Origin of the sequence: Methylophaga thalassica MP (genome assembly GCF_000214595.1) — a bacterium.
Taxonomy (GTDB): Bacteria; Pseudomonadota; Gammaproteobacteria; order Nitrosococcales; family Methylophagaceae; genus Methylophaga; species Methylophaga thalassica.
On record NZ_AFIG01000003.1, the window covers coordinates 1 to 230686 of the forward strand.

Annotated in this window: 201 protein-coding genes, 6 tRNA genes and 2 riboswitches (1 of these 209 cut by a window edge); of the genes, 74 read left to right on the top strand and 133 right to left on the bottom strand. The window is 42.7% G+C overall.

What is annotated here, in order from left to right; genetic code table 11:
- Positions 1 to 459 precede the first annotated feature (459 nt).
- A complete protein-coding gene (gene tyrS, locus MAMP_RS11655; protein ID WP_007146257.1) occupies positions 460 to 1656 on the bottom strand; it encodes a tyrosine--tRNA ligase in 1197 nt (398 codons plus the stop codon).
- 132 nt (positions 1657 to 1788) lie between these two features.
- Between tyrS and MAMP_RS11660 the strand changes: the two genes are divergently transcribed.
- Positions 1789 to 3375, top strand: coding sequence for an OapA family protein (locus MAMP_RS11660; protein WP_007146258.1), 1587 nt, complete (start codon positions 1789 to 1791; stop codon positions 3373 to 3375).
- A gap of 5 nt (positions 3376 to 3380) precedes the next feature.
- Positions 3381 to 4502: an anhydro-N-acetylmuramic acid kinase gene (locus tag MAMP_RS11665; protein WP_007146259.1), complete on the top strand. Its 1122-nt coding sequence runs from the start codon at positions 3381 to 3383 to the stop codon at positions 4500 to 4502.
- On the opposite strand, the gene MAMP_RS11670 is transcribed toward MAMP_RS11665, so the two are convergent.
- From MAMP_RS11670 to glgC, 4 genes are read right to left on the bottom strand one after another with little or no spacing between them, the layout of a single operon-like run.
- Positions 4478 to 4867: a glycine cleavage system protein H gene (locus MAMP_RS11670; protein ID WP_007146260.1), complete on the bottom strand. Its 390-nt coding sequence runs from the start codon at positions 4865 to 4867 to the stop codon at positions 4478 to 4480. The genes MAMP_RS11665 and MAMP_RS11670 overlap by 25 nt on opposite strands.
- A complete protein-coding gene (malQ, locus tag MAMP_RS11675; protein WP_007146261.1) occupies positions 4854 to 6302 on the bottom strand; it encodes a 4-alpha-glucanotransferase in 1449 nt (482 codons plus the stop codon). Before malQ ends, MAMP_RS11670 begins: the two co-directional genes overlap by 14 nt.
- Positions 6303 to 6305: 3 nt before the next feature.
- Positions 6306 to 7988, bottom strand: coding sequence for a glycoside hydrolase family 57 protein (locus MAMP_RS11680; protein ID WP_040576580.1), 1683 nt, complete (start codon positions 7986 to 7988; stop codon positions 6306 to 6308).
- Complete coding sequence (gene glgC / locus MAMP_RS11685; RefSeq protein WP_007146263.1) at positions 7978 to 9246, bottom strand: glucose-1-phosphate adenylyltransferase; 1269 nt, start codon at positions 9244 to 9246, stop codon at positions 7978 to 7980. Before glgC ends, MAMP_RS11680 begins: the two co-directional genes overlap by 11 nt.
- A 103-nt stretch (positions 9247 to 9349) precedes the next feature.
- Here glgC and glgB point away from each other — a divergent pair, with 103 nt between their 5' ends.
- Positions 9350 to 11524, top strand: coding sequence for a 1,4-alpha-glucan branching protein GlgB (gene glgB, locus MAMP_RS11690; protein WP_007146264.1), 2175 nt, complete (start codon positions 9350 to 9352; stop codon positions 11522 to 11524).
- 59 nt (positions 11525 to 11583) lie between these two features.
- Here glgB and pgi read toward each other — a convergent pair whose 3' ends face one another.
- The 7 genes from pgi to ndk are packed head-to-tail and all read right to left on the bottom strand — an operon-like array spanning position 11584 to position 18838.
- Positions 11584 to 13221 carry a glucose-6-phosphate isomerase gene (gene pgi / locus MAMP_RS11695; RefSeq protein ID WP_007146265.1) on the bottom strand — a complete coding sequence of 546 codons (1638 nt, stop codon included), beginning with the start codon at positions 13219 to 13221 and terminating at the stop codon, positions 11584 to 11586.
- A gap of 29 nt (positions 13222 to 13250) precedes the next feature.
- The gene (gene hisS / locus MAMP_RS11700) at positions 13251 to 14507 is read right to left on the bottom strand and encodes a histidine--tRNA ligase (protein ID WP_007146266.1); all 1257 of its coding nucleotides are present in this window, start codon (positions 14505 to 14507) and stop codon (positions 13251 to 13253) included.
- Between the two features lie 2 nt (positions 14508 to 14509).
- Positions 14510 to 15640, bottom strand: coding sequence for a flavodoxin-dependent (E)-4-hydroxy-3-methylbut-2-enyl-diphosphate synthase (ispG, locus tag MAMP_RS11705; protein WP_007146267.1), 1131 nt, complete (start codon positions 15638 to 15640; stop codon positions 14510 to 14512).
- A complete protein-coding gene (locus MAMP_RS11710; RefSeq protein WP_007146268.1) occupies positions 15637 to 16533 on the bottom strand; it encodes a RodZ domain-containing protein in 897 nt (298 codons plus the stop codon). The genes ispG and MAMP_RS11710 overlap by 4 nt, the downstream gene beginning before the upstream one ends.
- Positions 16533 to 17300, bottom strand: a complete 768-nt coding sequence (gene pilW, locus MAMP_RS11715; RefSeq protein ID WP_007146269.1) for a type IV pilus biogenesis/stability protein PilW — start codon at positions 17298 to 17300, stop codon at positions 16533 to 16535. The genes MAMP_RS11710 and pilW overlap by 1 nt, the downstream gene beginning before the upstream one ends.
- Positions 17297 to 18397: a bifunctional tRNA (adenosine(37)-C2)-methyltransferase TrmG/ribosomal RNA large subunit methyltransferase RlmN gene (locus MAMP_RS11720; RefSeq protein WP_007146270.1), complete on the bottom strand. Its 1101-nt coding sequence runs from the start codon at positions 18395 to 18397 to the stop codon at positions 17297 to 17299. Before MAMP_RS11720 ends, pilW begins: the two co-directional genes overlap by 4 nt.
- A 9-nt stretch (positions 18398 to 18406) precedes the next feature.
- Complete coding sequence (gene ndk / locus MAMP_RS11725; protein WP_007146271.1) at positions 18407 to 18838, bottom strand: nucleoside-diphosphate kinase; 432 nt, start codon at positions 18836 to 18838, stop codon at positions 18407 to 18409.
- A gap of 169 nt (positions 18839 to 19007) precedes the next feature.
- On the opposite strand from ndk, the gene MAMP_RS11730 reads away from it, so the two are divergent.
- A complete protein-coding gene (locus MAMP_RS11730; protein ID WP_007146272.1) occupies positions 19008 to 19883 on the top strand; it encodes an NAD(+) kinase in 876 nt (291 codons plus the stop codon).
- Entirely contained in the window at positions 19877 to 21550 is a 1674-nt protein-coding gene (recN, locus tag MAMP_RS11735; protein ID WP_007146273.1) for a DNA repair protein RecN, read from the top strand. Before MAMP_RS11730 ends, recN begins: the two co-directional genes overlap by 7 nt.
- Positions 21551 to 21563: 13 nt before the next feature.
- On the opposite strand, the gene fur is transcribed toward recN, so the two are convergent.
- On the bottom strand, positions 21564 to 21980 hold the full coding sequence (gene fur / locus MAMP_RS11740) for a ferric iron uptake transcriptional regulator (protein ID WP_007146274.1): 417 nt from the start codon (positions 21978 to 21980) through the stop codon (positions 21564 to 21566).
- Between the two features lie 78 nt (positions 21981 to 22058).
- Here fur and MAMP_RS11745 point away from each other — a divergent pair, with 78 nt between their 5' ends.
- On the top strand, positions 22059 to 22598 hold the full coding sequence (locus tag MAMP_RS11745) for an outer membrane protein assembly factor BamE (protein WP_007146275.1): 540 nt from the start codon (positions 22059 to 22061) through the stop codon (positions 22596 to 22598).
- 25 nt (positions 22599 to 22623) lie between these two features.
- Here MAMP_RS11745 and MAMP_RS11750 read toward each other — a convergent pair whose 3' ends face one another.
- The 5 genes from MAMP_RS11750 to MAMP_RS11770 all read right to left on the bottom strand — a co-directional run bounded on the left by MAMP_RS11750 (position 22624) and on the right by MAMP_RS11770 (position 28154).
- A complete protein-coding gene (locus MAMP_RS11750) occupies positions 22624 to 23253 on the bottom strand; it encodes a carbonic anhydrase (protein WP_007146276.1) in 630 nt (209 codons plus the stop codon).
- A 15-nt stretch (positions 23254 to 23268) separates the two neighbouring features.
- Positions 23269 to 23901, bottom strand: coding sequence for an MBL fold metallo-hydrolase (locus MAMP_RS11755; RefSeq protein ID WP_007146277.1), 633 nt, complete (start codon positions 23899 to 23901; stop codon positions 23269 to 23271).
- A 48-nt stretch (positions 23902 to 23949) separates the two neighbouring features.
- Positions 23950 to 25188 (bottom strand): hypothetical protein, encoded by a 1239-nt coding sequence (locus MAMP_RS11760; RefSeq protein WP_007146278.1) that lies wholly within the window; start codon positions 25186 to 25188, stop codon positions 23950 to 23952.
- 97 nt (positions 25189 to 25285) lie between these two features.
- A complete protein-coding gene (locus MAMP_RS11765) occupies positions 25286 to 25693 on the bottom strand; it encodes a hypothetical protein (RefSeq protein ID WP_007146279.1) in 408 nt (135 codons plus the stop codon).
- Between the two features lie 70 nt (positions 25694 to 25763).
- Complete coding sequence (locus MAMP_RS11770; RefSeq protein ID WP_007146280.1) at positions 25764 to 28154, bottom strand: Lon protease family protein; 2391 nt, start codon at positions 28152 to 28154, stop codon at positions 25764 to 25766.
- Between the two features lie 77 nt (positions 28155 to 28231).
- Between MAMP_RS11770 and MAMP_RS11775 the strand changes: the two genes are divergently transcribed.
- Positions 28232 to 28540: a PilZ domain-containing protein gene (locus tag MAMP_RS11775; protein WP_007146281.1), complete on the top strand. Its 309-nt coding sequence runs from the start codon at positions 28232 to 28234 to the stop codon at positions 28538 to 28540.
- Positions 28541 to 28542: 2 nt separating this feature from the next.
- Here the strand turns inward: MAMP_RS11775 and coq7 are convergent, their stop codons facing one another.
- The 4 genes from coq7 to MAMP_RS11795 all read right to left on the bottom strand — a co-directional run bounded on the left by coq7 (position 28543) and on the right by MAMP_RS11795 (position 31826).
- Positions 28543 to 29193 (bottom strand): 2-polyprenyl-3-methyl-6-methoxy-1,4-benzoquinone monooxygenase, encoded by a 651-nt coding sequence (coq7, locus tag MAMP_RS11780; RefSeq protein WP_007146282.1) that lies wholly within the window; start codon positions 29191 to 29193, stop codon positions 28543 to 28545.
- A gap of 14 nt (positions 29194 to 29207) precedes the next feature.
- The gene (locus MAMP_RS11785) at positions 29208 to 30266 is read right to left on the bottom strand and encodes a GGDEF domain-containing protein (RefSeq protein WP_007146283.1); all 1059 of its coding nucleotides are present in this window, start codon (positions 30264 to 30266) and stop codon (positions 29208 to 29210) included.
- Positions 30267 to 30419: 153 nt separating this feature from the next.
- Positions 30420 to 31367 (bottom strand): chemotaxis protein, encoded by a 948-nt coding sequence (locus MAMP_RS11790; RefSeq protein WP_007146284.1) that lies wholly within the window; start codon positions 31365 to 31367, stop codon positions 30420 to 30422.
- A gap of 372 nt (positions 31368 to 31739) precedes the next feature.
- Positions 31740 to 31826: transfer RNA gene (locus MAMP_RS11795), tRNA-Leu, on the bottom strand.
- A gap of 40 nt (positions 31827 to 31866) precedes the next feature.
- Here MAMP_RS11795 and rnr point away from each other — a divergent pair.
- The 5 genes from rnr (at position 31867) to MAMP_RS11820 (ending at position 39153) form a co-directional block, all read left to right on the top strand.
- On the top strand, positions 31867 to 34044 hold the full coding sequence (rnr, locus tag MAMP_RS11800) for a ribonuclease R (RefSeq protein WP_040576645.1): 2178 nt from the start codon (positions 31867 to 31869) through the stop codon (positions 34042 to 34044).
- Positions 34045 to 34224: 180 nt separating this feature from the next.
- Positions 34225 to 34300: transfer RNA gene (locus MAMP_RS11805), tRNA-His, on the top strand.
- A 194-nt stretch (positions 34301 to 34494) separates the two neighbouring features.
- Positions 34495 to 34570: transfer RNA gene (locus tag MAMP_RS11810), tRNA-Thr, on the top strand.
- 228 nt (positions 34571 to 34798) lie between these two features.
- On the top strand, positions 34799 to 38164 hold the full coding sequence (locus MAMP_RS11815; protein ID WP_007146286.1) for an MHYT domain-containing protein: 3366 nt from the start codon (positions 34799 to 34801) through the stop codon (positions 38162 to 38164).
- Positions 38161 to 39153: a response regulator gene (locus MAMP_RS11820; RefSeq protein WP_007146287.1), complete on the top strand. Its 993-nt coding sequence runs from the start codon at positions 38161 to 38163 to the stop codon at positions 39151 to 39153. Before MAMP_RS11815 ends, MAMP_RS11820 begins: the two co-directional genes overlap by 4 nt.
- Here the strand turns inward: MAMP_RS11820 and MAMP_RS11825 are convergent, their stop codons facing one another.
- The 12 genes from MAMP_RS11825 to MAMP_RS11880 form a co-directional block, all read right to left on the bottom strand.
- Positions 39154 to 40065 carry a GGDEF domain-containing protein gene (locus tag MAMP_RS11825; RefSeq protein WP_040576582.1) on the bottom strand — a complete coding sequence of 304 codons (912 nt, stop codon included), beginning with the start codon at positions 40063 to 40065 and terminating at the stop codon, positions 39154 to 39156.
- 131 nt (positions 40066 to 40196) lie between these two features.
- Positions 40197 to 41924: a bifunctional protein-serine/threonine kinase/phosphatase gene (locus tag MAMP_RS11830; protein WP_007146289.1), complete on the bottom strand. Its 1728-nt coding sequence runs from the start codon at positions 41922 to 41924 to the stop codon at positions 40197 to 40199.
- A 13-nt stretch (positions 41925 to 41937) separates the two neighbouring features.
- A complete protein-coding gene (locus MAMP_RS11835) occupies positions 41938 to 43404 on the bottom strand; it encodes a NarK family nitrate/nitrite MFS transporter (RefSeq protein WP_007146290.1) in 1467 nt (488 codons plus the stop codon).
- 166 nt (positions 43405 to 43570) lie between these two features.
- Positions 43571 to 44809, bottom strand: coding sequence for an EAL domain-containing protein (locus MAMP_RS11840; protein WP_007146291.1), 1239 nt, complete (start codon positions 44807 to 44809; stop codon positions 43571 to 43573).
- A gap of 267 nt (positions 44810 to 45076) precedes the next feature.
- Positions 45077 to 45685 (bottom strand): ANTAR domain-containing response regulator, encoded by a 609-nt coding sequence (locus MAMP_RS11845; protein ID WP_007146293.1) that lies wholly within the window; start codon positions 45683 to 45685, stop codon positions 45077 to 45079.
- Between the two features lie 11 nt (positions 45686 to 45696).
- Entirely contained in the window at positions 45697 to 46560 is an 864-nt protein-coding gene (locus MAMP_RS11850; protein WP_007146294.1) for a nitrate- and nitrite sensing domain-containing protein, read from the bottom strand.
- A 356-nt stretch (positions 46561 to 46916) separates the two neighbouring features.
- Positions 46917 to 48170 carry an alginate export family protein gene (locus tag MAMP_RS11855; RefSeq protein ID WP_007146297.1) on the bottom strand — a complete coding sequence of 418 codons (1254 nt, stop codon included), beginning with the start codon at positions 48168 to 48170 and terminating at the stop codon, positions 46917 to 46919.
- A 119-nt stretch (positions 48171 to 48289) separates the two neighbouring features.
- Positions 48290 to 50944, bottom strand: coding sequence for a nitrate reductase (locus MAMP_RS11860; protein WP_040576583.1), 2655 nt, complete (start codon positions 50942 to 50944; stop codon positions 48290 to 48292).
- 21 nt (positions 50945 to 50965) lie between these two features.
- Positions 50966 to 51271, bottom strand: a complete 306-nt coding sequence (gene nirD, locus MAMP_RS11865; protein WP_007146299.1) for a nitrite reductase small subunit NirD — start codon at positions 51269 to 51271, stop codon at positions 50966 to 50968.
- 8 nt (positions 51272 to 51279) lie between these two features.
- The gene (nirB, locus tag MAMP_RS11870) at positions 51280 to 53712 is read right to left on the bottom strand and encodes a nitrite reductase large subunit NirB (RefSeq protein ID WP_007146300.1); all 2433 of its coding nucleotides are present in this window, start codon (positions 53710 to 53712) and stop codon (positions 51280 to 51282) included.
- 214 nt (positions 53713 to 53926) lie between these two features.
- Positions 53927 to 54373 carry a YybH family protein gene (locus MAMP_RS11875; RefSeq protein WP_007146301.1) on the bottom strand — a complete coding sequence of 149 codons (447 nt, stop codon included), beginning with the start codon at positions 54371 to 54373 and terminating at the stop codon, positions 53927 to 53929.
- A gap of 53 nt (positions 54374 to 54426) precedes the next feature.
- Entirely contained in the window at positions 54427 to 54930 is a 504-nt protein-coding gene (locus MAMP_RS11880; RefSeq protein WP_007146302.1) for a MarR family winged helix-turn-helix transcriptional regulator, read from the bottom strand.
- Between the two features lie 115 nt (positions 54931 to 55045).
- On the opposite strand from MAMP_RS11880, the gene MAMP_RS11885 reads away from it, so the two are divergent.
- Complete coding sequence (locus tag MAMP_RS11885) at positions 55046 to 55372, top strand: PepSY domain-containing protein (RefSeq protein ID WP_007146303.1); 327 nt, start codon at positions 55046 to 55048, stop codon at positions 55370 to 55372.
- Here the strand turns inward: MAMP_RS11885 and MAMP_RS11890 are convergent.
- The 8 genes from MAMP_RS11890 to MAMP_RS11925 all read right to left on the bottom strand — a co-directional run bounded on the left by MAMP_RS11890 (position 55369) and on the right by MAMP_RS11925 (position 64501).
- Positions 55369 to 56703: an ATP-binding protein gene (locus MAMP_RS11890; protein WP_007146304.1), complete on the bottom strand. Its 1335-nt coding sequence runs from the start codon at positions 56701 to 56703 to the stop codon at positions 55369 to 55371. The two genes, MAMP_RS11885 and MAMP_RS11890, sit on opposite strands and share 4 nt — an antisense overlap.
- Positions 56703 to 57368: a response regulator transcription factor gene (locus tag MAMP_RS11895; protein WP_007146305.1), complete on the bottom strand. Its 666-nt coding sequence runs from the start codon at positions 57366 to 57368 to the stop codon at positions 56703 to 56705. Before MAMP_RS11895 ends, MAMP_RS11890 begins: the two co-directional genes overlap by 1 nt.
- Positions 57368 to 57679 carry a PepSY domain-containing protein gene (locus tag MAMP_RS11900; protein ID WP_083821539.1) on the bottom strand — a complete coding sequence of 104 codons (312 nt, stop codon included), beginning with the start codon at positions 57677 to 57679 and terminating at the stop codon, positions 57368 to 57370. Before MAMP_RS11900 ends, MAMP_RS11895 begins: the two co-directional genes overlap by 1 nt.
- Positions 57680 to 57754: 75 nt before the next feature.
- Positions 57755 to 58084: a DUF2845 domain-containing protein gene (locus tag MAMP_RS11905; protein ID WP_007146307.1), complete on the bottom strand. Its 330-nt coding sequence runs from the start codon at positions 58082 to 58084 to the stop codon at positions 57755 to 57757.
- Between the two features lie 75 nt (positions 58085 to 58159).
- Positions 58160 to 60148, bottom strand: coding sequence for a BCCT family transporter (locus MAMP_RS11910; RefSeq protein ID WP_007146308.1), 1989 nt, complete (start codon positions 60146 to 60148; stop codon positions 58160 to 58162).
- A 47-nt stretch (positions 60149 to 60195) separates the two neighbouring features.
- The gene (locus MAMP_RS11915) at positions 60196 to 61563 is read right to left on the bottom strand and encodes a coiled-coil domain-containing protein (protein WP_007146309.1); all 1368 of its coding nucleotides are present in this window, start codon (positions 61561 to 61563) and stop codon (positions 60196 to 60198) included.
- A 125-nt stretch (positions 61564 to 61688) separates the two neighbouring features.
- Entirely contained in the window at positions 61689 to 62375 is a 687-nt protein-coding gene (locus MAMP_RS11920) for an endonuclease/exonuclease/phosphatase family protein (protein WP_007146310.1), read from the bottom strand.
- 8 nt (positions 62376 to 62383) lie between these two features.
- Positions 62384 to 64501, bottom strand: a complete 2118-nt coding sequence (locus MAMP_RS11925) for a VTT domain-containing protein (protein WP_007146311.1) — start codon at positions 64499 to 64501, stop codon at positions 62384 to 62386.
- 297 nt (positions 64502 to 64798) lie between these two features.
- Between MAMP_RS11925 and MAMP_RS11930 the strand changes: the two genes are divergently transcribed.
- The 7 genes from MAMP_RS11930 (at position 64799) to cyoE (ending at position 72811) form a co-directional block, all read left to right on the top strand.
- Positions 64799 to 66022, top strand: coding sequence for an HD-GYP domain-containing protein (locus tag MAMP_RS11930; protein WP_007146312.1), 1224 nt, complete (start codon positions 64799 to 64801; stop codon positions 66020 to 66022).
- Positions 66023 to 66118: 96 nt separating this feature from the next.
- The gene (locus MAMP_RS11935; protein ID WP_040576585.1) at positions 66119 to 67375 is read left to right on the top strand and encodes a diguanylate cyclase; all 1257 of its coding nucleotides are present in this window, start codon (positions 66119 to 66121) and stop codon (positions 67373 to 67375) included.
- 671 nt (positions 67376 to 68046) lie between these two features.
- Positions 68047 to 68955 carry a ubiquinol oxidase subunit II gene (cyoA, locus tag MAMP_RS11940; RefSeq protein WP_007146315.1) on the top strand — a complete coding sequence of 303 codons (909 nt, stop codon included), beginning with the start codon at positions 68047 to 68049 and terminating at the stop codon, positions 68953 to 68955.
- A complete protein-coding gene (gene cyoB, locus MAMP_RS11945) occupies positions 68945 to 70969 on the top strand; it encodes a cytochrome o ubiquinol oxidase subunit I (RefSeq protein ID WP_007146316.1) in 2025 nt (674 codons plus the stop codon). The genes cyoA and cyoB overlap by 11 nt, the downstream gene beginning before the upstream one ends.
- Positions 70970 to 71010: 41 nt before the next feature.
- Positions 71011 to 71625 carry a cytochrome o ubiquinol oxidase subunit III gene (gene cyoC, locus MAMP_RS11950; RefSeq protein WP_040576586.1) on the top strand — a complete coding sequence of 205 codons (615 nt, stop codon included), beginning with the start codon at positions 71011 to 71013 and terminating at the stop codon, positions 71623 to 71625.
- On the top strand, positions 71618 to 71944 hold the full coding sequence (locus MAMP_RS11955; protein ID WP_007146318.1) for a cytochrome o ubiquinol oxidase subunit IV: 327 nt from the start codon (positions 71618 to 71620) through the stop codon (positions 71942 to 71944). Before cyoC ends, MAMP_RS11955 begins: the two co-directional genes overlap by 8 nt.
- A gap of 12 nt (positions 71945 to 71956) precedes the next feature.
- Positions 71957 to 72811, top strand: coding sequence for a heme o synthase (gene cyoE / locus MAMP_RS11960; protein WP_007146319.1), 855 nt, complete (start codon positions 71957 to 71959; stop codon positions 72809 to 72811).
- Positions 72812 to 72881: 70 nt separating this feature from the next.
- Here cyoE and MAMP_RS11965 read toward each other — a convergent pair whose 3' ends face one another.
- The 18 genes from MAMP_RS11965 to MAMP_RS12050 all read right to left on the bottom strand — a co-directional run bounded on the left by MAMP_RS11965 (position 72882) and on the right by MAMP_RS12050 (position 97093).
- A complete protein-coding gene (locus MAMP_RS11965) occupies positions 72882 to 73673 on the bottom strand; it encodes an HNH endonuclease (protein WP_007146320.1) in 792 nt (263 codons plus the stop codon).
- 557 nt (positions 73674 to 74230) lie between these two features.
- Positions 74231 to 74336 (bottom strand) — tRNA-Ser (locus MAMP_RS16215).
- A gap of 101 nt (positions 74337 to 74437) precedes the next feature.
- Entirely contained in the window at positions 74438 to 74986 is a 549-nt protein-coding gene (locus tag MAMP_RS11975; protein WP_040576588.1) for a hypothetical protein, read from the bottom strand.
- A 383-nt stretch (positions 74987 to 75369) separates the two neighbouring features.
- Positions 75370 to 75714, bottom strand: a complete 345-nt coding sequence (locus MAMP_RS11980) for a hypothetical protein (protein ID WP_007146321.1) — start codon at positions 75712 to 75714, stop codon at positions 75370 to 75372.
- A gap of 123 nt (positions 75715 to 75837) precedes the next feature.
- A complete protein-coding gene (brxL, locus tag MAMP_RS11985) occupies positions 75838 to 77892 on the bottom strand; it encodes a BREX system Lon protease-like protein BrxL (protein WP_007146322.1) in 2055 nt (684 codons plus the stop codon).
- A 13-nt stretch (positions 77893 to 77905) separates the two neighbouring features.
- Positions 77906 to 80407 carry a BREX-1 system phosphatase PglZ type A gene (gene pglZ, locus MAMP_RS11990; protein ID WP_007146323.1) on the bottom strand — a complete coding sequence of 834 codons (2502 nt, stop codon included), beginning with the start codon at positions 80405 to 80407 and terminating at the stop codon, positions 77906 to 77908.
- Positions 80407 to 81627, bottom strand: coding sequence for a Shedu immune nuclease family protein (locus MAMP_RS11995; RefSeq protein WP_007146324.1), 1221 nt, complete (start codon positions 81625 to 81627; stop codon positions 80407 to 80409). Before MAMP_RS11995 ends, pglZ begins: the two co-directional genes overlap by 1 nt.
- 61 nt (positions 81628 to 81688) lie before the next feature.
- Positions 81689 to 83572 (bottom strand): DUF262 domain-containing protein, encoded by a 1884-nt coding sequence (locus MAMP_RS16280; RefSeq protein ID WP_007146325.1) that lies wholly within the window; start codon positions 83570 to 83572, stop codon positions 81689 to 81691.
- Positions 83573 to 83593: 21 nt separating this feature from the next.
- Positions 83594 to 87136, bottom strand: coding sequence for a BREX-1 system adenine-specific DNA-methyltransferase PglX (pglX, locus tag MAMP_RS12005; RefSeq protein WP_007146326.1), 3543 nt, complete (start codon positions 87134 to 87136; stop codon positions 83594 to 83596).
- Entirely contained in the window at positions 87136 to 90675 is a 3540-nt protein-coding gene (brxC, locus tag MAMP_RS12010; protein ID WP_007146327.1) for a BREX system P-loop protein BrxC, read from the bottom strand. Before brxC ends, pglX begins: the two co-directional genes overlap by 1 nt.
- Before the next feature lie 23 nt (positions 90676 to 90698).
- Positions 90699 to 91310: a DUF1788 domain-containing protein gene (locus MAMP_RS12015; RefSeq protein WP_007146328.1), complete on the bottom strand. Its 612-nt coding sequence runs from the start codon at positions 91308 to 91310 to the stop codon at positions 90699 to 90701.
- 11 nt (positions 91311 to 91321) lie between these two features.
- Positions 91322 to 91972 (bottom strand): DUF1819 family protein, encoded by a 651-nt coding sequence (locus MAMP_RS12020; RefSeq protein ID WP_139031932.1) that lies wholly within the window; start codon positions 91970 to 91972, stop codon positions 91322 to 91324.
- A gap of 540 nt (positions 91973 to 92512) precedes the next feature.
- Positions 92513 to 93217 (bottom strand): DarT1-associated NADAR antitoxin family protein, encoded by a 705-nt coding sequence (locus MAMP_RS12025; RefSeq protein WP_007146330.1) that lies wholly within the window; start codon positions 93215 to 93217, stop codon positions 92513 to 92515.
- A gap of 16 nt (positions 93218 to 93233) precedes the next feature.
- Positions 93234 to 94904: a DarT ssDNA thymidine ADP-ribosyltransferase family protein gene (locus MAMP_RS15760; RefSeq protein ID WP_007146331.1), complete on the bottom strand. Its 1671-nt coding sequence runs from the start codon at positions 94902 to 94904 to the stop codon at positions 93234 to 93236.
- Between the two features lie 118 nt (positions 94905 to 95022).
- Entirely contained in the window at positions 95023 to 95592 is a 570-nt protein-coding gene (locus tag MAMP_RS12035; RefSeq protein ID WP_083821541.1) for a histidine phosphatase family protein, read from the bottom strand.
- Between the two features lie 23 nt (positions 95593 to 95615).
- Positions 95616 to 95837, bottom strand: coding sequence for a hypothetical protein (locus tag MAMP_RS12040; RefSeq protein WP_007146333.1), 222 nt, complete (start codon positions 95835 to 95837; stop codon positions 95616 to 95618).
- Positions 95838 to 95921: 84 nt separating this feature from the next.
- The gene (locus tag MAMP_RS12045; protein ID WP_007146334.1) at positions 95922 to 96683 is read right to left on the bottom strand and encodes a metallophosphoesterase; all 762 of its coding nucleotides are present in this window, start codon (positions 96681 to 96683) and stop codon (positions 95922 to 95924) included.
- Positions 96684 to 96685: 2 nt separating this feature from the next.
- Complete coding sequence (locus MAMP_RS12050) at positions 96686 to 97093, bottom strand: hypothetical protein (protein WP_237701231.1); 408 nt, start codon at positions 97091 to 97093, stop codon at positions 96686 to 96688.
- A gap of 401 nt (positions 97094 to 97494) precedes the next feature.
- Here MAMP_RS12050 and MAMP_RS12060 point away from each other — a divergent pair, with 401 nt between their 5' ends.
- Entirely contained in the window at positions 97495 to 97941 is a 447-nt protein-coding gene (locus MAMP_RS12060; RefSeq protein WP_007146336.1) for an NIF family HAD-type phosphatase, read from the top strand.
- A 152-nt stretch (positions 97942 to 98093) separates the two neighbouring features.
- Here MAMP_RS12060 and MAMP_RS12065 read toward each other — a convergent pair whose 3' ends face one another.
- From MAMP_RS12065 to MAMP_RS12075, 3 genes are all read right to left on the bottom strand, one after another.
- Positions 98094 to 98552, bottom strand: coding sequence for a putative molybdenum carrier protein (locus tag MAMP_RS12065; protein WP_007146337.1), 459 nt, complete (start codon positions 98550 to 98552; stop codon positions 98094 to 98096).
- A gap of 1301 nt (positions 98553 to 99853) precedes the next feature.
- Positions 99854 to 100294, bottom strand: a complete 441-nt coding sequence (locus MAMP_RS12070; RefSeq protein ID WP_007146338.1) for a hypothetical protein — start codon at positions 100292 to 100294, stop codon at positions 99854 to 99856.
- Complete coding sequence (locus tag MAMP_RS12075) at positions 100294 to 101535, bottom strand: DNA polymerase Y family protein (protein WP_007146339.1); 1242 nt, start codon at positions 101533 to 101535, stop codon at positions 100294 to 100296. The genes MAMP_RS12070 and MAMP_RS12075 overlap by 1 nt, the downstream gene beginning before the upstream one ends.
- Before the next feature lie 244 nt (positions 101536 to 101779).
- Here MAMP_RS12075 and MAMP_RS12080 point away from each other — a divergent pair, with 244 nt between their 5' ends.
- The gene (locus tag MAMP_RS12080; RefSeq protein WP_007146340.1) at positions 101780 to 102127 is read left to right on the top strand and encodes a hypothetical protein; all 348 of its coding nucleotides are present in this window, start codon (positions 101780 to 101782) and stop codon (positions 102125 to 102127) included.
- 52 nt (positions 102128 to 102179) lie between these two features.
- Here the strand turns inward: MAMP_RS12080 and MAMP_RS12085 are convergent, their stop codons facing one another.
- The 4 genes from MAMP_RS12085 to MAMP_RS12100 form a co-directional block, all read right to left on the bottom strand.
- The gene (locus MAMP_RS12085) at positions 102180 to 102851 is read right to left on the bottom strand and encodes a hypothetical protein (protein ID WP_007146342.1); all 672 of its coding nucleotides are present in this window, start codon (positions 102849 to 102851) and stop codon (positions 102180 to 102182) included.
- Between the two features lie 253 nt (positions 102852 to 103104).
- Complete coding sequence (locus tag MAMP_RS12090) at positions 103105 to 103530, bottom strand: hypothetical protein (protein ID WP_007146343.1); 426 nt, start codon at positions 103528 to 103530, stop codon at positions 103105 to 103107.
- A gap of 2 nt (positions 103531 to 103532) precedes the next feature.
- The gene (locus MAMP_RS12095) at positions 103533 to 104141 is read right to left on the bottom strand and encodes a hypothetical protein (RefSeq protein WP_007146344.1); all 609 of its coding nucleotides are present in this window, start codon (positions 104139 to 104141) and stop codon (positions 103533 to 103535) included.
- A gap of 19 nt (positions 104142 to 104160) precedes the next feature.
- A complete protein-coding gene (locus tag MAMP_RS12100) occupies positions 104161 to 104433 on the bottom strand; it encodes a DUF1040 family protein (protein ID WP_007146345.1) in 273 nt (90 codons plus the stop codon).
- Between the two features lie 234 nt (positions 104434 to 104667).
- Here MAMP_RS12100 and csrA point away from each other — a divergent pair, with 234 nt between their 5' ends.
- Both csrA and MAMP_RS12110 read left to right on the top strand, forming a co-directional pair.
- A complete protein-coding gene (gene csrA / locus MAMP_RS12105) occupies positions 104668 to 104847 on the top strand; it encodes a carbon storage regulator CsrA (protein ID WP_007146346.1) in 180 nt (59 codons plus the stop codon).
- Positions 104848 to 105268: 421 nt separating this feature from the next.
- Positions 105269 to 105910 (top strand): hypothetical protein, encoded by a 642-nt coding sequence (locus MAMP_RS12110; protein ID WP_007146347.1) that lies wholly within the window; start codon positions 105269 to 105271, stop codon positions 105908 to 105910.
- 2 nt (positions 105911 to 105912) lie between these two features.
- Here MAMP_RS12110 and MAMP_RS12115 read toward each other — a convergent pair whose 3' ends face one another.
- The 3 genes from MAMP_RS12115 to MAMP_RS15765 form a co-directional block, all read right to left on the bottom strand.
- A complete protein-coding gene (locus tag MAMP_RS12115) occupies positions 105913 to 106497 on the bottom strand; it encodes a uracil-DNA glycosylase family protein (RefSeq protein ID WP_158005177.1) in 585 nt (194 codons plus the stop codon).
- Between the two features lie 100 nt (positions 106498 to 106597).
- On the bottom strand, positions 106598 to 106969 hold the full coding sequence (locus tag MAMP_RS12120) for a hypothetical protein (RefSeq protein ID WP_040576592.1): 372 nt from the start codon (positions 106967 to 106969) through the stop codon (positions 106598 to 106600).
- A gap of 108 nt (positions 106970 to 107077) precedes the next feature.
- Positions 107078 to 107386: a helix-turn-helix domain-containing protein gene (locus tag MAMP_RS15765; protein WP_050797564.1), complete on the bottom strand. Its 309-nt coding sequence runs from the start codon at positions 107384 to 107386 to the stop codon at positions 107078 to 107080.
- Between the two features lie 226 nt (positions 107387 to 107612).
- Between MAMP_RS15765 and MAMP_RS12130 the strand changes: the two genes are divergently transcribed.
- Positions 107613 to 108506 carry a site-specific integrase gene (locus tag MAMP_RS12130; protein WP_007146352.1) on the top strand — a complete coding sequence of 298 codons (894 nt, stop codon included), beginning with the start codon at positions 107613 to 107615 and terminating at the stop codon, positions 108504 to 108506.
- A 214-nt stretch (positions 108507 to 108720) separates the two neighbouring features.
- A complete protein-coding gene (locus MAMP_RS15770; RefSeq protein WP_007146353.1) occupies positions 108721 to 109038 on the top strand; it encodes a helix-turn-helix domain-containing protein in 318 nt (105 codons plus the stop codon).
- Between the two features lie 13 nt (positions 109039 to 109051).
- Here the strand turns inward: MAMP_RS15770 and MAMP_RS12140 are convergent, their stop codons facing one another.
- The 6 genes from MAMP_RS12140 to MAMP_RS12165 all read right to left on the bottom strand — a co-directional run bounded on the left by MAMP_RS12140 (position 109052) and on the right by MAMP_RS12165 (position 113247).
- Entirely contained in the window at positions 109052 to 110158 is a 1107-nt protein-coding gene (locus tag MAMP_RS12140; RefSeq protein ID WP_007146354.1) for a site-specific integrase, read from the bottom strand.
- Positions 110159 to 110327: 169 nt separating this feature from the next.
- Positions 110328 to 110401, bottom strand: a tRNA-Cys gene (locus MAMP_RS12145).
- A 68-nt stretch (positions 110402 to 110469) separates the two neighbouring features.
- Positions 110470 to 110545, bottom strand: a tRNA-Gly gene (locus MAMP_RS12150).
- Between the two features lie 38 nt (positions 110546 to 110583).
- Positions 110584 to 111141 (bottom strand): CDP-diacylglycerol--glycerol-3-phosphate 3-phosphatidyltransferase, encoded by a 558-nt coding sequence (gene pgsA / locus MAMP_RS12155; protein WP_007146355.1) that lies wholly within the window; start codon positions 111139 to 111141, stop codon positions 110584 to 110586.
- A gap of 49 nt (positions 111142 to 111190) precedes the next feature.
- Complete coding sequence (gene uvrC, locus MAMP_RS12160; protein WP_007146356.1) at positions 111191 to 113032, bottom strand: excinuclease ABC subunit UvrC; 1842 nt, start codon at positions 113030 to 113032, stop codon at positions 111191 to 111193.
- An 8-nt stretch (positions 113033 to 113040) separates the two neighbouring features.
- A complete protein-coding gene (locus MAMP_RS12165) occupies positions 113041 to 113247 on the bottom strand; it encodes a hypothetical protein (protein ID WP_007146357.1) in 207 nt (68 codons plus the stop codon).
- 144 nt (positions 113248 to 113391) lie between these two features.
- Between MAMP_RS12165 and mfd the strand changes: the two genes are divergently transcribed.
- The 7 genes from mfd (at position 113392) to MAMP_RS12200 (ending at position 122893) form a co-directional block, all read left to right on the top strand.
- Positions 113392 to 116859 carry a transcription-repair coupling factor gene (gene mfd / locus MAMP_RS12170; protein ID WP_007146358.1) on the top strand — a complete coding sequence of 1156 codons (3468 nt, stop codon included), beginning with the start codon at positions 113392 to 113394 and terminating at the stop codon, positions 116857 to 116859.
- Entirely contained in the window at positions 116856 to 117617 is a 762-nt protein-coding gene (locus MAMP_RS12175) for a methyltransferase domain-containing protein (RefSeq protein ID WP_007146359.1), read from the top strand. Before mfd ends, MAMP_RS12175 begins: the two co-directional genes overlap by 4 nt.
- A 104-nt stretch (positions 117618 to 117721) precedes the next feature.
- Entirely contained in the window at positions 117722 to 118549 is an 828-nt protein-coding gene (locus MAMP_RS12180; RefSeq protein ID WP_007146360.1) for an ATP-dependent zinc protease family protein, read from the top strand.
- A gap of 12 nt (positions 118550 to 118561) precedes the next feature.
- Entirely contained in the window at positions 118562 to 120073 is a 1512-nt protein-coding gene (locus tag MAMP_RS12185; RefSeq protein ID WP_007146361.1) for an inactive transglutaminase family protein, read from the top strand.
- Positions 120070 to 121062 (top strand): alpha-L-glutamate ligase-like protein, encoded by a 993-nt coding sequence (locus MAMP_RS12190; RefSeq protein ID WP_007146362.1) that lies wholly within the window; start codon positions 120070 to 120072, stop codon positions 121060 to 121062. Before MAMP_RS12185 ends, MAMP_RS12190 begins: the two co-directional genes overlap by 4 nt.
- A 53-nt stretch (positions 121063 to 121115) precedes the next feature.
- On the top strand, positions 121116 to 121835 hold the full coding sequence (locus tag MAMP_RS12195) for an SIMPL domain-containing protein (RefSeq protein ID WP_007146363.1): 720 nt from the start codon (positions 121116 to 121118) through the stop codon (positions 121833 to 121835).
- Positions 121835 to 122893, top strand: a complete 1059-nt coding sequence (locus MAMP_RS12200; RefSeq protein WP_007146364.1) for a PA0069 family radical SAM protein — start codon at positions 121835 to 121837, stop codon at positions 122891 to 122893. Before MAMP_RS12195 ends, MAMP_RS12200 begins: the two co-directional genes overlap by 1 nt.
- 92 nt (positions 122894 to 122985) lie before the next feature.
- Here the strand turns inward: MAMP_RS12200 and MAMP_RS12205 are convergent, their stop codons facing one another.
- Positions 122986 to 123513 (bottom strand): hypothetical protein, encoded by a 528-nt coding sequence (locus tag MAMP_RS12205; RefSeq protein ID WP_007146365.1) that lies wholly within the window; start codon positions 123511 to 123513, stop codon positions 122986 to 122988.
- 26 nt (positions 123514 to 123539) lie between these two features.
- Positions 123540 to 123622: riboswitch (cyclic di-GMP riboswitch) on the bottom strand.
- A 365-nt stretch (positions 123623 to 123987) separates the two neighbouring features.
- A riboswitch (cyclic di-GMP riboswitch) is annotated at positions 123988 to 124076 on the top strand.
- Positions 124077 to 124102: 26 nt separating this feature from the next.
- Between MAMP_RS12205 and MAMP_RS12210 the strand changes: the two genes are divergently transcribed.
- Positions 124103 to 124855, top strand: coding sequence for a hypothetical protein (locus tag MAMP_RS12210; RefSeq protein WP_007146366.1), 753 nt, complete (start codon positions 124103 to 124105; stop codon positions 124853 to 124855).
- 62 nt (positions 124856 to 124917) lie between these two features.
- On the opposite strand, the gene MAMP_RS12215 is transcribed toward MAMP_RS12210, so the two are convergent.
- A complete protein-coding gene (locus tag MAMP_RS12215; RefSeq protein WP_007146367.1) occupies positions 124918 to 125928 on the bottom strand; it encodes a Gfo/Idh/MocA family protein in 1011 nt (336 codons plus the stop codon).
- 161 nt (positions 125929 to 126089) lie between these two features.
- Between MAMP_RS12215 and MAMP_RS12220 the strand changes: the two genes are divergently transcribed.
- Positions 126090 to 126605, top strand: a complete 516-nt coding sequence (locus MAMP_RS12220; protein WP_007146368.1) for a peroxiredoxin — start codon at positions 126090 to 126092, stop codon at positions 126603 to 126605.
- Positions 126606 to 126670: 65 nt separating this feature from the next.
- Here the strand turns inward: MAMP_RS12220 and rpiA are convergent, their stop codons facing one another.
- Positions 126671 to 127351, bottom strand: a complete 681-nt coding sequence (gene rpiA, locus MAMP_RS12225) for a ribose-5-phosphate isomerase RpiA (RefSeq protein WP_007146369.1) — start codon at positions 127349 to 127351, stop codon at positions 126671 to 126673.
- A gap of 226 nt (positions 127352 to 127577) precedes the next feature.
- Between rpiA and MAMP_RS12230 the strand changes: the two genes are divergently transcribed.
- The 3 genes from MAMP_RS12230 (at position 127578) to nhaD (ending at position 130526) form a co-directional block, all read left to right on the top strand.
- Complete coding sequence (locus MAMP_RS12230) at positions 127578 to 128459, top strand: fructosamine kinase family protein (protein ID WP_007146370.1); 882 nt, start codon at positions 127578 to 127580, stop codon at positions 128457 to 128459.
- 70 nt (positions 128460 to 128529) lie between these two features.
- Positions 128530 to 129000 (top strand): low molecular weight protein-tyrosine-phosphatase, encoded by a 471-nt coding sequence (locus MAMP_RS12235; RefSeq protein ID WP_007146371.1) that lies wholly within the window; start codon positions 128530 to 128532, stop codon positions 128998 to 129000.
- A 68-nt stretch (positions 129001 to 129068) separates the two neighbouring features.
- On the top strand, positions 129069 to 130526 hold the full coding sequence (nhaD, locus tag MAMP_RS12240; protein ID WP_007146372.1) for a sodium:proton antiporter NhaD: 1458 nt from the start codon (positions 129069 to 129071) through the stop codon (positions 130524 to 130526).
- Positions 130527 to 130581: 55 nt separating this feature from the next.
- On the opposite strand, the gene MAMP_RS12245 is transcribed toward nhaD, so the two are convergent.
- Positions 130582 to 131274, bottom strand: a complete 693-nt coding sequence (locus MAMP_RS12245) for a MaoC family dehydratase (RefSeq protein ID WP_007146373.1) — start codon at positions 131272 to 131274, stop codon at positions 130582 to 130584.
- 197 nt (positions 131275 to 131471) lie between these two features.
- Between MAMP_RS12245 and MAMP_RS12250 the strand changes: the two genes are divergently transcribed.
- From MAMP_RS12250 to MAMP_RS12340, 19 genes are all read left to right on the top strand, one after another.
- Entirely contained in the window at positions 131472 to 132527 is a 1056-nt protein-coding gene (locus MAMP_RS12250) for a 3-deoxy-7-phosphoheptulonate synthase (RefSeq protein WP_007146374.1), read from the top strand.
- Positions 132528 to 132713: 186 nt separating this feature from the next.
- The gene (rsxA, locus tag MAMP_RS12255; RefSeq protein ID WP_040576593.1) at positions 132714 to 133295 is read left to right on the top strand and encodes an electron transport complex subunit RsxA; all 582 of its coding nucleotides are present in this window, start codon (positions 132714 to 132716) and stop codon (positions 133293 to 133295) included.
- A 4-nt stretch (positions 133296 to 133299) separates the two neighbouring features.
- Positions 133300 to 133860: an electron transport complex subunit RsxB gene (rsxB, locus tag MAMP_RS12260; RefSeq protein ID WP_007146376.1), complete on the top strand. Its 561-nt coding sequence runs from the start codon at positions 133300 to 133302 to the stop codon at positions 133858 to 133860.
- Positions 133857 to 135377, top strand: a complete 1521-nt coding sequence (gene rsxC / locus MAMP_RS12265; protein ID WP_007146377.1) for an electron transport complex subunit RsxC — start codon at positions 133857 to 133859, stop codon at positions 135375 to 135377. Before rsxB ends, rsxC begins: the two co-directional genes overlap by 4 nt.
- Positions 135378 to 135379: 2 nt before the next feature.
- Complete coding sequence (gene rsxD / locus MAMP_RS12270; protein WP_007146378.1) at positions 135380 to 136411, top strand: electron transport complex subunit RsxD; 1032 nt, start codon at positions 135380 to 135382, stop codon at positions 136409 to 136411.
- Positions 136411 to 137046, top strand: coding sequence for an electron transport complex subunit RsxG (rsxG, locus tag MAMP_RS12275; RefSeq protein WP_007146379.1), 636 nt, complete (start codon positions 136411 to 136413; stop codon positions 137044 to 137046). The genes rsxD and rsxG overlap by 1 nt, the downstream gene beginning before the upstream one ends.
- Positions 137043 to 137729, top strand: coding sequence for an electron transport complex subunit E (locus tag MAMP_RS12280; RefSeq protein ID WP_007146380.1), 687 nt, complete (start codon positions 137043 to 137045; stop codon positions 137727 to 137729). Before rsxG ends, MAMP_RS12280 begins: the two co-directional genes overlap by 4 nt.
- Position 137730: 1 nt before the next feature.
- Positions 137731 to 138387, top strand: a complete 657-nt coding sequence (gene nth / locus MAMP_RS12285; protein ID WP_007146381.1) for an endonuclease III — start codon at positions 137731 to 137733, stop codon at positions 138385 to 138387.
- Complete coding sequence (locus tag MAMP_RS12290) at positions 138384 to 138812, top strand: DUF1841 family protein (RefSeq protein ID WP_007146382.1); 429 nt, start codon at positions 138384 to 138386, stop codon at positions 138810 to 138812. The genes nth and MAMP_RS12290 overlap by 4 nt, the downstream gene beginning before the upstream one ends.
- 66 nt (positions 138813 to 138878) lie before the next feature.
- Positions 138879 to 139880 carry a zinc-binding alcohol dehydrogenase family protein gene (locus MAMP_RS12295; RefSeq protein ID WP_007146383.1) on the top strand — a complete coding sequence of 334 codons (1002 nt, stop codon included), beginning with the start codon at positions 138879 to 138881 and terminating at the stop codon, positions 139878 to 139880.
- An 82-nt stretch (positions 139881 to 139962) separates the two neighbouring features.
- A complete protein-coding gene (locus MAMP_RS12300) occupies positions 139963 to 140439 on the top strand; it encodes a c-type cytochrome (protein WP_007146384.1) in 477 nt (158 codons plus the stop codon).
- Between the two features lie 106 nt (positions 140440 to 140545).
- Positions 140546 to 143365, top strand: a complete 2820-nt coding sequence (locus MAMP_RS12305; RefSeq protein WP_007146385.1) for a monovalent cation/H+ antiporter subunit A — start codon at positions 140546 to 140548, stop codon at positions 143363 to 143365.
- Complete coding sequence (locus MAMP_RS12310; protein WP_007146386.1) at positions 143366 to 143737, top strand: Na+/H+ antiporter subunit C; 372 nt, start codon at positions 143366 to 143368, stop codon at positions 143735 to 143737.
- Positions 143734 to 145263: a monovalent cation/H+ antiporter subunit D gene (locus tag MAMP_RS12315; protein ID WP_007146387.1), complete on the top strand. Its 1530-nt coding sequence runs from the start codon at positions 143734 to 143736 to the stop codon at positions 145261 to 145263. The genes MAMP_RS12310 and MAMP_RS12315 overlap by 4 nt, the downstream gene beginning before the upstream one ends.
- Position 145264: 1 nt before the next feature.
- On the top strand, positions 145265 to 145753 hold the full coding sequence (locus MAMP_RS12320) for a Na+/H+ antiporter subunit E (protein WP_007146388.1): 489 nt from the start codon (positions 145265 to 145267) through the stop codon (positions 145751 to 145753).
- Positions 145753 to 146022, top strand: a complete 270-nt coding sequence (locus MAMP_RS12325; protein ID WP_007146389.1) for a K+/H+ antiporter subunit F — start codon at positions 145753 to 145755, stop codon at positions 146020 to 146022. The genes MAMP_RS12320 and MAMP_RS12325 overlap by 1 nt, the downstream gene beginning before the upstream one ends.
- Before the next feature lie 3 nt (positions 146023 to 146025).
- Positions 146026 to 146352, top strand: a complete 327-nt coding sequence (locus MAMP_RS12330; protein ID WP_007146390.1) for a Na+/H+ antiporter subunit G — start codon at positions 146026 to 146028, stop codon at positions 146350 to 146352.
- Positions 146352 to 146798 (top strand): YaiI/YqxD family protein, encoded by a 447-nt coding sequence (locus MAMP_RS12335; RefSeq protein ID WP_007146391.1) that lies wholly within the window; start codon positions 146352 to 146354, stop codon positions 146796 to 146798. Before MAMP_RS12330 ends, MAMP_RS12335 begins: the two co-directional genes overlap by 1 nt.
- 73 nt (positions 146799 to 146871) lie before the next feature.
- A complete protein-coding gene (locus tag MAMP_RS12340) occupies positions 146872 to 147396 on the top strand; it encodes a cytochrome b (protein ID WP_007146392.1) in 525 nt (174 codons plus the stop codon).
- Positions 147397 to 147428: 32 nt separating this feature from the next.
- Here MAMP_RS12340 and rep read toward each other — a convergent pair whose 3' ends face one another.
- Positions 147429 to 149450 carry a DNA helicase Rep gene (rep, locus tag MAMP_RS12345; RefSeq protein WP_007146393.1) on the bottom strand — a complete coding sequence of 674 codons (2022 nt, stop codon included), beginning with the start codon at positions 149448 to 149450 and terminating at the stop codon, positions 147429 to 147431.
- Between the two features lie 69 nt (positions 149451 to 149519).
- Positions 149520 to 151025: a YifB family Mg chelatase-like AAA ATPase gene (locus tag MAMP_RS12350; protein WP_007146394.1), complete on the bottom strand. Its 1506-nt coding sequence runs from the start codon at positions 151023 to 151025 to the stop codon at positions 149520 to 149522.
- A gap of 174 nt (positions 151026 to 151199) precedes the next feature.
- Here MAMP_RS12350 and MAMP_RS12355 point away from each other — a divergent pair, with 174 nt between their 5' ends.
- Positions 151200 to 152363 (top strand): DUF481 domain-containing protein, encoded by a 1164-nt coding sequence (locus tag MAMP_RS12355; RefSeq protein ID WP_007146395.1) that lies wholly within the window; start codon positions 151200 to 151202, stop codon positions 152361 to 152363.
- Between the two features lie 63 nt (positions 152364 to 152426).
- On the opposite strand, the gene ppnP is transcribed toward MAMP_RS12355, so the two are convergent.
- The 3 genes from ppnP to MAMP_RS12370 are packed head-to-tail and all read right to left on the bottom strand — an operon-like array spanning position 152427 to position 154502.
- The gene (gene ppnP / locus MAMP_RS12360; protein ID WP_007146396.1) at positions 152427 to 152741 is read right to left on the bottom strand and encodes a pyrimidine/purine nucleoside phosphorylase; all 315 of its coding nucleotides are present in this window, start codon (positions 152739 to 152741) and stop codon (positions 152427 to 152429) included.
- Positions 152742 to 152751: 10 nt separating this feature from the next.
- Positions 152752 to 152997, bottom strand: coding sequence for a ubiquinone biosynthesis accessory factor UbiK (gene ubiK, locus MAMP_RS12365; protein WP_007146397.1), 246 nt, complete (start codon positions 152995 to 152997; stop codon positions 152752 to 152754).
- Positions 152998 to 153056: 59 nt separating this feature from the next.
- Complete coding sequence (locus MAMP_RS12370) at positions 153057 to 154502, bottom strand: helicase HerA-like C-terminal domain-containing protein (RefSeq protein WP_007146398.1); 1446 nt, start codon at positions 154500 to 154502, stop codon at positions 153057 to 153059.
- A 141-nt stretch (positions 154503 to 154643) separates the two neighbouring features.
- Between MAMP_RS12370 and MAMP_RS12375 the strand changes: the two genes are divergently transcribed.
- Entirely contained in the window at positions 154644 to 155057 is a 414-nt protein-coding gene (locus tag MAMP_RS12375; protein WP_007146399.1) for a ZapG family protein, read from the top strand.
- Positions 155058 to 155128: 71 nt separating this feature from the next.
- Here MAMP_RS12375 and MAMP_RS12380 read toward each other — a convergent pair whose 3' ends face one another.
- Entirely contained in the window at positions 155129 to 156583 is a 1455-nt protein-coding gene (locus tag MAMP_RS12380) for a catalase (RefSeq protein ID WP_007146400.1), read from the bottom strand.
- Between the two features lie 150 nt (positions 156584 to 156733).
- Positions 156734 to 157156, bottom strand: coding sequence for a BLUF domain-containing protein (locus MAMP_RS12385; RefSeq protein WP_007146401.1), 423 nt, complete (start codon positions 157154 to 157156; stop codon positions 156734 to 156736).
- A 329-nt stretch (positions 157157 to 157485) separates the two neighbouring features.
- On the opposite strand from MAMP_RS12385, the gene MAMP_RS12390 reads away from it, so the two are divergent.
- The gene (locus MAMP_RS12390; protein WP_007146402.1) at positions 157486 to 157710 is read left to right on the top strand and encodes a type II toxin-antitoxin system Phd/YefM family antitoxin; all 225 of its coding nucleotides are present in this window, start codon (positions 157486 to 157488) and stop codon (positions 157708 to 157710) included.
- Between the two features lies 1 nt (position 157711).
- Complete coding sequence (locus MAMP_RS12395) at positions 157712 to 157996, top strand: Txe/YoeB family addiction module toxin (RefSeq protein ID WP_237701232.1); 285 nt, start codon at positions 157712 to 157714, stop codon at positions 157994 to 157996.
- A 223-nt stretch (positions 157997 to 158219) separates the two neighbouring features.
- On the opposite strand, the gene MAMP_RS12400 is transcribed toward MAMP_RS12395, so the two are convergent.
- The 8 genes from MAMP_RS12400 to MAMP_RS12425 form a co-directional block, all read right to left on the bottom strand.
- Complete coding sequence (locus MAMP_RS12400) at positions 158220 to 158576, bottom strand: hypothetical protein (RefSeq protein ID WP_007146403.1); 357 nt, start codon at positions 158574 to 158576, stop codon at positions 158220 to 158222.
- A gap of 57 nt (positions 158577 to 158633) precedes the next feature.
- A complete protein-coding gene (locus tag MAMP_RS12405; RefSeq protein WP_007146404.1) occupies positions 158634 to 159239 on the bottom strand; it encodes a hypothetical protein in 606 nt (201 codons plus the stop codon).
- A complete protein-coding gene (locus MAMP_RS12410; protein WP_007146405.1) occupies positions 159236 to 164947 on the bottom strand; it encodes a two-partner secretion domain-containing protein in 5712 nt (1903 codons plus the stop codon). The genes MAMP_RS12405 and MAMP_RS12410 overlap by 4 nt, the downstream gene beginning before the upstream one ends.
- Positions 164948 to 164968: 21 nt before the next feature.
- Positions 164969 to 166618 carry a ShlB/FhaC/HecB family hemolysin secretion/activation protein gene (locus MAMP_RS12415; RefSeq protein WP_202796141.1) on the bottom strand — a complete coding sequence of 550 codons (1650 nt, stop codon included), beginning with the start codon at positions 166616 to 166618 and terminating at the stop codon, positions 164969 to 164971.
- A gap of 396 nt (positions 166619 to 167014) precedes the next feature.
- Positions 167015 to 167824, bottom strand: a complete 810-nt coding sequence (locus tag MAMP_RS16320; RefSeq protein ID WP_007146407.1) for a cytochrome P450 — start codon at positions 167822 to 167824, stop codon at positions 167015 to 167017.
- A gap of 12 nt (positions 167825 to 167836) precedes the next feature.
- Entirely contained in the window at positions 167837 to 168523 is a 687-nt protein-coding gene (locus MAMP_RS16325) for a cytochrome P450 (RefSeq protein ID WP_007146408.1), read from the bottom strand.
- 92 nt (positions 168524 to 168615) lie between these two features.
- A complete protein-coding gene (locus MAMP_RS16155; protein ID WP_007146409.1) occupies positions 168616 to 168780 on the bottom strand; it encodes a hypothetical protein in 165 nt (54 codons plus the stop codon).
- A 103-nt stretch (positions 168781 to 168883) separates the two neighbouring features.
- Positions 168884 to 169876, bottom strand: coding sequence for a DNA topoisomerase IB (locus MAMP_RS12425; RefSeq protein WP_007146410.1), 993 nt, complete (start codon positions 169874 to 169876; stop codon positions 168884 to 168886).
- A 431-nt stretch (positions 169877 to 170307) separates the two neighbouring features.
- Between MAMP_RS12425 and MAMP_RS12430 the strand changes: the two genes are divergently transcribed.
- Both MAMP_RS12430 and vapC read left to right on the top strand, forming a co-directional pair.
- Positions 170308 to 170502, top strand: coding sequence for a type II toxin-antitoxin system VapB family antitoxin (locus MAMP_RS12430; protein WP_040576595.1), 195 nt, complete (start codon positions 170308 to 170310; stop codon positions 170500 to 170502).
- Complete coding sequence (vapC, locus tag MAMP_RS12435; protein WP_040576596.1) at positions 170499 to 170900, top strand: type II toxin-antitoxin system VapC family toxin; 402 nt, start codon at positions 170499 to 170501, stop codon at positions 170898 to 170900. Before MAMP_RS12430 ends, vapC begins: the two co-directional genes overlap by 4 nt.
- 72 nt (positions 170901 to 170972) lie before the next feature.
- On the opposite strand, the gene MAMP_RS12440 is transcribed toward vapC, so the two are convergent.
- The 4 genes from MAMP_RS12440 to MAMP_RS12450 all read right to left on the bottom strand — a co-directional run bounded on the left by MAMP_RS12440 (position 170973) and on the right by MAMP_RS12450 (position 177480).
- On the bottom strand, positions 170973 to 171365 hold the full coding sequence (locus MAMP_RS12440) for a hypothetical protein (RefSeq protein WP_007146414.1): 393 nt from the start codon (positions 171363 to 171365) through the stop codon (positions 170973 to 170975).
- A gap of 146 nt (positions 171366 to 171511) precedes the next feature.
- The gene (locus tag MAMP_RS15775) at positions 171512 to 172861 is read right to left on the bottom strand and encodes a YecA family protein (RefSeq protein WP_007146415.1); all 1350 of its coding nucleotides are present in this window, start codon (positions 172859 to 172861) and stop codon (positions 171512 to 171514) included.
- Positions 172836 to 173900, bottom strand: coding sequence for a DUF4238 domain-containing protein (locus MAMP_RS15780; protein ID WP_007146416.1), 1065 nt, complete (start codon positions 173898 to 173900; stop codon positions 172836 to 172838). The genes MAMP_RS15775 and MAMP_RS15780 overlap by 26 nt, the downstream gene beginning before the upstream one ends.
- A 427-nt stretch (positions 173901 to 174327) precedes the next feature.
- Positions 174328 to 177480 carry an HD domain-containing phosphohydrolase gene (locus MAMP_RS12450; RefSeq protein WP_007146417.1) on the bottom strand — a complete coding sequence of 1051 codons (3153 nt, stop codon included), beginning with the start codon at positions 177478 to 177480 and terminating at the stop codon, positions 174328 to 174330.
- A gap of 293 nt (positions 177481 to 177773) precedes the next feature.
- Here MAMP_RS12450 and MAMP_RS12455 point away from each other — a divergent pair, with 293 nt between their 5' ends.
- Positions 177774 to 178784, top strand: a complete 1011-nt coding sequence (locus MAMP_RS12455) for an HlyD family secretion protein (protein WP_007146419.1) — start codon at positions 177774 to 177776, stop codon at positions 178782 to 178784.
- Positions 178777 to 180303, top strand: coding sequence for a DHA2 family efflux MFS transporter permease subunit (locus MAMP_RS12460; protein WP_007146420.1), 1527 nt, complete (start codon positions 178777 to 178779; stop codon positions 180301 to 180303). Before MAMP_RS12455 ends, MAMP_RS12460 begins: the two co-directional genes overlap by 8 nt.
- 85 nt (positions 180304 to 180388) lie before the next feature.
- Here the strand turns inward: MAMP_RS12460 and MAMP_RS12465 are convergent, their stop codons facing one another.
- From MAMP_RS12465 to MAMP_RS12495, 7 genes are all read right to left on the bottom strand, one after another.
- Complete coding sequence (locus tag MAMP_RS12465) at positions 180389 to 181798, bottom strand: NAD-dependent succinate-semialdehyde dehydrogenase (RefSeq protein WP_007146421.1); 1410 nt, start codon at positions 181796 to 181798, stop codon at positions 180389 to 180391.
- A gap of 51 nt (positions 181799 to 181849) precedes the next feature.
- A complete protein-coding gene (locus tag MAMP_RS12470; RefSeq protein WP_007146422.1) occupies positions 181850 to 182938 on the bottom strand; it encodes an alkene reductase in 1089 nt (362 codons plus the stop codon).
- Positions 182939 to 183137: 199 nt separating this feature from the next.
- Positions 183138 to 184367 carry an organoarsenical effux MFS transporter ArsJ gene (gene arsJ / locus MAMP_RS12475; protein WP_007146423.1) on the bottom strand — a complete coding sequence of 410 codons (1230 nt, stop codon included), beginning with the start codon at positions 184365 to 184367 and terminating at the stop codon, positions 183138 to 183140.
- Between the two features lie 6 nt (positions 184368 to 184373).
- The gene (locus MAMP_RS12480; protein ID WP_007146424.1) at positions 184374 to 185384 is read right to left on the bottom strand and encodes an ArsJ-associated glyceraldehyde-3-phosphate dehydrogenase; all 1011 of its coding nucleotides are present in this window, start codon (positions 185382 to 185384) and stop codon (positions 184374 to 184376) included.
- Between the two features lie 2 nt (positions 185385 to 185386).
- On the bottom strand, positions 185387 to 185890 hold the full coding sequence (locus tag MAMP_RS12485; protein WP_007146425.1) for a phosphatase domain-containing protein: 504 nt from the start codon (positions 185888 to 185890) through the stop codon (positions 185387 to 185389).
- A gap of 22 nt (positions 185891 to 185912) precedes the next feature.
- Complete coding sequence (locus MAMP_RS12490) at positions 185913 to 186260, bottom strand: metalloregulator ArsR/SmtB family transcription factor (protein ID WP_040576597.1); 348 nt, start codon at positions 186258 to 186260, stop codon at positions 185913 to 185915.
- A complete protein-coding gene (locus MAMP_RS12495) occupies positions 186260 to 186652 on the bottom strand; it encodes a hypothetical protein (RefSeq protein WP_007146427.1) in 393 nt (130 codons plus the stop codon). Before MAMP_RS12495 ends, MAMP_RS12490 begins: the two co-directional genes overlap by 1 nt.
- 233 nt (positions 186653 to 186885) lie before the next feature.
- Between MAMP_RS12495 and pstS the strand changes: the two genes are divergently transcribed.
- Entirely contained in the window at positions 186886 to 187932 is a 1047-nt protein-coding gene (gene pstS / locus MAMP_RS12500; RefSeq protein ID WP_007146428.1) for a phosphate ABC transporter substrate-binding protein PstS, read from the top strand.
- Between the two features lie 227 nt (positions 187933 to 188159).
- Positions 188160 to 188624: a pyridoxamine 5'-phosphate oxidase family protein gene (locus MAMP_RS12505; protein WP_007146429.1), complete on the top strand. Its 465-nt coding sequence runs from the start codon at positions 188160 to 188162 to the stop codon at positions 188622 to 188624.
- A 101-nt stretch (positions 188625 to 188725) separates the two neighbouring features.
- Here MAMP_RS12505 and MAMP_RS12510 read toward each other — a convergent pair whose 3' ends face one another.
- Positions 188726 to 189223: a hypothetical protein gene (locus MAMP_RS12510; RefSeq protein WP_007146430.1), complete on the bottom strand. Its 498-nt coding sequence runs from the start codon at positions 189221 to 189223 to the stop codon at positions 188726 to 188728.
- Positions 189220 to 189591 carry a YidH family protein gene (locus tag MAMP_RS12515; RefSeq protein WP_007146431.1) on the bottom strand — a complete coding sequence of 124 codons (372 nt, stop codon included), beginning with the start codon at positions 189589 to 189591 and terminating at the stop codon, positions 189220 to 189222. The genes MAMP_RS12510 and MAMP_RS12515 overlap by 4 nt, the downstream gene beginning before the upstream one ends.
- Before the next feature lie 261 nt (positions 189592 to 189852).
- On the opposite strand from MAMP_RS12515, the gene MAMP_RS12520 reads away from it, so the two are divergent.
- The gene (locus tag MAMP_RS12520; protein WP_007146432.1) at positions 189853 to 190107 is read left to right on the top strand and encodes a hypothetical protein; all 255 of its coding nucleotides are present in this window, start codon (positions 189853 to 189855) and stop codon (positions 190105 to 190107) included.
- A 251-nt stretch (positions 190108 to 190358) separates the two neighbouring features.
- Positions 190359 to 191012: a class I SAM-dependent methyltransferase gene (locus tag MAMP_RS12525; RefSeq protein ID WP_007146433.1), complete on the top strand. Its 654-nt coding sequence runs from the start codon at positions 190359 to 190361 to the stop codon at positions 191010 to 191012.
- 10 nt (positions 191013 to 191022) lie between these two features.
- Here the strand turns inward: MAMP_RS12525 and MAMP_RS12530 are convergent, their stop codons facing one another.
- The 6 genes from MAMP_RS12530 to MAMP_RS12555 form a co-directional block, all read right to left on the bottom strand.
- A complete protein-coding gene (locus MAMP_RS12530) occupies positions 191023 to 191487 on the bottom strand; it encodes a hypothetical protein (protein WP_007146434.1) in 465 nt (154 codons plus the stop codon).
- A gap of 301 nt (positions 191488 to 191788) precedes the next feature.
- Complete coding sequence (locus tag MAMP_RS12535) at positions 191789 to 192796, bottom strand: MDR family oxidoreductase (RefSeq protein WP_007146435.1); 1008 nt, start codon at positions 192794 to 192796, stop codon at positions 191789 to 191791.
- Between the two features lie 358 nt (positions 192797 to 193154).
- The gene (avs2, locus tag MAMP_RS12540) at positions 193155 to 197714 is read right to left on the bottom strand and encodes an AVAST type 2 anti-phage system protein Avs2 (RefSeq protein WP_007146436.1); all 4560 of its coding nucleotides are present in this window, start codon (positions 197712 to 197714) and stop codon (positions 193155 to 193157) included.
- A gap of 121 nt (positions 197715 to 197835) precedes the next feature.
- Positions 197836 to 198327 carry a hypothetical protein gene (locus MAMP_RS12545; RefSeq protein ID WP_007146437.1) on the bottom strand — a complete coding sequence of 164 codons (492 nt, stop codon included), beginning with the start codon at positions 198325 to 198327 and terminating at the stop codon, positions 197836 to 197838.
- A gap of 270 nt (positions 198328 to 198597) precedes the next feature.
- On the bottom strand, positions 198598 to 201057 hold the full coding sequence (locus MAMP_RS12550; RefSeq protein WP_007146438.1) for an ABC transporter permease: 2460 nt from the start codon (positions 201055 to 201057) through the stop codon (positions 198598 to 198600).
- Complete coding sequence (locus MAMP_RS12555; protein WP_007146439.1) at positions 201057 to 201737, bottom strand: ABC transporter ATP-binding protein; 681 nt, start codon at positions 201735 to 201737, stop codon at positions 201057 to 201059. The genes MAMP_RS12550 and MAMP_RS12555 overlap by 1 nt, the downstream gene beginning before the upstream one ends.
- Positions 201738 to 201760: 23 nt before the next feature.
- On the opposite strand from MAMP_RS12555, the gene MAMP_RS12560 reads away from it, so the two are divergent.
- On the top strand, positions 201761 to 202384 hold the full coding sequence (locus MAMP_RS12560) for an arylesterase (RefSeq protein WP_007146440.1): 624 nt from the start codon (positions 201761 to 201763) through the stop codon (positions 202382 to 202384).
- A 430-nt stretch (positions 202385 to 202814) separates the two neighbouring features.
- Here the strand turns inward: MAMP_RS12560 and MAMP_RS12565 are convergent, their stop codons facing one another.
- From MAMP_RS12565 to MAMP_RS12620, 12 genes are all read right to left on the bottom strand, one after another.
- The gene (locus MAMP_RS12565) at positions 202815 to 203000 is read right to left on the bottom strand and encodes a hypothetical protein (RefSeq protein ID WP_007146442.1); all 186 of its coding nucleotides are present in this window, start codon (positions 202998 to 203000) and stop codon (positions 202815 to 202817) included.
- A gap of 267 nt (positions 203001 to 203267) precedes the next feature.
- The gene (locus MAMP_RS12570) at positions 203268 to 204182 is read right to left on the bottom strand and encodes an urease accessory protein UreD (RefSeq protein ID WP_007146443.1); all 915 of its coding nucleotides are present in this window, start codon (positions 204180 to 204182) and stop codon (positions 203268 to 203270) included.
- An 8-nt stretch (positions 204183 to 204190) separates the two neighbouring features.
- Positions 204191 to 204838, bottom strand: coding sequence for an urease accessory protein UreG (ureG, locus tag MAMP_RS12575; RefSeq protein ID WP_007146444.1), 648 nt, complete (start codon positions 204836 to 204838; stop codon positions 204191 to 204193).
- Entirely contained in the window at positions 204835 to 206547 is a 1713-nt protein-coding gene (ureC, locus tag MAMP_RS12580; protein WP_007146445.1) for an urease subunit alpha, read from the bottom strand. The genes ureG and ureC overlap by 4 nt, the downstream gene beginning before the upstream one ends.
- Positions 206548 to 206549: 2 nt before the next feature.
- Positions 206550 to 207245: an urease subunit beta gene (locus tag MAMP_RS12585; RefSeq protein ID WP_007146446.1), complete on the bottom strand. Its 696-nt coding sequence runs from the start codon at positions 207243 to 207245 to the stop codon at positions 206550 to 206552.
- Positions 207246 to 207262: 17 nt separating this feature from the next.
- Positions 207263 to 207970 carry an urease accessory protein UreF gene (locus MAMP_RS12590; RefSeq protein ID WP_158005178.1) on the bottom strand — a complete coding sequence of 236 codons (708 nt, stop codon included), beginning with the start codon at positions 207968 to 207970 and terminating at the stop codon, positions 207263 to 207265.
- Complete coding sequence (ureE, locus tag MAMP_RS12595) at positions 207967 to 208413, bottom strand: urease accessory protein UreE (RefSeq protein WP_007146448.1); 447 nt, start codon at positions 208411 to 208413, stop codon at positions 207967 to 207969. The genes MAMP_RS12590 and ureE overlap by 4 nt, the downstream gene beginning before the upstream one ends.
- Positions 208414 to 208434: 21 nt before the next feature.
- A complete protein-coding gene (urtE, locus tag MAMP_RS12600) occupies positions 208435 to 209130 on the bottom strand; it encodes an urea ABC transporter ATP-binding subunit UrtE (protein ID WP_007146449.1) in 696 nt (231 codons plus the stop codon).
- On the bottom strand, positions 209130 to 209885 hold the full coding sequence (gene urtD / locus MAMP_RS12605) for an urea ABC transporter ATP-binding protein UrtD (RefSeq protein WP_007146450.1): 756 nt from the start codon (positions 209883 to 209885) through the stop codon (positions 209130 to 209132). Before urtD ends, urtE begins: the two co-directional genes overlap by 1 nt.
- On the bottom strand, positions 209885 to 210991 hold the full coding sequence (gene urtC, locus MAMP_RS12610) for an urea ABC transporter permease subunit UrtC (RefSeq protein ID WP_202796142.1): 1107 nt from the start codon (positions 210989 to 210991) through the stop codon (positions 209885 to 209887). The genes urtD and urtC overlap by 1 nt, the downstream gene beginning before the upstream one ends.
- Positions 210991 to 211884, bottom strand: a complete 894-nt coding sequence (urtB, locus tag MAMP_RS12615) for an urea ABC transporter permease subunit UrtB (protein ID WP_007146452.1) — start codon at positions 211882 to 211884, stop codon at positions 210991 to 210993. Before urtB ends, urtC begins: the two co-directional genes overlap by 1 nt.
- Positions 211885 to 211946: 62 nt before the next feature.
- Positions 211947 to 213179 carry a transporter substrate-binding domain-containing protein gene (locus MAMP_RS12620; protein ID WP_007146453.1) on the bottom strand — a complete coding sequence of 411 codons (1233 nt, stop codon included), beginning with the start codon at positions 213177 to 213179 and terminating at the stop codon, positions 211947 to 211949.
- Positions 213180 to 213694: 515 nt separating this feature from the next.
- Between MAMP_RS12620 and MAMP_RS12625 the strand changes: the two genes are divergently transcribed.
- From MAMP_RS12625 to MAMP_RS12635, 3 genes are all read left to right on the top strand, one after another.
- The gene (locus tag MAMP_RS12625) at positions 213695 to 214849 is read left to right on the top strand and encodes a transporter substrate-binding domain-containing protein (RefSeq protein WP_007146456.1); all 1155 of its coding nucleotides are present in this window, start codon (positions 213695 to 213697) and stop codon (positions 214847 to 214849) included.
- Entirely contained in the window at positions 214842 to 215474 is a 633-nt protein-coding gene (locus MAMP_RS12630; protein ID WP_007146457.1) for an ANTAR domain-containing response regulator, read from the top strand. Before MAMP_RS12625 ends, MAMP_RS12630 begins: the two co-directional genes overlap by 8 nt.
- Positions 215475 to 215538: 64 nt before the next feature.
- Complete coding sequence (locus MAMP_RS12635; protein ID WP_007146458.1) at positions 215539 to 216210, top strand: urease accessory protein UreH domain-containing protein; 672 nt, start codon at positions 215539 to 215541, stop codon at positions 216208 to 216210.
- A gap of 59 nt (positions 216211 to 216269) precedes the next feature.
- Here MAMP_RS12635 and MAMP_RS12640 read toward each other — a convergent pair whose 3' ends face one another.
- The 7 genes from MAMP_RS12640 to recC all read right to left on the bottom strand — a co-directional run bounded on the left by MAMP_RS12640 (position 216270) and on the right by recC (position 230342).
- Positions 216270 to 216812, bottom strand: a complete 543-nt coding sequence (locus MAMP_RS12640) for a cytochrome b (protein ID WP_007146459.1) — start codon at positions 216810 to 216812, stop codon at positions 216270 to 216272.
- Between the two features lie 38 nt (positions 216813 to 216850).
- Positions 216851 to 217402 carry a hypothetical protein gene (locus tag MAMP_RS12645; RefSeq protein WP_007146460.1) on the bottom strand — a complete coding sequence of 184 codons (552 nt, stop codon included), beginning with the start codon at positions 217400 to 217402 and terminating at the stop codon, positions 216851 to 216853.
- Positions 217403 to 217622: 220 nt separating this feature from the next.
- Complete coding sequence (locus tag MAMP_RS12650; RefSeq protein WP_007146461.1) at positions 217623 to 220100, bottom strand: putative bifunctional diguanylate cyclase/phosphodiesterase; 2478 nt, start codon at positions 220098 to 220100, stop codon at positions 217623 to 217625.
- Positions 220101 to 220113: 13 nt separating this feature from the next.
- Positions 220114 to 221769, bottom strand: coding sequence for a FecR domain-containing protein (locus tag MAMP_RS12655; RefSeq protein WP_007146462.1), 1656 nt, complete (start codon positions 221767 to 221769; stop codon positions 220114 to 220116).
- 122 nt (positions 221770 to 221891) lie between these two features.
- The gene (gene recD / locus MAMP_RS12660) at positions 221892 to 223640 is read right to left on the bottom strand and encodes an exodeoxyribonuclease V subunit alpha (RefSeq protein WP_007146464.1); all 1749 of its coding nucleotides are present in this window, start codon (positions 223638 to 223640) and stop codon (positions 221892 to 221894) included.
- Positions 223633 to 227118, bottom strand: coding sequence for an exodeoxyribonuclease V subunit beta (recB, locus tag MAMP_RS12665; protein ID WP_007146465.1), 3486 nt, complete (start codon positions 227116 to 227118; stop codon positions 223633 to 223635). The genes recD and recB overlap by 8 nt, the downstream gene beginning before the upstream one ends.
- Positions 227115 to 230342 (bottom strand): exodeoxyribonuclease V subunit gamma, encoded by a 3228-nt coding sequence (gene recC / locus MAMP_RS12670; protein ID WP_007146466.1) that lies wholly within the window; start codon positions 230340 to 230342, stop codon positions 227115 to 227117. Before recC ends, recB begins: the two co-directional genes overlap by 4 nt.
- A gap of 291 nt (positions 230343 to 230633) precedes the next feature.
- On the opposite strand from recC, the gene MAMP_RS12675 reads away from it, so the two are divergent.
- Positions 230634 to 230686, top strand: the start of a protein-coding gene (locus tag MAMP_RS12675; RefSeq protein WP_007146468.1) for a hypothetical protein. It continues 1426 nt past the right edge of the window; only the first 53 of its 1479 coding nucleotides appear in the window; its start codon is at positions 230634 to 230636; the stop codon falls past the right edge of the window.

The window sequence follows — 230686 nt, forward strand, 5'->3', positions numbered from 1 at the left end:
CCCAACGTAAGTACCCACACAAATTACTTGATACTATTTTGTTAAAGAGCGTTTGTTGCTGGTGTTTCCTGCAACAAAGAAGCGAGAATTATACAGCTCTCTGCCTGACTGTCAACTTAATTTTTTACATTTTTTGAAACTGTAAACCTTAAGCCAAATGCCAATTCAACTAGCCTTTTCAGGCTCCCTCATCAGCAAGAGGGGCGCATTCTACAGCGTATTGACGCTGGGTCAACAGGAAGATTTTCCCTTTTAGACTTTTTATTACCTAGCTGTTTGAATCTATATGTTTTTTTATTTTCTTAAATTCAAATAGCTGTGAAAACATTCATTTTCTAGCTGCTTGAATGCTGCTTGTTCCGGTCAGAAAATCTTGTTATAGCCGTATTTGATTGTATTGAACAAATCAAAACTGACTTTCTGTGTGAACTCGATACTGGAGTTCGGCTCATTCCAAACTTACTTTAGAATGACCCAAGCAATTTTTTTCTTACCGGCTTGTATTAGATATTTGCCTGCGCAGAGCTGTAAACTAGGCTCAACTATATCCCACTCCACTTTCACACGCCCATTATTAAGCATATCTTTCGCTTGGGCTGAATTGGCAACCAGGTTGGCTTTATTTATAACAGCACCGATGGCTAGCTCAGTTTGTCCTTCCAATGAAATTTCGATTTCAGGTGTCCCCTCTGGCACTTCACCGTCAGTGATAACATTGCCAGCCCCCTTATGAGCAGTGGCTGCGGCTTCTTCACCATGAAAGCGAGCGACTATTTCTCTTGCCAGCTCAATCTTGACATCACGGGGGTTAGCTCCGTTGTCTACGCTAGCCTTCAGTTTTTCAATTTCTTTTATAGATTTAAATGACAGTAGCTCATACCAGCGCCACATCAGTGAGTCAGGGATAGAGACTATCTTTTGAAACATAGTACCTGGTGCTTCGGTAATACCCACATAGTTTCCTAGAGACTTAGACATTTTCTTAATGCCATCCAAGCCTTCTAATAATGGTGTCATGATAACGACTTGTGAGTCTTGTCCTTCGGCCTTTTGTAATTCGCGCCCCATTAATAGGTTAAATTTCTGATCTGTCCCGCCAAGTTCAACATCAGCTTTTAACGCAACAGAGTCATAACCCTGTACTAAAGGATAAAGAAATTCGTGAATTGAAATTGATTGATTCGCTTTAAAGCGTTTTTTGAAATCATCTCGTTCTAACATCCGAGCCACACTTAACTTTCCTGCTAACTTAATCATGAAGTCAGCACCTTTTTCTTTAAACCACTCGGAATTAAAACGTATTTCTGTTTTGGTCGGGTCTAGAATTTTAAAGACTTGTTCTTTATAAGTTTTAGCGTTCTCTTCAATTTCTTCGGCAGTGAGTGGCGGACGAGTAGCACTTTTCCCCGTTGGGTCGCCAATAAGCCCGGTAAAGTCACCAATCAAAAAGATGACGGTGTGTCCCATCTGTTGAAATTGACGCATTTTATTGAGAAGAACCGTATGTCCAAGATGCAAATCAGGTGCAGTGGGATCAAAACCTGCCTTTATCCTTAAGGGTTTTCCTGTGGAGAGTTTTTCAATAAGCTCGCTTTCAACTAAAATTTCTTCCGCACCACGACGAATCTCAAGCATCGCCTCATCTACAGGGATCATTTACAGCACTCCAAGTTCTTGTGTTTTAAGTGGTCGGCAATATTATCACAACAGACATAAAATAAGGGGTTCCAATTCTGATCATTTATTGAGAGAATTGGGAGAATTTATAATTTTACCAAGAGTTTGCATATGAAACGTAATAGACTTTTGAACTCCCCAGCAAAGTCAAAACTGTTCTCAAGTGAAAAAAAGTTCTATGGCAAACGTCATCATTACATAGCCTTATCAATTGCAAGCGTGATCGGTGTATTTGTCACCAGCATGGTTCTGGCGACCAGCACCCCAGTCAGCACTGATACTAAATCGCAAACAATTAACCTTCCAGGCCAGATTGGTGCTGAACATACGGCAAACTCTGATGATTCATCAAAACAGTCTGTTCAATTAAGTCTGGCAACACCTGAACAACCAACTGTCAATAATCCACAAACTGAATTAGTTGATATTCCTGACTCTAGCGATCTTGGTGTTGCAGAAACTGCACAGCTTGAACGCATTAATTTAGAAGAATCTCAACAGGAAGAACAGTCTGTATCAGCTACTACAGATGAGAGAGTTAATATGGCAGCCTCGACTGAAGAAGCGGTTGATCCTTCCATAGCAGAATGGAAGCAAGTGACCGTTAAGTCTGGTGACAATCTATCACTCATTTTTCCTAAAGTGGGTTTATCAGCACGCGATGTCTATAACGTTGCACAAACTGGAAAATCTATTAAACCTTTACTCAATCTTAAACCAGGTCAGGAATTACACTTCGGCCTAACTAAAGATGAAGAAGGACAAACCCAACTTAAGCAACTTGATCTGATTTTTAGTCCTATCAAAAAATTAGAATTAGTGGCCACTGAAGATGGCTATAAGGCTGAAATACTTACAAAAGAAACCGATAAACGCCAAAAACAAGTATTTGGTGAAATTGAATCGTCATTATTCGGTTCAGGTTTACAGGCGGGTCTATCAGATAAACTCGTGATGGAATTAGCCCATATTTTTGGTTGGGATATCGACTTTGCTCTTGACTTGCGTCAGGGAGATAGTTTCAAAGTGATTTTCGAAGAAGATTATCTTGATGGGAAAAAATTTGATGACGGTGATATCTTAGCCGCTGAATTTACAAACCGAGGCAAAACATTCCGAGCTGTTCGTTACACAGACAGCGAAGGCAATACACATTACTTTACTCCTCAGGGTGAAAGTATGAGAAAAACCTTCACCAGAACACCCGTGCACTTTAGCCGTATCAGTTCTGTCTTTAATCCTAATAGAAAACATCCTGTATTAAAAACGAACAGACCACATCGTGGTGTTGATTATGCTGCACCGACAGGCACCCCTATCTTGGCAACAGGTGATGGCAAGGTCGATTTTATTGGAAATAAAGGTGGTTATGGTCGTGTAATTATCTTATCTCACGGCGGTAAATACACAACACTCTACGGCCACATGTCAAAATTCAAATCAGGTTTAAAACGAGGCCAACGTGTTAAACAAGGACAAGTCATTGGTTATGTCGGTATGAGTGGTCTGGCTACAGGTCCACATTTACATTATGAATTCCGTATCAATGGTGTGCATCATAATCCATTAACCGTGGCGCTGCCAAAAGCTGAACCGCTGAACGCAAAATACATGGCAGATTTCAAACAAAAGTCTCAACCACTGCTTGTGCAACTGGATTCATTAAAAGTCCCAACATTGGCACTTAACAAAAACTAAAATATATGAGTCTATATATTGGTGTGATGTCTGGCACCAGTCTTGATGGTATTGATGTATCTATCACTGACTTCAATGATCAGCAGATACGTTTGATTGCTGCTGAGACTTACCCATTCAGTAATCAGTTAAGAAGAGATCTGCATCAACTAATTAGTTCAGCCAGAACTCACTTACAACAATTGGGGCAAATTGATATTGCCTTAGGCCATGAATATAGCCAGGCAATCAATCAGCTTCTGAATGAAACACAAATAGCTGCAAACAGTATTACAGCGATAGGCTGTCATGGACAGACTATTTTCCATGCACCAGAAGCTCAATATCCATTTAGTATGCAAATAGGCAATGCAAATGTTATTGCTGAGAAAACAGGGATAACGACTGTCGCAGACTTCCGTCAACGGGACATGGTTCTTGGTGGTCAGGGAGCACCATTAGTTCCAGCATTTCACCAAGCACTTTTTCACTCTGATGATGAAAACAGAGTCATTGCAAACATCGGGGGTATTGGTAATATCACCATTTTGCCAAAAGATAAAAATAAAGCCGTTTCTGGCTTTGATACAGGCCCCGGAAACGTACTGCTGGATGAATGGTATCAGCAACACCACTTGGCATTATATGATGCTAATGGCGACTGGGCTCGAGACGGTATCATTGATGAACAACTGTTGGAAACGCTCATGGCAGATGGTTTTTTTCAACAGCCTATACCCAAAAGTACAGGTCGAGAATACTTCAATTTAAAATGGCTGAGTAATATTCTGGCAAATATTGATAAACCTATTCCAGCGAAAGATATTCAAAAGACCTTATTGGAAATGACAGCTCGTTCAATAAGTGATGCCATCATTAATTATGCTGATAATACGGATGCCGTCTTTGTCTGTGGCGGTGGCTCACATAATCAAGTTTTGATGGATGCCTTACGCAAGAACCTATCAGGTGTCAGAGTCGATACGACATCCAGTCTAGGACTTGCACCCGACTGGGTTGAAGCATGTGCCTTTGCTTGGTTAGCCATGCGAACGCTGTCTCATGCTTCAGGTAACTTGCCTGCCGTCACTGGTGCAGAAAAGTTAAGTCTTCTTGGCGCAATCTACCCATCTAACATCGCTTCATAAGCTGCCAGAGACATTAGTGTTTCAGGCAAATGAGTTATATCACTCACATTCATCTGGCATAACCAGCCAGTATCAAATGGATCTTGGTTAATTAATTGTGGTGTATCTGTTAATGGCAGATTGACTGCAGTTACTACGCCAGTCAGCAGAGAATAAAACTCTGTCGCTGACTTCATTGATTCAATAACAAATAAGCTATCGCCTATATAGTAATTTTGCCCAATTACCGGTAAATGTACATGAGTAATATCGCCAAGTTGATCCTGCAAAAACTCACTGATCCCCAGTCTTAGTTCATTTCCGCCATCGAGTGGAGTCAACCATATATGCTGTGATGAGAAAAAGCGTTGATTAACATCGACCATACAAACTGTTCAGCGATTTTAACCTTTGTGAAATTTCGGGACTAAACATATCCCAATTAAACTGCCAAAGCCAGTTACCCATCATTGTTCCTGGTACATTCATTCTATGTTTACCATCTAGGGACAGGATATCTTGCAATGGTAAGATCGCTAACTCTGATACCGAACGTAAGGCAGAGCGAATCAGTAGCCATGGCATAGACTCTGTTGTTTCCCCGAAGTAGGCCTGAATATGAGCTTTAGTGTGCTCATCAAGCTGCTGATACCAGCCCAGAGTGGTATTGTTATCATGTGTGCCAGTATAAGTCACACTGTCTTCACATTGCTGGTGTGGCAGATAGGGATTTGAAGCATCACCACCAAAGGCAAATTGAAGAATTTTCATGCCTGGCATTCCATATTTTTCCCGAAGCTTAGTTACTTCTTCGGTAATAATGCCTAAATCTTCCGCGACTAAAGGTAGCTCACCAAAATAGTCTAATAATTCATCAAATAACTGCTCACCGGGTGCAGGCTTCCATTCACCATCTACTGCCGTTTCACATGTTGCAGGAATTTCCCAACAAGCCTCAAACCCTCGGAAATGATCAATTCTGATTAAGTCAAAAAGTGCGAGCTGTGTTTTTAACCGACGTTTCCACCAATCAAAATCCTGTTGAATGTGATGTTGCCATTCATACAATGGATTACCCCAGCGCTGGCCTGTTTCAGAAAAATAATCAGGGGGAACCCCTGCAACCCGGGTAGAAGCCCCTTGCTCATCCAAGGTAAATAATAATGGCTCTGCCCAAACATCAGCACTATCATGGGCTACAAAGATAGGCATATCGCCAAATAACTTGACACCTTTCTTATTCGCATATTCTCGTAGTTGCTGCCACTGAGTGAAAAACACATATTGCTCGAAGCGACGAATCATCAATGCTTCATCGCGTTCCTGTCTAACTTTATTTAACGCGTCAGGATGCCGTTCACGGAGTTCCTGTGGCCAGTCAAACCAGGCGCGAGCCTGATTGAGATGACGAATTTCACGAAACAGCACATAATCATCAAGCCAATACTGCTGTTCACTACAAAACGAAATAAACTGCTGCTTATCTTCCTCAGAAGCATTTTTCAGAAACTGACGATATGCCGTAGCCATTAAGCGCGACATTTTGGCGTCATTTAGTTTTGTCGGTTCCGCCCAGCTTTGCGATTTTAATGTCTCACGGCAAATAAACCGGTTATTACCCGCATGAGCAGACAAACACTGATATGGTGAGCCATCTTCGTGCGTTGGGCCAAGTGGTAACATCTGCCAGACAGTGCCGCCAGAAGCACAGAGAAAATCAATGAATTTAAAGGCATCTGCTCCGAGATTACCCGAAGGTAAGCTCGTTATATGTAAAAGGATGCCGCTTCGCCGCTTATTGAATACTTTTGCTTGATTCACTAGTTAACTTCCACGCCTCATTGTTCCCGACTGTTCCACACCAGCGCCACCATGAGAAACTACTTCAGATAATTTTTGCGGGACAACCTCACCTAACATTTGATACAGGTTAGACAAATGCAGACGATACAAACGCTCAAAATCACTCACACTATCAGCTGAGTTATAGTCGCCAAACCACCAGAACCAGTCTGAGCCTTCACAAATGGCTAGTTGCCTTTCAAGTGCCAGTTGCATTTCTGGCTCAAACTCTTTGCTTGCCATCACCTTATCAAAGGTTTTTTTCGCATCACTCAATAAGTCCCAGGCTCGGTTCTTGTCTTTATCGCCTATCCAGGTGGAGTAAGAACCATAAACCCAGCTCCCACCGACCATTTTAGGCAACTCGGCAGCTTGAACCCCATTCTCAAGACATTCAGTGAATGTGGTAAGTTCGATATCAGGATGCTCAGACAAGGTTCGATACAAACTCTGTAGAAAATAATAGCCATTGTATGAGTAATATTCCCAGGCATTTTCTCCATCCAAAATCACAGAAATGACCCGGTCATCATCCCCCTCGGTATTGGCTTTAATATTGAGGATATGATGGACGAAATCATTGACAGCATCATCAGCCCCCCATTTTGTATAGGTAAAACCAATCATATCCGAGAGACCGTCGTCTCTGTAAAAGCAGACCGGTGACGTGCCAGGTAATTTATATGGTTTATGAATGCTTGCGTCAGTCATGTCAGAAAGTTTTAAACTATTTCTGAGCACATTTTCACCTGTGGCAGCCCATGTGAAGCCATGTTTAGCAATCAGTTTTAATGCCGCTTCTGAAACAGCACCTTCTGAAGGCCAACAGCCTTTAGGTGTAAAACCAAAAAAGGATTTAAAGACTTTTATCCCCTCTTCCATATGCCAGTGGGCACGCTGCTCTCCTCCCGGGTAATGGGTTTCAAGCGGTAGTTCAGCATCAGGCATCGCCTCATGAGCTGAATTGATATCAAGTAATAACGGGATGATGGGATGTGCATATGGCGTCACTGATAACTCAACACGTCCTGTTTCAGCAAGGCGGCGATAACGCGGTATCAAATCTTTTAACAGCTCACCAATAACAATCATCAACTGACGCCTGTCATGAAATGTGTAATGTCTGCCTTTTTTCATTAAAGCCTGAATGCGGACATCGCTGCGTCTGACTGACTCAGCCATCCAGACTAAGTGATACCAGACCAGCATATCGATCATAAACTGATCATTCACATAATTGAGACGCTCAGGGTCGTTGAGAAGCCAACGCGCCATTTTGACAAGTTTGGCGAAATGCGGAAATGGCTGGATTAATTTTTCATCATTTGCGCGTAAACAGGCATTAATTAATGTTTTACGCTCTTCGGCGTGAACTGGCTGCACAGGAGAATCGAGGGCAATCAGTAGTGGATCTTTTAACCTACCAGTACCTTTAAATCGCCCTTGCAACTGCTCATTATAGTCAGCAAGTTGCTCCAATAATGTCGGCGCAAAATTGACGACAGCTTTAGCACCAGCCACATTCTCCAAGTGCCACGCCATATCGACGTAATCCTTAATGGCATGAAGATATGTCCATGGCAACTGATACAGTCCGCCCATAGGCTCACTGTATTGAGGCTGGTGCATATGCCAGCAAAGTACCACTTTTATTTTATCTGACATAACGATAATTTTGTCCTAACATTTCAGGTGTGACTAAAACCACGCCGTTTGGAGAGACGTAATAACGTTTTGCATCTTGTTCCGGATCTTCACCAATCACCGTACCTTCTGGAATAACGCAGCCTTTATCAATAACCACACGTTTAAGTACTGAGTGACGACCAATTGTCACATCTGGTAAAACGACGCTGTCTTCAACCAATGAGTAACTGTGTACCTCAACATTCGAAAATAAAACAGAGTGGCGCACAGTCGAGCCAGAAATGATACAACCTCCAGATACCATTGAATCGACAGCCATCCCTCTTCGGTCATCGTCATCAAACACAAATTTAGCCGGTGGCTGTTGCGCCTGATGTGTCCAGATAGGCCAATCATCGTCATACAGGTTCAACTCAGGTGTCACACCAATCAGTTCCAGGTTGGCAGACCAAAAAGCATCAATAGTCCCTACATCACGCCAATAGCCAGGGTCATTGCCCTGCACATCTTTATATGGAAAAGCAACGACTTTATAGTTTTTAATCAGATTGGGAATAATATCGTGCCCAAAATCATGAGTCGAAGTGCGTGTATCGGCATCCTTGATTAACTGTTCATATAAAAATGCGGCATTAAAAACATAAATGCCCATCGAAGCCAGCGCCACATCTTCGCGGCCCAAAATAGGGGTTGGTTCATCAGGTTTTTCATTAAACGCCACGATGCGTCTGTTTGCATCTACCGACATCACTCCCAGTGACTTGGCTTCTTCAATCGGTACTTCAATGCAGCCAATTGTCATATCCGCGTTTTGAGCAACATGCTCAGCTAGCATATCACCATAATCCATTTTATAAATATGATCACCGGCCAGTATCAGAACATATTCCGGACCATGGTTTCTCAGGATATCGATATTTTGATAGACCGCATCAGCCGTGCCGGCATACCAGCCTCTCTCATTACGCTGTGATGCTGGTAGTAATTCGACAAATTCACCCAGTGCGCCTCGCATAAAGCCCCACCCCTGCTGAACATGCCTGATTAAAGAGTGAGCCTTGTACTGAGTGAGAATTCCCACACGCCGAATACCTGAGTTAACACAATTAGACAGAGGAAAATCAATAATTCTGAATTTACCACCAAATGGTACGGCGGGTTTAGCACGCCAATCCGTCAGTTGTTTAAGCCGAGAACCACGACCGCCGGCTAAAATTAAAGCCAAGGTATCACGGGTAAGACGACTGACAAAACGGGTACTATTGTTTTCACTCATAGATGAATTCTCCGGCAAAAAACCTATTATTTGTGCTGTAATATTGTTAGCCTGCCATAAGCAAGCATTGAACAGCAATTAAAATTTACAGGACAGTATGACGATGATTTTTGACAACAATTTGAATGAAGACATCATTAAAATTATAGAAGCTCGTCATCATGACCCATTTAGCGTGCTGGGCCTTCATCAGAATGCCGGTCAAGCTGAAATCCGCGCTTTTTTACCAGATACAGAAACCGCCACTATTGACGGCAAACTCCCAATGCAACGCGTTGAAGGTAGTGATTTTTTTGTTTGGAAAGGTCCTCAGGAAAAAATTACTTGGCCTTATAAAATACATCGTCACTGCCATAACGGTGAGCAAGTGGCTTACCATGATCCCTACAGTATCATGCCGCAAATATCAGACTATGACCTTCACCTTTTTTCTGAAGGTAAGCATTGGCATGCCTATAAAATTCTGGGTGCGCACTACTACGAAGTTGAAGGGATTAAAGGCACCTTATTCGCCACATGGGCCCCAAGTGCGGAACGTGTAAGTGTTGTCGGTAATTTCAACCAATGGGATGGTCGACGCCATCCTATGAGAGTAAGAGGAGCAACCGGTGTATGGGAAATTTTTATTCCTGAACTCATGCCGGGTGAACTCTATAAGTTTGAAATTAGGAGTCGCCAAGGTGGCTCACTGCACCTGAAAATGGATCCTTATGGACAACAATGTGAATTAAGACCCGGCACCGCCTCCATCATTACCCACCCAAGCAAACACCAATGGAGTGATGAGGAATGGCTTACAACCCGAGAACGAAGTAACTGGCTCCACACCCCCCATTCCATCTACGAAGTCCATCTCGGTTCATGGAAACGCCATCAGGATGGAGGTTTTTACAACTATCGTGAGTTAGCCGACGAGCTTGTGCCGTATGTCAACGAGATGGGGTTTACTCATATTGAATTGTTACCGATTACCGAACATCCTTTGGATATCTCATGGGGTTATCAAACTACCGGCTACTTTGCGCCAACCAGTCGCTTCGGCAGCCCCGATGACTTCCGCTATTTTGTCGATCAATGTCACCAACACGATATTGGCGTGATCTTAGACTGGGTTCCGGGCCACTTTCCTAAAGACTCGCATGGACTTGCTAAATTTGATGGGACAGCATTGTATGAACATGCAGATCCCCGACGCGGCGAACACCAGGATTGGGGCACACTTATCTTTAACTATGGCAGAAAAGAAGTATTTAACTTCTTATTATCGAGTGCTTTTTACTGGTTGGAAGAATTCCATATCGATGGGCTTCGTGTCGATGCAGTAGCCTCTATGTTGTATCTGGATTATTCAAGAAAAGAAGGAGAGTGGCTTCCAAACCAATATGGTGGCCGTGAAAACCTCGAAGTTATCGAGTTTTTCAAACACGTTAACAGCGTATTACACAGTGAGCACCCTGGTTGTATTATCACGGCTGAAGAGTCTACCTCCTACCCAATGATTTCTCGGCCAACAGATATCGGTGGTCTCGGTTTTTCTATGAAATGGAATATGGGCTGGATGCACGATATTTTAGAATATATGCAACAAGATCCCATTCATCGTCGCTATCATCACGATGATCTGACCTTTGGCCTGCTCTACGCATTCACAGAAAACTTTGTTTTACCTTTCTCTCATGATGAAGTTGTGCATGGCAAACGTCCGATGATCTACAAAATGCCGGGTGATGAATGGCAACGCTTTGCTAACTTACGCATGCTCTATACCTTCATGTTCAGCTATCCAGGCAAAAAACTGCTGTTTATGGGATGTGAATTTGGTCAGGGCAGCGAATGGAACTGTGAAAAAGATTTGGATTGGTATGTACTTGATTATCCAGTACATCAGGGACTGAAAAAACTGGTGGCGGATCTCAACAATACTTATAAAAGTCTGCCAGCATTGTATAAACACGAATTTGAATCACAAGGCTTTGAATGGATTGATTGTAATGACAGGGAACATTCCATTCTGAGTTATTTACGCAAAAATAATGAAGAATTTATTATTGCTGTATTCAACTTTACACCCGTTCCACGAGATAACTACCGTCTCGGCGTACCTGAACTGGGGGATTACGAAATCATTATCAATTCAGACTCTGAGTATTACGCGGGTAGCAATTACCATAATCTGCCTGTTATCAGTGCTGAACAAACAGCGTGGTCAGACAGACCATATTCAATACAACTCAATCTACCGCCATTATCCGGGCTGATTTTGCAAAAGAAACATTGAACGAAAAGATAGGCTTATTCCTCCTGCTCTATCAGGAGGAATAAGCTATTGAGATTTACTTACTGTCTTAACTCGCGAATGAGTTTAATCAGATGTGTTGTTGAGCTGTCGTGAGCTGAAATCTCTGCATCATCTTTCAGTTCAGGAACAATCGCTTTAGCTAACTGTTTACCAAGTTCAACACCCCATTGGTCAAAAGAATTAATATTCCAGACCACACCTTGTACAAACACTTTATGTTCATACAATGCCACTAATTGTCCCAACATTTCTGGGGTAAGTTTAGGAAATAACAAGACGTTACTTGGTCGGTTTCCAGGGAAAACTTTATGAGGTAACAGCGCTTCAAGCTCTTTGCCTTCATAACCTTCTTTAACCAGCTCAGCACGCACTTCTTCAGCTGTTTTACCTTTCATTAGCGCTTCGGCTTGCGCCAGGCCATTTGCTAATAGAATAGACTGATGATCACATTCTGGATAATGACTATTCACCGGCAAGACAAAATCTACTGGGATTAACTGTGTACCTTGATGAATCAACTGAAAATAGGCATGTTGGCCATTAGTACCCGGTGTACCCCAAATAACAGGACCGGTTTTATAGTTGATACGTGCGCCAGAACGGTTAATAAATTTACCGTTACTTTCCATATCCAGCTGTTGCATATGGCTAGGGAAACGAGCGAGTGAGTGATCATAAGGTACAATCGCCTGGGTATGTGAATTAAAGAAATTCACATACCAAATACCCAACATACCCATGATCACTGGGATATTTTCTTTCAATGGTTGCTGACGGAAATGGTTATCCATCTGATGACCACCATCAAGCAAACGCTCAAAATTATCCATACCAGTATATAGAGCTATCGGCAGACCAATGGCACTCCACAAGGAATAGCGGCCACCGACCCAGTCCCAGATTTCAAACATATTGGCAGTATCAATACCAAATTTAGCGACTTCATCAGCATTGGTTGAGACAGCAACAAAATGTTTTGCTACATCTTCTTGTTTACCTTGTTTCAAAAACCAATTACGTGCTGAGTGAGCATTTGTAATCGTTTCCTGAGTGGTGAAGGTTTTTGAGGCAACAACAAATAAGGTCGTTTCAGGGTTTAATTTTTCTAAGGTTGTGCTTAAATCTGTGCCATCAACATTAGACACAAAATGCACACCCATGCCATCAATACCATAAGGCTCAAGTGCATCACAAATCATGGCAGGCCCTAAATCGGAGCCGCCGATGCCGATATTAACAATGTCTGTAATCTTTTTACCTGAGAACCCTAACCACGTGCCACTATGTACCTGCTCACAAAAATTACGCATTTTATCAAGCACAGCGTTGACCATTGGCATGACATCTTTGCCGTCGACCATCACCGGTGTATTACTTCGATTTCGAAGTGCGGTGTGTAAGACAGCCCGACCTTCCGTATGGTTAATGGCTTCACCTTTGAACATACGCTCAATCCAGTCCTGAATTTCAACGGCTTCAGCTAACTGGATTAACTTATCTACTGTTTCTTGAGTAATACGGTTTTTGGAGTAGTCCAGTAACAAATCACCACTTTTGATAGAAAATCGTTCAAACCGGTTTGAGTCAAGCGCAAACTGCTCACGCATGGATACGAATTTCAGGTCAGAATAGTGTCTGACCAAAGACTGCCATTCAGGTATATTCAAAGGTGTCATAGTTCTTAGATTTCTTGTATTAGTTATAATTATTGACTGAGGAATGAAGGCAGTTCAGCCCATTTTATGGTCTGCTGCTCCCCTGTCGCCATGGTTTTAATACCGATTGTTTGGTTAGACACTTCTTCATCCCCCAGAATAAGTGTCCAACGAGCTCCACTTCGATCAGCGCGTTTGAATTGGCTTTTAAAACTACCACCACCGCAATGGCTTATCAACCTTATACCAGGAAGCTCATCGCGTAAGCGTTCGGTTAATAACGCGGCCTGTGCCATGGCTTGTTCACCTACGGCGACTAAATACGCATCAGTTTGCTTTATTTCAGGTAGAGCCTCAGTTGCTTCAAGCAGAGCCACAAGGCGCTCTAAACCAATAGCAAAGCCAATTGCAGTAGCCTCTTTGCCTCCCAGCTGAGCTACTAAGCCATCATAACGACCGCCCGCACAGACTGTACCTTGTGAGCCAAGCTGATCAGTAACCCATTCGAATACAGTTTTACCGTAATAATCCAAACCTCTGACCAGTCTTGGATTAATTTCATAGGCGATATTGACACTGTCGAGTATCTGACATAACTGTTCAAAATGTTGCTTAGATTCTTCATCCAGATAATCGATTAATTTGGGTGCAGCGTCATTGAGCGCTTGCATCTCTGGATTTTTACTATCCAGAATCCGCAGAGGATTCGAATGTAAACGGCGCTGACTATCCTCATCCAGTTCTGACTGATGTTGTTCAAAGTAGGCAATTAATACTTCACGGTAGGCTAAGCGAGCTTCTGTGCTGCCTAATGAGTTTATCTGTAACGTTACACCTTTCAAGCCTAATGCTTTCCATAGCCTCGCCGTCAGCATAATCATCTCAGCATCGATATCAGGGCCATTAAACCCATAGGCTTCAACACCTATTTGATGGAACTGGCGATAACGGCCTTTTTGCGGACGTTCATGACGGAACATGGGCCCCATATACCAGAGACGCTGTGTTTGGTTGAGTAAACCGTTTTGCATGGCTGCACGAACACAGCCAGCCGTACCTTCCGGACGTAGCGTCAAACTGTCGCCATTGCGATCCTCAAAGGTATACATTTCTTTTTCGACGATATCAGTGACTTCACCGATAGAACGTTTAAAAAGCTCTGTTTTTTCAACGATTGGGAAACGAATTTCTTGATATCCATAACCAGCAAGAACATCTTTTAAGATAGTTTCTATCACTTGCCAGTATGGGGTTGCTTCAGGGAGAATATCGTTCATCCCCCTGATAGAGCGGATAATCTCTGCCACGTCTAACTAATATCCTTTATCGGTATTGTTTTAATATTACTTTGTTGTTGTTTTTGTATTTCAATACGCTTGCGTATTTGCTGCTCCAGCTCGTCCACCAAAGCCTCATTTTCTACTTTATGGTTTGGCTTTCCATCGACATAGAGCAAATTGGGTGTACCGCCTGTCAAACCAATGGCCGCTTCTTTCGCTTCACCTGGACCATTTACAACACAGCCAATAACAGCCACATCCATCGGCTCTGTAATATCTTCAAGTCTGGCTTCAAGAGCATTAACTGTAGAAATGACATCGAATTGCTGACGAGAGCATGAAGGACAGGCAATTAAGTTGATACCTTTACTACGAATTCGCAAGCTTTTTAAAATATCAAAGCCGACTTTGATTTCTTCTACAGGATCTGCAGCAAGTGAAACACGAATGGTATCGCCAATGCCTTCAGATAGTAGCATTCCCAGGCCTATCGCTGACTTGACTGAACCAGAACGCAAACCACCGGCTTCCGTGATCCCTAAATGCAATGGTTGTTCAATCTGCTGAGCAAGTTTTCTGTATGCATGCACTGTCATAAACACATCAGATGCTTTTAGACTGACTTTAAAATCGGGATAGTTCAACCTGTCCAGAATATCAATATGTCTCAACGCCGATTCAACTAAAGCATCTGGAGTAGGCTCGCCATATTTTTTCTGTAATTCTTTTTCTAAAGACCCCGCATTCACACCAATACGAATAGGAATGCCGTGATCACGTGCACTATCGACAACAGCACGGACACGTTCTTCCCGTCCGATATTACCCGGGTTAATTCGCAGACAGTCGACACCAAGTTCCGCAACACGTAGCGCAATTTTGTAATCAAAATGGATATCAGCTACCAGCGGAATAGAGACTTGTTGTTTAATTTTACCGAAGGCTTCTGCAGCATCCATGGTAGGCACAGAAACACGCACAATATCAGCGCCTACATTTTGTAATGCCTTAATTTGAGCTACAGTGGCGGCGACATCAGTCGTCTCAGTATTTGTCATACTTTGAACTGCAACAGGTGCATCACCACCAACAGCAACATTACCGACCATTATCTGCCTGGATTTTCTCCGCTGAATATTGACTGTCGTATTTTCCATCATGACTGAGCTCCTAACGTCAGTTTTGCGACATTGCCCTGTGTGTATGGCGCCAGATCAACAGGTTTACTGTTGTAAGTAACATCAGCAAAATCTGCTTTACCTAATAAAATTTTTACTGGCAGTTCACTTTTCAACTCAACAGATTGTTTGGCTTTCATGACTTGGCTTAATAAGACATTCATCGCCGTATCAGTTACTTCAACCCAGCAGTCGCCACTAAAAGACATTTTGAGGATATTTTGTTGAGGTTCTGATGCTGATTCTGACGCCGTATTGGCCACATCAGCAATATCCGTATCCTCAGCAGAATCAACCGCACTGTTATCGGGTTCGACTGCACCAGCAGTATCATCTTCTGGCATTAAGTCAGGCGAATCCGCTACCGGTTCATGACTAGTAACAGTCTCTTGATCAGCCGGTTTATCAAGTTCAGTTTTATCCGGCACTACTGAACCAACCTCATCCGCTTCGCTAGAGGTTGACGTTTGATTGGTTTGCCACTGTTGATAAGCTGACCAGATAATAAAGGTGCCCACAAGTAGAAAAATAATCATCAACCAGGGGAATGGTTTTTGTTCTACAGCGCCGAGAGTCTTAACCAGTCTTGGCTCATCATCAACCAGTAAATACTCGTCATTGAAGACAGCTAGCATTTCTTCCTGAGGTAAACCCAAAAATTTCACATAGCTGGCAAAATAGCCACGAGCATATGTCCGTCCATGCAGTTTATCCCACTGCTGATTTTCGAGATAAATAATAATATCTCTGGTTAAACGGAGCTGCGTTGCCACTTCTGCTACGGATAATTTTTTATTTTCACGTGCCTGCTGAAGACGTGCTCCAAGACTCGGGGTATTCGAAGTCACTACAAAATCGTCATTCAAATCACTCATCACTCAACAAGCCCTTGGTTAACAATACGCATCTCATCCGAATCAGGAAAACGAGAACGCAAAATAAGTTTATAGCTGGATACAGCGTTTTTATCAGCTAATTTAGTTTCAATTTTGATCCCTAATAAAAGGGCTTGTGGCGTCCAACTAGCCGCTTGCTGAAAGCGTTGAATATAGCCTCTGGCCTGTAAATAATTTTGTTGCTGATAGCTGATAGAAGCCATCTTTAATAAGGACTTAGGTAATCTCGGCGCCATCTGTAATGCTTTACGGAAATAACCTTCCGCTCGATCTGTAGCCCCTGCTTTTTCCGTACAAAGCCCGGCATTTTCATAAGCCAGAGCAGCACTGGAGTACAGTGGATTTTCTAATGCCTTAAGAAAGCGTTTCTCAGCTTCATCATATCTAGACTGCTGACATAAAAAAACACCGTAGTTATTTTGCGCTTCTGAATAATCGGGTTCTAGTTGAACAGCCCTTTCGAAATGTTCTTCTGCTTTATCGTTCTCACCTAAGTACTGATAGAGAAGTGCAATCGTGTTATGCGCACTGGATAAATTAGGATTTTGCTTTAACGCTTTTTCTAATTTTTCCAAGGCAATTTTGTAATCACCACGCTGCATGTAATTCAAGCCAAGACGCATGTTAATGTCAGCAGCTTTTGCATCCTTTGCAACATATTCGCTTCTCGTACCACCGGTACTATTACACGCAGTGAGAACAAAAAACGCTATCAAAATTAAAGCAAAACTGACGCGATTACTCATCGATGAAACACAACCTCCTGAGCTCGCATACGTTCACTTCGACGTGACTTGTCCTGTACTTCGCCAGCGAGCTGACCACAGGCAGCGACAATATCATCACCTCGAGTTTTTCTAACCGTAGCAACGAGACCTTGATCGATCAAATATTGCTGAAACCTGACAATCTGATTACGCGAAGAACATTTGTAATGGGTTCCAGGAAACGGATTAAAAGGGATCAAATTAATTTTGTTTGGTAAACCTTTTAAAAGTCGAACCAAGTCTTTTGCATCCTGGATGGAATCATTAATACCATCCAACATCACATATTCAACGGTAATATGACGTCGCTGCTGACCGACGACATAACGCTTGCAAGCCGCTAATAACTCTGCAATCGGGTACTTCTGGTTAATCGGAACAATTTGATCTCTTAACTCATCATTAGCCGCGTGTAATGAAATGGCCAGACTCACATGACAATCTTCGCGAAGTTTATCAATCATCGGTACTATTCCAGAGGTACTCAATGTCAATCGTCGCCATGAAATGCCATAACCAAAATCATCACGCATCAAGTTCATAGCGGTGACAACATTACTATAGTTAGCCAACGGCTCCCCCATTCCCATCATCACCACATTGGTGACAACTCGGTTACCTTTGGGATCTTTACCTAAAGCTTCATTGGCAATCCATAACTGCGCAATAATTTCTGCAGCATCCAGATTGCGATTAAAACCTTGTTGGGCTGTTGAGCAAAATGTACAGGTCAGCGCGCAACCGACTTGAGAAGACACACATAAGGTTCCTCTCCCACTTTCTGGAATAAAAACCGTCTCGATAGCATTGCCACAGGAGAGTTTAATAATCCATTTACGCGTACCATCCTGAGAGATATGTTCGTGCATCACTTCAGGCAATTTAATTTCAGCAACCGCCTGCAATTTTTCTCTTAGTGATTTGCTCAGATTACTCATCTCAGCAAAGTCAATGATCCGATATTTATGGATCCACTGTAAAAGCTGACGAGCACGGAAAGGTTTTTCGTCTAATTCGACGAAAAACGCTTCCAGACCATGCAGGTCTAATCCCAGAAGATTCGTGCGTTCAGTCATAAATTACTCTTAGCGTGTACGGGCGCAAACTTCATCATCAGCGAAGAAGTAAGACACTTCACGTGCAGCACTTTCAACTGAGTCAGAACCATGTACCGCATTTTCATCAATGCTTTGAGCGAAATCAGCACGAATTGTACCTGCAGCGGCTTCAGCTGGGTTTGTTGCACCCATCAGATCACGGTGAGTTAAAACCGCATTTTCACCTTCCAGTACTTGAACGATAACGGGTCCAGAAGTCATAAAGCTGACGAGGTCTTTGAAAAAAGGACGTTCTTTGTGTTCCGCGTAAAAGCCTTCCGCTTTTTCTTGTGACAGGTGCATCATTTTTGCAGCCACGATTTTTAAGCCTACTTTTTCAAAGCGCGTGTAAATTTCACCAATGACATTTTTTGCAACAGCATCAGGTTTGATGATAGAAAGAGTGCGTTCAATCGCCATGTTATTCCTCTATATTTAATTTGAGTCAAGAAAATCCTGATATTCTAGCATTTCTCAGCCATCTAATATCAATGTTGTGAAACAAATCACGTTAAATCTGTTTTTACTTTGGATTTTATGGCAAAAGCATTACTATCAGATGACTATTTAGTAACCATAGGAAGCCATTTTGACTACCCAATCTGCATTTAAGCGCATCGGACTTTTTATTCGTAAAGACGACCCTGTTATGGAAAATGCGGTTGAGCAGGTAAACGAATTTCTGGCAACACGGGATTTAACCGTGGTGTGTAATGAGCCACTGTCATTTTTACCGTCACTGGATGTTATTTCAATTAAAGAATTCAAAACCCATTGTGACCTGACAATTGCGATTGGTGGTGATGGTACCCTGCTTTCTGCATCACGGGCACTGGCTGGCACAAATATGCCAGTGGTAGGTATCAATGTGGGTAGACTCGGTTTTCTGGCTGATGTCACATTAACGAATTTAGCACACCAACTTGATGCTATTCTTTGTGGCCACTACCGTGATGATAGACGTTTTTTACTCAACGCAACCATAAAAAATTCGACAAAAACACCCAGCATTGCCATGAATGATGTCGTCATTCATTCTCATCAGAATTTACATATGATTGAGTTTGAAACTCATATCAACGGCCGTTTTCTGAATAGTCAGCGTGCCGATGGGATTGTTGTCTCTACCCCAACAGGCTCAACAGCCTACGCCATGTCAGCAGGTGGGCCTATTCTTGATGTTGATCTGGATGTTGTCGTTTTAGCTTCAGTCTGTCCCCACACATTAAGTAACCGTCCTTTAGTCATTTCTGCCAATAATGTGATTGAAATTACATTAAGTGAAAACAACATCACTACAGCCATGGTGACGTGTGACGGACGTCCTGGGCTGGTTTTACAACCAGGCCAGACTGTTCGCATAGAAAAACACGAAAGTCGAATCAGACTATTGCATCTTGAAGATCACGACCATTATTCTATTCTCCGCGCCAAACTGGAATGGGGAAGAAAGTTAACATGCTAATCAGTCTGACTGTTAGGAATTTAGCCGTTGTAGAAGATCTCGCTCTGACATTTGAACCTGGTATGACATCGCTAACCGGTGAGACTGGTGCGGGTAAATCAATGCTGGTTGATGCACTTAGTCTGGTACTTGGTGACCGCGCAGATTCAAACATGATTCGCCATGGTGCCGAACGTGCTGAAATTGAAGCTGATTTTAATTTAGACAACAACACGACCCTGGCTAAATGGTTACAAGAAAATGAGCTAGACGAAGATGAACAATGTCATTTACGCCGTACGATAAGCCGTGACGGCCGCTCTAAGGGGTATATTAACGGTCGTGCGGTCCCGCTAGCCTTGTTGAAAGAAGTCAGTGAACGCAGTATTGATATTCATGGTCAACATGCACATCAATCATTAATTCGGCCACAAACACAACGAGAAATTTTAGACATTGTCGCAGACAATAAAGCCTTACTGAATAACTTAAAAACAGCCTATCGCGACTGGTCAGCATCTCAGCAAGAACTTGAGCTACTGCAAAGCCAGGCTGAAGAGCAAAAGGCAAAACAAGAATTACTGCAGTATCAGGTATCAGAGCTGGAAAGCTTTCAGTTAACACAAACGCATATTCAAGACCTTCTTCAGCAACAGAGTCAACTTGCCAATGCCTCCCAGCTCATTAGTGTGGCCGAAGCCGGTTTACATCGCATTTTTGATGAAGAACAAGCAGCGGCCTACGATATTATCAATCACACATTAAGTGAGCTCGAGAAACTACAAGATCTTGAACCACGCTTTGCCAGCGCCGTTGAAACGCTTAACGCCGCCATTATCAACCTCGATGAAACAGCAAATGACTTGCGGCATTATCTGGATCATATCGATCTTGATCCGGCTCGTTTGAACGCGATCGAAGATGAATTGTCACAACTTCACGATATTGCGCGTAAGCATCATGTCGAGGTTGAACAACTCCCCGCACTATATGAAGAATTAAGTACAGAGCTGGAAAGGCTTTCCAATAGTGAAGTCCATCTTGCCGAACTGCAGAAAGTCTTATCAAACAAAGAGGCAAATTGCCTTGCATTAAGCCGTGAAATACACGAAAAAAGAGTCAAAACAGCCAAACCACTAGCTAAACAGATTTCAGCATCAATCAAACAGCTGGCAATTCCTTCCGGCGAAATAGACATCGAAGTCGTTGCTAATAGTGATGAAAAATTCTCAGAACATGGTATGGACAGCGTTCGTATCCTAGTTAGAACGAACCCAGGACAACCATCAGGTGAGCTGGCAAAAGTAGCTTCCGGTGGTGAGCTGGCACGGATTAGTCTGGCAATTCAAGTTGTCACAGCAGGAAAACGCACTGTTCCAACCTTAATTTTTGATGAAGTTGATGTAGGCATAGGTGGAAGCGTTGCGGAAGTCGTTGGGCAACACCTAAGAAAACTGGCAACTACGCAGCAAGTCATCTGTATTACTCATTTACCTCAAGTCGCTGCGCAAGCGCATCATCAGCTACAAGTGAACAAGAAACATTTAGATGACAGCACGCACATTGTTGTTGATAAGCTCGACAGACAACAACGAATTGAAGAAATTGCCAGAATGTTAGGTGGCGTGAACCTGACCCAAAAAACACGCTCTCACGCAGAAGAAATGTTGGATCAGGCTCAACAATAAAAATAACCCAAAGCTATTGTTCTTTTTGACACAGACGACAAATGCCATAGATATACAAGCTATGGTCAGTCATCTCAAACCCTTTTTCTTTAGCAATAGCACGTTGACGTTGTTCAATCACTTCATCAACAAACTCTTCAATGCGATTACAGCGAACGCATAAAAGATGGTCATGATGACTGCCATCTTGTAATTCAAATACAGCATGTCCGCCTTCAATGCTGAGTCTTGAAACTAAGCCTGCACCTTCAAATTGTGTCAGCACACGATAAACCGTTGCTAAACCAATTTCTTCTCCCATATCCAGTAATGCCTTATAGACATCTTCCGCACTCATGTGACGTAATTCAGAGGTTTCTAGAATCTCCAAAACTTTTAGTCTTGGCAGCGTCACTTTTAATCCAGCTTTTCGTAAATCTTGTCTTTCCATTATTATTGTTGCCTCGTAGAAATGCTGCGAATAGAGTATCATCGCAGATTGGTAATTAACTACAGAAATTAATACTAAATGAAAAGCTCCGTTGTTTACAGCCTTTCCTTGGCAGTTGTTTTATCGTTGTCAGCTTGTAGCACTGATAAAATCCCCGGTGTTTACCGCATCGACATTCAGCAAGGTAATGATGTTACTCAAGAAATGCTCAATCAACTTGAACCTGGTATGACCAAAAATCAAGTTGCTTATGTCATGGGAACACCACTACTAATTGACACTTTTCATCCTAATCGTTGGGACTACCTCTACAGCTACCAACCTGGCGGTGAAGATCGTGAGCAGCGCAGAATTACACTTCACTTTGATGAGGCAGATAAGCTGATACGTATTGATGGTGATACTCGGACTGTGGCGAAAGCCGATTTACCTCAAGTAGAACGTCAGGATAAAAATGTTATTGTTCCTCTGACTGAGAAAAAATCAGGACTTTTCTCTAAAATGAAAAGCTTGGTAGGTCTGGGCGACGATGATGAAGATGTAGAAGTTATCGAAGGTACAAATCCTGCGAAGCCAGAAATTGATCAACAACAGGTTCCCGATACAGATATTCAATAAAAAAAGGCGCCTTTGGCGCCTTTGTTTATACTGGTTTTTCAAACTCATCAGTCGTGGGGTTGTAGCACATTAGCTCACCTTTATCGAGATCGAAATACCACCCGTGTAATCTGAGCGTACCTGCTTCAACCCGTTCTTTGATGCACTCAAATGTCATCAGGTTTTGCAAAGAAACAAGTACAGCTCGCTGTTCACACAATTTTAGCTGAACACTCTCATGTTCTTGTTTATGATTCACTTTTACCCAATCTTTCGCATTTTGTGCAATCGATACCCAACGGTGAATAAATTTTGAATCTTCCACACCTTCACTTTGCCACAAAGCGCGGATCCCGCCACAATTCCCATGCCCCATCACCACAATGCTTTCGACTTTCAGCGCATTAACGGCAAACTCCAAAGCCGAACTGGTACCATGATGATTATTGTCTGTTTCACATGGTGGTACTAAGTTTGCAACGTTTCTCACTGTAAAAATATCGCCGGGATCACAGTCAGTCAAAATAGCCGGATCTACACGTGAATCACAACATGCAATCATAAGTATTTTAGTTGGCTGCCCTGTTTTCATGCTGTCATAGAGCGCTTTATCATCACCAAAATACGTTTTCTTGAATCGAGAAAAACCCTCTAATAATTTATACGTAGTAGGCATCTTATTTTTGTTATCTCAAAATTGTAAAAATGGGTTGTGGCGTTTTTCATCAGCTAAGGTGGTGGTTGGTCCGTGGCCTGAATGCACAACTAAGTCATCTGGTAAAGCAAGCAGTTTTCTCAAGCTCTGTTGCATCAATGCTGCATTGCCCATTGGTAGATCTGTTCTCCCAACACTCCCAGCAAACAAGGTATCACCCACAAAAATATCACTGCTCGTATAGTAACAACCTTGTCCTGGTGTATGCCCTGGAGTAGATATAAATCTTAACTGTGTTTCACCTAAGTTTATAACATCACCATCATCAACTAAATGGTCTATTCTACCGCATGGACGATTCATATGAGGGGCGCCAAACCAGTCACCTTGTTGCGGTAAGGTATCAAACAGGATTTTTTCTAGTCTGGGGAGATATGTTTCAGCATCAAAACGATTCTGAATTTGGACTAAAGAACCGGCGTGGTCGAGATGCCCATGAGTGAGTAAAATTTTTGTTAGCTTAAACTGCCCACGCTTTTCCTCAAGATACTCGGCAAGCTCATTTGTCTCACCGGTATCAATGATCGCAGCTTCATTTGTTGCTTCATCAATGATCAAATAGGTATTCACAAAAAAGGCGCCAACGGTGATACATTCGATTTTTAACATCTAAAATCCATCACCGTTGACGCCTTACGTTAGAGTTGTCTCTACGTATTATTTGTCCCACTTTTTGCTTGATTCACGAGCAGTAATCATATTCTGCTTGAACCAATCACTTTTCACTTTCTGAGTTCTCGCCAAGTCGAGGTTAGCCTCGTACCATTTTTTCTTAATATCCGCATGTGGATCCGGATGCATATTCGCTTCATACCACTTGTTATGGCTGATCCGCGCTTTCTCCAGATTAGCCTCATACCATTTCTTGTGTGTTTCAGTCGTTAAGTCATCACTGATTTCATACCAATGTTTTTCAGTTGGTGTGTTATCAAGATTTGCTTCGTACCATTTGATACGTTTCTCGCGAGCTTGTTTTAGGTTTGCTTCACGGAATGCTAACTTCCACTCAGTATCGTTGGCTTCTTTAAAGTCATACCAATGAGCCTGTGTGGGTTGATTATCATTAGCTTCATACCATTTACTGCGCTCAGCACGGACAGCAGCCACTGCTGATTTCAGATTAGCTTCATACCATTTATTTTTAGTATGAATGTGGGCGGCGATATTCGCTTCATACCAGGGAGTATCAGTTACTTTTGCTGGTCGCTGATTTGCTTCATACCACTTCTGGTTTTCTCTTGCGATAGCTGCATTGTCTGCAAACCATTTTGATTTAATTTGACGAGTACGAATTAAACTCAGATTTGACTCATACCAGCGTTGTTTAATTTCAGCATGTGGATCAGGATGAATATTCGCCTCATACCACTTACTATGATTAACACGAGCTGTTTGTAGATTGGCTTCATACCATTTCTTTTTAGTGTCTGAATATTTTTCATCACTAAACTCATACCAATGTTTTTCAGTTGGTGTGTTATCGAGATTGGCTTCGTACCACTTGATACGTTTTTGACGAGCCTGATCCAAGTTTACGCGCATCCAAGCTTTTTTTACATCACTGTACATTTCTTCACTGAAATGTTGCCAACGTTTTTCAACCTCAGATTGGCTTTTGTTTGCTTCGTACCATTTACGTGTGGCACGTACAGATTGAACCGCCTGTTGGAGATTAGCGGCATACCATTTATTTTTTGTTTCAATATGCTCAACCAGATTCGCTTTATACCAAGGAATCTCAACATCCTTTGCTGGACGTTTATTGGCGTTATACCAAGGTTTTGCAATATTGATAGAAGGTTTCAGGTTAGCCTCATACCATTTGCTTCTGGACTCTCTCGCTGTCTTAAGATTAGCTTCGTACCACTTTGCTTTGATTTCAAACGTGCTAGTCATATTTCTTACCTCTGCTGGGCATTTAAGTAATTTGATAGTACATGACTTTTACTCAAGTTCACAACAAAATCAGTATGATATTTGATTAAGATCAGTTTTATTCATAACAATGTTTTTCAGCTTTTATGCGTTGCAAAGCTGAAATCTGTTGCTCTACTTGTAACTGTCGTCTATCTTCTTTCTCTTCTACAAGCGCAGAATACCCTAAATACCCCAATCCCAACCAGCCTTGTACAATCGGTATGGTATCAATCATCACCAAAGCGGTCGCCGCTTTATTGGCATCATCCTTATAAAAAGTCGGTTTATACGTATATCGGTATGGATGCAACTGATTGATGGCTTTATCTACCTGATAACAACTCATGTCCTGCATTTTCTGATCGGCCGTTACAACTGGCGGCTCGAAATAAATCGGTTCTGAGGGTACAGGAGGTAGTGTCAAGGCATTAGTTTTCGATGAAAATATTAAGACAAGACATAAAAAAATACTCAACCTTTGCATGTACCTACTCCGTAAAAATCTAGTTCATGTTCGGGTTATCGTCATCGATGACAAAGTCTTCAATAACAATTTATTCTGCAGATGCGTCTTTGTCATTACGGTTATGATCCCCCCACTTCTGGATTTGAGCCATCACCTGAGCATTGAATGTTTTTTCAGGAAATCCAGATTCTTCATCATATTCCCCTGCGTCTATTCCTGATAATAAGGCTAATGCTTGATTGACATGGCTTATACCATAAATATGAAACTTGCCATCCTCAACTGCTTGGATAACATCATCACGCAGCATTAAATGCTGCACATTTGTAGCCGGAATAATAACGCCCTGTTCTCCTGTTAATTCAGTCAGACGACAAATATCATAGAAACCTTCAATTTTTTCGTTCACACCACCAATGGCTTGCACTTGCCCCATCTGATTCATGGAGCCGGTGATAGCAATAGACTGCTTCATAGGAATATTGGCTATAGAGGATAACAAAGCACAGAGCTCTGCCACAGTAGCACTGTCACCATCTACTTCACCATAATTTTGTTCAAACACAATACTCGCTGACATGGACAATGGATTATCAGAAGCATAGGTCCGTCCGAGGTAACCACTCAGAATCAATACACCTTTAGAGTGAATATCTCCGCCTAAATCGACTTCTCGTTCAATATCAATGATATTGTCATCACCATAACGTGCTGAAACAGTCACTCGAGAAGGTTGGCCAAAGCTGAACCCACCGATCCCCAACACAGATAATGCGTTTATCTGCCCAATTACTGCTCCGGATGTTGAGATATCGATAATATTTCGTTCTATTTGCTGATAAATCTGGCTCCGTAAGCGATCCAGCCTTTGCTCTCTTAACTTGATGGAACTTTGGACATTATCTCTGCTAACGAGTTGGCTCTTTTCCTGCTTCGCCATAAAAGAAGCTTCCCGTAATAAATCAGCCATACTCCCCATGTGTAAAGATATTTTCTGGCTATCCTCAATAGTTCTGGCACTATGCTCTATCACCCTGGCAACAGCATGTTTATCAAAATCAATTAATTTGTACTTTTCAATTGTGCTTGCCATCATTTGGGCAAATAAGACGTCATTCTCAATACTGCGTGGCATTTCATCTTCAAAATCGGCCACGACTTTAAACAAGCCAGCAAATTCCGGGTCCATATCGTATAAGAGGTAATACAGTTCTCTATCCCCCAGTAAAACGACTTTCAGTTCTAAAGGGATAGGCTCTGGATCCAATGACACTGTCGCCACAAGACTATAAATTTGCTCTAAGGCATCAAATCTGACCTCACGCGATTTTAATGCTCGTTTCAGCCCTTCCCAGCCATAAGGCTGCATAAGGAGTTGTTCTGCATCTATGATCAAAAAACCACCATTGGCCTTGTGAAGGGCGCCAGCCTTAATCAGAGTAAAGTCGGTTACCAGTGCTCCCATCATTGCCATGTTTTCAATACATCCAAGCAAACTTTGATGGTTAGGCAAATTTTCATAAACAATAGGGGCACCATGATTCTGGCTATTATCAACGACTAAGTTGATTTGGTAGCGTTTATGGATATTGATGTCTGTGGTGCCTTCTTCTGCTGATTGTTCATCTTTCAAAAACGCATCCAGATTACTGCAGATGTCTTTTAGCATGTCATCAAAATAATGCTGTAATTTGCTTGAGTTGGGGTAAGCGTGCTTCAGTTTATTGACTTGCTTACTGATAACTTCAAGAGCGACCTCATCATTCAGCGCCTGAAGCTGTTTAGCATTGTTTCTTTCCCACTCTCTCAGCTCTAATAGAGTGTGTTGCAATTCTTCGTGCAAGTCTGCAATCGCATTCTCTGTCTCTTCCTGTTGAGCTGCAGGTAACTGCTCAAACTCTTCTGAGGTCATGGCCTCGCCATTATGTTGAGCGGCAAAGGCATAATGACCATCTTGTAACCTCAGTAAAACAACACCTTTACGATCAGCCTCTTTTTGTAGCACACCAAACAATCTAACTCGGTGCTTTCGAGTTGCCTCATCGAGGCTTCTTAATCGCCCCCGGTAATATTCATCATCAAACGCTTGCGGCAGCTCATCTTTCAAATCATCAATCACATCTTCAATATCCTGACGTAATTGTTTGCCTTGTCCTGCTGGTAAACTCACTGCATAAGGTCTTTGTGAATCACTAAAATTATTAAGATAAGCCCAATCTTTCGCGGTTGGAAGATGTTCAACATGCTGTTCCAGATAGCGCCGAGTTAACGTATATTTCCCTACTCCTGCCGGCCCCATAACAAACAAATTATAACCATCAGCATCAATGTGACTGCCAAACTCAATAGCGTTTAATGCGCGCTGCTGACCAATGACTTCATTTGTCGCCTTGAGGTCTGCAGTTGAAGAAAAAGTCCATTGCTCTGGCGTACAATGATGATATAAATCACTGACTTGTAATTTTGTGCTCTCAGGCATAGTTTTCTCAATTTGAATAAGTTACTTTAAGCTTAGGTCGACAGAATAATACAGACAATATAGGAAGGGAGAATCAGATGTCACCAAATGATTATGATGAAAAACGTGCATATCATCGAATGAAAGTGGATACGCCAATTACATTTTCCCTTAATGGCCAAGCACAAGTAACACATCAAGCCATCAGTAAAAATCTTAGTGCGAGCGGTTTACTTATCCAGTCAGAGTTTGCACCTACTCAAAATGATAAAATAGAGATTGTAATGGATACAGGTAATGACCGATTTTCGCCATTTATTATTCAGGGGCGTGTGCTGAGAGTAGAAGCAGATATTGAGGCCGCAGAGCAATATTTGATATCAATTTCAATAGAACAGAGTCAATAAACTCATATCCAATAGCTTGTTTTGGTCATCACTTTTGAGGTAATTGACATGAGAATTTTCACTGGAATCGGCAATTCGGCACCGCCGGCATCCAATGCCATGCTTCTGTGATGGCCTTCATCCTCTCGCATTTGTTCCAAAACAGCGCGACTTTTAATATCACTTGGGCTGAGTTGTTGTAGATGTTCATCAAGATGCTTAACCACTTGTTTTTCAGTTTCAGCAACAAAACCCAAGCTCCATTTATCGCCAATCTTTCCTGCAACAGCTCCAATAGCGAAAGAGCCTGCGTACCATATCGGGTTTAGAACACTACGATGTGAAGAAAGAGTGATTAAGCGTTGTTCACACCAAACCAGATGGTCATTCTCTTCTAATGCAGCCTGTTCCATTGCCTGGCGTATTTCTGGTAACTTAGCTGTTAAAGCTTGGCCTTGATATAGAGCTTGTGCAGATACTTCACCAGAATGATTTACTCTCATCAATCCCGCTGAATGTTTTTTTTCTGAAGACGTTAGCGAGGTAGTTTCATTGAGATGGCTGCCAGGCACTTCACGCTGAGTGGTCTCTGGTTGACCGAATACTGTTGTGATGGCTTTATCTACTTCGATAATGACTCGGTCAACAATACTCAACTGTCTCAAATTCAACATAACTCTACCTGATATTAAAATAGCTCGATATCACCGTGCACGACTTGTGACACTGGTTTGACTTTACCTTCTCTCAGTAAGCGGCTGTAGCTGTGAACCTGGTTTCTGCCATTGCCTTTAGCATAGTAGAGAGCTTCATCAGCTTCACCAATGACGTCTGAAGGTGAAGGTTGAGCAAAAACCTCAACAAAACCAATACTAATGGTCACTTGATTTATTTGAGGAAAGTCATGGGCTGCTACCATTTCCCTGATACGCTCAAATGTTCGCATAGCATCTTCTTCATCTGGCGCTTTTAGAACGACTACAAACTCTTCACCACCATAGCGATACACAAGGTCATCGTCTCTGATAACACCAGATTTCATCAACCGCGCTACCAGAATAATGACTTCATCGCCATATAGATGACCGAAATTATCATTGATGGTTTTAAAATTATCGATATCAATAACACCCAGCCAATACTTCACAGCAAAAGTTCGACGACGTGAATCGTTTGGAGATGTCAGCTGCTCACTGAAGTGTGAGCCTTGTCGCACCAGTATTTTGGTAATTTCATTATCAAGAGTTTCACGGTTGAACAAACCAGTAAGTTTGTCTTTCTGTGTTTTTTCAATCAATGCTAGATAATTGGAATAGACTCTGAGTATTCCGTAAATTAATCTCTGATCACCATTTGAAGGGACGAGATCAGTTGAGATGAGTAGTACAGCGAAAATAACACCATTTGCATCGAAAGCAGGATAGACCACATTCCACTTACCATTTTCTGTGGAAGTCAGTTCCACATCCGCATTTTTGATGGCTTTGAAAATAGTCTCACTGAGGTCAGATTGCTCAGTCATTAATCGCGGGTTTTCATCGCTTGAAACAATAACACCATTCACACAGAAAGCTAACAAGCTTAACTCATGAGCACCGCTATTTTCTCTAACACGAAATAATCTCAGGTCCTGAGATGGGAAAAGTTCATTGAGCGTTTTTAGGAGGCTTTTTTCAAGTACATGCCGGTCATGATAGCTGGTAATTTCTGCAAGATTATCTATGATCCTTATACTGTTATGATTCATTGCCACATGCCTTGTATGCTCACAGATTAAGGTAACGTTGAGCACGCTCACTTAATGTCCAGTATGAAATATCCATACTCAATCGGACAAAATATACTTTTTCCGTATTTAAATCAATGCTTAGAGCTTGATTTTGGCGACTTGGGCCTTGGTTTATCTCTCTAGATACCTAAAGAGTGTATCCGCTAAGTCACGTGGCTGGAATTTCGAGACATAGTCATCAGCACCAGCACCAACCCCCATTGCTTTGTTTGCTTTTGCCGTCAGGGAAGAGTGCATTATTACAGGTAAATTTGACATTCTAGGGTCTGACTTTATTTTTTGTGTTAGCACATAACCATCCATTTCAGGCATTTCAACATCTGTCAGGACCATTTGGATTTCAGATGTAATATCCCGCCCTTCCTGTTCACATTGTGCAGCAATCTTATTCAGCATTTTCCATGCTTCAGCACCATTTACTGTACCAATATGTTCTACACCCATAACATCTAGAGTTTTAGTAATCTGCTTGCGTGCAATATTTGAATCATCAGCAAAAAGCAATCGATAATGACCTTTTTTGTCGACTTGTCTAATACCATCAAACACAGTTTCGTCGTAAAAGTCACCAGCATCAGCCAGCACTTTTTCGACGTCCATAATCATGACCAGTCGCTTATCGTTCAATTCTGCAACAGCTGTGACTAAACCACCCATGCGTTGAGAAATAAGTTGTGGTGGTTCTTTAACTTGTTCCCAATTAAGGCGTTGAATCGTATCTACAGAGCTGACCAAGAATCCCTGAACATGCGTGTTATATTCAGTGATCATTAAAATCCGTGGCTTATCTTTAGATCTTAGTTTGCAAAACTTTTGCAGGTTGATGATAGGTACCATATCACCACGAAGACTGACAAAGCCCTCAACTCCATCGGGCATTTCCGGCGCTGTTGTTATCTCAGGAATATTCAATACTTCCCTGACTTTAAAAACATTGATTCCAAACAGTTCATTTCTTCCTGTTTCATCACTTGTACCTAAACTGAACAACAAAACCTCAAGGTGATTTGTACCAGCTAGTTTGGTGCGCTCGTCGATGGAGTCAATAAATGTGGCCATATGAATTCTCGCAAAACTTCAGATAAATTAACGTGAATATGTCTAAAAATAATAGCGGACATTAGCACGAAAGCTTGAGCAGAGTTAGCCACATTATCTGAAAATTTATCGGGTGTGCTAACAAGCAGCAATTAAATCATGAAGTTATGTTAGCTACCAGAGAAAAATTATTCATCTATCAAGAAGACGTTTTTGCTGGAAGCAATACACGGAGCTGCAGATATAGGATGCACGAACAGAATTGACTGGCAGTAAAATTAGATGATTGTTAGAGTAGGACACTAAAGTCGTTTAAAGATTGTTCAATAATGACTTTAGAAATAGAATACAATTGAAAATCGAGATATATACAGCAAAAGAATGCTGTCGGAATGGTGCCCAGGGGGAGACTCGAACTCCCACGTACATAAGTACACTAGCACCTGAAGCTAGCGCGTCTACCAATTCCGCCACCTGGGCAACAGACGCGCAAAGATACAGAGTGAAACAAAAACTGTCAATGACCAATAATAACGAAAACGATCCCTTTTTCGATAGAGAAGCCGAAAAATACGACAACCCCATCCCCAGTCGTGAATTTATCTTAGACATTCTCAAACAAAACAACACCCCATTATCGCGCAAAAACATCGCTAAACTGATTGATGTTAAAGGTGAAGATGCAAACGAAGCCCTGCGTCGTCGTCTGCGCGCAATGGAACGTGACGGCCAACTTCTTCGCAACAGAAAAGGCGCCTATGGCGTCGTGTCCAAGATGAACCTTATCAGTGGTCGCGTTATGGGCCATCCTGAAGGCTATGGCTTTCTTATTCCTGATGAAGGCGGCGATGACCTCTTCCTGACCGAACGTGAAATGCGAATGGTGCTTCATGGTGACCGAGCTTTGGCCCGTATCACCGGAACCGATAGAAAAGGCCGTAAAGAAGGCGCTATTGTTGAGGTAGTAAAACGCAGTAACGAGCGCATTGTCGGCCGCCTGGTGCAGGATGCCGGCATTTTTTATCTTATCCCCAATAATCGCAGAATCAGCCAAGACATTCTAATTCCACCCAGCGATTTAATGAATGCACAAGTCAATCAAATTGTTGAGGCTGAAATTACTGAACAGCCCAACAAGCACCGTTCTCCATTAGGAAAGATAGTTAATGTACTGGGTGACCATATGGCACCGGGCATGGAAATTGATATTGCTCTCCGTGCTTTTGAATTACCACATGAATGGTCACCTCAGGCTGAGGAACAAGCGAACAATCTAGGCGAAACAATTCCTGAAGCTGCCATCGATGGCAGACTTGACCTTCGTGATATGCCACTTGTCACTATTGATGGCGCGGATGCCAGAGATTTTGACGATGCTGTGTACGCTGAAAAACTCGAGTCAGGCAACTGGCGTTTATGGGTGGCTATCGCCGATGTCTCACATTACGTTCTGCCGAACAGCCCGCTGGATCAGGACGCACAGGAAAGAGGCACTTCCGTCTATTTCCCAAGTCAAGTTATCCCCATGCTGCCTGAAGCACTATCTAATGGTTTGTGCTCACTGAATCCAGAAGTCGATAGACTCTGTATGGTCTGTGAAATGGAAATTGATCAGGCAGGGAAAACTGTCTCTTACCATTTCCATGAAGCCGTGATGCACTCCAAAGCCCGGTTAACGTATGACAAAGTGGCGGCGATGCTGGTTGATAATGACACAGCATTACGCGAACAATACCAACATGTATTACCTGCCATCGAAACGATGTATGACTTATATAAAGTCATGCTAGAAGCCCGTCATGAACGTGGTGCTATTGACTTTGAGATGACAGAAACCCAATTCATTTTTGATGAAAACAGAAAGATCAAGTCAATAGAACCACGCGAGCGTAATGATGCTCACCGTCTTATTGAAGAGTTTATGATTGCAGCCAATGTCAGTGCGGCATTATTCCTGCTGGAAAGTAAACTGCCTGTTTTATATCGCATTCACGAAACACCTTCAGAAGAAAAACTCTCTGGTCTGAGAGACTTTTTAGGTGAACTCGGTTTATTTTTAGGGGGTGGTGAAGAACCAGAACCGCGTCACTATGCCTCCTTATTAGCGACCGCGAGTAAACGCCCTGACGGTCACTTGTTACAGACCGTGATGCTGCGAAGCATGAAGCAAGCCGTTTATAGCCCGGATAATGTGGGACACTTTGGCTTAGCGCTTGAGGCATACGCCCACTTCACTTCACCTATTCGTCGTTATCCTGATCTCTTAGTGCATCGGGCAATTCGCCACGTTCTCAGCCAGAGAAAAGATAAAAAATGGCGTTATTCCTATGAGGAAATGGCTCAACTCGGTGAACATTGCTCAATGACCAGTCGTCGTGCTGATGAAGCCACCAGAGATGTCAGTGACTGGCTTAAATGCGAATACATGCGTGATCGTGTTGGTGAAGTTCATGACGGCGTAATAAGTGGCGTCACCGGCTTTGGCTTATTTGTCGAGCTGAGTGATATTTATATAGAAGGTTTGGTCCATGTCACCTCGCTGAAAAATGATTATTACCAGTTTGACCCGACAGGTCACCGCCTTACCGGTGAGCGAACGCGCAAAGTGTATCGATTAGGAGATACATTAAAAGTTAAAGTGGTTCGCGTCGATCTTGATGAGAAAAAAATTGATTTGGAATTAGTTGAGACGAAATAATATAAATGGCTGTTATGAGAAACAATAACAGCCATTTGTTTCGATATCAGACGAGTAAGACATCGTGTTATTTTGCATCTAAACAGAGATTTTCCTTGACCAGAAAAATAATCACAGTAGAATTATCGTCTTTCTTGAGGTCGGCATCCTAAGTCATCCACACCTCAAACAAGAATAATGGTGAGTGTAGCTCAGTTGGTAGAGTCCCGGATTGTGATTCCGGTTGTCGTGGGTTCGAGCCCCATCACTCACCCCACCTTCCCCCCCAAACTCCAAATAAATAGCCGATAAATAACGTAACGTTTATCTATGTCGCGTTTGTCACAGTATCCAACTTTTTATTAAAAAATTTTCATCATTTTGAAACAATGACTTGCATGAAAACTCAAAATTAATCTCGATTTTGGCTTGCAAGCTCGAAAATGCCTCCGTATAATGCGCTTCTTCATTGCCGGTGTAGCTCAGTTGGTAGAGCAGCTGATTTGTAATCAGCGGGTCGTAGGTTCAAGTCCTATCTCCGGCTCCAGAATAAAAAAAAGCCTCGCTATCTTAGCGAGGCTTTTTTTGCCTAGAATAACTATAAAGCGCTCCCGTCGTATTTTAAGCCCCCCGATATCCCCCACTATTTTTCATATGGTGAACTCGATCTCAAAGTTTTTCTAAATTAACCATTTCAAGTACCGCTAAATAAATGTGTTATCTGGAAGCAGCTAACTTAAATATTTATAAAAAAACTGACTTGAATAGGTTCTTAATGTACAGCCTTGATAATTTCTTTGTTACATCAGCGCCACAGCAATCACTCATTGTTGGTTCATATGACTTATTTCTCGTCATACTTTCAATCATTTTGGCAACAACAGCGTCTTTCGTAGCCTTACATTTTGCTTCAATGACAAAAGTGATACAAAACAATCACCACCGTCATATTGCCATTATCGCTGGTGCCAGCATTTTCGCTGGGGGCGTCTGGAGTATGCACTTTGTTGGTATGTTAGCTTATGAGATGTCTGAACAAGCGACATACAATATTCCTCTCACACTTATCTCAATTCTACCAAGTTTGATTGCCTCATATATCACTCTGAGAATGCTAGTCAATCCTGCAATGACTTTGTGGCAACTGATTATCAGTAGTTTGTCAGTAGGTGCAGGTATCGGAATGATGCATTACGTCGGAATGGAAGCAATGGAAATGGATGCTGATCTACGTTATGTGCCAAGTTGGTTCTTTGCATCAATTATTGTTGCTGTTGTCTTAGCTTTTATCGCGCTATCTGCTCGTCATTATCTTACAAAATTTTGGAAACAGCACTCTGTTCATCTTATCAACATAATAAGTGCCCTGGTTATGGGCCTTGCCATTTCAGGAATGCACTACACAGGCATGGCAGCAGCACGATTTATTATGAGCGATGATACTCTGATGCCGCATCGTATCACCGAAGATCATGTTCAACTGTCTTATGTGATTACCTCTATCACATTATTGCTTATCGCTTTAGCAATCACTATTGCCTCTCAGCTCAGATACCGTCAGTTACTTACAGAAAAAACCATCAGTGAGCTACGCCTGAAAACAACACTTGAAACAGCAGTTGACGGCATCATCACTATAGATGAAAAAGGTACCATCCAAGACTTTAATCCCTCAGCGTCAGTTATCTTTGGCTGGAAAAATACAGAAATTATCGGCAGACCTTTCTTTGTTCTAGTACCTGATGATGCTAAACATGAATACCAGGAGTATTTATTCAATTTTCATAACACGGGGAAAACTCAACTTACTGGCCAAGCGAGAGAAGTCTTTGCTAAACATAAGGATGGTCATACATTTCCAATCCGACTAGGCGTTGGTCGTGTTGAAGTTAAAGATGTTGGCTCTATGTTTGTTGGTTTTGCTACCGATATTTCTCAACGATGGGAAATTGAAGAAAAGCTACGTAAGAGCGAAGAGCAATATAGCTCATTAATTAGAAATATTCCTGGCGCCAGTTTTCGTTGTTTGCTGGATGAATACTGGTCAGTCATTTTTGTTAGCGATGCTATTTTTGATATCAGTGGATGGACAGCTAAAGACTTTTATGAAAAGCGAATTCACCTCTCAGAACTCATTCACCATGATGATGTCGCTTTGACCAATGATGTTGTTCAGTCTGCACTTGAAAGTAAAACCAGCTACTCAGTTGAGTTTCGCTGGAAACACAAAGATGGTCACTATATCTGGGTATTTGAAAAAGGCTCTATCATTTATGAGAACAACAATCCTGTATGGATAGATGGGCTAATACTTGACATTACCCAGCGCGTAGCGATGGAAGATGACCTTCGTCAGGCTAAAGAGAGAGCTGAACTTTCAGCAGAGAGTAAAGCCAGATTCATGGCTAATATGAGTCATGAAATAAGAACGCCAATGAACGCCATCATCGGTTTTTCAGATCTGCTTCTTGATGCCAAAGATATCAATGACAACAATAAAAAGCATCTGCAGACAATCAGCCAGTCAGCGCGCTCATTGCTTCACTTATTAAATGATATTCTAGACAGTGCCAAACTAGAAAAGAATAAACTCGAACTCGAAGAATCCACATTCGATTTAACCAGGCTGATTGATTCGGTCATTTCAACATTATGGCTTCAAGCAAAAAATAAGAACCTATACCTTAACTGCAGCATACCTGACGATATTCATACCACGTATTTGGGAGATGAAAACAGAATTAGGCAAGTGCTATACAACATTATCGGTAATGCCGTTAAGTTTACTGAAAATGGTGGTGTCACTGTCTCGGTATTCCCTATTGCTGAGTCCACTCTTCGTTTTACCGTTGAAGACACTGGTATTGGGATGGATGAAGCCATACTGAATACGATTTTCGAACCCTTCGCTCAGGCCGATGCTTCAATGAGCCGTCGCTTTGGTGGAACCGGACTCGGTACGACAATTTCCAAACAGTTAGTAGATTTAATGGGAGGAGAATTAAATGCCAGCAGCGAGGCGGGTATTGGTAGTACATTTTTCTTTGATCTACCGCTGCAAAAGACTGATGACATCATTGATACGACATTAGAGAATCAATCGCTCTCGATTCCACCCAAAACAGTCTTAATTGCTGATGATATCTCTCAAAATTTGACTTTACTATCACTTTTACTTGAGCGACAAAATCATACTGTTATTACTGCTGTAAATGGTGAAGATGCATTTCATCAATACATCACAAATAAACCTGACATTATTCTGATGGATTTACAAATGCCAGTGATGGATGGATTTACAGCTACCAGAAAAATTCGCGAATATGAGTCAGCTCAGCGACTTCAACCGATACCTGTAGTGGCTTTAACCGCAAGTGTATTATCTGAAGATCGTCTTCAAGCGGCTAATGCCGGCATGAATGGCTTTTCCCATAAACCTATTGATATTCAGCTGCTCACTGCTGAAATGGCACGAGTTCTCGGTATTGAGCCAGACTTCATCTCAATAGCTCCTGAAAAACATCATATCGATGAAAATAAGTTCACACAGATTAGTACTGATAAAGCATTAACCTTATGGGGCAGCTACTCTGTTTATTTAGCTGAATTAGCACGTTTTATAAAAGAATATAGCGATGTCAGCAAACAGTTAGCAGAGTTGAATGAAACATCGAATTACAGTGAACTGAAAAAGCTGGCACATAAGCTCAAAGGTGTGTCAGGAAACCTGGGCCTTATGAAAATCCATCAATCAACTTCTTTGATAGAAAATAAGTCAAATAATGAAAATAAAGTCGAAATAGCGGCGGAGATTGCTAAGCTCGACAAGGCGTTTTCCACGTTATCAAAAGAGGAAAAACGGATAAAAGCCTCACTGGCTGACTCAGACAGTGATAGAACATTAGCATCACCAGTCCACCTTGGTCATGACAGTATATTGGCTCTTGTCGACGAACTTATCGAGCTTAGCGAGCATGGAGAGCTTAACGAAGATAAAGTAGATGAGCTGGTAAATGGGGTTGAAGCTGACTTACATGGACTTGCTCTAGACATTAAAAAGTCTGTGCTCGACTTTGACTTTTTGGTCGCCCAAAAACACTTATCCGCTATCAAGCAACATATAACGAAGATGAATGCATGACTACCATAAAGAAATATCAGCCTCGAATTCTTATTGTCGATGATGAGCCAACGAACTTGAGAGTGCTACGTCAGGTTCTGCAACACGACTATGCCCTATCGTTCGCCCGCTCAGGAAAAGATGCACTGGCATTGATTGCCAAGGAAAAGCCAGATTTGATCTTGCTCGATATCATGATGCCAGAAATAACAGGCTTAGAAGTTTGCCAGCAATTAAAAGCTAGACCAGACACCTCACACATACCGATTATCTTTGTAACAGCTTTACAAGATCCGGACGATGAAGCGCGAGGCTTTGACATTGGTGCTGTAGACTACATTATCAAACCCATCGTGCCCTCCACGGTCTTAGCCAGAGTGAAAACACATATTTCTCTCGTCAAAGCAGATGAGCTTCGTGCCACCCATATCGATCTGATTGAACGTCTGGGTAGAGCTGCAGAATACAAAGATAATGAGACTGGCCTGCATGTTCAGCGAATGAGTCGCTATGCAAAAATTATTGCGCTGGGTTACGGGTTTGATGAAAGCACGGCAAACGAACTCATGATGGCTGCTCCCATGCATGACATTGGAAAAATTGGTATTGCTGACAAAATCTTATTAAAACCAGGTAAGTTAACGTCAGAAGAATTTTCAGAAATGAAAACACATACTTTAATCGGGGCCGAGATCTTAGCAAACTCAAAATCGCGATTGATTCAATTAGCTCATACTGTTGCCCTTACCCATCACGAGAAATGGGATGGTACGGGTTATCCAAATGGATTAAAAGGTGACGAAATTCCCCTCGCAGGTCGAATTGTTGCCATAGCAGATATTTTTGATGCTCTAACCAGCGCCAGACCATATAAGGAAGCCTGGCCAGTTGAGGAGGCCATAGAATTCATTAATGAACAGAGTGGCAAACACATTGATCCGGCTTTGCCCCCCATCTTAATTGAACACCTCCCTGAAATTCTGAGAGTGAAACTAGCATTTTCTGATTAGTTAGGACATAGATTCATAGCTCATAAACTGATCTCTTCCAGCATTTTTAGCGGCATAGAGCATCAGGTCGGCATGTTTTAAAGCAGAATCGAAATTCGTGTGTGATAGCTCCTCAGATGAGACGGCACGGATACCCGCACTGGCCGAAACAGAAAGTGTCTCGTCACGTAACTCAATACGGATATGACGAATCGCGTCTAATAATGTTTTTGTAAACTTGGCAGCGTGTTCTGATTGGGCTCCTGACAAGATCATAAGAAATTCTTCACCGCCCCAGCGCACAAGAATATCCGAAGCACGAATACTTTCGGCCATGACTTCAGCAGTACGTCTTAAAACGATATCTCCGACGTGGTGACCATGTTGGTCATTAATCTTCTTGAAATAGTCCAAATCCAGCATGATGACGCTATAGGGAGTTCCCAAACGCTGCATCAAGGCGACTAAACGACGTGCCCCCTGCTCACCTTCCGCCCGATTTGTCAGCCCGGTCACCCCATCGAGTGAGGTTACATCATCTAGCGGAATATGCATTTCCATTGCTCCGCCATTATCCATTGGCATAGCCATCACTTTAAATTTCTGTGGTCCGCTGTTCGTTTGATGAATGTGTAAATGACTGATCGTTGTTTTCAGGGTCTGAGCATCAAGTTTTGGACAAGTTTCACCATTTTCATTGCAAGGACTGTCATAACCATGGCTCATTTTGTAGCAAGGCTGATCAATATGACTGTACTCATGAACAGCTTCTTGATTCGCACGCACCACCATGTAGTTAATATCAATAACGGTAACAGGGAAAGGTAAAACATCCAGCAGGGGCCACGCAGAATCAATTTGCTCCAGACTGAGTAAATCCGTTGGATTCTTTTCTTTTAACTGCGAGTTAAGTTCCATTTTTGTCTCAATCATGATTTAAAGTCACTATCATCATAAACAACCATACTCTTTGTACGGCTATACTGTAAATATATGAACGATCATGATTTGGATGAGCGAATTATTATATTGATTGGCTCATAGTGAAAAGCAGCTGTGCCAGATTATTTCAGCAAGAAATATAAACACAGGCAGTTGAGCAGAAGTAAAATCAAAGAACATATTTGCCAGAATTTAACCGGATAACGGTACATCAGCGGTAATTTTTCATCACGCAAATACGCCGGATTCGGCTTGATCAAATCAGTCTCAAATTCAGATAATGCCTGGTATCGTCGCTCAGGATAAAGCTGTAATGCTTTCTGAAGAGTTTTATCTACCCAGCTAGGAATATCGTGAATTAATGTGTTGATGGATTGATATTCAATACGATGAAGATCTTGTTTGGCACGCACCTTCGCCAGTTTTTCCGCATAGGGAAGTTGGCCCGTTAACATTTCATAAACAATACAAGCGAGAGAAAACTGATCAGACGCCGCCTGTCCAGCACGACCTAATAAATACTCTGGTGCAGTGTAATGTTTTGTACCCAATAACTCGCTACGCTCCACCGGTGTTGAGATATCAGCGATACCGGCAATCTTAGTCGAACCGAAATCGATAAGTTTAACTACGCCATCTCTGGAAATCATAATATTGCCGGGCTTTAAGTCCTGATGAAGCATATCCAGCCGATGAAAGGCTCTGACCGCAGACACAAGTTGAGGCACAATTTCCCGTACTGTTTTTAAATCCAGACGACCGACATCATTCAGCCACTGTTCAAGCGTTTTGCCATCCACATACTCCATGATGTAATAGAGAAACCGCCGTGGCCGCTTTTGTTCAATGGTTCTTACCACATGAGCGTTGTTGATTCTTCGCCCCACCCACTCTTCCAATAAGAATCTTTCCAGATAGGCGGGATCATCTTCAAAATTTACCGATGGTGTCTTGATCACCACCTTATCACCGCTTTCAGTATCAACGGCTAAATACAGTTGGCTGGTCGAACTTGCATGTAATTCACGACTAATTCGGTAACCATCAATAATCACGCCTTCATACAAGTCCGGCGGAAATGGCAAAGCGGTTAATTGAGCAAAGACTTCATCAGGATCTTGTGTTGGTAATTGCTCAATAGTGATAATCTGACAGCTTATATTGTCCTTACTACCCGCCGATAATGCTTCATCACATATTTGTTGTGCATATTGCTCTGGCTCAGCTCCAGCACCTGCCAACAAAAATTGTTTCAGTACTTTGTCTGGCAAAACATCATGCACGCCATCAGTGGTTAATAAAAAAACATCGTTTTCCTGAACAGCGAAAGACTTGTAATCAATGTCCAAACAGTAATCAACGCCAAAAGCCCGCCCTAAATATTCTTTATTAACATCGATACGTATACGGTGATCGGTGGTGATGGGTTCAAGTTCGCCATCACGAAACAAATAGATTCTCGAATCGCCCACATGGAAAATATGTGCGGTCGTTGATTTCACAACAACCGCACTAAAAGTAGATGCCATACCACGGTCAGCCTGCTTAAACTGATGGCTTTGACCGTGTAACCAAGTGTTGATCGCTGTCAGCACCTTACTGCCAGACTGTTTAACAGACCAGGAATCAGGCGTACTGAAATAATCACTCATAAACCCGGTCACACAGGCCTGGCTGGCTTGTTTACCTTCGTTACTTGAACTCAAGCCATCGGCAATGGCACACGCGATACCTTTTGTTTCTAACAGAGCGAGATTGGCAGGGATATAAAACCCCACTGCATCCTGATTATCTGCTTTGATGCCTCGGCTGGAATACTGCCCAACCGAGACTTTCAATCTCGCGACCATAACGATCCTTAAATTAATGAACGTCTATCATTTGTACTGAGCCATCAGGCAGCACTTCTGCCATTTGTCCTCGCGGCTCATCCATAAACTGTACCGCAATCAGGGTAACAATGGCCGTCCCACAGATAACAAAGAAGAAGGTTTGTGCAGAAACTAAAGATAAGATAGTTAAGAAAGTCACAGCACCGACATTACCATAGGCACCGGCCATACCTGCCACCTGCCCAGTTAAACGACGTTGCACCAGTGGTACAACTGCAAACACCGCGCCCTCACCTGCTTGCACAAAGAATGAGCAAGCCATCGTCGCCAACACGGCCAACACAATGAACCATTCAGGTGTGATCATGCCCATCACAAAATACCCTACTGCCAGTCCACTGATGCAAATCGTCAGTGTTCTCTTTCTACCTAAACGATCGCTGAATAAACCACCAATAGGTCTCGAGACCAGATTCATAAAAGCAAATCCTGATGCCAGTAACCCGGCTTGTACAGCACTGATATCAAACGTTTCACTGAAAAATAACGGCAACATCGATACCACCGCTAATTCAGATCCAAATGTAGCTAAGTAAGCTAAATCCAACACGGCGACTTGTTTAAATTTGTAACGGTGAATTTCAGGGGTTTCTTTTACGAAGACCTCTTTGTTTACTTGATAAATGTGGTAAACCTGATAGAAAAATAAAACAACCAGACCGACATAAATCGCATAGCTGACATTCATTGACAGCAAGCTGACACCACTGGGTGATAACTTCCATGCTAATAAAGCTAGTGCTGCATACATAGGAATATTCATTACGATATAAAGAAAGAAATCTCCCTTACTGGTCACTTCCATTGCACCTGATTTTTTTGGTTTAAAGTAAGTAGAGCCTTGTGGCGTATCAGAAACACTATTGTAGTAAATGAAGGCATACACAAGTGCAATAGCACCAGTCAGACCAATGGCATAACGCCAGCTATCCTCACCCCCAAACATCAAGGCAATCGTAGGTAATGACATCGCTGCTGCTGCTGAACCAAAATTACCCCAGCCACCATAAATACCCTCAGCCAAACCGACTTGCTTTGCTGGAAACCACTCGGAAATCATACGAATGCCGATAACAAAGCCAGCACCAACAAAACCCAACATAAAGCGAGCAAGTGCTAATTGCTCAAAACTATCGGCCACTGCGAAGAAAAAACAGATAATGCTGGAAATACCGAGCAGCAGTGAATACATGATCTTAGGACCATATTTATCCACCAGCATACCGATAACAATTCGTGCAGGAATGGTTAACGCCACATTCAGTATCAGTAACGTTTTTATTTGCTGGCTGTCGAGACCTAAGGTATCGCGAATAGCCATTAATAAAGGGGCGTGATTAAACCACACCACAAAACTGATAAAAAAGGCTATCCAGGTTAAATGAAGGGTACGGATATTATCTTTAAAAGATAATAAATTGAGTTTGTTATTAGACATTAATTCAGCTCTCTTTTAAACATACCAGAATGGTTATGTTCGAATAGCGGGAATCATGCCAATCCATAACAATTTGATTTATATATTATTTTAATATTTAAATAAGCATACTAAATACATATTAAAGCTAAAATGGTGCATCTTGCACGCTACTAGTGCACTAAAGTCAGTCTATGGCCAGATCTTCATCAGGCCAGTCGAGGTCACAACAGAACACAAACATCTTTCCATTCACTTCTACAGCTTGTGACACAGTAATACACATATGAGAGCCGGCAACAGACAGATATGGGCGACTAATTTGTGTTGTATCCGGATTTTGTATTGCCCTGAAGTGATAGTGTCTATGTGACCAATTCGCATTATCTCCGGAAAGTAATGGCGAAAAGCGGATATCCAGTTTTGCCGTGTATTTGTTTGAATACAGGCTTCGACCTATCTGATAGCCCGATTCGTCAAGTAAATAACAACGTACAGCCCGCTCATCGTCAAACAGTTCGCTCCCACATGCTTCGAAAGCACGCCCATGCTTAAACGCACTAACCTCTTTCTCAAAAACCAACTGGAAAGCGCGGAAATGTTGTTGAAGCTTACGATTATATTGACTACGGACATTCTGATGTTGCTGTAAAAGCTGATCCATCGCTTCACCAAAATCTACGTCCTGCTGCAGATCGGATTCAGGCGTAGCAAAATAAAACCCCTGGATCATATCGGCATTACTGGAAATAGCGACTAGCGCTTCTTTTTCGGATTCAACACCTTCAATAACAACTAAACTACCTGCCTCGTGTATGAGTGACACGATACCGGTGAGGATTCTTTCCACCTTCATCGACTGGCCAGCTTTCTTAACCAAGCTACGATCAATCTTCACAATATCAGGCTGTAGATTCCAGATGCGATCAAAATTAGAATGGCCAGCCCCAAAATCATCAATCGCAATCAAACATCCCAAACGGCGAAAATGTTGAATGAGTTCCAAAAGGTACTCACGGTCATCAATTTCACTCTCTAAAATTTCAATCACAATACGTCTGGCAGGCAGTTTGGTTTGCTGCATCAATTCATGCATAAACCCGGCATCAGGACGCTCAGCCACCAGACACTGAGAATTGAGGTTGAGAAATAACCAGGCATTATTATCAGGCTGATGAGAAAAGTTAGAGGCATGCAGAAAACGACAGGTTCGGTCTAACTCCAGATGTTCACGCTGACTGGTTGGCTGGGACATAATCTCAACCGGCGATACCGCTCTGCCATCAATATCATTAGCACGTAATAAACCTTCATACCCAACCGCTTTTCGGTGAGCGATACTGAAAATGGGTTGAAAAACCGATGTCAGGCAGAACGACTTATATGTGGTTTCATAATGATGTTCATTCAGTGACAGTTCAGTCATCCCTACTCGTACCTTTGATATCTGTGGGCAATGTTGTTTTAACATTATTTACCTTAAATCTTAATGCGTCCGTTTATTAATTACCACAATAGTTAAAATTAAACATCTCAAAGACACCTTCAGCTACTACAGGGCAAATAGTACAAGCAGGATTTAAGCCAATAATATTGGGATTGAGCTGGATGATGTTCAGGACACTATCTTCCATAGAAGATAAGAAGCCACTTATATAAAAGTGGCTCCATGCTTTGTTTATATTGTTAATTATTAAATATTTTTTTGCGGTTCAAGTAAATTAGCCGCAGCCAGAATATTTTGAGCAAGTTGGCCGAGTCGCATATTCTGATTCATGGCCGATGTTCGCATCAGGCTGTATGCTTCATTTTCTGTGCACTTCCGTTGTTCCATAATAAGTCCTTTAGCTCTATCAATAATTTTTCTGTCAGCCAAAGACGTTTTTAAATCTTTCAGCTGTTTTTGCATACTCTGTACTTGTTTAAACCGGGCTATGGCAGTACGGAGAATCGCGTGAATCCGGTTCTCATGAAAACCATCAACAATATAGGCACTAACACCGGCCTCAATGGCCTCTTCAATGGCTTCATCTCGGTCATCATGTGTGAAAATCACAATCGGTAATGGAAAGCGTTCGTTAATTATCTTAAATTTACTTAACAGTTGACTATCGCTGGTATTCATAATGGCAATAATCAAGTCGGGCTCAATGGTCCATTTCAGATTAAGTAATTGCTGTAAATTAGTGGCTTCGAAAATGACGTTATAGTCGGTATTTTCAAACACCTTTTGCAGCGTATTCATAAACTCCGTAAATTCACTGATAACAACCGTGTTAATCGTTTTAGTGACTGTTTTCATAGCAGCATTGCTCATATCATTCGTGTATGTTTTTGGGAGGCATATTGAATAACGATACTGAAAATATTCAGCACTTCATCAATAGCCCGTGTGGAAAGATTAAAATATTCATGGCTATCAAGCTTCAACTGACCCCGTTGAAGCACACGTTTATCAACCATATTCAATAAGGCATCAATTTGCTGACGAACCGCTTTAGAGGAAGTTTCCAACGAAGAATTCAAATCGTTGTTATTAATTAATTTGACTTCAGACAGCAACCTCTCTGAGGTGGTTTTTACTGAGATACGTAAAAACTCAAGCAGAATTCTATCAGCGGCCAAACACGCTCCTCTGGCACAAACGCCCGAACCTATAGCTCGTGTATATCCGAGCGTTTCTGCAACACGAAGCGTATCAATACAAATTTCTGAAACGCGTGTGCAGGAATCAAGCATCAAGCGATGTAAGTCATATGCTCTCATCACATCATCTAACAGCATTAGTTGGCCATCTATCATCAAGCTATGTTGTCTGACGATATTTTGTGGAGAAAGATCTTTGGCCAGAGCATGTTGTTTTAGCCGAGGCCAGTGCTCTATAAAAGATTGCCATTGAGGAAAATCTGATAGTGTTTGACTCATCTCACTGTCAATCAGATTGTCGATATCATTCTGTAGCTGAATCATTTGTGGAAATAACTTCTCATTCCCACTTACGACTGCATTGCTTGTGCCACGATGTTTTTGGCAATGGTCAACCACCGACCGTAAATGGCTGGTCAGTAATATGCCTTGTTTTATTCTCAGATTGAGCTGACGACGCTCAGATATCAGATTGTAAATAATCAAAAGCATGCAAGTGGCAACTACACCACCAATGATCAATGGATACATCTTTGTTCTCCAGTGAAATTAGCTCAGAACTGAGTCATTCCCAGGTCGCTAAATAACCAGCCATAATCCCTAGAGGCGAAATCATTACCATAAAAATTAATTTCACTAATTCTTTTACTACCATCATTAAGTCAACGAAATATCCCATGACATGCTCCTTGCAGTAGTGGATGACAATCTCAATTTTGCATAAGCTATGCCAAAAAAATATTTATTTAAATACAGCAACTTAAACTATTAAGATACTTTCCGTCTGCTTCAAAATGGTGTTATGGGGATGGCTATTGAACAATTGTGGTGCAGATTTAACAGATAAAAAAAAGCCGGGCAGTGCCCGGCTAGATGAGGAGTATGATTTAGAAGTTAAGCTGTCCATATAACCAGAACTTATCGGTATCAGCACCGCCGAATTCTTTATCTGCATTGTAGTCAGCATAGGAAATACCCAGCGTGTAATGTTGCATAAAGGTTTTTTGTAGCATCACATCGAATTCATTTCCGGCATCAAGGCTGTCTTTATCCGTTTCAAAGTCGTGATAGACCGCGATCAGCTTGGCGCCAGCCACATTGCCAACTACTGTGAAATAGGTATCTTTCAACCCTTGATTGGGTGTGGTCAGAAACACATCAGCCCAGCCCTGGAAAGCATGGTTGGTGCCCAGCGGTGTTTTAAAACTGTAGGTGCCGTCACCTTCTTGTACTTCATATGATAACTTTGCCAACCAACCTTCATATTTACCACCCAACTCCAGCAAGTAATAATCCTGTGGATCCATTTTGCCATCAGCATATTCATCTTGTGTCGCATACTCGGCGGTATAGACTGCCGATAAATTTTCATTAACCGGCTTCGCACCAGATAATCTCAAACCATAAGTCGCTGTTGAGTTAGCGTTGTTATCAGCAGCATCCTCATAATCGAGTAAATAGCTATACGCTTCTAATTTGCCCACAGACCAGCCGCTGTATTGAACATTAAATAAGTGACTGTCCATATCAATCACGCCATCGTCAATCAGGCCTGCGGTGAGGTCATTACCAAAAATCGTGTTCACTTTATTGATATAGGCATAGCTCAATTTAAGATCTTTAATTGAGCTATTACTCAGACTAACAGCATCAAATGATTGATGATTTTGACGCCAGAGTACATTACCGATAAACCGGTGAAACGGTGCATCACGGTAGGTCAATTCCTGACGGCCCAGTTTGACTTCAGTGCCATAGCCGTTATAACTCAAGTAAGCCTGATTCACTTCCGTGCCATTCGGATCAGCAATAACGGAGTACTTCTTGACTGCTGTTTGTGGGTACTCTTCATAATCGCCCCCCAAATCCGACACATCTTCCAGTTCCAAAAAGGCACCAAAACCATGAAAGTCACCGGTTTTATAGCCTAAGGTGGTCCGCAAAGTTACGGCATCGGCATCTTTTAGGGCATTATCCTGCTCTACTGACTCATAGCGCAGTCTGGCAGAAAAACTCACCTTTCCACCAGTCAACGCATCATAAAAGCTGTCATCAGCCATTACCGTACCAGGTAACAGGGCAACACTTCCAAGCCCTGTGCTAAGTAATGACATAAGGGTTAGCTTTTTTAATCTTGGCATTCTTTTTTCCTCTGCAAATAAGCCGCTCTTCGTGAATAATGGGCTTTAACATCAAATACTCAAATCAAACTGCTTCGTTGCAGATAGACCTCTATTAGTAGTAACGACGCTGCTCACCATTAATGAGCAAGTAATTTTTTCAGCTCGGGCACACAGGAACCACAATTGGTCCCAGCTTTTAATTTCTGACCAATCTCATCAACAGAATTGACATGTCCGGATTGAATCGCCTCATTCAGCGTGTTTTGCCCCACCCCGAAGCAAGAGCAGACAATTTGACCAGCATCTTTTTGCCCCTGACTGGGCTGACCGACCAATAAGCTGTATCGTTCAGCATCCGAAAGACTGTTTAAACTAAATAATTGTGATAACCACGAACGTGCTGGCAAATCATGACTAGGGGCAATAAATACAACACCCTCTAATCGATTACGTTTTATTTGACCAGCGCGATAACGACCCGCTTTAGCATCAGTAAAATCCAGCCATTCCCCCTCTTCACCTAAGTGTTGTTGGGCCCATTTGGCTGGGTCATCTAATGATTGCTGCCCGGCAATTTCATAGCGCCAGAATTGAGCGCCACGGACCTTCACCCAGTAGTTGGCATCTTTCACCGTAATGGGATGACGCGACAGAATAAAACCATGCCAGACAGGTTGGTATGCCCGAATCGTCACTGGCGTATGTTTAGACTCTGGCTGACCAGAAACGGGATCATATACAGAGGCCACCAAGGCATCGACACGCGCCATTGAGGCATATTGGCTGCTCCAGTGAATCGGCACAAAAATACTGCCTGGTCGTTGTTCATCTGTTACCACCACCCGAACAATCATCTCACCCCACTGACTGCTGACTTCAGCCAAGGCACCATCTACCAGCTCAAAAGTCGCTGCATCCAATGGATGAATCTGAACCATTGGTTCAGGAATATGGGCATTCAATCTGACGGCTCTGCCTGTTCGTGTCATGGTGTGCCACTGATCACGAATACGGCCAGTATTTAATACCAGTGGATATGCCTCTGTTGTTGGGTTAAAGGGTAATTTGGGTTCAACACTGATCATTCTGGCTTTACCAGACGGCGTAAAAAATCGCTTGTCGGTAAACAGACGTGCAGTGCCCATCTCGGTATTCGCCATGACAGGCCATTGCACTGGCACCAGATTGTCATAGTCTTCATCACTGATATCGGCCAGACCACCAATATTAAAGTCGCGCTCACCGTCATTTTCAAACGCGGACAGTTGGGCATGCTCTCTAAAGACATCGGCTGGTTTCTCAAAGGGAAATGCGGCCTCAAATCCCATTTTTCTGGCAACCTGAGTAATAATCCACCAGTCAGGTCTGGCTTCTCCAGGCAAAGGTAAAAATGCCCGTTGATGACTGATACGACGCTCAGAGTTGGTCACCATACCGTCTTTTTCACCCCAGGCTGCAGCCGGCAGTAAAATATCAGCAAGTTCGGTGGTATCAGTAAATTTTTCACATTCAGACACCACCACCAGTTCACATTTTTCCAGGGCAGCTTTCACCTTATCAGCGTCAGGCAAGCTGACCACGGGGTTGGTCGCCATGATCCAGATGGCTTTGATTTTGCCACTAGCGACCTCATTAAACATATCAATGGCTTTGGCCCCATTTTCTGTGGCTAAATTATCGGCCTTCCAGAAGCGTGATACCCGGTCATGATGCTCAGGATTAGTGATTTCCATGTGTGCAGCAAGCTGGTTACTTAAACCGCCCACTTCCCGACCGCCCATGGCATTAGGCTGGCCGGTAAACGAAAAAGGCCCCATGCCTGGTTTACCAATCCGGCCGGTAGCGAGATGGCAGTTAATAATGCTGTTACATTTATCTGTTCCGGAAGTAGATTGGTTAATACCCTGAGAATAAACCGTAACGACTTTTTCCGTTGAAGCAAATAGCTGATAGAACTTCACTATGTCCTGCTCTTGCAACTCGGTCACAGCCGCTACTTGAGGAATCGACCCCGCAGAGGTTTTGGCTGCAGTCATTGCAGCAGCAAAGCCTTCCGTGTGTGCTTCCAGAAATTCAAGATCCAGATAATCTTCTTTTTTCAGATAATGTAATAGGCCGTTAAATAAAGTAGCATCCGTGCCGGGTTTCACCGACAAATGTAAATCGGCGATATCACAGGTCGAGGTTTTGCGTGGATCAATCACCACAATTTTCATCTCAGGCCGATCTTCTTTAGCCTGTCTCAGCCGCTGAAAAATGACTGGATGGCACCAGGCCAGATTCGAGCCTGCCAGGATCACCAGATCGGCAAGTTCAATATCTTCATAACTACACGGCACCGTATCACTACCAAATGCCCGTTTATACGCCGCCACAGCGGATGACATACACAAACGCGAGTTGGTATCGATATTGGCACCGCCAATAAAGCCTTTCATTAATTTATTGGCGGTGTAGTAATCTTCCGTCAATACTTGGCCTGACACATAAAACGCCACCGACTCAGGACCATGTTTAGCAATGATGTCACTAAATCCACGAGCCACTGACATGATTGCCTCATCCCACGACACCCGTTTTCCATGCACTTTGGGATGGAGCAAACGATTCCCCAAATCCACGGTTTCTCCCAGCGCCGAACCTTTTGAGCACAGGCGTCCCAGATTGGCAGGATGCGTTTCATCACCTTCAATTTGTACAGTGCCATTCTGAAGTGGGGTTGCTAACACGCCGCAGCCAACACCGCAGTATGGACAAGTCGTTTTTGTAGTCGTCGTATGTTGTTCAGCCAAAATTAGAGACTCTTTATCAGGTTACAGAGAAATAAAAACGGTACCGTTGTCTATTTTTGTCTCAAATGTACGGGTACAGCCTTCATCGGGTCCAGTGGCTTCGCCACTGTTCATATCAATAACCCAGTTATGCAAAGGGCAAGCCACACGATTATCGTAAACAAGTCCTTGAGATAACGGTCCTTTTTTATGAGGACATTGATCAAATAAGGCAAAGACCTGATCACTTGAGGTGCGAAACACCGCAACATCACCTTCTGCTGTCACGAGTACACGTGATCCTTTTTTTGGAATATCGACCAGAGGGCCAACTTCAGTCCAACTCATATCTACCTCTACACCACTTGTTTAATAGGAATATAGTTTTCTTTATATTTGGCCGCTTGTTCAGCCCAAGGATCTACCTGTGCATTTTTTTGTGAATCATGGAAACGCTCAGCCAACCGTTTACGATTCATTTCATCGTCGACCACAGCTGAGGTCACATGTTTTAAACCGACGCGTTCAATCCATGGTGCAGTACGTTCCAGATAATGAGCTTCTTCGCGATACAGCTGCATAAAGGCGGCACAATATTCCAGCGCCTCTTCCTCAGTCGCGACTTTGGTAAGAAAGTCAGTTGCCCTGACTTTGATACCGCCATTACCACCGACATGAAGTTCGTAGCCTGAATCCACACACACAATGCCAAAATCTTTGATGGTCGCTTCGGCACAGTTTCTTGGACAACCAGAAACAGCAATCTTGAATTTATGGGGTGTCCAGCTTCCCCAGGTCATTTTTTCCGCTTTGATACCTAAGCCAGTAGAGTCTTGAGTGCCGAACCGACACCATTCAGAACCGACGCAGGTTTTGACTGTTCTTAACGATTTGCCATAAGCATGACCCGAAACAAAGCCTGCCTCGCTCAGATCTGCCCACATTTTAGGCAAGTCTTCTTTTTTGATTCCGAGTAAATCTATCCGCTGACCACCAGTTATTTTAACGGTGGGCACATTGTATTTTTCGGAGATATCCGCAATGGCGCGCAACTCTCTAGGATTGGTGACCCCGCCCCAAATTCTGGGTACAACTGAATAAGTGCCGTCTTTCTGAATATTGGCATGGACACGTTCGTTAATAAAACGTGACTGAGGATCATCCTGATACTCATTTGGCCAACTGCTTAACATGTAATAGTTCAGAGCCGGACGACAGGAGTGGCAGCCATCTGCTGTTTTCCACTCAAGTGCTGACATCAAATCAGGAATCGTTTTCAGGGATTTATCAATAATGGCAGCCTTAACTTCAGCATGCGATAAATCGGTACAGGCACAAAGCGGTTTTTTACTCGGCGTATCATTAAAATCGCTGCCTAGCGTTGAAGCCAGTAACTGTTCAACTAAGCCTGTACATGAGCCACAGGATGCTGATGCCTTGGTATGTGCTTTGACTTCATCCAGAGTAAACAGGCCATGCTTCGAAATAGCCTGAACAATATCGCCCTTACAAACACCATTACAGCCACAAATCTCGGCATCATCGGCTAAACCGTCAACAGAATTCGATGGACCATGTCCTGAATCCCCCAGGTGATGCTGTCCAAACAACATGTTTTCACGAATATCTGAGATATCGGTACCATCGCGCATCAATTGGAAGTACCAGGCACCGTCAACGGTGTCCCCATAGAGAACGGCGCCAACCAATTGGTTTTCTTTAATCACCAGCTTTTTATAGACTTTTCTTGCGGCATCCTTAAATACCAGATCTTCAGTATCGTCATCACCGAGAAAGTCACCGGCAGAAAACAAATCGATGCCTGTTACCTTTAATTTGGTTGATGTGACTGAACTGATATAACGGGCAATCCCCATTTGAGCCAGATGGTTTGAACACACTTTTGCTTGCTCAAATAATGGGGCGACCAGGCCAAAGGTTTGGCTCCGGTGCTGCACACACTCACCGACTGCATAAATACGTGGGTCAAAGGTTTGCATGGTGTCATCCACCACAATGCCACGATCACAATGGATACCGGCTGAACTGGCTAATTCGATATTGGGGCGGATACCCACAGCCATCACTACCAAATCCGCTTCTATTTCTGAGCCATCTTTAAAGCGAAGTTTTTCAACTCGGTCGCGACCGATAATGGCTTCCGTTTGATGTTCCATCAAAAACTTCAGCCCTTTCCCCCGCAGTTCGTCCAGCATCAGATCGGACGCGGGTTTGTCTAACTGTTGATTCATCAACACATCACTGATGTGAACAACACTGACATCCATCCCCTGAATCATCAGACCATTTGCGGCTTCCAGTCCTAACAATCCACCACCAATCACCACGGCTTTTTTATGTGTCTTTGCCGTTTCCAGCATGGTGTCAACATCAGCGATATCACGAAAACTAATGACACCGGGGAGATCTGCACCAGCTATTGGCAACATGAATGGACGCGAGCCAGTGGCCAGTAAAAGACGGTCATATTTTTCGGTGGTGCCATCATCCGCTATTACCACACGGTTTAGACGATCTATGGTGGTCACCTTTTTACCTGATAACAAGGTGATGTTGTTATCTTGATACCACTGCAAATCATTAATCATGATCTCATCAATGGTTTTCTCACCAGCCAATACAGGTGAGAGCATAATCCGGTTATAGTTACCGTAGGGTTCTTCACCAAAGACAGTAATGTCATATTTCTCTGGTGCGAGTTTAAGTAACTCTTCCAGCGTACGCACTCCTGCCATGCCATTACCGATTAAAACTAACTTCTCTCTCATGGATCTCTCCGTCAATCATTGTCTGCTTACTTTGGCAAACACTGTGCCAAAAAAGTAAACTATTGATTTAAAAGAAAGAGTTCATTAAAAGTTTTTTAATAAGTAGTTTAGATGCTTATTTATGCACCATAATGATTAACCTTGCACCATTTAAATACGGCGCAAAAAAAAGCCCTTCACTGTGAAGGGCTTTTTTGTCGGTGAATATGCTTTTTTAAGGTTGCATATTCCAGATATGCGACTGAATTAACCATGAACCATCTTCAGTTTTTACCAGAACCAAAGATAAAACACCGCCGAAACTTATCTTCTCACCATCGGTGTTTTTTCCGTCTGCGTGCCAGTAACCAATTTGGGTTATCTGATCGTCAGTTGAATAAATAGCATCTGTTTCAATTTGATGATTGGTCACACCGTTATCAACAAAACTTTGAAATAACTGTGCGATAGCATCTTTACCTTTTAAGATAGCGCCATTACCCGGTGATAAGGTCGCATCATTTTTATATAACTGTTTCAAACTATCGACATCGCCAGCATTAAACGCTTTGTTCCATTGGGCATTAGCAAAATCTATCTGATTTTTTACCGATAGCTCTTCAGCCATCACAGAAAATTGCACAGAAAACATACTGAACATAAAAACTAAAAACTTTTTCATTACTCACTCCTGGTTAAATTTAGTGTTATCTATTGTTTGGCTTAATTTAACGTTCAATCAAAAATCGTTAAATTTCGCTTTAACTTTGCCAGCACATCCATTAATACCTGACCTTGCTCTTTATCAATCACGGACATCAATTGTCCCAAACGCTGATAATAATCAGGCATGACTTCGTCTAATTTTTGCTGACCCTTCTTGGTAAGTTTAATTTGTGTTTGCCGTTTATCTTTTTCATCGACAATACGTTTTATCAATCCTTCTCGTGCCAAGCCATCTAACAGGCCTGTCATCGTAGCTCGGCTGACCCCAGCTTGTTCTGCTAACTTGGAGTGTGAAGACATGAAGGTATCTTCACGCATCAGTAAAATTAACACCCACCAGCGACCCTGGAGTAAATCATAGCGGCTCAAAAACTTATCTAAGCCGACAGAAAGCTCTGACGCCACCCCTAAAAGATGTAGAAACTGCATCACTGCATTGATATCTACTTCTGGGTAGCGCGAAGCAAATTTTTCTAATATTGCCTTATCTGGCAAGTCTTTAAGTTGAAGCATACCCCATTATAGTTAGCTTCCTAATTTTTAGTAAACCTTTATCTTAAATAAATTCAGCTTCGTTTAAGCTACGCCACCTAGTATGTGACCCGTACCTCAACAAAAGGAGCACAAAATGAAAAACGTAAAAACAATTGGCTTAATTGGTGCGGCAACAATGATGATGCAGATGGGTGTTGCACATGCGGATTTAGATGCTGATGATATGCGTGAAATCAGAAAAATCTCTGAAGGTTTTGGCTTAATTTCATTAGAACAAGCACAAGCTAAAGCGCTTGAAGCCAAACCTGGTATTGTAGAAGATGCCGATTTGGAAGACCGTGCCTTTGATAAAGGCTGGGATTATGAGTTTGAAATTGTTGATGCTGATGGTGGCGAATGGGAAGTACTAATCGACGCCAAAACCGGTGAAGTTCGTAAAACAACTAAAGACTGGTTCTAATCAGCTACTGAGGCCTGCAGGTGGATATCCACCTGCAGGCCTCCCCATTTCTGGGATTGAGCAAACTGCATAGTACCGTCATAGCTTTCAACAATATCAAATACAATTGCCAAACCTAAACCACTTCCCGGCGTTGATTCATCAGCCCGAAAACCCCGTTGAGTCAAAGCTGACAAGTCATCATCATGACATCCAGGTCCATCATCCATCACCCGAATAGCAATACCCTTTTCATTCTTGATCTCTAGTTCTACCCGGCTTTGGCACCATTTGCATGCGTTATCCATGATATTTCCCAGCAGTTCCAGCAAGTCTTCTCGATCACCATGAAAACGCAGTTGTTTATCAACCTGACAGGTAATAATCAGTTGTTTATCCTGATAGATACGTTTTAATGTATCAGCCAGACTTACCACTAATTCATGAATATCAACACCTCTTCCAGGCAATGTTAAACCCGACACACGAGCACGTTTTAATTCACGATCAATAATTTGCTTGATTTCCTGAGTCTGCTGATAGATTGCTGCTTTAGTCACAGCATCGTTTTTCAATTCCTCACTGTCGGCGATCTGGTTTAACAGGGTCAATTGGGTTTTAAGACGATGCGCTAAATTACCAAGCGATTGCCTGGAGCGGCGTGTTTTTGTGACCATACTGGCCATTAAACGATTGAGTTCAACCAGTAAGGGCCGGATTTCATCAGGCGCCTGTTCATCAATTTTTTCAATATCGCCTTGCCCCAATAGTTTTAATTCATTCTTAGCTTTATTCAGTGGTCTCAATGCACGTCTGACAATCCAAAACTGTAGCCCCAACAAAGCTAAAACGCCTAACAGTGATAAGGTAGTAAATGTCCACTGAAAATGGGTTTTATCCTCCAACATCCAGGCAATATCTTCTGCTACGGTAATCGTGACCTGCTGTCCCTGCTTCAGATAGCCCGCTGACACAGCCATCAACGGTTGCTGTCCTGGTCCTTCCAGATAAAGCGTGGCTTTTTCACCGAAATTTAAGGCCGGTGTAGATAAATCAAAGTCCCATAAAGAGCGTGAGAAGAGTTGTTGTTGTGGTGTTTGAATAGAAAAGTACAGACCTGAGAAGGCCCGCTGATAGCTGCTGCTCAAACGACGATCATCCAGTAGGATTTCTCCCTCAGCATTAATATGGATATGAGCAACTAAGGTTTGTGTTTCTTCTTGCAGGCGGGTGATAACTTGCTTTTCGATTAAACGATCAATGGTGAAGGTTAGCCACAGCCATTGTCCAATCAACAAGACAGCTAAAAAAATTGCTAAGCCAATGGATAAACGGCTACGAACCGATCGCATTAGTCTTGCTGACCAAAAATATAACCTTGGCCGCGCCTTGTTACTATCCAATCAGCCCCAATTTTCTGACGTAAGCGATTCACATAGACTTCCATCACATTGCTGTCTTTGTCACTATCCAGTTGATAGACATGCTCAGTAAGTGTGGTTTTAGAAAGTAACTGCTGGGGGTGCAACATAAAGTATCTTAACAGCTTAAATTCTGTGCCTGTCAGGCTATGCTTCTCACCCGTCTTCAATATCACGGTCTGCTCTGCTTCATCCAGAGCTAAACCTTCATAACTCAACTCTCCAGGATGCTGCCCAGAGCAACGGCGTAAAACAGCATTAATCCGAACGATGAGCTCTTCAGTTTGAAAAGGTTTAGCAAGATAATCATCTGCACCAGCTTTAAAGCCCAGTACTTTATCTTCCCAGGCATCACGTGCAGTCAGAATAATTACGGGCACGGCATTTTCATTGCGTCGCCAATTTTCTAAGACTTCTAGTCCCGGTTTCCCCGGTAACCCTAGATCCAATACAATCAGATCATAAGGCTCGATTTCGCCCATTGCTTCGCCATCAATACCATCAGCAGATAAATCTGTGGCAAATCCGGCTTTATTCAATGCTTGCTGAAGGTTAGGTCCTAATAAGGGATCATCTTCAACCAATAACAGCCGCATTAATTATCCTCATTTTCCAGCTCAACAAACTCACCTGTTTGAGCATCTAACTCAAGCTCCCAGACCTGACCTTGTTCATCCAGAATCTCGAGTTCGTATATATAACGGCCATCGTCTTTTTCCAAATCTGTTTCAATGACCTGACCGGGTTTTATTACTTTTGCCTTCGTCAGAATTTCCTGAAGAGGCATAATCTTGCCCTCTTTCAGCAATTGTCTGGCCACACTGGCACTTTCATCAGCTTGTGCTGGCGATACCGCAAGCACAGCGCTCACTGAAATAGATAAGCATGTGAATAGAGTGCGTTTCATCGTATACATTATTTAGATGTCTAAGTGAGCTTAAGTGTAGAAATTCAAACTTAAACCAAACTGAATAACGATCTTTTATTGAGTGGTAAAAATTCGGATAACTTTACCGTTTTTAAGTAAAACATGCGTGCTGCCTTTACTCATTGTTTTAAACATCCATTTTTCAAAATTATCCTGAAGGCGCTCACCATCTTTACCCACTTTCAAAGCCGGTCTGACAGACTTCACCACGTTGCTGGGCTGCCAGTTCTCGCCACAAACATGCATGATTTGGTCAACATCCATACCTACCTCTATGGCACTTTTGCCACAGGAATAATGATCTAAATACTGACTACTTCCCGCATGAGCTAAACCAGTAAAACTCAAACCTAAGGCTATCGAAGCCAAGTAAAAAAAACGCATATCTCTCTCCGTTCATTTTTTCAGGACAATATCATGAACTGTGTTGAATAATCTTGCCAGATTTTGTTATCAAATTTAACTGTCGCCAACAATATGCAGGAAGTGCATATGTTTTTCGTATTGAATCAGAATGTCATCAATGACTTGCTCTTGATTGTATCCGTACATATCGTAATGTTGACTACCTTCAGCAAGATACACTTCACCCCGATAATAACGCTTTGTCTCATCATCATCGTCTAATGCATCGAGGGCAAAACTTGGCATTACGTGCCTGACGCTGTGAACCCCGTAAACAAAGTCTTTCTCACCACCATAGCTGACGTTTAATTCAATCGAATCTTTTTTGCTAACAATCTCAGATTCAACACCAGTATTACGTAATTCCGCCGCCACTTTTTTCAACGCGGGTTTCACCACATCGTTCAAAAATGTTTGCATTGTCGCTTTATCAGGATATTCACTCAAATTTTTCAGGCGTTGCTTCCAGCCAACTTGTCTGCCTGTACTCACAGGAGTCTGTGGCACACCAATGATCAGGCGTTTTATGCCTTCCATTCTTAAGCCTTTCATCAAGCCAAAACACATCAGTAACATGATGACAACAAATGGCAGAGCACCAGCAATAGAAGCCGTTTGTAAGGCTTTTAAACCACCCGCCAGCAATAACGCAGCAGCAACACAACCTTCCGTTAATGCCCAAAAAATGCGCTGCCAAACCGGCGGTTTAGGATGGCCATTGGAGGTAATCATATCAATGACCAAGGAACCTGAATCTGATGATGTTACAAAAAATGTGATGACCAGTATGGTGGCTAAGCCAGAAGAAATCATACTCAGCGGCATATGCTCAAACATCGAGAAAACGGCGATGGCACTATTTTCACTGACGGCTCCAGAAATAACCCCGGCAAGATTACCCAGCTCCATATGAATGGCTGTTCCACCAAAAAACGTCATCCACATAAAGGTAAAACCAACAGGCACAAATAACACACCTAGAATAAACTGACGGATAGTTCGACCCCTCGACACTCGGGCAATAAACATCCCGACAAAGGGCGACCAGGCAATCCACCAGCCCCAATAGAATAATGTCCAGCCACCTATCCAGCCATTAGGATCATAAGCGTATAGATTGAATGTTTTATTAACCACTTCGCTTAAATAATTACCGGTGTTTTGTACCAATGTTTGCAATAAGAACAGCGTCGGACCAGCAAATAAAACAAACAACAATAAAAGAATAGCCAGCCCCAGATTAATTTCAGACAGACGTTTGATGCCTGAGTCCAGCCCAGCGACAACAGAAATAGTTGCTAGCAGTGTAATCCCTGCAATCAAGCCGATTTGAAGACCCACTGATTCTGCTGGTAAGCCAAACATATAAGTAAGCCCGGCATTCACCTGTAAAACCCCAAGACCCAGTGAAGTCGCCACACCAAACATGGTGCCTAGCACGGCGAAAATATCTACTGTATGGCCGATGGGGCCATATATTTTTTCACCAATTAAGGGATAAAGTGACGAGCGAATGCTTAACGGTAAATTGTGTCGAAAACCAAAATAGGCAAGCGATAAACCCACCACGGCATAAATTGCCCAAGCGTGTAAGCCCCAATGGAAAAACGTGATCGACATCGCTTCCCTGGCAGCTTCAATATCACCACCTTGGCCTACAGGTGGTGAAGAAAAGTGCATAATCGGCTCAGCAACGCCGAAAAATAATAAACCTATCCCCATGCCAGCACTAAACAACATGGCAAACCACGATAAATAACCATAGTCAGGTTCAGAATGATCAGGGCCAAGTTTAATAGCCCCATAGGAACTCATTGCCAGGCCAATACTGAAGATAAGGAAAAATCCGACGGCCAGTAAATAAAACCAGCCAAAACTATTTACTATCCAGGATTGAGTCGCGGTAAAAACTGAAGAGGCGGTATCAGAAAAAAACGCTGCAAAAATAACAAAAGCGATAATTAAAATAGCTGAACCAAAAAATACGGGTGGATTGATTTCTGCTTTACGTGTTGTTTTATTTTCTATCGTCGGACTCGTCATATATATATGAACTCTCTGATTATTATTTTGTTTAATGCGGGTAATACTTAGAAGTAATAGCCAAAATTGATATTAAAACGCGTCTGCCAATCATCATTCTGGTTGGCGCCTAAGCGATCACCAAAAGGATCATCGCCACCAATGAATTCATTGCCATTTGAGGCGCTTAAATCGGTGTAGATGTACCAGTTGCCACTAGCCCAAGCCGCCCCCAAAGTAGCGAGTGCACTATCGTTAAAGTCACGCTCTTCTTTCAATAAAATACTGTATTCGACATAGGGCATAACGTAATCCAGCCACGGCAACTGATTTGTGTCATAGCGATAACTGAGAGAAACAGCCGGTAACCAGGCTTCTGCAGCGACTGTATTGGGAAAATCATAGGCCCCCATTTGCACCAGCTTACTTGTTCCCAAAGGCTGATCTTTGTCTACGTCAAAACGGTAGTACGTTAATTGTGTTGCCAGTGTAAATGCTCGCCATTTGTTCAGCATATGACCAGAGACAGCATAATGGTGCCCATCATCTTGTGAACCACGGCTTTTTAATTGCGAATACTGTAAGGAGAAACCAAGATCGGTTTTGATTTCACCGGAACCAAGGTGAGTAATACCCCGTAAATTAAACTGGTTACGTTCTTCATAACCATCACCAGATTCATTGACCACATCGTAGGAATAGCGAGCACTTTGATGTGATGAACCCGTATATGAGCCTTCATCAGAGACATAATAGGCAATGTCCCAATCCCATTGGTCTGTGGACTGATGATATTTAACCCCCAGATCCATATCATCAGATAGACCGAGATAATAATGCTGATCAAAAAACCAGCTCTGCGATACACCATAAGGCCCGGGACCAAAAGGCACTCTGTTTACACCGACTTGTATCTGACGCTGCTCGTCAAATTGATAACCTAACCAGCCCGTGTGCAGAAAGTTATAACCGTTATACCAGCGGTATTCTAATTTCCCCAGATAAGGGCCATTTTCATAGTCGAGATTCAGACGAAACGTATCCAGGGCAAAGTTACCATCATCATCAAATGACCGTGAGGCACCACCTGTCTCAGGATAATCGCCAATCGCGTAATTCGCCCTAATCGCTCCCCCTACTTTGAGGTGACCAAACCGGATTTTATCGTCAGGTTTAGCTTCAGTATCGACTTGGGATTCTGCTAATGCTTCAAGTTTTGCCGTTGATTGCTGTTTTTCCTGTTCGGCTTTAGCAAGCGCAGCACGTGTTTTTTCCAACTCCAGTTGTAGAGCTTTAACACGGGTCTGTAATTGTTCAACCGTTTCTTGTTCAGCATCAGCAACTGCAATTGATGATGCGCCCAACGCTAATAGAGCAATAATTGATTGGCTTAAAAACAAGCTTCTTGTGGACAAGATAGCTCTTCGTCTTATCATGTAATTATCCGTTTAGATTACTGATGAACTTTTTGGAAAACGTTATTCACTAGGTGAAAAACGAAGAGGTGTGTTAAGAACACGTATTGTTTACCCTAACAATTTGAAGCCATGACTTCAAATCATCAGAACAGAATTCGGGCCACTACGGGGAGATGATCTGAGGCTTTTTTTGCCAGAGAAGATTTGTGTATATCCAAAGACAGTAGATGCTGACGAGGGTGAACCCAAATACGATCCAAGGCAAATACAGGAAAAAAACTGGGGAAACTCTTTCTTGATGGCGTGGTATCAAAATAGGCTTTTAAGCGGCGTAATGTTCGTCCCCACAAAAACCATTCATTCAAATCCCCCATCAACACCGCCGTATCAACTTCATGCTCGCCTAGACGGCTCAAGAGTTTTTCTACCTGATACTGGCGTTCCGTAGGTTTTAAACCAAAATGAGTGGTCATTATCACCAGTTGATGCTGCTCTATTTCCAGCCTGAGTTGAATGGCACCTCTGGGCTCATGAGGTGCCAGACTCAAATCAATCAGTTCATGAGAGCTTAATGGATATTTACTTAAAACCGCATTGCCATAATGACGACTTTCACGAAACATTGTCGGTCCGGCAATACCGATCATCCCCGTTTGTTGGGCAATAAAATCCAGCAGGTCGATATCATTGACCATGTGATGCTCGACCTCTTGTAGCGCAATGATGTCAGCATCTATCTCACGGATGACATCCACTATTCTAAACGGATCAAAATGTCCATCAGTGCCGATACAGGCATGGATGTTATAACTGGCTAACTTAAGGTCCATTCAATCTCTTATTCGTCTTCTTTACGATTAATCAGTCGCTTCAACCCAACCATAATGCCAACAATGACGATGACGACTCCCACAAATATCGCGATTTGTTCAGGGTCTGGATTTTGCACAGTTCGCATCAATGAATCAGCAAACACTGTAATACCCAATATCCCCGGTAACATACCGATCAGCGTACCAATGGTAAAATCACGCGTATTAATATGTGAGCCACCGGCGACAAGATTAATCACTGTAAACGGTGCTACAGGAATAATGCGTACAGTGATAATCGCCAAAACACCATGTTTAGCCAGACGCCTGCTTAATTTATTGATACTGGAACCGGCTAATTTCTGAATGGTATTTCGCCCCATATAGTGTCCAACGGCATACCCCATCAAGCCACTCACCAGCGATCCAATAATGGAATAAACAGTTCCCCATAAAGGGCCAAATGTCAGTGCCGTTGTGATAATCAACAGGGTCACCGGAAAGGCAATCAATCCGGCAATGGCAAAAATACCGATCACAATTAATGGTGTTAATGGATGTGACTTAATACCTTCAGCGGCATGTTGTAATGTTTCCGGATTTAACCATTCACTTAATGGTGTCCATCGCCAAATAGCTGTTAACGCTAGTACCACAATCAAAACGGCAACAATTTTCCACCACTGTTTTTGGGCTGATTTTGGTTCATCAACCGGAATAAACATCTTAGTCAGTTTTTCCGTTTCAATCGGCCTTTCAGGATCGACAATGGCAGAATCCGGTAACATCTGATTCGCATAGTCAGAGACCGAACAATCAAGTTCACGTAATGTATGACTGTTTTCCTGTCGAGCATCTATCAAGCGAATAAGCGAACCTTCCTGAGATAAATTCTGGCGGAGTTCATCTGCTGTCATACCAAAATGTTCTGTCAGTAAACGCTCGCGAAACCGACTGACAGTAGCTTTGTGTTCATCTGTCTCCGCTTCAATCACCAGATCACATTCACTATCGAAGCCCATGGAACGGTTGCTTAAATTTGCTGAACCGACTCGCATTAAACAATCATCAATGACCGTGATTTTTGCATGCACGCTGATATAAGAATCACCAAGCTCATCACGATGCGGATAACAAAGACGTAACCGATTATGTTTGTCAGCCTCTTTCAATTTGCAGGCCACACGATAACGCAAAACATCCATGGTGGCCTGTTCCAACCAGCCACCAGTCATTAATGGCAAGACTAAAACAACATCGGGCCCGTCTCGTTCCTGCAAGCGTTCGGCTAATAAATCAGCTACTTTCCAGGAGGTAAAATATTGATTCTCCATATATATAAGATTTTCAGCCGCTTTCAGGCTATCAATATAGAGTTGTTCAACTTCACGAATTTCTTTCTGATCACGGTACTGAGGCATTGTCCTGCTGATGCCTATCTCGATGTCTTTAAACCAGGGCTCGATATATTCAGGCCATGCCGATCCTGATTTTTGTGACGGTTTATTGAGTTTTTCGCCGGTCGCTTTTAACCAGCGTTCTCGTGCCAGGTCACCTAAGGCGGCTGCCGCTTCACCTTGCACCATCATTTGTACATCATGAAATGGCGGGTAATGATGACCATCAGGATCAATACGTCTTGATTCTTTCGCTTTATGTTCCGAGCTATCCCAACGACTTTTGCCAATATCAAAACCACCGGAGAAGGCAATCTCATCGTCTATCACCACCACTTTCTGGTGCTGAGATGCTCCCATTGGACACTCACCATCGAGTTTAAAATGCAATCTGTTTTGAGATTTCCACGCTGGTTTATACATGGGCAACCACTCACGCTCCATCGTATAAACCATTGCCCAGTCCCAGTTCAGAATATAAACATGTAAATCAGGGTTTCGGTTAAGCACTTCACTGATAAAAGCACCCAACTCTACGGGTAGGTCTTCAACTTGATCACTGTTGCGAACAAGTTGCATTCGGCTATCAATATCCCAGGAAAGAATATATACCGAGTGTTTCGCCCGCTGGATAGCAGCATGCAAAGCACCAAAGTAATTTTCCCCATCGATAAGTAAAGCAACTTGATCTGCATGTGTTTTTTGCCAGCAATTGTTACCTTCTTTCAGTATGGGTGTTTTTGTCACACTTGATTCCTAAATGATAGTCAGGGAGGGATTTTGCCACTGAGCATAACACAAGAATGCGTGACCACACACCGCCATCCTCTGCTGAAAACAGCCCTTTTTCGTATTCTTTGTATCGATACAATATATCTCTATTTTCAGTTAATTCAGTTCTGAATTTTCACAATAATTTCAAGGCTATACAAATAATAATATAAGGCTTAGACGAATAATTGAAATAGCTATTGATGGCACCGTGTAAGCACGATATGTTTGTTATAAATAATAAAAAATATCTTCAATTGATAGAGAGAGAGAATGGCGATAAAACGCATTGCTACAAGTGAGTTACAAATCGGTATGTATATTCAGAAACTAGGAGGGTCCTGGATACAGCACCCGTTTGTCCGCAGTAGTTTCTTGCTCACCGAACCCAATGACATTAAGCGCATCAAAGAAGCAGGTATAAAAGAGTTGTGGATTGATGACGAGAAAGGCGAAATAACCGAAGCAGCCAAATCTTCCGACTCATCGCAGAAGACTGATTCGCCCACCGCACAACAAACGACCACAGATAAAACTCACTCTGAGATAAAAGCTTCAGACGCTTCAAGTTCGATTGAGAATGAAATCGAACGAGCCAGAAAACTATGCCAGGATGCCAAACCTCAGATCATGTCGATGTTCAACGATATTCGTCTGGGTAAAGCCATCGATCCAAAAACCACCCTACCACTTGTTGGTGAAATTGACTCGTTGGTTCAACGTAACTCTGCTGCCATACTCAGTGTCGCCCGATTAAAAACGCATGATGATTACACATACATGCACTCTGTTGCTGTATGTGCGCTTATGTTGTCACTTGCCAATCAGATGGGGTTAGATAAAGAACAAACTCGCCTGGCTGGTATCGGCGGTCTGATGCATGACTTGGGTAAAGCCGCTATGCCTCTAGACATCTTAAACAAACCAGGCAAGCTCACAGATGCTGAATATCTGATCATGAAAAAACACACTATCGTGGGCGCCACAATTCTGCAGGACAGTGGTGCAGAAGCAGAAGTGATTGATATTGCATTAAATCATCACGAGAAGATTAATGGCACCGGTTATCCCAACCAACTGCCTGCAGAAAAAATTTCTCAGCTGGCTCGTATGGCTGCTATTTGCGATGTCTATGATGCAGTGACCTCTGAACGTGCCTACAAAAAACCTTGGGAACCCGCCAATACCATCCGTGAAATGTCGAAATGGGATGGACATTTTGATAAACAAATTTTTAATAGTTTTGTTAAATCTGTAGGTATCTACCCGATTGGCTCTCTGGTTCGCTTAACGTCTCAACGCTTAGCTGTGGTAATTGAGCCTGCTATAGACTCCTTACTAAAACCTAAAGTCAAAGTGTTCTTCTCAATACGCTCAAATGCCCCCATTCCTATACAAATCATCGATCTTTCTGCAAAAAACTGTAAAGAAAGCATTGAAGGACCTGAAGAACCCGCAGATTGGGATTTTAAATCCTTAGAAAATCTATGGTTATGAGTTATTATCCCGGTAAACCTCAATAACTCTTCACAAGACTAATGAAAGTCAGATGGATGAGTTTTAGCTGTTAGACATTATTAAAGGATAGATATGATGGCAGATAAGACACGATCGTCCTTACACACGCTGATTACCAAGCGTTATATGCTGGCTGTAACACTTATTGCTTTGTTATCCAGCTTTGCTGCATATACGCTAAAGTCTGCTCTTTCTGATGTTGATAATACGGCCTATATTGTCAATATTTCTGGTAGTCAACGCATGTTGAGTCAACATATTGCCCTGGATATTCATCGTTTGTATCAACAACGCTTCGTGATGAATACAGAACAAACAGAAACTGAAAATCTGCTGACTCAGCACATAGACACGATGAAATCCGCCAATCATCAGCTCGCTTCAGGCCAACTCAATAATGGACATCAGCTTGAACTCTCCCCAACTATCAGAGATATCTATTTTGGTGACATAGACTTATATGATCGCGTCAATTTTTACTTAAAAATCGCTACCCAAATCCTAGATACAACGTCTGAGGAACCATTTTTACAACTGATGAGCGAGATTGATAGCTCCTCTGAAAACTTATTAATCGATTTAGATAAGGCCGTTAATCAATATCAACGTGAAGGCGATGAGCGACTGGAGATCATTCAACGACTCGAAGTCGGTGTTTGGTTAGTCACACTGCTCACACTCATGCTGGAAGTTATTTTTATCTTCAGACCCATGGCAAAAGAAGTCATCAAATCACGCGATGCAGAACAACGGCTGCTTAACAGCCTTGAAGATCAAGTTGAACTTCGTACCTATAAACTTGAAGCCGCCAACAAAAAACTACAAGAGCTGGCTAGTAAAGATCCTCTCACTAATCTTAATAACCGACTGACACTTGAAGTCGATATAGAAACCCTTATCAAAGGCTTCTATTCTCATCAGTGTCCATTTGCTATCGCCCTGATTGATATTGATTTTTTCAAAAGAATCAATGATGAATACGGCCACTTAGCCGGCGATCATGTACTGAAAGAATTTGCTGAAATATTACAATCACAAGGACGTAATACCGATAAAGTGTACCGTGTCGGCGGGGAAGAGTTTGTCTTACTACTGAACCGTGTTCCCTGTGAGAGAACTGAAGAAATGATGCTGGAATTGATCGACAAAACCCGGTCTCACCAGTTTAAGTTTGAAGGTCAACAATTCACTGTGACCATAAGCATGGGTTTGTACCATACTGACCTTTTCCCGGTAGCGAATCTCCGAGACTTATTCTTCGTCACTGATAAAGCACTCTATGAATCAAAAGCTAATGGCAGAGACAGGCTAACCCTGGCTACGCGGATGTAGAACAACAGGCTTTAAAAGTCCTTAACATACAATAACTTAATCAGGAGTCAATGTTTTAGCGATGTCGTTTCAGTTCAGTTTGCTAAAAGCACATTCCAGATAGTACATCTTCGCTATCTGCCATTTTCAACATTAGGGAATAACTCCCAAACTCTCAGTGAGTATCTCCCAAAGCATCGTTAATTAAACGTTGTACACTACCAAACTGTGATTTCAATGGTCTGGAAGCGGTTTAAATTTCGTCTGTGATTAGCAGATAAATTTTACTTATCGACGCTTGATTGTCCCGTGTCTTTCCATACAGATCATTGTCCTCAAGCTTAATACCTATGCAGTTACCTTCGCTTGGACTGCTCTTTAATTAAGGCATTCTTTGCATGAGGTTAAAGCGGTGAGTTTTGAGATGTAACCGTACTGCTTACCAGCAGTATTTATGACACGACGAGATAGTCTGAGTGACTAAACAAATAGTCTTTAACAGAAGAGATGGGTGGCGAAACGTATGTTTTAAGACGTATGAAATCGCTTCAAGTCACATTCAAACAATACAGGTTGACACAGGCATTATCTCGTATCGTTACTCGATATCTGTATAACATTTTTGCGCTCAGAGTCAGGGAAGAAGTGGCAGGAAAACTGTTCAAAAAAGGCGCTTAAACCGAGGATTCTGAATGAAAAAAACTAAGTGTTCTGCTTTTGTCAAAGGGTTATCAATGGCTTCAGCAGTTCTGTTGAGCGGTTGTAAAGCAGGAGTTTTAGATCCAAAAGGACCGGTAGGTCATGATGAGCGTACGCTTATCATTACTGCCGTATTACTCATGCTGGTCGTGGTCATTCCTGTCATTGTGATGACACTGGTTTTCGCATGGAAATACCGTGCTTCGAACAAAAAAGCCGAATACAAACCCAACTGGGCTCACTCAACCAAAATCGAAGTCATTGTCTGGACGGTGCCCTGTATCATCATTCTCATTTTAGGCACGCTGACCTGGATAACCACGCATTCGCTCGATCCATTCAAACCACTTGAAACAGCCGATAGTCAGAAGCCAATCACGATTGAAGTCGTTGCACTCGACTGGAAATGGCTATTTATCTATCCAGAACAACATATAGCCACAGTTAACCAAGTTGCCTTCCCTGAAAATGTGCCCGTTCGTTTCAAGGTCACCTCAGATACGGTGATGAATTCGTTCTTTATCCCTCAACTGGGCAGTCAGATATATGCGATGGCGGGTATGCAAACGGAAGTCAATTTGCTCGCCCATGAAACCGGTGCTTTTGATGGCATGTCAGCCCACTATAGTGGTGAAGGCTTCTCGCACATGAACTTTAAAGCCCTCTCCCAAACACCATCCCAATTTAATGAGTGGATTAATAAAGTAAAACAGGCCCACCGTGAGCTGGATCAAAACAGTTACGACGTCTTAGCCAAACCCAGTGAGCAAAATCCCGTTGCTTACTATTCGTCAGTGAAGCCTGACTTGTTCAAATCAATTGTCATGAATTACATGAATACGAACTCGGATATGGCCTCAGAAGAAATGCAATCAGATTCAGGAGTAACTGATGTTAGGTAAATTAACGCTTGCGGACATTCCCTACGATAACCCTATCGTAATGAGTGCGGTCGGCTTTATGGTCCTTTTTGGGCTGATTATTTTTGCCCTGATTACGCGTTATGGTAAGTGGACTTATCTCTGGAAAGAGTGGCTGACATCAGTTGATCACAAGAAAATTGGTGTGATGTATTTCTTAGTGGCATTGGTGATGCTGCTTCGAGGTTTTTCCGATGCCATCATGATGCGCTCACAACAGGCAGTCGCTCTGGGCGCCAATCAAGGCTATCTGCCACCTGAGCATTATGATCAAATATTTACGGCGCACGGCGTGATTATGATTTTCTTTGTGGCCATGCCATTCGTCATTGGTCTCATTAATATTGTGGTTCCATTACAAATTGGTGCCCGTGATGTGGCTTTCCCATACCTCAACTCAGTCAGCTTTTGGTTGTTCGTGGTCGGTGTGATATTGGTTAACCTGTCACTTGCTGTCGGCGATTTTGCCAAGACAGGCTGGCTAGCCTATCCACCGTTGTCTGAATTGAATTACAGTCCGGATGTCGGCGTTGACTATTACATATGGAGTCTACAGATATCCGGGCTCGGGACATTACTGACCGGTATCAACTTCTTTGTCACTATCATCAAGATGCGTGCGCCGGGTATGACATTAATGAAAATGCCGATATTCAGCTGGGCGGCACTATGCACTAATGCCCTGATCGTCGGTGCTTTCCCGGTATTAACAGTAACGTTGGCATTATTGACTCTGGATCGCTACCTCGGCATGCATTTTTTCACCAATGCCATGGGCGGCGACATGATGATGTACATCAACCTGATTTGGATTTGGGGCCATCCGGAAGTGTATATCTTAGTGCTACCGGTATTTGGTGTCTTCTCAGAAGTCGTTGCTACCTACTCTAAAAAACCTTTGTTCGGCTATACATCAATGGTGTATGCGACGATTGCGATTACCATACTTTCGTTTATAGTCTGGTTGCATCACTTCTTCACCATGGGCTCGGGGGCCAACGTTAACGCCTTCTTTGGCATCATGACAATGATTATTGCCATTCCGACCGGTGTGAAAATCTTTAACTGGTTGTTCACGATGTACGGTGGTCGTGTCGAATTCAGCTCACCTTTACTATGGACGCTTGGTTTTATGATTACCTTCAGTATTGGTGGCATGACCGGTGTGCTTCTATCTGTGCCAGGTGCCGACTTTGTATTGCATAACAGCCTGTTTCTGATTGCACACTTCCATAACGTCATCATTGGTGGTGTGGTATTCGGCTCTATGGCTGGCTATGCCTACTGGTTCCCAAAAGCATTTGGTTTCAGACTCAATGAACGCTGGGGCAAATATTCATTCTGGGCATGGTTTGTAGGCTTCTATCTGGCCTTTATGCCGCTCTACTATCTGGGTTTCCTCGGAATGACTCGTCGCCTCAATCATTATGACAACCCTGCCTTCCAACCCTGGTTAATACTGGCTGCAGTGGGGGCAGGAATTATCATGTTGGGCATCATCTTCACCATCGTGCAACTGGTCGTCAGTATTCGTGAACGTCACGCGAATATGGACGTTACTGGTGATCCATGGGGTGGTCGTACACTGGAATGGTCAACCTCATCACCACCGCCTTTCTATAACTTCGCGGAAATACCTGTCGCCTCAGAACTCGATGCTTTCCATACGATGAAAGAAAGCGGTGATTACCCGCCAGAGCCTAAGCAATACAAAGAAATTCACATGCCAAGGAATACTGGTGTGGGTGTCTTTATCGGTCTGTTTAGTTTGATTTTTGGCTTTGCCATGATCTGGTACATCTGGTGGATGGCGATTGCAGGTGTTGTCGGTATTTTGGGCTGCATGATCTGGCGCAGCTTTGATAATGACGTCGATTACTACGTGCCGGTCGAAGAAATCGAGCGCATTGAAGGCGAATGGCTTGAGAAAGTACGAAATCACCATGAATCAAATGGCAAGACAAGTGCTGACTCAACATCTACGCAAACTGCGTAGGTCAATTAATACATTATTAATAAGGTAATCAGGCATTAATTATGACTACTGATGTTTTAGATAACGCAAATACTCACGAGCATGCACATCACGATGCCTCCTCAACACGAGTGTTCGGCTTCTGGATCTACATAATGAGTGACTGCATTTTGTTTGCGGCGTTGTTCGCGACATTTGCAGTACTCGGACACAATTATGCAGGTGGGCCCACTGGTAAAGAGATTTTTGAGTTAGATGGTGTACTGATCGAAACCTTCTGCCTGTTATTCAGTAGCATCACCTATGGTTTTGCCATGGTGGCGATGAATAATGGTCAGCGGCAACTTGTCATACTCTGGCTGGCCATCACCTTTTTACTGGGTGTCGGTTTTGTGGGCCTTGAACTAAACGAGTTCAGTCATCTGATTGCTGAAGGCCATAGCTGGCAGCAAAGTGCATTTCTGTCCTCATTTTTTGCCCTGGTCAGCACACACGGTCTGCACGTGAGTTGTGGTTTGATTTGGATGATATTCATGATGATTCATGTCTATCGTTATGGATTGAGTGAACTGAACAAATCTCGCTTGATGTGTTTGAGCCTGTTCTGGCATTTTCTGGATATCATCTGGATCTTCGTATTTACCTTTGTTTATCTGTTGGGGGTTCTGAATGGATAACGGCCATATCGCCGGTGCAGCTCACGGCACCTATAAGTCTTATCTGATTGGTTTTATTCTGTCAGTCGTACTGACTGTCATTCCATTCTGGATGGTGATGCATCCTACGATGGCACCGTCCACTATCGCCATCAGCATTCTCGGCTTTGCTGTTGTGCAGGTGCTAGTCCATCTGTATTTTTTCTTGCACCTCAATACCTCGTCAGAACAACGTTGGAACCTGGTCGCCTTTGCTTATACCTTCATCTTGATATTGTTTATCGTAGTAGGTTCTCTCTGGATTATGCATAATCTTGGTTACAACATGATGCTCGACTAAGACAGGTAATAAGTGCTAAAAAAATATTGGCAGGTTGCCAAGCCAGGTATTGTGATTGGCAACCTCATTTCATTAGCGGGCGGTTTTTTCCTCGCATCGAAAGGCAGCATCGATTTGATGCTGTTTTTTTATACCGCTTTTGGTGTGTCACTGATCGTCGCTTCCGGCTGTGTGTTTAACAACTTCATTGACCGGGATATCGACACGCTGATGGAACGCACCCGTGACAGGGTTTTAGTACAAGGACTGATTTCACCACGTGTGGCGTTGGTCTATGCTTCAGTGCTTGGCCTGTTAGGGACGTTTGTGCTGTTGTACGGTACCAATATCATCGACGTCACCGTAGTTCTGGTGGGTTTTATTATCTATGTCGGCGTGTATAGCCTATCGATGAAACGTCACTCCGTTCACGGCACATTGATTGGCAGTCTTGCTGGTGCCATGCCTCCCGTGGTGGGTTATTGTGCTGTCAGTAACCAGTTTGACCTCGGTGCGGCTATCTTGCTGCTGATTTTCAGCATTTGGCAAATGCCCCACTCTTATGCGATCGCCATTTTCAGGTTTAATGATTACCGTGCCGCATCCATTCCAGTACTGCCCGTAGCCAAAACTATTCAGAGTGCTAAACACCAGATTTTGCTCTACCTGATTGCATTTAACCTGGCAACGCCCCTGCTTTACCTGACTGGTTATACCGGTGTTTGGTATCTCATTATCACCTCAGCCTTTGGCTTATATTGGTTATATATAGCTTGGGCAGGCTTGAAGACAAAAGAAGATACGGCCTGGGCTAAAAAAGTCTTTTTTGTCTCCATCCTTATCGTCATGGTGCAAAGTCTAATGATGTCGGTGGATGCTGTCGGCTGAGTTAATCGTGGTGTCTCAATCCAATTACCGCTGTAACTGCGCATAAATATTACGTCGCAAAATCGTTTCTTTAAAAATTACCACCAGAGTTACCACCATTTAATTTGCCGCAAATAACTTGATATCGTGGACTTTCTTTAAAAAAGTGTAACGAAATATCAACCTTGATATATTTAATTCCGTCCAAGTCGATATAACTTAAAATCAATCCTTCGCGTGTTTGAGGTAATTGTGGTTCGTATCCACCAACATAGTAAGTAATATGTTTCTCTGCTGTTTTATCCAATATATGCTCAATAAGCAACGGCTCGAACCCATCGTGACCTAATTCAGCACAACAATATGCATGGGCGATCTTTGCTAACTGTTTTGAGAATGAATGTGGATTGGCCGTAGGAGAACGAAGACTAATTTTTGACCAACCCAATTTTACTCTAAGCTCTGTGAGTTTCGTTTCGCCCTGTTTGAGAAATTTTGACTCTAATGTGAATTGGGACTCTTTCCCAGAAAGTAAGCCTGGTTGAGTATATTTAACAATGATTTGAAAGCTTGGTAGATCACGAACTAAGATATTTTCGGTCACTTTCCTACCATTATTGTCTACTCCAGTAACTTCTAAATACTCATTAAGTTTGCCGGCGTTTTTGTTTCGTCTCGACTTAATACCCTCATAAGCCCTATGCAAACCATAGAGCTGCCTTGCAATAATTAACTCATTTTTCGAGGTTATTTTTTGGCAGGTGTCACAGCTCGATTTTGGGAGAACCAGCTCACCTCCCAAGGCATATGGAATAATATGCTCGCGAGTAAGTGAATCATTAACAGTCCCACAATAAATGCACCTTTCAGCAGCTTCATACATTAGTGAGGTTCCTTCCATGTAGTTTTTTCTATTTAATTTGCTGTCAGCATATACAAGTTTAGGGTGTCGGTCAGTTGATTGGTCAACCTAGACATTTCATGCCGCTCCCCCCCCCCCGCCAGTAAAGGGACTACCTAAGTGGGATTCTATACCCCCACTCCATTTCTGCCATGACAAGAAATATACTATGGTGTCGGTCAGGTTGCACACGATACTTAAGATATTGAGAGATATTGAGGGTCAGAGTAAAAATAACTTATTTTTCGATTCTGAGGATAGGTTTTAGTACGGTCACTTTTATCCCTATCAACATTTCAATCTATTGTCTGAACTTATCATTGCCTAAAGCTGATGCAAAACCTGTATTGGTAGCTCTTCTCACGCTGTCAGTCATACTTTAGGTAGTAAAGCTTGAAGGCATGTACTTCAACAAGTGAAAGCGACCCTCAGTGATTATGTGCGGGTAATTATTTAGTGGGTGGTTAAACAGAAATAACAGGCATAAAAAAAGCGCTTAAAAGCGCCTGATGCTGATTTGTTTATCTGGGGTTGAAAAATGGAGGCTGGGGTCGGAATCGAACCGGCGTACACGGAGTTGCAGTCCGTTAATTATATATGTATTTCAGAGTGTTACACAAGAAACACACTCTCTGACACCCAACCTAATAAATTTCTTTATTTTTTTCTTCAAAATTACCACCTAATTGTTAGCTTTGCGCAAACATCACTTAATGACAAATATTATCCACTGGCCACGAAGCTTCTTAAATAAGATCGCCTATTGGATTTTTCGAAGTCACGGTTAGTGCTCTAATCCAATGAATTCGATTCTCTGTATACGTTTCCATGTAAATATATAGCTGCTCTTTAATATACATCATAGCCATTATATCTCTTACAAACTCTTTTCCCATCCATAAGTCAGCTTCCCAGGTTGGCTTCCCTCTTACCTTACGATAATTCCCAATCCCTTTTGGCGGCGGACTTAGTACTGGGAAGCTATCTTCTTTATACTTTTTATAAATACGACTTCCAAAGTCATCTCTCTTGTGAAAGTCATCCAAAGTAGCATTTAGGTTACTTTTCCCTAGCTCACGACCTATGATCTGAGCTGTAAAATTATGACCAGATAGTTTCTCTGAATAGAGACACTCACCGTAGAGAATGACTGATGGATAGTAATCGTGAATGTGATCGGATGGTTGATAAAATATTGGTCTATTTGTATAGAGGTTGTAATGCAGGGATGCATCACACTTGAGGTCTGCACTCCTAACCATAATTACCACTTCATCATAATTTCGTCCGGTCATAATAGCTCCGCAACACGATTAAGTTTGCCTGATGCTGGTAGTATTTTCTGAGAGATTTTTTGCATTTTGATAAATCCAGTACCTTTCAGGCCATAGATGACATCAAAAATATGTTAGCTCGATATACGTACGATTAAATATCACCATAAACTTGATGTTCAGTTAGTGGCCTTTTAAACTTTTCTTAAAAAGTAGTGAAGTGACATATGACAAACTCAGTTTTCTATCTGGAATTATGAGAACTTTTTTTAAAAGTTGCTGATGGTTATTGATAAATAATGACTTTTGAAAGCCCTTAACTTTTAATGTTGATTTAGTTTTCCCGAATGAAATATTTTGTTCATAAAATGAGATCCGATAAGTTCCTATTCGCCGGATTGTTGTTATTTCATTTGCTTAAATGAAACCCACATATCCGCCATATCACGCGGAGCGCCCTCGTACTGCGCGAATTTCACAGCGTTCTTCAAATCAATATTGTTGGTGAAACTATCGATATTCTCGAAACTATCCAGCTCTTCGAGTTGGTCAGCTGATGAGACGCTGTAAATCTCCTTCAGCTCATCACTCAGATATTCGATTTCATAATCATGTGCAACGAAAAGCGTATGCAGGCATGGGTTCGCACTCTGATCAGCAGTAAAATCTAAATCTAAGACCCGTTGCCCGCAGAATGGGCAATAGATGTTGTTCATATGGCCGCGGCTAAACTCAACACGACTTATCATAAAGTTGCTTCTCTCCTGAAGTTAGGTTGTTAATGGTTGTGTCAAAGCATAAACCCAAAAAGCGACATTTAATGTCGCTTTTTGGGTTTCACAATGGTGGAATAAATTTATTTCTGAACTATCTTAATGTTGCTTTATGTACGTCACTTCAAAAGCCCTACATTGTCGATACTTCTGCATTCGGTTTGCAAAACTAAAGGCATCACCCATTTCGTAATGCTGAAAAATATCTAAGCCTCGATCTAAGGAAATCTTCCATCCATGATCTGTCACGATATGCCTAGCATGCTGAGCCCCAGAATTGTCGAAATCCCATGAGAAGCTAATACCCAACATTGCACTAGCCTCTTTCATCTTCTCAAAATGCTCTTTTTGCTGCTCACCTTTGAAGTCATCTTCAACGGTAATTAAGTGAACTGCTACCTCTTCATCATCAGATTTGAATTTCACGATAGTTTCGAGGAGTTCCATAACGTTACGAATTTGATAAAAAGCCCTGATGTAAGGATCAGTTATCGTAATATCTGTTGCGCCCCGGAGATAAGCACCAAACAAAGAATCGTATGACAGGCCTTTCTGATTCTCTTCAAATGTCAGATGTTTTTCTTCAGGTGCTGGATCTGTAGTAGTATTAGTTTGTGTTTGACCAGATGACGTCCCGTCTTGGAACTGATATTCTTCTAAATCACCATCATCCCCCTCAGCAACGGTGTGGTGGAAATAGTTGGGGTATTCTTTTTCCTCAAGGGTTCGAACTCGAATTTTCTTACCTGTCTGACTTTGATAGCTAAAATCGACATCGGCATATGTCGTATCAATTCTTAATAGCTGGTCTTTAACCCGCTTTCTTCCCTCCATAGCCAAGGTGAGAATCTCTTCAATATTTTCTTGGGTTGCCCCACCATGCGGGAATAAGATCTTCATGAGGCCAGAGAAGGTTTTGTTGATGGCATCACGGTCACGAGTAGATATGTCACTTGATAGGGTGAAATGCTCTTTGTACTGATCTGAAAAGTCCTGGTTACGCAGGTGACGAAGAATCTCTGCGAGATAATCTACCACAAACCCATATCCATTGGAGAACATCTCTCCACGGATAATATCAACCTCCCAACCTGGAATGTAGAAGTGCAGACGATCCAGAAAGGCTGAGTCATAGAATTTTTCTGGTAACGCATCGAACAAGTCAGAGTGCTTCAACATGTAAGGCACGCTGTGTTCAGTGTTACCGACAAAAACCATTGAAGCATCAGCACCCAAGGTCTCAACACCACGAGAAAATGACTTATTCGCCATATAGTTTTTCATGATGTCGACAAGTGCCTTATCAACACGCTTCTTCTTGCCCGCGAACTCGTCAAAAGCCACACAATCCCAATAACCCACTAAGCCAATCTTACCTGAAGAATTATTCACAAACAGCTTAGGTACAGTAACCTCACCACCAGAAATCAAAATGCCGTGTGGTGAAAACTCAGAATATATATGGGACTTACCTGTGCCTTTCGGACCTAGCTCTATAAGATTGTAATTACGCTCACAGAAAGGGATTAGACGTATCAGCTGAATTAACTTACTTCGACGTCCAAAATACTCAGGGTTAAAACCTACACTCTGGATAAGTACATCAATCCACTCATCTAAGCTGAATTTCTTGCGGGCGTCGATATAACTTTCGTAATCGAAATGAGACATCTGGATGGGTTTGAGGCTAGCTAGAATCCAAGGACTCGCATCCTTATCCTCAGTATGCTCATATTCAATGTCAGCAATGCACCAAACACCACCCACAAGCAGTTTTGGATGTCTTTTTATGGTGTCTGAATCAATCAAAACCTTTTTTATACCAAGGTTTGAAAACTCAGCTTCATAGACATCCTTTTTATCATTCAAAGCAACGCTGATTTTATCGATGACTTTGTGTCGGCCTTTCTCACGAATTGTAGACCTTATCAACCCGGCCTCATTACGATGAACATAATGCTTTGCCAGAATCTCCTTAACCGTCTCTATACCAGTTTCGATGGTAGCTTCATCGCTGGTTGCACAATACTGTCCCAGCAGATACTCAAGCACATAGGATGGAACAATGGCATTCCCCTTGACCGTTTTTACTAGATCTTTACGAACAACCAGGCCAGGAAACTGTTCATTGATTTTTTTATCCAGTTGATTCATCACTTATCCAATCCTAAAAGTCGAAATCACTCGTAAAGGAGCGTCGCATTGTATAACGAAGAGATTTATATTCTTTGAAGTGTGAGGTCCCCGCATGCCGCTCCTCGAGCTTGAGTATCACTTCTTCTCCGTTGGCATCATCAGCTTCACGCGTCAATACAAACCGCATCGGTAACTCACGGTCTCGGGGATTATCAGAGCTCAAATCAAAAGTCAGCTCATGCGTATCAGAGATCAACTTACCTGATTGAGTGTATATCCCAGCTTTCAATTGACGTGGCTGAAGCTTGTCAGTGACAGGTGCAACTTGATAGAACGCCACTGCAACCTGTCCTGAGGTAATCACAGTGCTTCCACCGCGCAGGATCTCAACCTCCACTGCACTGACATCACTTTTGCGCTTTTTATTGATTTTAATGATCGGAATTACAGTCTCTTGAAGCGTTGCCCCACCGTGAACAAAGCGACTACCCGAACCACTTTTACGCAGTCTGTTGATTGACTTCGGTACACGAATTTCAACATCACCAGACAACCCAAGCTGTGAAGATGTGAAAGAATGGAGGCTGTTTGAATCACTTAAGCCTTTACCCAAGACAAACCGCCTGTCTGAGTAAAGAATAGAATCTCCACTAACATCTACGCTTGAAAAATCACTCTCATCAATCGCTCTATGCTGATAAATAAAGCCATGATCGGCTGTCACGAGTATATTCGAGGCATTCGCAGCAGTGAGCTTTTTGATCAACCTGATTAAATCATCCAATGCTTCTTCAGCGGCCTCAAATGCTCTACCTTCTGAGTGAATTTTGTCACCAGTATGGTCGATTCTATTATGGTAAATGTAAACCACATCACTGGCTTTCAGCATTTCACGACTGTCATCTCGACTCAGTGACATAAAGTCTTCTGCCGTGATTGCCTTACCTCTACCATCAATGGCAGCTTTCAGAATTTTGTCACGATTGGCGGTGCCCATCGAGCTCTGACTATCCACGTGCACTGTCCCAGTATCATTGTCAGCAATGGCTAGCTCTTGATTAGGCAGCAGGGCTGCCATTCCCAATTGAGTATAGCTAGGCAGCATCGATAAAGCTGGCTCAAGTTCAGCGCTATATCTATCTTCTTGTCGAATCAAGCTTAATAACTCATCGCCGATTTCATAACGCATTGCATCAGAGATGATGACGCAAACCCTATTATCTCTATTCAAGAATGGCCTTACCCAGAGCTCAAAGAAGTTTTTCTGTAATGGCACCGGAGACGCATCCCATTTTTCCACGCCATCCACAAGAGCTTGGAAAGCATCTCCAAGCTTCAATAGGTAATTATTGGAGTAGAGGTTCTCAATTTGTTCTGATAAAGCTGCTGTCATTGATGGATGTGCAGCGCGACGAGTATGGTAGATAAACTTACGATAGTACTGATCCAACAGATACCAAGTTTGGCAATAACGCTGCACACCATCCGCCAGACTTTCTATCTGAAGCTTAACCTCACCAATGGTTTGAATAAATAGCGCGGCATAGTCTATGGCTTCATAGAGATGTTGATATTCTTGATACCAGTGCCCCTGACGACGCTGCCGCACCCAGAGTGCCACATCACCCGATGAAATAGTTCGCTCACTCAACTCACGAACCAGATCACTGATAATTTTTCTGTCGATTAGCTGGAAATAATCCAACTCGATCAAATCTCGGAAATCCCTACTGGAAAGATCCTGCTCAATTGCTAAGACCTCAGCACATTCCTCTGATAACTTTTCAAAACACTGTTCATACTGACGACTATCCTTCCAGCGTTTTAGAAAGACCAACGCATCGCCTCTTAGAGTGAATTCACCATCAGTACCCATTGCAAAACAAGACTTGAAAAGTTCAATGACGAAATCTCTAATACTTGGCGTTGCAGATTGATAGCCGTAATGTCTTGCCATCTGCTCCCATAAAAAAGACTCCAGCTCACAACGTCGAATAAGCTTAACTTTCTCATCATCACCCTCTGCAAGTTCTTGCAGAAGAGACTGAACAACCACCTCTATACGTGGCTCATCAGTACCAGCACAAACAGCCAACATCTTCAGTTGAATTACACCAGGCGTATCATCAGCGTTTAATAGCTTTTTAAGACCGTCCTTACGCTTAGCCGCTTGGAAAAATTCAGCATGACTCTGAACCAAGTCGGCAAACTCCAAACCCAGACTCAGCTCTGAAAGCCAGATGGCAATCTGATCGGTCCGAAACTCACCATGAGCCAATTGTACGTCTAGGAGCCAATTATTCAGGTCATCAGGTTGAGGGCCATCATGAAACAGCAAAAATTTCTTTTTAGGTTCTTCACGCAGGATATGATGCTTTAACGTAAATTCGTTATTGGCAATCTCCAGCTTTTCTATGCCAGATAATTCTAAAGCCTCAAAGTCATCACGAAGTTCATGCTTGGCGTCATACCAAAAGACAATCCTGTGCTTATCAAAAAGGTTGGTAAGAGCTTGAGAGATGCGATTGCTCATTATTGTCTGAGGCCTCTTTTACTAAACCGAGAATAATTGTGATGAATCATCGAGATGATATTGTCTAGTCTTCTTAAAAGATCATCGTAAGTCATTATATCCATGATGTTGGCATACTTACGCCTAATAACTTCAAAATCGAATCTCTGGTCAGCGTTCAAATCATTGACCCGGCCCAGTATCACAATAGCTTTGGGGTTAGTAATTCTAAGCTCAAAGTTATTAGGTAATTCACTGCTGTGCTTACTAAAAATCGCTTTTTCACCAGCTCTGCCCCACTTGTTTAAATGAAAGAGATATTTTTCCACCTGCATCACTGCGCCCGTTAGCTCTGACGCCGGGGTGTGACTTTGTCTGTATCGGGGGGTAGCCGAGACAACTTGATTAGACTTTGGACGTTTGATTTCTATTACATCAATGGTTCCATTGGCATCTACAAGCGCAAGATCAATATAGCGATTGGTTGACTTGTTTGGATTAGAATAGAAATCCTTAATGTGAACATTTTCAAGCAGAGCAATGTACTTGGGAAAGATAAGTAGCAAAAACTCTGCAATGAGCTTCTGCCAATCATTTTCACTGTAGGAATCTGAGCTCTTAAGCATAGACTCAAGTTCATCTCTCACAAACTGAAATTTTCTCGGTTCGTAATCTTCAAGAAAAGCTATTCGTGAGACAGGCTCAACAGTTTTTTTTCGATTGAGATGATTGTCTAGTTTAGTCTGCTCGTCTGACATCGTGCCCAGATAATCTCTGATTACTCCTGCCACTCTGGCACCGCTGTAATGATCTAATTCTGTCGATGTTGGGAAGTTCTTAAGTAGTGATTTAAAGGCCTCTTCGGGAATAGCTCCATCAGCAGTTCCACCAATCACGATAGACTCATTAATAAACTTATCAATTTTCCTGAAAATAGAAATATTTCGATGAGCTACAAAAGTTTTCCTCTCAATAGGCAAGTCACTAGCCAGACGAAGGTCATGCTTGAGGCCCAAAATATTTTTATCGATGATGTAATAGCCATCTTCGAGTTTACCGAGCTGAAAGATACGCTGATCCGCATCATGATCATCCAACAAGTGTTGAGAACGGAAGCTAAAGCAATAGCCAACCGTGACAGATTCGCCTGCTTCAATTTGCTGGTCAATTTCTGAAAGTGGTCGTAATTCAGGACTATACAAAAGCAAAAGTGCCTTATGAGCCTTTAGTATGGTTATCACAAATAAACCTCAATCTATATGAGCACTGATAATCTGCAATGAAAATTGTTCAATCAAACATTCAAGCCAGTGCCTCTTCAACCACCTCTTCATCAGAATCATCATCCGATGGTTCTGCAGGCAAAGTTGTGGACATCATGACGCGGCTTTTTAGCCTGTCTCGAAGCGCTTGTCGGCGTGTAGCAAAAAACTCTGGGAAGGCTTCAAACCTCAAATCCACACCGTTTACTAATAGCGTCTCAGGCGTGAGGTTGACTTTCCCATCACTTAACCAATCATCTAGTGGACGGTCTTTTTTGCTGATGTTCTGCGAATCATTCAGCAAATGAAGGTTTGGAATTGAGTTCCAATGTTCCGGTTTACTGAAGAAGTTCATCAGCTCTTCATCATCAGCTAGGACAGAATTTGCTTTTAATTTTTGTAACTCAAAAGAAGCTTTAGGATGCAAATGATCGATATGGAAAACTTCTGTCTCCCTCATTTCAGGGAACAGCAGGTGCAATAACGCACGACAACGCCCCTCACCATATTGAATAGAGAGCAAACTATCGATGTAGTCTTCATCAAATCGTAAGTCTTTGTTTGAAGCTCGATAACGCTCAATGATTTCATCAAGTGGAAATAATTCATCATCGATATGCTTGCTAAGGACATCACGCATACTAGACAGAATAGTATCTGCTTGACCGCCGAAGACACCTTTGAGGAGTGCCATATATAACCAACGACTGATAACCTCGCGTTGCTCATAATGTTTGGCAAGATTATTAATTGATTCATACAGCGCCTTACCATCCTGCTGTTTTTTGAAGAGGTAATAGCATATTGGTATAACAGCGTTTTTGGAGGTCAATGACTGGGGATTAATACCAAAACGGCGAACCAATATTAGTGTTTGCTTAATGCACTCTTTGATGGCTTTCCAGTTTGTCTGCAAAAGTTCAACTTGCTCTGACTTGAAGTTCCTCACTTTAAAACGGACATCAACATCACACAGCATCAAGCATGTCTTGAGTACCCAATCTCTTTCCATATAGAAGCCCATATCTGAGCTTTGATGAATCTGTTTGGTCAGGTCCTCTAACTCTTGGCGAAAGTCACCATCCCAATGCGCGATGGCTATCGACATCAATAAGTCGGAGAAGTCTAGCTTAGTGCCGCCACTGTTGGTTCTGATGAAAACGTCTAATACATGATCAATCTGCTGACTGGTTTCATTGAAGTAGTGGATAACAGGTATTGAACGAATGACATCATACAACTGCCCCAGCGCATCCTTGGCAAATTGATTGTCCTGGAGACCATTATCTTCAATATAAGGTTGAAGCACCCCACTCCAAATACGGTTAGGCGCTTCAACTTGAGGCATTTCCAAAATTTTATGCACACAAAACCAGTGATGGGTTGAATCTGGATTTTCTGCTGCGTTCTGATATTGCTTATCAGTTAGAAACTTGAAGTTGTAGAGCATCAATGATTCATCATCTTCAGAATCTAAGGCACTGGCGAGATCCAGATAAAACTTCCGTGGTGGTAAAGCATTATCATCACGGGTGTTAGGCCACCATACTCTGGGTTGCTTATATGCGTAGGTTCCACACAAGCCAATGTATAAAGATGTTAAGCGCTGTTGGCCATCGATAATCGCTTTAAAGTTTTTGAAGCCTGCATTCGTTTTAACTATAGGGTTTTCTTCATTAAAACGCTGACAATATGAGCTTAAGAACTCATAAAATTTATAGCCATTTTTGATTTCGTCATCATTCACTTCCCACATCATGAACGTATTGATTGGATAACCACGCATGATGGAATCAAATAAGACGCAGATCTGATGACTACTCCAGACAAACTTGCGTTGAATCGCAGGCAATAGGAAATCACGATTATTAATGGCATCAATCGCTTCCTTGATTGTCAGCGCCTTTTCATATTCACCGGCCATGCCGATACCTCCTTGTTTCGATTACGATAGGCCAGTAACTTTTTTCAGAGCCTGTCCAAATTTTGGATAATTAACTTTCACACCATCGTCTAGGTCAATCTCAACCTGTTCAGTGGCAAGTGGGTAAAGTACATCACGCTCGTACTCTTCTAATTCAGCAATCATCTTGCTGAGGTTTTCTATGTCTTTCAGCGCCTTAGTCTTCTCACTTTGTGAGGCGCTGGCACTGATGCTGATGGCTTCAAGATGTGTTTTCTGAGACGTCAACTTGGTACGGAATTCACGCAGGTAGTCATTAAGGACCACACTCACCGTATCTGGGCGATAACGGTGCATGTAGACCAGTGCGTTGAAACTGCCTTTGGGACTAGAGAATAACCAATAGATAGGACGCTTTTTGTAACGCTTCACATGGTCGTTATAAAAGTCTTTGAGGAAGTATTTACGAATGTCCTTACCCAGAGCATATTCAACAAATTTTAGGTTTTCTTCGTAATGCTCATCGCCAAATGCCACATGGAGAAATTCTCGGAAACGGTCGACAATATCATCGGTAAACCAGTCGCCGTCGAGCATGGGGATGACATTGTCTTCATCGGCAGGGAAAAGACAGGAACCACGAAAGGCACGAAAATCACGAAAGTTTTCTTTGCCTTTCTTTTCGTGTGATTCCTGTTTTTTGTGGTCAATAATCTTTTCGTAGTAGTCCTCGATTGTCTCGCCCTGGTTGGCCAGGATCAGCCCCGGCATGTCCAGTGCATAGCGGCCGAACATGCAGCCCACCGCATAGGAGACCAGTTCATGCATGGTGTCGGCCCGCAGCAGTGCCTCCAACTCGCCCTCGCTCTTGTCCTTGCCGTAGCAATAGTGGGGGTTGCAGGTTAGAGTGATTTCGTTGAGCGGAACCTCGGGTGTTAGCTCGTCCTGTAGGCCGTAGGCTTCGATGAAGATGCGGTTGTTCTCTTGCTCCAGCCGCTGCATTTCCAGCGTCATCTCCCGCCAGTGGGCACGGAGTTTCTGGTAGGTAGCTTTCAGGGTTGGCTGACGATAATCGGGATTCAGCAGCGGAATGCTGGTGAAGTCCCAAGAGGTTTCGTATGAGTCCCAATCGGACTTGGCATGTTCTATCAGCGTTGATGAAAGGGACTCTACACCCGATACAGATTGAAGAACCGGAATGCTTGAAACTGTACCGACAGTAAAATTCAAAGTCGGAGCCAACAACTTCATTATTGCTAGGGACGCCTTTGAATTTAAAATAGATAAGCAGTAGCTAATTTTTTCAGAAAACAAACATAGTCCACCGGTATCGAACAGGAAACCCTCGCTGAAAAATCTAAAGCTCAAAGCTCCACTGCTTACTTTAGACCATGTTACGCCAGGTAAAAAATAATACTTTTCACCACGAATGAATGAGCCACCATATGATTTAAGCGCCTGTCCATTATTTTCCCAATTAACTAAAAATTCATTATTCCCATACCACTTTCGATATTCTCCACCCTTATTGTACGGGAACCACTTGAATTCGGAATCTGCAGCTGACTGCGATTCCTTAAACCCAAAACCAATTTTTAGGTTAGACACTTCATGCCACATTTTCAGAAATCTATTAACATCGCCTGTTGTTGTGCCCTCAGCTATCTTTGCCACCTCGGAAAGGCTCGGGCATGTTTCAAACATTCGAATTTGTGATTCTGTAGCCCAATAGGCAATTGGACTGCTGGGTATCTTCTGGAAGGTAGCAGCGGATGCGCGGTAGAACCAGCCACAGCCAGGATTTTTAATAGCCTCAAGGGCCCGTGACCCCTGGTTTTCTGAGCCCCTAAAATCGGAAAGCCGTACATATCCGCCTTTGAACTTAGGATGATGCGCGTTCTCAACCGTAAAGGTGCAAATTGGTACTGTGGCGCCATCGAAACCTGAGTATTCAAGCTGCACCAACGAGGTGATGGTTCTACTGTTAATTAAAAAATCACGTAACTTTTCATAGGTAGTAATAAACATCCATGTAAATGGCGACATGAAGCCAAGCTGGCCTTTTGGCAACGTCATCTCAGTGTTGCGAACGATAAAGGCAGAGAAGAGGTCTGACTTTACATCCTCGTAGTTGTCTTTAAGCCATGCACCCAACCGCCCATTCATCCCCTTACCACCCATATACGGCGGATTGGCAAGCACCACATGGTATTTGGGACTCAGGTAATCGGCCTGCCGCAGGGCTTGCAGCACCTTCTGATGGGTCATGCTGATAAACAACTGCCCGGAGACGTTCTTTGACTCCAGAATCCTGAGCATGCCGTCCACCTCGGTGACATCGGGACGGATCAGGGAGCCGAAATTGTCGGCCTCTTCGAACTGGCGCAGGGTGGTCTGCAGCGGCGCGTTGAACAGGTCTCGCCCAATAAAGTCGATGTACTCATCCAGCTCTTGTTCTTCAAAGTGAATGTTTTCAAGTACGCAAATCTTGGGCTTAATGCCTTTGCTGAAAAAGCGACGTTGTTTGGCTCTGGCTTTCATCGTCAAGGCAAACGCAGCCAGTTCCCCTGCTCGCTCATCGATTTCAATACCAAACAGATTATGGGTCAGAATTTTTTCTGGGATGTCAGAAGGCTGATAACCTTCTTCTTCATAGATGGCATACAGCAGGTCAAAGGCGTAGGTGAGCATATGGCCTGAGCCACAGGCCGGGTCGCAGATTTTGATGTCTTCTGGGCTATTAATCTTCAGAAAGTCAGTTTCTGGCTCTTGTGGCTTGATGAAGTAGTCCATTTCTTCAGCCAGTTTGGAATGAGGTCGGTTAAGCAGCCAGAGTCTGCCTAATGAGTTCTCTACCAGGTAACGAACAATCCAGTGAGGAGTAAAAAGCTGTGTCGCAGCCGGGATATTTTCTGGTGTGACTTTCTTGTTCTTTTTCAGCCCTTCAAAGACCAGGTCTTTCTTCTCTGAGATATAGAACTGATACAGCCAACCGATAACTTCGACATCCTGGCAGACTTCTTCTGTCATAGCCTGACGCGTCTGTTCCAGAATAGAATTGTCAGACAGTAAGTCATCGGGCATTAACAGTTCGGTGTAGTCATCGATACGCTCGAACAGAAATGGCATCGCCTGATTCCAGTAGTTGCAGGCTGCAACAACTAATAAGCGATACGCTTCACCTTGTGGGTCATGACTGGTGCTTTTACCACTTAATAAAGCTGAAACCTGTTGTCTAGTGGCGTCACTGACAACGTCATCGTCAATATGCCCCATCTTGGCTTCAGCCAATATTTCCGGCTGTGACTGGCCTTCAGAGGGTGAGACAACACCAATACGGGTGTAGCGGTTCACATCCATGAAACGCAGGGCACAGAATCGGTTGAACCAGATGTAGGCCACACGCTCAATAACCTGTTCTTTGCCCTGTGTATCGATAGCCACTTCAAGTCTACCAACGGCTTCTGAGGCTTCACGTCGAGCTGCACTTTCACCAGCCAATACTAACTTGAGCTTAGCAGTGATTTGTTCAATCAAACTGCGGCGTGCCTGCTGGGCAAATTTCTTTAGCTTTCCTGTTTCCATCAGATTTGAATTCTTTTTCCTTGGCGTATTTCTTCCATCAAAGCATCACGCATTGATTCTAAGTAACCTTCTACATCAGTCTCGCTCGCCAAAAGCGGCTTCTGGTAGTTCACTTTGATGCTTTTACTATTAATAATCTGAATTTGAGGCTCTTTCACCTCATTCGGTTCTACTGGGGTTGTGGCGCCACCGGTAGTCGGAGGATAGGGTTTGACCGGCTCAGGTTGAGGCTGTGACCAGAACATCGCTCGAGAAAGAAGCCTGTTATAAGTTTCATCTTCAAAGCGACGTAAAGTATCGCTAATAACGGCAATCAGCGTTTTACTAATGATTTCGTTAATGAACTCATCAAACTCTTGGGTAAGCTGGACCTGTTGTTGCTCATCTAAAGAACTGAACTCATCAGTGTTGGTGAGTTTGTCTTTCAACTCATTAACTCTATCTGTCGCTTTTTCTCGCTCTGATTTGAGTGTGTTATCGATTTTTTCTTGCAACTCATCGACAGACCGTTTGATTTGCTGGATGCGATTGCCCTTAAAGCATTCAGGCTCAGCTAGTGTGTTTTGTATGGTTTTAATTTGCTCATCATCAATGTAAGCAAAGTTTGCATCTTGCTTTTGCAGGAACTGACGAGCTGAATCATAGATTTCTCTCTGAGGTCCGGACATGAACTTACGTACTGGATCGATGGTGTTTTCTTTCATATCCAGTAGAGCATCTTCCTGAGATTTTAGTTCTGTTAAATACCAGGTGTAGGGTTTGCCTGATACTTCTTCAAGACTGGATACAACAGGGGTCAAGGCATTCAAGAACGGGTACTGACTGGCTCGTGCCGAAAGGACCTTTAGTTCATTGATAAGCTCTGCAAAAGCTTTTGCAGACTCTTGCCCCAGAGATTTTGCTTCACTTAGTTTAGCAGGCGCATCAAAAAAGTCTTCATAGAAGTCTTTTAATCCACGGATTTGAGATGCCGTGAATTCAATTTGTGGCTCAAGCACCATATTGCCAAAGCCTGCACTATTTCGTAGGCCTCTTGACAGGTCATCATCTTCAAGTAGGTGGCTATCACTTCGAACTTCAATCTTGCCACAGGCACAGAGCTTAGCGAGTGTGCAGATTATCGCAGCGTAGTACCAACCGTATGGCTTGCGCTCAAACCTGTCCACCAGACTTTTGACTGTCGTTCTAACGCCACCTTTGTTATTGCTTTGGATAAAGGCAAACATTTCCTGTTCAGATTCAGCCAGACCAATAGCGTCATTTTCGAATAAGCTCTCCTCAGGTTTGAGGCATCTTGAAATGTCATTTTCACTGTAAGTGATACCTCGCAGCATTTTCAAGTTCGGGTAGCTACGAGAAATCAGGTTATGAAAGCCCTGAATCACACGAGTTTGAGGATCTTCCGTGCCGATCTCTATTTCATTACCTGCAACCAGTAGCTTTGCCTTGCTGATTAAGGTTTTTACCCTTAGTCTCAGATCAGCATAACGTTCTTTGTTCTGGAAGCCTTTGTCGTTTAGGATCCGTTTGGCCGTTTCTTTTTGGGTATTAGAGATATTTTGCTTGATGTACTTTTCTGTTTGTTTGTAAAGCTTTACATCTCTAATAAGACGGTCATCAGCGGGCATTAAGACGAACAGCTCATCCGCTTTGTAAGTTGAGTTTGTGATGAGCATTTGCTCATTTTCAGCATGCTCATGAAAGGGACTGATAACGTGTACTGCCAACTCATGCTCTCGTCCCTGCAGCTTGTCATCAAGCTTTCTTGAAAAAGCATAGTCCTGACCATTTTCGTCATAACGCACTTTGCGAAGTCTGATGGCTTCATCGAAGATGAGCTTATCTAACTCACTAGCAACATCTGCAGACTCAATTTCGGTATTTTTGATCTCCTGCTCGATGTCTTTTTCTTCGTCAGTCAGATACTCGTATGTTTCACCGTTACGCTGAATATAAGTTTGCTGTTCCAAGAGGTTGAGCGCTTCTTCCACACGCTTACGAAGTGCAGCTACGTCATCATCAAATGACTCCAGCATCAATATGCATAAGTTGCGAACAGTAGCTTTGAATTCTTTGACGTACTTAATCAAGAACAAAGCCTTGAGCAAACGCTTGGCGAAGTCATCATCAAGCTGGTTTTCAGCCTTCAGTATTGCCTGTTGTGTTTTTGTTTTTAGAGCTGAGCGGATCCCTTCAAACATCATCTCAAAGGTGGCTAGTCGGCCAACTTCATTCTCACTAATTTGAATAGCAACTTCCTGGAAAACACCCAGCATAGATCGCTCCCCGACGGAGCTGTGCTTACCCTCAAATGCGCTATGAGCTGATAAATTTTGAATGGCTGATTGGAACAGACCAAACTGATACGGAATAAACGGGTAACAATGAATGAAGTGATCCCGATCCTTATAGTTTTTGTAGGACTGAGAACCATCAGCAAAATCAAACAGCGTTTTGAAATTGTTCGATTCTATATGATAGATGTTTGACAGCAATTGCACGCCATCATCATTTTTCATCAAAAGACGTTTCTGAATAACTTCATCTACGTTCTGACTGGTCAACTTCATCTTGTTGGCAAAGCGTGCCTGAATCTTAGAGAAGTCATTAGACTGTTGTTTGTTCATTTCACCGACAACAGTATTCATGTCCTCTTGAGCTGTGACGATAATCCATGCGCGACCGCGGGACTTCGTTGCCAAACTTTCAGCGATTGTTTGCAAGTTGGTCATTAACTTCACATTGTCGGCAATATATTGGCCCACCTCGTCGACAAAGAAGTTAAGTCTGAAGTTTGGCTCTTGGCGATCTATATATTGATTAACTTGATTGGCAAAGTCTTCGATTGAGACGCGATATTCAGTTCGATATTTATCTAGGATGCCTTTTGCAGTCTCAACATCACTGCCGCTTACTTCAGCATAGGCTTTTGCGATGTTTGCTGATTCTAGAAGCGCCTGTTCCCGACCGATGTGCCAGTGTTTACCTGAAACAGATTCAAAGGCATCTTTAAATTTTTGGAAGAGATCTCGAGAGTCTAAGTCGCGTTCGAATTGTGCAATGTGCCCTTGCTTGCCATAGTAGCCACACGTTTCGTCAAAGACTTTGACAAAGACGGCCAACAAGGCATCCATCTGTGTCTTACTGATAACGTCGGCTTTTTGATCAATATTGAATAAGATGCTTTTAGAGGGAAGTTCTGCCGCTCTCTTGAGATCGCCCTTTAGAATTTCATTGTCATCACACTTGGGAAGAAATAAGTCGAGTGTATTAGTTCCGTCGACTTCACGGTTCTCCAGAATGAGGGCAAGCATTTTAAGCAGATGCGATTTACCTGAACCAAAAAAGCCTGATACCCACACACCGTTAGCGCCTTCGTAATTGTTGTAGGCATCCAGGAATATTCCGAGGCGGTTTTCCACCTCATTGGTGAGCACATATTCCTCAATTTCAATCTTAAGGCTGGCCTCATCATCAGCTTTGATTACACCCTCAATTGAGCGATCAACTTTCTTGTCAAAAATGGCTCTTAATTTCATTACGCGTCCTTCGTTATTTTTGCTCAAGGCTCAACATCCAGAATATTGAATGCCCGGTAGTATTTATCATCATGCAGTCGACCAAAGAGGTCTAAAGATGCTCCCGTTTCCAAGGAATGCGTATACATCCCGGGAAAGAACATCAGTGTTGGTTTATCTTTAGCTGTGCTTTGTAAGTTGTTGAGTACGTTGTGTGAGCGAATGTAGGGAAATACCTCGCCTACACCGGAGATAAACAGAACATCAAACTCGCTATTTGCTAACTTTTCAGCAATAGCAGGGATAAGGTTTGCCGCTGGATCCAATACATTTTGAAATAGTTCTATTAGCTCATCTTTTGAAACTGTCGGCTCTACCTCAAAAATCTGCTCCCAAATTCCTCTCTCTTTGAGGATCTCTATAGCCTGGTCGTAGAGATTTATTTCGAGAATTGAAACACCTGCTTTCTCCAGCCGCTTAGTTAACCTAGCCTGAAGGCGCTCCATCTCTACTGCGATAGCTGGATCGTAAGGACAGATAAAGAAAGGTATTTCGTTATTCAGGCTTTGCTTATTTCTGAAGCGCTTACCAGAGACAACATTAAAAATGTGTTCATAATTATCATCTATATTTTTTCGAGTAACTGGCGTAGACACAGTTATTTACCTCACTCACCAATTACTGGGAAAAACAACAGCTCACTCTCATTAATTGAGAGCGCTTCTCTCATAGAGCCACTAAGAATCACAGAAATAATTTGATTATTTTTATCCAATATCTCAGCTTGTTTGAGTATTCTAAAAATTATCTGCCGGACCTTGTTTCTTGAGCTATCAGTCAGTTTATCTATCTCTGGATGCCACTCAGATTTCTTGTTTATAAACGCCTCAAAGTCTTCCTGGGACACTTCTCCTCGGAGATACACGTAATGCTCATGAAGAAGTTCTACAGCAAATTCAGCGATAAAGTCATAACGTCGGCAAATAGCCAACCATAATGTGTGGGCTTGTTCCTGAATGCTTGCTCCAACAAAAAATTCCAACTGCTCTGAATCAAGCACACTTAACCTTGAAATGATTTCTGTGGTGAAACGCTTGGCACTCGAAACGCGCTTACTCTGAAGGATATTGTCGGCAATTACCTTTTCTTTGACTAAGTCCCAGTCTTGAAGCTGAAGATAGAGATTTGCTACATCCAGTGACTCCTGCCTGAGCAGGCTGCCCCCAATGAAGGCCATACTATATTGCTGTCTCATAATTGTTAGAATTTTATAATTTTGATGCTGACTGATCACTACAGATCGTTTTTCTTGACTCAAAATAACCTTGAATATGATTTATGACTACTCGCCACTATAATTCATATCGAACTGATGTTACTTATTAAAATGTATTGTTTTTATGAGCTATGAACTATTTGTATAAATTGTGGAAATCGGAGAATAACATCATCACTGATTCTCAGCCAATGAATAGACTACGACTACACATGTTTAATGATAATCACTGAAGATAAGTTATCTGGTAGTTTTTTTCTATGGAAAATTAAACCAACTCTAGAATTTAAGTGAGATTTTTAGCCAGTGCTTGATCGAGAATCCCTATCAACTCTTGTTTTAACCATGTTGGTTCAAGTTGTCTAGATATGGTGATTGTGATTGCGCTCCAGCCACAACCTTAAATCTTGAGAGTCTATTGTAGTCAATTTTAACTCCAATTCATTCTTCGTATTAATATTAGACCACTTGGGCATCAGCTAATTGTGACTCCAATAAATGAGGCTTCTGATTGAAGTTCAGAGTCCGTCATACTGATCGTCACATACAAACAGCACAATTACAGCAAGGAAAATATTCTGGTTAAAATAAATCTGGCTGTTGTGATTCGCTGTTTCGATGTGTATCGCAGGAATGATGAATTGAGAGGACTCTTAAGAATGATTTCTTGTTTTCTAGAGCCTTGTCCAATAATTTTCGATGCTTCAGGGACTGAAAGAGAGCAACTGAATATGCCTGACAATTAATCGATTTCTTTGGATTGAACTCAATATCAGTGAATGCATCAAAATCATCTAACTGCTCAATAGCCCATGGATTTTTTTTAAGCGCATTCAAAAAAAGCCAATCATAAAAAGCGGTCTTAGGCTCTAATCCCCACTCCGTACCAAAAAATTTGAATTTCAGTAAATCACCCGAATTTTTAATTCTTGAGTCTTTCTTTGCAGATAAGGATGAGCCATACAGAAGATCTTCATAAGGTCCACCATTCTGAAAAACTTTACTCGACTGGAAAGCAGTCTCCACTGTGAAGGCAGGTTTATGTTTTTCTGTTTTCACTGATAAGTTGAACGCGCTCAACTGACAACCAACTTTATCTTCAGACTTAGTAGACACCTCGAGTGGATGCTTGCAGAGATCTTTTTCTCTTGCAGCAGAATGTAATGAAGACACCGATCTTTTACGTTGTGATGGAGCTATTCCTGGATACCAAACAAAGTCAACGTACTCTATTCGCACCAAGCAATCTGAATGAAAACAAGGAATGAAAATTGGCCTTTGTGCCATTATGAAGTCTTTCCCATTAAAACTGGAAATCGTCTGGAGTATATGGATTACCTTTGACCAGTCCATAATCACCCAGCTTAACGGGTCCCCAAGAATCATAGTCTTTGCGAGGTAAAAACATCATTGGCTCATGAAAAAACTTAAACATGTTTAAGTAGGGTTTTATCGTCTCCTGGACTTGAGACAAGTTGTGCATCTCAGTCTTTTGATTGAGGCAGATGCTTTGGATATATTTTGGGCTGATCCCCTCCAAGACAAGCACTTCTGCCTGCGGGTCTGTCGGGTAGTTATCTGGAATTTTGAGACTTTGTCTTACAGTGTTCCCTAAGTTCTCGTCAAACATCTTCTCGAAAGCTGCAGCGCTCCTCCTGGCGTCCAATGTGAGTTTCGTACTCGCTTTTCCTGCAGCATTGCTGTAACAAAAAGCACAGTCAAGCTCCCATAAAATAGACGGTTCAAGTTTTATAACAGCCCAGTCAGCATGAGGAAACTGGATCTGTTTTCTGTAAAACATTTTGTAGTTCGGAAATGAAATTGATGTAGATATAGCATCGTTCACATTGTCCAATCTTAGAGTGTCATTCATTAAGCCACCTACGCCGTCTAATTGCAATGAAGTGCGGCTCTTAAGCCCATTTTCTAGGATCTTTGGTAGGTTTTCTATGCGCGTGAAGTGAACCAGATAATTGATATTTCTCTTTTCAACAATACCTTTGATTTTTTCCTTATATAATTCTGCTTTAGGCAATCTACCATCGGTCTGCAGGATAACATCGGTGCTCACGGTCTGACTGAGAAAGGTGGATGACTTGTGACTTACTCGCTCTTTATGTCGTTCTTCAGAATTAAGTTTTCTTAAATGTCCACTGAGAGACCATTTGTTAAAAGTCAAAAAAGAAATAAATGGTTTCTTATCAATAACTTTATCAATGTATTCCAGCAGTGACCTCTCTTCAGAAATACGTTTTTCGACTTGTGCAACATAATTCAGACATTCTTGAACCTTTTCTATTCTTTGATTCAAAGCCAAAGGAGAGTGGCTTATGTCGGCAGCAAAATGTACTAACGGAATGGTTGATAACTCTATTTTTCTCTCTTCTACTCCCTCCGCATTAAGCTCTTTCAGACTATTACTTATTTGTATTCGCGTCTGTTCGTATAGCTTTCGTTTTTCAGGCTCATTTTCATAGAGATGGTCAGACTGATAAGCGGCTTCAGCATTTTTTATTGCATGGTCAACACTAAGTCTAAAAGCATAAAGCTCAAGGAGGAAGTTTTGGTTTAGTTTATCCTTCTCTGCTTCTTTTTTGAGGTTGTCATTAACACGGTCTAGGGTTTCACTAAATTGAAATAATCCTTTGTTAATGGTTGTCCCAATTTTGTTTAACGCATTGTCACTTTCACTTTCAGACTCGACAACATCATGCTGAGGTCTGATCTCAGTTTTGAGAGTAGAGTTGTCATTTTTTTTATCAGGCTTACCAAATAAACCTGAGCACCATGAAATAATCCAAACCGTTCCCCAAGTACTGATCAACTGAAGTACAAATAATGGAGAAGTTTGTAACGCCAAAATGGTCCAACCTGTCCAGCACAAAGCAACTACAATCATCAGTACTTTTGAGTGAAGGCGAGAAAGTACAATACTTGCAGTAATAACAGTCTGCCATATCAGGACTGTCTCCATAAAAATCCTTATTTGAGGAAGTCAAGGCTTAGTTTATTAACCTTATGCACCTAAAAATTTCTTTCTAACAGCGAATGGAATATTCTTCAAAATCCCAATCCCACATCTAGAGCATACTTCAGATTGGATAATAAGAAAGCTGGATATTTTCTTCATCGTTCAAACTTGCTTCCAGCCTCCCCAAAAAGCTTGGCCACTGTTCTATACAGATAGGACCTGACGACAGCCTAGTCGCCAATGTCGCGAGTATCGTATCATGTGTAACCCAGAGATGAGTGCCTGATCTACCAATTATCAACGTAGTGTGGATCAAAGACTGCATTTCCATTATGGCCATATCGAAATCAACAAAGCCAGGCCATCTGCCTCTCCCTGACAATAGATAGAGATTGACTGCTTCTGCACCTTTCTCAAGCCAATTCTGCAATGCCAACGCAGAATCACTAATAAAAAACCCAGGATCACCCAGCTTCTTACAAGTTTGAATTTCGTCTAGTGGGTAACCCAAGTGGTTAGCCATGATTTGTGCAGTTTGAACACACCTGGGGATGGGACTTGTTCTGATTGAAATGACATCAGAGTCGAAACTTTCAGCATACACCAGAGTGTCTGCTTTACCTTTTTCTGTAAGAGAAAGCTCATCGCCAACAGTACCATCTGTAATGGCAGGTCTTTCAGCATGCCTAATGCATGATTAATTTTCTATCAGACTTATTTTTTCTTGAGATTAAGAACTCCTGGCATGACGTCTTTGGGTTTGTCGAGAAATGTATAGTGAGATCCAGATAGCGTTTTACCTGTATTTGTTTTTTCATCGTAGTAAAGTATCGGTGTGCTGAGCCTGTAGTGTTTGGCTAACACACTATAACCAATAAAGTGTCTATTCGTATTACCATGATAGTCATCAAGCTCAATGATGGCCCAATTACTCATCAGTATATTTCCGGGTTTTAAGAGCCTCTTTATCCTAAACATGTCATCAATCTCGATAATTGCGATCTATCAGTAATCATATTATTAAACCTCTATGACAAGACTAGAATCAAACTTCACTGGCAATCGTTCTTCCCTGTAACCTCTCTGATTACTTACAAGACGACAGTTCCCTATCCTCATATCTAAATTGGCATGAGTGTGCCCATAGCACCATAAATCGACTTTTAAAACATAGTCCTCCAAATCAGATATGAATGCAGGCGAAATGTTATCCATTCCATAGTATGGATGAACACATTTGAGTGATGGCGCATGATGAGTGATAACTATCGTCTTCCCATCAAAAGGTTTATCTAGCTCGTCTGATAACCACCTTATCGACTCCAAATGAAGTTGAAATGCATCTTCAGGAGTAAATAATTTATCTCTAAATTTTATAAGTCGATGATCCGTTATTTGTGCAGCATACTGTTGGTACTTCTTTTTTTCAGAATTACCATATTCAGCTCTATAATTTGTCCAAAGTGTAGTACCTAATAACCTAACTCCGAATAGTTCTATGGAATTTTTTTCAAGAAAATAAAGGTTATCAATGCCATCAGCAAACTCTCTGAGTTCCTGAGTCAGTTTGTAATACTCTCGTCTGTAATATTCATGATTCCCAGCGATATAGATAACTGGTTTTTGATGTTTATCTGCAATCTCTGCGGCCCAGTCAATACCATATGAACCCAGATGTATATCCCCAGCAAGAATAATGGCATCACTGTCCATCACTGGTATGCTATAGCCAACAGAAGGCATGGTTTCTAGATGCAAATCACTGAATAGCTGTAACTTCATTTTTAGCTTTCATCCGACATTTCATATTTAAGTTTTATCTCAACGTCATCATGCTGTTCAAGCATATTAAAAATATACTGAGCACGTGGGTGCAATTGCCCTGGCTCACCTAAAAACCGATATTCTGAACCTGAACGCGTTCTCCCTGTTTTACTCTTAGAATCATAATATTCAATTTGACTACTGATTCTATAATCTCTGTCATGCAGACTATAGCCAAGAAATTTTTCAATTGTCTTCCCGTTGTGCTTAATAACAACAATGTTCCAATCAGACATTTCAACATTGGTTGGTGGTACCCAGTGAGCCATTTTTCTCTCCTTTTTAAGCCAAATACTTTCTACCCCTTTATCCATTTGAAAATAATCACTTCCTTTCAAACGAATGAAAGTAGTCTCTACTAAAAACACTCACAACACAAGAATAAAAATATATAATTTTCCATATATATCAAACAGTTATATTGTATTATGTATATATTACGTTTAATAAAAAGAGGTTAGGAATGAGACAAATAAAAAATGATGACATACAATGTATTACGGACTTAAAAGCATCCTTTCTTAAAGCTCAGAGTGCTCTTCTTGAGGAGCACCTTTTACATAAAGATGACTCTATACAGAGCCACATCAACTACCCATTTGATATTGAGATAAAACACGACTGGAAGTTATTCAGTAAAACACTGCAGAGTTTTTCACCAGAGTCTTTAAAAGAAGCAATCAATTTCGGTGAGTCATATGTATTTACTAGTAATAATCATATCTTCGTGCAAGCAATCCTACAGAATTCTTCTCCGAGGACTAATTGAATGGAAGATTTAACGCTCGCGCTAGATTTGGAAGGCGTTCTAATAACGAATGCTTATACTCAATTGCCTCGACCTGGCCTTATGTCGTTTCTTGTAGAGTGTGTTTCAATCTTTGGGCAAAATAACCTCTGCATCTTTACACGCGTTGAGGAACAACTTTTCAGACAGATTGCCCATAAATTGCGAGACGATAATAAAGTCCCGGATTGGTTTCCTGATATTCGTTATATAGACTGGGTAGGAGAGCACAAAGATTTACGCTTTGTAGATGATGATATTGATAGAGTGATCATTATTGATGATTATCCACCGTATATTAAGCAATCCCAAAAGCATCGCTTGATTCCAATTAAACAATATACAGATCCATATAGTCATGAGTCACCAGATGACACTGATGATGAACTAAGCTTTGTTTTGAAAAAGTTGCTCAACTATATTCAATAATTTCACTGTGAGTTATATTTCTGAGAGCAAAAATAACCTCTCGGGTGATTATTGATTAACAACTCACCAGGAGAAAAACCAGGAATTTTTTGAGGATTAACTGACTGTTTGAAGCCAATAAGACTAAAACGATGACTTCGAGATGATTTAGGCTATTTTTCTAATAAAAGAGTAATTACTGATTTCACATAGTTATAAATCTCTGGGCACTGGCTATGTCGAGGACCGGCAACATTAAGTATCTCAATATCATAGTCAATGATGAATTTTTGAAGACTTTCTGTTGCTAGTTCATGTTCTATCAAGTCTATATCAATGAGTTTATATGGCTTTTTATGCTTAATACAAAATGCTACCGTTAGCTCAGTTCCCCCACTAACATAGCCACTATAAAAAACGGCAGTGCCATCTGCATCCTCAACATTCTTTTTGGTTCTAGCTCTGTAGCCACCACCTATTTCTGCTAAGTTATAAATTGAGTCTATTTTTCCATCTTCCGCAATACGCCCTATTGGACAGGATCCTGAATATGGGAAAGAGTGCAAGATTGAAGCATCAAGTGCAGCTCTGTCTGCACCAGTTTGTCCTCCACTAATAATTTTGCACAACACAACCTGGCTCCTTGCAGAAGAAATTATCTATGATATTGATACTTACTGATTTAACGACTCTCCAGCATTAAGATAATATATCAATGTCAAAGCAAGGTGAGTAATGCTCTTGGAGCAGGTTCTGGAGAAATGCCCTATTTCACGTAGGTGAAACGACATTAGTTATTCCAAAAAGTCGTTACTTTGACGAGGCCATAAATGAAAGAACTTAAACTCGTCAACTTTACGACCTTTGATTAAAGTAAATTAATTCAATTACTTACAAGTCATCCAACCACCTTCCTGGCAAAACATCTTTGGACGAGACAGCGTGAAACCCGCATGAATGCTGTAAGACAGCTGATGTACATTGTTCAATCTTAAGGTCGTTAATTCTACGAGACCATCAACAATTGAACTTATACTCGTTAAATTTACGACCTTTGATTAAAACATTCTAATTCAATAACTTCTCTATTGCGCAGGCTTCTGTCGGGTTCAAACAACTTGGTCCGAGACAGCGTAAAACCCGCATGAATGCTGTAAGACAGCTGATGTGCATTGTTCGATCTTAAGGTCGTTAATTATACGAGACAATTAAAAAAAATGAACTTATACTCGTTAATTTTACGACCTTTGGTTAATGTAAATTAATTCAGTCACTTATCGACTACGCAGGCTTCTATCGGGTTCAAACATCTTGGGTCGAGACAGCGTGAAACTCGCATTAATGCTGTAATACAGCTGATGTACATTGTTCAGTCTCAAAGTCGTTAATTATACGAGACAATTAAAAAAAATGAACTTATACTCGTTAATTTTACGACCTTTGGTTAATGTAAATTAATTCAGTCACTTATCGGCTACACAGGCTTCTATCTGGTTCAAACATCTTGGGTCGAGACAGCGTGAAACTCGCATTAATGCTGTAATACAGCTGATGTACATTGTTCAGTCTCAAGGTCGTTAATTATACGAGACAATTAAAAAAAATGAACTTATACTCGTTAATTTTACGACCTTTGGTTAATGTAAATTAATTCAGTCACTTATCGACTACACAGGCTTCTATCGGGTTCACACAATATGGTTCGATAACTCAGCGAAGCCCACTATTAACAATACATTACAGTTTGTGTTCTTAGATTCTAACTAAGGTCGTAAAATTTACGACAACATGCTCATCATAGATCTCATTCTCTAATAAACTTTTCGCTTGATGGAATTAGTCTCTAGATTAAGTATTAGTAATCACAATACCTAGGATAAGCAGTTATGTTTCTTATATTTTGAGTGTGAATGAGAGAAATGGATGGCGTCAGCTAAGTAATGAAGTGTCGTGATTTTTCTCCTTTTTGTACTACCCTTGGCCAGCGGCTATGTATTTGAGCATCTTCAAGCTCAGGCTCGATTGTCACCACATACACACGGCGCTCACTTCCTTCTTTTGCCAATAAACCCTGAATGTATTGTCCTTTTTGCAGGTCATACCAGTGACTAATACCTTCGAGATCTTTTTCCATAAAACTCAAAACAGGTATTTTCACCGGTGTCGGAAAGTATTTATCCCACCTGCCGGCATAGATAGAATCGAGTCTCGCCCAGCCTGTCATCGGTAAGTTACCAGGTTGTTTTTGTCGCCGCCCCCATGCAATCAATTTGATACCGCCTTCTGACGTTAATACAGGTAAAACAGCTTTGGGATTAGGATAAAAAATTCGCAGCACATCCTCACCATGCTGGAAATAAACGCCACCACACATTAGATAGTTTTCCTATGTCCTGTAGGCTTCCATGCTGGGGCAATCACATTGGGCATTTCACTTCGCCCAATGACGCGTGTCGGGGCAACTGTAAACTCACCGTAACGCTCATTAATTTTATCAATAGCCGTATTGAGCGCCTCACGCTTTTGTTTGTGTGACTCATCGACGAACATATCTTGCTGTTTATGATGGGTTGGATTCAAAGCCGTGACTTGAACCTGACCACATTCTTCACCGCTATAACGACTCTTAATAAATTGCTTACATAGGTCATATATCAATGCCCCATCATCTGTAGCGTTATCGATTTTTTGTTTTGTCCCTAGCCAGCCAAAAGGTGTCTTTAAACCAATGAAGAAGGTATCACTCAGGAAGTGATGCTTACGCAAACGAGCACCCACCTTTTCAGACATATGTTGAAAGAAGGTCAGTATCGTATTCATGTCACGGGTGCCTGGCGGCATGACTTTTCCATGACCAACTGATTTGGGTTCTTTTACTGTAGTTATAACAGGTTCGGGATCACGTCCCTGAGCCATCAGCCATATCCGTCTCCCTGGGTTACCAAAACGTTTTGCAATGAGGCTCATGGGGACTTTTTTCATATCCCCACATTGTGTGATGCCGTACTTACCTAAGAATCTCGCAATACCTTTATTGATACCACTCAGTTCTGTCACGCTCTCATTGCTTAGGCGCTCTTCAGCTTCCCAAGGGGCAATGATGGTCATGCCATCCGGCTTATTGAGTTTTGCAGCAAATTTGGCTGTCGTTTTATCACCGCTAATGCCAACACTACAGGTGAGTCCTGACACCTGACTAATCGTATCTTTGATGAGGAAACCAATATGTTCAGGCGATTTATAGATAGTCTGACAAGCAGTTAAATCCAAAAAGGCCTCGTCAACTGAATAAACCTCTACAGTCGGTGTAATACTAAATAGTGCTTCCATAATATCGGTGGAGACAGCCGCATAACGATATGGCCTGCTAGGAGCCTGGATAATATTAGGACACAGCTCTCTTGCCTCTTTTAGGCGCATGCCTGTTTTCACACCGTAACTTCTGGCCTCGTACGATGCCGTGATGATGGTGCTACCAAGTTTGCCATTGGTGACGCCCACAGGTTTATTTCGCCAGTATGGATAGTCTTGCTGTTCTATCTGAGCAAAGAAGCAATTCATATCAACCAGCGCAATCATTTTCGGCCAATGATGGGATGATGCGTTTGAGCTCATAGAGTGCTTAGTAACCTAAAACCCTGTTGTGGTGTGTGCATTCGTCTTCTCCTCTTAATCAGCTAAAAATAGTCTGATTTGGTTTAATAGGTTGAGAACAAAAAGAGAAGAGAAAATATAGAGAATATTCTGTATCAAAGCAAGTATATTAAACACGCCGAATCAGATTGGTTGGAAAAATAAAGCCTGTACTTTTATTTTTATGACATGAACGCAACTTGCCAAATGGATTATCTACGTCATCATGTTCATTACAACTATGAACACGATTTACAGCTTAATTCACATTATTCCAGATCGCGTCTTACGCTGGATTGGTGGTGGTGATGCGCCATTAGGTGATATGGGTGTTGAACAAGCCAATAAACAAGCCTTCGGTATTGCGGTTGGTACCGGTTCACAAGCAACAAGCCAAGGTGCTGGCGCCATGGGTAATAAGGGTCAAGCGCCTACACCAGATGGTGACAACACTAAAACCCCTGGTAAAGACGATGATAAGCAGAATACGGATGCTGAAATGGAGTCCAGGGAAGACAGTGCCGGCTCAAATAAGGGTGGCAAGACACAGGAAGACAATAAATCAGTAAGATAGAAAAAAGCCCCGGAAACGGGGCTTTTTTTAGAGGTAAAGAATAGCTATTTACCTATACCACATATCGTTCATTAGTAAATACATCCGATTTTTCTAGCGCAGACTTGTTTTCTTGACCAGCAGCAATATGGCTTTTGAGCTCCTCATTGAGAAGATTGAACTCGGCATTTAATGCTTCTATTGATTGCAGTTTGCTGTACCCATCTTTTTTACTTACATCAGCGGCATCATCTTCCCAGCGCTTTATGGCACGTTTGAGCCCGTCAATGGCTTCAAATTTCACTTTCGCCACCGCAAAATTGGGGTTGGTGGAGATAAAATACTCATTCACTTCTTGTTGATTTTGACTACCCTTATAACCCAACACTCTTTCCAGTTCTTCTGGGTTGGCGATAAGGGTTGTATAGTGTTCGACCAGCTTTTTATAACTTTTAATCTGCAGAGAAAGGTTTTGAACGATTGCCACAGCGTCCTTTATTTTTCTAAGCGATCTATGATGGCCTGCCACCTCTTCATTAAACTCATCAACAAGCTCTTCGTATTTATCAATCCACTTCATGGCCTTATTCATCGCCTTAAAATACTCTTCCCGCCACTGGGCGGCATTGCGATTGGCTCGTTGCGCCGAGGCCATGGCCGCATTAGCATTGTTCCTCTCTGCATTGATTTGGCCCATCCGCATACCGGTCATGGCGTTATTGACAATTCCATCATATATGGCCATAAAGTCCTTATCTCCTTACTGTGGGGACCGGGTTAAAGCCCCCTTTATTAACGTTACCTTTACTTTAAAGCAATCTTTTTTCTTTGTCAGTGAATTTGCTCTCGATAATGACAGCTTCATCGGTAAAGACGGCTTTTAAAATAGGGCAATTATAAAAATTATCCTAAAATAAACTCAAAAATTAGTAAGTTTTTTATAAACTTAGTAAGTTAACTCACATATCATCAATACATATTTTTTTGGAATACTCGGGTTAATTACATCCATCTTCGAGATATTGCCGAAACCGCGTTAAATCCATACCTCTCTGAAGGTTGTAGCTCATTGCTAAGTAATCTCTAGCTGGTCTCTCTGGATGGTATTCAGCAGAGAAGAATGACATAGACGGTGACGCGCTCTTTGGATCGATTTTATCTACCAGCAAAGCTGCGTCAAAAGGTCTAAATCCAACAAAAGTAGATAGTGCCTCGGCAAGATATTGAGTTTTTATGTGTGTATCGTGACCATAACTTCGAGATAACTGAATTAGATAATTCCAATTATCGACTGACTCTATAAGATGCTTACAAACATTGAAGAAGGTCTCTTCCCAATGACGATACCCATCATAATCTTCTTGAGATCGCAGCAAGTTCAAAACTGACTCACAGACTTTTTGTTCATCAGTGTATTCATGCATATTTATTTAGATGTTTTGCTTGAAAAGTATTCTGTAGCATCCCTAATCCCAGAAAAAATGAGCTTTTTATCACCTATGTAACTATCCAGTGTTTCTTTTGCCCTGCTTTCAAACTCACTTCTATTAAAAAAGCCCATATCAGCCAGTTTCTTTATTGCTAAATCACCCCCATCATAATATCTCGCTAGTTTTGAAACAGCTAAATCCAAAGGGGATATGACATATAGTGCAATCTTATCTGTGTTAGCAGCATGGCAAATAAATGAAGAGTCATTTTTATAATCTGGATGCAATAAACCAGCACCATCATGGTAACTCCTATCTAGCCTGATGGTTTTTAATTGCTTTTTCATATCCGTCTCTAACTCATCCAGGTAAGTTTCTACCATACCTTCTGGAATAATGAGGCGTTCAGAAAAACAAATTTCGATTGATAACGGTTTAGCCTGCTTAGTGTAAAGATATAATGCACTGTCATTTAAGATGTACGCTCTTATAGCAGTGTGTTCAGCTAAATCATCAGACAGACATGAAACTAAGCGACAAACAGCCCTCCAAAAATTTGTTTCAAATCCAAGATGTCTATTTTCTACAGTGTCAGACCAGCTCATTTACTCAACTCAGTCAAGCTTATAGACCACTGTGTTTATCATCGAACATTTTGAGTTTATCAATTAGTTCAGCATCATCGATGTAATATAACTCAGGATATGACTCGCTATTATTAAGAGCATTAATCAGTAGTTGCATCAGTCTCATCTGAGGATGTTTTTGCCAAACATTTAAAAGTGAATGCAAGAGCTCAAACTGTCCCTCTACACTTCTTGCTGAAGAGGGAGCATCTTCAAGAGACGCCATAGCCTCATTCAACCAATCTGTATTACCTTTGTCTCGTGCTGTCATATATCCTCTCATACAGAATCTTTTTACATGTTGAATTTAATACCTAAACTTTAGTTGTTCGCTTCCCACCAATCTATGATTCATAAAAGTCATGACACAGATTACACGACTATTGGTATTCTTCTTTTTCATACATTAACACCAGTTCCATCGGTGAACTATTTTTGACTAAAAGACTTGCTAGAAGATATTAGAAAACATCTAAATAACCATCATTAATAACAAGGAGAATTGATGCTAATACTGACAAGAAACATTGGCCAGAAAGTAGTTATTGCTGACAACGTTGTGATAACAGTTCTTAATGTTGACATCAATGAACAGGTCAAATTTGGTATCACTGCACCGAAGAATATCTCCGTACATCGTGATGAAATATACAAAAAAATTCGTAACGAAAAAGACTATGACTAGAAGCCTATTTAACTGTCATTAGTATTCCCCATTCTCCGCTATCGTTGTCATAAAGTAGTTTTACCTGAAGGTTTTTTCAATCGTTAAAGACAGCCTTACTCCATACTTCAAGCAAGAAAACGAAGAAAACATCTTTGTTGCAAACTGCGTTGTTGATTTTTATAAACAGATAACACGGTTTGACTCTGGAAGTATGGGTGGGGAGTATGAAAGTGTTTATCTTTTTACGACCCAAAAAAGCTGTCTTTTTTATAAAGAAACCTATTGCTCTAAGCGAACTTATTTCTATGCCGATTTTACATATATAGCGCGGTTTTTTTTTGCATAATCAAAAAGCAAACATCGTATTTACATACCTGAATCTGCAACAATGACTTTGTCATAAAACGATCAGAAATATGCATCAAGGAAACTGAAAAGCATGAAAAGATGCCAGCATACATACTGGGCTAATTTTAAAAATATTGATGGATACTTGTTTCGTTTTGACACCAGAATATATTTAAAACCTGTATCTGATGTTTTATCCAGTGACGAATGTATTGGGGCCGTTGTAGGTAAAAATCCTGGTTCGGCATTGCCTCTCTATCATTCTGATGGAATTACTCCCATCGACATTGGAAACGATAAACTTTTGCCAACACTCAAGTCTCTCATTGAAAAATCGTATAACAATTCAAACATGAGTTTACCTGAGCGGAAATACATACAGGTGATGAACCTTTTTTATCTTTGCGAGCATAATCTGCCTATAGCAATTCATAAAAATATGCGTTTTCAAAAAGCAATAACCTGCAAATCTGAATGTAATAATTATCCTTGGATATGGTATTTATGGGGTAATGGAAGAGATAATAATGCCAAACTATTGAACACTTTTAAGCAAAGATTCAGAACAATAAAATCAGAGCATCATTTTTATTTAGATAAGAATACATCGCAGATTGTTTGGTCTATGCCTGATGCTACTGATTTTGCAAAACACCTTCAAGGCATGCCTCACAGAAAAGTATTACCCACTATCAGCTATTTAATTTTGCAACAAAAAAATGAGCCTAATTAAGCTCATCTTGAATATTTTTTTGCGATAGATTTTATGCTAGCTTTAAATTCAGCAATTCTATCAGGATGTCTTGGCCCTCTATTTGTACCTGACTCAGGCCTCATCATGATGTATGAATAGTGATGAATCTTTTCAGTTGCCGGTACCTTCAGCCCTAACTTAATCATGTAATGAATAATTTTCTCTGACTGCCCACCCAGCAATACCAGCACTTTAGGATCACCATTGTCTATTTGTTGCTGAAGTATTGGTAGCCAAAGCTCAGCTTGAACTTTCCAGTAATCAGAGTTTCTTTTTTTTAGATTTCTTTCTGTAACAATCTCTGGCTCTTTAATTGCGTTAGTGATGTAACAGTTCCATCCCTCATTCAATTCCACTGGCCCTTGCTTGAGACCGGCATCCGTCATTGCCTCACGTAAAAGTTTATCCCCAGCATGTGAGTTCCATTGTAGATTTTCAGTTTTTTCTGTCTCTGGTGAACGTTTATTAACATTGATTACACCATTCAAACTCGGATTTTCACCAATAAACCAAACTGACGCATTTGGATTACCCAAGCATCCAGTCAACCAAGGGTAATCACTCAACCAATCGGTTAACTGATTGTCCTTTATCGTAGTTCTGGTGGCTTGCACTATGTCCATTAGTTAACCTCAGGATGAGTTATTTGATTGCTATCAATAATAACTAAACATCAATAAATCCTATTCCTTTGTATGACATTTGATGTGTATTTGCTTCCTTAGGCCAGAGCTTATTCCAGTTAGGATCTAGCTTAAATATAATAATCTTCCTTCCATCAACATCATGCATTTCATCTTTACCGAGAGAAACTAGTAATGCTTGATGTTTAGCCACTTCTTCATTTGAGGCATCACGTAAACCAATTATTTTTCCGCCCTTGTGTGCTCGGTCATTTTTTGATTTATGTAGGGATATATATGACATTTTTTCTTCACGGAGCGATAAATTCCACATCCATGACTCTAGAACGCCTCTTTCATTACTAGGCAAAATACCGTGTTTTGATATTAAAAAAAGTGTGTTTGGAATAGTCATAACTTATTTATATCCAATCATGCAGTAATTATATTTCCTCAAACTAAACTATCGCCATCGCTTTGTCATGCTAATAAGTATGAATTTCACTTTCCAAATAAGTCTTGTCTAATTTTGGTGCTTCTTGCTTGCGCGATATTTCTTGTTAGCCAATTCTTTTTTTCTTAGTGCCATTACCTCTGTTGGTCTTAATTTAATTTCAGGTAACAACATTTCTATGTCATTCAACCGTCCCAATGCTCTCATGACATTAATGAAGTTGACCATGTCACATCCTCTACCTGACTCAAGCCTTTTTATAGTGCTGAGTGACACCCCCGCTCTATTTGATAATGCTAATTGGGATAGATCACTTTTTAACCTGTATTCACGTACAGAGTTTCCAAGTCGTAATAGGATTAGTTGATTCATGGCCATACTGGTGTCATATTTGAGCTGTTACTACTATTTATAACACTTAACAGCTTATATTTGAACCTTTACAAATCATCAACCAAACACATTTACATGTGATAACTCTATATTCCAGTCCTATAAGTGGGATTGGATGCATACTAAACACTTCATTTCTGTGAATCTCATAACATTAATGCTCCAGAAACTTCGATAGTGTGAGACTAAATAATAAACCGAGCATGAAAACATGCAGGATAAAACACGACAAGAATACCTTAGTCTTGCGCATTACTTTTTCGAAGAACACATGCGAAATTACCCGACTAACCATTTAACCAATGTCATTGAGTGTTTAGATGGACTGGCTAAATCATATCGCCCTGATTACTGGAGACGAGTTCGAAAAGGTATTCAGCTCTATTTAGCCGATCACAAACGATTTGATGATGCATTAAAGGTTAATCAACATAAAAACCCAGTATCAACAGCTTCAAGAAAAAATACGATTGCAAAGCAGGCACGTATAAAACAAGTTTCAAATAACGAGTTAAAACAACTTTCCGCTAAGCTTAGAGTAGCTCAAGACAAAGCACTTCTTGGTGCAGTGACTCTGGCAAATTTTTTAGGTTGTAGGCCTACAGAAATGTGGTCATTAAAATTCACTGACGATGGCACTATCGTTATAGAGGGCGCCAAGAAACGTGAAACAGATGATCGAGGGCTAAACAGAGAAGTGATACTTCCAGCAGTGTTAACTGAAAGACTAAAGCTTGCTCATACTTGCTTGTTATCAGAGTTACGCACAGAAAATGAATCCCGGCACAAAGCTATGAGACGTATCCAAGGAAGGCTGAATACGGTATGCAGACAAATATGGCCAAAACGTAAATATCAGATTTCTTTGTACACCTTCAGACATCAAATCAGTTCTAATCTCAAGTCTTCAGGTATGGACAGAGTGGAATTGGCGGCAATAATGGGGCATCGAACAACCGACTCATCTGACCGATACGGTAAACCGATAAAAGCAAATACTGCAAATGTACTTATCCAATGTACAGAGCATTCCTCATTGCAGGTGAGACTGAAACAAAAATACTCTCCTCCTTCTAGAGGGCTTACACAATCACATAACATTTAAAAAAAGTCAACAACCCTTTGTTTTTAATATATTTATTGCATTATTCCTACAATATATTCATAATATAAATTGTGAGGTAGACTCACGTAACATAAAAGATCATCAAGATGCATAAAAAAATTAAAACAAGCATCGAACATAGGTTAAGTCTTGTTCATTCCATATTTCTAAATCACTTTAATCAATCCTCAGCACAGTTATGGAGGATGAATCAATGAGTGATGATTTCATTCCAAAAACACTGACCTCTGATGAAGTTGCAGAGATATTAAAGTGCAGTGTCAAAACTGTACTAGATAAAGCAGGATCTGGTGAAATACCAGGTGCTAAAGTCGGGAAAGCGTGGTGCTTCAGATTGAATGATGTTAATACATATTTAGAAGACACCATTCAAGCCCAATCTGAAGCAAGAAAAGTTCGCTACAATCTGGAAGAGACTTATGAACTCAAGCCAAGGGCTTACGCGCAGCCTAATCTAAAAAAATCGCCTTATCCAGATCTGACACCTTATCGAAAATATCTAGATCAGTAACAACAGCGATTATTCACCAAAGCCTCTCTGCGAGATTAGAGCCTCGCAGATTGGCGTATCGTTGTAACGTTTTTAAATTTCTATGACCTGTAATTTTAGCTACCTCGAGATCGGTTAGATTCGTACGTTCATAAATCCGACTCGTGGCCTCATGTCTTAAATCATGAAACCGTAAATCCTCACATTCAGCATATTTAAAGATTTTATCCCACTGCTTGGATATATTTGCTGTTGTTTTTTTTAGTGCTTCTTTCGTATATTTTCCATCAAACCAAGGAAAAACATACTTCGATTCCGGCTTATTAAAAAAATATTCTTTAAGTATTGTCTGAAGTGGACCACTGATTGGTACTTGACGCTTATCACCATTTTTCGTCTTGTCCAGAAAAATAGTTCTTTTGGCAAAATCTATTTGAGCAAATTCCAATGTATACATTTCTCTCATACGCATTGCCGACTCTATGGCTAAGTAAAAAAAAGTGAGGTATGCCTCAGGATGAGTGATAACTGGCTTTTTGCGTTTGTTTACAGGTTGGTATTGACCAGATATGACAGAGATAATCTTATCTTCTTCCCCCAGTTCTAAGCGTCGGTCCCGCTCTATATCTATACGTTTTATTCCTGCTTTCTTAATATCGTCGTCAGTATATGTAGCATAGCCACGCTGAAGAAGCCTCAGAGGATTATTCTGAATATAATCATGCCTTATTCCCCAGTCCAGACACCTTGCTAGTGAACCTACATGCTTTTTGATTGTGCTAGGTGCGAGCTTATAGGTTTGCTTCATATCTTTTACCCAGCTCTCTGTCCATTTATAGGTTATCTTCTCAAGCTCTATATTAGCCAATCTTTTTTTATGTATGTCTAGAAGAAGTCTATTGTCATATGTAACGTGCACAGCTTTGACGTAATTGTCGATTAACTCATGCAACTTAACAGACTCTTTTGATACGAGGAATTGTTTCGGAACAATCCCTTTTGCTAGACAAGCTTCTAAGTCTGCCACATAGGCTTCACCATCTGCCTTATCATCAAAAGTAAAATGAAGTGGTTTAGGGAGTAATTTTTTGTTTTTGACTATAAACTGATACTTTCCATTTCGAATCCGTATTGAAGCCATATCTTCTGTTCCTCAACTGAATGTAACGGAGATACTATCCGTTGACGGATGGTTTCGCCACCTTTTTGGGGTGGCATGAATGGAAATCACGGGAAATATCATTAAAAACACAAGACGAAAAAAAAGCGCCAAAAGCGCTTTAATATATTGTTTTTATTATAATTTTAAATGGAGGCTGGGGTCGGAATCGAACCGGCGTACACGGAGTTGCAGTCCGCTGCATGACCACTCTGCCACCCAGCCATTTTTCATTAAGTCTAAGACTAAAAAGCCGCGATAGTGACTTGACTGACCGCGGCTTTTTATATTCTTGGAGCGGGAAACGAGATTCGAACTCGCGACCCCAACCTTGGCAAGGTTGTGCTCTACCAGCTGAGCTATTCCCGCTGAGGAAGTCGTGCATTATAGGCACTTCATTTTTTATGTCAACCCTTATTTCGCATCATTGGCCAGGCAGCTAAAAGATAGTAGTACATTGACTGTATCGTTAACCAGGCTGCCGCGTACAAGAGAGCTACACCAATTTCAAAAACTGGTAATCCAAATAAGGGCTTATAGTAAATCAAGCAGGCAATCGCCAACATTTGGAAGGTGGTTTTCCATTTTCCCATTTGAGATACCTTAACGGCATTTCTCTGTCCTAATTCGGCCATCCATTCGCGTAATGCGGAAACAATTAATTCACGTGCGATGATTAAAGTGACGGGTATCAGGATGTACCAATCCGGACTTTTAAACAGCACCATGATAAGTGCCATCACGACGATAAGCTTATCGGCTACTGGGTCAAGAAATGCACCGAATGCTGAGGTTTGTTCCCACTTCCTGGCTAAATAACCATCAAGCCAGTCGGTAAATGCGGCAATGACGAATATCAACGCTGCCCAGCATGATGCTGATGGCATGGGTAAAAAATAAAACAGGATCAAAACGGGAACTAAGAGAATCCGTAAACAGCTTAAAATATTTGGCAAATTCAACATCTTGTGTCACTTAAAATTAAAATCATGGTTATGGTATCACTATGCAGACCTAATGATCGCCATGAAAAACATCGTAGATTTTTTGGGCGAGGGATTTGCTGATACCGTCTACCTTGGATAAATCTTCCACACCGGCGCGCTGTACTTCCTGCAGGCCACCAAATTGTTGTAACAGTTTTTGTCTGCGTTTAGGTCCTAAGCCTTCAATGTGCTCTAGTGTAGAGGTCTTACGGGCTTTAGCACGCCGCTGACGATGTCCGGTAATGGCGAAACGATGGGCCTCATCCCTGACTTGCTGAAGTAGATGTAAGGCAGGTGAATCGGCGGTCAGAGTGACTTCCCCTTCTCTACCGACAAGAAATAATGTTTCTTCACCTGGTCGGCGCTCAGGCCCTTTGGCGATACCTAATATAGGTAGGTCAGATAAATTGAGTTCTTCCAGCACTTCCTGTGCTTCTTTAATCTGGCCTTTACCACCATCAATTAATAAGAGGTCAGGTCTTTTGCCTTCGCCTTTTTGCAAACGCGTGAAACGACGGGTCAAGGCCTGATTCATGGCCGCGTAATCATCACCGCCCGTAATACCTTCAATATTAAATTTACGATAGTCAGCTTTGATGGCACCCTCAAGCCCAAAAACCACACATGAGGCGACAGTGCGTTCACCACGGGTATGACTGATATCAAAGCATTCGATACGTTTGGGTAATTCATCAAGGCTTAGCGCATCTTGCAGCATTTCGAAACGCTGCAATAAATTGGAGCGGCTACTTAAGCGCTGTGTGAGGCTGATTTCTGCATTGGTTGAGGCCATTTGCATCCAGCGAACACCCTGACCACGTTGCGGCTTTCTTAAGCTGACTTTATGTCCAGATTCAGTTTGTAGTACTTCTTGAAGCAGGCTTTGGTCTTCTGGTTCATGGCTGAGCAAAATTTCTGTAGGAATATTTTTGCCGAGATAATATTGCGGCACAAAGGCAGACAATAATTCCTCGGGGCTACTATCTCCAGAACCTTTAGGGAAATAACTTTTACTGCCGAGGTTGCGACCACCACGTATAAAACAGACTTCGACCACGGCCATGCCATCTCTGACAATGGCGGCCAGCACATCAAACTCGCCCTGATCTGAACTGACATATTGGCGCTCTTGCACCCGACGTAAGGCAATGACTTTATCTCGAATAACGGCGGCTTGTTCAAAATCGAGCCGTTGTGATGCGGCATCCATTTCAGCACTCAGATCATCCATCACCTGTTTGTTTTTGCCTTCCAGAAACATGATCGTGTGCTCGACATCTTTCTTATATTCTTCTTCACTTATCAGGCCAACGCAGGGCGCGGTACAGCGTTTTATCTGATATTGCAGGCAAGGACGGGAGCGGTTTTGATAATAACTGTCTTCACACTGTCTGACAGGGAAAAGCTTTTGCAGTAAGTTAAGGCTATCGCGTACAGCTCCGGCACTGGGATATGGTCCGAAATAACGGCCAGCTTTGCGCTTTGCACCACGGTGATAACTTAATCGAGGAAATTTATCACCTGAGATTAATAGGTAAGGGTAGCTCTTATCATCACGAAGCAAGATGTTGTAACGTGGCATCAGCTCCTTGATAAGATTATTTTCAAGAATTAAGGCTTCGTTTTCGGTGTGAGTAACGGTGGTTTCGATGGACGCTATTTGAGCGACCATGACACGGGTCTTGGATGTTAACCCTGTTTTGCGAAAGTAACTGGAAACGCGTTTTTTAAGATTTTTGGCTTTACCGACATAAATCACCGTCCCGGTATCATCGATCATGCGATACACGCCGGGACGGCTGGTCAGATTTTTCAGGAATGAGGCTGAATCAAATTCGCTCGTTTTTGTTTGCTTAACTGCTTCAGCCATGTTTCATTTCAAGTTTGGTCGTTTTGTCTGGGTGCGTACTGACGTTGATAACATTTATGCGCTTGATAAAAGCTATTTGCTGACAGGCCCAGCAAAATAAAACCACCAATCAAAGCTGGCACATCAGTATAAAAAAAGTAAAACATCGCCAAGGCTGCCAACAACTCGGCACTTCCTATTGTTTTTAACAACACGACATTTTCAATTCGCTTCATTATTATTCTCCCGCACCTTTGCTAGTTTATTCAAGCATATAATCACTTATAAATTATAAGGGATAATGTGCCTTATTCAGGTCTTTGTGACAAGACTTCTTCGTTTTATGTGAAAATAGACGTTTTTGTAACGAATCCAGTCTAGTGAATCATACTCAGCCTAATCTGCTCAATCCCAAGTTACCGTCATCCAATAAAGAAGTCCTGTTTGCTGGCCAACTTTATGGCAGCGCACAAGGCCTGTTATTAGCAAAAGCGGCGCAGCAGCACGACGGCCCGCTATTGGTCATCACCGATGATATGAATAGTGCACATCGGCTGGAATTAGAAGCTAAATTTTTCCTTGGTGAAGATAAGCGGCCAGTTTTACATTTCCCCGATTGGGAAACGCTGCCTTACGATACCTTTTCTCCTCACCAGGATATCGTTTCAGAACGCTTAGAAACACTGCATCAATTACCTGACTTCAAGCAAGGTCTGTTGATGGTGCCCATCGCGACATTAATGCAGCGTATTGCTCCACGTGCTTTCCTTGAAGGCAACACGCTGATTCTGAAGACGGGTGATCAGTTTGATATTGAAAGCTGGCGAATGAAGCTGGAGAAAGCCGGCTATCGTAACGTTTCACAAGTCATGGAGCATGGTGAGTTTACTGTTCGTGGGGCGATTATTGATTTGTACCCAATGGGTAGCAAACTCCCCTATCGTATTGATCTGTTTGATGATGAAATCGATACCCTCAGAACATTTGACCCGGAAACTCAGCGTTCTATAGATACCATTGATAGCATTCAGCTATTGCCTGCGCGCGAATTTCCGATGACCGAAGATGGCATTCAGTTATTCCGGCAACAATTCCGTCGCCATTTTGAAGGTGACCCACAGCGAAGCTTTATTTACCGTGAAGTGAGTGACGGTAATGTGCCAGGCGGCATTGAGTTTTATCTGCCCTTATTCTTTGAAGAAACCAATAGTCTGCTCGACTATCTGCCGGATAACACTTTGATTGTCAGTGTGGCTGATCCACATGTTGGTGCTGAACGCTACTGGCAGGAAATCAGTGACCGCTATCGTAATCATCGTGTGAATCCAGAACGGCCTTTGCTCGAACCTCAGCATATTTTCATTCCTGTTGAAGAGTTATTTAGTCGTTTCAAATCCTATCAACGTCTGCAACTACAAAGCTTTGAACATCAGGATAAAGCCGGTCATATCAACTATGGCTCTGGCATGCCACCACAATTAACGATGAATGTGCGTAAGGACAAACCCTGCGAAGCCTTACAGCAATTTATCGATCAGTTTAAAGGGCGAATCTTATTTGCAGCAGAGAGTGCCGGACGCCGGGAAACATTACTGGACATGCTGCGCCAGCACGATATCAAATGTCAGCCGGTCAGTAACTGGGATGCCTTTATTCAGAGTAATGACGCTTTAACGATTACGGTTGCGCCACTTGAACAAGGTTTATTGCTGGGTAATGAAAACCTGGCCGTTATTGCTGAAACGCAGTTGTTCGGCCAACAGGTCATGCAACGCCGTCGTCGCAGTCGTAAAAAGCGTGATACTGATGCCATTATCCGTAACCTCGCTGAACTCTCCGTCGGTGATGCTGTTGTCCATGAGGATCATGGTGTCGGTCGTTATCTCGGTCTACAAACACTCGATATCGGTGATGTGACTGCGGAATATGTCACGCTGGAATATGCCAAGGGCGATAAGCTCTATGTGCCTGTCGCGTCTCTGGATTTAATCAGTCGATACTCTGGCGCGGCGCCTGAATTGGCTCCATTACACAAGCTGGGCACAGGCCAATGGGAAAAAGCCCGTAAACGCGCGGCTGAAAAAGCACGTGATGTGGCGGCAGAATTATTGGATATCTACGCTCGTCGGGCAGCCAATAAAAAACAACCGATGGGCATGCCGGATGAAGACTATGCGGCTTTCGCCGCGGCCTTCCCTTTTGAACCGACACCGGATCAGCAAGATGCGATTGATGCTGTTATTAAAGACATGTTGTCTGAACAGCCGATGGACAGACTGGTGTGTGGTGACGTGGGTTTTGGTAAAACCGAAGTGGCTATGCGTGCTGCGTTTATGGCGGTGCATTCAGGTAAACAAGTGATGGTGTTGGTGCCGACCACCTTACTTGCTCAACAACATTATGAGAACTTCAAAGATCGCTTTGCTGACTGGCCAGTAAAAGTCGAAGTGTTATCGCGTTTCCAATCTAAAAAAGCGCTGGATAAAGTCAAAACAGGGATTAGTGAAGGCAACGCCGACATCATTATCGGCACACACAAATTATTGCAGCAAGATATTGATCCTAAACGTCTTGGCCTGTTTATTCTGGATGAAGAACATCGGTTTGGTGTTACTCAAAAAGAGCAGATAAAAAAATACCGGGCACATATTGATGTACTGACACTGACGGCGACGCCTATCCCACGCACACTGAATATGTCGATTTCCGGTATTCGTGATTTGTCGATTATCGCTACCGCTCCAGCACGTCGATTAGCTATTAAAACCTTTGTTTTACAATGGGATGCTGAGAAAATCCGTGAGGGTATGCTGCGTGAAATCAAACGTGGCGGCCAGGTTTATTTCTTACATAACAAAGTAGAAGATATTGATCGGGTTGCCAGGGAGATAGAAGCGATTCTGCCAGAAGCCAAAGTCGCTGTGGCGCATGGACAAATGCGTGAGCGGGAATTGGAACAAGTCATGCTCGACTTCTATCACCAGCGTTTTAATGTCTTAGTTTGTACCACCATTATTGAAACCGGTATTGATGTTCCCACTGCCAATACTATCTTTATCGATCGTGCGGATAAATTGGGGCTTGCTCAGTTGTATCAAATCCGTGGTCGCGTCGGTCGTTCTCATCATCGGGCCTATGCTTACCTCATCACGCCACCGCAAAAAGCCATGACCAAAGACGCGGTAAAACGTCTGGAAGCCATTGAGTCTATCGAAGACTTAGGCGCGGGCTTTACCTTAGCTACACACGATATGGAAATTCGTGGCGCGGGCGAGTTATTAGGTGACGAGCAAAGTGGCCAGATGCAGGAGATTGGTTTTAATCTGTATAACGAATTACTGGAACGCGCCGTCAGAGCATTGAAATCAGGTAAAGAACCAAGTCTGAATCAATCAGACCGTCACTTTGTCGAAATTGATTTGCACGTCCCCGCCCTGATTCCATCAGACTACTTACCTGATGTGCATACACGTTTGGTTTTGTATAAACGTATCTCTGCAGCGGCTGACAATGAAGCCTTACATGAATTACAAGTGGAAATGATTGACCGGTTTGGGTTGTTGCCCGATCAGGTCAAAACCTTATTCGCTATTCATGAACTTCGCTTTAAGGCCAAACAAATCGGTATTCGTAAGATCGATGTCTACGATCAAGGTGGTCGTTTATTATTTGAAGAATCACCCAATGTTGATCCGATGACCATTATTAATCTCATTCAAAAACAACCAAAAAAGTTCAAATTGGATGGTCAGGACAAATTACGCTTTGTCGAAGACATGCCTGAAGCAGAGGATCGTATCGTGGCGCTTGATAACTTGTTAGATGCCTTACTGAATAAAAGCGCATGACCATCAAACACGATCGTAATTTTGATGATTTATTCGACAGGTTCGATAGCAAAATCTACGACACGGTCAAAGGTGAGTGGCGACTACGATTGTTAAAAGAAGATCTGGCACAGTTTGTCAGCGCATCCCCGCTTGATGTGTGGGATGCAGGCTGTGGTCAGGGGCAAATCAGCCTCTGGCTGGCAGAACAGGGTCATCATCTGACCCTGTGTGATCTGTCTGAAAAAATGCTTAATACCGCTAAAGTCAATTTTGAACAGGCCAATATTACGGCCAACTTCTATCAAAAATCTGCACAGTCACTTGCCAGCGAGCTTCCACAATTTGATTTGGTGATCTGTCATGCTGTTCTGGAGTGGTTAAGTGAACCGATATCGTCTTTACAGACGATTATGCAGAAGGTTAAACCGAATGGGTATTTGTCATTGCTGTTCTACAATAGAAATGCCATGGTTTACAGCAATGTATTAAAAGGCGGCTGGCGCCTGCCACCTATTCTTAATGATAGTTATATCGGCAAAGGCAATAAGTTAACACCGCCGAATCCACAATTTCCGCATGAAATTATTGACGTTATTCATGATGCGGGATTTACTGTAGAAACACATACCGGTGTACGGATATTTAATGATTATATGAGTCAGCAAGCTCGAGATAACAGTGACCAGACTGTGTTATTCGAACTTGAGCATAAGTATTGTCGTATGCCGACCTATCGGGATATGGGACGATACATCCATTTGCTGTTAAAACGCTAAATATAGTCAAGATTTATTAATACTCTGCTTATCAAAGCTACAGCGTCTGCTACAATAGCCGCTATTTTTTAGTGAATCTAATCAATTATCCTTACAAGGTTATTATGTCTAGACTATTCGTTCTGATTGCAACTTCAACTGTTTTTTTAAGTGCTTGTATTCAACAAGGCCCGCAAACACCTCCCGTTTCTGCTACCGAATTAACGGAATCGCTACATCAAACAGAATCGCGCCTGATTCAACAGATACAGCAGCAATGTGACGGCTTAAGTAAACAGGAAAAGTTACAAGCCGATGAGCTACAGAAAATCAGTAAGACACAACGTCAATTTGAAGGACGTATGGATGTCATTGAAGGTAAGATTGACACAGTTATCGTCAAACAACACAAAGGAGACGCTGCGCCTCCACTCTGCCCCAAACCTGCAGCGGTCGTAAACAATAACAACAGTATCGGCAATAAACTGGTTGTTGGTAAAACAGAATGGTTATGGATCGAAGCCGTTAACCGCGTTTATGAAGCCCGTGTTGATACCGGCGCCACCACCTCTTCTATCAGCGCTTTAGATATCACCCCCTTTGAAAAAGATGGCAAAAACTGGGTGCGTTTCCGCTTAGCACCAGATGATGGTGATGACAGCTTTATCGTAGAAGCCCCTCTGGTTCGTTACGTGAAAATTCGCCAGGCTTCAGCCGATACATTGGACAAAAGACCAGTTGCTTCGCTGACTGTGCGTTTGGGCAAAATGACGGAAGTAGCAGAGTTCACATTAAATGATCGTACCCAAATGACCTACCCGATTCTTTTAGGTCGTGAGTTCTTAAGAGATGTAGCTGTAGTTGATGTAGCGAAAGACAATGTTCAGCCAAAACCTGAGATTGTTCAAAACCAACCTCAAGCGCCATCTGTCAGCAAAACGAAGAAAAAATAAGGAATCCAGGCCGTGACATCTCGTAAAGCATTTTATCTGTTAGTGGGCTTGCTGATTGTCTCAGGCCTGGGATTAACCTTACATAGACACTACACTTTTGACATCCCCTGGCTTCCAGGGGAGCAACGTCAAACCTGGTCGATTGAGGCCAAAGTCGAGTTTGAAGCGCAAGATAAAGAAGTGCTGGCATCACTTGCCATCCCCGGCACACAACCCGGTTTCACCCAGCTGAGTCAGCAAACCGCCAGTCCAGGTTATGGTCTTGCTTATACTAAACGAGATAACGGTGGACACCGCGCTGAATGGTCAATCCGTCATGCCAATGGTGAACAAGCCTTATATTACAAGGTTGATATGCTGCTGGATCCTTATGCAGTCCCACCTGAACCCAGTCAACCGCCTGCATTAAAAGTCAGTATTGAAAAAGAGCCTTATGCAACGTCTGCCAACCAGCTGCTTGATCGTGCTCAGGAACGCTCTTCCACACCTTACACGCTGGCAAGAGAGTTAATTCAAGAATTCAAAAACCAATCACAAAACGCCGAATTACTGGCGCAATTGAAAACACAAACTCAATGGATAGTTCAGTTATTACAACAAGCTGGTGTTCCGGCGCGCCAAGTTCACGCTCTGTTCCTTGAAGATGGCCGAAGAAGACAGGAATTAGTTACCTATATTCAAGTATTTGATGGCAACGACTATCAGTTATTCAATCCTGAAACGGGTGAACAAGGCCGGCCCGATAATTTATTACTGTGGGAATACCACTCAGGTCCGGTTCTTGAACTGATTGGTGGTACTAACTCACATGTAACTTTCTCTATGATTCAGCAAGAGCTGCCTTTTGGTGTGGCTCTAAACCAAAAATTTGCTGATGAGACCTTGATAAATTTCTCGCTTTATACATTACCACTCGAAAAACAAGCCTTATTTAAAGGTATTTTATTAATACCAGTCGGTGTTCTGGTTGTTGTATTGATGCGTATTTTGGTCGGTCTGAAAACATCCGGCACCTTTATGCCAGTATTGATTGCCCTGGCCTTTATCCAGACCAGTCTGGTGACCGGCCTCGTCGGCTTCTTATTGATTGTCGGTACTGGTTTATTAATTCGCTCATACTTGTCCTATCTCAACCTACTCCTTGTTGCCCGAATATCCGCGGTCATCATTATGGTTATAGGCATCATCGCGATATTCTCTATTCTTGCTTACAAGCTTGGTTTAACTGAGGGCATGAAAATCACCTTCTTCCCGATGATTATTCTGGCATGGACCATTGAACGGATGTCCGTGTTATGGGAAGAAGAAGGTCCACATCAAGTAGTGATTCAAGGTGGTGGTTCGCTGTTAGTGGCTGTGCTGGCTTACTTAGCCATGAATAACGAATTAATTCGTCATTTAACGTTCAACTTCCTAGGCATCCAGCTTATTTTGATGGGATTAGTATTAATGGCAGGTAATTACACCGGCTATCGCTTGCTGGAATTGAAGCGCTTTAAACCCTTAACTGAGGATCACCTATGAGTCTGAATGTGCTGAATTGGCTGAAAGACGTCAAATCTCGGTACGTTCACCCAAACAAGCTTGCCAAGATTGGTGTGCTTGGAATGAACGAACGGAATATTGCTTACATTAGCCGCTATAATCCAAGACGACTCTATCCTCTGGTTGATGATAAGCTACAGACAAAAGAAATTGTGCTGGAAGCTGGCGTTAATGCGCCCGATCTTATCGGTACCATCACTGAACAACATCAGGTAGATGATCTGCTCGACATTATCAATAATACAGCAGGTTTTTGCATCAAACCTGCTCATGGTTCTGGTGGTAAAGGTATTTTAGTTGTCACCGGTTCTGATGATTTTGGTTATCACAAGGCGAATGGACAAATATTAAAACTGGCGGATCTACAGCGTCATGTCTCTAACATTCTGGCCGGCTTATTTTCACTGGGCGGTAGAACTGATGTTGCCATTATTGAAGCCTTGATCCAATTTGATGATTGCTTCAATGGTTATACGTTTGAAGGTGTGCCAGATACACGGGTTATCGTGTTCAAAGGGTTTCCGGTAATGGCTATGATGCGCTTATCAACCGCTGACTCTAACGGTAAAGCCAACCTTCACCAGGGTGCTGTTGGCGTCGGTCTGGACATTCGTAATGGCAGTGCTGTACGTGCAGTACAGTTTGATCGTCCCGTTATGTTACATCCCGATACAGGAAGAAATCTGCTTGATCTTCAAGTTCCGCATTGGGATCAGTTACTGCATTTGTCTGCTTCCTGTTATGAAATGTCAGGCTTAGGCTATTTAGGTACAGATATTGTCCTGGATAGGAAAAAAGGCCCCATGCTGCTTGAGCTCAATGCCCGTCCGGGCCTGAGTATTCAGGTTGCAAATGGCGAAGGCTTATTACCACGGCTGAAAAAAATTGAAGCACTAACTAATGCAAAAAAAATGACCATTGAGCAACGAATCGCGTTTTCAAAAGAGCATTTCTCCCGTCGATCATAAGCAATTTTTGATTTACACTGCGGGTATATTCCCTTCTATTAGAGGATTCAGCGATGACATCGTTAAACAAAACCAGCAGTCTGATTCTTGGAATTGCTTTAGTTCTCGGCTTTAGCAGTTTAGGCTGGTTTCTCTCTAATGCAGCCATCAAATACAAAGAATATGAGCGAACAGTGACAGTGAAAGGCCTGGCTGAAAGAGAGTTCACTGCAGATGTGGTGATATGGCCTATCCAATTCACACTGGCAAGCAATAATTTGCAAGCTTTATACAATGATGTTGATGCCAATACCAATACCATCATCTCCTTCCTGACTAAACTTGGAATCAAACGTGCTGATATCACTATCAGTGCACCTGCCATTACAGATAAATCTGCCCAACAATACGGGGGTAATGAGCGTGCCGAGTTCCGCTATACAGCGGTACAAACCGTCACGGTTTATTCGGATGCCATTGATACCGTCCGCCAAGTGATGGGGCAACTCTCTGAACTCGGTAAACAAGGTATTGTTTTAACTGGAAATAACTACGCTGCACAGCCCGAATATCTGTTTACTCGTCTTAATGAAGTCAAACCGCAAATGATTGAAGAAGCAACCAGAAAAGCACGTGAAGTTGCTGAAAAGTTTGCCCAAGATTCAGATAGTACACTCGGCAAGATCCGTAAAGCCAGCCAAGGCCAGTTCAGCATCAGTGCTCGCGATAATAATAATCCACAGATCAAAAACGTTCGTGTTGTGTCAACGATAGAGTATTACTTGTCTGACTAATGTCAGAAAACTCAAAAATACAAAAAGGCCGGGGAACGCTTAATAATATTGATAGCCGTTTCAATGAGTTTCAACGGACTGTAATCGATGATGGTTGGTTTGTAGAAGAACTCCCACCAGCAACGACAGAAATCAGCATAGAAAACGCGCGTAGCATTATCAGTAGAAATACATCACCTGACGTTCCCTTTGAACAGTCAGTGAATGCTTATCGTGGCTGCGAGCATGGCTGTATCTACTGCTACGCCCGTCCTTCACATGCTTATCTCGGACTCTCACCAGGGATCGATTTCGAAACAAAGCTCACCATCAAACCTAACGCTGCAGAATTACTACGAGAAGAGTTGATGGCAAAAAACTATCGCTGTTCAACATTATCTTTAGGTGCTAACACCGATCCCTATCAACCCATCGAACGTCATTACAGCCTTACTCGGGAAGTACTTGAGGTAATGATTGAATTCAGTCACCCAGTCAACATCGTGACTAAATCATCATTGATAGAACGTGATATTGATTTACTTAAACAGCTCGCTGAGAAGCAATTGGTACATGTTCATCTATCCATTACAACGCTGGATAAAACACTTGCTAGGAAACTCGAACCTCGCACCAGCAGCCCACAACGTCGACTGCAAACAATAGAGACATTGAAGGCAAATGGGATACCTGTATCTGTTCTTCTTGCCCCAGTCATTCCTGTACTGACGGATATAGAACTAGAAAATATTATTGATGCTTCGGCACAATCAGGGGCTGAAAATATAGACTATATTTTCGTTAGATTACCAAGAGAGGTCAGCCCCCTCTTCAATGATTGGCTACATACTCATTATCCTGACAAGGCAGAGCATGTTATGAATCGTATTAAAGACTCCAGAAATGGCAAAACAAATGATCCCAGGTTTGGTTACAGGCTTGAAGGTCAGGGGCTATATGCAGAAATGATCAAAAAACGATTCGAGGTTGCGATCAAGAAATACCCATTAAACAAGTCTCCAGCGGTTCTGAGAACCGACTTATTTCATAAACCAACAAAGCAAATGAGCTTGTTTTAAAAAGAAAATATTTATTAGCCATAAAAAAGGGGAACCGAAGTTCCCCTTTCAATCTAACTAACAATTGTTAACTTGATTTTTTACTTCAAGTTTTATGCAGCTACTGCTGTTTTTCTACGCAGGCCCAAGAAACCTAACAGGGCTGGTGCGAATAAAAACAATGCAGCAGGTACTGGTACTGCAGATACAGAGAGCGAATACTCCAGACGTCCTGAGTTTGCACCAAATATATCAATAGCGTATACGCCAGCAGTTATGAATGCAGAGAAAACAAAACTTCCCGTAATGTTATAAAGATTTTCATACTCATAATCATAACCATTAGCCGCAAGCTTGGCTAATCTAAGCGTTGCACTTTCGAAATTATTAGACGGGTTAAACGTCCATTCGACTCTTATTCCTGTACTATCATCAGAAGTCAAATTAAACTCTGACTTCCAAGTATCTTGTTTTAACTCTTCAACCGCTCCATTTGCGATTACTAAACTACCATTATTAAAGACAGTACTCACCTTCTGGGTAACACCAGGAGTACTTGTAACCGTCTCTAATGATAAGGTAGCAGCATTAACCCCAACTGAAAATAAAAGAGCTACAACAAATAGCATCGCTTTTTTCATAATAAATTCCTATTTAGTATATGAAGCAATGCAACCCAGCCATCTCTAATCAAACCAGAGACCCGTGGCTTTCCGACCCCGCCTCACGACGAGTTTGGCTTTAAAAAAATAACACTATTAATATACACTAATAATGATCTTATCTGAACAATTTCAGACGATTCGATAATAAATTCAGTTTAATGTAAGCGTCTATTGGAAATAGCTATTTTTGCGATAGAACTCACACCATTAACCATTTCTGGTGATATTTATCACAATAATTATGTGCTCTATTCGACAGTTTTTACAACTCTATTTTCAGCGCCAATATATATCACTTCATAAATTAACTACCAATACTGACTCAGCAAGGCCTTTAATGAGGCGGACATTAATTTTTGTTAATATTTGTAAAAATTATTGACATTAGCTATTCCTTAATAAATTTCTTCGGACTATGATTATGTGTGCTGATTTTATCATCAGCCACGTAATTATCGGAGCCAACCTTGGTGCGAGCCAAGTACGGAAAGCTACAGATCTCGGCTGATGTACTTAGTTGAGATGGCTGAGTTGCATTTTCACTTAATTATTAAAGGAAAATGTCATGCGTAGATATACGAAAACAATCATTCTGACAACCCTAGCTTTATGTTCAATCTCAACACAGTTATTGGCAGCTCCCCAACCTGTCGACTTATCATCCTGGCAAGCAAATGGAAATGGAAACTGGGTATTGCAGACGGGCAATAATGCGGTAAAGCAAACGCTTAATAACGCCCCTACTGTATTTCACAATAATAAAAATAGCCAAGGTACAGCATTATCAGGACAAATTACTGTTCAAACAACTTCTGACGATGATTTTATTGGATTTGTATTAGGCTATAACAATAATGATCTAACAAATTCATCGGCTGATTATCTGCTTATAGACTGGAAACAAGCTGATCAGTCTTATTTTGGTACAGCAAAAAAAGGCCTTGCAATATCCAGTGTAAGTGGACAGTTAGGAGATAACTCAGGGGCTTGGGCTCACAATCCAACGAATAATGTCACCGAGTTAGCCCGTGCAACCAATCTAGGTAATACAGGTTGGTTAGATAACACCACATACGACTTTGACATTATATTTACATCCTCTTTAGTCGAAGTGTTCGTAAACGGTATTAAAGAATTAAGCATTGCAGGCACGTTCAGTAATGGTTCTTTTGGTTTTTACAACTACAGTCAACAAAGTGTTTTATACGCGGGGATTGAAGAAGTTAATGTTCCATCAGCAGTACCGGTTCCAGCTGCAGCATTTATGTTTGCACCAGCTCTCTTAGGATTTATCGGCTTTCGCCGCAGAGTAAAATAGACTTGAACAATAAAAAAGCCGTGGTGTTCTCCCACGGCTTTTTTATTAATAACGGCCAAACGCTAACCAGATAAGTGAATTTTTTTCCCTTCTCTCACTGAAGCAAGTGCGGCACAAATCGCAGCACAATTATTTCTGGCATCAGCTAATGTCAGTTTGGGGGCTTTCCTCTCTATGATGCAATCAGAGAAATACTCTATTTCCAAATTAAAGTGATTGGCTTTTGGGATTGATACGGTTTGTTCTTCATTCTCATTCCACCAGCTTATGGTGGCGTCTTCCGTTTCAGGTTGCCAAACGGTGTGACATTTAATGCCACCCTTGGTACCAATAATCTCATATTCGCTACGTCTGGCATGTTCAAAGCTCATTTCAAAGTGAGCAAACTTACCATCCGCAAAATCAAACACGCCACTTAAGCTGACATCAGCACCACTGTCATTAAGCTTAGCCATTGCCATAGCAGCGACAGGCTCATTATCAAACCACAATCTTGCCGTATGAATGGCGTAAGGACCAATATCCCACATAGCGCCGCCACCATCATTGATGTCACGGTCAATACGATACATTCGCGCCGGTTTCATAGGGAATGCAAACGCCGTTTTTACCGTACGCACGTCACCGACCTTGCCGTCATTAATTAACTGTCTTACATACTCATGCTGAGGATGGAAGATATACATAAAGCCTTCCATGACTGTTACATTATTTGCTTTTGCAGCGGCTTCAATGGCATCAATATCGGCTACTGTCAGCGCCATAGGTTTTTCGATCAACACATGTTTACCATGATTGATGGCTTTGAGTGCCCACTCGGCATGTTCTTCATTCGACATCGGTAGATAGATGGCATCAATATTTGGATGAGAAAGTAATGCTTCCGGATCATCCAGCGTTTCTACCGACGTTTGTTGTGGTGCCAGTTTTTGCAACACTTCTGCCGCCGCCCCAGGACGACGACTGGCAATAGCTATCAGCTCCGCATTAGCTGCTTCAACAATAGCGGGCAGTAGTTTTTCGTTAACACGAGCAGCACCTAAAATTCCCCAGCGTAATTGTTTTTCAGCCATGTGTTTATATCCCTTTAATTCAATTTAGTGATCACCATGATATCGACTCGACAGCACAATTCCAAACTCATAAAACCGCATGTTTCATAGTGTTTTTATCTGTCAGCGATTGCCTTATGCTAGACACCCTGTAAATAAAAATAACGGATTAAGGAGCAATTATGACAATCGAAGTTGGACAGAAAATTCCCGCAGCGACACTTTCTGAGTGTGTTGATTTTTCGGCGAGCAGTGGCTGCCCTGTCAACCCTCAACCACAGAATGTTCAATCATTGACTGAAGGAAAAACCATTGTTCTTTTCGGTGTTCCGGGTGCATTCACCCCACTCTGCTCTGAAGAACATTTACCTGGCTTTATCCGATTAGCAGATGAGATCAAAGCGGCTGGCGCCGATGAAATCTGGTGCATGGCTGTTAACGATGCTTTTGTCATGGGCGCCTGGGGCCGACAAGTAAATAATGAAGGCAAGGTCAGAATGATGGCTGATGGTAGTGCCGAGCTGACTAAAGCCATGGGCTTAGATCGAGACTTAACTGCCGGAGGAATGGGTGTACGTTGTTATCGCTTTGCCTGCATCCTGAAAGATGGTGTGGTGACTTATATCGGCGTTGAAGGCTCAGGCGAGTTTGGTAAATCTAAAGCAGAAACCATTTTGGATGAACTAAAAAAATCCTAAGCAACATCACAAATATTTGAGTTGGGGGAGTTTCACTCCCCTTTCTCATTCACTGATGACTAACGTTATCGCCAGTGTTCTTCCACTTCAGATTCACCACCAATAAAAATGGCTGATGCGGTGTCACTGAAAATCCCATGCTCGACTATGCCGGGAATGGTATCGAGAATCATGGTTAGCTCTAAGCTATCCATTTGTTTAAATTGCATATCAAGCACCAGACTACCACTTGCTGTAACAGCAACATTATCCCCCGAGGCATTTAGTCGAAGCTGGCCTTGACCACCTTGTTGTTTAAGCTGGGTCAGAACCAAACGCCATGCCTGAGGCATGACTTCCACCGGAATCGGAAAGTTTTGTCCGATATGCTCGACCAGTTTTGACTCATCAACTAAAACAAAAAATTGATCCGCTGCTGAAGCTAACAATTTTTCATTCACTAAATCCTGACCGCGTCCTTTCAATAAAGTAAGATCCGGTGTGACCTCATCGGCACCATCCACATACATATCCAGCGCATCAAGTTCTGCAATAGACAGCACGGGCAATCCCGCTTCACGCGCTTTAATCTCACTAATCGCAGAACTACTCACGGTATGAATAGTTAGTTTTTCAGTCTTACAGCGTTTTGCCAGAGCTTCAATAAAGAAATTGGCGGTGGAACCAGTGCCCAATCCCACTATCATATTCTGCTCAACTAAATTGGCTGCATGCAGTGCTACTCTTTGTTTTGGATTCATAGCCATAGACAAACTCCTTATGCCATCCGTAAATACTGTTCAGCTTACATAGCAATGACAGATAAAAAAACGGACAATCCATATGGTTGATGGTTCTTTCATCGTGTTCTGCACGCGCTATTCACATTTTCATAACGTATGCTCAACCATGTAAAACTTGATGCCTCAGTGCTTAGCTCATATCCTTAGATATAGCAGCTAACTCTTTTTTCAAATCTGGTAAGGAAAAATAATGGCACAGCTCGACTCCATTGTTGAACATATTGAATCGACCACCAATCAGAGTCTTCAGCCATATCAACTGAACAGTATCGGTGGTGGTTGTATTAATAGCGCCTTTCAACTAAAAACAGAACAGCAAGCTTATTTTATAAAGGTGAATCAGCCTTCTTTATCGCTAATGTTTGAAGCCGAAGCACTTGGCTTGCAAGAGATGTCAGCGACTAAAAGCATTCGGGTTCCAGAGGTCATCTGCCAAGGAACAAATCATCAACACAGTTATTTGGTCTTGGAATACATTCCACTTAGAAGTTTACGCGGCGATGGCAATATCACACTGGGTGAACAGCTGGCCCACATGCACAAAGTAAAACAGCCCTTTTTTGGCTGGCAAATGGATAATACGATTGGCAGCACACCACAAATCAATGATCAAAATCACCATTGGTTAGAGTTCTGGCGCGAACATCGTTTAGGGCAACAGCTGAAGTTTGCAGCTCAAAATGGTTACACAGGTCGTCTACAATCTCGTGGTGAAAAACTCCTTGATAACATGGACAAACTGCTTGAGAACCATCACCCGCAACCATCACTGTTGCATGGTGATTTATGGGGTGGAAATGCGGCAGCTGATGATCTTGGACAACCCGTTATTTTCGACCCGGCCTGCTATTATGGCGACCGTGAAACTGACTTGGCGATGACAGAATTATTTGGTGGCTTTGGCCGAGATTTTTTTGCTGCATACAATGCTATCTATCCTGTCGACTCAGGCTATGCAACACGTAAAACCTTGTATAACCTCTACCATATTCTGAATCACCTCAATTTATTTGGCGGTGGTTATATGGGTCAGGCTGAGTCAATGATAGACCAGCTTCTTTCTGAAATTTAAATCGATAATTGATTGATTTCATTAATCCTAAATCTGAATTTTTTCACTAGTTAAGCAAAAGAAATAAACAATGAATCAAATAAAAGTACTTTTTGTCTGCATGGGTAATATTTGTCGTTCACCAACCGCTGAAGGGGTATTCACAAAATTAACGGAAGATTTGGGCACGCGCGATCGTTTTCTGATTGACTCGGCGGGTACCCATGCTTATCACGTCGGTGAAGAACCTGACAGCCGGGCTCAACAAACAGCAAAACAACGTGGAATCGATCTGTCATACATCCGTGCCCGAAAATTTAATCAGGCAGATTTTGAAGAGTTTGATTACATCTTAGCTATGGATAGTAGTAATTATCAGATTTTGATAAATGCCTGTCCTGATGCTTACAAACACAAAGTCAAAATGTTTTTAGACTATGCGCCGCAACGTGAAGAATCTGATGTGCCCGATCCATACTACGGTGGTCAAAATGGCTTTAATCATGTTTTTGATCTGGTGGCAGATGCCTCTAAAGGATTTCACGATAGCGTCGTTAACTAATAAACATTTGTTCACGTTGTTTTCGGGCGTATTATTGCCGAGTCTCGTCATTCATAAGGATTTTAGTCGTGAAATCATTTCTTCAAGGACGCTCATGGCTCCTGCTTAGTTTTGCCACTTTTTTAATATTACCCCACTCTGCTTTTGCTGCAGAAAATGCCAAGCTGCTGGATCTGACCTCTCATTGGGTGGGTTATGTGTCTATCTTCTTATTTGTAGTTGCGTATGCGTTGGTCATCGTTGAAGAAGAAATTCATATGCGAAAATCCAAGCCTGTGATGGTGGCAGCGGGTGTCATATGGGGATTGATTGCAATTATTTACGCTCAACAACCCGACTCAGAATATCACCACACAGCAGGCTTAATGATTCGTCATAACCTGGAAGAATATGGCGAGTTATTATTGTTCTTGTTGGCAGCGATGACCTATATCAACACCATGGGAGAACGCGGCGTATTTAACAGTCTCCGCGCCTGGTTAATCAATAAAGGTTTTTCTTTACGAAGTATCTTCTGGATCACCGGACTATTTGCCTTCTTTATATCGCCAGTTGCAGATAACCTGACCACCGCCTTATTAATGGCGACGGTTGTTATGGCGGTCGGTGGTACCAATATCAAATTTGTGTCTGTCGCCTGTATCAATATTGTTGTTGCAGCCAATGCAGGCGGTGCTTTTAGTCCATTTGGTGATATCACTACTTTAATGGTCTGGCAAAAAGGTGTGGTCGAATTTCAGGAGTTCTTTAAATTATTTATTCCCTCTGTTGTGAATTGGTTTATACCAGCATTTTTAATGTCTTTGGCGATAAAAAATGGACAGCCCCAGGCTAATTCAGATGCGGCAGAACTCAAGGAAGGTGCTTTTGTTGTTATTGGCTTGTTTTTAGTCACCATCACAATGGCCGTCTGTGCACATAATTTCCTTCATTTACCGCCAGTTATTGGCATGATGACAGGACTAGGTTTATTGAAACTCTATGGTTACACTCTAAAAATGCGTGACAGACGCACATTTATCAATACGACATCAGATGCAGAAGGCTCATCAGGCGTCAAAGTGGAAGGATTAGATCGACGCAAACCATTTAATATTTTCCAACAGGTTGAACGAGCAGAATGGGACACGTTGATGTTTTTTTACGGCATCATTCTATGTGTCGGTGGCTTAGGAACAATTGGTTACCTAAACCTTGGTTCACAGCTGATGTATGGGGATTTAGGTCCAACTACCGCGAATATTTTAGTCGGTATTGTCTCAGCGATTGTTGATAACATTCCGGTGATGTTCGCCGTACTGTCAATGAATCCTGATATGAGTCAGGGACAATGGCTGTTAGTAACACTCACAGCTGGTGTCGGTGGCTCTCTGTTATCAATTGGCTCTGCAGCAGGTGTCGCTGTGATGGGTCAAGCCAGAGGCATTTACACATTCTTCTCCCATATCAAGTGGATATGGGCTATTGCTCTGGGTTATGCCGCTAGTATTTATGTTCATCTCTGGCTGAATAGTGCAATGTTCTGATCGAAATTACATATCAGTAAAATAAAAAGGCGGTGATTAAAAACCGCCTTTTTTGTTATTCATATAAGCGTAATAACATTTCTGCAATACAGGCGGGTCGCTTACTATTTTCCACTTCAATTGTGACTTCACGCACTAATTCCAAACCACGCCTAAGCGGTGTTACAGCAATAATACGAGTTCGAGCCCGTATGCGCTTACCTGCTCTGACTGGTGAAGGGAAAACTACTTTATTCATCCCATAATTGACCAGCATTCTGGCTTCAGGGTAATCATTTTTTTCTGGGTTAACGGTATCGGTCAATTTCGGAATCAAGGAGAGTGTCAAAAAACCATGAGCAATAGTTGATTTAAACGGTGATTCATTTTTCGCTTTTTGTGGATCGGTGTGAATCCATTGATGATCGCCGGTGGCCTGAGCAAACTGGTCAATACAAGGTTGATCAACCAGAAACCACTCTCCGATGTAATTTTCAACACCCAGATTCGACTCAATACGTCTGTGTAAATCGGTAAACTTCTCACTTAACTTAGGAGCCGTTTCGATATCATTGGTAACAGGCTCTTCGCTATCATGAAAGAAATGGAAGTATTGTGTCCATGGCAGGGAGAAGTTTCGGATATCGGAGACTTTTTTATTAATGGTTTCCGGCCAGCTTTTTAGTGTTGTTTCTACTCGATTCTTTATTTCTGAATTGATTGACTCAAGCTTTTCTTGACCCTGCTTAAATGACTCTACCAGCCGCATAGTTGATCCTTTCTTCCAAACCTTAACGCCATATATTTGACTTATTCCGTAGTCATAAGTTTTTCTGCATATAGTGTGCCACAGGTTCCGAACCCACGTTTGAAGGATCTCATCATTATTTGTTACATGCTTGAGATAGCACAAAACGCCTTCAGCGGTTACAATTCTGTGTTTATTTCATCGATACCATAGATACCATGCTCTACAGCACAGACGATCTGCGAATCACTGGCATTCAAGAAGTGATCCCACCGGCTCAACTTCATGAGGAATTACCCATTACCGATCAGGCATCGGAAACAGTTTTCCATGCTCGTAAAGCGACACAGGATATTTTGCACAAACGCGATGATCGCTTAACAGTCATCGTTGGTCCTTGCTCTATACACGATCCTCTTGCTGCTCGTGAGTATGCCACAAGACTCCAACCTTTAATCGAAGAACTTAAAGATGACTTACAAATCATCATGCGAGTTTATTTTGAAAAACCGCGCTCAGTAGTTGGTTGGAAAGGTTTGATCAACGATCCGTATCTTGATGGCAGCTTCAAAATCAACGACGGACTTCACATCGCCCGCAAGTTACTTCTGGATCTTGCTGAGATGGGAGTACCCTCCGCCACAGAATATCTTGACTTAATCAGCCCACAATATATCGCTGATCTAGTCTCCTGGGGAGCCATTGGCGCCAGAACCACTGAAAGTCAGGCTCATCGTGAACTTGCATCAGGTCTTTCCTGCCCTGTTGGCTTTAAAAATGCGACCGATGGTGGAGTGCAAATTGCTGTCGATGCCTGTCTTTCGGCTTCAAAACCTCATCATTTCATGTCGTTGACTAAAGCGGGTCGTTCCGCCATTTTCTCCACTACTGGCAACCCTGACTGTCACATTATTTTACGTGGTGGCCGTGAACCCAATTTTGACAACGACAGTGTTAATGCTGCCGCCGAAGTCATTACTCGTTCAGGTCAAGATGTCAGAATCATGATCGACTGTAGTCATGCCAATAGTGGCAAAAATCATATTCAACAAGAAACCGTGTGCCGTGAAGTCGCCAGTCAGATAGCGACTGGAGAGAAACGAATCATCGGACTAATGTTAGAAAGTAACTTGGTCGCTGGCCGACAAAATGCCGAGACAGGTAAAGAGTTAGTCTATGGACAAAGTATTACAGATGCTTGTATGGCTTGGGACAACACAGAAGATCTTCTCAGAGAGTTGGCTCAGGCAGTTCGGCAACGTCGAGAACAATAAAGCATATTGATGCGTAACATCATTACTGATTTGTCTGATAAGTTGCTCACAGATAACGCATTAATATCGTTGCTATAGCTTCGATATTCATGCTTTTTAAGCTATAATTACTGATTACCGTTTACAGCCGAAATAAATCCGTGCTGAAATGACAACTAATTCCTGAGAAAATCAGTAGGTTATTAAATGGCAGATTATGCCCTCATACTCATAAGTACGATACTGGTCAATAATATTGTCCTAGTCAAATTCCTGGGACTATGCCCTTTCATGGGGGTGTCACGTAAGCTTGAAACAGCGATGGGAATGGCGCTTGCCACAACCTTTGTGTTGACCCTGTCATCGATCAGTAGCTATCTGATTAATGAATATCTACTTGCTCCATTCGGTATTGAATTCCTGCGTACCATCAGTTTTATTTTCGTTATTGCTGTAGTTGTTCAGTTCACTGAGATGGTCGTTCACAAAACAAGTCCTCTGCTTTATCAGGTACTGGGTATTTTCTTACCATTGATTACAACTAACTGTGCCGTACTGGGAGTTGCTTTGCTGAATGTCCAAGAAAAACATGGATTTATTGAATCAGCGCTGTATGGTTTTGGGGCGGCTTTAGGTTTTTCAATGGTGTTGATAATTTTCGCGGGTATGCGTGAACGTCTTGCTGCAGCCGATGTGCCTGTTCCTTTCCAAGGTGCTGCTATCGGGCTTATTACCGCAGGCCTGATGTCTATGGCCTTTATGGGTTTTACCGGACTGGTGAAAGGATAAGCCCATGTTGACTGCAGTAATTGCTTTAACGCTTCTGGCGTTGATTCTCGGTTTGCTATTAGGCTTTGCATCGGTCAAATTCAAAGTTGAAGGCGATCCAATTGTCGACCAGATCGATAAAATTCTTCCTCAAACTCAATGTGGTCAATGTAGTTTTGCTGGTTGCCGGCCTTATGCTGAAGCCATTGCTGCCGGTGAAGTGGATATTAACCGTTGCCCGCCTGGTGGCGAATCCACCATTCAAGCGCTTGCCGATCTATTGGATGTTGAACCAAAACCACTTGATGAAGAATGTGGCGTCGAAAAACCCAAAATGCTTGCGGTGATTGATGAACAACGTTGTATTGGCTGTACTTTATGTATTCAAGCCTGCCCTGTCGATGCGATTTTGGGTGCAGCAAAACATATGCACACGGTTATCGCCGATGAGTGTACGGGTTGTGAACTATGCTTAGAGCCTTGTCCGGTGGATTGTATTGATATGGTTGAAATGACACCTAATCCTAATACCTGGCGCTGGCCAGATCCTTCTCACGTCCAACTGGAGCGTGGAGAAAGAATATGACAAAAACCTTAGGTTCTTTTCCAGGTGGCTTGAAATTACCCGGTCATAAAAAGCGGTCAACGCAAACACCTATCCGTAAAACACCTTTAGCTAAAAGGCTGACCTTACCGCTGCAACAGCATATTGGTAGTGCCGCCATTCCTATTGTCGATGTGGGTGACAAGGTGCTTAAAGGTCAGCAAATTGCTCGCGCCGATGGTCATGTTTCGGTCTGTTTACATGCGCCAAGTTCAGGCACCATTATCGCTATTGAAGATCAGCCTATTCCGCATCCATCAGGTCTGACAGCACCCTGCATCACCATCGAAACAGATGGGGAAGATCGCTGGGTAGAACGCCATCCGGTGAAAGACTACCGCTCACTTTCTGCCCATGAGATTCGTCAAATTGTTCGCGATGCTGGCATTGTAGGACTTGGCGGCGCGGGCTTCCCTAGCTTTATCAAGCTCAACCCCGGCGTGCACCATACCGTCGAAACACTTCTGCTGAATGGGGCAGAATGTGAGCCTTATATCAGCTGCGATGACATGCTGATGCGTGAACGGGCTGACGGCATTATAGATGGCGTCGAAATCATGCAATATGCACTTCGGGCTCGCGAAGTCATCCTGGCGATAGAAGATAATAAACCGCAAGCCATTTCAGCGATGGAACTGGCTTTAGCATCCCGACCACATTTGCAAAATACCCGGCTCGTTGTCGTGCCAACACGCTATCCAACCGGTGGTGAAAAACAGCTTATTCAGGTGGTAACGGGTAAAGAAGTGCCCAGCAATGGTTTGCCTATCGATTTAGGTATTGTTAGCCACAATATGGGAACGGCTTATGCGGTGGGTCGTGCTATTCACCATGGTGAACCTTTGATTTCAAGAATCGTGACGGTCACCGGTAAGGATGTGACCCATGCCGGTAACTTTGAAACCCTGTTCGGCACCCCTATCTCAGAAGTTTTAGCCTACGCCGAAACGAAGCGCGAACCGGATGAAGCCTTTATTCTTGGTGGGCCGATGATGGGCTTTAGCTTGTCAGGTGATAACCTGCCAGTGACAAAAACAGCAAACTGTATTCTTGCTGGTGTAGATGATGCTGCTCCGGCACAAGAACCCTTGCCATGCATTCGTTGTGGAGATTGTGCAAGTGCTTGCCCTGCCAGCTTACTGCCTCAGCAACTCTATTGGCATTCACGCGCAAAAGATTTTGACCAGACCCGCGATTACAATTTATTCGATTGTATTGAGTGTGGCTGCTGTGATTATGTCTGCCCAAGTAAAATTCCGCTAGTTTCTTATTTCCGCTTTGCCAAAACTGAGATTATGAATCAGGAGCGTGAGCATAAAAAATCAGATCTTGCCCGAGATCGTTTTGAAACGCGTCAGGCACGGTTAGAACGTGAACAACGCGAAAAAGAAGAACGTCAACGTCAGCGTAAAGCTGCTCTAGCAGCCTCAAAAGCCAAAAAAGAACAACAGGAAAAGACTGCAGAAACAGCTGACGCGGATAATAAGGAGACAGAGTAAAAATGGCGATATTCCGAATGAGCCCGCCATTTTTGGCAGGCACTAACCGCGTCACCATCCAAATGCTGCAAGTCATCTTTGCGATGATTCCAGCGATAGCCGCTATGGTCTATTTTTTTGGCCCAGCGGTTTTAATCAATATCAGTCTGGCGCTGACTGTAGCTTTATTAGCGGAAGCCATTTTATTAAAGCTTCGCAAACGTCCTGTTAAACCGTTTATTACGGATGGTAGTGCTGCCGTTACCGCCATACTGCTGGCCGTGGCTATTCCGCCATTGTCGCCATGGTGGCTGACTGTGACTGGCGTATTGTTTGCGATTGTGTTTGCCAAACACCTATATGGCGGCCTGGGATATAACCCGTTTAATCCGGCGATGATAGGTTATGTATTGTTACTGGTCTCCTTCCCCCTTGAAATGACAACCTGGTTACCTGTTGATTCACTGACAGAGACTCCCCTTGACCTACATTCCGCTTTTCAGTTGATTTTTTATGGTCAGACCAATGCCGGTTGGGTTGCTGATACCGTGTCCGGTGCCACGCCACTGGATACCATGAAAACCCAGATAGGCCAATCGATTGCACCCGCTTATATTGTGAATCAGAACCTGTTTGGCAGCTTAGGTGGACTTGGCTGGGAATGGATCAATATCTGGTTTGCAGTTGGTGGGCTCTATCTTCTATATCGTCGCGTTATCAGCTGGCATGTGCCTGTTGCCATGATTGGTACGATGTTTGTGTTGAGCGGCGTTACCTATTTATTCGCCCCAGAAATAACGGGGTCACCCCTGTTCCATTTGTTGAGCGGTGGCACCATGATTGGCGCTTTCTTTATTGCCACTGATCCTGTCTCCGGTTCCACCACAGTGAAAGGTCGATTAGTATTCGGCGCTGGAGTTGGCGCGTTGACCTACATTATTCGTGTCTGGGGTGGTTATCCTGATGGTGTTGCTTTTGCCGTTTTATTAATGAATATGCTGGCACCCTTGATCGATTATTACACACAACCCAAAGTCTACGGGGCCACGAAATAATGGCTGATTTTAAAAAACATGTATTAAGAGTAGGCGCCGTTCTTGGTCTTTTTGCTATCGTAGCGACCACCATGGTGGCTTTTACAGAGCAAAATACTCGCCAGCAAATCAAAGAAAATGAACGCCAGGCATTATTGGACGCGATAAACACCTTAATACCGCATGAGCAATACGATAATGCTATTTTGCAAGACACTCTAGCACTGCCTAAAACCGAAGAGCTTGGTACGGAAGAAACCACGCAAGTGTATCGTGCCCGTAAACAGAACCAGCCTGTGGCGGTTGTGCTGACCGTGGTTGCACCTAATGGTTACTCAGGTCGAATTAAAATGTTAGTGGGGATTTATAACGATGGTACTCTGGCTGGTGTCCGTGTTATTAATCACAAAGAAACACCGGGACTGGGTGATAAAATTGATGCCAGTCGTTCAAACTGGATTAAGCAGTTTGAAGGTTTGTCATTAGAAAACCCTTCATCAGCGAAATGGAAAGTCAAAAAAGATGGCGGGGCTTTTGATCAATTCACCGGGGCCACCATTACACCAAGGGCCGTAGTCAAAGCTGTTAAAGCCTCACTAGAATATTTTAAAAATCATCGTGAAGCATTATTTGCCCAAAATGAGGAAAAATCATGAATCCTTATTACCAAATAGTTAAAGAAGGCTTGTGGAAGAATAATCCAGCGCTGGTACAGTTGCTGGGCTTATGTCCCCTTCTTGCCGTCACCAATACTGTCATCAACGGTTTAGGATTAGGCTTAGCGACGATATTAACCTTGGTTGCCTCCAACGGTTTTATCTCTTTATTGAGAAATCAGATTCCTGATGAAGCGCGACTCCCCGTGTTTGTGATGATCATTGCCTCGATTGTGACCATTATCGAATTATCAATGAATGCTTGGTTTCATGATCTGTACCTAATCCTGGGCATTTTTATTCCGTTAATCGTGACGAATTGTTCGATTATTGGTCGGGCTGAAGCCTTCGCTGCCAGAAACTCTGTGGGTCCCGCCCTGCTTGATGGCTTAATGATGGGCTTAGGATTCACTGCAGTATTAGTTGTATTAGGTGGCATGCGTGAACTTATCGGCCAGGGCACACTTTTCTCTCAGGCAGAGTTGATGTTTGGTGATGTAGCGAAAAATTTCAGCATCACAGTGATTGATGATTACCGCGGTTTTTTACTGGCCTTATTACCACCTGGTGCATTTATTGGTCTGGGATTAATCGTCGCATTAAAAAATGTCATTGATGCCAGACTCAGTAAACAACAAACAGCCCAAGTAGAAGCTACGGCTGAAGTGGCTACGAGCAGCTAAAATGAATCAGGCTCAACGGCGTGACTTTTTTGCCACCCTAAAAGCACATAATCCGGCGCCCACCACTGAACTCAATTATTCTTCGCCTTTTGAGTTATTGATTGCGGTTATTTTGTCTGCTCAGGCCACCGATGTGGGTGTCAATAAAGCGACCGACAAACTCTACCCCGTCGCCAATACCCCCGAAAAAATTCTGGCCCTCGGCGTAGACGGTTTAAAGCAGTACATAAAAACCATTGGTTTATTCAATAGCAAAGCCGAAAATGTCATTAAAACCTGCAAAATACTGATTGAGCAGCATAACAGCCAGGTACCGGAAAACAGAGAAGCACTTGAAGCGTTACCAGGGGTTGGCCGTAAAACAGCAAACGTCATTCTGAATACCGTTTTTAAACACCCGGTTATTGCCGTTGATACACATATCTTCCGACTCTCCAACAGAACAGGTCTGGCTAAAGGTAAAACCGTTAGAGCCGTTGAAGATAAGCTGATGAAAGTCGTCCCCAAAGAATATCTGTTAGATGCGCATCACTGGCTGATTCTGCATGGTCGCTATGTTTGCCTGGCACGTAAACCGAAATGTGACACATGTTGCGTTACTCAATACTGTGACTACTATCGCGATCAGCAACGTCGTCAGTCACGCTCAGTGTCATGATGTTTGGACAAAACAGACAAGAAATCAGACAAGTCTATTTTGATGTCTGGGCAAAAAGTCACTCAGGCCAACCCTTATCTGAGCTTGAGAAACACATCGCTCATATCATAGAACTTCACCCAGAATATCACCTCTTATTTAACCAGCCAGAAAACATCCATCAGGACTACTTTGTAGAAGCAGGTGATACCAATCCATTTTTGCATATGGGATTACATCTGGCATTGCATGAACAAATCCAAACGGACAGACCCTCTGGTATTCGTGAAATTTATCGGCAATTACTGGTTATCAAACAGGATCAACACCACTGTGACCATCTGATGATGGACTGTCTGGCTGAATCCATATGGCAAGCACAACGAGATGGTATTCCACCATCAGAAGAAACCTATCTAAACGCGCTTAAACAATTATTGTCATAACTTCAGATCAACTTAATTCACTCTATCAGCTCATTAATGTCTTAATGCAACACGGAGAATAGCGATATGAAAGCCTACGGATTTTTCCACGCCAACGGACAAGCACAACTCATCGAACGCGAAACACCAATAGCAAAAGGCCGCGATCTGTTGATTAAAATTGATGCGATTGCCGTCAACCCGGTTGATACAAAAATAAAAGCCAGTCTGGGTGATGGGGTTGAGCAAGCCAGAATCATTGGCTGGGATGCATGTGGCACCGTTATCGATACAGGCAGTGAGTGCGACTTATTCAAAACCGGTGATAAAGTCTTCTACTCAGGTGATGTAACCCGTGACGGCTGTTATGCTTCTCACCAGTTAGTGGATGAACGCATTGTTGGTAAAGCGCCCAAGAACTTAAGTGCAGAACAAGCAGCAGCAATGCCTCTCACTAGTATTACCGCCTGGGAGGCATTATTCTCAAGAATGCGAATTCGAGCCGACTTGGATAAAGGCAAAACAATCCTGATTGTTGGCGGTGCCGGTGGTGTGGGCTCAATTGCTATTCAACTTGCTAAACAGCTAGGCCAACTGAATGTGGTTGCTACAGCTTCTCGTCAGGAATCCATCGACTGGTGTTCTGAACTGGGCGCGGATCATGTGATTAATCACCAGCAATTAAGCGAACATTATTCAACATTAAATATTCCGGCTCCTGATTATATTTTATGTCTGGCTGACACTGATCCCTATTACGAGGAGTTAACTGACCTAATAGCACCTCAAGGTCTGATTTGTTTTGTTGTCACCAGCCAGCAGCATCACAATATTGATAAATTAAAAAATAAAAGTGCAGGCATCGTATGGGAGTTTATGTTTGCCAGACCGATGTACCACACAGCCGATATGATCGAGCAACACCGTCTCCTCAATAAAGTCTCAGAAATGCTTGATAATAAAATACTCAAATGTACTCACAAACACACATTGGGGCCGATTTCTACCAGCAATATTGAGCGGGCTCATCAGTTATTATTGACGGCTAGAACGATAGGGAAAATAAGCCTTTCTGCTATAGAGGACTAATCCTTTCTGCCGCTTTTCGTAGCGCAGCGTGTTCGTTAACCGTATAATCATCGCCATTATTTAAAATCAGCAGAGGTTAGTAATGAATAAGAAATCTGGTCAATTTTTTATCGGTAGTATCGTCACCATATTGGCACTTTACGGTTTAGTGTTAATCATCCTGAATAACTCGCTCGAATTAGGAAAAGACGCTACAGCCCCTGCCAGTATGGAAGAAGATGCTGTTGCAGAGCGCATCAAACCTGTTGCTGAAGTTAATATCGGTGAACCGCCTGCAGTACAAGCCCCAGCCGCTGAAGAAGAATCTGACACTGCCGGTGGACCTGGTCAGCAAATCGTGACACAGGTTTGTGCGGCATGTCACGGCGCTGGATTAATGGGCTCGCCAAAAATCGGTAATGCTGCAGACTGGGCACCACGTATTGAGAAAGGTATGGAAACCTTGCATAAACATGCTATTGAAGGTTTCAATATGATGCCGGCAAAAGGCGGTCGTGCTGACCTGAGTGATGAGGCTGTTATGGCAGCTGTTGATTATATGGTGTCACAATCAAAATAACGTTCGGCCACTAATGAGTAAAAAAAGCACTGTCGAGCACTGCTCGACAGTGCTTTTTCATGTATAAATACAGTATATGAGCATCCGTTAGATAACAGGAAAATCAATGAATTTATTGACGTTCAACTTACCTTTAGTTGCTCTGATACCTTTTCTAGGCGCACCGATTGCCGCATGGGCTGCTAGGTTCAGTCGTGTCGCCTCAGCTTGGGTTGCGGGTGCTGTTACCTTTTTGTCTCTGCTGACATTAATGCCAGCTGTGCATATTCCTTTTAATAATGAAACCTTAATTCAAAGCTGGTCATGGCTACCTACGCTCGGATTAGATTTTGCATTCCGTCTTGATGGCCTATCTCTAGTGTTTAGCTTTTTGATCTTACTGATTGGCCTACTGGTCATCTTGTATGCACGCTATTATTTATCGGCTCAGGACTCCATGGGCCGTTTTTTTGCCTATTTACTAATGTTTATGGGCTCAATGTTAGGCATTGTGCTGTCAGAAAATTTAATTCAGCTGGTCATTTTCTGGGAATTAACCTCGCTTACTTCGTTTTTATTGATTAGTTATTGGCAATACAGCCAGGATGCACGTGACGGTGCTCGTATGGCGCTGACGATCACCGGTGCCGGTGGTTTGGCTATGCTGGCTGGTGTGTTAATGATTGGCAATATGGTTGGTAGTTTTAATCTGACCGATGTCTTAGCCTCTGGCGACTTGATTCGTCAAAATGAACATTATCTGACAGCCTTGGTTTTAATTCTGTTAGGGGTCTTTACCAAATCAGCGCAGTTCCCATTTCATTTCTGGTTGCCTCATGCCATGGCGGCCCCCACACCTGTATCAGCCTATTTACACTCAGCCACCATGGTCAAAGCCGGTATTTTTATTCTGGCAAGACTGTTTCCAGTACTGTCAGGCACTGAAGCGTGGGGTTGGCTGGTAGGTGGTGCCGGTATGATCACCATGGTACTAGGTGCTTACACAGCTCTTTTCAAACATGATCTAAAAGGCCTTTTAGCTTATTCAACCATAAGTCACCTGGGCTTGATTACCCTGTTATTTGGCTTTAGTACCAAACTGGCTGCTGTCGCCGCGATTTTTCATATTATTAATCACGCCACCTTTAAAGCGTCATTATTCATGGTGGCAGGTATTATTGATCATGAGTGTGGCACCCGCGATATGCGTAAAGTAAATGGCTTATTGAAATATATGCCGCATACTGCCGTACTGGCGATGATTGCAGCCTCCGCCATGGCCGGTGTACCACTGCTGAACGGCTTTCTAAGTAAAGAAATGTTTTTCCAACAGGCTTTAACAGCCACGGATCACCATACATTAAGCTGGGCAATCCCTATTATCGTAACCTTTGGTGCTGTGTTCTCAGTCGCTTACTCACTGCGTTTTATCCACGACGTCTTCTTTAATGGTGAACCTCAGGGATTAACTAAAACACCGCATGAACCCCCTCGCTTTATGAGAATACCTGTCGATATTCTGGTACTGCTTTGTCTTGGGGTAGGAATGATGCCCGTATTAATCGTCGCCCCTATTTTGACTGTGGCGGTGGCAGCTAGTCTGCAAGGGGTACCGCCGGACTACAGTCTGGCCATCTGGCATGGCTTTAATATTCCGCTATTGATGAGTTTTATTGCTTTGGTTTTCGGCGCGATTGTTTATTTCTACCGTGAAAAATTATTCCGTTGGCATGATACAAACCTACCCCGTCTGGATGCGAAAACACTATTCAACCGGGTCACACATGGTTTATTAGTATCGAGCGGTAAAATCAGTCGTCTATTCGATCGTGGTTCCTTACAAAATGCCATCAGCTGGGTATTGTTATCCGGTGTCGCTGCGACCTTATATGGCTTTTTACAATTCGATAGTCCACTGTTTGGTGACAGAAACTTACTGGATGCTAACCTGCTCACCATGATCCAAGTTGGCATTCTGGTTGTGGCGAGCATTCTAACGGCTGTGATGCACCATAACCGACTGGTAGCACTCATTATTATCGGTGTTATTGGTTTGATCGTATCTTTGGGTTTTGTGAAATTCTCAGCACCTGATTTAGCCTTAACTCAGTTATCAGTCGAAGTTGTCACGATTGTGCTTCTTTTATTGGCTCTGTTTTTCTTGCCCCAGCATAGTCCTCAGGAAAGGAGTCATAAACGCCTGACCCGTGATTTGGTTTTATCTGTGTCTGCCGGTGTCACGGTGATGTTATTAGCTATGGCGGTAATGACGCGTGACTACAGCACAATTTCAGGCTTCTTCCTTGAGAACAGTAAACCGGGTGGCGGTGGTACGAATGTGGTCAATGTCATTCTGGTCGATTTCCGTGGCTTTGATACATTAGGTGAAATCGTGGTACTGGCGCTTGCTGGCCTGGGTATTTTTGCTTTACTGGAAAACCTGAAACTTCCAGCACCACTACGTGATATAGACGGTCGTGAATGGAGCCATGATCCCCATCCTCCAATTATGCAAACACTGACCCGATTGCTGTTTCCATTAATGTTAATGGTGGCGGTGTTTATTTTCCTGCGTGGTCATAATTTGCCAGGGGGTGGCTTTATCGCAGGCTTAATTGCTGCTGTGGCTTTGATTTCACAATATCTTGCTAACGGTATTGCCTGGACCAATGCCAGAATTAAAGTAGATATGCATAAGGTGATTGCTGTCGGATTAACCGCTGCCTTTGTCACTGGTTTGGCCGCTATGTTCTTGTCTTACCCATTCCTGACCACCACCTTCACTTATTTGACGTGGCCGATTGTCGGTAAATTTGAAATCGCCAGCGCCATGATCTTTGATTTGGGGGTATTCCTCGTTGTGGTCGGCGCCACTGTCCTCATTCTGGTCGAACTGGGTAAGCTCAGTCATGCATCACACAGTTTAGCTCAACAGGAGAAAAAATAGATGGAGTGGTTAGTCGCCATCGCGATAGGTGTCATGACATCATGTGGTGTCTACCTTGTGCTTCGCGCCCGTACCTTTCCACTGGTACTCGGGTTAACACTGATTTCCTATGCCGTGAATGTATTTTTATTTGTCATGGGCCGCTTACAGATTGGTGAAGCTGCCATTATTTCTGCTGAAACAACAAAATATACCGATCCACTTCCTCAGGCACTGGTATTAACAGCGATTGTCATTGCCTTTGGTATGACGGCGTTTCTTATTGTTCTGGCTTTAAAAGCACGTAGCGAATTGGGTAATGACCATGTCGATGGAATGAGTTATGTGGCTGAGGAACAAGAGAAGAAAACAGCTGGAGGCCAATCAAAATGATGCTGTCTCAGCTTCCTATCCTGCTAATTCTATTACCTTTATTAGGCGGCATATTGACCTTATTTGCCCGCCCCAAAGGAATAGCCTTACAACGCCTACTCAGTTTGTTTTTTACTGCTGCCCTGCTGTTACTCAGTATTTATACGGTCTCCATTGCTAATAGTGGTGATTATTCTGTTTATTTACTGGGTAACTGGACAGCACCGTTTGGGATTGTGATGGTACTGGATAAACTGTCAGCCCTGATGGTATTGCTGACCTCTATTCTGGCCGTTGTTGCCCTCGCTTATGCCATCAGCCAGAATACCGACAAAAATGGGCAACACTTTCATGTCTTATATCAAATACAACTGTTTGGATTAAACGGCGCTTTTCTGACAGGTGATTTATTTAATCTGTTTGTCTTCTTTGAAGTATTGTTATTAGCTTCTTATGGTTTATTGCTGCACGGTGGCGGTCGTCTGCGCACCAAAGGCGGACTGCACTATGTAGTGATTAATCTGGTCGGTTCCAGCTTGTTTTTGTTTGCGGTTGGTACGTTATATGGCATTTTGGGTACACTCAATATAGCCGATATGTCGACACACATCGTTCAATTAGATTCGATGGACCAAGGTATTGTCGCAGCAGCTGGCCTGCTGCTTCTGGTGGTATTTGGCATCAAGGCGGCCATATTTCCACTCTATTTATGGCTGCCCGGAGCCTACGCAAATACGTCAGCTGCGGTAGCCGCTTTATTTGCCATTATGACCAAAGTGGGTTTATACGCCATAATTCGGGTTCACGGCACCTTATTTTCAGAGCAAGCAGGCGCTTTAGCTGGGCTGCATGCCGATGTGGTATTAACCCTTGGGCTAGTGACATTGGCTATGGCCGTTTTGGGTGTATATGCCGCTCGTTCATTAAAAGAACAAACCGCTTTTCTGATTCTCGCCTCGGTAGCCACTTTATTAATCGGTATCGGTATTAACACCACGGATGCTATGGCTGCCACTTTGTATTACCTCATCCATTCCACGCTGATTGGTGCTGGCTTATTCCTATTGGCAGACATCATAGCCAGAGCAAGAGGCTCGTATTCAGATAGATTGCGGGCGGGCGCCCCTATCAAACAGGCTGTTTTCCTGGGTTCTATCTTTTTCATTACCACGATTGCCATTGTCGGCATGCCACCGTTATCAGGTTTTATTGGCAAAGTCATGATTTTGGAAGCCGCGATGAGTAGTGCTTTCAGTACCTGGATTTATGCCGTTATTCTGGTGGGCAGTTTATTGATGATTATGGCAATGGCGCGCTCGGGCTCGATTTTGTTTTATCAGGTAGACAGCTCTCTGGATGACGATGGTGAGAAGTTAAATATTCGTGCCACGGCTATGGCATTAATTTTAGTGTTCGCCAGTCCTGTATTAGTCATCGCTGCCGGCCCCATCTCTGAATTTACCCAAAGCGTGGCTTCACAACTCAGCAATCATCAAAGCTATATCAATGCGGTGATGAGCCAGCCAGCCTATCAGGGAGGAAAATAAGATGTGGCGTAAATGCTTTCCTCATCCTTTTCTGACCCTAGCGTTATGGGTCATCTGGTTATTACTGAACAATACCCTTTCTGCTGGTCAGATGATTTTGGGAGGACTTCTCGCGATCTTTATTCCCTGGTTTAGTGCCGGTTTTTGGGAAGAACGCATCAGTGTCCGTCGACCATGGCTAATAGTGAAGTTTTTTGCCTCCGTGCTCTGGCAAATCATTATTGCCAATATTCATGTCGCGCGCTTAATTCTGATGTCTTCAGACAGACTGAGACCAGGCTTTGTTGAAATCCCCCTGGATTTAACCTCACCGCTAGCTATCAGTATTCTCGCCAATACTATTTCACTGACACCTGGCACGGTGACCTGTGATTTGTCTCAAGATCAGAAAAGCCTGTTGATTCATGCCTTACATATTGATGATGCCCAAAGCACCATTGATGAAATCAAACAGCTCTTTGAAAAACCGTTAAAGGAGATTTTCAACTAATGCTGAATATCGCCATCATTACTGCCTGTGTTATGGTCTGTACAGCTCTTTTATTGAGCCTGTATCGTCTTCTTATCGGTCCTAGCGTGCCAGATAGAATCCTGGCTCTGGATACGCTTTATATCAATTCTATTGCGCTGCTTATCCTGCTGGGCATTTTTCTGCGAAGTAATCTTTATTATGAAGCCGCCTTGCTGATTGCCCTAATGGGCTTTATGGGCACACTCGCGCTCAGTAAATATCTGCTTCGCGGCGACATTATGGAATAAGCCATGTTAGAAATTTTATTATCTATTCTGATTATTCTGGGTGGTTTTTTCACACTGGTTGGCTCATTAGGTTTGTTTAAGCTACCTGATTTTTATATGCGTTTACATGGGCCCACCAAAGCCAGCACACTCGGCGTTGGTGCAGTGCTGGTCGCTTCGGCTATTCATTTCAGTGTGAAAACAGGTGATATCAGCCTGCATGAAATCCTTGTCACCTTATTCTTATTTATCACAGCCCCGGTCAGTGCACATTTGATGGCAAAGGCAGCACTTCATATTAAAGTCAGACAAGAAAAACGCACACTCAATAAATCTGATCAGGAGCAGTAATGCATATCTGGGTCGATGCCGACGCCTGTCCGGCTGTTATTAAAGAAATCCTGATTCGGGCATCAAGACGCACCTCGCTACCGCTTACCTTTATTGCAAACCACGCTATTAAGGTGCCGGCAGATAACCAGATCCAGTTTATTCAGGTCGCCTCCGGTTTTGATATGGCCGACAATGAAATTGCCAGCCGTGTCCAGACGAAAGACTTAGTCATTACGGCTGATATTCCACTTGCCAATGATGTCATCGACCGCGGTGGCATCTGTCTCAGCCCCCGTGGTGAGTTAATGGATAAAAGTAATATTGCCGCCCGTCTCACCATGCGTAATTTTATGGATACCATGCGTTCAAGTGGTGTAGATACCGGCGGTCAAAACGCATTTAATCATCGTGACAGAATGCAATTTGCCAACCAGCTAGACAAAATTATTCAATCGTCTATTTAACAAAAAACCGAATAATCGGAACATCCCTATTGATAATTCTGTCCTAGCGATGGTTTTCACAAAGGAGAGAGAAATGATAAATGATTCAATAGATCGTTACGGAAGTATCACCCGTTTTTTCCACTGGTTAGTGGCTGTTCTGGTTTTCCAGCAATTCTTCAAATTTGCTGACCGGATTAACGATGGTAAACATTGGCTGGGGGATACATTCGGTCCCTATCATGTCTCGATAGGTGCAATCATTATGATTCTCGCCATATTGCGTTTGTTATGGAGCATGAAACAAAAAAACCAACGGCCGATTATTGAAGGTGCCAACAGTAAACTGGTAAAAACGGTTCATGGCATCATGTACTTCTGCCTGATTGCCATGCCACCGCTCGGCGCACTCTATATTCATGGTCATGGTTATCCGGTGAAAGTATTTGGTCAGGTACTCATCGAAAAGCCAGCTGATAAAGTACAATGGGCACATGACATCGGCGAGTTACACTCAATATTAGCTATCGTACTTGCCATTTTGGTGGTTGGTCATATTGGTGCCGCTCTCTATCATCACTTTATTCGAAAAGACGATACCCTGCGTCGTATGGCATAAAATAAAAAGCCCGGTTTGAAACCGGGCTTTTTTTATTTCAGCATCTGACGGATATTCGATAAGTGGGCTTTACCGCGCTCTTTACGTTCTTCCGGATCCGCCTGTGTTTTTTCAGACATCCAGATCAGATCATCAGACGGTAGTTCACGAAGAAAACGACTTTCCTCACACTCCATCTTTTCGCCATAGCGTTTACGCGTATTGGCCATAGTCATGACCAGACTGCGTTGTGCTCGGGTAATGCCGACATAGGTCAGGCGACGTTCTTCTTCAATGGTGCCTTCTTCGATGCTGGTGCGATGAGGCAGAATTTCTTCTTCCATGCCAATCATAAATACATGAGGAAACTCCAGACCTTTTGCTGCATGTAAGGTCATCAAATGCACGGCGTCGGCCTGATTTTCGTCTTCCTGGCGATCCAGAATATCCATCAGCGTCAAACGGGCAGCAATATCACCAATACTTTTCTCTTCTGTGTCGTTTTCGATGATACGTTCGATCCAGCTCAGTAACTCGAGCACATTATCCATGCGGCGTTCGGCTTTGTTTGGATCACCACTGGTTTCTTCCAACCAGCCACGATATTCGATTTCTTCGACCATATCGCGAATGGCGCTCATTAAATCACCACGTTTTGCCCGGTCAGCAATATCGACTAGCCAATTAGCAAAATGTGTCAGGTTGATAATGGCTTTTTCAGGCAGCTTTTCTGCCAAGCCCATCTCAAAGCAGGCACCGAACAAGCTGGTCTTACGTTCAGAAGCATAATTACCCAGAGCTTGTAATGTACTTGAACCTATACCACGACGCGGGGTGTTAATGACCCGCAGAAAGGCATTGTCATCATCCTGATTGGCCAGCAGGCGCAGATAGGCCATGATGTCTTTGACTTCAATCCGTGAGAAAAACGACGTCCCGCCCGTTAGAAAATAAGGCACATTATGTTCACGTAATACACGTTCAATCGGTCTGGACTGATGATTACTACGATAAAGAATCGCGTAATCCTTGAAATTCGCCTGATGTTTCAGCTTGTGATAAAGCAGCTCAGAGACGACTTTTTCCGACTCATGATCATCATCACGACAACCAATAACCCGAATCGGATCGCCCTCTCCTAACGCACTCCATAATTGCTTTTCAAACACATGGGGGTTATTACGAATCAAGGTATTTGCGACACGGAGAATCCGGCTCATGGAACGATAATTCTGTTCCAGTTTAATCAGCTTCAAACGCGGATAATCGGTCTGTAACTGCGCCAGATTTTCTGGCCTTGCACCACGCCATGAATATACCGACTGGTCATCATCCCCCACCACGGTCAGTGCTTCCCGTATACCGACCAGTTGTTTAACCAGCTCATACTGACAGCCATTGGTGTCCTGATACTCATCCACCAACAGATAGTGAATACGTGCCTGCCACTTTTTTAAAACATCATCATGTTCACGGAATAACACCACAGGTTTGAGGATCAGATCATCAAAATCAACCGCGTTGTATGCCTGCAAAGCAGCGGTATAAAGCGGGTACACTTTCGCCGCAGCCATCTGGGTACCGGCTTCGGCAATTTGCATCGCTTTCTCAGGCAGAATCAGCTGGTTTTTCCACTCTGAAATTTGCCACTGCACTTGCTCAGCGTGTTCACTATCGGCAGCAAAATCACGCCCCATCAGATCACGTAAAACCGCCAGACTGTCTTGCGCATCAAAAATAGAAAATCCACTGCGATAGCCCAGCGATTTATATTCACGACGCAGAATATTTAATCCCAAGGTATGAAAAGTCGACACCATCAAACCACGTGCTGCCGCTGAATTTTGGCGACTGGCCATGAGTTCAGAAACCCGGGTTTTCATTTCACGTGCGGCTTTATTGGTGAAAGTCACCGCAGCGATATTTTTTGCAGAAATGCCACATTGCTCTATCAGATAAGCAATTTTTCGGGTAATAACTCGCGTCTTACCACTACCGGCACCGGCTAAAACGAGAAGAGGTCCATCTATATGACGCGCAGCTTCCTGCTGCTGCGGATTAAGATCATTCAGCATCAACGCCTCTGAAAAACAACATGAGCAACCGAGTGTTGCCACTCAGTGATAACGTGAAACATATGGACATTAATAACCTACATCAAGCCGGCGATAACTGATGGCTTCGCTAAGATGTTCAGTTTGTATTTGACGACTTCCAGCAAGATCAGCAATCGTTCTGGCGACTTTTAAAATGCGATGATAGGCACGGGCTGATAAGCCCAGACGAATAATCGCTTTTTCTACCAGTTGATAATCTTGTTCAGTCAACAGACAAACTTCCTCTATCTCTTTTTGTTCCAGCAAATTATTCGCTTTACCCTGTCTGTCGAGCTGTCTGTGGCGCGCCTTTTCTACTCGATGGCGAACCTGCTCAGAATGCTCTGCAGTAGCATCAGCCGCTTGATTTCGTAATAAACGTTTATCCACTGCAGGTACCTCGACCAGCATGTCGATTCGGTCCAGTAACGGGCCGGAGACTTTAGCACGATAGCGACGAACTTGCTCTTCTGTACATCGACAACGCGACTCGCCAAGATAACCGCAAGGGCATGGGTTCATCGCTGCGACAAGTTGGAAACGTGCTGGAAACTCCGCCTGCTGTGCCGCTCTTGAAACCGAGATTTTGCCAGATTCTATCGGTTCGCGCAGTACTTCCAATACGCGGCGGTCAAACTCGGGCAGTTCATCTAAAAAAAGTACGCCATTATGCGCTAACGATATTTCTCCCGGTCTGGGTTGACTGCCACCGCCCACCAATGCCACGGCTGATGCAGTGTGATGCGGTGACCGAAATGGCCGCTGACGCCATTGAGCCGGATCAAAACCATTAGAGGCAATAGAATGTATGGCGGCTGTTTCCATAGCTTCAGCTTCTGACATGGAAGTTAATATTCCGGGCAGTCGGCTGGCCAGCATCGTTTTGCCGGTTCCTGGTGGTCCACAAAAAAGAAGACTGTGTGAACCTGCAGCTGCAATCTCTAAAGCACGACGCGCATGTGACTGCCCACGAATATCAATCAAATCCGGATACTCAGGTTCAGTTGATATATCATCCGGTATTTCAGCCAGATTCAATAATTGCTGTCCATGCAAATGAGCGCATACAGCCAGCAAACTATCCGCACCAAAACACTGACATTGCTCAATTAGCGCTGCTTCACTGGCATTGGCTGAGGGTAAAATCAAAACACGTTTAGCTGCAGAAGTAGCCAGCGCTGTTGGCAAAACACCACGTACAGAACGACACTCTCCGGCCAGACCTAATTCACCAATAAACTCTTTGTCAGCAATCGCTTTTAAGGGAATTTGCCCTGATGCCGCGAGTATTCCTAACGCAATAGGCAAATCAAATCGCCCGCCTTCTTTAGGTAAATCAGCGGGTGCTAAATTAATGGTGATGCGTTGCTGAGGAAAATTAAACTGTGAGTTCAAAATAGCAGAACGCACCCTGTCCTTACTTTCTTTGACTGCGGTTTCAGGCATCCCCACAATCGACAAACTGGGCAAACCATTCGATAAATGCACTTCTATGGTGACTGACTGGGCATGTATACCTGTCACCGCACGGCTATAGACCTTAGCGATACTCATATTCCATCCTTGGTTGAGCGTGTTTGAAAAATAATATTAGCCTATCTTTTTTTATATTGTCGTGAAACTTGTCGGATAAATAACGGACGAAAAAAGCGTAGATTTTTACGAAAGCGGTTGCTTATGTTAATTTAGTAGCGCACAACCCATCCAATACAAAACTCCGGAGTTTTTATGCACAAGCCTAGCTTGAGGACTATTTTTTTATTAATTTCAAGCACCTTCACCAATATCGCCATCGCTGACCAAGTTGTTCTGGACGATGGCAGTCTGCTGAAAGGGACTGTCAAACAAGTCGCAAATGGTCAGCTAATCATGGATACCGCCTTCGCCAACGAAGTAACCATTGATTATGCTCGGGTGAATCAAATCACTACTGACAAAAAGTTTTTGGTTGAACTGGAAAGTCGTGATCGTATCGTAGGTAAACTCAGTGTGGATAGTAATGGCCAGTCGCAACTGAGCGATACCGCTTTTGGCTCAGTGAATATCGATCCCAAAAATATAAAAAATGTCTGGGCGACCGATGCTACCAAACCACAAATTCTTGCTGTACAGCAGGAATACCAAGATGAAATAAAAACACTGAAAGCGGACAAAGAAAAAGAAGTAGAAGATCTGAAATCCTCCTATGAAACTGCTCTTACAGCGCTAAGAGAAGAACGTAATCGCTTACGTGATCCCTGGAGCGGCAGCATCGCGATGGGTATCACCGGTGCCTCAGGTAACACCAACCGTTTTGGCGCACATGGTCGGGGTGAATTAAACCGTGAAACTGATCAAGAGCGTATGAACATCTACATGGAAGTTAACTTCCAGAAAGAGGATGGCGAGCAGACAGCCAATCAAAAACTGGCTGGACTTTCATTGGAACGTGATATCAGCGAAATGTGGTTTGCCAGAGGCTCTGCCGACTTTGAAATTGATGATTTTGAAGAGCTGGATTTACGTGCCATCGCCGCAGCGAGTTTAGGTCGATTTTTCATTCGTGAAGATGATCTGAAATTCAAAGGTTTTGCTGGTCTCGGTTATCGTTTTGAGAGCTACTCAGACGGCACCAATGAGAAAGACCCAACGGGTGTGCTGGGTTACGACGTGAAATACAAAATGAATAGCAAACTGAGTCTATTCCACGACTTCACTTATTACCCCTCATTTAGTAGCCCAGGTAAAAACTACCTGATCGTGACCAACTTTGGTGGCGAAATGCCGATTACTGAGAAAGAAGACTGGAAAGTACGTGCAAGCCTACGTAGCAAGTACAACAGTCAGCCAGCACAAGATGCTGAAAGCACAGACACCACCTACCAGATGAATCTGGTGTATGACTGGGACTAATTAAAGTAGTCTGAAACAAAAAAGGCGCCCTGAGGCGCCTTTTTTGTTATCTCTGATAGCGTATTAATCTAAATAGCTACAGCAGTAATCAACCAACTCTAAGATCTGGATATCAAATGATGAGTTAGCTGGCACATTGAATGACTCGCCAGCGCTTACATCAATCCACTGAGCATCGCCTTTCAGACGATAAGTCAATTTACCGGCCAGAATTTCCATCAATTCTGCTTTTTCTGTACCAAAGGTAAATTCACCCGGCATCATAATGCCTAATGTTTTGTAGCTGCCATCAGCAAATGTCACTTTACGGCTGGTCACATTACCATCGAAATAAACGTTTGCTTCACGTGTGACCGTGACATTAGTAAATTCAGACATATTTTTTCTCTTATTTAGGTGGGTTTTCTAACTCGGCGACACGATGTTCCAGTGCCTCCAACTTTTCACGGGTACGTAACAACACTTGAGCTTGCACATCAAACTCTTCACGCGTGACCAGATCCAGTTTGGTAAATGTCGCGGTGAGGGCTGCACGGATATTCTTTTCAGCATCTTCCTGCATTTGCACTAAACCTGGTGGTAATGCTTTGCTGATGCTTTGTACAACTTCTTCAATTTTTTTGGTATCAATCATCATCTTTCCCCTTATATCTCTACGACTATTCTACGGCATTTAAAAACAGACTCAATTTGTTATTTTTTGCCTAATAAGGAACCTAAAATACCTCTGACAATTCGGCGACCTAATTGACTGCCAATAGCACGCATCGTACTTTTGGCAAAGGCTTCCAGGGCAGTCTCACGCCTTCTTGCCGTTGTTTTTGGCACATCCGCTGGCTGACTCTGTTCAGCTTCCTGAGCTTTTAATGCACGTTCTGCCAGCACTTCATACGCCGACTCCCTATCTAATGTCTTGTCATAGACCCCAGCCACCAAAGAAGTCCGTAACAAGGTCTGCCTTTGCTGTTCAGTAACAGGTCCAATCTGACTTTGTGGTGGTTTAATCAGTGTCTGCTGCACGATCTGCGGTCGGCCTTTTTCATCAAGCGTAGACACCAATGCTTCGCCTACCCCTAAACTGGTCAGAGTTTCCCGGGTATCAAACGCCGGATTATCACGGAAAGTCTCTGCTGCTGCCTTTAGGGCTTTTTGATCTTTTACCGTGTAGGCACGCAAGGCATGTTGAATCCGGTTACCCAATTGTCCAAGCACACTATCCGGGATATCAGTGGGGTTTTGCGTCACGAAATAAACACCGACGCCTTTTGAACGAATCAGTCGAACCACTTGCTCAATTTTATTCAGCAGTACTTTGGGCGTGTCATCAAATAACAGATGGGCTTCATCAAAAAACAGTACCAACTTCGGCTTTTCCGGATCACCCACTTCAGGTAATTGCTCAAATAACTCCGATAACAGCCATAATAAAAACGCACTATAAAGATTAGGAGACTGCATCAGACTATCAGCCGCCAGCAAATTAATAACACCGCGCCCCTGCTCATCTGTTTGCAACAGATCATCCAGGTTTAACATCGGCTCACCAAATAACTGGGCAGCGCCTTGCTCCTCAAGCCCTAATAAACGTCGCTGAATCGCGCCCACACTGGCAGCAGAAATATTGCCGTACAGCGTTCTGAACTCAGCCGCATTCTCAGCAATAAACTGCAGCATAGCTCGCAGATCTTTTAAATCCAGCACCAACCAGCCGTTATCATCTGCCACCCGGAATACCAGATTTAGAATGCCCTGCTGGGTATCATTCAAATTCATCAAGCGGGATAACAGCAGTGGTCCCATATCAGAAATAGTCGCTCTGAGCGGATGCCCCTGTTTTCCATACACATCCCAGCAAGTGACCGGAAACCCAGTGAAGCCGAAATCTGACAGCCCCATTACTTCTACACGTTCGCTGATTTTCGGATGCGGTTTCCCTGCTTGGCTCACACCCGATAAGTCACCTTTAATATCTGCCGCAAAAACCGGTACACCGATCTGACTAAAGCTTTCCGCCAGCCCTTGTAAAGTGACAGTTTTTCCTGTTCCTGTCGCACCAGCGATCAAACCATGGCGATTAGCCATATTCGGCAATAAAGTCACTGCAGACGTCGACTGACCTAAAAATATAGGTGAAACCATGCTGTATCCTTTCTGTTATGGCGGATATAAGTGATGACGATGACTTATTAAATCATAAAATAAAGACGATAAAGAAAACGGTTTGTCATGTGCTCTGCCAGTGGCTAGACTAGTCCTTATTCACTATTACTGGAAATAACTATGACCTCAACGGAAATCTGGGCACTCACTATTGTCATCGCTATTATTGCTGCATTAATCGGCTTTGCTCTGGGACGTCGCCAAGCTCCCGGCAGTGATCATCAAATGAAAGAAATCGCTGAGTCATACGACCGCCAACTGGCCGATAAACAAGCCGAACTCGACGCCTACAAGCAAAAAGTGCATGCCCATTACGACAAAACAGCACAAGCCTTTAAAGATATGGCCGGTTCATATAAAGAATTATTTGATCATCTGTCTCATGGTTATGAAGAATTGGGTAACTTTTCAGACCAACGCGTTTTACCAGAACGTGCCGGCGCACTTTTAGATGGGCCGGATATCCATACAGCAAAAGAATCGAACTTTATTCACCCAAACCATAAAGGTGATGAAGACGCGTTAACACGATAGAAAGTATTTATATTCACATAAAAAAAGCCAGCTTTAAGCTGGCTTTTTTGTTTAACGGAAAGACGGTGTAATCAGGCTTTGCCTAACCCTTTGGCAATACGTTCACCAATATCACCATCAATATTTTTCCAGTACTCAATCACTCGTGACAATACGGGTTCTTCAACACCATCACTGACGTGACCTACTACGTTTGATACCAGACGATCACGTTGTGCATTGTCCATCACTTCACGGACTAAAATGCCGGCCTGACCAAAATCATCATCATCCTCACGTAAGGTATAAGCTTCACGTGTAAATTCACCACTGGCAGCCCAGGTAGTGTCTTCAGGATAGTTTTCAGGATCGGCTTTTGGCCCACCTTTCGAGTTTGGTGCATAAACCGGATCGGTCACATTTTGCACGCGCATTGCGCCGTCTTTACTGTAACTATTCACAGGGCATTTTGGCGAATTCACCGGAATCTGCTTATAGTTCACACCTAAACGGTGACGATGTGCATCGGCATAAGAAAACATCCGGCCCAGTAACATTTTGTCAGGGCTGATACCAATACCAGGGACTAAATTACTTGGCTCAAATGCGGCCTGTTCAATCTCAGTGTGAAAATCTGTCGGATTACGGTTAAGCGTGAGTTGCCCAACTTCATGCAGTGGATAATCGTCATGAGGCCAGACCTTGGTTAAATCAAACGGATTCAGACGATAGGTTTTAGCCTCTTCAAACGGCATGATCTGCACCTTCATGGTCCAGCTTGGATTATTCCCCTCTTTAATCGCATTAAATAAATCACGTCTGTGATAATCACCATCTTTACCAGCGAGCATGTCAGCGTCATCCTGAGTCAGAAAATCAATGCCCTGATTGGTTTTAAAGTGATATTTCACCCAAAACTTTTCACCCTTATCATTCACCCATAAATAAGTATGACTAGAGTAACCATTCATATTACGCCATGTTTTAGGAATGCCTCTATCACCCATCAACCACGTCACCTGATGAGCTGACTCTGGTGATAAGGTCCAGAAATCCCATTGCATATCATGGTCACGCATCCCATTATCGGCACGGCGCTTTTGTGAGCGAATAAAATGTTGAAACTTGAGTGGGTCGCGAATAAAAAACACCGGTGTATTATTCCCCACCATGTCGTAATTGCCTTCACTCGTGTAAAACTTAATGGAAAAACCACGCGGGTCACGCCATGTATCCGGGCTTCCACGCTCACCCGCCACGCTGGAAAAACGCATCAATGTCTCGGTTTCAGTACCAGGCTGAAACACCGCCGCCTTAGTGAACTGGCTGACATCATGTGTCACTTTAAAGTGACCAAATGCACCAGAGCCCTTAGCATGTGGTTGTCGTTCTGGAATACGCTCACGATTAAAATTGGCCATTTGCTCAATTAAATATAAATCATGTAGCAAAATTGGCCCATCACGGCCAACGGTTAGCGAATGTTCATCACTGGAAACAGGCATCCCTGAATCAGTCGTTGTGCGATTGTTATCATTCCTGCTCATTTTTTTCTCCTCTCTTAAACCGTATTAAGAACACCTGAAGAACGATGCGGCGGTGCTGAAACAAATCTGATAATTAGAATGGATAGGGTTTAGCCACCTTATACCTAGGCTTTCCCCATATCAAAGATAAATAACTATTATTAAAAAACGTCACACCGGTGGTGGACTTTTAAACGAAAGTAATAACTTCTGAGCTAAAGATGGCTGAGCCTGAAACTCATGACCCGTCAATGGATAATTAAGAATATCGCTATAACCGGGAATGTGGTGCTGTAACTCTTCATCGAGATTATTAAAGCCCATGGACCAGTCATCAAATTCACGTTGCTGGATAAAACCTTCGTCCAAGATGAGTATATTTTTATGTCGCTTATCGCGGCAGATTTTCTCAAAGACGCGTTTCAATACCATTTCATCGCCTTCCAAAACCTGCATAAACTCCCGGTCTTTATAAAGAAGCTGACCAGTGAGCTTATCCCTAAGATTATTTCTATGACACACCTCAAGCAAAGCTAATAGCTGAGCCTGAGAATAATCCTCTGTGGCTTTACTGACATAAGTAATGGAATACAAAGTGCCTCCTTACAGAAAGGCTTATCACCAGCAATTATTTGTTTGTCAGAAAATTACAGAGATAAGTTCAAAACGATAGTGAGGCAATATAACAACCCAGCAAAATGAATGGATTAATCTAAGTTAAAAATAGCGGTAAAAGTCAGAATAGCTTTTTGAAATCGATATTGGATGGGGCCGATATTTTCCTTAAGAGTAAAACAGTCATCTCAGGCATAGCACTAGCGAGGTCAAGCCTAATTCGTCTTTTGGCATTAGACGTTTGTTGTTGGTTTTATTAGAGCTTTTGATATATTTGTATGATACTCCCTCACTATAGAGGTGACTTTGTGGATACCGTCAGTCTGAATAAGTTTAGAGACAATCTGGAAAACTTTCTAATGCAGATAGTTAACAGAAATGAACCACTTAAAGTAACCCGACGCATTGGTGAGGCATTTGTAGTTTTGAGTGCCAATGATTGGCAGCGTGAACAAGAAACTCTTCATGTACTCCAAAACCAGGATCTAATGCAGCAGATTGCCGACTCACTTAAAATTCACAATCATAGTTAAGGTGATAAGCCCAGAGAACAGCAGAGTATTTGAAGGCAATACTTGTGAAGCGTACGAAAATATACGTGAGAAAGACAAAAAATTACATAAGGCACTATGTAAATTACTTAAAGAAATGCTGCGTTCAGACGATCCATCGTCAGGTCTTGGCAAGCCTGAGCCGCTAAAACATAATTTAAACGGGCTATGGTCTAGACGTATCTCTCAAAAAGACAGGTTGATATATCGGTTTGATGAAAATTCTGTTTATATCTTCGCTATCGGAGGGCACTACGATCAGACATAACTCCTCAATAAGGGACGCCGTCTGAGGCACTCCTCTTATTTGACTTATTAGGATTGTTCTGTGACAACTAAAAGCGACTTTTTCAAAGGCCAATCCTTACAAATGCAATGACAGGTATTGCCTCTTTTGAGTAATGTTCTAAATAGTTCAAGTGAAAAGAATCAATGGAGCCAGATTACCTGACTGACTCCATTGATTTGTATCTAGATAAACTCTTTTAATTTTAATTAGTCGGTTTTACTTCTTCCCATTGAGCATTACCACCGCTCCAGTAAGCACGGCAAGGATACGGAGCATTTGTGCCGTAACAATTATTCGCGCGGAAACTACTGAAATCAAACTTATAGCCTTTTTCTTCCATACAAAGATGAAGGGGAGCAATCTTGCTATTAGGTAAATCTGCCCCACTCTGCACATCCTTACCATATCCGCACTCTCTCATGTCTTTTATGGTTGTTTCCTTATCACTGCCTCGTTTATACCAAGCATCCCAGAGAGGATCTGGAACAACCTGATATAGAGAACAGCCCGTCAAAATAAACATAAAAAGAGTGAAAATAATTCTCGAAAAATAGGTCATTTGATACCTCCATGTATCGTGGTTTTGAAAAATAAATTGCCTTAGCAAAGCCAGTAGTCAGATATCACAAAAATATAGCTTTGGATAAAGTTTACACTTTTCTGTATTCAAAATTCGTTCTCGGGATTGAGGCTGACATGCATCTACATAGGCCTTTTTTATGCAGTACTCACTATTAAGTCGTCTTTCCGTTTCTCGTTTAGGTACGGGTAAATCGCATGCTGGAATAGGATCACTCTCACATGGTGAAAAATCACCAAGGAAAGTGAAGCCATCATTCAACATGCAGCGTTTGATTAATAACAGTTTGCCGTTATATTCATCAGGAGTTAACGTCTTCATTAAGGCATAGTTTTTTGACATCCATATATCACTGGAGCCACATTCTAAAAGTGCCTCATCACGTTCTTGACGTGTTAAATCACCTTTTTGCCAATTGCTGGTCTTTATAATGCTTAGTTGATTTTTGTATAACTCCAGTGACGGGATATTGTATTTTCTGACATAGTCCTCATCAATCTTTGGTTCTATAAGAACATATCCGCCAGATCCCTTTTGGCATTCATTGTTTCCTTTTTTTTCACAATCTTGTTGTTGATATACAGAGCTACATGCAGTTACAAACATATAGCAGATCAATATAACTATTAGTTTTTCTGTCATTTATTTAACACTTCCTTGTTATTACTTGCTGGTATTAAGATAAACTTAGCTTTCCCGTCAGGACTATCCTGCCAATATTTCTTACTGGCACCATTAGGCTTTCCCTCCCCATAGCTATTATGCACCGTGACATCAAAAAAGATCGCTTTCAGTCCTTCAATAAGACTGGTACTACCCTCAGGAGTAGTGCCTCCAGTAGCCTCGTTACCACCAATGAAAGTACCAACAAAATCGTCTTTGTGAACTTGGGCATAAACATTACCATTTTGACCAGAATTTTTATTTAATAAATCTGCCATCTGTTGATTATTGAATGCTGAACCAACTGTATATATATCCATGTATTGAAGCATTGAACTATCGTTGGCATTTCTGCTATCTATTACCTCCAAAGCATTCCCTGTAGTCATCCCACCCCGACTATGTGCATCAATTATCAGTCCTTTATCACCGTATTTAGCCATCACCTTAATATTTTCTTTAACAGCATTGGTGAGTCCAAAACCTTCGCTTTCAAGAAATTTCTGGTAGCCGGCAACCATTAGCTCCGACAAGGCATTATTGGTTAATGGGAAATGAATCAAATAGTCTGATTGATGATTTTGTAGTGCCAGTTTTTTAGCCGCATCTACTGAATTAAACATGCCGTTATTAAAAATATGTACCTTATTATCTTTACCCGGTTTTAAATTTTGCTTTTCCTCATCAGTTAATTTTTTCCATATCGCTTCATTATTTTCATCTTTGATCACTTCACCATTTTCATCGCGCATCACTTGATAAAACTCGATCTTGGTAAGAAACATTTTTCTGAATGCTTCATCGGTAAACGCCGTCGCGGCCTCATAGAGTAATTGTTTAGAAAGTTGATCTGCTTCTGCCTCATCTTTGAGGAGTTCTATATCTGCTAGATTGAGTTTTCGATGGGTATTTTGAGTATTTCTATTGATATCGGAGATCGTTTCTTCTGCTGTTTTACCATACACCGCTAATTGTTCATCAGCATCGGTTATTGTGATCTGAGCAGGGGCGATGGCACTTAATGTTGAACTTGCATCATCCACACTGGCTTCGCCTTTATTACTTAAATTTTGAGACGCAGTTTTTAACAAGCCATATTTTCCCGAGAAGGCATCAGAACTAATATTAAAGCCTTGTTGGCTGACTTCGGCACTCATTGCGTTTTGTTTATCCGACGTATGCAAGGTGGCGGTAGTGATTTGGTTTTTACCCGCTTGTGCCTGGCTATCAATAAGGGCAGCATCCAATTCGGTATGTCTGCCTACATCGATATCAAAACCCTCTTTTCCAGCCATAATGCCGGTTTGTTGATTTACACTAAGGTAATCGCTATTTGATTTTTGGACGTTGTGATAGAGATTAAATGACGAGCTAGCTGTCCCCACACCAATACCAACGCCACCACCAGAACTGGACTCTTTCCCTGTTAAGTAATGACTGTCTTGCAGGCTAGATAGGGTTAAGTTATTACCGACGTTTACTGAGACTTTATCGCCTTTGGCTTCTGCGCCAATCAAACTGAGATCATTACCTGTCGTCATGGATAAGTCTTTTGCAGCCGTGATATGGCTATTTTGATAAAACACACCCTCACTATTTGTTTTACCTTTTCCTTTACTCATCGCCATATCAAGACTGACGCCTGTATTCTCACCGATACCGAAAGACAGACCTATACTGGCACTACTTGAGGCCATTTTGGTATGTTGCTGTTGGATATTTTGACTGGCTAATATATCAATATTATTAGCAGCATTAATGCTAATATCGCCATCCGCTAAAATATCGCTACCTGTGACAACCACATCTTTATCTGTTGCTGTTAAACGCACATTTTGACCAGCCCGAATTGTGCTGGCCTGTGAGGTTTGTGATTTGGTCTCTGTCTGAGTTTTACTTTCTGACTTACCAATACTGATGCTTATTTTTAAACCTGAAGAAGATATCGCCTCATCTGCTTTGCCTTCATTAATGAGATTTAGCGTGTTTTCCCCCATCTCAGCGAGTTGCTTAGCTTGGACATAGGCTGTAATACCATTCAGAACACGGTTTTTCTTTTTATCTTCTTCTACACTTCCCAGAGCATGCTGATAAGCCTGAGTGGCAACTGAAATGGCTGGCGCTTTCAAAGATAGTGACAAACCGCTTTGTGAAAATTCGGTTACCTGCTTCGTCTCGCTTTTATCATAAAGGCTCGTAATATTGATATCTTTTGCTTTAACGTCGATATCACCTTTCACTGAAATCAGATCACTGTTTTCCTGTTCAAAGGCTTCTCCGGCGACCACTGAAATATCCCCATTAAGTGCACCTATCGTCGATTTATTGTGAATAAGCTGCTTGATCTCAGTTTGCGTATTCATTGCTCGGGTGCCAATGCTGATACCAACACCGCCTGTACCTGAAAGTCCTGATTTTTTCTCTTTTATATAATGAGACTCAGCAAAAGACTGCTCTGCAGCCGTGATATTAATATCTTTCGTCGCATTTAATTGAATGCTCTCATCTGCCAGAATCTGGCTGCCTTTCACATTAATATCGGTAGCAGAATCAATTGAAATATTTTTGGCTGTTACTGATGATGCCACAGACGTTTGCTGGCTGAACATATCTCTTTGCTCTTTCTTTCGCAAGCTAAATCCGCTTGAACGTTTCGTATAGGTGGCAATATCTGATTGATAAGTCGCTTCACCATTTTCAATATTGATCTGTCTGGCTGTCAGGTCGAGATGACCTTGTTGCGAGTTAATGTCGGCAGCTGTTAATTGAAGTGTATTACCAGCCTTCAAGCTGACATCACCGTTTGTCTTAATGGATGTGCCGCTATCTTTTTGCTCATGCATCTTATTGAAATCACGAGCATTCAATATACTCAGGTTTGTTTCAGACTCTTTGGCCGTGCCCAGTGTTAAATTTTGTCCAGCAGATATTTGCGTTTGGCTTTGTTCTCCTGACACATTGATATTCGCTGCATTGAGTGCAACATCACGCTCGGCATCAACTATTAATTTACCTGTTCTATCAGTCACATAGAGATTGGCGTATCGCTTAATATTATCGCGCTCGAAGTAGCTACTATCTTGATTTTGCTCGCTATGCGCCATTGAGCTGCTTATGTTTATATCGTTATCAGCAGAGAGCGAAAGTGACTTATTGGCGGATAATGTGCCACCCTCTATTGAAATCTCTGTCGCATTTACTGCAATAGATTGACTTTGAATATCACCGCCAAGCTGTTGATAATATTCACTGTTCATCGAAACGGTATTTTTGCCTCTGATACTGGCAGCGTTAAATGTCTGCCCGTCGATCTCAAAGTTCACTTCATTACCAGCAAGTAAGCCTGTTTCTGCTATCAAGTCATCTTTTTCTGGTTTGATATATACCTTTGGAATCAGAGCGGTAATAAGCTCACCATTGTCCAATGTCACCTCTGTATTAACTAACCAAACGATATCAGTCGTTAATTGAGCGATTTGTTCAGCGCTGAGGGCAATACCAGGCGTTAACTGAAGTGTTTCTGCCATACTCACACCCGCATCCATCAATGCCATAAACTGTGTTTGCTGGTCATTGTATTCACTCAGATACAGATGCCCGGTTAACTGGGCAATTTGGTCAGTGACTAATCGTTGCTCAATAAACCCATCCCCTAGTCGTTTCATAACTGTAGTGGGATCAAAAGCGAGTTGTTGCAACATATAGTCAGAACTCAACCAATCGCTGTAATCTAAAAACTGTGGATCAGTTTCAATATAAAATTGAGTCGGATTGTCCACTAGTTTAAACATAGCGCTATTAATGATTGGCAGCGTCATAGTCTGAATGTTCGACAGACTTTGGATATCAGCATGACTATCCTCCAGTAGACTGATGCCTAAATTAAACTCTGTGTTTTTAGCTGCCGGATTGTAAGGTGCTATACCACCAAAATCGAGTTCTTCATCATTGCCATCCCAGTCTCTGAACTGGCGTGTACCGCTATGACTGACGCTTTTTTGTCCAGGTGTAGCTATGTTTTGCAAGCTTCCACCTGTCACAGTCAGCGTTTGTCCTGCCACAATTTGGCTATCGCTATTAAGCACATCACCTGTTATCTGAATATTCCCTGTCGCCATGATTTTTGCCGGGGAAGAACTGACAATATGAGTACTTTGTGTTTTAGCCGTGTAGTCGTAATAGGTATAGTCTTCGAAGTAGCGAATGATATTGCCGTTCTCATCAGTGAAAGGCTGTTTTTCTACGTTATGGTTGTTGATTAAGGGAAAACGGCTGACATCATATTTATGTGCCCACCCCTCAGGCTGTACTTCAATAATCCGCTCAACACTATCGGTTACCCATTCCGTGATCATCTCAGCATTAAGATTTTGAAGTTCATCAGCGTGTATCGATATATCACCTGAAGCTTCGATCCGGCCGCCTGAATTAATAACCTGCCTAGCTGATGTCAAAGCATCCCCGGAATAGCCTCCAGCAATATCTATATTGCCCTGGCTGAGAATCTCAGCATTCTGATCATTGAATACGGTTTCAGTCGATATCGACAAATTTTCTCTGGCCGCAATGACAGAATCATTATTGAATGTTGTCGTATTGAAAGTGGTGTTACCACCATAAATACGGGCACCAGGCTGATTGTTTAATGTCTCCGCATCGATAAGCAGCTGATTGACATTAATTAACCCCTTATTTTCTATCGTAGAATCAGCCAGTATGTGTAAATCATCAGAGACAATTTCACCAGAATCTATATTGTGAAGTTCAAACGTTTCGATAGCACTCGCTGCTTCAGCCCTAATGGTTCCTGTATTAACCAACTGACCATCCGTTGTCAGCGTCAAACTCTGCTTAGCTTTTATCTCTCCAGATTGTTTAACACCGACGCCTTCTTCCGTGCCGATTAAACGAATTTTACCTGCATACATGCCGCCAATCTCACTGACATCTATACTAAAGCTAGGTTGGTCAGCATCCGCATCCAGTTTAGCTATGATGTCGTTGGTCGTGCTAACACGGTTTTTTCCTGTAGTGACAGTGAGATTGTTTGCCCAGATATCGGCATTGACTGACACGGCTCTTGCTATCAGATCCGTATAGGCTGTGGCGCTATCATCCAAACCTGCCCCATCAATACTGATGTTGCCTCTTTCCACAAGAAAACCGCTTAACTGGCCATTATTCATCAGAGCTCGACCGGTGGTTAATGTGCTTCTGTCTGCATTAATAAAACCACAACCATCGCAGCTGATACCAGCAGGATTAGCAATCACAAGCTGTGCTTTGCTTCCTGCAATTTCCATTGGTCCGTTCAGATAACTGGGATGTTGTGAATTCACTTCATTGAGAATAATTCGGGCTGTGCCACCTGCAAGCAGACTGTTTCCTTGGACCCATCCTGCTAATTGTGTCTGTACATTATTGGCACTGTTATTAAGAATCACACCGTTTTTGTCCACATCAAACTGGCTGTATTTATTTCTGGATACCCCAGCCGAACTTGGTGTCTGAATATTCACTTGTGGCAAACCATTTGCTGTTTGGGTAATGATGGCCTGTTGATTAGCCGGCGCAGATGGGTCAACAGCAATGCCAGCAGCTAATAAATTGTCCTGATAAAGTGAAGCGCCACAGAGTGCCACCGAAATCAAAATGCTTAAATATTTTCTGTTGAAACGATCTTCCATGATCATATCTCCTGAATACGTTCAGTATTGATAAGTCAAATTAAATCCAAGATGCCGTCCATCCTCAAAGCCATCGGGTTTTGATAATGATTTCCCCGCAAACACATCATAAAAAAGGCCGTGCCACTGACCTCTTAAACCAATCACAGCACCAGCTAAAGTCTGTCCCAATAAATACTTCGCCGATTGACCACTGACATGACCAAAATCTATTCCCGTATAAATTTGTTGTTGGTTTTGCAAAGGGAAACTAATTGTATTGCGGCTAAGCCAACCCTGCTCGGCAGATAAAGACTGTTCACCATCAAATCCCCTGACGGTATATCGCCCACCAATCGAGAATCTGTCCTGAGGAACCAACGGTGTTTTATTCCACTGCGCCCGCCAATCTGACTGCAACTGAATCTGATAGTCAGTGAACTGAACGGGCATGAACCAATTAAAATAAGCATTAAAAATTTTTGGTCTGGAAGTCCCTTCACCAAAGGCTTCCTCTGGTGCAGCGATGGCATCAAATGCAGCTGTTCCCCGCTGATATGAAACACCCGCATCTATGGTTGCTTTGCCGATATAACGACGGTAATCAACACCGGCAATCCAGCCAGCACTTTTTCTGCGTTGAACCTCAATTTCGGTATCATCAATAAAGTTATGTGAACGTCGATGATAGCCAGTCAATGAAGTGGTTAATTTCGAAAACTGATCGCGATATAAAACCCGACTCATGGCAAGCTCTTGCCTTTCACTCTTACCCTGATAAACATAGGTCTGGTTGAGTCCGGCCACACGCTGGTCATATTCATATTCACTATTTGTAAATGAGAATAACCAGTAGCCGACAGGAATAGAAATATGGGCCGTTTCCCCATGGCTGCCGCCGACATTCTCCTTACCGCCAAAATCCTTGTTTTTACTCATATAAATAAGGTCATTAAGTCCCAAAATATTATCCAGAGACAAAGTAGCCGAACCTTGATAACGCCCTGTCGACTCATAACCACTATCATCAAATGCCAGAGTCAACCTGAAAGGCTTCGACTGTTGGTAATCCAATAAAAGCTGGCTATCCCCCGGCTGGCTGTTTTCCGTATCATCAGGTTTGATATCAATATTGGTATCCACAGTAGGAATACGTTTCATATTTTCCATCGCTTGCTCGAGATCTCTCACATTGAGCAAATCACCTTCACCACTCGGTAAAGCTGACCATAGTGTTAACCTGGACACCAAATTATCAGGATCGACAATGCTAATTCGCCCTGGTATCAGGCTATACCTTAATTCCCCAGAGTTTAAATCTTGGGGTTCTATCAACACGCGAGTCGTAATAAAGCCTTTCTTTATGATGCTGTTTTGAAGCTCAGACTGAATCTGGTTGATAGCATTAATACCAAGACATTGGCCTAATAAGTCAGGATGTTGATGAAGCGTTTCTGAAATAGCGAAATGAAATAAGGATGAGTCATCACCCTCTAATGAAATCTTCTCAATGACAAAACATGGCCTTTCATCAAACGGGATAACATTGGCCGCTATTGGCTTGTCACTCTCTAATCTGACGTCCGGCTCATATTCCTGTTGTTTGCGTAGCGCATCTAATTGCTCTTGTCGACGTTGATCTTTGAGAGCATCAATTTCAGGCAATGTTTCAGAAACAACGGGAAAACTCAAAAACCACAAACACAGAAAAAAGCAGCATATGGCTATATGCCGTAAAGATTTTAATACTCGCATCGCGATTAAACGCGATGAATAGCAAATTGAGAATTAAAGGTGAGTTGATTCATTCTGACTGTCCTCCATGACGGTTTAGAAGTGTTTTTTTCGCGTGCATCCATGCACAATGTGATCAATCTAATCAAATCAAAAAATGATTTCTACTGCATAAGAGGACAAATATTGCAGTTTTGTGACACCACTCACAAGGATGGTGATATCAAGTAGTATTTTGAGCCAGATCGAAATAGCTTACTTTCCGACATTCAGCCACGATTTGGTCAGGTTAATCTTAATAGTTTTAACCGGGTCCAAATATCCTACTTTATCAACATCGTAGTTTATTAAGCATTATCGCAGTTCGAGATCCATTAAAGTCCCATCACCTGGTTTGGTTGTAACTCCAGCCCTTACTCCAGATGCATTATTAACAGCTTTAAAATTGAATACCTTGATAAAGGCGCCGACGACTAGCCCCACCTCTAATTGACCAAGAAATTGACCCGGGCATACACGAGCTCCTAAACCAAATCCAAAATGGGTTAAATTTTTACGCGTTATGCCTAGACGCGTCAGCTCATCCCAGCGTAAAGGTGAAAAAGTGTCTGCCGGATATCCAGAAACCTCTTTGCCCCAAAAAGCTTCGTTGCGGTTTGCATTCCAAATATTCAGTCGGATGGTGGTATTTTTGGGAATCATTATTTTTCTTGTATCGTCTAATTTAAGCCATGTATCGGCCGTGGCTTTCCGGGGAAAGAAATAAAGTGAGGGGGTTAAACGTAAGGTTTCATTCAAACACTGATTAAGTAATTTTGCTTCGGTTAAGCTTTCGGGATCGTAAACATCAATGTCTTTTACTTCGCTATATATCTTCTCTTGCAACTCAGGTTGTCGTGACAAATGAGATAACGTCCAAGTCGCAAACGATGAAGTCGCTTCTAAAGCCCCAGCTAAAAATACTCTGATATTGCTCCGCAATGCCTCTTCATCTTCAACTTTATCAATGAAGTTTTTCCAATGTCCTGACTTTTCGCCTCTGCCAGAAAGTGCAATGTCAGTTAAGTCCTCAAGGGCCTCCCTCCAACGCTTTACATCAGCTCCTTTACCCGTAATAAATTGATGAATAGCCGACAGGTTAGGTGCCACAGTATTGGTAATCATGTAATCATGTAATCATGTAATCATGTAATCAATTAACGAAACTAACGCAGGGACATAACGTTCGCGTAACTCCTTATACTCAACCGAACCACCAAAGAAATTATTCACTAACATTTCCAGCATGATAGGTTGAATTTCCTGTTCAATTTCGACGCGATAAATGTTTTTCTTACTCATCTTCTGCGCATCACGTAAAACGATTAATCGTTTCTCTATCGTTTTACGAAACGTTTTCTCAAACTCATGAAACTCTTCAGGTTGGAACAGAGAGCCTTTTCCAAAAGGTCCCGCTGACATCTGTTTTTGTTTTCGCCATACTTTGCCGTTTGCATATAGGAGAGAATTGACTCCGGTGACACGGGCAATTCCAGTCATTGGTGTCGTATCACGATCAAATTGCCCGGGCTTATCGCCTGTAGCAAGAAGAACAGCTCTAATTACTGCTGGATCACGAGTAATGAAAACCGGCGGCATACCCATCACATATAAATAGCGGTTATCACGCTCAAACAAATCAGGTGATTTAGCGTTTGTATAAAAAGCATCGAAGAGTGCCAAAGGCGTTTTGTAGTTTAAAAGATGAGGAAAAGGGAGACATGGTCGCCCTCTTTCAAATAGATATACACGTGACGGTAAAACATCACCCTTAAATGGATTAATATCCATGATTTGCTGCCAGATATTTTTAAATAAACGCATTTAATTACCTTGATGAAAAATGCAATGGGGTCTACTTCGAATTGCAGTGTTAATGAAGAAATTCAAGAACCAATACGGTCAGAATGTTTGATTTATATAGGATGTATTTTTACTTCAAACCGCTCGGAGAAGTCTTTGAACTTAACTAAATAGACGGAGCCATCTTCATCAGAAAAGAAAAGAGCTTGATGGAAATTGTCACGTTGAATGAGATCTTGTGGACAATCTTTTTTGAATAATATTGGTAATCTGGCCATGAGCAATCCTTGCTTAAATGACGATTAAAATTAATTTAATCTATCTGGGTAGTATTAAATGGTATGACGCTATTGATTCCTTATCTACGTCGATTCTAATAGGTTAGGACTTTTGCTTTAAACTCTCTCTTAGCATGCACAACACACTTAATTCTTCTTCCGACAAATTTTGATTGTCTTTTATTAAGTGCTTCACTTGATCTAAGAAATAATGTGCTGTTTTACCCTCAATATAATTATCAATGACTCTCGGATCAATATAAGCACTTTTTGCAACAGCTGGAGTATTGCCTAGCTGCTCTGAAACACTGACGACCACTGATTTAATATTCTTATCAAGCGATGCTTGGTCTTCTTTGCTGACTGTGCCGAGTTCATCAAAGGCCAATGCAGCGATCATAGTGCCCGCCCATGTCCTGAAATCTTTCGCTGAAAATTCCTCGCCCATACACTCATGAATGAAATCGTTAAGCTCACTGGCTTCAACTTCTTTTTTATTGTTATTTTCATCATAGTATTTAAACAGGCGATAACCGGGAATATCATCTAAGGTTTTAATAGCATTGGCTAACTTTTTATCTTCGACATGACGTTCCTGTTCCTGACCAGACTTACCCAGATACGAAAATATAATTTCGTCGTCATTAATTTCTACATGCTTTTTTCGTAGCGTGGTTAAACCATACGTATTGTTTTCTTCAGTATATCTAGGGCTACCAGGTCGAAAATACGCTTGGTCCATTAGACGTAGCATGGTGGATAATACTTTTTCTCTCGACATCTTACGTTGTCGTAAATGTTGGCCTGTGACACGCCGCATATGCTCTAATTGCTCAGCAAAACGAATGATACGGTCGAATTTTTCTTGGTTATGTTTTTCTTGAATATCAGGATTGTAAATATATTGTTTTCTATTTTTAGCATCCCTTCCAGTCGCTAAGATATCGGCTTTTTTATCCTCTGATATTTCAACATCAGTCCATGCAGGCGGTATGACTAAACTGGTGAACCACTCTCTAATAGATTTATCTTTTACCGTTTCATTCTGTTCATCAATGTAGGTAAAACCCGTGCCATGTTTTCTTCTGTAGTACATATCCGTTATTTTCAATCAAATAGTCAGGGGATAGACCGTCTTTCACAAAGTCAATAAATGCCATCAATTCAAACGCATTTTTTCGACTTCAGGTATTTAGGTCAGTGTAAGAATAGCTCACTCTTCGCTATTCAGCCTCGTTTAGAAAGTTTCATCTTAATAGTTTTTAACCTGACCCCACATAACCTTGAGCAATCCTAGCTTAAATAACTTTTTAATTTAATCTATATGGGTAAAATCAAACGATTGACCCTATTGATTTTTTCATGTCTAACGCAGCCATAAGCGGAAGCTTTGGAGTTGATCGTTTTGTGGCAGCGTAGCGTTAAGCCACAGAGCCAGCGACAGCTGTCTGATTGATGGCCTTGTTATGTTTAAGCCAATGAGCCACAATGTGTACGATATCAACCAACAATACACACAGGTGCAGTATGCGGACTAACATTGTTATAGACGATAAACTTATGGCTGACGCACTAAAGGCCACCGGCCTACATACCAAGAAAGAAGCCGTTGAAGAGGGATTAAAAGCTCTGATAAAGCTACGAAAACAATCCAGCATTCGTAGCCTAAGAGGCAAACTTAACTGGGACGGTGATTTGGATGCCATGAGATCCACCAAATGATTATAGTCGACACTAGTGTTTGGATAGACTTCTTCAAAGGTCTAGACACACTAGAAACTTTGGCTTTGGATAGCGCCTTGGGTGACGAATACGTAGCCATAGGCGACCTCATACTGCTAGAAATACTACAAGGCTTTAGAGCAGACAAAGATTATAAAATAGCGAAGGATCACCTTAAGACCTTGCATCAATTTAATATGCTTACTCCTGAGCTAGCCATCAAAGCCGCGGACAATTACCGCAAGCTAAGGAAACAAGGAATTACAATAAGAAAAACAGCTGACGTAATCATTGCCACATTCTGCATTGAAAATAGGATCCCTCTCTTATATACAGATAAAGACTTTATCCCCTTTACTAAACACCTAAAACTGCGCTCAGTTACAGAAAAAACATAACGCCCAAAGCAGCGGCGCGCGATAGCGCGTCCAGCCCGCAGGGCGATGCTGCCTTTTTTTGTTATGTTTTTCTTACTTGAGTACGTCTTCATTCACCGACCACTCTAAGACTTTATGGTTTAATTTTGAATAGGTGCGAAACAAATGACCAAGCCTATTAATTTGTGAAGCCTCAGCTGAAATACAAAACTCAGAGATTTCTCTTTCAGGTAGCTCTTCATTGTTGTTGGTTCGAATCTGTACGGCGCATGATCCTGTGCCGTTTGTAAGAAAAACGCGCATTCTGAAATAATATGCATGCCGATCTTCTTTTCTTTCGGAGCCAAACTCATAAAGGAATACGTCAGTTGCGTGCCTAGGGAAGACTTCAAGATGCTCGGCGATTTCAACTAAATTTGATGCATTGCAAGAATATTCGAGCGTAGTGCTCTGAGTTTGATTTGCAGCCTCAAACACCAAATTCACATGGTATGGTTCCTCATACTCATATCTTGTGATTCTTAATATATGGCACTTACTCAATTTCTCCTTGAAACATAACGCCTGCATTTGCGGCTGGTTTGGAGCGCAGCGGAGAACCAGTCCGACAACATGCATTTGTTAGGCTTATTTTACACCTTCAAGTTAACATAATAGATCGAACGAACTTTATCATCGTATTTTAGGCACCCTGAACGTACCAACAATCGTTGAACATTGTTGTCATGTATACCGCCATCGGGAACTAAAATCTTACAGTCACCATTCACAAACTCGGCTTCTTCATCGGTATCTATCTCGCCAAGCTTATTATTTAAACGATCTATTAAATCACTCAAATTTTCTAATTGCTTAGGGTTGCGCTCATCTGCCAATACTAGCTTATCCGCTAGTTCTAAAATCGATCTAGAGGTTGTAAAGTGATGCTGACTTTTGACGTAAAGTTCAAGCATGTGATAATCCATTGGAACTCGAACCAGCTTCCCATATATATCATTCCACGGATAGGAAGCAACGCCAGCTTGCCTGTGCTGCGCCGCTTGATATTCTAACCACCTAGACTCACTGTCGGTTACTATAACCGAACCTGTAACCTGAGCTGTAAATAGCGACATTTCATAATTTGGAGACATGCTAAACTGCATAAGTTGGCCTCCATCTCCTGGCTCTATTGGCTGGAGCATGGTCAATGGAGATGCCTCAGCATTCGCATCTAACGTATCAATAGACTGCACAGCGAGATATTCAGGCATGCCAAAATCGCTAACCAATGAACGTATTTTTACATCTCTAGGCATCATATGTATTGAGTTCAAAAAATCCTCAATTGCCAATTTTGTATAAGCTTCGAAATCTTTCCGACTTTGTACGGTTCCCCTTCGGGATGTAGCCATGTCCATCATGGCTCTCATTAAATGCAGATCGAAGTTACTCGGATCAGGAATTAGATTGATAAGACCATAACCAATATACGGTTCTAACTCCAACATAAACATAATGTCTTTTAGTGCTTGGTACTTATACTTTCCTGGGTTCTTTATTGGGCTAAACTCAGGATTAACATTATTTGGATTGATAATTGGGCTTTCGATAAGAAATTCACTAAATAGTGAAGCCATAGGTAATGCGTGAAGGCCAATAACTCGAACATCAAGAGCGCCTGTGTATAAAGCCCTGAACCGGCCGTCCGACTTTGGTAGCAATGAATAGATATCTGTTTCACGAGGCCATATGAAAGAATAGAAACTATAAATATCGGAAATTTGTTTCTCAGTAATTTCACGCCTGATATCTAGCCACGTCTTACCAGCATCAAGCCCTAAAATCCCCTTGATTGCACGGCAAAATGCTAAATTTCGTTCACGTACACTCAGCTCACTCCAACTGGTCCGCAACTCGTCCGGCAGATCTTTACAACAGTGCTTATATTTTCGGCCACTGCCACAACCACAATAATCATTTCTTCCTAATTTTTTTTTCATTGGTTTCTTTTTTCAGATTCTCATTTTGAGGGCTTGTACGGCCGAATTCATCCTGATAATAAGTACTGCCATCATCATAACCTGCGTACATTTCTCCACCGAATTTGTATAGCTCTTCAGTTGGTGGTAATAAAACATGACGTAATTCAGACCACTTGCAAGTTAGCCTGTCTTCAGGGTAAAGCCAGGTCTCTTTTCCTGCAGCAATTGCGTCTTTGGATCTAGACTTTATTATGTGATTTATTTTGGTCACTTCATCTTGGTTCAGCTTTCTTTTTGCGATGAAGTTTATTGTATTGACCATTGACTGCCGTATTCTAGTAGCGTTTGTTCGCTGTTCTAACGGGTTCGTACCATTTGGGTCTTTAGCATATTCAAGATTCGTCAAGATCAAGCATCGATTTTTATCCAAAGGGAATATGGTCTGAGACCCCTTTAAGGCGATGTCAGGATCATTGGGATAGGCACATAATTCTGAGTCTGGTGGACACTCGTAGTTAAAGATAGTTACTGGATGGTCTGACAAGATGAATTTAATGTCTGAATCTTCGGCTGACACCAACTCACGAACCCCTTCTGCCCATAGCGTGCAGTGAATAGTTCTTAAAGCCTGCATCTCAGTCATCAACTGAATTTGATTTAACTCAGGGTACTTTGTTTTAACCCAATCTAATCCTTTGGGAGTCCGTAATTTCTGTACATCTAAGTAAGTAAAGAAATCCTGAAAGTTATGGTGCCACTGAGCCTGATCATCAGTAAGAAACGCCTTAACCGCATCTGCACCATTATCATCAATCGGTCCAAACAACTTCCTTTCTATGTCATCATTGACAAAAGAGCCAAAAAAAGTCGAGTACAGGTCTTTCTCATAAAAGCACTGTGCGGCAGTAAACCAATTCTTTCCATAAACAACTTTGGTTGATCCGTCTTTTAGATGAATATCACGGCGTTTGAGATGACGCAATTGATTATCGCGCTCATCAATGAACCCGTTCTGGTACCACTGAGGCACATAATGATTATTTCTTGTTTGGCTCATCGGGTATTCAATGCACCTTTATGACGGGAGTGCAATCCTTTAAGTGTTGGTCAATAAAAACACCTAGGCTGAACGTTCGCTCAAAGCCTAACAGTGTCTTTTATGAAGCCATTGGCTTCATAATAAATATTAAAGAAGCCGCTTCATAATTCGGCTTTATATTTCCCAAGCATCTGTTTATTAATAAAAACGTGATTAATTTTTTTGGGAAATAGAGCCAAAGATATGAGTTGGGGTGGAAAAATCGAGCCACATTTTTAGTATTCATGAAACCTTCTATTTTTTCTGAACCTGATTTAACTCTGATCTATTTTTTGTTCTCTGGCAATAATTTAAATGCTACTTTTTTCAATCTTCGATTGTGTCCAATCCAATGTCAGACACTATCATTGAAACAGGGCTTTAAATAACCTTTAATTCTTAGCAACTACTTTTTCAGATACCGCGCCACATCCACTTCATCAATCTGTTCAGGTGCCAGGAAATTTTCGGCATAAACTTTGTACGTTTCGGTGGTCAAAAATAATTCGAAGACATCTGCATCGATATGTTCTTCGGCTACCATTTTCGCCATAATATCAATGGCTTCACTGACTGTTTTGGCTTTTTTATAGGGCCTGTCTGCGGCGGTGAGTGCTTCAAAAATATCGGCCAGTACCATGATGCGTTCTGGTATAGAAAGTTGGTCTCTTGTGAGTTTTCTTGGGTAACCGGTGCCATCCATTTTTTCATGATGGGTGGAGGCATAACGAGGCACACGGGCTAGTTCTTTGGGGAAAGGTAAAGCATCGAGCATACGAATAGTGCTGATAATATGTTCGTTAATTTTAAAACGGTCTTCAGCAGTTAGAGTGCCTCGTTCGACCTTGAGATTATAGAGTTCGCCCTGATTGTAGAGATATTCAGGAATCGTCATTTTGATGCCTAGATGTGGTTCGTAGCTCATTCCTTCATCACGGGAAATAATATGCTCAGGCTTGTCTGACAATAAAAACTCTTCACAAGGAAGACTTTGTTCTTCTGAGCTGAGACGTTCTTCATCAGCCGGAGACAAACCTAATCTATCACTGAAATGTCGTGTCCACGTAGTTTGTGCAATAAAGTCGAGCCGTATTTTTTTGTCTTCGCTGAGTACTTCACCACCGACATTCATTTCAGCAACAAAGGCAAAATCTTCCTTAAGCTGCCGATGGGTTTGTTCAAGCTCGGCCTGATGTTGCACTTCGTTTTCAGGCGATTGTGTCATTTTCTGCCAATAGATGATTTCAGCGTCACGCCATAAGACTTCAAAACGGGTGCGTATTTCATGAATACGGTTGTAGATGGTCTCGAGTTTGCTGCCTTTATCAACAATGTGTTCGGGTGTGGTTATTTTGCCGCAATCATGTAGCCAGGCAGCGACTTTGAATTCACGCCATTCTTCCTTAGAGTGGAAACGAAATTCACGGAAAGCCGGTGCCAGAGAGGTTTCAGCCTGCTCTGCCAACATGAAAGCTAATTCAGGAACACGTTCACAATGGCTGGCCGTGTAATGTGACTTGTCATCGATGGCTTGAGCAATTAACTGAATAAAGGAATCCATCAACCGATCCTGATTTGCTTCATGCTGACGAATGGCTGCCAACATATCTTCCATAGAATGCCCCAGCTCATCGATTTCACGAATAAAGCTATCTGGAATATCCAGTTTATCGAATTGGCGTTCACGGATTTTCTGATTTTCTTCTGCTAACTTTTTAATCGGTGCCACAATCGGTGAGGCAAATAACCAGGGTGCAGGTAATAACAGCAACAGCACACCAATCGACATCCATAGAGACCATGTCACTTTTTCTTGTGCACCGCTCAATACAGCTTTAACTGGAATCACGATCCCAAGGTAGTCTTTTCTGGCGCCATAACTGCCAAATGGCGAGACATACACATAAAAATCCTGACCGTTTAGAGTGGTTTGTTTTAACTGACGTTGATCGCTTTGTTGGCCTGCATAATCCAATAAAGGTGAGTAAGGTACGCTTAATAAACCCTGCTGTTTACTGAGAAACCATTTATGTGCTAACGCTATTTTTTGCTCATCTGACACATGAGCTATGGCTTTATTAAAAATACTTAATAAGCCCTGATTTTTATCTGAAACCAATATTTTTAATGCACCGGGGAAAGGTGTCGGCGAGAAATCAATATCATCATGGTATTGCACGTCATTATAGAAAAACCGTTCTCCCACATAATGTAGAATCTCAGCTACATCAAGGCCAGCAAAGGCTTCGCCATCACTTACTGCTTCAAACACCGCCCGGGTTGATGGGACTTTTTTAATCGTTATTTCAGGGAAAGCCTGTTTGACGACCTGAATGATTGACCAGCCCTCAGGTATAGCAACGGTTTTACCATTTAGTTGTTGAATATGGGTAATGGGCGCATTGCCACTTTTTGTCACCAATGAATAAGGTAAATTTACAAAAGGATCGGTAAAGCGACCAGAATAAAGTGACTGACCGGTATCAAATACCGACTGCAAAATATCAATCTGACCAGCTTCATACTGTGCAACCAGCTCACTCCAGGAATAGCCATTGATATAGTCAAACTTTAATCCTGTCATATCAGCGATGATGGAAAGATAATCAATGCTGTAACCTTTTGGCTGCCCAGAGCTGGAGAAATCAATGGGGGCCCAGTCTCGTTCATTCGAAACGGTTAAACGTTTCGATTCAGCAATCAGCGCTTTTTCTTCTTCTGTTAAATCAAGCGGTGTACGTGTTTCTGGAATCAAAATGGCTTCATTACTGGGCAAGTTAGAAGCTAATAACTCGCCTGTTGAACGGTATAAAAATACCTGACCATAATCACTGAGTTCATGCTGACTTAGATAATCAGACATGGAACTCAAAGCAATATCAACCGCTATCACTGCACCACTTTCAAGCTGCTTGGAATAGGTCTGGCCGGGTGCTTGAATATTATGGAATAAATACGGGTCCGTTTTTCTTATCGTTTCTTTATCGGCGTTCACGAACCAGGGTCGGATGGTAGATAAATAATTACTCGGTTCGCTACGTTTAAACCTGAGCTGAAAGTCGCTGGAATAATATTCAAACGTTCGGCTACGCTGAGCTTCGTCACCACGTATTGTCACCACCACCCAACGATCTTCAGGCTCTGCCTTGAGCTGCTTACGAACATCATCACCACTATTCAGGTTAATGACTTCATAAAAATCACCATTCGGTAAACCAACATAAATCGCATACAACATGTCGCGATTCAGCATCAGGGAGGAAAAAATGCCTCTGGCATCATTATTGACGTTATTGCCATTCACCAGGCCAGGATAACTGGCAAGAATTCGTGTGGTTTCGACTGCCTGATTATCAATCGTGTTGAGTAACTGGCTGGTTTTATCTGCCAGATTATTGAATCGTTCTGTGGCATTTTCCGTGGCCATCTGCTGCATGAAAAAATATTGCAAAAGCAAAGCCGCAGAGGCTGTGAGCACGGTAGCAATGATAAAGGTCATCACCACGGTGATGCGTATCGTCAGTTTAAACCGACGGGAGTGTTGTCTGAGTTCTGCCATTCGCAGTGTCCATATCGCTAAATGCTACATCACATCAAATTACCCGCACTTGTTGTCATGCGGGTAGGTCCAGGATTTGACTATACACCTTAAGTTATCGGTTAAAACACAGATTCATGAGAAATATGTGATGGGCGCCATATTCCCTTAGCAAAATTTATTTGCCTAAATAGGTTTTCATCCATATTTTTTGTTAAAACAAACAAGTGTTCAGGACTGGTTAAGCTCACACCATTCACTATACTAAGTCCCTGTTGACCTCATAGCAGATAGAAAAATAAAAAGGACACCGCATGAAATGGGCTAAGTTAGGCTTACTGAGTATCTGCCTTGTAGGGATTATTGTTGGACTTGGCCTGTGGTGGCAGCATCAGAAAACCTATCCTTCTACCGACGATGCCTATGTCGAAGCGAATATATTAACTGTATCCTCACAAGAGTCTGGTCGGGTGACTGAGCTTAATGCTACTGAAAATGCCTACGTTAAAGCTGGTGATGTGCTTCTTAAAATTGATGACAGTGATTTACAGAGTGCTGTTGATGAGGCCACCTCAGAGCTGGAAAAAACGATCCAAAAACACATGATGGCCGGTTCAGATGTCAGCGAAGCTATCGCCAATCTCAATGCTGTACAGGCCACATTACGTGATGCAGAACTCGAATTTGAACGTCAGCAAACCTTGTATGAACGCCGGATTATTTCTAAATCCACCTTAGATAAAACCCAAGCTAATCTCGATAAAATCAAAGCCGACAGAGACAGTGCCAGAGCAGCGTTAAATACTGCTCAGACACAGCTTGGTGGGAAAACCGATGAAGACCCGGCGGTGCGTGCTGCTCGTGCCACATTAAAACGTGCACAGATTGCACTCAGTCATGCCATCATCTATGCCCCGGCTGACGGCTGGATTGCTAACCTGACTCTGCGCCCGGGTGATGTCATTACAGCAGGTCAGTCACTATTTTCCCTTGTTGAAAAAAATGATTGGTGGGTCACTGCCAATTTTAAAGAAACCGCCCTCTCTCGCATTCAGCCAGGTCAGCCCGCCAGCATTGAAGTTGATATGTACCCTGATCTGAAATTAACCGGCAAAGTTGCCAGTTTGGGCATGGGCTCAGGCGCTATTTTTTCTTTGCTCCCTCCTGAAAATGCTACCGGAAACTGGGTGCATGTTACTCAGCGCTTTCCAGTACGGATTCATCTAGACTACCAGCCTTCGCCAGACCAACAACAACGTTTGCGAGCCGGCGCCAGTGTTACGGCCACAGTGGATACCACGAATTTAGATAAAGCCAATGACTGAGGCAGAAAAACAGCCTGTTCACTGGTTAATCGTATTTGCGGTGGTGCTCACGGCGGTACTCGAAGTGCTTGATACCACCATCGTCAATGTGGCTTTACCTCATATCAAAGCTGCATTTGGCATTACCAGCGATCAAACAGTGTGGATTGTCACCAGTTACATCGTCGCTTCCATTGCCGTCATGCCTCTGACGGGCTTGCTATCACGTAAATTTGGTCGCCGTCGTTTAATTATCACCGCTATTGTTGGCTTTGCGTTTTTCTCAGCATTGGGAGGCATGGCTCAAAACTTCGAAATGCTGGTATTTTTTCGCTTAGGCCAGGGCTTTTTTGGGGCTTTTCTGATCCCGTTATCACAGGCGATTTTGTTTACCAGCTTTCCAAGAGAAAAGCGTGGACAAGCTATGGCCATTTTTGGGTTGGGGGTCATCGTAGCACCGGTACTCGGCCCCACCATTGGTGCGATTTTAACTGAGCACTTTTCTTGGCGTGCCGTGTTTTACGTCAATATGCCAATCGCCTTTATCGCTTTGCTAATGGTGAGTGGCGAGCTGAAAAAAGAAGAGACCCAGCATGTCGATATCGACTGGGTAGGGCTGTTACTCATGGTTACCGCTATTGGTGCATTACAAATGACGCTGGATTTGGGGGAAAGTCATGACTGGTTTGATTCTCATCTGATTCAGGTGACCGCCATTATCTCTGCTGTCACCGGCTTTATTTTCTTTGTGCGTGGCATGGGGCGTAAGCTGAATATCATCGATTTTTCACTACTGAAAGATAGAAGCTTTGCCGCGGGCAATGTCGCCATCGTTGGTTTTGGTGTCTCCATGTTTGGGGCCATTGCTATTTTGCCTTTATTTGTTCAAGGACTATTGGATTATCCTGTATTGGAATCAGGCCAATTATTTATTCCACGTGGTATTGCGGCTGGTTTTTCTATGGTGGTGACCGGCTCATTTCTAGTAAACCGGTTTGATCCACGGATGTTATTAGCCATCGGTTTAATTCTCACGGGTACAGGGAATGTCATGCTGGCCAACTTAAATCTGGACGTGAGTTTTTGGCAGCTTGCTTGGCCTGGAGTTATCTCAGGGTTAGGTATGGGACTGTTTTTCGTGCCTATGTCGACACTGGCTTTCCAGAATATTTCCTCAGAAAAACAAGATGAAGCTTCTGGCATATACAGTGTGATGCGTTCGCTTGGTTCATCAGTCGGTATCGCCATTATTGGCTGGCAACTTGCTCGCAGAACCAATCTTCACTATGCCATTCTGACAGAGCAGATTACGCCTTTTAATCCAGCTGTCTCTCAGTATTTAGCACCTTTAGGCTTGTCTCCTGACACTGGGATGGGGGCCAAGGTTTTAGCGAATGAAGTCATGGCTCAAGCCTCAATGTTAGCGTTTCAGGATGCCTTTATTCTGTCGGGACTGGCCGCATTTGCCATGTTACCGATGGTGCTGTTAATTCAAAAACCAGCAAAATCAGAGGTGGGTTCGCCAGCCACTGTGCATTAACTCAAACAACATCGTGTGATAAAAAAATCCCGGACCAGCAAGCTGGTCCGGGATTCATTCCTTTCAATGTAATGCAGTCAGTGGTTTATGCAACAAATAACGATTTAGCATTCACAAATTCTTTTATACCAAAGCCACCATGCTCACGACCATAACCACTTTCTTTTACACCGCCGAAGGGCATATTGGCTTGAGGACCAGCGTAACCATTAATGTTCACCATGCCCGTATCGAGTTGTTCACGGGCAATACGAATAGCACGCTCCTCATCTTTAGAGAAAATGCCGCCACCAAGGCCATATCGGTGGTCATTAGCAAGCTCAATGGCTTCAGCTTCATCAGCGACTTTGAATAACGCAGCCACCGGGCCAAATAACTCATCGTCGTACGCCGGACTGCCAGCTTGGATGTTTTCCAATACCGTGGCTGGGTAATAGGCACCTTTTTGATCAGGTACTTCACCACCACATAAGCATGTGGCCCCTTTCATCACCGACTCCTGAACCTGCTGATGCAGCTTGTCACGCAGATCAACACGTGCCAATGGTCCCATATCATTCTGACTGTCGGTGGGATCACCGAAAGTCACCTGCTTCATCGCAGCAACATATTTATCTCTGAACTCTTCATAAACAGGCGCTTCAATAATAAACCGTTTCGCTGCAATACAGGTTTGACCACTATTCATGACACGGCCCTGAACACAGGTTTTGACCGCCAGATCGATATCGGCATCTCGCAGAACAATGTAGGCATCACTGCCACCTAGTTCTAATACATTTTTCTTCAGATGCTCGCCAGAAATTTTGGCAATCAGTCGACCGATACGAGCACTACCTGTAAACGTCACACCCCGAATATGAGGATGAGCAATCAATTCATCTGCCGTTTCACCATCAACAAATAGGCAGCTAAATACACCCTTGGGTAAACCCGCTTCTTCATAAATCTTCTGAATGGCCTCTGCTGTTTCAAAGCAGGACTCATCATGCTTAAACACTGTCGTATTACCGGCCATAATCACCGCAATGCTGTAGCGAATACATTGATAAAGCGGGAAATTCCAAGGCTGCATCCCTAAGATCACGCCTTCAGGCTGATAGGTAATAATGCCTTTCTTACCCACAGCGATGTCACGCTCTTCATCAGCCAGAGCGTCAATGCCATGCTCAGCGGTATATTCACAGATAGCAGCACACTGCTCGGCTTCGCCTTCGCCTAGTGCTAAGGGTTTACCCATTTGTTTAGCCATCATTTGAGCTAATTTAGCTTTATCACGACGGAGCAATTCAGCGATTTTTTTGATAATGCTGGCACGCTCTTCAAGTGATGCGTTTCTCCAGCGCTGAAAGGCTTTATGAGAATTATCAATTAACGCTTCTGCTTCCTGCTTGGTATGCAGATAGTAGGTTTTATACACCTCTTCTGTGGCAGGGTTATAGGTATCAATTGTTTGACGAGAAATAGCGGTTGTTTTCAATTCTGCTTGAGTCATATTTTATCCTCTTTGATAGTAAGAAAATTCGCGTTGATTGCAGATTGAAAATTAACGAGCATCCTCCAGAAATGGATAATCGGTGTAGCCTTCAGCACCACCACCATAGAAAGTATTTTGATCAGGCGTGTTCAGTGCAGCGCCGGCTTTGAGGCGTTCCACCAGATCCGGGTTAGCAATATATTGACGACCAAACGCTACCGCATCAGCACGTTGGCTTTTCACTGCATCCTGTGCCGTAAGCAGATTGTAGTCACCATTGGCAATGTAAAAACCCTGCCATTGTTGGATAAGCTGATCAACGATGTGTAGATCTTTATTGCTGACATCGATGCCTGGAAAGCGTTCAACGATGTGAACATAGGCCAGTTTGTATTGGTTAAGTTGTTTGATAAGTGCCGTGTAGGTCGTCAGCGGATCGCTATCACTAACATCATTAAAGGTACCGGTCGGAGAGAGTCGTATGCCTACCCGGCCAGCATCCATCACTTCAAGCACGGCTTCGACCACTTCATTGACCAGGCGGATACGATTTTCAACTGAACCACCGTAATTATCAGTGCGATGATTACTGCCATCACAAATGAACTGGTTTAATAAATAACCATTGGCGGAGTGAATTTCGACACCATCAAAACCGGCTTTGTCGGCATTACGTGCAGCTGTTTTGTATTCTTCAATCAGATTGTTAATGTCATCAGTTGTCATCGCACGTGGCTCTGAGACATCGACCATTTGGCCGTCTACAAAGGTTTGTGCTTCAGCACGAATCGCTGAAGGAGCAAGCGGCTTCTCACCTTCTGGCAGAACAGAGTGATAACTGATTCGGCCAACATGCCAGAGTTGCAAGAAGATTTTTCCACCTTTGTTATGCACAGCATCGGTGATTTCTTTCCATTTCACCACTTGTTCATCAGAGTAAATACCGGGGGTTCTGATATAACCTTTGCCCATTTTGCTGATCTGAGTACCTTCAGCAATGATAAGACCGGCACTGGCACGTTGTGAGTAGTATTCGATGGCAAGATCATTGGGGATATCCGTATCATCATGGGCTCTGTTTCGTGTCAGTGGGGCCATAAAAATGCCGTTTTTGAGTTCCACTGAGCCCATCTTCACAGGACTGAATAAATCATTCATATACTTCCTCCTTTGTTGTCCAGATGATCAGTTTGATAACAAAGTCATCAAATAGTTCGCTGGCTAACTATAGGAGAGAAACTGTCTTTTCTATGTGAAGAGATAAGCTTGAGCGTCTATAAAACGACATTCTAAAATAAAAGTCCTTTTTAATCCTTACCCGATGACACTTCTACATTCTGATATGCGTTCTCTGATTTTAAATACTGGCACTTGCTCGTTTATGTTTAGGTAAATACAGCGATATCACGGCTGTTATGACGATAAATAAAGCAGACATCCATAAACAAAACCCTAAACCATAAGACTGATAGAGCCAGCCTGAAAGCACGGTACCAATCAGCCTTCCCATGGCATTTGCCATGTAATAAAAGCCGACATCAAGTGATACACCATCTTCACCGGCATAACTAACAATCAGATAACTATGCAAAGCTGAATTAATCGCAAATAAAACACCAAAGATCATCAGCCCCACGATCAGTACCAGCTCTTTATGCCAGCTATAGGCCAATGCAACTGCAATCAATACTGGAATCAAACTTAAGGCGAGTGCCCAAAATAAGGCATCTTTGCCATCAGGAAGTCTATTTTTAGAGCGGGTAGTTAATCTAGGGGTAAAACCTTGTACCGCCCCGTAACCTATCACCCACAAAGCCAAAAAGCCCCCTACATACCAGTGATCCCAACCAAAACTGGTTGATAAATAAACGGGTAAGGCCACAACAAACCAGACATCCCGTGAGCCAAACAAAAACATTCTGGCGGCAGAAAGCACGTTAACTGACTGGCTTTTAGAAAAAACATGACTAAATTTAGGCTTATTTTTTGCTCTTCCAAGCTCTTGTTTAAGAGAGAACAGACTAAATATCCAAACCATCATTAATCCAAGAGCCATCACTAAGACCGCCCCTTTAAACCCACTCAGCGTAAGCAGCCCGCCTCCGAGAAAAAAGCCCACCCCTTTTAATGCATTTTTTGACCCAGTTAACGCGGCAACCCATTTATAGAGCTGACCATTTTCCTCTTTTGGCACCAGTAACTTGATGGCACTTTTGGCACTCATTTTATTTAAGTCTTTGGCAACACCGGATAAGGCCTGCGCCGCCATGACCCAAATAACAGTTAACCATTCGCTCGGCACAAGTAGCATAGATAAGGCAACAACTTGCAGCAGCAGCCCGATATTCATCGTTTTATTCAGGCCAATATGCGCGCCGAGCCAGCCTCCAACGAGATTAGTGATCACCCCAAAAATCTCGTAGAACAAGAAGAGCATGGCGATCTGCAACGGGCTGTAACCCAAACTATAAAAATGCAATACCACTAACATGCGTAATGCACCGTCAGTTAAAGTAAAAGCCCAATAGTTTGTGGTGATAATAAGATACTGGCGAATCTCGTCAGATAGCTTAGCCAAGGCTGTCATTGATGATTACTCCGAATCCTGGCGACCAACCAAACGCACTAACTCAGCAGTACGGTTAGCATAGCCCCACTCATTGTCATACCAAGCGTAAATCTTGACTTGCGTGTTATTGACGACCATGGTGGATAAGGCATCAACTATACTTGAACGCGGGTCACCTTTATAATCTATCGATACCAAAGGGCGCTGTTCAAAACCTAAAATACCGTTCAACCCTCCATCAGCCGCTTCTTTTAATAAACGGTTTACTTCATCAGCTGTTGTTGCACGCTCAACCTCAAACACGCAGTCTGTCAGCGAGGCATTGGTTAGCGGCACCCGAACAGCATGCCCATTAAGACGCCCTTTTAACTCAGGAAAAATTTCAGTAATTGCCGTTGCTGAACCTGTTGTTGTTGGAATCAAGCTAGTGCCACATGACCGTGCGCGACGTAAGTCCTTATGCGGTGCATCAATAATCGTCTGGGTATTGGTAATGTTATGGATGGTCGTTATCGAGCCATGTTTAATACCTAACTTATCGTGAATAACTTTAACCACAGGCGCAAGAGAGTTTGTTGTGCAGGAAGCGGCTGTCACAATTTGATGTTGGTTTTTGTCATAACAATCATCATTGACGCCCATCACAACATTTAAGACTCCCTCTTCCTTCACAGGCGCCGTCACAACGACACGTTTTACGCCTTGTTTCAAATAATCTTGAAGGATGGCCTTGCTTTTCATTTTGCCACTGGCTTCAATCACAACATCACAGGATGACCAGTCAGTATCAGCGATAGTTTTATTCTGACTGCAGATGATGTGTTTACCATTGATGTGAATGACATTATCATCAGACATCGCCTCATGCTGCCAAGTACCTTGAACTGAGTCGAAATTGAGTAAGTGAGCCAATGTATCTGCATTTCCAGCAGGATCATTAATCTGAACAAATTCAATATCATCCCAATCAAACGCAGCCCGTAACGCTAAGCGACCGATTCGACCGAACCCATTAATACCTACTTTGATTGTCATGTTTAGTCCTTAATTGCGTAGTATGTTTCTAAGAAATTCAGATGTGTCGTTACTGTTAAAGCACGAGGTCTTACAGACTGGACAAGCTCCTTAACCTCTTTCCATTCCACGCCCATCTCAAGTAAAAGTATGGCAGCGATCAATCCTGTTCTACCTGAGCCACCACGACAATGAATAGCAATGGTCGATGCATTCTTTAACAGCTTAAGTAGCTCAGTTTTGACCTGAGACAGTCTCGTTAAGAAAAGTGCATCTGGAGACATATCATCTTCGATGGGTAACTGAAACCAGTGCATCCCCTTCTTCTGGATCAGCATTCCCAGGTCAGACACACCTAAATCCGCAAGCTCGTGATCGGGTAAGGCTGTTATGACAGATGTTGCTCCCGCATGATGTAAAACGTCTAAAGCCTGTTCTATGTCAGTCTCTTTTGTGCCAGGACATGGCGTAAAAATAAATTGCCCGCCGGTTGGCAGGGGAAGAAAAGTAATAGGATGTGTATTCATGATTTAAAGACGTTCTTAAAAGTTATCCGCAGCAATTTTTTTGATTATCTGGACGATCAGACATTTGTTGTAATCGTTGCACGTCCTCATCGATAAGTTGCTGATTATGTATTTGGGTGGTTGAAATGACAGATACCATCCAGAGAGGAAGGTCAGTACTGATACGATAAAAGACCCACTGTCCCTGACGTCTATCCTGTATAAGTCCGCAATTTCTGAGTTGAGCTAAATGTCTTGAGATTTTAGGTTGGATTTCATTTAACGCCTCAGTCAACTCACAAACACACAGCTCATCTTGTTTGTAAATTAATAAAATGCAACGTAAACGAGTTTCATCGGAGAGACATTTATAAAAATCTATTGGGCTCATTACTCTATTCCAGGTTTGGACTTAACTAAGGTAAATAAATGAATACGGTTACTCAGCTCTCTTATGACAGAAATCCAAGAAGCCATATTTTGTGGAAGAGATATAATATCTAGATGCCAGCACAGTTGCTTGGAGCTGCCATCGTTCTGAGGACAACTCTCAGATTGTTTATCACATAACTGGATTGAGAAATCGTATTGTTCGGTGAGACTCATAGGTGTTGTTTGATGAGGTATTAGCTTTGAGTAAGCTATTGCCTCTGACACCTCAGTATCTAATGTGATGTCATGACAATATCCTCGGAAGTCATTTCCGCCTGCTTTATTCAACAATAAAGTAGCCAGATAAGCATAAACAGGATTTTCTTGGCATTGGAAACAAATTTTTTGCATTTCTATTCAGTTTCGCTGGTCGATTAAATATATGATATTTGATATATATTTCATTAATATTACACATAAAATAAAACTATAAAACCGCATAAATATAATGATTTCTGTAGTATAACATTAAGAGCAAACTAATATATGAAATTTCATATATATGTAACATGACATATATATATTCCTTCTACTCAATTCTCAGCAACGCTATTGAAATGCTCACCACAAATAAAGGAATAGTCATGAAATCGTTTATTAGAAATAGTATTTATATCGGTATTGTCTTCACTTCACTCGGTTTGACAGCGTGTGGTTCCGAATCCTCTTCGTCGGTCACGACGAATGCTGATAATGCTGCCAAGAGTATTGTTATCTCGGGCTCCACCTTTGCTCGCCCATTTTTTGAGAATGTATTAGAGAAATACAAAATACGAGATCAAAGCACCCAATATGCTTATCATTCGATCGGTAGTGGAGCAGGCATTGAACAGTTCATAACTGGCGAAGCCGATATCGGAACAACAGATGCCCCTATCAACACAGCAGAATCCAGTCGCCTGAAAGAGGGGTATGAAGAGATTATTATCACCTCTGGCATGATTAGCATTGCATACAATATTGATGGAGTTAATACACCTTTAAACCTACCAAGAGATGTATATACAGATATTTTCCTTGGGAAAATAACCCAGTGGAATGACCCTCGAATACAATCTGCTAATGCTGATATCAGTTTGCCGAAAAGTCATATTCAACTCATTACGCGTTCCGATAGCAGCGGTACAACCTATGCTTTTGCTCAACACCTTTCAGCAATCAGCCCAGAATGGAAAAACACGTTCGGTGCCCATAAAGTCATAGACTGGCCGGGAAAGGCGATGAAAACTAAGGGGAATGAAGGCGTGTCTCAACGATTATCTATTACAAAAAACAGTATTGGTTATGTTGAGTTTGGCTTTGCAAAACAACTTGGATTAAAAATGGCACGACTAGAGAATAAACATGGAAAGTTTCTTTTGCCTGACATTAAATCAGGTCAAGTCAGTTTTAATGATGAGCAGTACCCTGAATCTGAGGAACGTGCTTCATCAATTAGTGATCCTGATGGCTATCCAATCGTGACATATATATGGGCTTTGATACGTAAAGACTACAGCGATCCTAGAAAAACAGAAAAAGTTCGAGACTTAATAAAATGGACGCTTAATGACGGTCAAAAACTTGCTGAGGATTTGTATTACCTCCCATTATCTGAACAGATTATTCGATCAGAACAATCAAAATTATGACCATGCATAAAATTATATTTCTATAAATGTATGTCTTATTTAAGAGTGAAAGGATTATCAGGAATCATCGCCGTCGTCAGTTGTCGCACTGATCAATGCGTTGATTCATCTAAAGATAAGCTGTGTGCAAAATCTAATGACATGAATAAAAAGCATTTCACACTATACAAACATGTGCATTGCTATCTTTAGTTGAATTTGAATTTACCACTGTCAAGGAGATATAGATGAGTAACGATATTCGAAAAACCATGTGGAAAGCGATGAGTGACAGTCCTTTTCTGATGATCGGGCTGGATCACTCGCTGCAACACAGTGAACCCATGACAGCACAATTAGATGAAAATGCCGATAGTGAGTTCTGGTTTTACACGACTAAAACTAATCGAATAGCAGAAGGCGGACCAGCGAAAGCGACTTTTGTGAGTAAAGATAACAAAGTGTTTGCATCCATCCGTGGCGTATTAAAACCTGAAACGGATGAAGCGGTGATTGATAAATACTGGTCAAAAATGGCCGCATCCTGGTATGACCAAGGACGTGAGGATCCATCTCTACTTATGATGCGTTTTGAATTAGATGATGCGGAAGTTTGGATTTCAGATCCAAGCATTAAAGGCCTATTTAAACTATTCACCGATGGCAAAGTGGAGCCAGACATGATGGGGGAACATAAAAAAATCGGTCTCTAATCTCACGACTTTTCTGCCATATAAAAAAAGCCCTGCTCGCTCTGAGCAGGGCTTTTTTAATGCCACTACGCTGGGTCCACACTCGCACTGGTCAAATAAAACTAATCGTAATAGATAAAGGGCTCTGTTTCATGCTCAGGCAAGTTATGAATATAATGCTTATCTGAATAAGCAGTGCACTTGAGGTCAGCCAGAAGACGCTGGTCTTTCACCACATAAATACCGCCTAACTCCACCTTCTCTCTGATACCCGCCTCAGCATCTAACCATTCGCCATTGGTAATGCCGGAATAGACAATATAGTCATAACGTCCATTTGAGAATCGTAAACGTCCTTCGCCACCACCACTATAGGCTGTTGAACTAAATTGCACTGGTGCGTGAAGTTCCAGCTCAATCTGATTTGGTTTGCCATAACGATAAACTAATGTGTCCTGTTTAGTGACACACACTGAAACCTGTTTAGACTTAATATCGCAGCTAAAAGAAACCGTCTCCTGTTCACCACAGTCATTCTCAGCACTGAGGTCGCCACATAAAAAAAGCAGTGACAGGAGACCGAGGATTGTGCCCGGCCAATAAAAAGCAGCTTGTTTCATGAGCCGGCCACGTTAAATAAGGAAACGGCTAAAGCCAAGCTGAGTATTGCCACGATAAGATTGGCTAAAATCCCCCAACGTGCTTTATAACCTTCCGGAATTTCTGATTCGCTTAATTGTTTCAGCACGATCCCGTATTGATAGGAGGAAACAAGCGCACATACAGCCCCGAGAAGAATAAATGCCAGCCCCAGAATGAACGTTGATGAAGTGGTATGTGGTGTTTGCTGTCCCTGCATGACAGCCAGTAGCAGCCCTGCTCTCTCGACAACAAAGCCAAAGGCAATCATGGCAAGACTGGTGCGGTTCCAGGCTAATAATGTGCGTTCCGCAGCAAACAACACTCTTGGATCATCTAAATAAGACATATCAAATCGTTCTTCCACTCAAGATTTACACAGAGCATAAACCATATCGTCAAATGACGAAGATAACCACCAAGAAATTGAAAACATACCTCTACTTCACTTCAGTCTGATTGTGGACATTTTCTCTCACTGTATGCTTACATCATCAGGCATTGATAAAAATATCTGTTGTAAAAATAGGTAAAACAACAAGGCATCGACTTGACTCAAAGACGCTATCGCGTTTCACTGAACATCCAGCCAATTAAATAGGAGGTTGAAATGATTTCAACTGAAATTAAGGAAGCTCGGTCAATTCAAGACGTTGTTCAATTAATCGATCATGGTGGAACGAACAGTGACTCGCCAGAAGAAGTCGCGGGCACGTATGCTTATCTGGCGGTAATAGATTCAGACCACGTCAACAAAGAACATGCTAAATCCCAATTAGATCAACTTATCGAAGCAGGCGCAAAATTTGATTATGACCTTGCTTTGGAATATGCAGAATCCCATCTCATCGAATCACAACATTAATACTTAAAAACAAGCCCTATGCACGTCTGTGAAAAGTGCCATAGGGCTTGTTTTTATCTATACGGTTTATATTTCTACTCAGTGATTGATGTATCACAATACTCCTGACAAAAAACAAACATCATGACTAGATCACTGAATTAAAATAAGAAACTTGCAGTTATCCACAATTACTATATTCTGGCTAACTCTCGTTTTGTCATTTATCCCATATAACTGGCTCAGCTCCCATTGCTTTATCAGGATAAATGATGACCAAGCCCATTCGTGTTCGTTACCAGACAATTGAAGTCGGTGACATGGATATTCACCTTTGTACTCTTCGTGACAAACAGCAATTTAGTGACCCTGAGGGTGAAGCCGATAATATGGGTATCTCTTCAGCTACCTGGCCCCTGTTCGGTGTTGTCTGGCCTTCCAGCATTGTGCTTGCCAATCATATGCTGGATTACGATATTAGGAATAAACGTATCCTTGAAATTGGTTGTGGTATGGCCTTATCCAGCTTATTACTCAATGAACGCATGGCCGATATCACCGCGACTGACTACCACCCTGAAGTTAATCATTTTCTTGATCGAAACACCGATCTCAACAGTGGGAAGAATATTGCTTTTGAACAAGTGGACTGGGCAAATGATGAAAGTGATTTGGGCAAGTTTGATTTAATTATCGGTAGCGATCTGCTTTATGAAGATGAGCATGTCCTGTTGCTGGCCAACTTCATCAATAACCATGCGAATCATCACTGTGACATTATTCTGGTCGATCCGGACAGGGGCCGAAAAAACAAACTGGATCGGGAAATGATCGCATTTGGCTTTACCAGTAGTTATATAAAGCCTGAACACACTGACTATTTAGAAGAAAGCTATAAGGGCTCTATCCTAAGATTCTCTCGCTAAAACTATCTTTTTATTGCGGCGTAATCCCCGCTACTTTCAACTTCCCACGCCGCACTTTGCTCATCGCGATCGTCGACGAAATCAGTAATGGTGTCACTACCAATAGAGTCGGCACAATCGCAATGCGTGTAAAGGCAATCATCATGATGGAACGTAATTGCGGATCTTTTTGAAACGATATCATCAGAGTACTGAGCAGCTCTATCGAAATCGAGATGCAGTAAGCAATTAATACGATACGACAGCGTTTCCAGACAATATGCCAGTGTGCATTGATTAACGGGGTTTGATGAACGTGTTTCGACCGATACCATATATACAGAATCACTGATAAAGAGCAAACGATGGCAATGGGTAACAATATTGTTTCCAATCCCATCAATAAAGAACCGATCGGCAACAACAGATTAAAGACCAGCAGATTAAATACCAATAATTGATGAGGGATCACAGCCCTGGCTTGCTCGTTAAGCATATCTACACCTCCATTGTATTAAGCACAAAACACAGACTTATAGCAGATGACTAATAGCGTTAAGTGTAGCGCTATCAAATTAAAATTTGTTGACGATGATAGCTCTAAATGCATTTAAGCATTTATGGCTAAAAACGAAGCGTCACAGCTTGATAATCAACACTGGAACTGAATAAGAAAATGACATCATTACCTAGTGAGCTTTTGTTCATTCTGGTCACTGAACACTAAGACCAACGGCGGCGAATCCGTGCAGCCTGTTGGTCTCTGGTATAAGCGTTTATTGAAAGCATCATCGCATTCACAAGCTCATATCCACCACGATTCTGCCACGAATTTTTCCGGCAAGAATCTGCTGAGCGGCATCGGGGACCGCATCAAGCGGAATCACTTGAATCAGTTGTTCCAAGGTCTTCAGATCGATGTCTTCTGACATGCGACTCCACGCTCTTTTCCGCAACCAAGACGGACACATTACGGAATCAATGCCTAACAGGTTCACACCACGCAGTATGAATGGCAGCACGGTACTCGGCAGACTGGCTCCACCGGCTAAACCACAGGCGGCAACGCTGCCCCGGTACTGAGTTTGACGAAGAATACTAGCGAGGGTTTCACCACCCACTGAATCAATCGCACCAGCCCAACGTTCGGAGTCCAGAGGTCTGCCACTTGGCGACGATAATTCCTCTCTATGAATGATCTCAGATGCGCCAAGACTCTTTAGATACTCTCCCTGTTCTTCGATTCTGCCAGTCGATGCGACGACGTTATACTGACGTTTGGCTAGTAACGAAATGGCGATGGACCCCACCCCACCAGAGGCACCTGTCACTAATACAGGTCCAGAGTCGGGAAGCACCTTATGATCTTCAAGCGACAATGTCGCTAGCATGGCCGTAAAACCAGCGGTACCTAAAGCCATGCAATGCATGGCGCTGAGTCCTTCAGGTATTAACTCCGCCCATTCAGGTTTAACTTTGGCAAATCCGGCATAGCCACCGGAAACCTGCTCGCCCACACCCCATCCAGTGACAAAAACCTGGTCACCCGCTTTGAATTTTGTGCTCTCACCGGCGTCTTCAACCACACCAGCCAAGTCGATTCCTGGAACGATAGGAAACGACCTCAACACTTTGCCTTTACCTGTAACAGCAAGCCCATCTTTGTAATTCAAACTAGAATGGGTAACACGAATTAGAAGATCCCCACCTTGATTCGGTAAAGCATCCACATTTTCCAGTTCTATAAGGTTTGCTTGAGACTCCTTATCCTCTACTAGCAAGGCTGAAAATGTGTTTTTAGACATTAGCGACAACTCTCTTTCTCTTGTTTATTGTGTTAAGTGGCGTGTTTAATTAGCCAACTATATACAGGCAGGCTTCTGCTCCAGCAGCTATCAGTCCTGACAACAAAGGGTAATCAAGGAGTCAGGTACTGACGGCTCGCTTGATGAAGTTAAATCAAACAGTCTGACCCTATTGATTCTCTGACCCTATTGATTTTCATAGATAACGCTCGCAACACCGGACAATTTGGAGCGAAGTGGAAAATTGTTCCAAATGCTTGCGCTTGTTATACGTGACCTGAACCATCTTCGCTATGTCCAAGTTCGGCCATAAGCGGACAATTTCAATATCAACCATTCACCAACAAGAAGAGACTCTCTATGGCTCAGCTGATCCCTGCCTTTCAAACCAAACATCAGTATTAATCTGCTTGTTCTCAATACGGCATAGTGTGTTATAAACCAAACGGCCAAAGAAATCGCTGCTAGGCTTAAACAATTGCTTCTCTCCTCCTATAAGCCATAAAATTTCTAAATCATTTTCATCTAACCAATTTAAGAAAGCTTCTTTTTGTACTAAAGCAAAAGACGGGCCGCCTTCTACTATGCTGGGATCTTGAAAAACGATTTCACCTTTGGAATTGCACCAAGCACCGAAGTTTTCCATGGAACGCTTTAAGCCCATACCCTGAATTATTTCACCCGCAGGCATATATAATGAAAGAGAGCTATCTAGAGAGTAATCAGGGCTTCCATTTTCCCATTCATATTGAGAAACAGGAACAAGGTATTTACCCTTAATATCACGCTCCCACGGATCTTCAGTATTGTCGACCCAACCTGCCATGAAGCGACAAGAGGGATGCCATGGGTACTCGCCAATATAACCTTGATGTTGGGTAGAAGGCACATTGACAGTATGAGGATCAATAAGATTTTTGTTTCCTATAGATTCTCTAATTTTCTCAAAGTCACCTTTTTGAATGATAATTGAATTAATCCTAAACCAAGCATCTAGTCTAGGCATTCCTTTTTCCTCATCTTCATTTTGGATTTGCATCCAAAAACCTCTTAGAGCTAACCAATCTTTTGATTGGTAGGGGTCTAACATACTAACAATTTTAGAAGAGTCAGGAATGTCGCTTTCCGACCACATAAATTTGAGCTGAGCATCTACATCGGTAAAATTATCTAAAGGAAATTTGTAACTCTGCCACCACTTCGTTTGCTCATTGTAATAAGAGTCCCTCTCTGCATCACCTCTAATCCAAATCGTTGGGTCTATATTCCGTTTGTGCATTTGCCATGGGCCATAATACGTCTCGTCTTCAATGTCACTATATCCCCGATCTATCCAATGAACGTTATCGGAAAGACGAGCCAATAACTCATGAAGGGCAATCCATTGGTATTTTTTACCAATCCTCTCCATATAGCCCTCGCCTCGCCCAGCATCTCGACCATAAGAGCACCTTTCTTCAAATCCTTTAAATAGTTTTTCTTTCCAACCCAACTCATGGGCACGCACACATACCCACCGCTGAGCCCATTTTCTGCTAAAAGCAGCAGGGCGATCATTGCTTAAGCCTGAAAGCCAACGAAAATACTCCTTTTGATCTTCATCGAGGGTTTTCGTTAATTCATCCTTGAAAGCGCTTTCTTTTTTTTGCTCATCTTCTCTGTTTTGCTGAACTAATTTCATGAGGTCTTTATCTCTCATGATTTCAACTCGCTTTCGAGCAGCTTCTAGATCAGCAGGATCAAAAGGCTCTTTTTTAACAGGTTTGTTTTTTTCCAAATATTGATCTTTTAATTCACCCTCGAAAAATTTCTCTGCAAATTCTTTTTTATAATCATAGCCAGTCTTTGGAGCGGGCTCCGATAGAGGAGTTGGCGACCACTCGTGAATACAGCTCATTGTGTAATTCCCAAAATCTCCCGGAAAACCCATTAACGAGCTTTTGATGTGAGAAGAAAATTCATCACCATCAATTTGATCTATATCTTGTTTCGAAGGGTTATCTATTGGCCATTCACTTTTATAAGGTGGTCTGAATTGCTCAGGATCAATGCCTTCTGGAAGCACCTCTAAATGCAATGCGTACTCCAGAACCCCTCTTGCATAATCTCGCAATAGAACATGTGGTATTGGCTCGCCATCCTTAAAGACCAAAGCAAAGACGGTGCCTGCTATTTTAGAAATCAACGGATTGTCGTCTATATTACAAGCAACCCCATACGCAACGGCGTATAGTCTTTCGACCAAATATAAATCATTTATACTATGAAATTGCTTCAATAGATTTGGCAATAGCTTTGGATGGACTGAGAGTAATCGTACCAGCGATTTTGTTGCCTGATCTCTAACTTTTCTGTTGGAAGTTGTTAAAAACCAGAAAAGCGTAATTGCACACAATCTAGCTCGTTCTTTCTCAATGTCTTTTATGTCTCCAAAACATGACCACTCAATAAGTGTTCTAACAATCGTTTCAGCTTCCCCATCTTCTTCAAACTGATCCCCTAAAGCTATCTGAATTGACCAAAAATGATCTCGTTCAGCCATAGATTTATCTACAAGGTTTTTGTGCAGTAGATCTGCGTTCCAAGGATGATTGGGCTCGGTTGATAATTTAAGCAATGTATCAATAGCTGGAGAACTAAACTCATGCCCTCGTAACATATTGAGAATTTCTAATGTTCGGTCTGTAAATGAGTCTGGAGACCTCCACAAAATTGTTTGAGTAAAAATGCGTTCTAACACCCAGCCATCTCTAAAACCGTCAAAATCTTCCGGAAGCATGTCAGCAAGCTCTAAACGGTATTGCTCCGCAAGGACAATAGATAACGCCTCAAAGATTCCTTCATATCTATGAATACCTCTCTCGGTTAGGAGTTTGCCCATAGGCTCATCCTCAGAAAAAATACCTTTTATAGTGTTTTCGTCATACTGACCTACGATTTGTTGGGCGATGAAATGATCGCTAAATCTTTCATAAGTGAAACGCACCACTGGATAACCTTCACCCTTATCATTGTAAGATATATCTTCTGACAAAATCCCTTCGTAAAGAAGCTCATCAAAAAGACTCTCTCCTTTACTTCCATTAGGATCATGTGGGTTGATAAGCTTTCTTGCATCCCCAGTAGGCAAACCACTAAAATTGTTCGGAAAGAGCGAAGAAGCAAAATCCTTGAGGGCAGTTTTTATAATCTGTTCGGATGGATTGTATCTTTTTCGTTTCGCAACGGTTTTTTCAACGCTTTCCAAGAAGAATTCAAAGAGCTGCGTTAAGCCATGCATTCCTTTTGGAAAGCTGGTCATTTCATTTTCTTTTAGAGCTTGGCAACAAGTTTTTAAAAATAAAGGATTGGTAAATTCAGGTGCCAAAATGGGTGCGCTAGGCTTTGATATGCCTTGCTTAGACATGTATTTCTCCGCAGCGCGATGCTCATAGCCTTGAAAGCCAAAATGCTGTATTCGAATAAGGCAATCTTCATCAGCGCTCTCTGGGATCATGTAGTCCAAATAGCTGGTCCTGCAACTTAACAGCACCGAGATATTCGGGTATTTCGATATCTCGGTTAGAAAAGCTCGGATATGATTTTGCCAGTCATCTCGGTGCAAGCCTTCATTAATTGCATCAACAATTATTAGAGTTCTTCCCTTATGTGCCTCCCCGGCAGCATCCAAAGCCCCTAATACCTGTGCGTTAGTGCATTTGGATAAGTCTAATGAACTCCTCAGAGTATCTAGCGGATTGCCTCCTTCATAATGCTGCCCCAACAAAAATACTGTGGGATGGTTTTCATCAATTCGGCGAAGGCTCAAATCACACAACAAGTGCGACTTTCCGATGCCAGCCTCGCCATGTAAGAGTGCTGCTCTGATTACCGCAACCTTGATTAGTTTTGAGTCCAAAAAGCGTGCAAATTCTCTGTATGAATAGAAGAGGCTTTGAATTACAGAGAATTCACCACTGAACTGCCTTCTGATCTCAGTAATATCTCCATTCTCGTCTTGTACAATTTCACCTTCGTGCTTTAAAAGCTCTTCGCACAAAGCTTTCATCTGACCTAGGTTTTGAAGAAAGTTCCTGTTCTTCAAACTATCATTAATCAGATTAATAATTTTCAAGCTAATGCTCTCTAAGCTATCAACCCACTCTTTCTCTAAAAACCACTCTTGTAAGGCTGCGGCTTCTTTATTTCCAAATTTATTAGAAAATTGCCCATGTTGATCTTTGAGCTTACCATTTTTTTCTTTAAGCTTTTTCCACCACTTAGCACTCGTCCCAAGGGCATCAAAGTTCTCCGCAACAGGTAAATCGATATGAGATTCTGGTGTATACCTATCGCCAAGGCTATCTTTTGATTTAAGCGTAATTGATTTGAATACATCTAAACCTAAAACTGGCTCATTCAGCCAATAAAGCGCTCGTCCCGCATACAATGGGTCGTCTATAGTCAAAAATTGAGTAAGTTCATGCTTGCCCCAAAATTCAAACTCAATAGTCCGCCCTTTTTCTGCCGCAAGAACTTCCCAAGATTTTACTTTGTCATTCCACTCATCAAGAACGGATACTACCTGATCGCCACCTCGCCCCATTTTACGGCTATCCGTTCTATCAAGAGGCAGGCATACTATGTATTTCTTTAAATTAGGGTGCTTTTTGAGGGCGGTTTTAAAGGATTCGTCAATTTGGCTCCATCGTGATGAACTTATTTCTCCGATGAAAAATTTAGCTTGCCAGCCAATCTCACTTCCATCATTGAGCACCCAGTAACATTCAACACCAGCATCTCCACCAGCACCCTCTTTCCTTACAAAAGCTTTAGCTTCATTTGGTTTTTGGAGATGTGCCAGTTGACATATCAGCTCTTCAAAACCATTATTTTGGCTACCATCATAAGATCGAATGTTTAAAAAATTGATATCCATTATCTTTTGAAATTCTTACCTTTATGAATGTCCGCTTTGGGTCGAAATCGGACTTACTACGCCCACCGTATAACGCCAACCATCAGGCGCGCGAGGTACGAGCGTCGCCTGCATGGAATTGTTAGCTCATTAGTCCGATGAATTTAGCGACTGTCTGACCGAAAGACAGCCCCTGCTTCGCAAAATCATTTAGTTGAGAAAGCACGGATTTTGCTTTCTCAGGATCTTTTTGCAGTTTTTCTAGCGCTTCAATGAATTCTTGAGGGGTAATATTTACATTCATAGTGTTCTGATCACCGACCTGCACGTTCTGAGCATTTAGTGACCCGATGTTCAAACTACTGCCTGGATTGGTAGGAGCCATTTCATTTTCCCATTTGTCAAAATCTACGCCTTTGGTAATGCGAGGCATACCGTTAGGAAGCTGTTCGAAGCGTGCATAATCGGATTTCTCAAGTGTATCTGCTACCTCTTGCACTTCTTCGAGGTGATCACTCAGAGACGCCCCCGTGGCTACGTCAAAAGCCACTTGAAAGTCGGGCCATAAAAGTGCCTTATTTGAAGGGAGTTCACGAAGCTTTTTGAAGAGTACTTTTTCAATCTTTTCCTTCACAGGAATCCTCCATTTTATGAGAGCTAACAGTATGTTTTATGAGGCCACCGACCTCATAATAAATATTAAAGAGGTCGCCTTATAGTTCCTTTTCAAGGACTTTAACATATTGATTATTAATGGAAGTAATTTCTTATCCATGGAATTATGAGGCCAAAGTCTTGAACTGCTGACGAAAAATAGTGCCAGTCATTTAGTATATTCAGATACTGGTTTATATATGAACTCGTTAGTTTCGCTATCACAAATCTAACTTTGCTTAGGTCTTAATTACACTTCCCGTAATAAATGCATCGGTGGCACGCTGGATACTTTTCTGCTGGCAAATAAACCGATTGCGGAAATAACGACTACACCAATTAGTGGTCCTAAACTCCACAACAAAGGATGCCAACTTGCTTCTGCTTTAAAGACAAATACCTGTAAACCATACAGGCAGGCTTCGGCTCCAGCGGCAGCAATCAGTCCTGAGAATAATCCCAGTGCGCCGAACTCGACAAATAAGGCTTGTTGTACCAAAGATTTTTTAGCACCCAGCACGCGTAATAAAGCCCCCTCTTCCAGGCGCTCTTCTAATGTTGAGCGAACACTTGCCAGTAATACCAATGCACCGGCGCTTAATATGCACAGTAACACCAGCTGAATCGCCTGTGATAACTGCCCGATTACCGTTTGCACTTGTTTTAGTAAATCCCCCACATTCAACATCGAGACCGTGGGAAATTGAGACATAGCCTTATAAAACGGTTGTGCATTTTGCTGGCTGATAAACACACTGCTGACAAAGTTAGCTGGATAATCTGCTAAAGCCTGTTTTGGCAAAATCAAATAGAAATTTGGCTGCATTGAACCCCAGTCGACCTCTCGCACAGAGGTGATGGGTAAGGTAACGTCATTACCACCAATATTGATGGTGAGCTTGTCGCCCATTTTCAAATTCGCTTCTTGCATCACCCGTTGCTCGATAGACAGGCCATTCGCATTAAAATCACCGTCAATCAACTTGCTACCCTTACCTATTTCTTCAGACCATGTCAGGTTTAATTCACGTTCAAACAATTCGGGTTCAGGTTTATCTTCAGGGTAAAGCGTTTGCACCGCAGTATCATTGATAGTGGTGACACGACCGCGAATCATGGGGTACCAGTCTGAACGTTTAATATTCAATGAGTCAGTGACCTTATCTATCTGCTCAATCTGATCGGCCTGAACATTAAACAAATAGTGATTAGGTGCATCTGCCGGCAACTGCTGTTGCCAGTCTGAAATCAGGTTCGATTTCACGCCGACTAATATCAGACCCAGCATAATAATCAGCGTAAACACCAATAACTGAAATAAGTTGGGCAACAATCGACGATATAAAGCAGCAAAGCCAATCTGCCAGCCACTAGTAGCGCCGGAGGTGAGTGAACGGCCGAAGCTAAATACGCCATACCCGAGTAGTGCGACCAAGACGCCAATGCCGACAATGGCTAACATCATAATGCTCGGTAGAATTACGCCGCCTGTATACAGGCACATCAAACCAAACATACCGACAAAACCAATGCCATAAATAATGACCGTGTTTTGTTCTACTTTAAAATCTGGCTGCAACACGGACATCGGTGACACCTTAATCAGACGCTGCATTAATGGAAAACAAAATGCCAGCATAGAAACGAGTCCTGTCGCCACACCCAACCATAAACGACTTAATGAAGGCTCGGGCAAGGCGGTCGACATCAGGCCCGCCAGCATCGATGAAATAATCAGTTGCCCTGCCCACCCAGCAGCCAGACCAATGCCAGCCCCCATTACAAACAGGGCAATAAACTGAATAAGGAACACCTGCACTAGCTTTTTCGGTGTCGCGCCTAATGTTTTTAACACGGCGACCTGCATCAAATGGCGCTTTACAAATCGAGATGAAGCTAAGGCCATAGCAATCCCAGACAGGATAACCGCGAGTGTTCCAGCTAATAATAAAAAGGATTGTGCTTTACCAATGGTGTCGCCAATACGCTCGTCTTTCTGCGTTGGCGTACGCCAGCGTTGACCATCATTCAGCTGTGGCGATACCCATGATTCATATTGATCTAATGCATTCTTATTACCTGCCAGTAACAGACTGTAACGCACCCGACTACCAGGAATAATAACTTGTGTTGCCGCCAGATCAGCCATATTAATCACCGCACGAGGTGATATAGCAAACGCCGAACTACTGGCATTTGGGTCTCTGACCAGAAAGTGACTAACGGTTAAGCTTGTCTCGCCCACCTCAACCTGGTCGCCAATCTTGACGCCTAATAAACTAGCAAGGCGTGAGGACAGCCAGATATTCCCCGGCTGTGGCGGCTGAGTATATTCATGCCCGGTACCGAACAAGGCATCGTCAACCAAATAAACACCTTTGAGAGGATAAAGTGCTGTCACCGCACTGACCTGACTTAGTTGTAAATTATCACCGGCAAATATCATGGTACGGAATGAGGTACGTTGAGCCTGTTTCAGCCCCAGCTCATCGGCTTTTGTTTGCCAGTTATCAGGTATCGCATCATCAGAGCTAATCAAGCGATCTGCCGCCATTAAGTTGGCTGACTCGCTTTCAAATGACAGTTGTAGGCGATCGATAAATAAACTAATCGCAGTAACGGTGCTGACAGAAATAATCAACGCAAAAATCAGCGTTAGAATGTCGCCACTACGGATATCACGCAGCAGTAATCGTAAGGCAAATTGCATTAGTTTTTTTCCACCAGCTGACCCGCAGACATCACGAGTTGACGATCACATTTTTCTGCCAGATGGTTGTCATGTGTCACCATCACCAGTGTCGTACCCTGCTCTTTATTCATCTCAAAAAGTTGTTCAATAATGATGCGACCATTACCTTCATCCAGGTTACCCGTGGGTTCATCAGCAAACAGAATTTTTGGACTGGATGCAAAGGCTCTGGCAATGGCAACACGTTGTTGCTCACCACCGGATAACTGGTTTGGATAATGCGTTAAACGATGTGACAGCCCTACTTTTTCCAATAAAGCTTCTGCCTTTTGACGAGCATCTTTATCGCCCTTCAATTCGGCCGGTAACATCACATTTTCAACTGCCTGCAAACTCGGTAACAAGTGAAAAGATTGAAAGATAAAGCCGACATATTGCCCGCGCAGTAAGGCTCGTTGCTCTTCACCCATGGCTGAGAAAGCATGGTCGTAAAGATAAATCTCGCCAGACGTATTCACATCTAAACCTGCCAGTAAGCCCAGCAAGGTCGACTTACCTGAACCAGATGCTCCCACAATGGCGACCGACTCACCTTCCTGAATATCTAAACTAATTCCTTTTAATATGGTCAAATTGCCTGTATTTGCCGATACCGTATGGGTTAAATTTGTTACTTTGATTGCAGTTGTAACTGCCATGTTTTCCACTCTTGAAGGTTTGTATGTTTCTAAAAAGACAATATTGGTTTGTGTTACTCATCAGTTTATTGATGAGCAACGCAGTATCAGCATCGACATTGCTAGTTATGGGAGACAGCCTGAGTGCTGCTCATAACCTACGACCAGAATTAGGTTGGGTTAGTTTACTGGAAAATCAACTATCAAAGTCCCATCCAGAAATCACTGTTGTGAATGCCAGCGTCAGTGGTGAAACCACGCAGGGCGGTTTAGCCCGCTTTAAACAACTGTTGTCAGAACATAAACCCAGCTGGGTGATCATAGAACTAGGTGCCAATGATGCCTTGCGAGGCTATCCACTTACTCAAACCAAAAACAATCTTGAAACCATGATTGAACAAGCACATCAGGCTGACGCCAAAGTGCTATTGCTGGGCAACCAGATTCCACAGAATTACGGCAAACGTTATACCGAAATGTTTTTTAATTTATACAAAGAGTTGGCCGAGGAATATCAGCTGGCGTATGTGCCCTTTATGCTTAAAGGTGTCGCACTCAATAAAGCGTTGATGCAAGCCGATGGCCTACATCCAAACAAAGAGGGACAACCGGTTGTGTTACAGAATATTAAGCCAGTGTTGTTGCCACTTTTGGAAGAATCTAAATAAAAACAGTGTTATCACCGACGGTTGTCATAAGTGATGGCAGAAAAAAGGCTACTCATAAATTGAGTAGCCTTTTTTGATTAATGACCGAAAACATTCTTGTCCGTTTGCTTGGCTTTTTTTGCTGCTTTCTTTTCTTTCGGTGTTAGCAACGGTGCCTTTTTCTTGTCCTTTTTAGTATCCTGACCTTTACTCATGATATTTCCCTTTGGGTGAATGCATTAACCTCAACGGCTTGTTGGCTGATTTGAGGGCATGTCTAGGTAGAAACATCAATGCCAATCAATGTTGGTACATAGACACCCAGTATGGGCTCAATTATCAATAAGCGATAGTTTATTTATTCGCTCGTCCTCTTTTGCCAGCCTAAAACATCACAACGACTAAATCATGTGAGCACATTTATGACTAAAGGCTAATCGCCATATCGGTGCTAGGATTCAAAAGGAATGTTATTGTCTTGCATAAACGGCAACAAACCAGCTGCTTTTTTTATCGCTAAAATACGTTTCAAGCAATGAAAGGGGCCACCATCATCATTGGTATCAATCTCTAACAGCTTAATTACAGACCATTGACCCTTTTCAATCTGGCCGTAGATTACATCTCCCTGTTTCATATAAGACGTCCTTTTGTCATTTGCATCACTCGACATAAAACATAAAAAGGGCTGATTTATGCCCTAAAGCTAGACAACAGATCACTTATGAATTCATCACAAAACGTCGAATTTGCTTTTCTATTTCATTAATAAGGACAAGAAATAGCTTCAGGGCGATACCAATAATCAAGAAACCGACCAGCAAGGAATCACGTCAGTTATAGAAATGCCCTGAAGCCATAAGTAGTACTAAATAGTTGCAAATAGAAATTTATCTTACTTCCACTACTTCCGTCTTAACCGGGGAGTGGTCCCAGTTAACTGCTCTCGCGAAATGGACCAACTCATATTCAATGCTTTCTGCAGAGCTATACCATCTTTCGCCAAAAAACGAATAATGATGCCGCTGTTATTAGGTAATTCTGATGCACCAGCATATATATCTTTAAAGTGTGATAAGCCTTCCCTTATGGCTCCAAGTACACAATTTAATGACGGTGACTGGTCAATGATAAAAAGCGAACCTTGTGCACGAAAAGAATCATGGATGGCACAGTTATGTTGGAGCACATCTTTTCCTTCCAGTCGAAATCGCTCCAGAACTAATAAATTCTTATGCTGGTCAACGATCTTTATATTGCCATCATATCCAGCAAAGGCATGTTCTCCCCGTTCGGTTACCAGTCTGTAACTCGGGTCATGCCACATAAAACTATCCGTAAATAGAATTTTCGCGCCTTCTTCCAGTTTAATCTGAATATTGGAGCAAAAAGCAGCACCGCTGAATAATACAGTGGGATCTGGAATATATTCGCAATAACTTCCCTTTCCCAGCACGATATCAACAGACTGACGCGCTTTAATGCCTCGTGTGTTATGCACAATCGTATTAGCTTGTGTCGTCAGATGTAGCTGTGCCCGCTCTTCCAGAGTCACGTCCATACTTAAGTCATCACCGCGGTAAATACCACCAGATGATGATTGCAGATAAAGTGTGACCATACCTTCTGGATCTCGCTCGTAATGATAAGGTCGCGTGATATGAAAGGGATGCTCTGCACGTTGATGAGAAATAAAGGTTTTACCTGAAGTATTCTTTGTAAACCTGAGTTCTGCACGTGCCTTACGCGACTGCATAGTATTAAGACCAATCGGCGTGACAGGAGGACTGTTTAAAGATGAAAAATCTGCGTTTCGCATATTTCTACCTATGACATTGCTTTATTAAACAATAAATTGGAAACCATATAATCAACCACTTGCTCAACACCTTCCCCTGAGCGGCTGTTTATAGCGACAACGGGCCTGTTTTCACGAACATTTTTTGCTTCAGAATACATAGCGTCAAAATCGACACCAACATAGGGCGCGAGATCTTTTTTATTAATAATCAAGAGATCGCTTTGTAAAACGCCAGGCCCTTTTTTACGCGGTATATCATCACCACCAGCCACATCGATCACAAACATCCACTGGTCAACCAGATCCAAAGAGAAAGTAGAAGCCAAATTGTCACCCCCACTTTCAATCAGAATTAACTCGATTTCGGGAAACTGAATTGCCATCTGTTCTGCTGCTTCTATATTCAATGTCGGGTCTTCTCGAATGACAGTGTGAGGACAAGCTCCCGCCTCAACAGCCATGACCCGTTCAGGCTCAATCAAGCCACTTTTTCTCAACCTCTCAGCATCTTCTTTGGTCACAAGATCATTAGTAATAATGCCAATTTCAATCTGACGTTCCTGAAATGCCGGAATAAGTTTTTCAATTAATGCTGTCTTACCAGAGCCAACAGGACCACCAATACCTACTCTGGCTGGACCAGCTAATACATTTAAATCAAAAGATGCATTCATCGCAGGATATACCTCTGTGTTAATGGAAGTTCGGTAGAGGGTTCGCAATAAGCCAGCTCACCATTGATATAAACATCGAAAGTCTGTGGATCAACATACATGTCAGGACAAGCATCGTTATGCAGCATGTCTTTTTTTGTGAGATTTCGTGTACCAGTGGCTGGGAGCAAGTTTTTTTTCAACTCCAACTTCTCAGCTAATCCTTTTTCAATGGCCAGCGGATTCACAAAATTGGCACTCAGTTTTTGTTTGGCAATCCCAAAAGCACCCCATTGAGGACGCATTATGATTGGTTCACAGGTCATTAATGACGCTGCACTATCACCCATTGCACCGTAAGCAATAAAGCCACCTTTCACGATGATTTCAGGTTTAACCCCAAACATGGCTGGTCGCCAAAGAACAACATCCGCCATTTTGCCGGGCTCCAACGAGCCAATATGTTCAGCCACACCAAAACTTTTCGCTGCATTAATCGTATATTTAGCGATATAACGTTTGATGCGTTCGTTATCACCAATACGTGATTTTTCTGTCTCCAGCCTGCCGCGTTGATCTTTCATTTTGCTGGCTAATTGCCAGGTTCGGGTAATCACTTCATTGATTCGTCCCATTCCCTGACTATCTGACCCGAGCATGGAGATGGCGCCAATGTCATGCAGAATATCTTCAGCAGCAATAGTTTGAGCCCGAATCCGACTTTCGGCAAAGGCGACATCCTCTGGAATAGCCGGGCTAAGATGGTGGCAAACCATGGTCATATCCAAATGCTCATCAAATGTATTGTGAGTAAACGGATTTGTTGGGTTAGTTGATGAAGGTAAACAATTGGCCTCACCTGCAACAGAAATAATATCCGGTGCATGACCTCCGCCAGCGCCTTCAGTGTGATACATATGGATGGTTCGGCCTTTGATAGAGGCTAATGTATTTTCTAAAAAGCCACTTTCATTCAAAGTATCGGTGTGGATTTGAACCTGAAAGTCCAGTTCATCAGCGACATTAAGACAGGTATCAATAACAGCAGGCATGGCGCCCCAGTCTTCATGGATTTTCAGACCAACACAACCACCTTCAATCTGCTCATACAATGACTCAGGTTTACATGAGTTTCCTCGCCCCAGAAAACCAAAATTAACCGGAAAGTCCTCTGCTGCCTGCAGCATTTTTCCAACGTTAAATACCCCACCGCAATCAATCCCCACGGTGATAGGTCCCAACGAACCACCGAACAAAGTGGTAATGCCTGCAGCAATGGCATGGTCACATAACTGAGCACTATCAAAATGGACGTGCACATCAATGCCACCCGGTGTGGCAATCAGTCCTTCGGCATCTCTTACTGTGGTCGATTGCCCCACTAATAAGTTGTGATCTACCCCATCCATAATGGCTGGATTACCGGCTTTACCGATACCCACTATCTTGCCATCTTTAATACCGACATCGCCTTTAACAATGCCAATAACAGGATCGATTACCAGGGCATTACATAACAGCATATCTAATGTGCCATCTTCACTTCCCAGCCCTGAGGTCATTCCCATGCCATCACGCAGTGTTTTGCCACCGCCATGAAGACACTCATCGCCATACACGGTGAAATCGTACTCCACTTCAGCGATTAAATTGGTATCACCAAGGCGGATACCATCACCGGTAGTTGGCCCATACATTTCTGCATATTCTTTACGACTCATTATTGCCATCGTTATGCTCCTAAATAGTTTTCTTGCTTGGCTTTGTTCAATGCCGCTTGTTTCACTGCCTCATCATCAGCTAAACCATTGGTCAGTCCATTAAGGCCATACAGTGCTTTTTCGCCACCAAACTCACATAAAATGCATTCTTTTTCCTGACCCGGCTCAAACCTTACGGCTGTGCCAGCGGGGATATCCAAACGCATCCCAAACGCAGCTTCACGATCGAATTCCAAGGCTTTATTAGCCTCAAAAAAGTGGTAATGACTGCCAATCTGTACAGGTCTGTCACCGGTATTCGCCACCCGGATAGTGCGTTTTTCACGGTTGGCATTCAGCTCGATTTCACCTTCTGCTGGGAATAGCTCGCCAGGAATAGGATAGTCAGGCACCACTTGCTCTCCTGAACGGATAGGATCATGTATGGTGACTAATTTAGAACCATCTGGAAAAACACCTTCCACTTGCAACATGTGCATCATGTCACTGACCCCTGGGAGTACATCATCGGTACTCAGAATCGTGCTGCCAAAACTAATCAGCTCTGCCACAGTACGACCATCGCGTGCGCCTTCAAGCACTTCATTAACGATTAATGCCGTGGCCTCCGGATAATTCAGTTTTAACCCTCTCTCACGCCGCTCTTGTGCCAGTTTTGCTGCGGTATAGATAGTTAAACGTTCAAGTTCTGATGGAGTTAAATACATAATTTCTCCTTAAATAGTTAATTGGCAAATAGCCGTTGGGCACTGACTTCATGACGCATTGCCGCAATTTCAGTTAATGGCACATAGCTATGCATAAGTTGGTCATCTGAAACAGGCTGTTCGAGAAGTGTGGCAATAACAGAAGACAGTTTTTGTCGTATCAACTGAGCATGAATATGACCTAATTTACCCAGTCGCATACAGGCGCCCAGCATGTCATTGCATAAGCCATGGGCACTTGCTATCTGTGCCTGCAGCTCCGTTAATCCACACTGACGAAACACTAAACCCTGGACCACGGGAATATGACCGGGTGCTTTTTTTTCCATAACACGTTGACGATATTCCGCACTCAAGGTTGTGCCTAAACGTGCATGGATACCTAATAATGCTGCCCCATTCCGTTTCGATCCTGTTCTTAAACCAGCAGAAAGACTTAAGGCTTCAACTTCATTATCAATCGCGTTGATAGCATCCAGATTCTCTGCTTGCCGATAGACGTGGCATAAGGCGACGCGATCTAAACTGTTCCAACGCCCCTTAAGTTGCACTGTAATCAAGTCATATATTTGCTCTGGACCTTTGATCTTATTGTCGTTGAATAAGGTCTCTAGGCCATTTGAGAAAGCAAAGCTGCCACTTGGAAATTGGCTATCTCCAAACTGCATCATGCTCAACATAGCTAATGCTGAAGTGGTCATTTCATCTGGTACAGTTGTAGTCAAGGTTGAACGACAGTTACACGATTGGCATCAATCAGCCCGCTAAGTCTGTCGATGTAACGTTGTGCAGGTCCTTCAAGAGCAACCAACAGATCAGGGCCATCAAACCGAATACGCCAGTGTAAATTACCTGCGTTATAACCCAGCTCTAACGCCGCATCGGTACTGGTCGGTGACAATCGAAGCCATTCTTCTTCATTGACCCGTATCACCACAGCCCGCTGATCATCCATTAATAATACAGCCCCGTTATACAGGCGCTTATCGCGAGATAAGGCTATACCACACGGTGTGCCTTTATCCGTCGTCACTTTTTGCCGACTACGTGCAGTATCAGCCACATTCATTCGAATGAACTCTATACGGTCATGATGTCCAAGATGGTGAAGTTTTTCAGCAATTTCATCGTCATTAACACTGCCGATAATGTCATTTAACACAAGCATATATTTATCCTCACAATCGCGTTATATGGTCAAATACTGATTAGCCAGTTCATCGGTCAACTCATTACCGTTGCCTTGATGAACAAGACGTCCGTTATCCAATATAAGAAACTCATCAGAAGCCCTCTTCGCAAAACGAATATTCTGCTCGACAAGAATAATGGTTAAGTTCAGCTCCTTATTAAGTCTGAGAATGCAGTCTTCTATTTGCTCAACGATATTGGGTTGAATACCCTCGGTAGGCTCATCCAGTAATAACACCTGAGGATTGGTAGCAATGGCTCTGGCAATAGCTAACTGCTGCTGTTGGCCACCAGATAACAATCCACCTGCCCTATCCAAGTTATCCATTAAATAAGGGAATAGCTCTGGCACAATATCCGGAATCTCTGCCTTACTGGATTGATCGGCAAAACGTCCCATCAAAATGTTTTCCTTCACCGAAAAGTCAGGAATGATTTCACGACCTTGAGGTACATACCCCATACCTGATCGTGCCCGATAGAAGGTTGTCTGATCACCCAGCTCAATCTCATTAAGTGTCAGCTTACCGGTCATAGAACTGGTCAACCCCATCAGTGTTTTCAGCAAAGTACTTTTGCCAACACCATTACGACCTAATACCGATAAAATCTTGCCCGTTTCCAGGCTGAAATCAATATCGTGCAGAATATGGCTGCCACCATAAAAACTGTTTACTGATTGCAACGTTAACATTAGTGAATGCCCCCACTTCCCAGGTAGGCATCTTTGACTGCCTGGTTATTTTCTATATCGCTGATGTGGCCTTCTGCCAGAAACTCACCTTGGTGCATAACGGTAATTTTGTCAGCAATTTCACGAACGAAGGCCATATCATGCTCAACAGCAATAATCGTATGTTGGCCTTTCAGATTATTCATAATCCGAGAGGTTTTTATCGTTTCATCGGCTGTCATACCGGCTGTAGGCTCATCAAGCAGAATCACTTGAGGCTTACGAATAATCAACATGGCAAGTTCAAGCCACTGTGTTTCCCCATGAGAGAGATTTTCGGCCAGCTCATGAGCCTTATTTTCGAGATTAGTCATCGACATCACCTCTTTCATACGCTCATGATCGACTCGTCTTTTCATTGAGCCTAAGTTGGCAAGTACCGTACTTTCCTGCATCGCTGCCACCGACAGATTCTGCAAGACAGAAAGCTCTTTAAAAACACTGGGGATCTGAAATTTACGTCCTATCCCCATCCGGGCAATTAAATGTGGCGGTTTATTGGTGATCTCCTTATCACCAAGAAAAATTCTGCCCGCCGTTGACTGGGTTTTACCGCAAATCATATCCATCAAAGTCGTTTTACCTGCACCATTAGCGCCTAAAAGCACACGCATTTCACCGTGTTTTACGACCATGCTGAAGTTATTTACTGCCTGAAAACCACTGAAGTTAACCCCTAAACCATCGATATAAAGATCACGATTTTTAGCTTTCATCAGCCTTCTCCCCGATTTACAGTCAGTTTTCTACAAATACCATGGGCAATACCGGCCAGACCTTTAGGCATATACAAAACAACCAAGACAAAAAATAAGCCCAGAATGGCTTGCCACGATTCTACAAACAGTTCGTTTTCACTCACTGAAGCCCCTAACATAGAGATAGAAATGGCACCAATGCAGGCACCTAAAATAGAGGCACGGCCGCCGACTGCTGCCCAAATAACAATGGCAATACTGAACGACAAATCCATAAATGTCGGCGAGGCAAACTCTGCGGTAATGACATACAACATGCCGGCAAATCCAGAGATGGCTGCTGACACGCAGAAGAAAAAGGTCTGATACGATGCAGCATCAAAGCCCAGGTATTTAGCCCGATTCTGATCATCGCGAATGGCTTGTAATATCAGGCCTGCCCGACTGTTAATTAACACTCGAGTGATAAGTAAGACAATCACCAGTGAGATAGCAACCAGGTAATAAGTACTGACCGTATAGGGATCAAACTCGTAGCCATTTATCTTAAACCAGGCCAGATCCGTTAAACCGTTAAAACCGCCAGTAAAAGACTGTGCATCAACGACCAACAGGCGAGCCAATAACACCATCGCTAATGTAATGATGGAAATGAAAACACCAGCAATGCCTTTGCGGAAAATGATCGTGCCTATCAGCCAGGCAATCAGCACTGGTAAGGCAATAGCCATAAATATCCCAAAGCTTTGTGATTGAAATGGCATCCATAAGAATGAGACATGATTGATGCAGCAAAGATCAACCACCGCATTAGGCTCTGCATTCCACATCATAAAGTCAGGAATCGGCGTCTGCCCACCTTGTTCCAGGCTGGTAGGACTAGCTAATTTCAGACTCATGCCCAGCATGTAAGCACCAGCGCCAAAAAACAGGCCCTGACCTAAATTCAGAATGCCGGCATAGCCCCAACTCAAAGAAATGGCGACACCTAACATGCCGTAAATTAAATATTTTGCCGTCCGGTTTAGCCAGAACTCATCTAAAAATAAAGGTAAAGACAGGATAATCGCGATAAATATGGCGTAAACCATTATTTTCAGGTGTGAATATGTCAGTTTCATCATTAACGCCCCTTGTAGTTAAATAAGCCACGGGGACGCCAGATAATGATGGCGATAACAGCAGCAAAAACAACTGCCCGAGCAATAATATCGTTACTAAAGAAGGCAACAACGCCATTTAACTGACCAAGAATGCCAGAGGCGACAATCGAACCAACTAAACTACCAACGCCGCCGACCACGACTACTAAAAAACCATCAACAACCAGCGAGCTACCCATATCTGGCATAACCGTTTTAAAGCCAGACATCATGACACCAGCGACACCAGCCAAACCTGCGCCATAAGCAAAGGTTAAGGCATTCACTTTTTTGACATCGATGCCACAGGCCGCTGCCATATCAGGATTACGCATGATTGCTCTTACTTGCTGCCCAATTCGTGTGCGATACATAAGAAACCAGGTCAGTACTGCCAGCAGTGCAGACACTAAAATGATGAATGTTCTATATGGCTGAATCACAAACTCACCTACAGTAAATGACTCTGTCATGATCTCTGGCAAAGTCACAGACTGCAGTCCCGGTCCAAGCCCTTCAATGTGGATGCCGAAAAAAGACAAACCAAATTCAAGACGAATAGCTTGCTGCAGTAAAATAGCTACGCCCCATGTCGCCAGCAAAGTATCAAACAACCGGTTATATAAGCGCCGAATAACCAACCTTTCGATGAGTAAACCCAAACCAGCACAGACGATAAAAGCCAGAGGAATAGCTGCAAACAGGTTAAAACCTAAATAGGTTTGAGCCATGACTGTGGTATAGGCACCCATCATGACTAATTCGCCATGGGCCATATTAATGACCCCCATCGAGCCATAGACTATGGATAAACCTAATGCGACTAAAAGCAAGATAGAACCAATACTTAGCCCAATGAATACAGTATCTAACATATTAAAATTCTCCTCTTACCGGCCTGTTCACCCTGAGGTGACAGGCCGTAAGGATTAGATAATTACAATTTAGAACTGTCCAAACCGGACGCTGTGCAGAACAGATTGTCAGCTGTTTCACCATAAGCGGAATAAGGCAACGGCTGTACTGGAACATCGTATTCATCGACGATTTTGCCCTGACCATCTTCTTGCCATTGAGCAATACGAGGCGTCATCGAGTTATGAAGGTTTTCAGGACTTACTGTCATCACGCCCATCGGTCCATCTATAGATACCCCTTTTGCCGCTTCCATGATGTCTAATGGTTTGGTTTTACCCGATTTTTCTACCGCTTTAGCCCACTCGTAAACACTCTCATACGCTGCAACCATAGTGACGTGTGTGACAGCATTCGGATCGTTAACATAAGCACGATAACGTTTGATGAAGTCGTGATTTTCTTTGGTATCAATAGCTTGGAAATAAGGGAATGAGGTATAACTACCGGCAGCATATTTACCACCTAATGCAGCCACCTCAATTTCAGAGGTCACAGTTGAAGCAATAGGAATATCTTTTTGTGAAATACCCTGGTTGAAATATTCACGATAGAAAGAAATGACTGAGTCACCAACCACATTCGACAGCACAACATCAGCACCACTGTCTTTGATTTTTTTGACCATTGAGCCCCATTCAGAATGACCTAGTTCCAGGTATTCATCTGCCACCCATTCAGCACCATTAGCTTCTATTAACTTTTTAGCCACTTTTGCCATTTCTTTTGGAAATAAGTAGTTAGAGCCAACAATGAAGAACTTCTTCTTACCTAACTTATTAACCAAATAAGGAATGTAATTATTCAACTGCTGGTTAGGAACAGAGCCGGTATAAATGACATTTTTTGAGCACTCATATCCTTCGTAAAAAGTAGGATAAAACAATAGATTTTTACGTTTTTCGATAACAGGTAGCATCGCTTTACGACTAGCTGAAGTGTAACCACCAAAGACGGTGACGACACGATCACGAATCACCAGTTTGCTTGCTTTTTCATTAAATGTTTTAGGATCACTCGCACCATCTTCTACGATGGGTTTGATCATCTTACCGTCAACACCACCATTGGCATTGATTTCATCAATTGCCATTAAGGTGGCATCCGACAAAGACTTTTCTACAATAGACAAGCCACCCGTTAGTGAAAAAAGTACGCCCACTTTAATTTCATCAGCCGCACTCGCTTGCCCAATAAACGGGAGACTGAAAGCAACAACTGCAATAGTTGCCTTAAGATTTTTTAGTAATTTCATTAATGCTTCCCCTTAAAACGCAAAAAGGGCCCCCTAATAAATTAGGGAGCCCTTTCGCTCGAAAAATAACATGACATTTAGAGACAGATAATCACACTCCGCTTTTGGAGATTCTGGATGATGAATATATAACTGAACGCGCTTTTGCGGGCAGTTATCTCATGCAGAATAACTATCAGTCCTCATTTAGGGTTTACGCACAATTTATGCCAAAGAAAAATATAACAAAATAAACAATAACTTACAAAAATCGCTTTTTATTTTTGGATGAACTTTGTTTAACTTTGGTGCAAATCACATAAACATCGCACCATTTTTGTGTGTGATTAAAAACCGTTTTTTTTATATCCATTAAGCTAATTGACAACATCAAAACGGTATGGTCCACTGAATATAGACATTTAGAAACTCATTATCATTATTGTTTATCTACCCAACTTCAGGGTATAGCTTCTGCAAAAACGCAGAATGAATAACATTTGTGGCTCTATGCCTGGTATTACATGAGGTTTTTAATGTCTAATACGTATCCCGCTGAAATCCCTGTTGGTGTCATTTTTTCTCAGACAGGTGTCACAGCTAATCCAGAACAGACCATGCTCAGGGCAACCCTGCTGGCAATTGATAGGATCAATCGTCAGGGTGGCATCAATGGTCAGCAACTCCATCCTATTTGTGTTGATCCTCAATCTGTTCCAGAAAATTATGGTCCGCTCGCACAAAAGTTAATCGTTGAAGATAACGTCAAACTCATCTTCGGTGGTTATACATCCGCTAGCCGTAAAGCCATGCTACCTGTTATCGGACGTTACGATGTCTTACTTTTTTACCCAACGCAATATGAGGGATTTGAGTATGCACCAAATGTCGTTTATACCGGTGCAGCACCAAATCAGGGCTGTGTGCAGCTTGCCCGATATATGCTTCAAAACGTCGGTAAACGCGTCTGTATGGTTGGCTCTGATTATATCTGGCCTCGTGAGATTAACCGCATCATGCGTGAACTCATCGAAACATCAGATGGTGACGTCATATCAGAAATGTTTCTGCCATTAGAAACCAACAAAGAAGCTGTCTACCAGGTAGCTAAACACGTCAGTTCACAGCACCCCGAGTTTGTCTTCTCTAACTTTGTCGGCAAAAGCATTGAGTATTTCTATCAAGCGATGCTGGAATTAAATGCCGATAAACCTATTCCTATTGCCAGTCTGACAACGACCGAAACAGAAATTCAGGCGATGGGTATTAAGGCAGGTTTTGGACACTACACCGCCGCGCCTTATTTCCAGTCAGTTGAAACCCCGATAAACCAGGAAATCGTCAAGGAATATAAGGCCACCTATGGTCAGGATGAAGTGACGACAATGTGCTGGGAAGCAGCCTATTTCCAAGTGCATCTGGCAATCAAAGCCGTCAAACTGGCTGAGTCATTTCATGCTGATAAGGTGATGGAAAAAATAGCCGATATTCGACATTCTGCACCGCAGGGTCCGGTAAGAGTTGATCCCGATAATAATCATTGTTTTTTATGGTCACGGATAGGCCGGGTTAATCAACAAGGTCAATTCGATATATTAGTGACTTCCGACACGGCGCTGAAACCTGATCCCTACCTAGTCTCATATTCGACAAGCCCTCTGGAAACAGCAGTTGAGAGTCGTTATGAGTAAGCGCTTAACCGCTGTTCAGCAGCCTCTGGAACTCTCCACCTTAGTTAAAAACTTACGCCAGCATGAAATCTTGCTGATCATGCCTGAAGGTGAAAATCGTAAAAAAATCGAACAACAGATTCGACGCATTGGCTTTCCACTAAAAACAGAGTGGCCACCACCTGAGGACTTTTCATCCAATTATCAGGTGGTGATGCTGGGGCTTACCCCTATTATTGAGAATAATTATGACTTTCACTGGGATGTCAGCAACCCACCGGCCGCTTTAGTGTTGGTGGTGGACTATGAAAACCCACTGGTTTTGCAATATTCATTAAGTTTGAATGCGCAAGCGATTATTGGTCTTCCATTTCACCCTTTGGGTGTACTCAGTAACTTACTACTGAGTTTGCAAGAGTTTAAACAAACGCGGTCTATGTTAAAGACAATACGTAACCTGGAATCCAAACTCAATGCCAGTCAGCATATTGAAAACGCCAAGCATTTTATCAGTGAAAAACAAAATATTAGTCTTGAAGAAGCCTATAGATTATTACGAAAACAGGCTATGGAACAACGTATGCCAGTAGGTGAGTTAGCAAAAGAAATTATTGCAAAACAGTCATTTTCCAATGAAAAAACATAAACAGCTATTAACAGGCTTCTCTTATTTCAGTTTGATTTTAGTCAAACATCATAGGTAAAAATTAATGGATATTTCTACTCTAACACTTATGTTTACCGGCCTCAGTTTAGGCATGTTACATGCCTTTGATGCGGATCATATTATGGCTGTGACTAGCCTTTCAGCGAAGCGCTCCTCACCTCGTCAAATAGCCTTCTTTTGTGGACGCTGGGCGCTGGGTCATGGGGCAACCGTGTTGTTACTGGCGATTTTATTTATCGTTTTTGACTGGCATCTGAGTGAACAAGCCAGTCTATGGGCTGAACGATTTATTGGCGTGCTTTTACTCTCTGTTGGTTTATTTTTAGCTTATCGATTTATTCATCCGAACGCTGGATTGAAGATAACGACTCATCAGCATGCCGATGGCACCAAGCACACTCATATCGTTGAAGTCTCGAAACCTCATCGCTCTCACTTGCCCGTATCCGTTGGCATTGTGCATGGGGTTGCAGGTAGTGGACCATTGCTGGCCGTTTTGCCAGCACTCATCGCCAAGTCTTCCAGTCTTGGCATTTTATATGTCGTCCTGTTTTCAATCGGGGTATTACTGAGCATGTTGTGCTTTGGTTTACTATTAGGATTTACTCAATCACTTTTGTATGACCGAAGTGAAACGCTGTTCCGTTATGCCAAAGGTATTTTAGGATTGGCAACAGCTTTACTCGGCTTTGTCTGGCTAAAAGGGACTTTTTAACACCACAATAAAAATGGGGCCGGTAAGGCCCCATTTCGTTTCTTGAAACACGTCAACTATTACCAACGCATCATACGTCTCACAATGCCGTCATTACGGAAGGCATGATAAATCGCGCCACTGACATGCACGGCAATAATGCCCAGCAGCGCCCATGCTGTCCACATATGCAGCTCACCCCAGAATTCATTTAACTCTTCACTGGGTGCCGCAATACGTGGAAACTCAATCGTCCACCAAAACACCGTATCCCAACGGGTATGAGCTGATGAAAGATAGCCAGTAATACATACCGCTAACACCAAACCATAGACAGCGACATGAGCAGCGATAGCTAACCAGTGCATCCATGGCGCCATATCGCTTGAATCTGGTGGCGCAGGCCGGTGTCTGAGACGAACATAAAGCAGCATCAGAATGATTATCACCAAAGTGATACCAATATTTTTATGTAGCTGGAAAGGAAATGCCCGAAATTGTAATTCGGGTGATGGCAAAGGTAAGCCCATCATCCACCAGCTTGAGATAAATAAAAAGAAAATTGAAACAGCTAGCAACCAATGCAGGATTACCGCCGTTCTACTAAAACCTTGTCTTTGCATAACAGCTTCCGTTTATATTTCGTTGCAATTGTAGGAGATTAGGCACTGGCTTCTGTGTGTCTGCCAGCTAATGTGCCCACGACTAACATCAAATGCAGAATGAACCAGAGCAAAATACCGCCCAGATAAATTTCTCTCAGAGTTGGGCCGGTATTCACCACAGCAGCAAACTGCAATAAATCAACGGCGGCGAGACCACTAAAGACGACAACTGCCGCTTTTGATGCCCATGGTGTGTAATTTACCAATGCTCCGCCGATAATCACTGAGATAAACGCCAACACGGCCCCGATACCCGCTAAGGTCATTTGTACATTAGGGAACCAGTCAGGTGCAGCGAGCGCTACGCCTTTAACATGCTCAATCAGGTATTCACATTCAGCTACTGTGATCCCCTCCTCTTCCAGTTCTTCCTCTGGACAGTCAGCTGCCGGCATCACACCATCCGCTGGCATATTGTTGGTCACCACGGATTGTTTCATCGCCTCATTACCCTGCACAGCCGTTAAAAAAACGCCCAGCATAATGGCGACAACACCGAGGATACTTGCCCAGTGCGGCAGTGAAGTCTTGTTGTTTTCATTAGACATGCAACACGTTTCCTCTTGTTATAGTGAATAAAACTTCTCTCTCTTAAATTGAAATAAAGACGAATCGTTTTACCTTTTCAGCTTTTGTTTCAATAGATTAGATGGTTAAAGTCAATAAACCCGCCCCATCAGTCTAGTGACAGGAAGAAAACCCAATGGTTCAAGGGAAAAATAAGAAGGTAGCCAAGCCGGAATTAAACTTAAAGTGACGACTACAGCATTATTGAGTATTGAAATTTATGCGGGTGCTGGCTTGCTGTTTCATTAATTCGATTAGCGCTTTTGCAGGTATGGGTTTGCTGTATAAATACCCTTGCAACTCATCACAGTTATGTTGACGAAAAAAATCCGCTTGCTCACGAGTCTCGACACCTTCCGCTATTATGCGAAGATTAAGACGTCTAGCCAGCTCAATAATAGACAAGGTAATTTCCGCCGTACTTTTACGACTTAAGTCCTGAGTAAAACACTTATCTATTTTCAAACAATCCAACGGAAACAACTGCAAGTGCTTCAGTGAGGAATAACCGGTACCAAAATCATCAATTGCCAGACTCATACCGTGTTTTTTAATATTCATCATGGCTTCAACAGCGGTACTCATATTATTCATCAGCGTACTTTCCGTGACTTCCAACTCAAGTCTGGATGGTTCAATATCGGCATTTCGCAATGTCTCTGCAATTTCATCAGCAAGTGTCATATTCGAAAACTGCAGTGGCGATAAATTCACTGCGATTCTGATATGGTCCAAACCTATATCCTTCATTAACTTCAGATCTTCACAAGCTTTTCTGAGTACCCATTGTCCGATAGCATTAATCAATCCGGATTGCTCAGCAACGGGGATGAATGATTCTGGGCCGACATCACCTAATTCGGGACTATGCCAGCGTAATAGTGCTTCAGCCCCAACCAACCGACCAGTCAGAGCCTCAACTTGAGGCTGATAATAAATTTCAAATTCACCTCTTCCCAAAGCACCACTCATTGCTCGTTCCAACTCAGCGCGCGATTCAATCTCTTGCCCAATATCAGCAGTGTAAATGCAAATAGGAAGCGTCTTATCCAAGCGTGACTTAAACATAGCAGTATGGGCTTTTCGGAGTAATTCTGTACAGTCACGACTGTCTGTTGGCCAGATGCTGAGGCCAATATTGGGTGTCAGAACAATTTCTTCACCAAAGTCATGGATGGGGGTTTGCAAATGAAATAACAGCCTATTGGCTGCATATTGGATTGTGTTGATATCTTGCTGCTCCATAATTAAGACAGCAAAATCATCTTCATTTAAATGCGCAATAAACGCATCACTCTCCGTCGCTTGCTTTAACCGTTCAGAAATCGTTAGCAACAGAGAATCACTAATCGAGCGATCAATAACACTGATAGCTGAATCAGGTCGAGTCACATGAATAACAAACAAGGCTGCCAATGAATTGGGTTGGCTTAGATTTTTTAATTTATGCAATTGTTCCTGTAACACACCATGATTTGGCAAACCTGTGATGATATGTTGCCGGGACTGTTTTTCTAACTGAGACATGAGCTTTTTTGTAAAGCGATCGTTAAGCTGATATTGCCAGACAGTCCACAGAGGCCAGGATAATAGTGTCATGATCAAAGCACTTGCCGGTGCAAACCAGAGTTTTGGCCATAGCAATAAGCCTAATGAGCAGCCTGTAATAAGAAGCAATGCCACGATCATAGTGACAAGCGAATAACGCTGTGGCAACCAAAATAATGTCGTGACACTAAGCACAATCAAGATCATCGTTAATGCTGACTGAATCGGCTGTGCTAACTCATATAACCATTTATTCTGAAGTAATGTATTCATTTCCTGAGAGATGACTTCCACACCAGGCATTCGTTGATGAGACTGGTTAGCTGGGGTTGAAATCATGTCACCGATACCAGCTGAAGTGGCCCCGATTAATACATACTTGTTTTCTATAGCCGAAGCAGCAACCCGACCAGCAAGGACATCTACATAAGAAATTCGTTGTGCTTTATCTTCTGGCGATGTAAATGAAAGCATCACCTTATGGCGACGAAGCCAGCCAGTTCCTGTCTGTTTATCGGCTTTGTCTGCATAGGATGGTGGCATCCTGATGGGTCTATCATTCCCCACATTCAACATTGCCAGCGCCATACTCGGCCAATGTGGATCAGCAATACCGCCATACAAATAAAAATGACGATTCACCCCATCAATATCCAATTCCACATCAACATGCCCCAAAGCCTCAGCAGCTAAGGCCAGAACAGGAATAGGTAATCGTTCTATGATGATGGAATCCGGCGTTTCCTGAATAGGTGCAACGACCAGAACAGTGCGATTATTCTCCGTCATCGCCCTGGCAAGAGACTGATCAGCATCACTATTATTTTCTGGTTCGGAAAATAACAAATCTATACCAATGGCCCGTGGTGACAGAGCCAATAACGTATCAAGCAGTTCAGCATGACGCTGTCGGGTCCATGGCCATCTGCCTAAGGCCTGGATGCTAGCATCATCAATGGCAATAATGACAATATCATCACTCATTGCCGGGGCCTGTAACGGCAGCATCAGGTCATAAATAAGTAAGTCTAAACGCTGCAGTGATTTATTCGCAGAAAGAAAAAAACCAGCTAAAGCCAGACAGATAACTAAAAAAAAGCCAATAATCCAACTACGCTGATAGTCAGACATGCTCACGGCTATACTAAATTAAAATGATTGTAAAAATTGTCCATAAGCCTAAGGGCCAGAAATTAAATGGTTCCTTGGGCAACGGTTCGATAGTTTGTGTTGCCCCCCAGGGACCTTCATAACCATCCTGCTCAATACTTTTCACACGTAAATATCGCGGAGTATCTTTAAACGGTTCAAATGCAAACTGTGGCTCTGTTACCGTTTTATCAATAATGATGTCGCTAAACGCCTTGTCATTAGCAATTTGCACCTGATAGTGCTGTTCAGTTGAACTGACATTCCAGGTGGCCATTAACAGGCCGTCTTCTTCAGCAGACAGCGATGCATCTACTTTTTCTGGAATCGCTTTGATTTGATAGGAGCGTATCGGCCCTATAGGACCCACTTCGCCATCATTTGCAATGCTGGATAAACGCCAATAATAATTTCCTAACGCTGACAAAGATGTTGTATCAAACTGTGTTTCTGTAACGGTTCGATCCAATAGTGACTGTGAGAAGTTTTTATCAGAGGCAATTTCCAGACGATAAGCCGAAGCTTCTTCAGCTGCAGTCCATTGCAATACGGGTGACTGTCCACGTAAGACCTGGGCTTCAACCGGCTTGAGTGCAATAGGTGGTTGTGGATGAGCATTGAGTCTAATCAGCACCTGTTGATCCATGCCTTCAAGCCCTAGTGTGTCAATCGCCCGAACTCGCACGGCATAATTGCCATCACTCAAATCAGGAAAGGCAATACGGTTATGCGGTGTCAGCTCTTGCCATAACAACGTTTCAAAATCATCACTGACTGCCACTTCAACCCGGTAACGGCTAGCACCGGCAATTTTTGACCAGGATAGTCGCCAATTGATTTCTGTGATGGTATTCGGCACTGGCTCAAAAACTGGCGCAGGTAGTAGTTCACGAGGCGGAATAGGCGGTTTACCTGACACAACCTGAGTACCGAAACCTTTATTCACCAATAACTGTTTATTGGCGCCGGAAACGGCCACTTTTCCACGAAGTACTTCTATATTTGAGACATCCCCCTCTTCCATGACGAGTGCTCTATAAATCGTGCCACGAACTGCACTGATAGCTGACGGCGTTTCAATTTCAAAGCGTGAACCAGGACCAACGGCCGGAGTCACTTTGGTATCTATCCGGCCTTTTAATAAGTTCAGCCTGGAATCGACCATGCCGGTTACTCCATGTGCACTCAAATGGTCGAAGTGAACGATGCTTTTTTCATGAAGGGAAAGTATCGACTTATCAGCGAACTCAATGGCAACACTGCTATTATCAGTCGTCATTAATTGATCACCAAGCTGCATTAAAGAGCCGACTTTTGCAGGCTCAGTGGAAGCGCTTCTGGCGCGCTGAATTTCAGCAGTTCCGGTGATGGAAACAATCTTGGCGGCGACGGGGTTACTGCGAATCCAGTCTAGAGGTACACGTATCCTGGTGCCTGGCTGTAGATGTTTGGGGTTTTCAATATTATTGAGTTTACGTAACTGCTCAAACCGAGTGACTTTATCAAGATGCTGTTCACTCAAACTCCAGAGATTATCACCTTCAACGACGGTATAAATCCAATCCTCGGCATACACCCCTGTCGAGACAAAAAACCAAATAACCGACAACAAGACAAATCGATAAATACCTATAAAAGACAGATATTTCACTGGCATCTCCAAGTGTTATTTGTGATTTTCATCCTTTTTCGTATAGTAGCACTCAACTCAGCAAAAACGACACTGTTTTACATAAAAAAATCAGTATGGATAAAGTGTTATAAAATCAGCTATCAGTGATTTTGATTTTCATTCATCAAGTGCCTTTTCAAGCCACTCTCACGTTGATGTCGGGTTTGAATCGTGTGACGTAATGTCACTTCTTTACTGAGGATAAATACCTGCTGTTTGGCTCGGGTAATCGCGGTATAAAGCAGTTCACGGTTAAGAATAGGGCTGATTTCATCTGGTAATAAAATACTAACGCTATCAAACTCGGAGCCCTGGCTTTTATGCACCGTCATCGCAAACGCAGTTTCATGAGCAGGAAGTCGGTTAATCGGTACCCAACGCACTTCCTCATCAAAACAAAAACAGGCGCGAAGTTGTCCAGTCTCATCATGCAAAATGATGCCCGTGTCACCATTAAACAGTCGTTGCCGGTAATCATTTTGCGTAATCATAATCGGTCTGCCAGCATAAAACGGTAAGCTGGTTCGCCAGCCGCGTTGTGCCAATAAACGCATCAGCAAACGATTCACTGATAACACTGATTGTGGCCCTTGCTTTAAGGCAGCCAGAATTCTGAACGTATCAAAGGCCTGTACTACTTGTTGTGGTGACTGTTTGGATTCCACCGCCTCAATAAAACTTTGGTATCCAGCCATAAAGCATCTTTGCTGCTGCTTTTCATCACTATCCGACCAGATATCATTCACACTTGGATTTAATAAAGCGAGCGCGGCCAGTACATCACCTTCATTCACCTGTTTGGCTAATTGGCCAATCGCACTGTCTTTATCGAAACGATAACTGTGTTGCAGACGCACAAAGCTATTTAACAGCGTCGATGGCGCTGAGTTTTCTGAGACAGGAATATCCAGTTCGGGAAATTGCTCACTGAACTCAGCCGAAAACTGGCCTTGTTGTTCATCACTCAAATTCGCTAACACCGCACCAGACTCAACGGAGGCCAATTGTTGGCTGTCACCTAATAAAATCAGTCTGGCTGAAGGCGATAAAGCTCGCATTAATTTGGCCATCAAACTGATATCGACCATCGATGCTTCGTCAATGATCAATACATCTAATGGTAAAGGACGTTCGGCATGGTAACGACCCTGGTCGTTATGCTCAGTAATGCCCAATAAGCGATGCAGCGTTTTTACTTCATAGGGATGCTGAGCACTAATCGATTGCTGCAGTCTGGCAGCGGCCTTACCCGTGGGTGCCGCCAGCCCAATATGTAGATCAGGAAATTGCTGTTGCAAACTATTAAGCATGCTTAACACAATCGTGGTTTTACCCGTGCCGGGGCCACCAGAGATAACCGCAAATTGTCTGGTCAAGGCTACAGCGACAGCGACTTTTTGCCAGTCTGTACCTCCAATCACACTGGTCCAGCGGCTAAGATCGGCATTGAGTTGTTCTATATCGATATCATCGACGGGCTGTAAACGTTGCTGAATCAGCCGAGCCACATCCTGCTCATCACGATAATAACGGTAAAGATAAACCAGGCCTTGTTCTGTCAAAATCAGTGGCGTGTAATCACCGGGCTGACCAACTGTTTTGGCCTGTGACAATATTTCCATCCAGTCAGCAACAGAATCAGGTAATACCGATTTTAAGGGCTGACAAAATGTGGGGAGTTGATGCAAATTCAGACACACATGTCCTTCAGCAATCGCTTCTGACAATATGGCTGCCGTCATGCTTACCACTGGACGCATGCCCTGTTCTTTACGATCGATATAGGCGGCAAACTGACAGGCTAATTCGCTTAAACCGTGCTGGCGTAATAACTTCAGCAAATCAGACATCGTCCACCTCAGACATGCAACGGTTGAGCGCTTCTAATAAGGCAGTCGATGGACGTTCAAAATACACACCCGCTTGACCCCAATCCGGATGCATACCCCGTATAAACAAGTAATACACACCGCCAAAATGCTGCTTAGGATCGTAATCAGTCAGACGCGTTTGCAGATAACGATGCAATGCCAAGCTGTAAATTAAATATTGCAGCGGATAGCTATGAGCCACCATGGCCTCATCTAACGCTGCCTGCCGATAATTGTCAGCCTGAGTTCCTAACCAGTTGGATTTATAGTCGGCAATATAAAAACGCCCCTCATGCTCAAACACCAGATCGATAAAGCCTTTCATAAAGCCGCTAAGATCGACAAATTGTAATGACTTCACCACCGGACTGAGAATCGGGTAATCGTCGACAAAAGGCATTAATGTCTGTTTTAAACTTTTTGCTGTTAACTGCCTTACTGGAAAGAAAAATGCCATTTCATCTAAACGCTGCTGCGGCTGAATATCACGTAAGGTCAGCCCGGTTTGCTGATTTAATTTAGTACTGACCACGGCATCCAACCAGGATGAAACGACAGCAGACCACTCATTATCAATGCCAAACTGGCTTAACGTTTTGTCTACCAAGATGGTGAGTTCTTCATTCTGCTGCTGGAAGTCCCAGTGTTCAAACAAGCTATGTAAACAGGTACCGGCATTTGCGCCTTTTGGAAACCCAAACCGATCCTGACGTGGCTCACTGCTTGGCATGTCTACTGGCAGCAACGGTGCGTCATGATCCGGTAACTCGATATGCTGCCCGTGACTCAAGCCGGTAAAGCTACCAATATGCCAGGGTGTCTGAATCTGTCCTGCAAATTGCCTCGCTTGTAATGTCTGTGCTGAAATATCCGCCTGTTTGACAACCGGTGGCACGTCAGCATCCCAGGCAATCACGTTCATATTGTGTTGGTTTGATGCCACCATCTGCTGCAAATTTTGCAGCATTTCTCCGGCATCAACGTGTGCTAACTCAGGATGAAGCAACTGAAATAAGGCGCTTTGCTGAACGTTTTTCACTGCTGCCCACACAATCACACACTGCTCGCGAGCACGGGTTAATGCGACATAAAGCAGGCGTAAGTCTTCAGCTTGCTGCTCTTCAGCCATAATCGGTTGTGCTTCGGAAAAACCAGGCTCACCAAAGGCGACACAGGCCTGATTATCGTCTGCCCGATGAAATGTCATCACAGTCGGTTGTTGATTGAACTGGCTTTGATGCCAGAGGAAAGGACAGAACACAATCGGGTATTCCAAGCCTTTACTGGTATGAATGGTAATCACTTTGACCAGTTGTTCATCGCTTTCCAGGCGAATCTGAGCGGCATCGCCACTTTTATCCGCCGCCTGTCGCTGTGAAGCTAACCACATCAAAATAGCTTCCATCGTATTATTGCGTCGCGTTGCATGCGCCTGAATCAATTCAGCCAAATGCAATAAATTGGTCAGTTGCCGTTCACCATCAGCTAAAGCTAACCAGCGACGCTGCACATCCAGTGCAGCAATTAAGGCACGAAACATCACAATAAAACCCGCCTGCTGCCATTGCTCATGCAGCGAGACAAAAAAGTCTGTTTGCTGCAGCCACTGCTGTTCGTCTTGCTGAGCCTGATAAATGTCTAATGCACTTTTAGCAAATAAGGGGGTTGCTAAAGCCGTGGCAATCAGGCTGTCATTACTGGGTTGAGCAATCGCCATTAACACCCGTTCCAGCATCACTGCTTGCGGTGTTTCAAACACACTATCACGTGACTGCTGCACACTGTTCACACCACGTGCCCGTAAAGCCTGCTGAATGGTTGTTGCCTGTTTATGGCTTCTGACTAAGACGGCAATATCACCGCCATTGAGCATACGTTGGCTGCCATCTTTATCGGTCAGCATCACTTCATCGTTGGCTGACTGATTTAACAAAGTCGCGATCTGATCGGCGGTCACATCTGCCGCATTTTGCATCATATCGCTAACATTAAATGGCGTGTCAGATGGCATCCATACCCACGATAACGGCGACACGGCTTGGCCTGACACCGTTAAACACGCCTCATCAGCACGAGCCGCTTTCACCGGATAAAATGGAATATCGTCATACAAAAACGGCTGTGGCACGCGTTCGAATAAATGATTAACCGCCTTCACCAGACGGGGGTGCGAACGCCAGTTGGTATCCAGATTAAACTCATTGCCAGCCGCATGTTTTGCTTTCAGGTAAGTAAAAATATCGGCGCCACGGAAACTGTAAATCGCCTGTTTTGGGTCGCCAACAAAAAACACCGGCTGCTCGGTATTAGCAAAAATCGTATGAAAACAGTCGTATTGAATCGGATCGGTATCCTGAAACTCATCAATCAATGCCGCCTGAAACTGCTCACGAATTTTAGCGATCAATTTATCGGCTTGCGAGCCATGTAAGGCCTGTTGCAGATTAAGTAACAAATCATCAAAGGCCTGCAGTTTTAATTGCTGTTTACGTTTGGGTAACTCAGTGGCGAGATACTCTGATAATTGCTGACGTAGTTGCTGCAATTGTAATGAACGCGCCGTTTGCAATTGCTGGTCGGTATCGAGCAAGGCATCACATGCCCGCCATAAACTCAGTTCGGGTAACTCTTGCCCTTTTTTCAATGCCTGTGTCAGTTCAGCCTGACCAAACTTGGCAAACTTCTCAAATAATCCCGCTTGTTTTCCAGCCTGCATCAGGCTGTCCATTTCAGCTATCCAGCCACTGACACTGGCAGCACGATATTTATTACCGTTGAGCAAGTTTTTATCCTGCAAAACCGCAATCGCTTCATCACGCTGTTGCCACCACATCGACTGAACGTGTTCAAACTGTTCATCATATAAAGCTTGTAATGGTTCAACCGCCATTTCCGGCAGCGGTATAACTTCAAGATAGGGTTTGCCAATCAAGCTGCTGACTGACTGCAATAACACTTCGGGGCTTTGGCGTTTTTGTAATAAATAACGCGCAAAAGCGTTATCTACCGAGCTGACATAACGACGCCAGAAATCATCAGCAACCGCTTGCTTGAGTTCCTGTTCATCGGCCACCATTTCCATATCAAAGAAATGACCGCTTTCAAACGCAAAGTCTTGCAAAGCTCTCTGGCAAAAGCCGTGAATGGTATAGATAGCCGCTTCATCAAAACTCTGAATCGCCAGTTGCAGGCGTTTTAGCGCTTGAGGATCTGCCTGCTCTTGTTGGCTCAGTTGTTTACGTTCATCAACCAGTCGAGCCCTTAAACGTCCACGTAACTCTTCGGTGGCTGCACGGGTATAAGTCACTACGAGAATCTGGCTGACTTCCAGTTTCTGCTCAACAACTAAACGACAATACAGTTCTGCCAGGGTAAAGGTTTTACCGGTGCCGGCACTGGCTTCAATTAGATTAATGCCTTTGAGTGCAACCGTATTCACATTAAATTGGGCACTCATAACTGCCCTCCTTCAATGTGCTGCTGAATCGGTCCATAGACCTGAAAGGCAATCTCAGTAAAGTTTTCATCGAGAGGGTTTGCCGGGAAACAACATTGATAATAAGCATCGTCCTGTTCAGCCATCACAAACTCACCGGCGGGTGCCCAGGCTCTTTCAGCCGCTTGCTGGGCTTTCTCCGGTTTATCACTCAGTGCTTGTTTGGCATACGCCAGACTGGTTTTATCAAACAATGGCAAAGGTTGTTGGCAGCCTTGCCAATATAAATTCAGATATTGCTCCAGTAATTGATGCGTATTATCTACTGGTGTGAAACACAGCTCATCATCTTCAAAGACCAGTTGGGTGGTTAAACTCATGCCTTCCGGTTTCAGAATATTGAGGATCAAGTGTTCCAACCAGCCATTAATCAGATCGCGTCCTTTTTTACGTGATAAACGATAGCGCAATAGCCCTGCTTCACTCAGATTATCGAGCTGACCACTGATGTTGAACTCGCCTATCTCAATTTCAAAGGGTAAAGCAGGTAAACGTTCATCACCTAGGTAGGGAGTTAATGTCTCTACAAATGCCTCAACTTTACGGTTTTCCTGATGAAGCCATTCTTCGCCAAACTCACCTTGAGGTAACATGCCGGTGGCGTGTACCAGTTCAGAAATACGGGTTTCAGTGGTATGGCTGAGTTTACTTTCCAGCAGCCATTGTCTGAGCTGCCAGGCTTCCAGCCCGTTTAACTCAAACGGTTCACGACTGCTTAATTCATCTTCATCCAGTTCCAGTCTGACACCTAAACGTTCACGGCAAAGAAACCGGGCCGGGTGCATAAAAAACTGGCTGAGTTGCATCAGGCTAATGTCTCGCCATGACGCATCGGGTTCGGGTAAAGGTTCTGCAAACCATAATGTCGATTCAGTTTTTGTGTCTGGTTTGGGACATTGCAAGTCATTAAAACTAAACAGCTTGTCATGCTGCTGATCAAAATAACGGCGACTAAAGGCTTGCAGTGGATGATGTGTGACCAGCTGTTTTATTACTGAATCGCCTTGATCAGTGACAAACCGCTCATCCAGATAATCCAGCAAATCACTAATCAACACAGACGGTGGAATCTCAGCATTATCGGTAATACTGGCACCGATATAACTGATATAAAGCGTTTGTTGAGCAGACAATAAGGCTTCCAGGAACAGATATCGATCATCATCACGACGTGAACGATCACCTTCGCGATGATGGTGCGCCAACAGATCAAAACCTAAACTCGGCTGACGACGTGGGAACACGTCATCATTCATACCAATCAGACAGACCACATCAAATGGAATACTACGCATCGGCACCATGCCGCAGAAGGTGATGCCATGCCCCATAAAACGATGACTATTATCTAAGGGTTCCAGATGGGATTGCTGCCAGCTTAAGATCACATCAATGCCGACCGTTTCCTCAAAACCAGCTAAATCAGTACTTTCAATCATCCGATCAAGTTGGCTACGGATGGAAATCAGCTCACGTTCGACCAACGGATCATCCAGCTGTTCTGCCTCAAAGAAGGTGTCCAGACAGCGGTTTAAATGCTGTTGCCAATCATGGGGTGTGCGTGGACGGCTGAGCTGTTGTCGCCAGTCATCCAGTGCAGAAATAAACTGAGATACTGCCGCCACAATGCGGGCTTTATCACCACTAATACCGTCCATAGCAAGTTGGCCGTCAAACAAACGCCATGGCTCGCCCTGCTCGGTCAGTGGCATCGCATAGCCGAGTAATAAACGGTCCAAACCTGCTCGCCAGGTATTGGCATCATTAGCGGGTAGCTCCAATGCCATTTTATCTTTGGCATCGTGACCCCAACGAATCCGGGTTTGCTGACACCATTCGCGTAACCACAATAAAGCCGCTTCATCTAACTGAAAACGCTGTTGAATGGCCGGACACTCCAGCAAAGCCAACACACTTTCCACATCAAATCGTGACTGTGGCAACGCTAAAATACTGAACCAGGCATTGAGTAAAATACTTTCCTGCTGACCGCTGCTATCAGCAATACTAAATGGAATCGTATGAGCTGGATCAGCCGCACCAAATACTGCTTCAATCCAGGGAGCATACACATCAATATCGGGCGTCATCACCACAATATCGGTCGGTGATAAATCGGGCTGCTGTTCAAACATCGCCAACAGCTGATCTTGCAGAATTTCCATTTCTCGCATCGGACTATGACAGACCTGAATCAGGATAGAGTTATCGTCGGCAGTCACTGCTTGCTGCTCACCGATATCCAGCTCATACATATCGGCTTTCAACATGCCCAGCATGGTGTCGGGATTTGGCTCTACAAAACAAGTTTCCGCCTCATGAGGCAGTTCCTGACACTGACGAAAGAACTCCTGCCCTTGTTTGCCCAGGCTCGCTAATAAAGGATGACCGACATCCGCACTCAGTTCCGGTTCGGGCTCTTCCAGCATGAGTTCCAATTGCTGACGCTGTTGCTGTTTAGCATCGATTAAATCGCCCCAATAATGTTGACTGGGGGATAAATAAAACAGCGTGATATCGACAAATTTCGCCATCAGGGCAAAGGTCTGTAAATAGACTGGTGGCAACGAAGAAATACCAAAAATACTGAGTCGTTCTGGCAGACCTGCAGGCTTTTCTGTCGCTGTTTGTAAAAGCTGATTAAGCTGGTTTAACAACCTGGCCCGATGCATAGGTTCGGGATCATTCGCTGTGATTTTTTGCCAGAGAAGCCCTTGCCAGTTATCGCTTTTTCCCTGCTCCCATTCTGCAATCCAGTCTGGTCGGTACATCAGGTACTGATCATAGGTATCCGCCAGGCGTTCGGCTAATTGAAAGCGTTTTAATTCATCGGTTTGTTCACCTAAATAAGCGGCAATCGCACTAAATTCCGGCTCATCTGTTAACTCGGGCAACAGGGCAAATAAACGCCAGCTAATCGGTGCTTTGGCATAAGGTGAATGCAGAGGAATATCCGGCCAGATTTGCCGAAATAAACGCCAGATATAGGCAGAAGGAAAAGGAAACTCCGTATTGGCACTAATACCATGCTCATTGGCTAGATACAGTGACAACCAGCGAGCGAGCTCGTTACTCTGCACAATAATATTTTCCTGCTCAAACGGACTGAGCGGCGCGGACTGAAGCTGTTCAGCAAGCCAGGCAGCCAGTTGTCTGCTGTCATTACTGTAAACCATCTTCAGCATGTGGATTCCTTCACGTCAAAAGCCACATATTACGGGATGTTGCGGTTGAAACAAACTGCTTTGAATGTCAGAACAAGGGCTGAAGCTAACACCATTAAAAATCAGGGCTTATCTGCTTTATAAAAAACAGCTGAACAGCCAAGCCTCAGGTCATCCCGCCCATTCGAGCTTGCTTAGCATTTTCTATGATGTTTGTTTGTGGCATACCTCACATTATTTTGAAAATTCATCACATTGTCATAATCCATCATTATCTTGAGCGTCATCTCTATTACCTGACTTGGAGTTAACGTGAAACATACACATAAACTACTTATTGCTTCGATATTAACCGCTTTATACAA

What these genes read in the sequence shown, in the direction of transcription:
- tyrS (WP_007146257.1), bottom strand. Translation starts at nt 1,656, where the DNA reads ATGATCCCTGTAGATGAGGCGATGCTTGAGATTCGTCGTGGTGCGGAA.
- MAMP_RS11660 (WP_007146258.1), top strand. Translation starts at nt 1,789, where the DNA reads ATGAAACGTAATAGACTTTTGAACTCCCCAGCAAAGTCAAAACTGTTC.
- MAMP_RS11665 (WP_007146259.1), top strand. Translation starts at nt 3,381, where the DNA reads ATGAGTCTATATATTGGTGTGATGTCTGGCACCAGTCTTGATGGTATT.
- MAMP_RS11670 (WP_007146260.1), bottom strand. Translation starts at nt 4,867, where the DNA reads ATGGTCGATGTTAATCAACGCTTTTTCTCATCACAGCATATATGGTTG.
- MAMP_RS11680 (WP_040576580.1), bottom strand. Translation starts at nt 7,988, where the DNA reads ATGTCAGATAAAATAAAAGTGGTACTTTGCTGGCATATGCACCAGCCT.
- glgC (WP_007146263.1), bottom strand. Translation starts at nt 9,246, where the DNA reads ATGAGTGAAAACAATAGTACCCGTTTTGTCAGTCGTCTTACCCGTGAT.
- glgB (WP_007146264.1), top strand. Translation starts at nt 9,350, where the DNA reads ATGATTTTTGACAACAATTTGAATGAAGACATCATTAAAATTATAGAA.
- pgi (WP_007146265.1), bottom strand. Translation starts at nt 13,221, where the DNA reads ATGACACCTTTGAATATACCTGAATGGCAGTCTTTGGTCAGACACTAT.
- ispG (WP_007146267.1), bottom strand. Translation starts at nt 15,640, where the DNA reads ATGATGGAAAATACGACAGTCAATATTCAGCGGAGAAAATCCAGGCAG.
- MAMP_RS11710 (WP_007146268.1), bottom strand. Translation starts at nt 16,533, where the DNA reads ATGAGTGATTTGAATGACGATTTTGTAGTGACTTCGAATACCCCGAGT.
- pilW (WP_007146269.1), bottom strand. Translation starts at nt 17,300, where the DNA reads ATGAGTAATCGCGTCAGTTTTGCTTTAATTTTGATAGCGTTTTTTGTT.
- MAMP_RS11720 (WP_007146270.1), bottom strand. Translation starts at nt 18,397, where the DNA reads ATGACTGAACGCACGAATCTTCTGGGATTAGACCTGCATGGTCTGGAA.
- ndk (WP_007146271.1), bottom strand. Translation starts at nt 18,838, where the DNA reads ATGGCGATTGAACGCACTCTTTCTATCATCAAACCTGATGCTGTTGCA.
- recN (WP_007146273.1), top strand. Translation starts at nt 19,877, where the DNA reads ATGCTAATCAGTCTGACTGTTAGGAATTTAGCCGTTGTAGAAGATCTC.
- fur (WP_007146274.1), bottom strand. Translation starts at nt 21,980, where the DNA reads ATGGAAAGACAAGATTTACGAAAAGCTGGATTAAAAGTGACGCTGCCA.
- MAMP_RS11745 (WP_007146275.1), top strand. Translation starts at nt 22,059, where the DNA reads ATGAAAAGCTCCGTTGTTTACAGCCTTTCCTTGGCAGTTGTTTTATCG.
- MAMP_RS11750 (WP_007146276.1), bottom strand. Translation starts at nt 23,253, where the DNA reads ATGCCTACTACGTATAAATTATTAGAGGGTTTTTCTCGATTCAAGAAA.
- MAMP_RS11755 (WP_007146277.1), bottom strand. Translation starts at nt 23,901, where the DNA reads ATGTTAAAAATCGAATGTATCACCGTTGGCGCCTTTTTTGTGAATACC.
- MAMP_RS11760 (WP_007146278.1), bottom strand. Translation starts at nt 25,188, where the DNA reads ATGACTAGCACGTTTGAAATCAAAGCAAAGTGGTACGAAGCTAATCTT.
- MAMP_RS11765 (WP_007146279.1), bottom strand. Translation starts at nt 25,693, where the DNA reads ATGCAAAGGTTGAGTATTTTTTTATGTCTTGTCTTAATATTTTCATCG.
- MAMP_RS11770 (WP_007146280.1), bottom strand. Translation starts at nt 28,154, where the DNA reads ATGCCTGAGAGCACAAAATTACAAGTCAGTGATTTATATCATCATTGT.
- MAMP_RS11775 (WP_007146281.1), top strand. Translation starts at nt 28,232, where the DNA reads ATGTCACCAAATGATTATGATGAAAAACGTGCATATCATCGAATGAAA.
- coq7 (WP_007146282.1), bottom strand. Translation starts at nt 29,193, where the DNA reads ATGTTGAATTTGAGACAGTTGAGTATTGTTGACCGAGTCATTATCGAA.
- MAMP_RS11785 (WP_007146283.1), bottom strand. Translation starts at nt 30,266, where the DNA reads ATGAATCATAACAGTATAAGGATCATAGATAATCTTGCAGAAATTACC.
- MAMP_RS11790 (WP_007146284.1), bottom strand. Translation starts at nt 31,367, where the DNA reads ATGGCCACATTTATTGACTCCATCGACGAGCGCACCAAACTAGCTGGT.
- rnr (WP_040576645.1), top strand. Translation starts at nt 31,867, where the DNA reads ATGACCAATAATAACGAAAACGATCCCTTTTTCGATAGAGAAGCCGAA.
- MAMP_RS11815 (WP_007146286.1), top strand. Translation starts at nt 34,799, where the DNA reads ATGTACAGCCTTGATAATTTCTTTGTTACATCAGCGCCACAGCAATCA.
- MAMP_RS11820 (WP_007146287.1), top strand. Translation starts at nt 38,161, where the DNA reads ATGACTACCATAAAGAAATATCAGCCTCGAATTCTTATTGTCGATGAT.
- MAMP_RS11825 (WP_040576582.1), bottom strand. Translation starts at nt 40,065, where the DNA reads ATGATTGAGACAAAAATGGAACTTAACTCGCAGTTAAAAGAAAAGAAT.
- MAMP_RS11830 (WP_007146289.1), bottom strand. Translation starts at nt 41,924, where the DNA reads ATGGTCGCGAGATTGAAAGTCTCGGTTGGGCAGTATTCCAGCCGAGGC.
- MAMP_RS11835 (WP_007146290.1), bottom strand. Translation starts at nt 43,404, where the DNA reads ATGTCTAATAACAAACTCAATTTATTATCTTTTAAAGATAATATCCGT.
- MAMP_RS11840 (WP_007146291.1), bottom strand. Translation starts at nt 44,809, where the DNA reads ATGACTGAACTGTCACTGAATGAACATCATTATGAAACCACATATAAG.
- MAMP_RS11845 (WP_007146293.1), bottom strand. Translation starts at nt 45,685, where the DNA reads ATGAAAACAGTCACTAAAACGATTAACACGGTTGTTATCAGTGAATTT.
- MAMP_RS11850 (WP_007146294.1), bottom strand. Translation starts at nt 46,560, where the DNA reads ATGTATCCATTGATCATTGGTGGTGTAGTTGCCACTTGCATGCTTTTG.
- MAMP_RS11855 (WP_007146297.1), bottom strand. Translation starts at nt 48,170, where the DNA reads ATGCCAAGATTAAAAAAGCTAACCCTTATGTCATTACTTAGCACAGGG.
- nirD (WP_007146299.1), bottom strand. Translation starts at nt 51,271, where the DNA reads ATGAGTTGGACTGAAGTTGGCCCTCTGGTCGATATTCCAAAAAAAGGA.
- nirB (WP_007146300.1), bottom strand. Translation starts at nt 53,712, where the DNA reads ATGAGAGAGAAGTTAGTTTTAATCGGTAATGGCATGGCAGGAGTGCGT.
- MAMP_RS11875 (WP_007146301.1), bottom strand. Translation starts at nt 54,373, where the DNA reads ATGAAAAAGTTTTTAGTTTTTATGTTCAGTATGTTTTCTGTGCAATTT.
- MAMP_RS11880 (WP_007146302.1), bottom strand. Translation starts at nt 54,930, where the DNA reads ATGCTTCAACTTAAAGACTTGCCAGATAAGGCAATATTAGAAAAATTT.
- MAMP_RS11885 (WP_007146303.1), top strand. Translation starts at nt 55,046, where the DNA reads ATGAAAAACGTAAAAACAATTGGCTTAATTGGTGCGGCAACAATGATG.
- MAMP_RS11890 (WP_007146304.1), bottom strand. Translation starts at nt 56,703, where the DNA reads ATGCGATCGGTTCGTAGCCGTTTATCCATTGGCTTAGCAATTTTTTTA.
- MAMP_RS11895 (WP_007146305.1), bottom strand. Translation starts at nt 57,368, where the DNA reads ATGCGGCTGTTATTGGTTGAAGATGATCCCTTATTAGGACCTAACCTT.
- MAMP_RS11900 (WP_083821539.1), bottom strand. Translation starts at nt 57,679, where the DNA reads ATGAAACGCACTCTATTCACATGCTTATCTATTTCAGTGAGCGCTGTG.
- MAMP_RS11905 (WP_007146307.1), bottom strand. Translation starts at nt 58,084, where the DNA reads ATGCGTTTTTTTTACTTGGCTTCGATAGCCTTAGGTTTGAGTTTTACT.
- MAMP_RS11910 (WP_007146308.1), bottom strand. Translation starts at nt 60,148, where the DNA reads ATGACGAGTCCGACGATAGAAAATAAAACAACACGTAAAGCAGAAATC.
- MAMP_RS11915 (WP_007146309.1), bottom strand. Translation starts at nt 61,563, where the DNA reads ATGATAAGACGAAGAGCTATCTTGTCCACAAGAAGCTTGTTTTTAAGC.
- MAMP_RS11920 (WP_007146310.1), bottom strand. Translation starts at nt 62,375, where the DNA reads ATGGACCTTAAGTTAGCCAGTTATAACATCCATGCCTGTATCGGCACT.
- MAMP_RS11930 (WP_007146312.1), top strand. Translation starts at nt 64,799, where the DNA reads ATGGCGATAAAACGCATTGCTACAAGTGAGTTACAAATCGGTATGTAT.
- MAMP_RS11935 (WP_040576585.1), top strand. Translation starts at nt 66,119, where the DNA reads ATGGCAGATAAGACACGATCGTCCTTACACACGCTGATTACCAAGCGT.
- cyoA (WP_007146315.1), top strand. Translation starts at nt 68,047, where the DNA reads ATGAAAAAAACTAAGTGTTCTGCTTTTGTCAAAGGGTTATCAATGGCT.
- cyoB (WP_007146316.1), top strand. Translation starts at nt 68,945, where the DNA reads ATGTTAGGTAAATTAACGCTTGCGGACATTCCCTACGATAACCCTATC.
- cyoC (WP_040576586.1), top strand. Translation starts at nt 71,011, where the DNA reads ATGACTACTGATGTTTTAGATAACGCAAATACTCACGAGCATGCACAT.
- MAMP_RS11955 (WP_007146318.1), top strand. Translation starts at nt 71,618, where the DNA reads ATGGATAACGGCCATATCGCCGGTGCAGCTCACGGCACCTATAAGTCT.
- MAMP_RS11965 (WP_007146320.1), bottom strand. Translation starts at nt 73,673, where the DNA reads ATGTATGAAGCTGCTGAAAGGTGCATTTATTGTGGGACTGTTAATGAT.
- MAMP_RS11975 (WP_040576588.1), bottom strand. Translation starts at nt 74,986, where the DNA reads ATGACCGGACGAAATTATGATGAAGTGGTAATTATGGTTAGGAGTGCA.
- MAMP_RS11980 (WP_007146321.1), bottom strand. Translation starts at nt 75,714, where the DNA reads ATGATAAGTCGTGTTGAGTTTAGCCGCGGCCATATGAACAACATCTAT.
- brxL (WP_007146322.1), bottom strand. Translation starts at nt 77,892, where the DNA reads ATGAATCAACTGGATAAAAAAATCAATGAACAGTTTCCTGGCCTGGTT.
- pglZ (WP_007146323.1), bottom strand. Translation starts at nt 80,407, where the DNA reads ATGAGCAATCGCATCTCTCAAGCTCTTACCAACCTTTTTGATAAGCAC.
- MAMP_RS16280 (WP_007146325.1), bottom strand. Translation starts at nt 83,572, where the DNA reads ATGGCCGGTGAATATGAAAAGGCGCTGACAATCAAGGAAGCGATTGAT.
- pglX (WP_007146326.1), bottom strand. Translation starts at nt 87,136, where the DNA reads ATGGAAACAGGAAAGCTAAAGAAATTTGCCCAGCAGGCACGCCGCAGT.
- brxC (WP_007146327.1), bottom strand. Translation starts at nt 90,675, where the DNA reads ATGAAATTAAGAGCCATTTTTGACAAGAAAGTTGATCGCTCAATTGAG.
- MAMP_RS12025 (WP_007146330.1), bottom strand. Translation starts at nt 93,217, where the DNA reads ATGGCACAAAGGCCAATTTTCATTCCTTGTTTTCATTCAGATTGCTTG.
- MAMP_RS15760 (WP_007146331.1), bottom strand. Translation starts at nt 94,904, where the DNA reads ATGGAGACAGTCCTGATATGGCAGACTGTTATTACTGCAAGTATTGTA.
- MAMP_RS12040 (WP_007146333.1), bottom strand. Translation starts at nt 95,837, where the DNA reads ATGAGTAATTGGGCCATCATTGAGCTTGATGACTATCATGGTAATACG.
- MAMP_RS12045 (WP_007146334.1), bottom strand. Translation starts at nt 96,683, where the DNA reads ATGAAGTTACAGCTATTCAGTGATTTGCATCTAGAAACCATGCCTTCT.
- MAMP_RS12060 (WP_007146336.1), top strand. Translation starts at nt 97,495, where the DNA reads ATGGAAGATTTAACGCTCGCGCTAGATTTGGAAGGCGTTCTAATAACG.
- MAMP_RS12070 (WP_007146338.1), bottom strand. Translation starts at nt 100,294, where the DNA reads ATGTGTGGTGGCGTTTATTTCCAGCATGGTGAGGATGTGCTGCGAATT.
- MAMP_RS12075 (WP_007146339.1), bottom strand. Translation starts at nt 101,535, where the DNA reads ATGAGCTCAAACGCATCATCCCATCATTGGCCGAAAATGATTGCGCTG.
- MAMP_RS12080 (WP_007146340.1), top strand. Translation starts at nt 101,780, where the DNA reads ATGTTCATTACAACTATGAACACGATTTACAGCTTAATTCACATTATT.
- MAMP_RS12085 (WP_007146342.1), bottom strand. Translation starts at nt 102,851, where the DNA reads ATGGCCATATATGATGGAATTGTCAATAACGCCATGACCGGTATGCGG.
- MAMP_RS12090 (WP_007146343.1), bottom strand. Translation starts at nt 103,530, where the DNA reads ATGCATGAATACACTGATGAACAAAAAGTCTGTGAGTCAGTTTTGAAC.
- MAMP_RS12095 (WP_007146344.1), bottom strand. Translation starts at nt 104,141, where the DNA reads ATGAGCTGGTCTGACACTGTAGAAAATAGACATCTTGGATTTGAAACA.
- MAMP_RS12100 (WP_007146345.1), bottom strand. Translation starts at nt 104,433, where the DNA reads ATGACAGCACGAGACAAAGGTAATACAGATTGGTTGAATGAGGCTATG.
- csrA (WP_007146346.1), top strand. Translation starts at nt 104,668, where the DNA reads ATGCTAATACTGACAAGAAACATTGGCCAGAAAGTAGTTATTGCTGAC.
- MAMP_RS12110 (WP_007146347.1), top strand. Translation starts at nt 105,269, where the DNA reads ATGAAAAGATGCCAGCATACATACTGGGCTAATTTTAAAAATATTGAT.
- MAMP_RS12120 (WP_040576592.1), bottom strand. Translation starts at nt 106,969, where the DNA reads ATGACTATTCCAAACACACTTTTTTTAATATCAAAACACGGTATTTTG.
- MAMP_RS15765 (WP_050797564.1), bottom strand. Translation starts at nt 107,386, where the DNA reads ATGGCCATGAATCAACTAATCCTATTACGACTTGGAAACTCTGTACGT.
- MAMP_RS12130 (WP_007146352.1), top strand. Translation starts at nt 107,613, where the DNA reads ATGCAGGATAAAACACGACAAGAATACCTTAGTCTTGCGCATTACTTT.
- MAMP_RS15770 (WP_007146353.1), top strand. Translation starts at nt 108,721, where the DNA reads ATGAGTGATGATTTCATTCCAAAAACACTGACCTCTGATGAAGTTGCA.
- MAMP_RS12140 (WP_007146354.1), bottom strand. Translation starts at nt 110,158, where the DNA reads ATGGCTTCAATACGGATTCGAAATGGAAAGTATCAGTTTATAGTCAAA.
- pgsA (WP_007146355.1), bottom strand. Translation starts at nt 111,141, where the DNA reads ATGTTGAATTTGCCAAATATTTTAAGCTGTTTACGGATTCTCTTAGTT.
- uvrC (WP_007146356.1), bottom strand. Translation starts at nt 113,032, where the DNA reads ATGGCTGAAGCAGTTAAGCAAACAAAAACGAGCGAATTTGATTCAGCC.
- MAMP_RS12165 (WP_007146357.1), bottom strand. Translation starts at nt 113,247, where the DNA reads ATGAAGCGAATTGAAAATGTCGTGTTGTTAAAAACAATAGGAAGTGCC.
- MAMP_RS12175 (WP_007146359.1), top strand. Translation starts at nt 116,856, where the DNA reads ATGACCATCAAACACGATCGTAATTTTGATGATTTATTCGACAGGTTC.
- MAMP_RS12180 (WP_007146360.1), top strand. Translation starts at nt 117,722, where the DNA reads ATGTCTAGACTATTCGTTCTGATTGCAACTTCAACTGTTTTTTTAAGT.
- MAMP_RS12190 (WP_007146362.1), top strand. Translation starts at nt 120,070, where the DNA reads ATGAGTCTGAATGTGCTGAATTGGCTGAAAGACGTCAAATCTCGGTAC.
- MAMP_RS12195 (WP_007146363.1), top strand. Translation starts at nt 121,116, where the DNA reads ATGACATCGTTAAACAAAACCAGCAGTCTGATTCTTGGAATTGCTTTA.
- MAMP_RS12200 (WP_007146364.1), top strand. Translation starts at nt 121,835, where the DNA reads ATGTCAGAAAACTCAAAAATACAAAAAGGCCGGGGAACGCTTAATAAT.
- MAMP_RS12205 (WP_007146365.1), bottom strand. Translation starts at nt 123,513, where the DNA reads ATGAAAAAAGCGATGCTATTTGTTGTAGCTCTTTTATTTTCAGTTGGG.
- MAMP_RS12210 (WP_007146366.1), top strand. Translation starts at nt 124,103, where the DNA reads ATGCGTAGATATACGAAAACAATCATTCTGACAACCCTAGCTTTATGT.
- MAMP_RS12215 (WP_007146367.1), bottom strand. Translation starts at nt 125,928, where the DNA reads ATGGCTGAAAAACAATTACGCTGGGGAATTTTAGGTGCTGCTCGTGTT.
- MAMP_RS12220 (WP_007146368.1), top strand. Translation starts at nt 126,090, where the DNA reads ATGACAATCGAAGTTGGACAGAAAATTCCCGCAGCGACACTTTCTGAG.
- rpiA (WP_007146369.1), bottom strand. Translation starts at nt 127,351, where the DNA reads ATGGCTATGAATCCAAAACAAAGAGTAGCACTGCATGCAGCCAATTTA.
- MAMP_RS12230 (WP_007146370.1), top strand. Translation starts at nt 127,578, where the DNA reads ATGGCACAGCTCGACTCCATTGTTGAACATATTGAATCGACCACCAAT.
- MAMP_RS12235 (WP_007146371.1), top strand. Translation starts at nt 128,530, where the DNA reads ATGAATCAAATAAAAGTACTTTTTGTCTGCATGGGTAATATTTGTCGT.
- MAMP_RS12245 (WP_007146373.1), bottom strand. Translation starts at nt 131,274, where the DNA reads ATGCGGCTGGTAGAGTCATTTAAGCAGGGTCAAGAAAAGCTTGAGTCA.
- MAMP_RS12250 (WP_007146374.1), top strand. Translation starts at nt 131,472, where the DNA reads ATGCTCTACAGCACAGACGATCTGCGAATCACTGGCATTCAAGAAGTG.
- rsxA (WP_040576593.1), top strand. Translation starts at nt 132,714, where the DNA reads ATGGCAGATTATGCCCTCATACTCATAAGTACGATACTGGTCAATAAT.
- rsxB (WP_007146376.1), top strand. Translation starts at nt 133,300, where the DNA reads ATGTTGACTGCAGTAATTGCTTTAACGCTTCTGGCGTTGATTCTCGGT.
- rsxC (WP_007146377.1), top strand. Translation starts at nt 133,857, where the DNA reads ATGACAAAAACCTTAGGTTCTTTTCCAGGTGGCTTGAAATTACCCGGT.
- rsxD (WP_007146378.1), top strand. Translation starts at nt 135,380, where the DNA reads ATGGCGATATTCCGAATGAGCCCGCCATTTTTGGCAGGCACTAACCGC.
- rsxG (WP_007146379.1), top strand. Translation starts at nt 136,411, where the DNA reads ATGGCTGATTTTAAAAAACATGTATTAAGAGTAGGCGCCGTTCTTGGT.
- MAMP_RS12280 (WP_007146380.1), top strand. Translation starts at nt 137,043, where the DNA reads ATGAATCCTTATTACCAAATAGTTAAAGAAGGCTTGTGGAAGAATAAT.
- nth (WP_007146381.1), top strand. Translation starts at nt 137,731, where the DNA reads ATGAATCAGGCTCAACGGCGTGACTTTTTTGCCACCCTAAAAGCACAT.
- MAMP_RS12290 (WP_007146382.1), top strand. Translation starts at nt 138,384, where the DNA reads ATGATGTTTGGACAAAACAGACAAGAAATCAGACAAGTCTATTTTGAT.
- MAMP_RS12295 (WP_007146383.1), top strand. Translation starts at nt 138,879, where the DNA reads ATGAAAGCCTACGGATTTTTCCACGCCAACGGACAAGCACAACTCATC.
- MAMP_RS12300 (WP_007146384.1), top strand. Translation starts at nt 139,963, where the DNA reads ATGAATAAGAAATCTGGTCAATTTTTTATCGGTAGTATCGTCACCATA.
- MAMP_RS12305 (WP_007146385.1), top strand. Translation starts at nt 140,546, where the DNA reads ATGAATTTATTGACGTTCAACTTACCTTTAGTTGCTCTGATACCTTTT.
- MAMP_RS12310 (WP_007146386.1), top strand. Translation starts at nt 143,366, where the DNA reads ATGGAGTGGTTAGTCGCCATCGCGATAGGTGTCATGACATCATGTGGT.
- MAMP_RS12315 (WP_007146387.1), top strand. Translation starts at nt 143,734, where the DNA reads ATGATGCTGTCTCAGCTTCCTATCCTGCTAATTCTATTACCTTTATTA.
- MAMP_RS12320 (WP_007146388.1), top strand. Translation starts at nt 145,265, where the DNA reads ATGTGGCGTAAATGCTTTCCTCATCCTTTTCTGACCCTAGCGTTATGG.
- MAMP_RS12325 (WP_007146389.1), top strand. Translation starts at nt 145,753, where the DNA reads ATGCTGAATATCGCCATCATTACTGCCTGTGTTATGGTCTGTACAGCT.
- MAMP_RS12330 (WP_007146390.1), top strand. Translation starts at nt 146,026, where the DNA reads ATGTTAGAAATTTTATTATCTATTCTGATTATTCTGGGTGGTTTTTTC.
- MAMP_RS12335 (WP_007146391.1), top strand. Translation starts at nt 146,352, where the DNA reads ATGCATATCTGGGTCGATGCCGACGCCTGTCCGGCTGTTATTAAAGAA.
- MAMP_RS12340 (WP_007146392.1), top strand. Translation starts at nt 146,872, where the DNA reads ATGATAAATGATTCAATAGATCGTTACGGAAGTATCACCCGTTTTTTC.
- rep (WP_007146393.1), bottom strand. Translation starts at nt 149,450, where the DNA reads ATGCTGAATGATCTTAATCCGCAGCAGCAGGAAGCTGCGCGTCATATA.
- MAMP_RS12350 (WP_007146394.1), bottom strand. Translation starts at nt 151,025, where the DNA reads ATGAGTATCGCTAAGGTCTATAGCCGTGCGGTGACAGGTATACATGCC.
- MAMP_RS12355 (WP_007146395.1), top strand. Translation starts at nt 151,200, where the DNA reads ATGCACAAGCCTAGCTTGAGGACTATTTTTTTATTAATTTCAAGCACC.
- ppnP (WP_007146396.1), bottom strand. Translation starts at nt 152,741, where the DNA reads ATGTCTGAATTTACTAATGTCACGGTCACACGTGAAGCAAACGTTTAT.
- ubiK (WP_007146397.1), bottom strand. Translation starts at nt 152,997, where the DNA reads ATGATTGATACCAAAAAAATTGAAGAAGTTGTACAAAGCATCAGCAAA.
- MAMP_RS12370 (WP_007146398.1), bottom strand. Translation starts at nt 154,502, where the DNA reads ATGGTTTCACCTATATTTTTAGGTCAGTCGACGTCTGCAGTGACTTTA.
- MAMP_RS12375 (WP_007146399.1), top strand. Translation starts at nt 154,644, where the DNA reads ATGACCTCAACGGAAATCTGGGCACTCACTATTGTCATCGCTATTATT.
- MAMP_RS12380 (WP_007146400.1), bottom strand. Translation starts at nt 156,583, where the DNA reads ATGAGCAGGAATGATAACAATCGCACAACGACTGATTCAGGGATGCCT.
- MAMP_RS12400 (WP_007146403.1), bottom strand. Translation starts at nt 158,576, where the DNA reads ATGACCTATTTTTCGAGAATTATTTTCACTCTTTTTATGTTTATTTTG.
- MAMP_RS12405 (WP_007146404.1), bottom strand. Translation starts at nt 159,239, where the DNA reads ATGACAGAAAAACTAATAGTTATATTGATCTGCTATATGTTTGTAACT.
- MAMP_RS12410 (WP_007146405.1), bottom strand. Translation starts at nt 164,947, where the DNA reads ATGGAAGATCGTTTCAACAGAAAATATTTAAGCATTTTGATTTCGGTG.
- MAMP_RS16320 (WP_007146407.1), bottom strand. Translation starts at nt 167,824, where the DNA reads ATGATTACCAATACTGTGGCACCTAACCTGTCGGCTATTCATCAATTT.
- MAMP_RS16325 (WP_007146408.1), bottom strand. Translation starts at nt 168,523, where the DNA reads ATGCGTTTATTTAAAAATATCTGGCAGCAAATCATGGATATTAATCCA.
- MAMP_RS16155 (WP_007146409.1), bottom strand. Translation starts at nt 168,780, where the DNA reads ATGGCCAGATTACCAATATTATTCAAAAAAGATTGTCCACAAGATCTC.
- MAMP_RS12425 (WP_007146410.1), bottom strand. Translation starts at nt 169,876, where the DNA reads ATGTACTACAGAAGAAAACATGGCACGGGTTTTACCTACATTGATGAA.
- MAMP_RS12430 (WP_040576595.1), top strand. Translation starts at nt 170,308, where the DNA reads ATGCGGACTAACATTGTTATAGACGATAAACTTATGGCTGACGCACTA.
- vapC (WP_040576596.1), top strand. Translation starts at nt 170,499, where the DNA reads ATGATTATAGTCGACACTAGTGTTTGGATAGACTTCTTCAAAGGTCTA.
- MAMP_RS15775 (WP_007146415.1), bottom strand. Translation starts at nt 172,861, where the DNA reads ATGAAAAAAAAATTAGGAAGAAATGATTATTGTGGTTGTGGCAGTGGC.
- MAMP_RS15780 (WP_007146416.1), bottom strand. Translation starts at nt 173,900, where the DNA reads ATGAGCCAAACAAGAAATAATCATTATGTGCCTCAGTGGTACCAGAAC.
- MAMP_RS12450 (WP_007146417.1), bottom strand. Translation starts at nt 177,480, where the DNA reads ATGGCAGAACTCAGACAACACTCCCGTCGGTTTAAACTGACGATACGC.
- MAMP_RS12455 (WP_007146419.1), top strand. Translation starts at nt 177,774, where the DNA reads ATGAAATGGGCTAAGTTAGGCTTACTGAGTATCTGCCTTGTAGGGATT.
- MAMP_RS12460 (WP_007146420.1), top strand. Translation starts at nt 178,777, where the DNA reads ATGACTGAGGCAGAAAAACAGCCTGTTCACTGGTTAATCGTATTTGCG.
- MAMP_RS12465 (WP_007146421.1), bottom strand. Translation starts at nt 181,798, where the DNA reads ATGACTCAAGCAGAATTGAAAACAACCGCTATTTCTCGTCAAACAATT.
- MAMP_RS12470 (WP_007146422.1), bottom strand. Translation starts at nt 182,938, where the DNA reads ATGAATGATTTATTCAGTCCTGTGAAGATGGGCTCAGTGGAACTCAAA.
- arsJ (WP_007146423.1), bottom strand. Translation starts at nt 184,367, where the DNA reads ATGACAGCCTTGGCTAAGCTATCTGACGAGATTCGCCAGTATCTTATT.
- MAMP_RS12480 (WP_007146424.1), bottom strand. Translation starts at nt 185,384, where the DNA reads ATGACAATCAAAGTAGGTATTAATGGGTTCGGTCGAATCGGTCGCTTA.
- MAMP_RS12485 (WP_007146425.1), bottom strand. Translation starts at nt 185,890, where the DNA reads ATGAATACACATCCTATTACTTTTCTTCCCCTGCCAACCGGCGGGCAA.
- MAMP_RS12490 (WP_040576597.1), bottom strand. Translation starts at nt 186,260, where the DNA reads ATGAGCCCAATAGATTTTTATAAATGTCTCTCCGATGAAACTCGTTTA.
- MAMP_RS12495 (WP_007146427.1), bottom strand. Translation starts at nt 186,652, where the DNA reads ATGCAAAAAATTTGTTTCCAATGCCAAGAAAATCCTGTTTATGCTTAT.
- pstS (WP_007146428.1), top strand. Translation starts at nt 186,886, where the DNA reads ATGAAATCGTTTATTAGAAATAGTATTTATATCGGTATTGTCTTCACT.
- MAMP_RS12505 (WP_007146429.1), top strand. Translation starts at nt 188,160, where the DNA reads ATGAGTAACGATATTCGAAAAACCATGTGGAAAGCGATGAGTGACAGT.
- MAMP_RS12510 (WP_007146430.1), bottom strand. Translation starts at nt 189,223, where the DNA reads ATGAAACAAGCTGCTTTTTATTGGCCGGGCACAATCCTCGGTCTCCTG.
- MAMP_RS12515 (WP_007146431.1), bottom strand. Translation starts at nt 189,591, where the DNA reads ATGTCTTATTTAGATGATCCAAGAGTGTTGTTTGCTGCGGAACGCACA.
- MAMP_RS12520 (WP_007146432.1), top strand. Translation starts at nt 189,853, where the DNA reads ATGATTTCAACTGAAATTAAGGAAGCTCGGTCAATTCAAGACGTTGTT.
- MAMP_RS12525 (WP_007146433.1), top strand. Translation starts at nt 190,359, where the DNA reads ATGACCAAGCCCATTCGTGTTCGTTACCAGACAATTGAAGTCGGTGAC.
- MAMP_RS12530 (WP_007146434.1), bottom strand. Translation starts at nt 191,487, where the DNA reads ATGCTTAACGAGCAAGCCAGGGCTGTGATCCCTCATCAATTATTGGTA.
- MAMP_RS12535 (WP_007146435.1), bottom strand. Translation starts at nt 192,796, where the DNA reads ATGTCTAAAAACACATTTTCAGCCTTGCTAGTAGAGGATAAGGAGTCT.
- avs2 (WP_007146436.1), bottom strand. Translation starts at nt 197,714, where the DNA reads ATGGATATCAATTTTTTAAACATTCGATCTTATGATGGTAGCCAAAAT.
- MAMP_RS12550 (WP_007146438.1), bottom strand. Translation starts at nt 201,057, where the DNA reads ATGCAATTTGCCTTACGATTACTGCTGCGTGATATCCGTAGTGGCGAC.
- MAMP_RS12555 (WP_007146439.1), bottom strand. Translation starts at nt 201,737, where the DNA reads ATGGCAGTTACAACTGCAATCAAAGTAACAAATTTAACCCATACGGTA.
- MAMP_RS12560 (WP_007146440.1), top strand. Translation starts at nt 201,761, where the DNA reads ATGTTTCTAAAAAGACAATATTGGTTTGTGTTACTCATCAGTTTATTG.
- MAMP_RS12565 (WP_007146442.1), bottom strand. Translation starts at nt 203,000, where the DNA reads ATGAAACAGGGAGATGTAATCTACGGCCAGATTGAAAAGGGTCAATGG.
- MAMP_RS12570 (WP_007146443.1), bottom strand. Translation starts at nt 204,182, where the DNA reads ATGCGAAACGCAGATTTTTCATCTTTAAACAGTCCTCCTGTCACGCCG.
- ureG (WP_007146444.1), bottom strand. Translation starts at nt 204,838, where the DNA reads ATGAATGCATCTTTTGATTTAAATGTATTAGCTGGTCCAGCCAGAGTA.
- ureC (WP_007146445.1), bottom strand. Translation starts at nt 206,547, where the DNA reads ATGGCAATAATGAGTCGTAAAGAATATGCAGAAATGTATGGGCCAACT.
- MAMP_RS12585 (WP_007146446.1), bottom strand. Translation starts at nt 207,245, where the DNA reads ATGTATTTAACTCCATCAGAACTTGAACGTTTAACTATCTATACCGCA.
- ureE (WP_007146448.1), bottom strand. Translation starts at nt 208,413, where the DNA reads ATGCTTGTGTTAAATGACATTATCGGCAGTGTTAATGACGATGAAATT.
- urtE (WP_007146449.1), bottom strand. Translation starts at nt 209,130, where the DNA reads ATGTTAACGTTGCAATCAGTAAACAGTTTTTATGGTGGCAGCCATATT.
- urtD (WP_007146450.1), bottom strand. Translation starts at nt 209,885, where the DNA reads ATGAAAGCTAAAAATCGTGATCTTTATATCGATGGTTTAGGGGTTAAC.
- urtC (WP_202796142.1), bottom strand. Translation starts at nt 210,991, where the DNA reads ATGATGAAACTGACATATTCACACCTGAAAATAATGGTTTACGCCATA.
- urtB (WP_007146452.1), bottom strand. Translation starts at nt 211,884, where the DNA reads ATGTTAGATACTGTATTCATTGGGCTAAGTATTGGTTCTATCTTGCTT.
- MAMP_RS12620 (WP_007146453.1), bottom strand. Translation starts at nt 213,179, where the DNA reads ATGAAATTACTAAAAAATCTTAAGGCAACTATTGCAGTTGTTGCTTTC.
- MAMP_RS12625 (WP_007146456.1), top strand. Translation starts at nt 213,695, where the DNA reads ATGTCTAATACGTATCCCGCTGAAATCCCTGTTGGTGTCATTTTTTCT.
- MAMP_RS12630 (WP_007146457.1), top strand. Translation starts at nt 214,842, where the DNA reads ATGAGTAAGCGCTTAACCGCTGTTCAGCAGCCTCTGGAACTCTCCACC.
- MAMP_RS12635 (WP_007146458.1), top strand. Translation starts at nt 215,539, where the DNA reads ATGGATATTTCTACTCTAACACTTATGTTTACCGGCCTCAGTTTAGGC.
- MAMP_RS12640 (WP_007146459.1), bottom strand. Translation starts at nt 216,812, where the DNA reads ATGCAAAGACAAGGTTTTAGTAGAACGGCGGTAATCCTGCATTGGTTG.
- MAMP_RS12645 (WP_007146460.1), bottom strand. Translation starts at nt 217,402, where the DNA reads ATGTCTAATGAAAACAACAAGACTTCACTGCCGCACTGGGCAAGTATC.
- MAMP_RS12650 (WP_007146461.1), bottom strand. Translation starts at nt 220,100, where the DNA reads ATGTCTGACTATCAGCGTAGTTGGATTATTGGCTTTTTTTTAGTTATC.
- recD (WP_007146464.1), bottom strand. Translation starts at nt 223,640, where the DNA reads ATGTCTGATTTGCTGAAGTTATTACGCCAGCACGGTTTAAGCGAATTA.
- recB (WP_007146465.1), bottom strand. Translation starts at nt 227,118, where the DNA reads ATGAGTGCCCAATTTAATGTGAATACGGTTGCACTCAAAGGCATTAAT.
- recC (WP_007146466.1), bottom strand. Translation starts at nt 230,342, where the DNA reads ATGCTGAAGATGGTTTACAGTAATGACAGCAGACAACTGGCTGCCTGG.